This window comes from Rheinheimera sp. NSM (assembly GCF_052380015.1).
Taxonomy (GTDB): Bacteria; Pseudomonadota; Gammaproteobacteria; order Enterobacterales; family Alteromonadaceae; genus Alishewanella.
The window spans coordinates 1033619-1264304 of sequence record NZ_JBQTCI010000001.1 but is presented as its reverse complement, the minus strand read 5'-3'; the positions used below and the strand labels follow the sequence as shown (position 1 = coordinate 1264304).

At 51.4% G+C, this 230686-nt stretch carries 215 protein-coding genes and 8 tRNA genes (2 of these 223 cut by a window edge); 83 read left to right on the top strand and 140 right to left on the bottom strand.

The annotated features are described in order from the left end of the window. The 4 genes from ACTZWV_RS05665 to ACTZWV_RS05650 form a co-directional block, all read right to left on the bottom strand. Window positions 1-173, bottom strand: partial view of a hypothetical protein gene (locus ACTZWV_RS05665; protein WP_444785595.1) — the beginning only. It extends 376 nt beyond the left edge of the window; the window shows 173 of its 549 coding nt (coding positions 1-173); the start codon lies at window positions 171-173; the stop codon falls past the left edge of the window. Further along, on the bottom strand, window positions 170-877 hold the full coding sequence (locus tag ACTZWV_RS05660; RefSeq protein ID WP_444785594.1) for a DUF4386 domain-containing protein: 708 nt from the start codon (window positions 875-877) through the stop codon (window positions 170-172). Before ACTZWV_RS05660 ends, ACTZWV_RS05665 begins: the two co-directional genes overlap by 4 nt. A 194-nt stretch (window positions 878-1071) precedes the next feature. Further along, window positions 1072-1896, bottom strand: a complete 825-nt coding sequence (locus tag ACTZWV_RS05655; RefSeq protein WP_444785593.1) for a substrate-binding periplasmic protein — start codon at window positions 1894-1896, stop codon at window positions 1072-1074. 134 nt (window positions 1897-2030) lie between these two features. Beyond that, window positions 2031-2249, bottom strand: coding sequence for a DUF6500 family protein (locus ACTZWV_RS05650; protein WP_444785592.1), 219 nt, complete (start codon window positions 2247-2249; stop codon window positions 2031-2033). Between the two features lie 166 nt (window positions 2250-2415). Here ACTZWV_RS05650 and ACTZWV_RS05645 point away from each other — a divergent pair, with 166 nt between their 5' ends. Beyond that, a complete protein-coding gene (locus ACTZWV_RS05645; RefSeq protein ID WP_444785591.1) occupies window positions 2416-2748 on the top strand; it encodes a hypothetical protein in 333 nt (110 codons plus the stop codon). 85 nt (window positions 2749-2833) lie between these two features. On the opposite strand, the gene ACTZWV_RS05640 is transcribed toward ACTZWV_RS05645, so the two are convergent. Continuing rightward, a complete protein-coding gene (locus tag ACTZWV_RS05640; RefSeq protein WP_444785590.1) occupies window positions 2834-3529 on the bottom strand; it encodes an alpha/beta fold hydrolase in 696 nt (231 codons plus the stop codon). A gap of 374 nt (window positions 3530-3903) precedes the next feature. On the opposite strand from ACTZWV_RS05640, the gene ACTZWV_RS05635 reads away from it, so the two are divergent. Both ACTZWV_RS05635 and ACTZWV_RS05630 read left to right on the top strand, forming a co-directional pair. Then, window positions 3904-4341 carry an OsmC family protein gene (locus ACTZWV_RS05635; protein ID WP_444785589.1) on the top strand — a complete coding sequence of 146 codons (438 nt, stop codon included), beginning with the start codon at window positions 3904-3906 and terminating at the stop codon, window positions 4339-4341. A gap of 80 nt (window positions 4342-4421) precedes the next feature. Then, window positions 4422-4637, top strand: coding sequence for a hypothetical protein (locus ACTZWV_RS05630; protein WP_444785588.1), 216 nt, complete (start codon window positions 4422-4424; stop codon window positions 4635-4637). Between the two features lie 78 nt (window positions 4638-4715). Here the strand turns inward: ACTZWV_RS05630 and ACTZWV_RS05625 are convergent, their stop codons facing one another. Both ACTZWV_RS05625 and ACTZWV_RS05620 read right to left on the bottom strand, forming a co-directional pair. Continuing rightward, window positions 4716-5000 (bottom strand): hypothetical protein, encoded by a 285-nt coding sequence (locus tag ACTZWV_RS05625; RefSeq protein WP_444785587.1) that lies wholly within the window; start codon window positions 4998-5000, stop codon window positions 4716-4718. A gap of 18 nt (window positions 5001-5018) precedes the next feature. Beyond that, window positions 5019-5612, bottom strand: coding sequence for a dienelactone hydrolase family protein (locus ACTZWV_RS05620; RefSeq protein WP_444785586.1), 594 nt, complete (start codon window positions 5610-5612; stop codon window positions 5019-5021). Window positions 5613-5734: 122 nt separating this feature from the next. Here ACTZWV_RS05620 and ACTZWV_RS05615 point away from each other — a divergent pair, with 122 nt between their 5' ends. The 6 genes from ACTZWV_RS05615 (at window position 5735) to ACTZWV_RS05590 (ending at window position 15662) form a co-directional block, all read left to right on the top strand. Beyond that, window positions 5735-6748: an RDD family protein gene (locus tag ACTZWV_RS05615; protein ID WP_444785585.1), complete on the top strand. Its 1014-nt coding sequence runs from the start codon at window positions 5735-5737 to the stop codon at window positions 6746-6748. Between the two features lie 240 nt (window positions 6749-6988). Next, a complete protein-coding gene (gene putA / locus ACTZWV_RS05610; RefSeq protein WP_444785584.1) occupies window positions 6989-10792 on the top strand; it encodes a bifunctional proline dehydrogenase/L-glutamate gamma-semialdehyde dehydrogenase PutA in 3804 nt (1267 codons plus the stop codon). A 231-nt stretch (window positions 10793-11023) separates the two neighbouring features. Next, window positions 11024-12454, top strand: coding sequence for a YfcC family protein (locus ACTZWV_RS05605; protein ID WP_444785583.1), 1431 nt, complete (start codon window positions 11024-11026; stop codon window positions 12452-12454). A gap of 116 nt (window positions 12455-12570) precedes the next feature. Further along, complete coding sequence (aceK, locus tag ACTZWV_RS05600; protein WP_444785582.1) at window positions 12571-14322, top strand: bifunctional isocitrate dehydrogenase kinase/phosphatase; 1752 nt, start codon at window positions 12571-12573, stop codon at window positions 14320-14322. Window positions 14323-14357: 35 nt separating this feature from the next. Further along, window positions 14358-15206 (top strand): NAD(P)H-hydrate dehydratase, encoded by an 849-nt coding sequence (locus ACTZWV_RS05595; RefSeq protein WP_444785581.1) that lies wholly within the window; start codon window positions 14358-14360, stop codon window positions 15204-15206. Between the two features lie 3 nt (window positions 15207-15209). Then, window positions 15210-15662 (top strand): YaiI/YqxD family protein, encoded by a 453-nt coding sequence (locus tag ACTZWV_RS05590; protein ID WP_092795743.1) that lies wholly within the window; start codon window positions 15210-15212, stop codon window positions 15660-15662. Here ACTZWV_RS05590 and ACTZWV_RS05585 read toward each other — a convergent pair. Beyond that, the gene (locus tag ACTZWV_RS05585; RefSeq protein ID WP_444785580.1) at window positions 15659-16639 is read right to left on the bottom strand and encodes a pseudouridine synthase; all 981 of its coding nucleotides are present in this window, start codon (window positions 16637-16639) and stop codon (window positions 15659-15661) included. The genes ACTZWV_RS05590 and ACTZWV_RS05585 overlap by 4 nt on opposite strands. A 13-nt stretch (window positions 16640-16652) precedes the next feature. Here ACTZWV_RS05585 and ACTZWV_RS05580 point away from each other — a divergent pair, with 13 nt between their 5' ends. Together ACTZWV_RS05580 and ACTZWV_RS05575 are read left to right on the top strand one after the other, a co-directional pair. Then, window positions 16653-17351, top strand: coding sequence for a tRNA-uridine aminocarboxypropyltransferase (locus ACTZWV_RS05580; RefSeq protein ID WP_444785579.1), 699 nt, complete (start codon window positions 16653-16655; stop codon window positions 17349-17351). Between the two features lie 17 nt (window positions 17352-17368). After that, a complete protein-coding gene (locus ACTZWV_RS05575; RefSeq protein ID WP_444785578.1) occupies window positions 17369-17581 on the top strand; it encodes an RNA-binding S4 domain-containing protein in 213 nt (70 codons plus the stop codon). A 25-nt stretch (window positions 17582-17606) separates the two neighbouring features. Here the strand turns inward: ACTZWV_RS05575 and ACTZWV_RS05570 are convergent, their stop codons facing one another. The 3 genes from ACTZWV_RS05570 to ACTZWV_RS05560 are packed head-to-tail and all read right to left on the bottom strand — an operon-like array spanning window position 17607 to window position 19514. Beyond that, window positions 17607-18365, bottom strand: a complete 759-nt coding sequence (locus ACTZWV_RS05570) for an alpha/beta fold hydrolase (RefSeq protein ID WP_444785577.1) — start codon at window positions 18363-18365, stop codon at window positions 17607-17609. Further along, window positions 18356-19369 (bottom strand): M14 family zinc carboxypeptidase, encoded by a 1014-nt coding sequence (locus ACTZWV_RS05565; RefSeq protein ID WP_444785576.1) that lies wholly within the window; start codon window positions 19367-19369, stop codon window positions 18356-18358. Before ACTZWV_RS05565 ends, ACTZWV_RS05570 begins: the two co-directional genes overlap by 10 nt. A 13-nt stretch (window positions 19370-19382) precedes the next feature. Further along, complete coding sequence (locus ACTZWV_RS05560) at window positions 19383-19514, bottom strand: hypothetical protein (protein WP_444785575.1); 132 nt, start codon at window positions 19512-19514, stop codon at window positions 19383-19385. A 36-nt stretch (window positions 19515-19550) separates the two neighbouring features. On the opposite strand from ACTZWV_RS05560, the gene ACTZWV_RS05555 reads away from it, so the two are divergent. From ACTZWV_RS05555 to ACTZWV_RS05540, 4 genes are all read left to right on the top strand, one after another. Then, window positions 19551-20600 carry a sensor histidine kinase gene (locus ACTZWV_RS05555; RefSeq protein WP_444785574.1) on the top strand — a complete coding sequence of 350 codons (1050 nt, stop codon included), beginning with the start codon at window positions 19551-19553 and terminating at the stop codon, window positions 20598-20600. Next, window positions 20597-21682: a sensor histidine kinase gene (locus tag ACTZWV_RS05550; RefSeq protein WP_444785573.1), complete on the top strand. Its 1086-nt coding sequence runs from the start codon at window positions 20597-20599 to the stop codon at window positions 21680-21682. Before ACTZWV_RS05555 ends, ACTZWV_RS05550 begins: the two co-directional genes overlap by 4 nt. Further along, window positions 21666-22409 (top strand): LytR/AlgR family response regulator transcription factor, encoded by a 744-nt coding sequence (locus ACTZWV_RS05545; RefSeq protein WP_444785572.1) that lies wholly within the window; start codon window positions 21666-21668, stop codon window positions 22407-22409. The genes ACTZWV_RS05550 and ACTZWV_RS05545 overlap by 17 nt, the downstream gene beginning before the upstream one ends. Before the next feature lie 147 nt (window positions 22410-22556). Beyond that, window positions 22557-22898, top strand: a complete 342-nt coding sequence (locus ACTZWV_RS05540; RefSeq protein WP_444785571.1) for a DUF3718 domain-containing protein — start codon at window positions 22557-22559, stop codon at window positions 22896-22898. Window positions 22899-22942: 44 nt separating this feature from the next. Here ACTZWV_RS05540 and kdsA read toward each other — a convergent pair whose 3' ends face one another. The 6 genes from kdsA to hemA all read right to left on the bottom strand — a co-directional run bounded on the left by kdsA (window position 22943) and on the right by hemA (window position 29139). Next, window positions 22943-23791, bottom strand: a complete 849-nt coding sequence (gene kdsA / locus ACTZWV_RS05535) for a 3-deoxy-8-phosphooctulonate synthase (RefSeq protein ID WP_444785570.1) — start codon at window positions 23789-23791, stop codon at window positions 22943-22945. 47 nt (window positions 23792-23838) lie between these two features. Then, window positions 23839-24219 (bottom strand): SirB2 family protein, encoded by a 381-nt coding sequence (locus ACTZWV_RS05530; RefSeq protein ID WP_444785569.1) that lies wholly within the window; start codon window positions 24217-24219, stop codon window positions 23839-23841. 50 nt (window positions 24220-24269) lie between these two features. Further along, complete coding sequence (locus ACTZWV_RS05525; protein WP_444785568.1) at window positions 24270-25829, bottom strand: DUF3369 domain-containing protein; 1560 nt, start codon at window positions 25827-25829, stop codon at window positions 24270-24272. A 97-nt stretch (window positions 25830-25926) separates the two neighbouring features. Continuing rightward, entirely contained in the window at window positions 25927-26757 is an 831-nt protein-coding gene (prmC, locus tag ACTZWV_RS05520; protein WP_444785567.1) for a peptide chain release factor N(5)-glutamine methyltransferase, read from the bottom strand. A 12-nt stretch (window positions 26758-26769) separates the two neighbouring features. After that, window positions 26770-27861: a peptide chain release factor 1 gene (gene prfA, locus ACTZWV_RS05515; RefSeq protein WP_444785566.1), complete on the bottom strand. Its 1092-nt coding sequence runs from the start codon at window positions 27859-27861 to the stop codon at window positions 26770-26772. Window positions 27862-27879: 18 nt separating this feature from the next. After that, window positions 27880-29139: a glutamyl-tRNA reductase gene (gene hemA / locus ACTZWV_RS05510; protein ID WP_444785565.1), complete on the bottom strand. Its 1260-nt coding sequence runs from the start codon at window positions 29137-29139 to the stop codon at window positions 27880-27882. 80 nt (window positions 29140-29219) lie between these two features. Between hemA and lolB the strand changes: the two genes are divergently transcribed. The 12 genes from lolB (at window position 29220) to ACTZWV_RS05450 (ending at window position 38286) form a co-directional block, all read left to right on the top strand. Beyond that, window positions 29220-29825 carry a lipoprotein insertase outer membrane protein LolB gene (lolB, locus tag ACTZWV_RS05505; RefSeq protein ID WP_444785645.1) on the top strand — a complete coding sequence of 202 codons (606 nt, stop codon included), beginning with the start codon at window positions 29220-29222 and terminating at the stop codon, window positions 29823-29825. Continuing rightward, a complete protein-coding gene (ispE, locus tag ACTZWV_RS05500) occupies window positions 29822-30667 on the top strand; it encodes a 4-(cytidine 5'-diphospho)-2-C-methyl-D-erythritol kinase (protein WP_444785564.1) in 846 nt (281 codons plus the stop codon). Before lolB ends, ispE begins: the two co-directional genes overlap by 4 nt. A gap of 79 nt (window positions 30668-30746) precedes the next feature. Then, on the top strand, window positions 30747-31682 hold the full coding sequence (locus tag ACTZWV_RS05495) for a ribose-phosphate pyrophosphokinase (protein ID WP_371133475.1): 936 nt from the start codon (window positions 30747-30749) through the stop codon (window positions 31680-31682). Between the two features lie 251 nt (window positions 31683-31933). Further along, window positions 31934-34051, top strand: a complete 2118-nt coding sequence (locus ACTZWV_RS05490) for a hypothetical protein (RefSeq protein ID WP_444785563.1) — start codon at window positions 31934-31936, stop codon at window positions 34049-34051. Between the two features lie 56 nt (window positions 34052-34107). After that, complete coding sequence (locus ACTZWV_RS05485; protein WP_444785562.1) at window positions 34108-35211, top strand: Fic family protein; 1104 nt, start codon at window positions 34108-34110, stop codon at window positions 35209-35211. A 113-nt stretch (window positions 35212-35324) separates the two neighbouring features. Then, window positions 35325-35939, top strand: a complete 615-nt coding sequence (locus tag ACTZWV_RS05480; protein ID WP_305552764.1) for a 50S ribosomal protein L25/general stress protein Ctc — start codon at window positions 35325-35327, stop codon at window positions 35937-35939. Continuing rightward, on the top strand, window positions 35939-36541 hold the full coding sequence (pth, locus tag ACTZWV_RS05475; protein WP_444785561.1) for an aminoacyl-tRNA hydrolase: 603 nt from the start codon (window positions 35939-35941) through the stop codon (window positions 36539-36541). The genes ACTZWV_RS05480 and pth overlap by 1 nt, the downstream gene beginning before the upstream one ends. 43 nt (window positions 36542-36584) lie before the next feature. Then, window positions 36585-37676: a redox-regulated ATPase YchF gene (gene ychF, locus ACTZWV_RS05470; RefSeq protein ID WP_444785560.1), complete on the top strand. Its 1092-nt coding sequence runs from the start codon at window positions 36585-36587 to the stop codon at window positions 37674-37676. Between the two features lie 184 nt (window positions 37677-37860). After that, a tRNA-Met gene (locus ACTZWV_RS05465) sits at window positions 37861-37937 on the top strand. Between the two features lie 19 nt (window positions 37938-37956). After that, window positions 37957-38041 (top strand) — tRNA-Leu (locus tag ACTZWV_RS05460). 30 nt (window positions 38042-38071) lie between these two features. Then, window positions 38072-38146, top strand: a tRNA-Gln gene (locus ACTZWV_RS05455). A 65-nt stretch (window positions 38147-38211) separates the two neighbouring features. Continuing rightward, window positions 38212-38286, top strand: a tRNA-Gln gene (locus ACTZWV_RS05450). Between the two features lie 180 nt (window positions 38287-38466). On the opposite strand, the gene ACTZWV_RS05445 is transcribed toward ACTZWV_RS05450, so the two are convergent. Continuing rightward, window positions 38467-39651, bottom strand: coding sequence for an FAD-dependent oxidoreductase (locus tag ACTZWV_RS05445; protein WP_444785559.1), 1185 nt, complete (start codon window positions 39649-39651; stop codon window positions 38467-38469). 143 nt (window positions 39652-39794) lie between these two features. Between ACTZWV_RS05445 and ACTZWV_RS05440 the strand changes: the two genes are divergently transcribed. The 4 genes from ACTZWV_RS05440 (at window position 39795) to ppiC (ending at window position 42916) form a co-directional block, all read left to right on the top strand. Beyond that, window positions 39795-40427 (top strand): peroxiredoxin-like family protein, encoded by a 633-nt coding sequence (locus ACTZWV_RS05440; protein WP_444785558.1) that lies wholly within the window; start codon window positions 39795-39797, stop codon window positions 40425-40427. A 185-nt stretch (window positions 40428-40612) separates the two neighbouring features. Next, entirely contained in the window at window positions 40613-41509 is an 897-nt protein-coding gene (aguB, locus tag ACTZWV_RS05435) for an N-carbamoylputrescine amidase (RefSeq protein ID WP_444785557.1), read from the top strand. Continuing rightward, entirely contained in the window at window positions 41510-42625 is a 1116-nt protein-coding gene (gene aguA, locus ACTZWV_RS05430; protein WP_444785556.1) for an agmatine deiminase, read from the top strand. Window positions 42626-42637: 12 nt separating this feature from the next. Next, window positions 42638-42916: a peptidylprolyl isomerase PpiC gene (ppiC, locus tag ACTZWV_RS05425; RefSeq protein WP_305552757.1), complete on the top strand. Its 279-nt coding sequence runs from the start codon at window positions 42638-42640 to the stop codon at window positions 42914-42916. A gap of 12 nt (window positions 42917-42928) precedes the next feature. On the opposite strand, the gene ACTZWV_RS05420 is transcribed toward ppiC, so the two are convergent. The 3 genes from ACTZWV_RS05420 to ACTZWV_RS05410 all read right to left on the bottom strand — a co-directional run bounded on the left by ACTZWV_RS05420 (window position 42929) and on the right by ACTZWV_RS05410 (window position 45402). Continuing rightward, window positions 42929-43642, bottom strand: coding sequence for an RES family NAD+ phosphorylase (locus ACTZWV_RS05420; protein WP_444785555.1), 714 nt, complete (start codon window positions 43640-43642; stop codon window positions 42929-42931). Then, a complete protein-coding gene (locus tag ACTZWV_RS05415; protein WP_444785554.1) occupies window positions 43636-44034 on the bottom strand; it encodes an antitoxin Xre-like helix-turn-helix domain-containing protein in 399 nt (132 codons plus the stop codon). Before ACTZWV_RS05415 ends, ACTZWV_RS05420 begins: the two co-directional genes overlap by 7 nt. 117 nt (window positions 44035-44151) lie before the next feature. Further along, complete coding sequence (locus tag ACTZWV_RS05410; protein WP_444785553.1) at window positions 44152-45402, bottom strand: DEAD/DEAH box helicase; 1251 nt, start codon at window positions 45400-45402, stop codon at window positions 44152-44154. Window positions 45403-45478: 76 nt separating this feature from the next. Here ACTZWV_RS05410 and ACTZWV_RS05405 point away from each other — a divergent pair, with 76 nt between their 5' ends. Continuing rightward, window positions 45479-45748 (top strand): GIY-YIG nuclease family protein, encoded by a 270-nt coding sequence (locus ACTZWV_RS05405; RefSeq protein ID WP_444785552.1) that lies wholly within the window; start codon window positions 45479-45481, stop codon window positions 45746-45748. After that, window positions 45748-46650 carry an AEC family transporter gene (locus ACTZWV_RS05400; RefSeq protein WP_444785551.1) on the top strand — a complete coding sequence of 301 codons (903 nt, stop codon included), beginning with the start codon at window positions 45748-45750 and terminating at the stop codon, window positions 46648-46650. Before ACTZWV_RS05405 ends, ACTZWV_RS05400 begins: the two co-directional genes overlap by 1 nt. On the opposite strand, the gene ACTZWV_RS05395 is transcribed toward ACTZWV_RS05400, so the two are convergent. The 3 genes from ACTZWV_RS05395 to ACTZWV_RS05385 all read right to left on the bottom strand — a co-directional run bounded on the left by ACTZWV_RS05395 (window position 46651) and on the right by ACTZWV_RS05385 (window position 49167). Next, window positions 46651-47997, bottom strand: a complete 1347-nt coding sequence (locus ACTZWV_RS05395; RefSeq protein WP_444785550.1) for an SPFH domain-containing protein — start codon at window positions 47995-47997, stop codon at window positions 46651-46653. A 103-nt stretch (window positions 47998-48100) separates the two neighbouring features. After that, window positions 48101-48301: an Arc family DNA-binding protein gene (locus ACTZWV_RS05390; RefSeq protein WP_444785549.1), complete on the bottom strand. Its 201-nt coding sequence runs from the start codon at window positions 48299-48301 to the stop codon at window positions 48101-48103. Window positions 48302-48309: 8 nt separating this feature from the next. Beyond that, window positions 48310-49167 (bottom strand): SPFH domain-containing protein, encoded by an 858-nt coding sequence (locus ACTZWV_RS05385; RefSeq protein WP_444785548.1) that lies wholly within the window; start codon window positions 49165-49167, stop codon window positions 48310-48312. A 163-nt stretch (window positions 49168-49330) separates the two neighbouring features. Between ACTZWV_RS05385 and ACTZWV_RS05380 the strand changes: the two genes are divergently transcribed. Beyond that, window positions 49331-50623, top strand: coding sequence for a mechanosensitive ion channel family protein (locus tag ACTZWV_RS05380; RefSeq protein WP_444785547.1), 1293 nt, complete (start codon window positions 49331-49333; stop codon window positions 50621-50623). Window positions 50624-50660: 37 nt separating this feature from the next. Here the strand turns inward: ACTZWV_RS05380 and acnA are convergent, their stop codons facing one another. Next, a complete protein-coding gene (gene acnA / locus ACTZWV_RS05375) occupies window positions 50661-53378 on the bottom strand; it encodes an aconitate hydratase AcnA (protein WP_444785546.1) in 2718 nt (905 codons plus the stop codon). 129 nt (window positions 53379-53507) lie between these two features. Then, the gene (gene tyrS / locus ACTZWV_RS05370; protein ID WP_444785545.1) at window positions 53508-54710 is read right to left on the bottom strand and encodes a tyrosine--tRNA ligase; all 1203 of its coding nucleotides are present in this window, start codon (window positions 54708-54710) and stop codon (window positions 53508-53510) included. A 148-nt stretch (window positions 54711-54858) separates the two neighbouring features. Here tyrS and ACTZWV_RS05365 point away from each other — a divergent pair, with 148 nt between their 5' ends. Continuing rightward, on the top strand, window positions 54859-56205 hold the full coding sequence (locus tag ACTZWV_RS05365; RefSeq protein ID WP_444785544.1) for a peptidoglycan DD-metalloendopeptidase family protein: 1347 nt from the start codon (window positions 54859-54861) through the stop codon (window positions 56203-56205). A gap of 79 nt (window positions 56206-56284) precedes the next feature. Here the strand turns inward: ACTZWV_RS05365 and ACTZWV_RS05360 are convergent, their stop codons facing one another. From ACTZWV_RS05360 to ACTZWV_RS05330, 7 genes are all read right to left on the bottom strand, one after another. Next, window positions 56285-57415 (bottom strand): sodium ion-translocating decarboxylase subunit beta, encoded by a 1131-nt coding sequence (locus ACTZWV_RS05360; RefSeq protein WP_444785543.1) that lies wholly within the window; start codon window positions 57413-57415, stop codon window positions 56285-56287. Between the two features lie 21 nt (window positions 57416-57436). Beyond that, the gene (gene oadA / locus ACTZWV_RS05355; RefSeq protein ID WP_444785542.1) at window positions 57437-59218 is read right to left on the bottom strand and encodes a sodium-extruding oxaloacetate decarboxylase subunit alpha; all 1782 of its coding nucleotides are present in this window, start codon (window positions 59216-59218) and stop codon (window positions 57437-57439) included. A gap of 12 nt (window positions 59219-59230) precedes the next feature. Then, window positions 59231-59470 carry an OadG family protein gene (locus ACTZWV_RS05350; protein WP_444785541.1) on the bottom strand — a complete coding sequence of 80 codons (240 nt, stop codon included), beginning with the start codon at window positions 59468-59470 and terminating at the stop codon, window positions 59231-59233. Window positions 59471-59733: 263 nt separating this feature from the next. Next, on the bottom strand, window positions 59734-60273 hold the full coding sequence (locus ACTZWV_RS05345; RefSeq protein ID WP_444785540.1) for a PqiC family protein: 540 nt from the start codon (window positions 60271-60273) through the stop codon (window positions 59734-59736). Continuing rightward, window positions 60270-61940 (bottom strand): intermembrane transport protein PqiB, encoded by a 1671-nt coding sequence (gene pqiB / locus ACTZWV_RS05340; protein ID WP_444785539.1) that lies wholly within the window; start codon window positions 61938-61940, stop codon window positions 60270-60272. Before pqiB ends, ACTZWV_RS05345 begins: the two co-directional genes overlap by 4 nt. Then, window positions 61937-63232 carry a PqiA/YebS family transporter subunit gene (locus ACTZWV_RS05335; protein ID WP_444785538.1) on the bottom strand — a complete coding sequence of 432 codons (1296 nt, stop codon included), beginning with the start codon at window positions 63230-63232 and terminating at the stop codon, window positions 61937-61939. Before ACTZWV_RS05335 ends, pqiB begins: the two co-directional genes overlap by 4 nt. A 144-nt stretch (window positions 63233-63376) precedes the next feature. Then, a complete protein-coding gene (locus ACTZWV_RS05330) occupies window positions 63377-64639 on the bottom strand; it encodes a glycerophosphodiester phosphodiesterase family protein (RefSeq protein ID WP_444785537.1) in 1263 nt (420 codons plus the stop codon). A gap of 221 nt (window positions 64640-64860) precedes the next feature. On the opposite strand from ACTZWV_RS05330, the gene ACTZWV_RS05325 reads away from it, so the two are divergent. Beyond that, window positions 64861-67149 carry a TonB-dependent receptor domain-containing protein gene (locus ACTZWV_RS05325; RefSeq protein WP_444785536.1) on the top strand — a complete coding sequence of 763 codons (2289 nt, stop codon included), beginning with the start codon at window positions 64861-64863 and terminating at the stop codon, window positions 67147-67149. A 119-nt stretch (window positions 67150-67268) separates the two neighbouring features. On the opposite strand, the gene ACTZWV_RS05320 is transcribed toward ACTZWV_RS05325, so the two are convergent. The 8 genes from ACTZWV_RS05320 to ACTZWV_RS05285 all read right to left on the bottom strand — a co-directional run bounded on the left by ACTZWV_RS05320 (window position 67269) and on the right by ACTZWV_RS05285 (window position 74236). Beyond that, window positions 67269-67345 (bottom strand) — tRNA-Arg (locus ACTZWV_RS05320). Window positions 67346-67409: 64 nt separating this feature from the next. Then, a tRNA-Arg gene (locus tag ACTZWV_RS05315) sits at window positions 67410-67486 on the bottom strand. 14 nt (window positions 67487-67500) lie between these two features. Then, window positions 67501-67590 (bottom strand) — tRNA-Ser (locus tag ACTZWV_RS05310). 165 nt (window positions 67591-67755) lie between these two features. Then, on the bottom strand, window positions 67756-67956 hold the full coding sequence (gene csrA, locus ACTZWV_RS05305; protein WP_173502054.1) for a carbon storage regulator CsrA: 201 nt from the start codon (window positions 67954-67956) through the stop codon (window positions 67756-67758). A gap of 301 nt (window positions 67957-68257) precedes the next feature. Then, window positions 68258-70876 (bottom strand): alanine--tRNA ligase, encoded by a 2619-nt coding sequence (gene alaS / locus ACTZWV_RS05300; RefSeq protein WP_444785644.1) that lies wholly within the window; start codon window positions 70874-70876, stop codon window positions 68258-68260. Between the two features lie 30 nt (window positions 70877-70906). After that, a complete protein-coding gene (locus ACTZWV_RS05295) occupies window positions 70907-71353 on the bottom strand; it encodes a regulatory protein RecX (protein ID WP_444785535.1) in 447 nt (148 codons plus the stop codon). 2 nt (window positions 71354-71355) lie between these two features. Then, on the bottom strand, window positions 71356-72081 hold the full coding sequence (locus ACTZWV_RS05290) for a hypothetical protein (RefSeq protein WP_444785534.1): 726 nt from the start codon (window positions 72079-72081) through the stop codon (window positions 71356-71358). 118 nt (window positions 72082-72199) lie between these two features. Further along, window positions 72200-74236, bottom strand: coding sequence for a S46 family peptidase (locus ACTZWV_RS05285; RefSeq protein WP_444785533.1), 2037 nt, complete (start codon window positions 74234-74236; stop codon window positions 72200-72202). A gap of 211 nt (window positions 74237-74447) precedes the next feature. On the opposite strand from ACTZWV_RS05285, the gene ACTZWV_RS05280 reads away from it, so the two are divergent. After that, entirely contained in the window at window positions 74448-74936 is a 489-nt protein-coding gene (locus tag ACTZWV_RS05280; protein ID WP_444785532.1) for a TIGR00645 family protein, read from the top strand. Window positions 74937-75010: 74 nt separating this feature from the next. After that, on the top strand, window positions 75011-78589 hold the full coding sequence (locus ACTZWV_RS05275; protein ID WP_444785531.1) for an ATP-binding protein: 3579 nt from the start codon (window positions 75011-75013) through the stop codon (window positions 78587-78589). 23 nt (window positions 78590-78612) lie between these two features. On the opposite strand, the gene ACTZWV_RS05270 is transcribed toward ACTZWV_RS05275, so the two are convergent. The 4 genes from ACTZWV_RS05270 to ACTZWV_RS05255 form a co-directional block, all read right to left on the bottom strand. Then, window positions 78613-79365, bottom strand: coding sequence for a substrate-binding periplasmic protein (locus ACTZWV_RS05270; protein WP_444785530.1), 753 nt, complete (start codon window positions 79363-79365; stop codon window positions 78613-78615). Between the two features lie 130 nt (window positions 79366-79495). Then, window positions 79496-82117 (bottom strand): methionine synthase, encoded by a 2622-nt coding sequence (gene metH / locus ACTZWV_RS05265; protein WP_444785529.1) that lies wholly within the window; start codon window positions 82115-82117, stop codon window positions 79496-79498. Then, window positions 82117-83181, bottom strand: a complete 1065-nt coding sequence (locus tag ACTZWV_RS05260) for a homocysteine S-methyltransferase family protein (RefSeq protein ID WP_444785528.1) — start codon at window positions 83179-83181, stop codon at window positions 82117-82119. The genes metH and ACTZWV_RS05260 overlap by 1 nt, the downstream gene beginning before the upstream one ends. 27 nt (window positions 83182-83208) lie before the next feature. Continuing rightward, window positions 83209-84135, bottom strand: coding sequence for a homoserine O-succinyltransferase (locus ACTZWV_RS05255; protein WP_444785527.1), 927 nt, complete (start codon window positions 84133-84135; stop codon window positions 83209-83211). Between the two features lie 193 nt (window positions 84136-84328). On the opposite strand from ACTZWV_RS05255, the gene ACTZWV_RS05250 reads away from it, so the two are divergent. The 3 genes from ACTZWV_RS05250 to ACTZWV_RS05240 all read left to right on the top strand — a co-directional run bounded on the left by ACTZWV_RS05250 (window position 84329) and on the right by ACTZWV_RS05240 (window position 86782). Continuing rightward, the gene (locus ACTZWV_RS05250; RefSeq protein ID WP_444785526.1) at window positions 84329-84766 is read left to right on the top strand and encodes a hypothetical protein; all 438 of its coding nucleotides are present in this window, start codon (window positions 84329-84331) and stop codon (window positions 84764-84766) included. 132 nt (window positions 84767-84898) lie between these two features. After that, the gene (locus ACTZWV_RS05245; RefSeq protein WP_444785525.1) at window positions 84899-85882 is read left to right on the top strand and encodes an FAD:protein FMN transferase; all 984 of its coding nucleotides are present in this window, start codon (window positions 84899-84901) and stop codon (window positions 85880-85882) included. Window positions 85883-85969: 87 nt separating this feature from the next. Beyond that, the gene (locus ACTZWV_RS05240) at window positions 85970-86782 is read left to right on the top strand and encodes a substrate-binding periplasmic protein (protein WP_444785524.1); all 813 of its coding nucleotides are present in this window, start codon (window positions 85970-85972) and stop codon (window positions 86780-86782) included. 17 nt (window positions 86783-86799) lie between these two features. On the opposite strand, the gene ACTZWV_RS05235 is transcribed toward ACTZWV_RS05240, so the two are convergent. The 21 genes from ACTZWV_RS05235 to ACTZWV_RS05135 form a co-directional block, all read right to left on the bottom strand. Continuing rightward, window positions 86800-87615 (bottom strand): substrate-binding periplasmic protein, encoded by an 816-nt coding sequence (locus ACTZWV_RS05235; RefSeq protein WP_444785523.1) that lies wholly within the window; start codon window positions 87613-87615, stop codon window positions 86800-86802. A gap of 126 nt (window positions 87616-87741) precedes the next feature. Then, window positions 87742-89319: a hypothetical protein gene (locus ACTZWV_RS05230; protein ID WP_444785522.1), complete on the bottom strand. Its 1578-nt coding sequence runs from the start codon at window positions 89317-89319 to the stop codon at window positions 87742-87744. A 10-nt stretch (window positions 89320-89329) separates the two neighbouring features. After that, the gene (locus ACTZWV_RS05225) at window positions 89330-91756 is read right to left on the bottom strand and encodes a LamG-like jellyroll fold domain-containing protein (RefSeq protein ID WP_444785521.1); all 2427 of its coding nucleotides are present in this window, start codon (window positions 91754-91756) and stop codon (window positions 89330-89332) included. Between the two features lie 2 nt (window positions 91757-91758). Further along, window positions 91759-92958 carry a hypothetical protein gene (locus ACTZWV_RS05220; protein ID WP_444785520.1) on the bottom strand — a complete coding sequence of 400 codons (1200 nt, stop codon included), beginning with the start codon at window positions 92956-92958 and terminating at the stop codon, window positions 91759-91761. 21 nt (window positions 92959-92979) lie between these two features. Further along, window positions 92980-93918, bottom strand: a complete 939-nt coding sequence (locus tag ACTZWV_RS05215) for an AgmX/PglI C-terminal domain-containing protein (protein WP_444785519.1) — start codon at window positions 93916-93918, stop codon at window positions 92980-92982. Then, the gene (locus tag ACTZWV_RS05210; protein WP_444785518.1) at window positions 93915-94442 is read right to left on the bottom strand and encodes an ExbD/TolR family protein; all 528 of its coding nucleotides are present in this window, start codon (window positions 94440-94442) and stop codon (window positions 93915-93917) included. The genes ACTZWV_RS05215 and ACTZWV_RS05210 overlap by 4 nt, the downstream gene beginning before the upstream one ends. Beyond that, a complete protein-coding gene (locus ACTZWV_RS05205) occupies window positions 94439-94957 on the bottom strand; it encodes a biopolymer transporter ExbD (protein ID WP_444785517.1) in 519 nt (172 codons plus the stop codon). Before ACTZWV_RS05205 ends, ACTZWV_RS05210 begins: the two co-directional genes overlap by 4 nt. Further along, on the bottom strand, window positions 94941-95600 hold the full coding sequence (locus tag ACTZWV_RS05200; RefSeq protein WP_444785516.1) for a MotA/TolQ/ExbB proton channel family protein: 660 nt from the start codon (window positions 95598-95600) through the stop codon (window positions 94941-94943). The genes ACTZWV_RS05205 and ACTZWV_RS05200 overlap by 17 nt, the downstream gene beginning before the upstream one ends. A 13-nt stretch (window positions 95601-95613) precedes the next feature. Further along, window positions 95614-95916, bottom strand: coding sequence for a hypothetical protein (locus ACTZWV_RS05195; RefSeq protein WP_444785515.1), 303 nt, complete (start codon window positions 95914-95916; stop codon window positions 95614-95616). Beyond that, window positions 95909-96550 carry a tetratricopeptide repeat protein gene (locus ACTZWV_RS05190; protein ID WP_444785514.1) on the bottom strand — a complete coding sequence of 214 codons (642 nt, stop codon included), beginning with the start codon at window positions 96548-96550 and terminating at the stop codon, window positions 95909-95911. The genes ACTZWV_RS05195 and ACTZWV_RS05190 overlap by 8 nt, the downstream gene beginning before the upstream one ends. Beyond that, complete coding sequence (locus ACTZWV_RS05185; RefSeq protein WP_444785513.1) at window positions 96537-99371, bottom strand: tetratricopeptide repeat protein; 2835 nt, start codon at window positions 99369-99371, stop codon at window positions 96537-96539. Before ACTZWV_RS05185 ends, ACTZWV_RS05190 begins: the two co-directional genes overlap by 14 nt. Continuing rightward, window positions 99368-101251, bottom strand: a complete 1884-nt coding sequence (locus tag ACTZWV_RS05180; protein ID WP_444785512.1) for a hypothetical protein — start codon at window positions 101249-101251, stop codon at window positions 99368-99370. Before ACTZWV_RS05180 ends, ACTZWV_RS05185 begins: the two co-directional genes overlap by 4 nt. Then, a complete protein-coding gene (locus ACTZWV_RS05175) occupies window positions 101236-101745 on the bottom strand; it encodes an AraC family transcriptional regulator (protein WP_444785511.1) in 510 nt (169 codons plus the stop codon). The genes ACTZWV_RS05180 and ACTZWV_RS05175 overlap by 16 nt, the downstream gene beginning before the upstream one ends. Window positions 101746-101757: 12 nt before the next feature. Continuing rightward, entirely contained in the window at window positions 101758-102894 is a 1137-nt protein-coding gene (locus ACTZWV_RS05170) for a DUF3570 domain-containing protein (RefSeq protein ID WP_444785510.1), read from the bottom strand. Continuing rightward, entirely contained in the window at window positions 102881-103195 is a 315-nt protein-coding gene (locus ACTZWV_RS05165) for a DUF4266 domain-containing protein (RefSeq protein WP_444785509.1), read from the bottom strand. Before ACTZWV_RS05165 ends, ACTZWV_RS05170 begins: the two co-directional genes overlap by 14 nt. Continuing rightward, window positions 103161-103643: a TlpA family protein disulfide reductase gene (locus ACTZWV_RS05160; RefSeq protein WP_444785508.1), complete on the bottom strand. Its 483-nt coding sequence runs from the start codon at window positions 103641-103643 to the stop codon at window positions 103161-103163. The genes ACTZWV_RS05165 and ACTZWV_RS05160 overlap by 35 nt, the downstream gene beginning before the upstream one ends. A gap of 23 nt (window positions 103644-103666) precedes the next feature. After that, the gene (locus ACTZWV_RS05155) at window positions 103667-104281 is read right to left on the bottom strand and encodes an outer membrane beta-barrel domain-containing protein (RefSeq protein ID WP_444785507.1); all 615 of its coding nucleotides are present in this window, start codon (window positions 104279-104281) and stop codon (window positions 103667-103669) included. Next, window positions 104251-104973, bottom strand: a complete 723-nt coding sequence (locus tag ACTZWV_RS05150; protein WP_444785506.1) for an SH3 domain-containing protein — start codon at window positions 104971-104973, stop codon at window positions 104251-104253. The genes ACTZWV_RS05155 and ACTZWV_RS05150 overlap by 31 nt, the downstream gene beginning before the upstream one ends. Next, window positions 104974-107583 (bottom strand): HzsA-related protein, encoded by a 2610-nt coding sequence (locus tag ACTZWV_RS05145; protein ID WP_444785505.1) that lies wholly within the window; start codon window positions 107581-107583, stop codon window positions 104974-104976. 160 nt (window positions 107584-107743) lie between these two features. Beyond that, window positions 107744-108787: a recombinase RecA gene (gene recA / locus ACTZWV_RS05140; RefSeq protein ID WP_305552684.1), complete on the bottom strand. Its 1044-nt coding sequence runs from the start codon at window positions 108785-108787 to the stop codon at window positions 107744-107746. 62 nt (window positions 108788-108849) lie between these two features. Then, window positions 108850-109350 carry a CinA family protein gene (locus ACTZWV_RS05135; protein ID WP_444785504.1) on the bottom strand — a complete coding sequence of 167 codons (501 nt, stop codon included), beginning with the start codon at window positions 109348-109350 and terminating at the stop codon, window positions 108850-108852. Window positions 109351-109382: 32 nt separating this feature from the next. Between ACTZWV_RS05135 and mutS the strand changes: the two genes are divergently transcribed. From mutS to ACTZWV_RS05120, 3 genes are all read left to right on the top strand, one after another. After that, on the top strand, window positions 109383-111953 hold the full coding sequence (gene mutS / locus ACTZWV_RS05130; RefSeq protein WP_444785503.1) for a DNA mismatch repair protein MutS: 2571 nt from the start codon (window positions 109383-109385) through the stop codon (window positions 111951-111953). Window positions 111954-112239: 286 nt separating this feature from the next. Beyond that, complete coding sequence (locus ACTZWV_RS05125) at window positions 112240-113409, top strand: benzoate/H(+) symporter BenE family transporter (RefSeq protein ID WP_444785502.1); 1170 nt, start codon at window positions 112240-112242, stop codon at window positions 113407-113409. Next, complete coding sequence (locus ACTZWV_RS05120) at window positions 113409-114050, top strand: GntR family transcriptional regulator (RefSeq protein ID WP_444785501.1); 642 nt, start codon at window positions 113409-113411, stop codon at window positions 114048-114050. Before ACTZWV_RS05125 ends, ACTZWV_RS05120 begins: the two co-directional genes overlap by 1 nt. 27 nt (window positions 114051-114077) lie before the next feature. On the opposite strand, the gene rpoS is transcribed toward ACTZWV_RS05120, so the two are convergent. From rpoS to ACTZWV_RS05065, 11 genes are all read right to left on the bottom strand, one after another. After that, window positions 114078-115070, bottom strand: a complete 993-nt coding sequence (gene rpoS / locus ACTZWV_RS05115) for an RNA polymerase sigma factor RpoS (protein WP_305552678.1) — start codon at window positions 115068-115070, stop codon at window positions 114078-114080. 84 nt (window positions 115071-115154) lie between these two features. Further along, entirely contained in the window at window positions 115155-115988 is an 834-nt protein-coding gene (locus tag ACTZWV_RS05110; protein WP_444785500.1) for a peptidoglycan DD-metalloendopeptidase family protein, read from the bottom strand. Window positions 115989-116071: 83 nt separating this feature from the next. Further along, on the bottom strand, window positions 116072-116971 hold the full coding sequence (locus ACTZWV_RS05105; protein ID WP_444785499.1) for a DUF368 domain-containing protein: 900 nt from the start codon (window positions 116969-116971) through the stop codon (window positions 116072-116074). 14 nt (window positions 116972-116985) lie between these two features. Next, window positions 116986-117624: a protein-L-isoaspartate(D-aspartate) O-methyltransferase gene (locus tag ACTZWV_RS05100; RefSeq protein ID WP_444785498.1), complete on the bottom strand. Its 639-nt coding sequence runs from the start codon at window positions 117622-117624 to the stop codon at window positions 116986-116988. A 1-nt stretch (window position 117625) separates the two neighbouring features. After that, entirely contained in the window at window positions 117626-118378 is a 753-nt protein-coding gene (gene surE, locus ACTZWV_RS05095) for a 5'/3'-nucleotidase SurE (protein ID WP_444785497.1), read from the bottom strand. A gap of 3 nt (window positions 118379-118381) precedes the next feature. After that, window positions 118382-119425 carry a tRNA pseudouridine(13) synthase TruD gene (gene truD, locus ACTZWV_RS05090; RefSeq protein WP_444785496.1) on the bottom strand — a complete coding sequence of 348 codons (1044 nt, stop codon included), beginning with the start codon at window positions 119423-119425 and terminating at the stop codon, window positions 118382-118384. Further along, complete coding sequence (ispF, locus tag ACTZWV_RS05085; RefSeq protein WP_444785495.1) at window positions 119422-119901, bottom strand: 2-C-methyl-D-erythritol 2,4-cyclodiphosphate synthase; 480 nt, start codon at window positions 119899-119901, stop codon at window positions 119422-119424. Before ispF ends, truD begins: the two co-directional genes overlap by 4 nt. Continuing rightward, on the bottom strand, window positions 119901-120593 hold the full coding sequence (gene ispD / locus ACTZWV_RS05080) for a 2-C-methyl-D-erythritol 4-phosphate cytidylyltransferase (RefSeq protein WP_444785494.1): 693 nt from the start codon (window positions 120591-120593) through the stop codon (window positions 119901-119903). Before ispD ends, ispF begins: the two co-directional genes overlap by 1 nt. Further along, window positions 120586-120885 (bottom strand): cell division protein FtsB, encoded by a 300-nt coding sequence (gene ftsB, locus ACTZWV_RS05075; protein WP_305552671.1) that lies wholly within the window; start codon window positions 120883-120885, stop codon window positions 120586-120588. The genes ispD and ftsB overlap by 8 nt, the downstream gene beginning before the upstream one ends. Before the next feature lie 73 nt (window positions 120886-120958). Beyond that, window positions 120959-121612, bottom strand: a complete 654-nt coding sequence (locus tag ACTZWV_RS05070; protein ID WP_444785493.1) for a hypothetical protein — start codon at window positions 121610-121612, stop codon at window positions 120959-120961. A 64-nt stretch (window positions 121613-121676) separates the two neighbouring features. Next, the gene (locus ACTZWV_RS05065) at window positions 121677-122279 is read right to left on the bottom strand and encodes a hypothetical protein (RefSeq protein WP_444785492.1); all 603 of its coding nucleotides are present in this window, start codon (window positions 122277-122279) and stop codon (window positions 121677-121679) included. Window positions 122280-122536: 257 nt separating this feature from the next. Between ACTZWV_RS05065 and ACTZWV_RS05060 the strand changes: the two genes are divergently transcribed. Continuing rightward, entirely contained in the window at window positions 122537-123055 is a 519-nt protein-coding gene (locus ACTZWV_RS05060; RefSeq protein ID WP_444785491.1) for a DUF1569 domain-containing protein, read from the top strand. Here ACTZWV_RS05060 and ACTZWV_RS05055 read toward each other — a convergent pair. The 3 genes from ACTZWV_RS05055 to ACTZWV_RS05045 form a co-directional block, all read right to left on the bottom strand. Further along, entirely contained in the window at window positions 123032-124840 is a 1809-nt protein-coding gene (locus tag ACTZWV_RS05055) for a GGDEF domain-containing protein (protein WP_444785490.1), read from the bottom strand. The genes ACTZWV_RS05060 and ACTZWV_RS05055 overlap by 24 nt on opposite strands. A gap of 217 nt (window positions 124841-125057) precedes the next feature. Beyond that, window positions 125058-126350: a phosphopyruvate hydratase gene (eno, locus tag ACTZWV_RS05050; protein WP_444785489.1), complete on the bottom strand. Its 1293-nt coding sequence runs from the start codon at window positions 126348-126350 to the stop codon at window positions 125058-125060. A 59-nt stretch (window positions 126351-126409) separates the two neighbouring features. Then, window positions 126410-128047, bottom strand: a complete 1638-nt coding sequence (locus tag ACTZWV_RS05045) for a CTP synthase (protein WP_444785488.1) — start codon at window positions 128045-128047, stop codon at window positions 126410-126412. A 467-nt stretch (window positions 128048-128514) separates the two neighbouring features. Between ACTZWV_RS05045 and ACTZWV_RS05040 the strand changes: the two genes are divergently transcribed. Continuing rightward, the gene (locus ACTZWV_RS05040; protein ID WP_444785487.1) at window positions 128515-128880 is read left to right on the top strand and encodes an HPF/RaiA family ribosome-associated protein; all 366 of its coding nucleotides are present in this window, start codon (window positions 128515-128517) and stop codon (window positions 128878-128880) included. Between the two features lie 47 nt (window positions 128881-128927). Here the strand turns inward: ACTZWV_RS05040 and mazG are convergent, their stop codons facing one another. From mazG to rlmD, 3 genes are read right to left on the bottom strand one after another with little or no spacing between them, the layout of a single operon-like run. After that, a complete protein-coding gene (gene mazG, locus ACTZWV_RS05035) occupies window positions 128928-129719 on the bottom strand; it encodes a nucleoside triphosphate pyrophosphohydrolase (RefSeq protein ID WP_444785486.1) in 792 nt (263 codons plus the stop codon). A 29-nt stretch (window positions 129720-129748) separates the two neighbouring features. Further along, entirely contained in the window at window positions 129749-131941 is a 2193-nt protein-coding gene (gene relA, locus ACTZWV_RS05030; RefSeq protein WP_444785485.1) for a GTP diphosphokinase, read from the bottom strand. 19 nt (window positions 131942-131960) lie between these two features. Then, complete coding sequence (gene rlmD / locus ACTZWV_RS05025) at window positions 131961-133283, bottom strand: 23S rRNA (uracil(1939)-C(5))-methyltransferase RlmD (protein WP_444785484.1); 1323 nt, start codon at window positions 133281-133283, stop codon at window positions 131961-131963. An 81-nt stretch (window positions 133284-133364) separates the two neighbouring features. Between rlmD and barA the strand changes: the two genes are divergently transcribed. Beyond that, window positions 133365-136085, top strand: a complete 2721-nt coding sequence (gene barA, locus ACTZWV_RS05020) for a two-component sensor histidine kinase BarA (protein WP_444785483.1) — start codon at window positions 133365-133367, stop codon at window positions 136083-136085. A 19-nt stretch (window positions 136086-136104) separates the two neighbouring features. On the opposite strand, the gene acpS is transcribed toward barA, so the two are convergent. The 11 genes from acpS to rpoE form a co-directional block, all read right to left on the bottom strand. Beyond that, a complete protein-coding gene (gene acpS / locus ACTZWV_RS05015; RefSeq protein ID WP_444785482.1) occupies window positions 136105-136500 on the bottom strand; it encodes a holo-ACP synthase in 396 nt (131 codons plus the stop codon). Continuing rightward, a complete protein-coding gene (gene pdxJ, locus ACTZWV_RS05010) occupies window positions 136501-137235 on the bottom strand; it encodes a pyridoxine 5'-phosphate synthase (RefSeq protein WP_444785481.1) in 735 nt (244 codons plus the stop codon). Between the two features lie 28 nt (window positions 137236-137263). Beyond that, window positions 137264-137947, bottom strand: coding sequence for a DNA repair protein RecO (gene recO / locus ACTZWV_RS05005; RefSeq protein WP_444785480.1), 684 nt, complete (start codon window positions 137945-137947; stop codon window positions 137264-137266). Window positions 137948-137955: 8 nt separating this feature from the next. Beyond that, a complete protein-coding gene (gene era, locus ACTZWV_RS05000; RefSeq protein ID WP_444785479.1) occupies window positions 137956-138864 on the bottom strand; it encodes a GTPase Era in 909 nt (302 codons plus the stop codon). Next, entirely contained in the window at window positions 138854-139528 is a 675-nt protein-coding gene (gene rnc, locus ACTZWV_RS04995; protein WP_305552656.1) for a ribonuclease III, read from the bottom strand. Before rnc ends, era begins: the two co-directional genes overlap by 11 nt. 32 nt (window positions 139529-139560) lie before the next feature. Then, complete coding sequence (gene lepB / locus ACTZWV_RS04990; protein WP_444785478.1) at window positions 139561-140484, bottom strand: signal peptidase I; 924 nt, start codon at window positions 140482-140484, stop codon at window positions 139561-139563. Window positions 140485-140497: 13 nt separating this feature from the next. Next, window positions 140498-142297, bottom strand: coding sequence for a translation elongation factor 4 (gene lepA / locus ACTZWV_RS04985; RefSeq protein WP_444785477.1), 1800 nt, complete (start codon window positions 142295-142297; stop codon window positions 140498-140500). A gap of 186 nt (window positions 142298-142483) precedes the next feature. Beyond that, entirely contained in the window at window positions 142484-142933 is a 450-nt protein-coding gene (locus tag ACTZWV_RS04980; protein WP_444785476.1) for a SoxR reducing system RseC family protein, read from the bottom strand. Then, on the bottom strand, window positions 142933-143862 hold the full coding sequence (locus tag ACTZWV_RS04975; protein WP_444785475.1) for a MucB/RseB C-terminal domain-containing protein: 930 nt from the start codon (window positions 143860-143862) through the stop codon (window positions 142933-142935). Before ACTZWV_RS04975 ends, ACTZWV_RS04980 begins: the two co-directional genes overlap by 1 nt. Then, a complete protein-coding gene (locus ACTZWV_RS04970) occupies window positions 143862-144488 on the bottom strand; it encodes a sigma-E factor negative regulatory protein (protein WP_444785474.1) in 627 nt (208 codons plus the stop codon). Before ACTZWV_RS04970 ends, ACTZWV_RS04975 begins: the two co-directional genes overlap by 1 nt. Before the next feature lie 39 nt (window positions 144489-144527). Further along, window positions 144528-145103 carry an RNA polymerase sigma factor RpoE gene (rpoE, locus tag ACTZWV_RS04965; RefSeq protein WP_305552650.1) on the bottom strand — a complete coding sequence of 192 codons (576 nt, stop codon included), beginning with the start codon at window positions 145101-145103 and terminating at the stop codon, window positions 144528-144530. A 148-nt stretch (window positions 145104-145251) separates the two neighbouring features. Here rpoE and nadB point away from each other — a divergent pair, with 148 nt between their 5' ends. Further along, on the top strand, window positions 145252-146850 hold the full coding sequence (gene nadB, locus ACTZWV_RS04960) for an L-aspartate oxidase (protein ID WP_444785473.1): 1599 nt from the start codon (window positions 145252-145254) through the stop codon (window positions 146848-146850). A gap of 6 nt (window positions 146851-146856) precedes the next feature. On the opposite strand, the gene ACTZWV_RS04955 is transcribed toward nadB, so the two are convergent. Together ACTZWV_RS04955 and ACTZWV_RS04950 are read right to left on the bottom strand one after the other, a co-directional pair. Beyond that, complete coding sequence (locus tag ACTZWV_RS04955; protein ID WP_444785472.1) at window positions 146857-147246, bottom strand: protein YgfX; 390 nt, start codon at window positions 147244-147246, stop codon at window positions 146857-146859. A gap of 40 nt (window positions 147247-147286) precedes the next feature. Then, a complete protein-coding gene (locus ACTZWV_RS04950) occupies window positions 147287-147538 on the bottom strand; it encodes an FAD assembly factor SdhE (RefSeq protein ID WP_305552648.1) in 252 nt (83 codons plus the stop codon). 93 nt (window positions 147539-147631) lie between these two features. On the opposite strand from ACTZWV_RS04950, the gene ygfZ reads away from it, so the two are divergent. The 7 genes from ygfZ (at window position 147632) to dbpA (ending at window position 154676) form a co-directional block, all read left to right on the top strand. After that, window positions 147632-148645, top strand: a complete 1014-nt coding sequence (gene ygfZ / locus ACTZWV_RS04945) for a tRNA-modifying protein YgfZ (protein ID WP_444785471.1) — start codon at window positions 147632-147634, stop codon at window positions 148643-148645. 10 nt (window positions 148646-148655) lie between these two features. Then, entirely contained in the window at window positions 148656-149141 is a 486-nt protein-coding gene (locus tag ACTZWV_RS04940; RefSeq protein ID WP_444785470.1) for an FKBP-type peptidyl-prolyl cis-trans isomerase, read from the top strand. A 49-nt stretch (window positions 149142-149190) separates the two neighbouring features. Then, entirely contained in the window at window positions 149191-150204 is a 1014-nt protein-coding gene (locus tag ACTZWV_RS04935) for a DUF2804 domain-containing protein (protein WP_444785469.1), read from the top strand. Between the two features lie 100 nt (window positions 150205-150304). Then, window positions 150305-151255, top strand: a complete 951-nt coding sequence (locus ACTZWV_RS04930) for a M23 family metallopeptidase (protein ID WP_444785468.1) — start codon at window positions 150305-150307, stop codon at window positions 151253-151255. A gap of 8 nt (window positions 151256-151263) precedes the next feature. Beyond that, window positions 151264-151599 carry a bactofilin family protein gene (locus ACTZWV_RS04925; protein WP_444785467.1) on the top strand — a complete coding sequence of 112 codons (336 nt, stop codon included), beginning with the start codon at window positions 151264-151266 and terminating at the stop codon, window positions 151597-151599. Window positions 151600-151692: 93 nt separating this feature from the next. Beyond that, entirely contained in the window at window positions 151693-153012 is a 1320-nt protein-coding gene (locus ACTZWV_RS04920; RefSeq protein ID WP_444785466.1) for an amidohydrolase, read from the top strand. Between the two features lie 281 nt (window positions 153013-153293). Beyond that, window positions 153294-154676: an ATP-dependent RNA helicase DbpA gene (gene dbpA, locus ACTZWV_RS04915; RefSeq protein WP_444785465.1), complete on the top strand. Its 1383-nt coding sequence runs from the start codon at window positions 153294-153296 to the stop codon at window positions 154674-154676. A gap of 219 nt (window positions 154677-154895) precedes the next feature. On the opposite strand, the gene arfB is transcribed toward dbpA, so the two are convergent. Continuing rightward, window positions 154896-155315: an alternative ribosome rescue aminoacyl-tRNA hydrolase ArfB gene (gene arfB, locus ACTZWV_RS04910; protein ID WP_444785464.1), complete on the bottom strand. Its 420-nt coding sequence runs from the start codon at window positions 155313-155315 to the stop codon at window positions 154896-154898. A gap of 159 nt (window positions 155316-155474) precedes the next feature. Between arfB and ACTZWV_RS04905 the strand changes: the two genes are divergently transcribed. The 4 genes from ACTZWV_RS04905 to ACTZWV_RS04890 all read left to right on the top strand — a co-directional run bounded on the left by ACTZWV_RS04905 (window position 155475) and on the right by ACTZWV_RS04890 (window position 159664). Continuing rightward, window positions 155475-157385 carry a propionyl-CoA synthetase gene (locus tag ACTZWV_RS04905; RefSeq protein WP_444785463.1) on the top strand — a complete coding sequence of 637 codons (1911 nt, stop codon included), beginning with the start codon at window positions 155475-155477 and terminating at the stop codon, window positions 157383-157385. Window positions 157386-157536: 151 nt separating this feature from the next. Further along, window positions 157537-158628, top strand: coding sequence for a DUF5924 family protein (locus ACTZWV_RS04900; RefSeq protein ID WP_444785462.1), 1092 nt, complete (start codon window positions 157537-157539; stop codon window positions 158626-158628). A gap of 348 nt (window positions 158629-158976) precedes the next feature. Continuing rightward, window positions 158977-159450: a DUF4124 domain-containing protein gene (locus tag ACTZWV_RS04895; RefSeq protein WP_444785461.1), complete on the top strand. Its 474-nt coding sequence runs from the start codon at window positions 158977-158979 to the stop codon at window positions 159448-159450. A gap of 140 nt (window positions 159451-159590) precedes the next feature. After that, a tRNA-Gly gene (locus tag ACTZWV_RS04890) sits at window positions 159591-159664 on the top strand. Between the two features lie 51 nt (window positions 159665-159715). Here ACTZWV_RS04890 and ACTZWV_RS04885 read toward each other — a convergent pair. From ACTZWV_RS04885 to ACTZWV_RS04860, 6 genes are all read right to left on the bottom strand, one after another. After that, window positions 159716-160663: an HAAS signaling domain-containing protein gene (locus ACTZWV_RS04885; RefSeq protein ID WP_444785460.1), complete on the bottom strand. Its 948-nt coding sequence runs from the start codon at window positions 160661-160663 to the stop codon at window positions 159716-159718. Then, window positions 160663-161010, bottom strand: coding sequence for a PadR family transcriptional regulator (locus ACTZWV_RS04880; RefSeq protein WP_444785459.1), 348 nt, complete (start codon window positions 161008-161010; stop codon window positions 160663-160665). Before ACTZWV_RS04880 ends, ACTZWV_RS04885 begins: the two co-directional genes overlap by 1 nt. A 249-nt stretch (window positions 161011-161259) precedes the next feature. Then, the gene (locus tag ACTZWV_RS04875) at window positions 161260-161511 is read right to left on the bottom strand and encodes a hypothetical protein (protein WP_444785458.1); all 252 of its coding nucleotides are present in this window, start codon (window positions 161509-161511) and stop codon (window positions 161260-161262) included. After that, window positions 161498-162001, bottom strand: a complete 504-nt coding sequence (locus ACTZWV_RS04870) for a hypothetical protein (RefSeq protein WP_444785457.1) — start codon at window positions 161999-162001, stop codon at window positions 161498-161500. The genes ACTZWV_RS04875 and ACTZWV_RS04870 overlap by 14 nt, the downstream gene beginning before the upstream one ends. Before the next feature lie 9 nt (window positions 162002-162010). Then, a complete protein-coding gene (locus tag ACTZWV_RS04865) occupies window positions 162011-162334 on the bottom strand; it encodes a DUF883 domain-containing protein (protein ID WP_444785456.1) in 324 nt (107 codons plus the stop codon). A 184-nt stretch (window positions 162335-162518) separates the two neighbouring features. Then, a complete protein-coding gene (locus ACTZWV_RS04860; protein ID WP_444785455.1) occupies window positions 162519-165260 on the bottom strand; it encodes a choice-of-anchor B family protein in 2742 nt (913 codons plus the stop codon). An 81-nt stretch (window positions 165261-165341) separates the two neighbouring features. Between ACTZWV_RS04860 and ACTZWV_RS04855 the strand changes: the two genes are divergently transcribed. The 3 genes from ACTZWV_RS04855 to ACTZWV_RS04845 are packed head-to-tail and all read left to right on the top strand — an operon-like array spanning window position 165342 to window position 168420. Beyond that, entirely contained in the window at window positions 165342-166085 is a 744-nt protein-coding gene (locus ACTZWV_RS04855) for an MbnP family copper-binding protein (protein WP_444785454.1), read from the top strand. Then, a complete protein-coding gene (locus ACTZWV_RS04850) occupies window positions 166082-167218 on the top strand; it encodes an MbnH family di-heme enzyme (protein ID WP_444785453.1) in 1137 nt (378 codons plus the stop codon). Before ACTZWV_RS04855 ends, ACTZWV_RS04850 begins: the two co-directional genes overlap by 4 nt. Window positions 167219-167265: 47 nt before the next feature. Further along, on the top strand, window positions 167266-168420 hold the full coding sequence (locus ACTZWV_RS04845) for a serine hydrolase domain-containing protein (protein ID WP_444785452.1): 1155 nt from the start codon (window positions 167266-167268) through the stop codon (window positions 168418-168420). Between the two features lie 104 nt (window positions 168421-168524). On the opposite strand, the gene ACTZWV_RS04840 is transcribed toward ACTZWV_RS04845, so the two are convergent. The 6 genes from ACTZWV_RS04840 to prfB all read right to left on the bottom strand — a co-directional run bounded on the left by ACTZWV_RS04840 (window position 168525) and on the right by prfB (window position 173458). Next, window positions 168525-169010, bottom strand: a complete 486-nt coding sequence (locus ACTZWV_RS04840; protein ID WP_444785451.1) for a hypothetical protein — start codon at window positions 169008-169010, stop codon at window positions 168525-168527. Between the two features lie 368 nt (window positions 169011-169378). After that, complete coding sequence (locus ACTZWV_RS04835; protein WP_444785450.1) at window positions 169379-169723, bottom strand: hypothetical protein; 345 nt, start codon at window positions 169721-169723, stop codon at window positions 169379-169381. A 111-nt stretch (window positions 169724-169834) separates the two neighbouring features. Next, window positions 169835-170149: a hypothetical protein gene (locus ACTZWV_RS04830; protein WP_444785449.1), complete on the bottom strand. Its 315-nt coding sequence runs from the start codon at window positions 170147-170149 to the stop codon at window positions 169835-169837. Between the two features lie 101 nt (window positions 170150-170250). Continuing rightward, complete coding sequence (locus tag ACTZWV_RS04825) at window positions 170251-170541, bottom strand: hypothetical protein (protein WP_444785448.1); 291 nt, start codon at window positions 170539-170541, stop codon at window positions 170251-170253. A gap of 258 nt (window positions 170542-170799) precedes the next feature. Then, entirely contained in the window at window positions 170800-172320 is a 1521-nt protein-coding gene (gene lysS / locus ACTZWV_RS04820) for a lysine--tRNA ligase (RefSeq protein WP_444785447.1), read from the bottom strand. A gap of 39 nt (window positions 172321-172359) precedes the next feature. Beyond that, window positions 172360-173458 (bottom strand): peptide chain release factor 2 gene (prfB, locus tag ACTZWV_RS04815; RefSeq protein WP_444785446.1). Its coding sequence is split into 2 segments (ribosomal slippage): window positions 172360-173382 and window positions 173384-173458, totalling 1098 coding nucleotides; the frame shifts between segments, so codons are not numbered across the junction. Window positions 173459-173622: 164 nt separating this feature from the next. On the opposite strand from prfB, the gene ACTZWV_RS04810 reads away from it, so the two are divergent. Both ACTZWV_RS04810 and ACTZWV_RS04805 read left to right on the top strand, forming a co-directional pair. Continuing rightward, window positions 173623-174522 (top strand): substrate-binding periplasmic protein, encoded by a 900-nt coding sequence (locus ACTZWV_RS04810; RefSeq protein ID WP_444785445.1) that lies wholly within the window; start codon window positions 173623-173625, stop codon window positions 174520-174522. After that, window positions 174522-176054: a sensor histidine kinase gene (locus ACTZWV_RS04805; RefSeq protein WP_444785444.1), complete on the top strand. Its 1533-nt coding sequence runs from the start codon at window positions 174522-174524 to the stop codon at window positions 176052-176054. The genes ACTZWV_RS04810 and ACTZWV_RS04805 overlap by 1 nt, the downstream gene beginning before the upstream one ends. On the opposite strand, the gene ACTZWV_RS04800 is transcribed toward ACTZWV_RS04805, so the two are convergent. The 4 genes from ACTZWV_RS04800 to xerD all read right to left on the bottom strand — a co-directional run bounded on the left by ACTZWV_RS04800 (window position 176006) and on the right by xerD (window position 181491). Continuing rightward, complete coding sequence (locus ACTZWV_RS04800) at window positions 176006-178009, bottom strand: ATP-binding protein (RefSeq protein WP_444785443.1); 2004 nt, start codon at window positions 178007-178009, stop codon at window positions 176006-176008. The two genes, ACTZWV_RS04805 and ACTZWV_RS04800, sit on opposite strands and share 49 nt — an antisense overlap. A gap of 84 nt (window positions 178010-178093) precedes the next feature. Further along, window positions 178094-179830, bottom strand: coding sequence for a single-stranded-DNA-specific exonuclease RecJ (gene recJ / locus ACTZWV_RS04795; protein WP_444785442.1), 1737 nt, complete (start codon window positions 179828-179830; stop codon window positions 178094-178096). A 6-nt stretch (window positions 179831-179836) separates the two neighbouring features. Then, entirely contained in the window at window positions 179837-180553 is a 717-nt protein-coding gene (gene dsbC, locus ACTZWV_RS04790; protein ID WP_444785441.1) for a bifunctional protein-disulfide isomerase/oxidoreductase DsbC, read from the bottom strand. 20 nt (window positions 180554-180573) lie between these two features. Beyond that, window positions 180574-181491: a site-specific tyrosine recombinase XerD gene (gene xerD, locus ACTZWV_RS04785; RefSeq protein ID WP_444785440.1), complete on the bottom strand. Its 918-nt coding sequence runs from the start codon at window positions 181489-181491 to the stop codon at window positions 180574-180576. A gap of 129 nt (window positions 181492-181620) precedes the next feature. Here xerD and fldB point away from each other — a divergent pair, with 129 nt between their 5' ends. Beyond that, window positions 181621-182139: a flavodoxin FldB gene (gene fldB / locus ACTZWV_RS04780; protein WP_444785439.1), complete on the top strand. Its 519-nt coding sequence runs from the start codon at window positions 181621-181623 to the stop codon at window positions 182137-182139. Window positions 182140-182149: 10 nt separating this feature from the next. Here fldB and ACTZWV_RS04775 read toward each other — a convergent pair whose 3' ends face one another. Further along, the gene (locus ACTZWV_RS04775; protein WP_444785438.1) at window positions 182150-182860 is read right to left on the bottom strand and encodes a tRNA1(Val) (adenine(37)-N6)-methyltransferase; all 711 of its coding nucleotides are present in this window, start codon (window positions 182858-182860) and stop codon (window positions 182150-182152) included. 73 nt (window positions 182861-182933) lie between these two features. Here ACTZWV_RS04775 and srmB point away from each other — a divergent pair, with 73 nt between their 5' ends. Beyond that, window positions 182934-184157: an ATP-dependent RNA helicase SrmB gene (gene srmB / locus ACTZWV_RS04770; RefSeq protein ID WP_305552600.1), complete on the top strand. Its 1224-nt coding sequence runs from the start codon at window positions 182934-182936 to the stop codon at window positions 184155-184157. Window positions 184158-184287: 130 nt separating this feature from the next. Further along, complete coding sequence (locus tag ACTZWV_RS04765; protein WP_444785437.1) at window positions 184288-185337, top strand: S66 peptidase family protein; 1050 nt, start codon at window positions 184288-184290, stop codon at window positions 185335-185337. 147 nt (window positions 185338-185484) lie between these two features. On the opposite strand, the gene ACTZWV_RS04760 is transcribed toward ACTZWV_RS04765, so the two are convergent. From ACTZWV_RS04760 to ACTZWV_RS04750, 3 genes are all read right to left on the bottom strand, one after another. Further along, entirely contained in the window at window positions 185485-186783 is a 1299-nt protein-coding gene (locus tag ACTZWV_RS04760; protein ID WP_444785436.1) for an inosine/guanosine kinase, read from the bottom strand. Between the two features lie 73 nt (window positions 186784-186856). Beyond that, on the bottom strand, window positions 186857-187633 hold the full coding sequence (gene yaaA / locus ACTZWV_RS04755; protein ID WP_444785435.1) for a peroxide stress protein YaaA: 777 nt from the start codon (window positions 187631-187633) through the stop codon (window positions 186857-186859). A 62-nt stretch (window positions 187634-187695) separates the two neighbouring features. Continuing rightward, window positions 187696-189318 (bottom strand): tetratricopeptide repeat protein, encoded by a 1623-nt coding sequence (locus tag ACTZWV_RS04750; RefSeq protein WP_444785434.1) that lies wholly within the window; start codon window positions 189316-189318, stop codon window positions 187696-187698. Window positions 189319-189526: 208 nt separating this feature from the next. Here ACTZWV_RS04750 and tal point away from each other — a divergent pair, with 208 nt between their 5' ends. The 4 genes from tal to ACTZWV_RS04730 all read left to right on the top strand — a co-directional run bounded on the left by tal (window position 189527) and on the right by ACTZWV_RS04730 (window position 195321). After that, on the top strand, window positions 189527-190477 hold the full coding sequence (tal, locus tag ACTZWV_RS04745) for a transaldolase (protein ID WP_444785433.1): 951 nt from the start codon (window positions 189527-189529) through the stop codon (window positions 190475-190477). 25 nt (window positions 190478-190502) lie between these two features. Then, on the top strand, window positions 190503-192125 hold the full coding sequence (pgi, locus tag ACTZWV_RS04740; protein ID WP_444785432.1) for a glucose-6-phosphate isomerase: 1623 nt from the start codon (window positions 190503-190505) through the stop codon (window positions 192123-192125). Between the two features lie 259 nt (window positions 192126-192384). Beyond that, a complete protein-coding gene (locus tag ACTZWV_RS04735) occupies window positions 192385-194913 on the top strand; it encodes a vitamin K epoxide reductase family protein (protein ID WP_444785431.1) in 2529 nt (842 codons plus the stop codon). 234 nt (window positions 194914-195147) lie between these two features. Next, complete coding sequence (locus ACTZWV_RS04730) at window positions 195148-195321, top strand: DUF3545 family protein (RefSeq protein ID WP_134051760.1); 174 nt, start codon at window positions 195148-195150, stop codon at window positions 195319-195321. A gap of 48 nt (window positions 195322-195369) precedes the next feature. Here the strand turns inward: ACTZWV_RS04730 and ung are convergent, their stop codons facing one another. The 5 genes from ung to ACTZWV_RS04705 form a co-directional block, all read right to left on the bottom strand. Continuing rightward, window positions 195370-196026: a uracil-DNA glycosylase gene (gene ung, locus ACTZWV_RS04725; protein ID WP_444785430.1), complete on the bottom strand. Its 657-nt coding sequence runs from the start codon at window positions 196024-196026 to the stop codon at window positions 195370-195372. Continuing rightward, the gene (gene thrC, locus ACTZWV_RS04720; protein WP_444785429.1) at window positions 196026-197309 is read right to left on the bottom strand and encodes a threonine synthase; all 1284 of its coding nucleotides are present in this window, start codon (window positions 197307-197309) and stop codon (window positions 196026-196028) included. Before thrC ends, ung begins: the two co-directional genes overlap by 1 nt. A gap of 9 nt (window positions 197310-197318) precedes the next feature. Beyond that, entirely contained in the window at window positions 197319-198287 is a 969-nt protein-coding gene (gene thrB, locus ACTZWV_RS04715; protein WP_444785428.1) for a homoserine kinase, read from the bottom strand. A gap of 5 nt (window positions 198288-198292) precedes the next feature. Continuing rightward, window positions 198293-200752 carry a bifunctional aspartate kinase/homoserine dehydrogenase I gene (thrA, locus tag ACTZWV_RS04710; RefSeq protein WP_444785427.1) on the bottom strand — a complete coding sequence of 820 codons (2460 nt, stop codon included), beginning with the start codon at window positions 200750-200752 and terminating at the stop codon, window positions 198293-198295. Between the two features lie 269 nt (window positions 200753-201021). Then, window positions 201022-201387 (bottom strand): response regulator, encoded by a 366-nt coding sequence (locus tag ACTZWV_RS04705; protein WP_444785426.1) that lies wholly within the window; start codon window positions 201385-201387, stop codon window positions 201022-201024. Between the two features lie 185 nt (window positions 201388-201572). On the opposite strand from ACTZWV_RS04705, the gene ACTZWV_RS04700 reads away from it, so the two are divergent. Together ACTZWV_RS04700 and ACTZWV_RS04695 are read left to right on the top strand one after the other, a co-directional pair. Continuing rightward, window positions 201573-203321: an ATP-binding protein gene (locus ACTZWV_RS04700; protein WP_444785425.1), complete on the top strand. Its 1749-nt coding sequence runs from the start codon at window positions 201573-201575 to the stop codon at window positions 203319-203321. A 44-nt stretch (window positions 203322-203365) separates the two neighbouring features. Further along, entirely contained in the window at window positions 203366-204265 is a 900-nt protein-coding gene (locus tag ACTZWV_RS04695) for a recombination-associated protein RdgC (RefSeq protein ID WP_444785424.1), read from the top strand. Window positions 204266-204268: 3 nt separating this feature from the next. On the opposite strand, the gene ACTZWV_RS04690 is transcribed toward ACTZWV_RS04695, so the two are convergent. From ACTZWV_RS04690 to ACTZWV_RS04620, 15 genes are all read right to left on the bottom strand, one after another. After that, the gene (locus ACTZWV_RS04690; RefSeq protein WP_305552582.1) at window positions 204269-205111 is read right to left on the bottom strand and encodes an HDOD domain-containing protein; all 843 of its coding nucleotides are present in this window, start codon (window positions 205109-205111) and stop codon (window positions 204269-204271) included. Window positions 205112-205135: 24 nt separating this feature from the next. Beyond that, a complete protein-coding gene (locus ACTZWV_RS04685; RefSeq protein ID WP_444785423.1) occupies window positions 205136-207796 on the bottom strand; it encodes an ATP-binding protein in 2661 nt (886 codons plus the stop codon). An 88-nt stretch (window positions 207797-207884) separates the two neighbouring features. Next, window positions 207885-208742 carry an MBL fold metallo-hydrolase gene (locus ACTZWV_RS04680; protein ID WP_444785422.1) on the bottom strand — a complete coding sequence of 286 codons (858 nt, stop codon included), beginning with the start codon at window positions 208740-208742 and terminating at the stop codon, window positions 207885-207887. 6 nt (window positions 208743-208748) lie between these two features. Beyond that, on the bottom strand, window positions 208749-210038 hold the full coding sequence (locus tag ACTZWV_RS04675) for an NCS2 family permease (protein ID WP_444785421.1): 1290 nt from the start codon (window positions 210036-210038) through the stop codon (window positions 208749-208751). Window positions 210039-210111: 73 nt separating this feature from the next. Further along, a complete protein-coding gene (nqrM, locus tag ACTZWV_RS04670) occupies window positions 210112-210324 on the bottom strand; it encodes a (Na+)-NQR maturation NqrM (RefSeq protein ID WP_173499249.1) in 213 nt (70 codons plus the stop codon). Between the two features lie 10 nt (window positions 210325-210334). Next, on the bottom strand, window positions 210335-211360 hold the full coding sequence (locus ACTZWV_RS04665; RefSeq protein WP_444785420.1) for an FAD:protein FMN transferase: 1026 nt from the start codon (window positions 211358-211360) through the stop codon (window positions 210335-210337). A gap of 62 nt (window positions 211361-211422) precedes the next feature. Next, window positions 211423-212655 (bottom strand): NADH:ubiquinone reductase (Na(+)-transporting) subunit F, encoded by a 1233-nt coding sequence (gene nqrF, locus ACTZWV_RS04660; RefSeq protein WP_444785419.1) that lies wholly within the window; start codon window positions 212653-212655, stop codon window positions 211423-211425. Between the two features lie 18 nt (window positions 212656-212673). Further along, window positions 212674-213282 (bottom strand): NADH:ubiquinone reductase (Na(+)-transporting) subunit E, encoded by a 609-nt coding sequence (gene nqrE / locus ACTZWV_RS04655; RefSeq protein WP_444785418.1) that lies wholly within the window; start codon window positions 213280-213282, stop codon window positions 212674-212676. Window positions 213283-213292: 10 nt separating this feature from the next. After that, complete coding sequence (locus tag ACTZWV_RS04650) at window positions 213293-213922, bottom strand: NADH:ubiquinone reductase (Na(+)-transporting) subunit D (protein ID WP_444785417.1); 630 nt, start codon at window positions 213920-213922, stop codon at window positions 213293-213295. Then, complete coding sequence (locus ACTZWV_RS04645; RefSeq protein ID WP_444785416.1) at window positions 213915-214700, bottom strand: Na(+)-translocating NADH-quinone reductase subunit C; 786 nt, start codon at window positions 214698-214700, stop codon at window positions 213915-213917. Before ACTZWV_RS04645 ends, ACTZWV_RS04650 begins: the two co-directional genes overlap by 8 nt. Then, entirely contained in the window at window positions 214693-215904 is a 1212-nt protein-coding gene (locus tag ACTZWV_RS04640) for an NADH:ubiquinone reductase (Na(+)-transporting) subunit B (RefSeq protein WP_444785415.1), read from the bottom strand. The genes ACTZWV_RS04645 and ACTZWV_RS04640 overlap by 8 nt, the downstream gene beginning before the upstream one ends. A 2-nt stretch (window positions 215905-215906) precedes the next feature. Continuing rightward, a complete protein-coding gene (locus ACTZWV_RS04635; protein ID WP_444785414.1) occupies window positions 215907-217244 on the bottom strand; it encodes a Na(+)-translocating NADH-quinone reductase subunit A in 1338 nt (445 codons plus the stop codon). Between the two features lie 325 nt (window positions 217245-217569). Next, window positions 217570-218763: an enoyl-ACP reductase FabV gene (gene fabV / locus ACTZWV_RS04630; protein ID WP_444785413.1), complete on the bottom strand. Its 1194-nt coding sequence runs from the start codon at window positions 218761-218763 to the stop codon at window positions 217570-217572. A 114-nt stretch (window positions 218764-218877) separates the two neighbouring features. Continuing rightward, on the bottom strand, window positions 218878-219219 hold the full coding sequence (locus ACTZWV_RS04625) for a BolA family protein (protein WP_444785412.1): 342 nt from the start codon (window positions 219217-219219) through the stop codon (window positions 218878-218880). A gap of 126 nt (window positions 219220-219345) precedes the next feature. Continuing rightward, a complete protein-coding gene (locus ACTZWV_RS04620) occupies window positions 219346-219978 on the bottom strand; it encodes an alpha-ketoglutarate-dependent dioxygenase AlkB family protein (protein ID WP_444785411.1) in 633 nt (210 codons plus the stop codon). Between the two features lie 23 nt (window positions 219979-220001). On the opposite strand from ACTZWV_RS04620, the gene ACTZWV_RS04615 reads away from it, so the two are divergent. From ACTZWV_RS04615 to ACTZWV_RS04595, 5 genes are all read left to right on the top strand, one after another. Next, window positions 220002-221165, top strand: coding sequence for a methyltransferase (locus ACTZWV_RS04615; RefSeq protein WP_444785410.1), 1164 nt, complete (start codon window positions 220002-220004; stop codon window positions 221163-221165). A gap of 2 nt (window positions 221166-221167) precedes the next feature. Beyond that, window positions 221168-221722, top strand: a complete 555-nt coding sequence (locus ACTZWV_RS04610; protein WP_444785409.1) for a YajG family lipoprotein — start codon at window positions 221168-221170, stop codon at window positions 221720-221722. Between the two features lies 1 nt (window position 221723). Next, window positions 221724-222308 carry a peptidylprolyl isomerase gene (locus ACTZWV_RS04605; protein ID WP_444785408.1) on the top strand — a complete coding sequence of 195 codons (585 nt, stop codon included), beginning with the start codon at window positions 221724-221726 and terminating at the stop codon, window positions 222306-222308. A gap of 55 nt (window positions 222309-222363) precedes the next feature. After that, a complete protein-coding gene (locus ACTZWV_RS04600) occupies window positions 222364-222684 on the top strand; it encodes a hypothetical protein (RefSeq protein ID WP_444785407.1) in 321 nt (106 codons plus the stop codon). A gap of 64 nt (window positions 222685-222748) precedes the next feature. Further along, window positions 222749-224083 (top strand): AmpG family muropeptide MFS transporter, encoded by a 1335-nt coding sequence (locus ACTZWV_RS04595; RefSeq protein ID WP_444785406.1) that lies wholly within the window; start codon window positions 222749-222751, stop codon window positions 224081-224083. A gap of 17 nt (window positions 224084-224100) precedes the next feature. On the opposite strand, the gene ACTZWV_RS04590 is transcribed toward ACTZWV_RS04595, so the two are convergent. After that, the gene (locus ACTZWV_RS04590) at window positions 224101-224343 is read right to left on the bottom strand and encodes a helix-turn-helix domain-containing protein (protein ID WP_444785405.1); all 243 of its coding nucleotides are present in this window, start codon (window positions 224341-224343) and stop codon (window positions 224101-224103) included. Window positions 224344-224592: 249 nt separating this feature from the next. On the opposite strand from ACTZWV_RS04590, the gene ACTZWV_RS04585 reads away from it, so the two are divergent. Continuing rightward, on the top strand, window positions 224593-224766 hold the full coding sequence (locus ACTZWV_RS04585; RefSeq protein WP_444785404.1) for a hypothetical protein: 174 nt from the start codon (window positions 224593-224595) through the stop codon (window positions 224764-224766). 77 nt (window positions 224767-224843) lie between these two features. Here ACTZWV_RS04585 and erpA read toward each other — a convergent pair whose 3' ends face one another. Further along, complete coding sequence (gene erpA / locus ACTZWV_RS04580) at window positions 224844-225185, bottom strand: iron-sulfur cluster insertion protein ErpA (protein ID WP_444785403.1); 342 nt, start codon at window positions 225183-225185, stop codon at window positions 224844-224846. Window positions 225186-225350: 165 nt separating this feature from the next. On the opposite strand from erpA, the gene ACTZWV_RS04575 reads away from it, so the two are divergent. From ACTZWV_RS04575 to hemL, 4 genes are all read left to right on the top strand, one after another. Next, window positions 225351-227057, top strand: a complete 1707-nt coding sequence (locus ACTZWV_RS04575) for a chloride channel protein (RefSeq protein WP_444785402.1) — start codon at window positions 225351-225353, stop codon at window positions 227055-227057. Next, window positions 227054-227485, top strand: a complete 432-nt coding sequence (locus ACTZWV_RS04570; protein ID WP_444785401.1) for a CopD family protein — start codon at window positions 227054-227056, stop codon at window positions 227483-227485. The genes ACTZWV_RS04575 and ACTZWV_RS04570 overlap by 4 nt, the downstream gene beginning before the upstream one ends. A gap of 107 nt (window positions 227486-227592) precedes the next feature. Further along, window positions 227593-228606 (top strand): aspartate carbamoyltransferase, encoded by a 1014-nt coding sequence (locus ACTZWV_RS04565; protein ID WP_444785400.1) that lies wholly within the window; start codon window positions 227593-227595, stop codon window positions 228604-228606. A 43-nt stretch (window positions 228607-228649) separates the two neighbouring features. Continuing rightward, window positions 228650-229930 (top strand): glutamate-1-semialdehyde 2,1-aminomutase, encoded by a 1281-nt coding sequence (gene hemL / locus ACTZWV_RS04560; protein ID WP_444785399.1) that lies wholly within the window; start codon window positions 228650-228652, stop codon window positions 229928-229930. Here the strand turns inward: hemL and ACTZWV_RS04555 are convergent. Next, on the bottom strand, window positions 229927-230686 hold the end of the coding sequence (locus ACTZWV_RS04555; protein WP_444785398.1) for a winged helix-turn-helix domain-containing protein. It continues 1316 nt past the right edge of the window; the window shows 760 of its 2076 coding nt (coding positions 1317-2076); the start codon falls outside the window, past its right edge; it ends in the stop codon at window positions 229927-229929. The two genes, hemL and ACTZWV_RS04555, sit on opposite strands and share 4 nt — an antisense overlap.

The window sequence follows — 230686 nt, the reverse complement described above, 5'->3', positions numbered from 1 at the left end:
CCCAGTAGCGGTAAAGTGATAAGTTCAAACCAGTTTGAAATGGCCGGCAGCGTGGCGTCATTTAGTAAATGATGGCTTTGTACCCCGGCTGACAAATATTCAATCGTCAGATGCATAGCTGCCAACAGTAAGGCTACCAGCGGCAACCACAGTGAAACCCGGTAGGCGCTCATTGTGCCAGCCCTTTAACGTTTGCGCCTTTTACTATCATCCACAGGCCAAGTGATAACTCCCCGACTAACACCGGCAGCATGATCCATGGGAATAACTTAGCGGCAAAATCAGGTGCAAGTAGCAGTGCCAGGGTATTCAGCAGATAACAGACACCGGCCAGGCCCAACATCAGGCCGAGTATTTTCGGGAATAGCTGCGATTTAATAATCAGATAGCCGCGGATAATACAGGCCAGCGCAAAAAACAGTAAGCCAATGGCGAAACCGTAGCCGTGCAGCTGTATCGCCAGATAAGCTGAGGCGTCGCGCTGCTCTGCAGAAAACGCGGTTAAATACACGCCACTGCCAGCCAGCAACAGCGGCACTATTAACGTAAGCTTATTGGCGACCAGTACGGCGGTTTGGATCAGGTTAAAACCGGTGGCAGTGAGGTTAAGCGCGGCATTTACCCGCTTAAATAACAGATAAAACAGCACAATGATCGGGATGTCTAACAGCTGCATACACAGATCGGCTACGATGCCGCTGCGCCAGAACGTCTGTGCCGCACCAATTTGTGCGGCGGTAGTGGCGGCATCGCCCGCGGCAACCAGGCTGCCTCGTACCAGGGTTTCAGAAAACAGACCTAAACCGATTATCAATAAATAACAGCAGCCGGCAAAACGCACATAGCGCTGCGACACCACAGCAGTAGCTGAGCTCATCTTTCACGTATCCTTGTAACCGGAGTAATTGGGTACCGCCCCGGCGGCGGCTGACATGATGCTGCGCGGAAAAACCGTTTTTGCCTACTGCCTTATTGTTACAAGGTATTTCTGCCGTGACAGCGCCAAGCTGCGGTGTTATTCACAGTTGGTAACTATTACCACCATGCAGAGTATTGACGGTTTTGTGATAGCTAATGGCAGAGCAGTTGTTGCTGTGATTTGGCTGCCCTGGATTCAACTTCTTCAATCATGCCCTGCGGGTATTCATCTTCATATAACTGGCGGAACCGGCCTTCCAGTACCAGTTTGTTTAACGCGCACTGCCACTTAAGTATTACCGCATCCTCTACCTGCTTTGAAAAGGCGATATACATTTCAATGTTTTGCAAAGGATACACCGCTTGTAAATCCAACCCGGCGTCCAAAAGCTGTGCCATGCGCTTAGGGGTAACATCGCCGTGCATGGCAATTAAATCGGCACGGCCGAGTTTGAGCATGTTGTAACAATCGCCGGACTGCAGGCTTAGGATCAGGTTTTTGTCTATCACAAAGCCCAATGACAGCAGCTCATTCACGATACTGGTATTGCGGGTTTCACAAACAACATGATTTTGCAGCAGATCTGCCAGGCTGGCATTGCCGGCGACAACGTCGCGTTTGGCGTACAGGTTTACCGCATAGATTTTAATAGGCCCCACCCATTTGAATTTATTTTCTCTGTCTGCGGTTCTGATGGTGTCATACACCGCTACATTGGCACTGCTTACGGCAATAGCATAAGCGCGCGCCCAGGGAAACACCTCAATGCTGGTGGTATCACCAACTTGCTGCTGGATCGCCTTAACCAGCTGCGTAGACATACCGTAAATATTGCCATGCTTGTCTTTTAACCGCCCGCGGCCGGCCGGTTCCGTCAGGATGCGCAACGGCACTTGTGCTGTTGTTTGTGCCTCTGCAATGGCCTCAGCGGCAAGCGGCTTAGCAAGCAAGATTGCCAACGGCATCAGCGTTAGCATAAACAACCACCGCAAACTGGTTAGTGTAGTTTTCAAGCAAGACTCCAGATGCAAAACCGCAGTAATTACCAGGCAGAACAACAAGTGTAGAAGAAAGGCAATATTCTGACCTGATATTGTTATGCTGGTGGCGGCTAAAGCCCTGCCATAACCATCTGCTTTATTTTCAATGCTTTCTCAAAATGGTCTAACCGGTGGGTTTGGATCCACCAAGTGGCCGCTTCCATCAGCAGCGCCGGGTCGTCATTTTTGTTGGCAAAAAAGGCGTAAAACGACACGCCAACTGTCTCGCCTTTAGCGAGTATTTTCTTGTCGCATATCTCAATAACTTTCTGTCTTAACGCATCGCGCATAGTGTGGTAATTCCTGCGGTTATTTTTGCATACAAGCTGCGCCTGGCAACAACGGCATAGGTTAAAGGATTGCTGAAACAAACAATAGCGGCTATTTTGGCTACAGAGCAGTATTTAGCGTTTAACCAGGCTGCATCTTAGCCGTTTACGTTTAACCGGAGAACTTATGGCAGTACAAATTATTCCCCTTATCAAAGCTCTGGCCCCTTACCTTACCGCGATAGCCACCAGCGCTATTCCGGCTTTTACCTCTAAATCTGAAGTTGCCAAGTCAGACCCGGTGGTGGCGCAGCAAATTAAAGAGTTGCAGGATGCGGCAACCAAGAACGCGCAGTCACTGCATATTATTGCCGAGCAGTTGCAAAAGGTTATCAGCTCTGCCGAAGAAGCAACATTAGCAGCGCAGCGTCAGGTTGCTACCTATAAAACTCTGGTGCTGGGCAGCAGTTTTATTTCGGTTATTGCCATCGTAGTAGCAATTTATAGCCTTATCGCCTGAGGCCGGTTAACGCTGGTCTGTGCCTTACTGAAATATCATCAGCCCTGTCGTTCGGGGCCCGGGGTTAACATGCCTTCGTCCCTGTTTATAACTGTGCCCAACCATTCAAATATTCTGCTAACTCGCGCGGTTTTTCCAGCGGCAGCATATGGCCGCAACCCGGGGTGCTGATAACCGACAGCTCAGGGTTGGCTTTACTCATCTCGTTAAGCCGCGTGGCATTGACTAAGCTGTCATCAGTGCTGTAGTAAAAACAACTATGCAGCGGCAGCTCGTTTACTCTGGCAGACAAATCTATCCGGTTTGACGTGTACTGATACTGGCTGATAAATTCGGCCCCTCCTAAGTCGCTGTCCATATCTAAGATAAGATCGGTAAGGCGCTCCGTTTGGCTGCCGGCATCCAGCAAGGTTTTCGCTCTGTGCCGGCTAATACCTTTATAGCCATATTGCTGAACCAGTTGCAGACTGTCTGCCCGCTGATCCAGCTCTGCAGCACTCAGGCTGGTAGGGCTGTTGGATATAACAAATAACTTGTTTACGCGCTGCGGGTACCGCAACGAGAAATAGGTTGCGATATAGCCACCAAGCGAAAAGCCAACCAGATTTACGCTATCGCCAGCAAATAACTTATTAAAGTGTTCAGCCAGTTGGTCGAAGCTCTTTTGCCGCGGTATCTGCAGATAAACCAGCTCAATTGAGCTATGCAAGTAAGGCAGTACCAGCGCCCATAACTTTTCGTTGCACATGGTGCCCGGTATTAAATACAGCTTGCTGGCCAAAAGCCCCTCCGCAAGTTATTACGCTCACAACCTGTCTTTGTAAATTCAATGTTTACAACATTACGCTTGTTCCTGCTTATTTTCAAATGCTTATGGGAACATGCTGTTCTGTGTTGGTGACAAACACAGCGTGTTTCTTAGCCTGCTGCCTGGCACGCTATACCCTGCAATTTTTACAATTCTTAGCCCATGGCGTGAATACCTTACCGGACCGGACTAAGGTTAAATGGGTTAAGGCACCCTGCCGGCGCGCTCTTGCCGGTGTGGAACGACTCTTGCGTCGGTATAGAAGGTATAAGGCGGAACAGATAGCTTAACCGCACGGATAACATTCGCGTTGTCGACAACACAGCTTTTCAACGAAGGAGAACCACATGGCTATTATCAATTGGGCTACTGCAAAATATGAAGGTCTTGGCAAGGACGGCAAAGGCCAGGTTTCTACGCAATCGGGCGCGTTAAAAGACCAGCCTTACGGTTTTAATACCCGGTTTGACAACCAGCCCGGTACCAACCCGGAAGAGCAAATCGCGGCGGCGCATGCGTCGTGTTTTACTATGGCGCTGTCTTTTGGCCTGGCCAAGCTGGGCTTTAGCAAAGGCAGCTTAGCGTCTAAGGTAGAAATCACCCTGGTAAAAGAAGGTGAAGGCTTCGTTATCAGCAAGTCTGAGATAAAGTTAGATGCCAAAGTGCCCGGCATGAGTGGTGCAGATTTTGAGAAAGCGGCGGTAGAGGCAAAATTAACCTGCCCGATATCCAAATTATTAACTTGCGACGTTACCTTAGATATTACCTCGTTTGAAGGTAGTTAAGCTGAGCAGTTGAGATAGTTAATAGCGCCCGTTTTAAAGCAATAAAAACGGGCGGCTTTAAGTTAAATGGAGTGCAACTTATGACATCTGAGCAACCTGAGCAAGATTCACGCAGTTTTATGCACTATGCGGCGCTAAAAACCGCCATAGTCCGCGGTGAAACACAGTTAGTAAAAGAACTACTGGGCAACCAAAGCATGCAAGCGCTGGAAAAAGGCTACCTGCTTGATTTAGCTAAACTAAACAACAACGGCACTATTATAGCCTTGCTGGAAGCCGTGCCTGTAACAGCATAACCCCGCCGCTAAAGGCTGGTTACTTTGCTGGCTTTTGCCGGGCTCTACTATATGCCACCTACTATATGCCGGCCGCCACTATACTTTGCGCCGGAAGCCAAAAAACGTTGTGACTAATGCCACCAGCCCTGTAATACAAAAGACAGGAATAAGTAGCACCACGCCGGCAATAGCAATGCCGGTAATAACATCCGGATAGTCAAAGCGGCTTACACAACCACTATTGTTGCCACCGCCAAAACTGAGGCAAAGATCAACAAAAATAAGGGCGCAGCCTGCCCATGCAACGGCAATAAACAAGGTGAGTAACCAGTAAAAGCCGGCCGTTTTCTTTTTCTTCGGTTTAATAGATTTTCCCCTCATACCTAATGTTTCGTTTAGTCAGGCTGGTAACTCAGCAAGGCCAACAAGCAACCGGGTTAAAACAGCCAGATACTGCTGATACGCGGCCTCGTTAAAGGCTTTGGATGCCTCATTCATAAAACCATGCGCAAACGGTGTTACCACGGCGCTTAGCCCCGGTTTTTGCTGCAGTTGGCAGCAAATATCGGCTACAGCAAAATGCGGTTCGCTATCGCCAAAGATTACCTGCGTTGGCACCTGAGGGTTAAGCGCAATATGCTGATAAATCTGCCCCGGGTAAAACAATAGCGCCTGTTTTACCCGGTTTACTGTGGTATCGGCCAAAGCGCGCCACAGTGCGCTGGCGCCGGCGCTAAAACCAATTGCCAGCGCAAACGGTTGCGGTGCTGTTTGCAGTGCCTGCACAACCTGCGCGGCATAGACATCGGGGCCGCACTGAGAGCTGTAAGCAGCATAAGCCTGTTGCTCATCGGCAAAGTGTTGCGCCACGCCCTGATAAGGAGCAATAAGCTGTAGCTGCACAGCACAAGCCGCAGCCAGATCCTGCGCCAACCGGTTAAGCCCGGCACAGCGGCCAAAAATATCACTGACGACCAGTACCTGTTTGTTCACAAAATCTCCTCCTCATTCCCGGTAAGGGCCGGCATTATACCGCCTGAATACTAAATACTGCGATTGCATTCACCATCGGTGCTGTTTAAAGTAATACCATTCAACCGGTTAGAGAAAACCCCATGAGCACAGCGCAACCCGACGATAATGCCGGCATTACAGAAATAGCCCCGGATACCTTTGTCGATAACAGCGGCCAGCAGTTATCAGAGCAGCAGGTGCGCTCCGTGGTAACACCCCATGTATTTGCCGTAGCGCCGGAGCTGATTGGTCAGCCACTGGCTAAACCGGCGCGGCGTGGTGTAGCCATGCTGATAGACGGCTTTTTTATTGCCGCGCTTACCTCCGGCAGCCTGATATTTGTACTACCGATGCTGGGCTATATTGCCTGGTCGCGCTGGCGCGCGGCGAAAACCGGCCAAATGGCATTGCTGTTAAGCGCAGCATTGCTGCTGTTTGTCACTAACAGCTGGCTGCCCTCGCTGCAATCTGAGCAACGTGTGCAGCAATTCAGCGCTACCGGCGCTGTTGTCAACAGCGCACTGCAACTGGCTCAAAGCCATTGCGACAGTGCTTGCGTGCAGCAGCAGTTGGACATTGTTATACCACAACTGCAAAAAGCCAATTTAACCGTAGCTGAGCAGAAAAAAGCACTGCGTGGCCTGCTGGAGGCCAGTGATATTACCCGGCAGGAAAGATCTGCGCTGCTACAGCAAGCATTAACTAAACTGAAAACGGCGGCTAAGGAGACTGCACCAACGGCAGATGCTGGTGAGGAAAGCACAGCACAGCTGTCCTGGTGGCAGCGTTTACAACAATCAGATCACAGTATCTTGAAATGGATAAAGGGTATTCTGGCCGATTTGGGCATTGGCTTTGGCTGGGCCATAGGCTATTTCACCTTATTTATTGCCTGGAACAATGGCCAAACCATCGGCAAAAAGCTTTGCGGTATCCGTGTAGTCCAGCTGGATAACACGCCGCTGTCGCTGTGGGGCGCTTTTGGCCGCCAGGGCGGTTACAGCGCCGGTTTTGCTACCGGCTTATTGGGCTTTTTGCAGATTTACTGGGACCCGAACCGCCAGGCGATTCAGGATAAACTGGCCGACACCCTGGTACTGCGGCTGAAAAACTAAACCGGCGGCAAAGATAGCCGGCTTCGGCTTTAACGGCAAAAGCCGGTAATAAAAACCGACAACATTGCACATGGGCAGCATTTTATGCTGCCAAAACAAAAATTAGCCCTGTAAATTATGGTTTTTCCGCCAAAATAACTGCCCTATTTTGCCGCATTTTCTTTAGTATGCGCAGAGTAGATTAATGCTAACCCAGCGTTGTTGTTGCCACAGCACAGCGCCCAAGCTAAAGGCTGATTTATGTTATTTGATGCTGATTTAACCACCCACTGCCCACTGCGACAAAAGATCCGTAATTACTACCGTATTGACGAAAATGCCGCCATTGACCATTTGTTACCGCTGGCAGAAGTCGGCGTAAAAGCCCGCAGCCGGGCCTGGGAGCGGGCGCGGCAAATTGTGCATACCATTCGTAAAGATCAGGACGGCCAGGGTGGCATTGATGCACTGTTAAATGAGTTTTCCTTGTCCAGTGAAGAAGGCGTAGTGCTGATGTGCCTGGCCGAAGCCCTGCTGAGGGTGCCGGACAAAAGCACCCAGGAAGCCCTGATCCGCGACAAGTTGGCCAAAGGCGACTGGAGCTCACATTTGGGCAGCAGCGACTCGCTGTTTGTTAATGCCTCGTCCTGGGGCTTGTTAGTTACCGGCAAGATGGTGAACTACAACGACAAAACCAAGGCGCAGCAGTTTGGTGTGCTGAAAAAAACCCTTGGCCGTTTAGGCGAACCGGTGATCCGCAAGTCAGTTAACTTTGCCATGAAAATTATGGGCAAACAGTTTGTGATGGGCACCAACATTGATGATGCAATAGAGCGCGCCTTTGATACCGAGAAAAAAGGCTATGTCTATTCCTACGATATGCTGGGCGAAGGTGCCCGCACTATGGCTGACGCCGAACGTTACTACCAAAGCTACTTAAGCGCTATTCATGCCATTGGCAAAGCAGCTAACGGCAAGGGGCCGGTAAAAAGCCCCGGTATTTCGGTTAAACTCTCCGCCATTCATCCGCGCTACGAATTCAGCCACCGCGAGCGGGTAATGAGCGAGTTGCTGCCCAAGCTCAAAGCCCTGGTACTGGTAGCCAAAAGCTATGATATCGGCTTTACCGTAGATGCCGAAGAAGCCGATCGCTTAGATATTTCACTGGATATTATCGAAGCCATCTTCAGCGATGACGAGCTGGGCGATTGGGCCGGTTTTGGCCTGGCGGTACAGGCGTACCAAAAGCGCGCTATTTTTGTCATTGAATGGCTGACACAGTTGGCCCGTAAGGTTAACCGCAAGCTGATGGTACGGCTGGTTAAAGGCGCTTACTGGGACACCGAAATTAAAACCACCCAGCAAAAGGGCCTGGATCATTACCCGGTATTTACCCGTAAAGCCTCTACCGATGTGTCGTACAAAGCCTGTGCCATTAAGCTGCTGGAAGCGCGCGATGTGTTGTACCCGCAGTTTGCCACCCACAACGCCTACACCGCCGCCACTATTTTAGAAGTGGCTAAAGGTAATAACAGCGGCTTTGAATTTCAGCGCCTGCACGGCATGGGCGAGTCGTTATTTGACCAGATTGTCAGTAGCGAAAAAATCCAGTGCCGTGTCTATGCCCCGGTGGGCGAGCACGAGAACCTGCTGGCGTATTTAGTGCGGCGCTTGCTGGAGAACGGCGCTAACTCCTCATTTGTTAATGCCATTGTTGATACCAGCCAGCCGGTAGAAGCCTTACTGCCCGACCCGGTAGAAACCCTGCAAAGCCTGCGTAATAAATACAATACGCAAATTAAAATGCCGCTGGATTTATACGGCAGCGAGCGCGCCAATTCCAAAGGCCTGGATTTAACCGACGTTAACAGCCTGACGCCGTTTAAAGCTAACCTGGATACTTGGTTTGCCCGGCACTTGCTACAGCCGGACCAGGTGCCGGATGGTGCCATAGCGGTAAAAAACCCGGCCAATTTGCAGGAAATTATCGGCCATGTAACTTTGCACAACAGCGAGCAGATGCAACAACTGCTGACCAATGCCGATAACGCCTTTGGCAACTGGTCGCAAACTCCGGTTGCGGATCGCGCCAATTTATTGCGCCGCGTAGCCGATATTATCGAGCGACATCACGATGAGCTGGTGGCCATTTGTATTAAAGAGGCCGGTAAGGTCGCACAAGACGGCATAGACGAAGTGCGCGAAGCGGTCGACTTTTGCCGCTATTACGCCGCAAGGGCCGAAGAGCTGGCAAAAGACCAGCGCTTTGAGCCACGCGGCGTGGTGCTGTGTATCAGCCCGTGGAATTTCCCGCTGGCAATATTCTTAGGCCAGGTCGCCGCGGCTATAGTGACCGGCAATACCGTTATTGCTAAACCGGCCGAGCAAACCAGCCTGATTGCGCTACGCGCCATTGAACTGATGCACAGCGTTGGCTTACCGGAGCACGTAGTACAGGCGGTGATTGCCCGTGGCAGCGAAGTGGGTAAAACCATAGTGCCGGATGCGCGCATTCAGGCAGTGATGTTTACCGGCTCAACCGAAACCGGCAGCCTGATCTCGCGTACGCTGGCGCAGCGTAACGACCTGCAGGTACCGCTGATTGCCGAAACCGGCGGCCAAAACTGCATGATTGTCGACTCCACCGCCCTACCGGAGCAAGTGGTAGATGATGTTATCAGCTCCGGCTTTCAAAGTGCCGGCCAGCGCTGCTCGGCGCTTAGGGTATTGTTTATTCAGGATGATGTTGCCGATGGCATTATTGCCATGCTCAAAGGCGCATTGCAGCAGCTGCATGTCGGCGACCCGGCATGGCTTAGCACCGATATCGGCCCGGTAATTGATGAAAAAGCACTGAAAAACCTGCAGCAACATGTTGAGTACCTCAAAGATAAAGCGACCTTGCATTATCAGAGTGATATTCCGGATAACGCTGCAAACGGCGCTTATTTCTTTGCCCCCCGCTTATACGAAATCAGCGATTTGTCACTGTTAAAACGCGAAGTATTTGGCCCCTGCGTGCATGTTATCCGTTTTAAAGCCAGTAAGCTGGATCAGGTTATCGACCAGATTAACGCCACCGGTTACGGCCTGACCATGGGGATCCACTCGCGGATTGAAGATCGCTGCAACTACCTGGCTAAAATGTCGCGCGCCGGTAATGTCTATATAAATCGCAATATGATAGGCGCTATTGTCGGGGCTCAGCCGTTTGGTGGCCGTGGCTTATCCGGTACCGGGCCTAAAGCCGGCGGGCCGAACTATTTGCTGCGGCTGGTAAAAGAAAAAGCCTCGCCGGACAATGTGCAAATGACCAATTTAAGCCCGGATCAGCTGAACCTGCACCATAACCCGGATGCCGATGCGCAGGTACAACAGCTGATGGCCAACTCAGTGCGCGATGAAAAAAGCTGGCGCGCCACGCCACTGAATGACCGTGTATCGGCGGTGCGGCAGTTGCTGGCAAAAATTGCCACTGTCGATATTATCGACGAGTTAGCTGATGACTTAGCCCTGACGCTGGCCGATGCCCGCGCTCAGTTAAACCGGCTGGAAAAACATATGCGCAAATGCACTACGCTGCCTGGCCCTACCGGCGAGTCTAATACGCTGCATATCGAGCCGCGCGGTTGTGTGGTGTGCTACGCCGATAAGAGTACCTCGTTTAACTTCTGGGCCATTTCGATTATTACCGCGCTGGCGGCCGGTAATACCGTGATCACCGTCGCATCGGAGTTGTTCTATGCCGAGGCGATGGCGTTTAAAGATAAGTTTATCTCTACCGGCGTTGCCGCAGGGGTATTTCAGGTGGCTAAACCGGATCAGCTGCAGGCTATTTTGGCCCATCCGCATCTGGCCGGTGCAGTGGTAGCCGCCCGCTCGTCACGCTTAGGCTACTTCAGCCAACAGTTGGCGCAGCGCGACGGCGCTATTTTGCCGGTGATCAGCGCCGAATATTACGACACCCTGATCAAACGGCTGGTCACCGAGAAAACCATCAGTATTGATACCACAGCATCTGGCGGTAATACCTCACTGATGACGATGGTGGAAGACGACGAATAAGTTGTCCGCCATCAGCCAAAGCATAAAAGCCGGGTACTGCCCGGCTTTTTTTATCTGCCAACCCAATCTGGTTTAAGCCGGGCCGCCGCTGATGTACTTAGCATACTCAGGCCAGCGCCGGGTTTGTGATGCCGCCCCTGTTAGGGTAGACTCCCCCGGTTTTTAAACAGAATAATATCGCGCAAAACGCGTCGTTTTCAGACTAAGTGAGACTTACAGGGAGCATAAACCATGGCAAGATTTAAAGTGCCACACACCCTTACTTTGTTGTTTGGCATGATGGTACTGGCGATGATCGCCACCTGGATAGTACCGCAAGGCTTTTTTGAAACCCAAACCCTGGCCAACGGCCGCTCTGCAGTGGTGCCCGGCACCTTTGCTTTGGTAGAACAGCGCCAATACTTAAGCCCGTGGCAGCTGCTAACGGCCATACCACGCGCCTTTGCCAGTGCCCAGGATGTGATTTTCTTTGTGATGATTCTCGGTGGTGTGCTGTCTATCGCCCGCGCCACCGGTACTGTGGATGCGCTGATCGGCCGCCTGCTGACGCGGTTTGGCGAAAAGCCACATATGCTGATCTTTATGGTGGTGTTCTGTTTTGCCATGGCGTCCAGCGCTATCGGCACCGCCGGTGAATATATTCCCTTTGTGCTGATTTTAGTTGCGCTGTGTAAAGCCATGCGGCTGGATGCGATGACAGCTGTGGGCATGACAGTCGCCGGTTACGGCATTGGTTATGGCGTATCGGCTATTAACCCTTTTACGGTGATTATTGCCCAGCAAATTGCTGAAGTGCCGGTACTGTCCGGCATGGAACTGCGACTGGCGATTTTTATTCCCTTTGTACTGATTGGTTTTCACCATGTCTGGAGCTACGCCAAAAAGGTGCTGGCCAATCCGGCTAACTCAATGGTAGCCGATCTACCCTGCCCGCTGGGTGATAAAAAAACCAGCACTTACCCGCAGTTGGCGCTAAACCATAAACTGATTTTAGCCAGCTTTATCGGCACCATCGCCGTGGTAGCCTATGGTATCCGGGTGCATGGCTGGTACCTGTATGAACTAAGTGCCTGCTTTGTTGCATGGGGCCTGTTTACTGCAGTGGTTGGCCGTATTTCTGCCGACACTGCGGCGCAAAAGTTTATTGACGGCGCCATGGAGCTGACTACCACAGCGATGCTGATTGGCGTGGCGCGCGGCATTTCACTGATTATGGAAGATGGCCAGATTTTGCACTCGCTGGTGCATGGTATGTCGCTGCCGTTGTCTTATGTTGGTGCTGAAGCGGCGGCTGTGGGTATGCTGGTTATTCAAACCCTGCTGAATTTCTTTATTCCCTCCGGCAGCGGCCAGGCCTATGTCACTATGCCGTTAATGGTGCCGCTGAGCGACTTGCTGGAGATCCCGCGCCAGGTTGCGGTACTGGCGTATCAGTTTGGTGATGGCTTCTCCAATATGATTATCCCCACCAATGCGGTATTAATGGGCATTATCGGTATTGCCGGTATTCCTTACGGCCATTGGTTTCGCTTTTGTGCGCCACTGCTGTTAAAGCTAATGCTGGCGGCTTCGGTCGTCTTAGTGCTGGCGGTAGTATTCGACTACGGCGACAGCGTACAGCCCCAAGCCGCCGCAGGCGCAAGCCTGAGCCAGTCGGAATAAGCCGTGTATAGCATGTCGGTAACAGCGTTACCGGCATGCTTACTGGTAATTCAATGGTTTCCTGATTAGAGTACGCTAATCAGGCAACAACCAGAACCTTAACCGCAGGCCGCGATATGAGTCAGGCGAAACAAATTGCTGAAATAATCTTAAAAGGCTTTCGCCGCCACTTCAGCTTATTTCAGGCCATTACCGCCAAAGCCAAACAGCGTTTTGAGCTGGCCGACTGGCGCGCTTTTCAGCAGGACAGCTCAGACCGCATTTCGTTTTATGATCAGCGCGTTACCGAAGCCATTGCCCATCTGGCCACTGAGTTACCGGCACAGTGCTTAAACGAAACACTGTGGCAGCAGGTAAAGCAGCACTATATGGAATTTCTGGCGTTTCATCCTCAGGCAGAGCTGGCAGAAACCTTTTATAACTCGGTGTTTTGCCAATTATTTGAGCGTAAGTATTTTCATAATAAGAATATTTTTGTTGAGTCGACGCTAAGCAAGCAGCACTTACCGGCACCGGTGGCGTCGGTATACGACAGCTACTTTCCGGCCCAGGATGGCTTAAAGCAAACTATCCGCAATATTGTCTCCGGCTTTGGTTTTATTACGCCCTTTATTAATCTGGACCGTGATATCCGCCTGATTGTAAAAAGCTTTATGGCGCAGTCCAGCCATGGCCGTCATCCGGTGTACCAAATTCGCTTTGATATCTTAAGAGCAGTGTTTTACCGCAATAAAGCCGCTTATATAGTTGGCCGCGCAGTCACGCCGGATGGCCAGCAGCCGTTTATTATTCCGCTATTGCACCGCGAAGGGGCCGGTTTATATATCGATACCCTGGTAACAGATGCCAAGCAGATGACGATTATTTTCGGCTTTTCACGCGCTTATTTTATGGTGGCTACCCAGGTGCCATCGGCATTGGTGCATTTCTTACGCGAGCTGCTGCCGCATAAAACCCTGGCTGAGCTGTATGCCAGTATTGGCTTACACAAACAGGGCAAAACCGAATTTTACCGCGAGCTGTTAAGTCACCTGGACAACAGCAATGATCAGTTTGTTGCCGCGCCGGGTATTCGCGGCATGGTGATGATGGTGTTTACCCTGCCATCGTTTCCTTATGTGTTTAAAGTGATCCGCGACAAGTTTGCCCCCAGCAAAGAATTTGGCCGCGACACGGTAAAAGCGCGCTACCTGCTGGTAAAAAAACATGACCGCGTTGGCCGCATGGCCGATACGCTGGAATACTCTTATGTCGCCTTGCCGAAAAAGCGCTTTTCGGCTGAATTACTCGAAGAATTACAGCAGGTTATCGGCGACTCACTTAGCTTTGAAGATGAGCTGGTGGTGATTAAACACCTGTATATTGAACGGCGGATGATCCCGCTGAATATCTACCTGGAAACCGCCTCGTTGGAGGAAAAAGCGCATATTATGGACGACTACGGCCAGGCGATTAAGCAGATGCTGGCCGCCAATATTTTCCCGGGCGACATGCTGCTGAAAAACTTTGGCGTAACACGGCACAAACGCGTGGTGTTTTACGACTACGACGAAGTGCAATATATGCTGGATGTTAATTTCAGAAGCTTTCCTAAAACCGATAACTACGAAGACGCCCTGTTTGCTGAAGGCACAGTATGCGCCGCACCGGGTGATGTATTCCCCGAGCAAATGGCCACCTTTGTTACACCGCAGCCGCAGATCCGCGAGCTGCTGTTTAGCAAACATCCTGAACTGCTTGATGCCGCTTATTGGCGGCAGAAGCAGCAAAATATCCGCAATGGCGTGGTAGAAGATATTTTCCCCTACCCCGACAGCATGCGCTTTTACCATGCTTATCAGGATGACAGCAGCAGCGAACCGCACTAGCTTTATCACTATAACTTCGCTACACAGGACAGTTAATGATGAGCCCAACCACTATTTCGCCGGTTACAGCCCATTGGCTAAACCGCTTATTGCCCGCCAGGTCACCACAGGCGCATAAAGGCGACTTTGGCCATGTGCTGGTGATTGGTGGCGACCACGGCTATGGCGGCGCGGCAATAATGGCGGCGCAAAGCGCAGTGCACTGCGGGGCAGGTTTAGTCAGCTTGTTCACCCGGCCAGAGCATGTCAACGCTATGCTGTGCCGTCAGCCGGAAGTGATGGTGAGCCACCAACACATTAATGACATGATAACGCGGGCCACCGTGCTGCTGGCGGGGCCGGGTCTTGGCCTGTGCAGCTGGGGTACCGCTTTACTGGCTCAGGCATTGGCATCTGATAAACCGCTGTTACTCGACGCCGATGCGCTGAATTATCTGGCGGCAATACCTGCGGCTGAACAACAGCGCTTAAAACGCGATAGCTGGCTGCTGACGCCACACCCGGGGGAAGCCGCACGTTTGCTCGGTTGCAGCAGCGCTGATATTCAACACGACAGAGTCGCGGCTGTGCAACAACTGCAGCAACGCTTTGGCGGCACTGTATTGCTAAAAGGCCATGCCAGCCTGATCGCCGGGCCGCGGCAGCAGCTGGCCAGGCTTGACTGCGGTAATCCCGGCATGGCCAGCGGTGGTATGGGCGATGTATTGTCCGGCATTATTGCCGCGCTGCTGGCACAGGGTTTAACCGGTTTTGATGCAGCAGCATTGGGGGGTTATCTGCATGGTACTGCGGCAGACCAGCTGACAGCCATGCGGGGCGAGCGCGGCCTGCTGGCAACTGCTATACTGCCGCACCTGCAACCACTGCTAAACGGAAAATCCTGACAGATGAAAATTTACGTCGACGCCGACGCCTGCCCGGTGGTGATCAAAGACATTATTTTTCGCGCCGCTGAGCGCAAACAGATAGCCACACTGCTGGTGGCGAATCAACCAATCCGCGTACCGCCTTCAAAGTTTATCTCGGCTATTACGGTATCCAGCGGCTTTGATGAAGCCGACAACGAAATAGTACGCCGCTGCGAAGCCGGCGATTTGGTGATCACCGCCGATATTCCGCTGGCAGCCGACGTGCTGGCCAAAGGCGGCCATGCACTGAACCCGCGCGGTGAGCTATACAGCAACGACACCATTAAACAAAAGCTGACGATGCGTGATTTTATGGACACCCTGCGTGGCAGCGGTGTGCATACCGGCGGCCCGCCACCGCTAAACCAAAGCGATCGCCAGGCCTTTGCTAATCAGCTGGATAAGCTGTTACAGCAGCATGCGAAAGCTTAACCCGGCCAGGCCGACAGCTGCTGTTTACTGCTGAATTGCTGCTGTTCTTGCGTTAGCGGATCAGTAAAACTTAACTGTTTTGCCAGCAATTGCAGCGGCTGATCAAACTGCGGCGCCTGCTTCGGCTTCAGTTCAGGGTAATAAGTATCATACAAAATAGGCATCGCCAAACTGAGCATATGCAAGCGTAGCTGATGGGTTTTACCGCTGTGCGGGGTTAACTCAAACAACCCGAACTCGCCACTTTTGGCCACCAGACTGATATCTGATACTGCATTTACCTCACCGGCCACTATGGCATTAATAAAGCGCGGTGTGCTTTTCTCAATCCGGTTTGCAATATGCCAGTGCTGCGGTAACTCCGCTATGGCAGCCTGCGGTGTCAACCGCGCCAGCGCCTGATATTGCTTATGGATAGTGCCCTCACTAAACAGCCGGTAATAAGCCGGCCGGCTGTGGGCATTAACAGAAAACAGTACCAGGCCGGCGGTATCGCGATCCAGCCGGTGCAGCGGTGCAATGTCGCTTAAGCCGGTGTCGCGCTGTAAGCGCGCCAGTAAGCACTCATTAACATAGTCACCGCCCGGCGTTACCGGCAAAAAATGCGGCTTATCGGCCACCAGTATATGCTGGTCCCGGTACAGAATTTGATGGGCAAACGGGATAGCCGGCTCAGCCGTTACTTCGCGGTAATAACACAGCCGTTTGCTTGGCATAAAAGGCGTATCTGCACTAATAACTGCGCCGTTAAACCAATGCACTTTGCCTGCAGCAATACGCTGACGCCAGATGGCCTCGCTGATAAACGGAAACTGGCTGCAAAGAAACTGCAATACAGTATGCCAGCCGTTATTGACAGCAGGCAGGGTAATTTCAGAGGCTTGGCGGGCTATCGACACGGTAGATTCCGGCAGAAAAATCAGCGCGCAGTGTAGCATAAAAGCAGCTACAATAGCCGCCCTTAACCAAGCAGCCATCAGCAGATCCAGCATGTCGCATATTAATTCTGTCCTCAGGCTCCGTGCGCAGGAGCTGGCAAAAGCCACAAGGGTGTTTAACGCCCGTGGCAGCAAAGTTAAACGCTGTGAGCAGTGCCTGCTGCCGGCCAGCGACTGCATCTGCGCCAGTAAACCCGGCGTCAGCAGTAACAGCGCCTTTTGTTTTATTATGTACACCGGCGAATGTTACAAACCGAGCAATACCGGCCGCATTATTGCCGATGTTATCGCCGACAACCACGCCTTTATCTGGGACAGAACAAAACCCGATGCAGCTATGCTGGCACTGCTGGCCGATGCGCGTTATGCACCTGTAGTGGTATTTCCGCAGCAATACGCTGAAGCTGAGCGTTGTATCAACAGCCCGCTTGAGCTCAGCGCCGTGCAAAACGGCAAAATACCGCTGTTTATTATGCTGGACGGCACCTGGCGCGAAGCGAAGAAGATGTTTAAAAGCCCCTATTTAGCTAACTTGCCGGTGCTGGGTATTCAGCCACAGCAGGGCTCAAGTTATCAGCTGCGCGAAGCGGCGCATCTGCACCAGCTGTGTACTGCCGAGGTAGCCATTGCCGTGCTGCAACTGGCAAACGACAGCGCAGCAGCGCACGCCCTGGCATGCTACTTTGACGTATTTCGCCGCGCTTACATTGTCGGCAAACCCCACCTTAATTTTACTGAATCAGCAGAGTAGTCTGCCAAGGATCTGACATGCGTGATGTAATACTGAGTAAACCCGCGGTTGAACTGTATAAAATTCTGAAGTTTGAAGGCTTGATCAGCAGTGGTGGTGAAGCGAAAGCTGCCATAGATGCCGGTTTGGTTAAAGTAAACGGCGAGGTTGAAACGCGCAGACGGCGGCAAATAAACGCCGGCGATATTATTGAACTTGGCAGCGAAAAGCTGCAAATGCGCGTACTTTAACGGCCAATCATCGCTTATAACTACGCTATACCTTAGCGAGAAAAGCCGCCAGCTGTGCGCTAAGCCAGCCGGGGTCATCCAGCGCTAAATCGTGCCCGGCCCAGGGGTGCTGAATATGCGCCGCCTGCCAATAGCGGGCTAAATCAAGCGAACATTGCGGGCTTACCAGGCTATCACCCAGGCTGCTAAACAGTAAGGTTGGGCACTGCGGGGGCGGTGGTACCACAAAGCGGCTGGCCGCCCACAATTGGCGCAGGGCATTTAATTTACTTACCGGCCTTTGCTGCTGCCATAACTGCCAGTTAGCGACTACAGCGGTATGCTGTGCCGGCGTTGCGCTGGTTAGCTGTAGAATAAGCTGCTCGCGCTTTGCTGCATTGACAACCACACTGCGCAGCAATTGCGGGTAATTCTGCCAGCGTAAACGCTGATAAAACGGCGACAGCGGCCTGGCACTGCTGTTAATCAAGCTAACAGAGGCAACCTCTGCCGGATACTGCGCCGCCCAGTCAGCAGCCAGCATGGCGCCGAGCGATATTGCCACTAAATGCACCTTGCCGTTAAACTCAGCTGCCTGTTGTAACTGCGCGCGTACCGACTGGCGCAACGCGCTGATGCTGCAGGGTGAGCGTTGCTGATACAGCTCGCCGCTGCCGGCAAAATCAAAGCTCAGCACCGGGTTGGCCAGGGCGTGCGCCAGCAAAGGCCTGAAGCCGCCCCAATGCCGCTGCTCGCGGGTAAGGCCGCGGAGCAGCAATACCGGAATATCCGCCGCTAGTACCACAGACGCATCGCCTCTGTATGCAGTTGGTCTTTGCTGGCTAACGGCAACCAATTTTGATAAGACATAGTGGCGTTAATTAAAAAGTTAATCAGAATAAGATGGCTGCGCAGCACGCGTTTAACGCGATGCGGCTTTACCGGATGAAACATACCCAGGCTGGATAACAGCTGAAACGGGTTTTTCCGCACCCAGTTCCATGAACCCATTTCCAGCGTCAGCGGCAACATGGTGCTGTTATGCGCCAATGCACAGTCGTACAGGTAATCCCATAAATCGCCGTGGCACAGATAATGCTGCGATTGTGGCTCAAAAATATAGTTCTGGTGCGGATAAGTGTGTGCCAGCAATTGCCGTAGCCGGTACATCTCAGCCAGGTGGGCTATCGGTTGGCGCCGGCTTTTGGCGTAGGGAAACCACAACCGATCAGTAGTGCCAAAGCCGGAATGGCAATCCAGCACCAGCGAAAATGGCCGCGCAAATAACTCGCGCCGGACAAAATCTGCGACGGCACGGCTTTCGGTTTCCATTTTGTCGCTGCGGCCGCGGTGCCATGGAATAGCGCGGCTGATACGTTGCCCGCCAACCAGCCAGGCTGCGCCCTCAACGCATTCTACCGGCGCATTACGCATTAAATCCACGCTGTTGCCATTGGCGCGCCAACCATTGGCCATGCCGGCCGGATTAACCAGCGGAATAAAGTAAATACAGCATTGTTGCAGCGTGTGCTGCAGGCACAGGTCCCACGGCAAACGTTGCAACAGTGTTTGCAGATAAGCCAGTACCACTTGGGTGCCGATACGCTCAAGGCCGTGCACACCGCCAACCAGCAGCAGTGCCGGCGCAGCAGCACTGCGATTACCCAGCGCTAAGGCATAAACCGGCAACTGCTGTGTCATATGCGGCACTGTGGCCAATTGTTCCACCTGCAATTGCGGCGGCGCCTGGTCGATTATCTGTTGCAACTGTGCCAGTTCCGGCAGCAGGGTATCGCTATCTGGCAACAACAGTGCGACTCCGTTAGTGAACCTTGTGTGACAGCATAACCCGGCCGCGACAGACAAAAATGGCAGTTTTATGAAGATTAGCGCCGGCTTTACCCCGAATTTTCATCCGGTTATCCTGCGCTGTCGGCAAAAGCAGCTGCGTCATTTATACTCAGGGTCAGTTTAACCGGTGGGGCCGGATATGCCGTTTTTCAGTCTGGGAAAATTACTGCGCTTTAACCTGTACTACTGGTTAGCTATTTTAATGCTGGGCCTGCTCAGCTCTTTGCATGTTGCGGCTTTGTATAACAAGCCGTACGACTGGAGCTATCTGCCGATGATGCTGGCCAGCGATCTGGTAGCGATGTTATTAACGGCAGCGTTGGTAGTGTGGACCTATCAGCGTCTGGTACAGCAGGCTTTCAGTAACTGGCAATTACTGTGCGGCGTGGTGCTGGTCGCGGCGCTGTATATTCCGGCAGAGAATGCGCTGTGGATGCTGTTGTGGAACAGAGAGATTGTCGATATCCGCAAGCTGATCGGTAATCTGGATACCTCTGTACTGGCGTTTTTCGTCTGGACCGCCTGCTACCTTACTGTGCTGCTATACCAGCAGCAATTGCAGCGCCTGGCGCAAACCAATGAGTTAAGCCAAAAAATTCAGCAGCTGGAGCTGCAGGCGTTAAGCCATCAGCTCAACCCGCATTTCACCTTTAATGCGCTGAATTCTGTTTGTGCGCTGCTGGAGGCGCAGCGCTATGACGACGCTGAAACCATGTCTGAGCAATTGGCAACCTTTTTGCGTTATTCGCTGAGTAAATCACCCGACAGCCTGGTGCAGTTGGCCGATGAATTGGCGGCGATTAATGCCTATCTGCAGCTGCAGAAAACCCGCTTTGGCGACAAATTAAAGGTTAACTGGCAGATCGACGATTCACTGAAACGCCAGCGTATTCCGGCGCTGTTACTGCAGCCGTTGGTAGAGAATGCCATTAAGTACGCGGTTGCTACCCGCAAGCAGGGTGCCACTATTACCATTGGCGGTACGCGCGAGCACAACAGCCTGCATCTGAGTATCAGCGACGATGGCCCGGGCTCACAAGTATCAGCCGACTGCAGCGGCGCCGGGGTTGGCCTGGATAATATCCGCAATCGCTTACTACAACACTTTGGCGACAGCGCCAGGCTGGATATCGGTGCCAGCCCACAGGGCTTTAAAGTGGATATCAGCTTACCGTGGCAAACAGCATGATATCAGCCGGCACGCAGCAGCACCGGCTGGTTAATTTTTGGTACTGGCATCTGCTGTATTGGTTAAGCTATCTGCTGCTAAAATACACCCACCTTGCCGTGCTGGTACCGTTGCAGAACGAAGCCGTCTGGCCATATTTGTGCATCTATAGCCTGCTGACATTGATCAATATTCTGCTCACCGGCTTACTGGGCCGGCACGAATTACTGCAGCAGCGGCCATTACTGCAGCAGCTTAAGCGTTTGTTACTGGCGCTGCTGCCGCTGTGGTTGGTGCTGGTGCTGCTGCGGCAATATTTGGTCATGCAATACGCCAGCGATATGGCGCACGACTCCGCCTCGCCACTGAAGTATTTTCTGGCGTTCCCGCTGGTATTGCTGCCGCTGGCCGGTTGGCTGGCGGTGTTTATGCTGATTAAAACTAATCAGCTGCATTACGCCGGAGTGCTGCAACAGCAGCAGTTGGCAAAGCAGGCACGACAGGCCAGATTAAAAGTACTGCGTTATCAGCTTAACCCGCACTTTATGTTTAATACGCTAAACGCACTGAATGCGTTAATAGTGCAGCGCAGCGGCCAGGCCGCGGAGCAGCTGATCCAACATTTATCTACTTACCTGCGCCATTCACTGAAAAACCAACAGGATGAGTTTATTCCGCTGCAGCAGGAGCTGGACGCCCTGTCGGCTTATATGGCAATACAGCAGGTGCGTTTTGGTGAACGGCTGCAACTGTGCTGGCAACTGCCGCCGCAGCTACCCGCTCTGCGTTTTCCGCCGCTGTTATTGCAGCCACTGGCCGAAAATGCCATTCAATACAGCGTGGCGGAAATAGCAGGTAACATCTGTCTGCAGATCAGCCTGCAGTTGCAAGATGGCTATTTGCAAATTACCCTGGCGCAGCAAGGTGCCGATGCGGGCGCCGGCTGGCCCGATGCGCAGCAACCGCTAAACTTAATTAATCTCTCTGAGCGGCTACAGCTGTTGTTTGGCAATGCTGCCGCGTTAAATCTCAGCCACAGCGCCAGCGGCTTTTACGGCCGACTGCGCATAGCAACGGAGGCGCTGGATGACAGCCGCACTTAAAGTCATTATTGCTGATGACGAACCTTTGGCTATCAGTAACTTAAAAGCCAAGCTGGCGTTATATTCTAATCTGGAGATTATCAACTGCTTTGATAACGGCGATGACACCTTACAGTTTTTACAAACCACACCGGATATCGACCTGGTATTTCTGGATATTCAGATGCCGGGCATCAAAGGTATCGACATTTTGCAGCAAGCCGCTAAAGGCTCAGCCATGACCAGGCCGTTATTTATTCTGGTGACTGCTTATGAGCAATTTGCTTTTTCAGCGTTTGAACATTTCGCTTTTGATTATCTGCTAAAGCCGGTGTCACGCCAGCGCCTGGCACAATCGCTGCTGGATGCCCGTACGGCGCTGGATAAATTACCGCAGCAGGTAGCGCCGGCACCGGTTAACAAGCTGACGTTTAAAACCGGTGCCTCTACCCTGCTGCTGGACGATATTGACATCATGCTGATTGAAGCCGCCGGCAACTATATGTGTATTCATACTTTAAACGACACCCTGATAATACGGGAAACCATGAAAGAACTGCTGCAACGCCTGCCAAAACAGTTTGTTCAGGTGCACCGCTCTACCTTGCTGAATCTGCACCATGTGCACAAGCTGCAACCGCATAATAATGATTACGAATTTCAGCTTAGCAACGGCAAAAAAGTGAATGCCTCACGCCGCTACAAACTGAACTGGGCCGGCCAACTCAGCGCGCTGCCACAACATTAATCTCACCGCTTATCCCTGCCATGCGCCGGCTTATCACTTGATAACAACGGCGCCACCTCTTACCCCAACGTAGCGGCAACCTTGCGCCGCTATTGCCAAAATAGGGCTATGGCAAACGCCATATGTTAAACAACAGAGGACAGCACAATGAAAACAGCACTTTTATTGGTAATATCTGTAGCAAGTGCCGGCGTAGCAGCACCGGTAGCCGCCAATGACTATGTCAAAGGCAGCTATATACATCAGGCTTTAGTGCAGGTGTGCAGCGAAACTGCAGATGATGATCGGTTAGGCTTACATAACACGCTAAAAGCTTATCGCATCAGTAAACAAGCCGCGGTAGAAAAAGTGGTATGTAACGGTCAGCAGTTAATGGACTTTGCCCGCGCCAACCAGGCAGTTAAAGTTGCCGCTATGCTGCAGCCTTATGCAGACCGTATGAAAGGCCGCGTGACGATTCAGGACGTTGCTGCACCGGCAGCTAATTAACCAGGCAAACGGGACAGCAGCACATTGCTGTCCCGCCGTTGTGCTTAATTCGCGGCGGTATCCAGCGGCGCAAAGCTTTTGACTAAATCATCTACCGCTTTCATTTGCTGTAAATAATCTTCCAACTTGGCTAATGGTAAGGCACAGGGGCCATCGCATTTGGCCAGATTAGGCTCGGGGTGGGCTTCAATAAACAAACCGGCTAAACCCAGTGCCATACCGGAGCGGGCCAACTGCGCCGCCTGAGCACGACGACCATCGGCCGAGCTTTCACGGCCACCGGGTTTTTGTAATGCATGGGTGGCATCAAAAATAACCGGGCCGTAGTTTTTCATTTCGTCCATGCCCAGCATGTCTACCACCAGGTTGTTGTAACCAAAACAGCTGCCGCGCTCACACAGGATCACCTGTTCATTACCGGCTTCTTTAAACTTAGTGATGATATGGCGCATTTCATGCGGTGCTAAAAACTGCGGTTTCTTCACGTTTATTACTGCACCGGTTTTTGCCATCGCAACCACTAAATCGGTTTGCCGCGCTAAAAAGGCCGGCAGTTGGATCACGTCAACTACTTCGGCTACCGGCGCCGCCTGATGCGTTTCGTGCACGTCGGTAATCAACGGTACCTTAAAGGTACGTTTAATTTCTTCAAAAATTCTTAAGCCTTCTTCCATGCCGGGGCCACGGTAAGAATGCACCGACGAGCGGTTAGCCTTGTCAAATGAGGCTTTAAACACATAAGGAATACCCAGCTTAGTGGTAACTTCCACATAGTGCTCGGCAATGCGCATGGCTAAATCACGCGATTCCAGTACGTTCATGCCGCCAAACAGCACGAAGGGTAAATGGTTAGCCACTTGTGTGTTACCAACCTGAATAATTTGCGCAGTCATAATTTTTCCGTAGTAAGTTGCCGGCCGCAAGGCCGGCCATAATCAAATCAAAAAGCGGTCAAAAACACCGGTTGTTTGGTTATTGCCACCCGCAGCACCAGGCCCAACCAACCCAGCGCGCCTAAAAAGCAAATCCAGCGAATGGCAGCCGTACGGCCTTTAAACGCCATTACGCCCAGTGCTATATAGGCCAGTACCGCCAGCAGTTTTTCTGTCAGCCAGGCGTGGACAAAAGGATACTGCTGCAATGTCATCATCAGCAACACCGCACTGACCAACAGCAGCGTATCAATAACATGCGGTGCGATTTTAAAAAATTTGCGTTGTAGTATTGCTGCCGGCTTTAAGCTCATGGCGTAGCGCACTAATAAAAAACTGACACTTAACACCACCATTAACAGGTGAAAATGCTTATAAGCCATATACATAAAATTAATCCTTACTGATTAAAAAAACAGCCAGCATAAGCTGGCTTTGATTATTGTTCGCTGTCGGGGTATTTTTGCAGTATTGCCTCCAGTTTGTCGACCCGACTTTTAAATATTTCTACCAATCTGGGTTCAAACTGTTTACCGGACTCCGACTCAATGTTGGCCATCACCTGCTCCAGTGGCCAGGCTGATTTATAACAACGGCGGTGACGCAGTGCGTCGTATACATCGGCCAATGCGGCAATACGGCCGTAGATATGAATGTCTTCACCTTTTTTACCGCTTGGGTAGCCAGTGCCATCCCATTTTTCGTGATGGTCTTGTGCTATTACCGCACCGGCCTGAATAATGCTGCGTTTAGAGTCTTTCAGTATCTCATAGCCGATACTGGTATGGGTTTTCATCACCTCCCATTCCTGCGCCTGTAACCTGGTCGGTTTATTTAAAATACCGTCCGGAATACCTACTTTGCCGACATCGTGCAAGGGCGCGGCAAACATCAGGCGTTCAGCTTCTTCTTCCGGCAAACCATAGGCTTTGGCCAGGTCATAACAAATAAAAGCCACCCGCTTCACATGATTACCGGTTTCTATCGAGCGGTGTTCTACCGCTTCGCTTAAGCGATAAACAATTTCGCGCTGGGTGTCTTCAATTTCATGCTGCAGTTGCACATTTTCATAGGCTATTTGTACGTTTTGCGAGAACAGCTCAATCAGCTTTTTTTGGTTTTCTGTAATCACGCCCGGCAAGCCGGAGATATACAATAATGAGCCATGGGTAAATTTGCTGGTGCAGTACGCCACTAAATAGTTATCCCGATACACTATGCCACGTGACTTCAGCGCCACCTCAAAAGCATCCATGAGTTCGGGCGCTAACACCTCCTGCACCGGTTTACCCTCTTTGCTTTCAAACTCGCCCTGGCCGGCAAATACCACCAGTTTATGCGGATCTGACACTTCGCCACTGATATTACCGGCTACCATAGACGAGCTGACCAGCAAGGCGTCTTCATTGCAGCCTAAGATAGAGGTCAGCTGCTGCAATACGCCATCAATAAACTGCTCCATTGAATGCGAAGAGAATAAATCGGCCGAAGCATTGATAATCTTTTCCAGCCCCTTACGGCTTTGCTCCAATGATAAGATATCGCGGTACGAGCGCAGGCTGGACATAATAACGGTAAACAGTTTTTGCGCGGTCAGTTCGGTTTTCGATTTGTAATCATTAATATCGTAGTTAATGATCACCTGGCGCTCCGGTGCCTGGCCCGGTTGGCCGGTGCGCAAAATAATGCGCACATGCTCATTATGTAGTTGTTCACGAATATAGCTGGCTACCAGCAAGCCGGCGTCATCGGTTTCCATTACCACGTCCAGCAACATAATGGCGGCATCGGGATGTTGTTCAATCAGTGCTTTTGCTTCTGCGCCGGAATAAGCACTGAAAAAACTCAGATTTTTGCCCTGAAAAGTAAAATCACTGAGCGCCAGCTTGGTAACGGCATGTACTTCCGGCTCATCATCGACAATTAAAATCTTCCAACTGCCATGCGATATCGTTTCGACATGCTCCGGTTCTTCTGCAAATAAAAAATCATCACTCATCCGCTTTTCCTTAGCACTGATTCTGGTTAGAAAAGTATGGATAAGTTATATGCTGTATCGTTAACGCGGTCAAAGAAAAAGCCGTTAAAAGCCAAAATCAGTCAGCGAGGCAACCACCGCTGATACGCCAGTTATTGCCATAGTCGCGTTTTGATTCAACCTGAGTAAAACCAGCCTGTTGCAGCAACTGCTGCACCGCATCAGCCTGATCATAGCCATGCTCCAGATACAACCAGCCGGCGTCATGCAGATACTGTGGCGCCTGCTGCACTATATGCGTAATGTCGGCCAGGCCTTGTTGCTCTGAGGTCAGTGCCGTAATGGGTTCATAGCGCAGGTTGGCTAAGTGCGTATCGGCCGGATCAATATAGGGCGGGTTACTGACAATTAAATCATAGCGCTGTGCGCCCAGAGCACTAAACCAATTGCTGTGCAGTACAGTGCAATTGTGGATATGCAGCCGCCGCCGGTTCCGTTCGGCCAGTTGCACTGCCTCAGTAATATAATCCACTGCGGTAAGCTGCCACTGCGGCTTATTATGCGCCAGCGCCAATGCTATAGCGCCGGTGCCGGTGCCTAAATCCAACACTTTAGCCCGGGGCGGTAACGGCAGGGCCAGTGCATGCTCTACCAGCAATTCGGTATCCGGTCGCGGGATCAAGGTGCTGGGGGCCACCTCAAGCTGTAAATCAAAAAAGTGCCAATGGCCAAACAAGTACGCCAGCGGCCGGCCCTGTAAGCGCTGTGCCAGCAGCGCATTTAACGCAGCCAGTTCTGCTTCACTAAGCAACCGTTCGGGGTAGCTATAGATATAGCTGTTGCTGACATTCAGCACACGACACAGGCACAACCTGGCTTCAATATCCGCCGTAGGGCTGACCGCCGCCAGCTGTTGCTGGCTGAGCTTCAGCCACTGTATCAGTGTCACGGCAGCGGACACTTAGCGGTTCTCGTCGGCCAGCGCGGCTAACAAGTCGGCCTGGTGCTCGTGTTTCAGCGGCTCTAATACCTGGTCTAAATCGCCTTCCATTACCTCGTTTAAGCGGTATATGGTGAGGTTGATACGGTGATCGGTTAAGCGGCCCTGCGGGAAATTGTAGGTGCGGATGCGCTCAGAACGATCGCCACTGCCCACTAACGAGCGGCGGGTAGACTCCTCCACCAGCCGGCGCTTTTCATCTTCTGCTGCCTGAATACGCGATTGCAGCACGCTCATGGCGCGGGCGCGGTTTTTATGCTGCGAACGTTCATCCTGACACTCCACCACTATGCCGGTAGGTAAGTGGGTAATACGAATGGCTGAGTCGGTACGGTTAACGTGCTGGCCACCGGCACCGGAGGCGCGGTAGGTATCCACTTTTAAATCGGCCGGGTTTATTTCTATTGCTTCGCTTTCCGGCACTTCCGGCATAATGGCGACGGTACAGGCTGAGGTATGCACCCGGCCTTGTGATTCCGTGGCCGGTACACGCTGCACGCGGTGGCCGCCGGATTCAAATTTCAGCGTACCGTAGGCGCCCTCGCCTTGTACGCCGGCAATAATTTCTTTGTAGCCGCCGTGCTCACCGTCGCTGGCGCTGATCACTTCGAGTTTCCAGCGGCGTTTTTCGGCAAAACGGCTGTACATACGAAATACGTCACCGGCAAAAATAGCCGCTTCATCACCGCCGGCACCGGCACGAATTTCAATAAAGCAGCTGTTATTATCGTTTGGATCTTTGGGCAGCAATAAAATTTGCAGCTCCTGATCCAACTGCTCAATGCGTTCTTTAGCAACTTTGTATTCTTCCTGCGCCATTTCGCGCATATCCGCATCGCTGTCTTTTTGCATCTCTTCAGCCGAGGCTAAATCCTGCTGCGCCTGCTGATAATCAGCAAAGGCTTTGCTGATATCTTCCAGCTGACTGTACTCTTTTGACAGCTCGCGGAATTTAGTTTGATCGCTGATCACTGAGGCGTCGCTTAACAGCGCCTGCACTTCTTCGTAACGCTCAGCCAGGCCTTCCAGCTTGCGGTATACCGATTCTTTCATGGTGTTTTATATGCCTGATTACAGATCTAACAAAGTGTTGATCAAGGTTTGTTTATTCAGTTCGTCATCTTGCACTAACTGGCGAATGGCTTTGGTTGGGCTGTGCATCAGCCGGTTACTCAGTTTAGTGGAAAATTCTGCCAGCACTTTTTCGGCATCCTGGCCGGCAGCCAATTGATTGGCTGCCTTAGCTAATAATTCGCTGCGTACCTGCTCACAGCGTTGGCGGTAATCGCGCAGCCAGTCGACACTGCCCTGCAGCGTTAGCCACTGAGCAAACTCAGCTGCGCCCAGCGCTATCATCTGTTTTGCCTGTTCGGCAGCCTGCTGGCGGTTGTTCAGGTTTTGCGCCACTATCGACTGTAAATCGTCTACCGTATACAGATAAGCATCCTCCAGTTCAGCCACTTGCTGCTCTATATCGCGCGGCACGGCTAAATCGACCAGAAACATCGGCTTATGTTTACGCTGTTTCAGCGCTTGCTCTACCATGCCTTTACCGACAATGGGCAAGGTGCTGGCGGTAGAACTGATGACAATATCAGCGTCGGCCAGCATAACCGGCACCTGGGCCAGGGTAATGGCCGAGGCGGAGAATTGCTCCGCTAAGTGCACGGCACGCTCATAAGTGCGGTTAGCCACCGTTAGCTGCCCGGCGCCCTGCTCTTGCAAATGCTTTGCTACCAGTTCAATGGTTTCGCCGGCACCAATCAGCAATACCCGCACCTTGGCCAGGTTGCCGAAAATCTGTTTGGCCAGGCTCACTGCGGCAAAGGCCACCGATACTGCATTGGCACCAATATCGGTTTCCGTACGTACCTGTTTGGCCACGGCAAAGGTTTTTTGGAATAAACGCTCAAACTGCGGGTTAACAGTGCCGGCACTGCGGGCCTGGTTATAAGCTTGCTTTACCTGGCCGAATATTTGCGGCTCGCCCAACACTAAAGAATCCAGCCCCGCCGCCACCTGCATCAGGTGTTCGGTTGCGGCGTTATCCTGGTGCAGATACAAATGTGGCTGTAACTCCTGGCCATCCACGGCATGAAATTGTGCTAACCAGGCAATTACCTGTTCCGCTTGGCTGGCGCTGCCGTTAAAATACAATTCAGTGCGGTTACAGGTAGATAAAATGACTGCATCGGAAATACTGGTTAAGGTAGTCAGCTCGCGCAAGGCTTCAGGCAACTGCTCAGGCGCAAAAGCAACTTGTTCGCGCAGGGCAACCGGTGCCGTTTTATGATTAATGCCGAGTGCGAAAATGGCTGTCACCTGTATCATCAGAATTGTCAGGGGGCGAATTGTACAAAAAGCCCCAACTTAATAAAAGCTAAGAAAGCACAGTGAAGGACTTTAGTGTGATGTATCGGTTTAAGTGTGCCTGGTTGATGGTTATTTTTAGCCTGTTACTCAGTGGTTGCAGCCTGTTTCAACGCCCGGCGCTTACAGAAGCACCGCTTAGCAATAACGAGCGCGAGCAGCAAATACAAGCCCTGCAGCAGTTTTCACTGCAAGCCAGCGTAGGCATTAAAACGCCGCAGGAGTCTATCAGCGCTAATTTGCGCTGGCAGCAGCAGGATGCGGCGCATTATCAGGCCAGATTAAGTAATTTTCTCGGTATCAGCTTATTTGAGCTGAGCCAAAGCGAATATGGCAGCGAAATCCTGCTCAAAGGCGAAACCTACCGCGCAGCAGATACCAGTACTTTACTGTTGCAGCTATCCGGTTGGTCGATGCCGCTGCAGGATATGCCGCTGTGGTTACGCGGTTTACCCGGCAGCAAGGGGCGCAATATAGTGCGCGATGCACAGGGCCGTGTTACCGGCTTTAGTTTAACTGACAGCACCGGCATAGTGTGGCAATTGCAATATCAGAGCTTTTTTACCGACAGCCTGGCGTTACCCAAACGGCTGTTGCTGCAAAGCGATGACAGCCAAATTAAAATTGTGGTCCGGAGCTGGCAATGAAAAGCCTTACTCTGCCGGCAGTGGCCAAACTGAATTTATTTTTGCATATTACCGGGCGCCGTGATGATGGCTACCACAACCTGCAAACATTGTTTCAATTACTGGATGTCGGCGATGAACTGACCTTTGACCTGCGCCGTGACAGTGACATCAGGCTTGATTGCAATAACGCGCAGCTGGTAAACGAGCAAAACTTAGTCTTACGCGCGGCGCGCTTGTTGCAGCAATACAGCCACTGCAGCCGGGGCTGCGACATTTATCTGCAGAAACGCCTGCCGATGGGTGGCGGGTTAGGCGGTGGTTCATCCGATGCCGCCACTACCCTGCTGGGGTTAAACAGGTTATGGCAGCTGGGCTTATCGGTTGATACCTTGGCAGAGTTGGGGCTGAAACTGGGCGCCGATGTTCCGCTGTTTGTCCGTGGTTACACCGCCTTTGCCGAAGGCGTCGGGGAAAAATTATTACCGCTGCCAATGCCGGAGAAAGTTTACCTGGTGGTTACACCAGATTGTCATATCAGCACGGCAGAAATATTCCAACACCCTGATTTAATTCGTAATACCCCAACAATAGCTTCTGACCAGGTGTTAACAGCATCATGGCACAATGACTGCCAGCCTTTGGTAGAGCGGCTCTACCCTATTGTTGCAATAACCTTACAGTGGTTGGTAGAATACGCGCCGTGTCAAATGACGGGTACTGGCGCCAGTGTGTTCGCCGCATTCCCGGACCAGACCAGTGCTCAGCATGCTCTTGCGCAATTACCGCCGTCCTGGCGTGGTTTTATTGCCAAAGGGGTCAACCAGTCGCCTGTGTGGGCTGCGTTGGCAGATACCGAATAAGTAACCGCAGCGGTGTTGTTGCCGCTGTTAATTGATAAACCGGACTCACCACCGCCCTGAGGATCCTACCGTGCCTGACATGAAGGTTTTCGCTGGTAACGCCATACCAGAACTCGCAAGTAAAATCGCCAGCCGTCTGTATATTAAACTTGGAGATGCCGAAGTCGGCCGTTTCAGTGATGGGGAAGTTAGTGTCCAAATCAATGAAAATGTGCGTGGTTCTGATGTGTTTATCATCCAATCTACCTGCGCTCCGACTAACGATAACCTGATGGAACTGATTGTCATGGTCGACGCCCTGCGTCGTGCCTCAGCCGGCCGTATTACCGCAGTAATGCCGTACTTTGGTTATGCCCGTCAGGATCGCCGCGTACGTTCTGCAAGGGTGCCTATTACCGCCAAAGTAGTCGCCGACTTTTTATCCAGCGTCGGCGTAGACCGTGTATTAACGGTAGATTTGCACGCCGAGCAAATTCAGGGTTTCTTCGATGTCCCGGTAGATAACGTGTTCGCAAGCCCGGTGCTGCTGGACGATATGCGCAAAAAAGGCTTTACCTCGCCGGTAGTAGTATCACCGGATATTGGTGGTGTGGTGCGGGCCCGTGCTATTGCCAAATTGCTGAACGACGCCGATTTAGCCATTATCGACAAACGCCGGCCAAAAGCCAACGTTGCCCAGGTAATGCATATTATCGGTGATGTGAAAGATCGCGACTGTATTATTGTTGATGACATGATCGACACCGGCGGCACCTTATGTAAAGCCGCTGAAGCGTTAAAAGAGCAAGGTGCCAAGCGCGTATTTGCTTACGCTACCCACCCGGTATTCTCCGGTGGCGCGGCAGAAAATATCGCCAATTCAGTGATCGATGAGCTGATTATCACCGACACTATTCCGCTAAGTGCCGAAATGAAAGCGGTAGCGAAAGTTCGCCAGTTAACCTTAAGCGAAATGCTGGCTGAATGTATCCGCCGTATCAGCAACGAAGAGTCTATTTCTTCAATGTTTGATTAATTAATTCTGCAACAAATAAAAAAGCACTTTGAACGGTGCTTTTTTTATTTATCATCAAATATCTTGTTTTTATATCTTTTTAATCACACAACTGAAACATTTAAAACGTTATGTTAACTACCGCTATAGCCAGTTACCGGTTAAAGCAAAAGACAACATTCAGCTTATGTGGCGTTAGTACCTCATTGCGCCGGATGCAGCCTGAATAAAACTCACTATAACGTTGCTTTACTCTCAGTGTGGAGAAGTACATGATTAAAAAAAATAAAATTTTATTGCTACTTGGTTGTATCGGATTTCCGTTAGCAGCCTATGCAGATATTATTATTCCCGCCGACTCAACTACCCAATTTTATGAAGATAATGCGCAATTTAACACCGTAGCGCCATCAAGTGAATCTGGTTGGGGCTGGAGTCCCGCCGCATTCTGTGACCCCTACGATACAGGCTGTGATACCACGGTTGCGCCACCGGTAGATACACCACCGGCAAAACCACAACGTATTGTGGTATCAAGGACTGCAGGCTCGCCAACCGTAAAATTAAACTGGGCGGCAGCATCACAGGGCGTTGGCAGCAATTTCAGGTATGAGGTGTACCAACAGCTGAAAAACGGTGCAAATAGCAAAATATATTCCGGAACCAGCCGTTCGATTAATTATAACGCCGGCAGTAACAAAACCGCGAAGTACCAAGTCAAAGCCTGTAATAGTGCAGGATGCAGCGCATTGAGTGAAAGTGGCTATTTTGCAATAAATACAACTTATAACAACGGTGGCGCTACCACTATGTCACTGGAGTCTTATCAACTTACACTTCCCACCAATCTGAATAAATTATCAGCAACATCAGATGTGCATACGTTAACGGAGACAGATACAGCGCTATCTGTGTTGGGTAACGGCTTTGATGCTATTAAAGGTGAGGTGTTTGGCAATACTTGCTGGAGCACTGCAGGTGCCGGCAAGTTAGATACTGTGCAAAATATTAACGAGCAAAAGTACACTTTTCGTCAAGTTGACAGCTATGAATCTCTGGCTACCAGTCTGGAGCTGAAACGTTCCGGCGGTGGTTCACTGTCTTTTGGTGGATTCTCTATAGGCGGCTCTGGCAGCTCATCACTCTATAGCGAAACATCAAAAGTTACAGAAAGCTCTGTAATAGTGGCATCGTTCGTTGATAAACGGAAGAAGTTCCAGGCCAAGCAAGCCTATGAGCTGTCTATGGCCCCTCAATACACCAACTTGCTGACCTCTGGTCAGAAGCTCGAATTTCGTAAAGCATGTGGTGATACCTTTATTGACACGGTAACAACCGGTAGAAAAATATTGTTTACGATTCGCGTTGAAAGTGTATCCAGTTCTTACAGTGAAATTAAGAACAAAACCCTTGAACTAAAAGCCTCTCTTGATCAATACAGTGCAGATGGCAATTTTTCCTCCAGTGAGAAATCAGCACTGGAACAAGAATACCGGGGTTACACCTTTGAAATTATCGGCACACAAACCGGCGGATCTTCGCCGTCAAATTTGTTACGGTTAAATAGCATTACCGAACTGATGACGGTACTGAATAACTTCGCCGATAGCACTAATGATGATCTGGTGGCTATAGCCTCAACCGAGCGTGATTACCCAATCCCGTCGTCAATGGGTGGCAGCCACTTTAGTGTCTTTACTAACTATCCGGTTTATCGTGACATTTTAACCGCATGGGGTCGTTTAGACAGTCAAGTTGAGCAGCGCTGCTGGATGTTAAACAGCGACAAAGTCGGTTTCGATGTTGTTGGCAGAATTGCCGCCGCCATGGGTATGAAGTTTTTTGAAGGCAATGTGAGCCAGGAACATTTATGCAGCGCCACCAAAGATATGATAGACCGCGGCATCAACTACTGTGCTAACCAGGGTGAATGGAACAAATGTGCATTACCCACGGCATCGGCTTGTATCGATAGCATCAACCAAGGGCAATGTATGCAGCGTCCGCAGTTAATTTCATTCAAGCAATTTGCACTGGCTGAGCGTCGATTGGATTTAGCCCGTGGTGGTTGCGCTATTGGACCCTGTAAAAAAAGTGCGACGATTCAACAGTGCTTTGCTACTGCTGACACCGTGCCGGATTACTCGCGCAACAAAGTCATTAGTAACAGCTATGTTCCAACGTCCGTCCCCGGGCTGGTTGTGACGGTTGACCGTGCCTGGCAGGTGAATTACGTCCGCAACAGCATCAGCAACGGTTCCGGAAAATATTGCCTGGGCTCTTCTGCTGAAGTTTATGGCAAAGGTGGCTGGGGTTCCGGTGGTCGGTATGAGTCCAATAATCAAATGTTTGGCTTTAAGCTAATCGATAACGTCAATTACGCATTATAGCCACGTCAAAATGAAAAGAGGCAGCGGATACTGCCTCTTTTATAAGGGATTTTTTTATGTATCTTGAACGCACATGGCCGCTCAATAACGCCAAGTATAAATGCATATTGCCTGCATACTTACATAACATAGACCTTAGTAAGCTTTCGCCGTTGCCAACACTGAAAACCACTGACATAGACCAGCATTTTAATATTCGGGACTTCACTGCTCGCTATTTGGCCGGTGGCGTCTGTTTAAAAGAAGGCCGAACCGTATCAAGGCGAAGATTGGCATTATGCTCGTTAAATCTGACGTCAGAAGATTACCTCGCAACTATGGTGCATCAACAGACCAGGCAATATATTGATGCAGTAACCCGCTTTAACCAAAACGATATAAGTCTGTCACTGCTGTGCCAACTGCAGGCGCAACTAAACAGTAACGATAAGCAAAAAGGCCAAATCAGAACTGTGCAAAACTGGCTTGGCGGCCCATCGCCGGATAAAGCACACTTTGTGCCGCCTCCGGCAGAGTATCTACCGCCAATGCTGGAAGATTGGCTCAATTTTATCTGTACACACCAGCCTCCCGGTCTTGAACACATTATTGCAGCCAGCAATCAGTTGATTTTACTGCATCCTTTTGCCGATGGTAATGGTCGTTTGCATCGGGCACTCACCGACAGTTTGCTGTCGGCGCAGACTCAACACCCTGCGAGTTATATCAGCCCTTTTTTATATCGACTGGGACATTGCCACAGCGGATACCACAAAACCCCAACAGCGATACTGCATGGCGACTGGACACAGGTATTAGCATTTTGGTCTGACGCTATAAACTGGAGTAATGAAACCAGTGCCTGGCTGCTTAGCTCGATACAGCAGTTGCAAAAAGCGCTGCTACAATCACTTGCGCTTCGCGCCACAACACCGGCAATAACATCCATTTTGTTGTTATTAATCAATCAACCTATTTTAACCACCCGACATACTGCAAACTTAACTCAGTTGTCAGAAGCCGAAGTTCAATTCGCGCTCGATACCTTAGTAGAATTTGGTACTTTGCAGCGCTATCAACTTCGGCAACCAATAAACAGCATAATTTATGAGTGCAAATGGGTATTTGATGCCTATCTCGCTATGGATGAGCGCCTGTTTAACGGCACCGCGCTGCAATAAGTAAATTATTTGCTGAATACCGGGCCCGGTGGTAATATGTCGCGCCCCTGAAAAGGGCATCCAGCCTGAGACTGGTCGCGAGTCTTGGGAAACCTTAATTTTTGGAGTACACCATGTCTGATGCAATTTTTACATTAAATGCAGAAGTCCGTACTGACGCGGGGAAAGGTGCGAGCCGCCGCCTGCGTCACGAAGACAAAGTACCAGCTATCATCTACGGTGGTAGCAAAGCCCCGGTTTCTATCACTTTAGAGCATTCTAAACTGTTAAAAGCTCAAAGCTTCGAAGCGTTTTACTCTCACATCCTGACTATCAAAGTGGGCAAAGAAGACGTTAAAGCGATCGTTAAAGCTATGCAACGTCACCCGTTCAAGCCAAAAATCATGCACGTTGACTTCCAACGCGTTGAAGCCGGCCACGAGCTGCACACTATTGTTCCGATCCACTTCTTAAACGAAGATGCACCGGTTAAGAAAGGTGGCGTAGTAGTACATGGCGCGAACGAAATCGAAATCTCTTGTCTGCCAAAAGACTTACCAGAGTTTATCGAAGTTGACATGAGCGACGTTGAAGTAGGCACTACCCTGCACTTATCTGATCTGAAAGCGCCTAAAGGTGTTACTTTCGTTCAGTTAACTAAAGGTGCCGGCCATGACTTAGCCGTTGTATCTGTGAACAAACCAGCTGGTAAAGCAGCTGATGCAGAAGAAACTGAAACTGCTGAGTAATGTCTGACACTACTCAATCAGCCATTCAGTTGATTGTGGGCCTGGGTAATCCGGGCCCGGAATACAGCCAGACACGGCACAATGCCGGTGTCTGGTTTGTTCAGCAGCTGGCCCACGCCTTTAATGTCAGCTTAAAAAACGAGCCGAAGTTTTTCGGTTATACCGGCAAGTTTGTCTGCGCCGGGCAAGAATTCAAGTTACTGATCCCCTCTACTTATATGAATTTAAGCGGTAAAGCCGTGCTGGCTATGGCACAGTTTTACAAGCTGACACCTGAGCAGATTCTGGTGGCGCATGATGAAATGGCGCTGGAGCCGGGTGTGGCAAAATTTAAACTCGGTGGTGGCCATGCCGGTCATAATGGCCTGCGCGATATTATCTCCCGGCTGGGTAATAACCAGAACTTCTATCGCCTGCGCTTAGGTATCGGCCATCCGGGCCATAAAGATCAGGTTACCGGTTATGTGCTGGGCAAAGCCCCTGCCAGTGAACAAAACCTGATTGAACAAACAATAGATGAAGCAGCGCGTTGTTTTGATATTCTGGCCCGTGACGGTCTGGTTAAAGCACAAAACCGCCTGCACAGTTTTAAAGCCGGCTAAAGCAGCAGGCGCAGCAATTTCCAGCACGTAAAGGATACTAATTATGGGTTTCAAATGTGGCATCGTCGGCTTACCTAACGTAGGCAAATCCACCCTGTTTAATGCATTAACCAAGGCAGGCATTGAAGCGGCTAACTTTCCGTTCTGTACTATTGAACCGAATACCGGCGTAGTACCGGTACCGGATCTGCGGCTGGATAAGCTGGCGCAAATTGTTAATCCACAGCGCGTGCTGCCTACTACGATGGAATTTGTTGATATCGCCGGTTTGGTAAAAGGCGCATCGCGGGGCGAAGGCCTTGGCAATAAATTTTTAGCGAATATCCGCGAAACTGACGCTATCGGTCACGTTGTACGCTGTTTTGACGACGAAAATATTGTTCACGTAGCGGGCAAAATTGACCCGGCTGACGATATCGACACCATTAATATGGAACTTGTGCTGTCTGATATGGACAGCGCCGAGCGCGCCATTTTCCGTGTCAGCAAAAAAGCTAAAGGCGGCGACAAAGACGCCAAAGCTGAAATGGCAGTGCTGGAAAAAGTAAAGGCGCATTTAGAGCAAGGCCATACATTGCGCCAGCTTGAGCTGGATAAAGAAGAGAAGGCCTTAATTGCCTATATGAACTTCTTAACCATCAAGCCAACTATGTATATCGCTAACGTGATGGATGATGGCTTTGACAATAACCCTTACTTAGACATAGTACAGGCTATTGCTGACAAAGAAGGCGCTATCGTGGTGCCGGTGTGCGCTGCTATTGAATCTGAAATTGCAGAGCTGGACGATGACGAGAAAGCTGAGTTTATGGCCGATATGGGCTTAGAAGAGCCGGGCTTAAACCGCGTGATCCGCGGCGGTTATTCACTGCTTAACCTGCACACCTACTTTACCGCCGGCGTAAAAGAAGTACGCGCATGGACAGTAGCCGTAGGTGCCACTGCACCACAAGCGGCAGGGGTTATTCACACCGACTTTGAAAAAGGCTTTATCCGCGCTGAAGTGGTCGCCTATAACGACTTTGTGCAATTTAACGGCGAAGCCGGTGCCAAAGAAGCCGGTAAATGGCGCCTGGAAGGTAAAGACTACATTGTAAAAGATGGCGATGTAATGCATTTCCGTTTTAACGTCTAAACGTTTTATCGGGTGAAAAAAGCCGTTGTTTGCCGACAACGGCTTTTTTATTGCTTGTGAAACCAGCGTTTTGCATATTAATTCGGCAAACGAACTAACATTGATTTTTAAACGCAAAAAAACGGTTGACGCTATAGGGGCAGTTCTGGATAATACGCGCCACTTGCTTAGGTCAAGTTAGCGTGGCTACATAGCTCAGCTGGTTAGAGCACAGCACTCATAATGCTGGGGTCGCAGGTTCGATTCCCGCTGTAGCCACCACTTAACTTTACCTGTGCATGCGGGGATGGCGGAATTGGTAGACGCACTGGATTTAGGTTCCAGCGCCGCGAGGTGTGAGAGTTCGAGTCTCTCTCTCCGCACCACTTTTAAAGTGGTTGCACACAAGTTTTTGCAGGGGCGTAGCCAAGCGGTAAGGCAGCGGGTTTTGATCCCGCCATGCGTTGGTTCGAATCCAGCCGCCCCTGCCATTAATTCAGTGAACGTAGTTTTCGTAAAATCCTGCCAAACGACGATCACACAACAGTGTTTCAGTAGGGGCGTAGCCAAGCGGTAAGGCAGCGGGTTTTGATCCCGCCATGCGTTGGTTCGAATCCAGCCGCCCCTGCCATTAAACAGAAAAACCCAGCTTAGGCTGGGTTTTTGCTTTCTGGTTAGCCTGTTTTGGTTTGGCTTAAATTTGCCGGTTACAACTTCTTTTGTGCTCGCCACAGCAACTCGTCCTTATGCCTGCGGCAGGACTCAAACACTCTGTGGCTGCGCCAAAAGAGTTCTAACCTACTTCGAAATATTACTCTGAACCAACGGCATAGCGCGCTACCAGTGTCTTCAACATAGTACTGCGCGCCGCCACACTTAATACCAACTGGCGCAATTTACGTACTGGCTTAATATCATTACCGAATACCTGATAAAAACCATCCATCGTGCTCATCATAAGTAAATTCGCCGGCTTACGTTTACGCTGATAGCTTTGCAGCAGCTGCGCACTGCCAATATCGCTGTTGTGCCGTCTGGCGTCGATAATCAGCTCTGTCAGCAGTTTGGCATCAGCAAAACCCAGGTTAACACCCTGCCCCGCCAGCGGGTTAATAGTATGGGCGGCATCGCCTGCCAATACCACACGGCCGGCGTAATAGCGGTTAGCATCCATTCGTGCCAATGGGAACCAGGAGCTGGCGACCACTTCAACATCGCCTATCTGCGGTGGGAAGGCTTTAAGCAGTTGTTGCGTTAATTGTGCCGGACTAAGTGCAGCCAGTTGTTTTACTTTAGTGGCCTCTTCATACCATACCACTGAGCCTTGTTGGCCGCTTAGCGGTAAAAAGGCTTTTGGTCCGGTTGGCGTAAATTGCTGCCAGGTCACATCCTGCTGCGGGTACGGCGTATTCACTAAGGCGACCAAACACGCCTGACGGTATTGCCAGCCATTGCTGCCAATGCCGGCTAACTGGCGTAGTTGTGAGTTACCGCCATCGGCGGCTACCACCAGCTTGCTGCTAAGCTGCTCAGCACTGTCGAGCGTTAGTATGGCGCTATCTGCCGTTTGCTTAAGCGCCGTTACTGAGGATGGGCAAAATAGCTGCACATTAGTGCCGAACTGCTGCCACAGCGCCAGCTGTAGCAGGTTGTTCTCCACTATATGGCCCAAATGGATACGTTTAATATCTGCCGCATTAAAGGTGACAATGCTGTGCGACTGTTCAAAGGCCTGCAGGCGCTGATACGGGCATAACCGCATTTGCTCCAGGGCTGACCAGGCTCCCAGCGTTGTCAGCCAGGCTTCGCTGGCCAAATTAATTGATGATACGCGCAAATCCGGTGCGCTATTTGGCGCAAACTCCGGCGGCGCTTGTTTTTCGATCAGCGCTACCTGCAACCCAGCCCGGCTCAATGCCAGCGCAATAGCAGCGCCGACCATGCCGCCACCGACGATACTGATATCAAACTGTTGTACTGTTTTCTCGTTGGTCATAGATAAGAGTCTTATTAACTGATAAAGCATTGTACGTCAGGCGGCAATAAAAACGAAAACCGGCTTTTTTTCTGCCGCTGAAAGCAAAACCGGTTTAACCCTGTCTTTGTTAGTCAAACAACGCCACCTGACAAGGAACCACTATGAAAACTTACCTTATTGCGCTGAGTCTTTTTTTGTTCAGCATCAAACTTATCGCCGCTCCCGCCATTGCCCCCTCACCTGAGCAGGTAACTCCGCTGCTGAACGGCTTAACCATTCCGGCAGTCACCTTAACCGGTGCAGACAACACCCCCGTTGCCTTGCAGCAACTTGTGCAGCAAAAGCCTGCTGTGCTGGTATTTTACCGTGGTGGCTGGTGCCCGTATTGCAATGCGCAGCTATCTGCCCTGCGCGATATCATGCCGCAGCTTAATAAGCTGGGTTATCAGTTAATTGCCATCACGCCGGATAGCGTAGCGTCGATCAATAAAAGCTTAACCGACACCGGCGGCCAAAAGCTGAACTATACGCTGTTGTCTGATGCCAATTTCGCTGCCAGCAGCGCCTTTGGCCTGGCCTATTATCTGGATGATAAAACCGCAGCAGCTTATAAAGGTAAGCTTGGTAGCCTGATCACCACCGAAGCCGGCACAGAAAAGGTGGTGCTACCGGTACCTGCCGTCTATATCGTTAATACTAAAGGTGAGGCCGTGTTTAATTATGTGCATATTAACTACAAGACACGTCTGGAAAGCGAATTACTGCTAAAAGCAGCACAACTGGCGTTGCAATAAAGCTCTCTTTTTTCAGGTCGTCTCTCACCTGTTTACAGCAGCGGACAAAGTAGTATTTTTCGCTGCTGTTTTTTTATTAAAAAGCGTTGACGACAGGGCAAAAATACGGCATTTTTCGCGCCCTGTTTGGCAAGTATCTGTAGGGATGCTAGCCTGTTGGTTTTACCCTCTGCCGGAGATAACTGATGCGTAAAGTAACCGTTGCTGCAACCCAAATGATTGGTGGCTGGAATGTGGATGAAAACATTGCCCGTGGCGAGCGTTTAGTACGCGATGCCGCTGCCAAAGGTGCACAGATCATCCTGCTGCAGGAGTTGTTTGAGCGCAATTATTTCTGCCAGAAACAAAAACCGGATTATTTAGCCTTTGCGACCACAGTGGCGGAGAATAAAGCTGTGGCGCACTTTACTAAGATTGCCAAAGAGCTGAACGTAGTACTGCCTATCAGCATTTACGAGCGCGCCGGTAACTGCCTGTACAACAGCGTAGTGATTATCGACGCCGACGGTGAGAACCTGGGTACTTACCGCAAGAGCCACATTCCGGATGGTCCGGGTTACAGCGAGAAGTACTACTTCACGCCGGGCGATACCGGCTTTAAAGTGTTCACCACCAAATACGCTAAAATCGGTGTGGGCATATGCTGGGATCAATGGTTCCCGGAGTGCGCGCGCAGCATGGCATTAATGGGCGCCGAGCTGCTGTTTTACCCTACCGCTATTGGCAGCGAGCCGCACGACCCAACGATCAGCTCACGCGATCACTGGCAGCGCACCCAGCAAGGTCATGCCGCCGCAAACCTGATGCCGTTAATTGCCTCTAACCGTATTGGTACCGAGACAGAAGGCGATTACCACATTACCTTCTACGGCAGCTCGTTTATTGCCGACGAAACCGGTGCCAAGGTACAGGAAGCCAATGAAACAGACGAAGCCGTGCTGGTGCACAGCTTTGACTTAGACGCTGTTGCCGCTACCCGCCGTGCCTGGGGTATTTTCCGTGACCGTCGTATCGATATCTACGGCGCTGTTATGACCAAAGATGGCGAAACCAAACAACCTGTTAAACAAGGTGGTAACTAAGTGGCCTTTACAACCCTGAACAGTACACCACGTGCCGATGGCTTTAGCATGCCTGCCGAGTGGGCCGCGCATAAACAAACCTGGATGGTATGGCCGGAGCGTACCGACAGTTGGCGCATGGGTGCTAAACCGGCTCAACAGGCCTTTGTGGCGGTAATTAAAGCTATTGCCGGCTTTGAACCTGTAACTGTCGGGGCATCTGCCGCGCAGTATGCTAATGCGTTGTCGCAGCTAACCGATGTGGGCACGAAATTCCCTATCCGGGTAGTAGAGATTTCCAACAACGACGCCTGGTGTCGTGACACCGGCCCTACTTTTGTCACTAACGCCCAAGGTGAAGTACGCGGCATCGACTGGACCTTTAACGCCTGGGGCGGTTTAAACGGGGGTTTGTACTTCCCGTGGGATAAAGATGATCAGGTGGCCAGTAAAGTGCTGGGTATAGAGCAACTGCCGCGTTACCGCACTGAAGGTTTTGTACTCGAAGGCGGTGCTATCCATGTCGATGGTGAAGGCACGCTGCTAACCACCGAAGAGTGCTTGCTAAACAGCAACCGTAACCCGCATTTAAGCCGCGAGCAGATTGAACAGCAGATGCGCGACTATTTGGGCATCGACAAAGTACTGTGGTTAGAAGACGGCATCTTTAACGATGAAACCGATGGCCACATTGATAATATGGCCTGTTTTGTTAAACCCGGTGAAGTAGTATTGGCGTGGACTGATGATACAACCGATCCGCAGTATGCCCGCAGCAAAGCGGCTTTGGATTATTTAGAAGCAGCCACCGATGCCAAAGGCCGTAAAATAAAGGTGCATAAGCTACCGGTACCGGCACCTATTATTGCCAAAGCGGAAGAGTACGCCACGGTAGATGCCACCATGAGCGCCATTCCACGCGAGGCCAATGCCCGTTTGGCCGGCTCTTACATTAACTTCTATTTGTGCAACGGCGGCTTAATACTGCCTACTTTTGACGACCCGAACGATAAGGTAGCCGCAGAGATCCTGCAAAGCCTGTATCCAGAGCATAAAGTAGTAACAGTGCCCGGCCGCGAGATCTTGCTTGGCGGCGGTAATATTCACTGTATTACCCAGCAACAGCCATTAGCTTAAGCGAGCAATACTATGTCCAAAGCCTGCGCCTTACATATACTGGTTAAAACCAGAGAACAAGCAGACAAGTTAAAACAACAACTGCAAAAAGGCGCGGACTTTGGCAAACTGGCCAAGCAGCACTCACAATGCCCGTCGGGTAAAAAAGGCGGTGATTTAGGTGAGTTCCGTAAAGGCCAGATGGTCAAAGCCTTTGATGATGTTGTATTTAAAGGCCCGCTATTAGAAGTGCAGGGCCCGGTAAAAACCCAGTTTGGTTTTCATCTGATTAAAACCCTATATCGCAGCTAACAGATACAGTGATTAGCTTAAGCTGACAATCTGGTTAATGGTACTGATACTGCCGGTTTGCCAGATCATCTCATAATGCGCGCTTTGCACCATCTGTGTCACATATTGCGGGCTGAACAAGCCCCAGCACAGCGCCCCGTTGTTGCGTACCGAGCCATATTGCACCCCGGCACTGCCCTGCTCACGTAAGCTGATACCCAGTGCACGCGCTGCACTGTAATCTTGCGGATGATAAATGCTGTGTTGAGGTGCTAAGCCGGTTAGATCGGTCAGGCTAACGTCGCTGAACTCACAACTTAAAGCTTTAAAGACAAAACGCTCATACGCCAGCCCGGGCACCCTGCTCCAATACCGGCCCTGATGATATGCCACCTCGCAGATAGCGGTTTGCAAGCTATCGGCCAGATAGAGCACGCCAAAGCGGCCGTCAGAAAAACGGCTGCCCGCAGGGTTAACATGAGTAAAAGGCGCTACGGCATAGGAGCAGCCGGCAATACCAAACGGAATGCTGCTGCGGGGCAATAAACTTAAATTACCGGCCTGCGCCTGTAACCTGGGGTTGGTTAACGCCTGCAGCTCAAACAAGGCATCAAATTCATCGGCATCGGCCACATCATCAAACACTGATACCGGTGGATATTTGGAATTAATCAAACGATAGCTGCGCTGCTGCTGCAGTTTAACCTGTGGTAACTCATCCGGCTTTGCAGTTGCCTTTATTACCACATGCCACCACGCAGTGCATCAATATGTTTAAAGGTTTCGTACAGCGCAGCAAACTGGCCGCTGCTGATAATATCCAGCGGGCTGCTACCGTTAAAATACGGGTTATGGTTGGGCAGCGCCATAAAGCCATACAGGTTTTGCGGGTTATCAAACAGCAACCGCAAGCAACTGTGGATATTCAGCAGATAGCTTATGCGCTCGACCTGGTCCTGCGTCAGACTTGCACAGTAAGGATCGTGACGATACTTGTAATACGCCGCTTTGGAGATTTGCAGCATACGCTGGATTTGCTCGGGCGAGCATTGCCATTTATCCAGAATAGCAAAAACCGCTTTAAGCCCTGTTGCAGCGACTTGCCGCTGGCTTTGTCTGTCGAGCTGTACTGCCTGCATAACAACCTCGTGCCTGACTAAATTATTATCAATATAGACCATTAATTAAAATGTGTCCACATAAAGACGGCGATGCGCCTGAAAAAGCAGACACTATGGTCTGCTTCGTTTTATGCTTTACGTTTTTAATAAGGCCTTAGCGCGCAATTTAGCTTTAAGCATACCTTTCTTTGCCGGCTTTTTCGGCCCGTCACCGTGGCGTGCCTGTGCTTGCTCCGGTGAAACATAAGTAGGGTCGTGCTCGTAACCAGGCAGTATTTCAGCCGTAATCACCTGCTGAATAAGCCGCTCTATATCCTGCAGTGCTTTAATTTCTTCCGGTGTGATCAATGTTAACGCCACGCCACTGTTACCGGCACGGCCGGTGCGGCCGATACGGTGCACATAATCTTCCGACACTTGCGGCAAATCGTAATTCACCACATAGGGCAGCTCGTTTATATCCAAGCCACGGGCAGCTATATCGGTGGCAACCAGAATCCGTACGGCGCCGGCTTTAAAATCGGCCAGGGCTTTGGTGCGGGCGCCCTGGCTTTTATCGCCATGAATAGCTGCGCTTTTTAAACCGTCTTTCGCCAGCTGCTTCGCCAGCCGATCAGCGCCATGTTTGGTACGGACAAACACCAGCACCTGCGGCCAGTTATTTTTGCCAATCACATGCGATAACAGCTCGCGCTTACGATGCCGGTCGACTAAATAGGCCAGCTGCTCTACCCGCTCGGCAGTAGCATTGGTTGCGGCCACTTCAATCAACTGCGGGCTGTTTAGCAACTCGTCCGCCAGTTGCTTTATCTCATTGGAGTAGGTAGCGGAGAACAACAGCGTTTGCCGCTTCGCCGGCAATTTGGCCATAATGCGTTTAATATCAATAATAAAACCCATGTCCAGCATGCGGTCGGCTTCATCCAGCACCAGTACTTCCAGCGCAGATAAATCCACAGTTTTCTGATGCAAATGATCAATCAGCCGGCCAGGGGTGGCTACCAGGATATCCAAGCCCTGCTCTGCCTCATCATATTGCGGCCGAATCGATACGCCGCCATAAAATACCGCCGAACGCGTAGTCAGGTACTGGCTATACTTGCGCACATTGTCATACACTTGCTGCGCCAGCTCACGGGTAGGCGTTAATACCAATACCCGCACCTGATTTGGCGCTACGACCTTAGGCGCATTGAGCATCTGTTGCAGCAGCGGTAAAGTAAAGGCTGCCGTTTTACCGGTACCGGTTTGCGCCCCGGCTAACACATCTTTGCCGGCTAAAATAACCGGGATACTTTGCAACTGCACCGGGGTGGCCGCATCATAGCCTTGCTCTTGCAGCACACGTAATATAGGCGCCGCCAGGGCGAGAGATTGAAATGACATTAAAATTCCTGTTTTGCCAAAGCCAGCTGAATAACGCGCGCAGTATAGCAGAACAGCAAGCTACGGAGTTAGCACAGTGAGCTGCTGGTACTTGTATATGGTACAAACTGCCACTGGCATGCTGTATACCGGCATCAGCACCGACCCACAGCGCCGGCTGCGCCAGCATAGCGGAGAGCTGGCCGGTGGTGCTAAGGCGCTGCGCGGTAAAGGGCCGTTAAGCCTGGTTTACACCCAAAGCCTGAATGATAAAAGCGCCGCTGCCAAAGCCGAATACCAGCTGAAACAGTTACCCAGAAGCGTCAAACTGGCGCTGGTGGCCAGCTACAACCCAAGTGAGATTTGATGGATAACTTTATACTGGTTTTAGCCTATTTGCTGATTGGCGTGCTATTACGTCGCCTGCCAACAATGCCGGAAAACAGCGGCATCGCGCTGAATATGTATGTACTCTATGTGGCGCTGCCGGCACTGATCTTAAAAAATGTACCGCAACTGCAGTTCTCGGCAGAATTGCTTATCCCGGCTATTACGCCATGGTTTTTGCTGCTGGCGGTGGTGGCTACTGTGTTGTTGCTGAGCAAACTGCTGCACTGGTCACGCGAAGTCACCGGCGCTTTGTTAATTGTGCTGCCGCTGGGCAATACCTCGTTTTTAGGCTTTCCGATGACAGAGGCTTTATTTGGCAGCAGCGCTATGCCTTATGCCGTGGTGTACGACCAGGTCGGCTCCTTTATTGCACTGGCAACTTACGTCACTATTATTGCGGCCCTGTACAGCCCCACTGCTGCCAAACCGACGGTGAAAGGCATCACGCTAAAAATTCTGACCTTTCCCTCTTTTATTGCGCTGGCGCTGGGCTTGCTGCTGCGCGGCACTGAGTATCCTGCGCTGGCAACGCAACTGATTGATAACCTGGCCGCCACCTTAGTACCGGTGGTAATGGTCGCGGTAGGTTTCGCCTTAACGGTAAAATTTAGCAAAGCAGAAATTTCGCCTTTATTAAGTGCGTTGGGGATTAAGCTGATAATGATGCCGGCATTGGCCGCGCTGTTATGGTTTAGTTTGGGTTACAGTGGCACAGCAGTAAATATCAGTATATTTCAGGCGGCAATGCCACCGATGATCTCGGCCGGCGCTATTGCCATAATGGCGGGGCTGGCGCCCCGCCTGGTCAGCGGCATTATTGGCTTGGGTATTTTAACCGGCCTGCTTACGCTGCCACTGGTATCCTGGTTATTGCATTAGCTATTTTTTCAGGTCGCGGTCGTAGCTTAAGCGCTTGGCCGCATCCATCGTCAACATCTGCATAAACATCCGCGCTTCACTATCACTGCCGGTCGGCGTATTACCATTAGCACCAAACACATACTGCGGCACCGCGCGTTTAGCAAAGGATTCAGCCCAGATACGCTGAATTTGAATTTCCGCATCCAGCTTTTGTGCCAGGGCGTTATCAGCCTGCAGGATCACCTTCTTCTGGTAGGCTTCGGCCTCAGCCAAAGTACGCAAGGTCTGCGCTTCTATTTCGGCTTTTTCCAGGTTAATTTTTGCCGTTTCACGCTGAATATTGGCCTGTGCCTGCAGTTTTTCTGCTTCAGTTATCGCCAGTTGCTTCTGCGTGTCCGCTTCAGTAGTTGCCTGGATCTGTTCTACCTTGGCTTTAGCCTGACGTTCAGCTACTTCCCGCTCACCACGCGAAATCGCCAGCAAGCGCTGTTCTTCTTCCTGAATCCGCTGTTCGCGGGCGATAGCCCTGTCGGCCGAAGCCTTTTGTTTTAACTGCATCCGCTCGACAAAGCGCTGATTCGGGTTCATTTGGGTGATGCGGGCATCTACCACGGTAATGCCGTAATCAACAAATTTCTGCCGTTTGCGCAGCGGCTGACCTTCGCTGTCACGGACTTTGTTCACCACAAAACTGACGCGGGTTTCATCACCGAAATCTTCCTGTTCTGTTCCCAGCGCCACATTTGCCGTGCCCTTTTGCCGGCGTAGCTGAGCCAAATTCTGCTCTTCACGGCGCACCACATAGATGCCATTAGTCATCTGGTTTTCAAATTCGTTGTTAAACTCGGTACGGCCACCGGAGTAGTATTCTTCTGCGCCCATTAACGATGCATTGGCCTGCAACGTTTCCTTAAAGGCCGGAATAAGTGCAGTGCGCAGCAGGTTCTCCGGCGTGCGGTATTCATGTGCCAAACGGGTAAAGGCTACTTCATCGGTAGGAATTAAAAACCGTACTGTCGCCTGGGCATTGGCGTCGACCTGATCTAAAAACATAATATTTTGCGGCGGTAAGGCCGCGCTGTCTTCAGAATTTTCTACTTCCGCATAGTCCATAATGTCAGAACCACCGGTTACAGCCTGCACCGTTAGCGAGCGTTTCCAGGCGTTCCAGCGGCCAAAAAAGAAAAATTGATAGCCAACATCACTCACCACATGCTCGGCTCCTAAAATGGTGCGGACATGGTAAACGTAACCCGGTTCGGCATAAAACACTGACCTGCTGAGCACAAAAACCAGTGCCAGAACGGCAACCAAGGCGCCAATCAGGCTTTTACTGAGTAACTTTATCGCGGGGGGCAACTGCATTGATATCATCTCCATACTGATAGTCGTCCATAGGCGGCGCGATTATAGCGTCAGCCAAATCAGCAGGAAATCATTATTTCACATAAAAAATACAATAATCATGCTAGTTGTCCGGGTCTTTAACAGCTGTTGGCACAGATACCGTAGTATGTGCTTTGGCAGGCCCGCGGCCGGCTTTTTTCAGCGCCTCATGCAGCAGATATTCAATCTGGCCGTTTACACTGCGAAACTCATCATCTGCCCAGTGCTGTAGAGCACTGAGCATCTTTTCATCCAGACGTAACGCAAAGGCTTTTTTTGCCACAACAACTCCTACTGGTGCAAGCTACCGGCATTAATCACCGGCTGCACATGATGATCGCCACACAATACCACCAGCAAATTACTTACCATGGCCGCTTTACGCTCATCATCCAGCTCTATCACATTACGCTCTGACAACCGTTGCAGTGCGGTTTCCACCATGCCGACAGCGCCTTCTACTATTTGCTGGCGCGCTGCAACTATTGCGGCTGCCTGCTGACGCTGCAACATAGCGCTGGCAATTTCCGGCGCATAAGCTAAGTGGCTGATACGGGCTTCCAGCACCTGCACTCCGGCCTTATTTAATCGCGCCTGAATTTCCTGCTTTAGCAGCTCTGTTACTTCATCGGTACTGCTGCGCAGGCTTATGGCTTCGTCGTTGCCGGCATCATAAGCATAACTGGACGCCAGGTGACGAATAGCCGACTCACTTTGAATACTGACGAAATTCTCATAGTTATCCACTTCAAACACCGCTTCAGCACTGTCGACCACTTTCCACACAACGACAGCAGCAATCTCTACCGGGTTACCGGCATTGTCATTCACCTTCATTTTGCTGCTTTCAAAGTTGCGTACCCTGAGCGATACCTTTTGTTTGCTGTACAGCGGATTTGACCAGCGCAAGCCGTTGTTCAGATCAGTGCCGACATAGCGGCCAAACAACTGCAGCACCGCGGATTGATTAGGATGCACCATATAAAAACCAAACCAACAGATAAACACCACTATTACCAATACTAAGGCTACTATTTTCAGCAACGCCGGCAATACCGCTACCCCGGCAATGGCCGCCACCTGTAACAGTAGTAAAACGCCAATCATGCCAAAACCACCTTTGCTGTTAATCATGCGTTCCTGCAACATTGTCAAACCCTCTTAAAGTGATATTATTTTGATATCACTTTAGCGTGTTTTTTGCAAAATGCAACTATAGCTGTAATCAGTCACCAGACAACACAGAATAATGGGCGCGAACAGGCTTTTCTGCTAAGGTAAAACAATAACTTAATTTAGCCGAATAGCGGATATGACCGAAAAACTACTAAGCTGGTGGCAGCAATTTATCACGCAGTTGCAGCAAGCCGAATTATGGTACCAACTGCCGGCAATCGCCGGCTGTATTGTGTTGGCGGCAAGTATAAACCGCTTATTGCGCCATCGTCTGCTGGACAGCGGTGGTGAAGGCTTACGCCATGTTGCTCTGCGCAGCTCGCACCGCATCTTACTGCCCTTTAGCCTGGCAGCCTTACTGGCCATTTGTAACGCTCTGTTCAGCTTATATCAGCTGAGCCATAACCTGTTGCAACTGTTAATCCCTGTTGCCCTGGCACTGGGCATGATCCGGCTATTGTTGTATGGGCTGCGTAAAGCCTTTTCCGACGGCCCGCTGATGAAATCCGTTGAGCCGGCAGTAGCAGTGATGCTCTGGCTGTTGGTCGTGTTGCATTTGGCCGGTTGGTTAATGCCCTTACTTGATTTGATGGACTCGCAGGCTTTTACGCTGGGCGAAAGCAGAGTTTCATTACTGAGTGTAGTAAAACTGACGCTGGTGATTATTCTGGCCTTTACCCTGGCGCTGTGGCTGGCGGAGCTGCTAAACCAGCAAATGAAAAAGACTAAACATATCAGCCCCAGCATGCAGGTGGGTTTTAGCAAGTTCAGTAAGTTTTTATTTATTACTATCGCGTTTCTAATTGCCCTGAATGCGGTTGGCATTAACCTCAGCTCGCTGGCAGTATTTGGTGGCGCACTGGGCGTCGGTTTGGGTTTTGGCTTACAACGTATTGCCTCGAATTTTATCAGCGGCTTTATTTTGGTGTTAGATCGCAGCGTGAAACCCGGAGACGTTATTTCCGTCGGTGAAAACTTTGGCTGGGTGCATGAACTTAAAGCACGTTATGTGGTGGTGCGTAACCGTGAAGGCGTTGACACTCTGATCCCGAACGAAAACCTGATCACTTCCGAAGTAATTAACTGGAGCTATGAAGACCGTAATGTACGGGTAAAAATTCTGGTGCAGGTAAGCTATGAAGACGACCCGGAACAAGCAATGGCCCTGATGCTGCAAAGTGCCAATAAGTCCAAACGCGTGCTGGCGTCACCTGAACCAACGGTAATGCTGAAAAACTTTGCCGACAATGGCATTGAACTGGAACTGCGGGTGTGGATAGCTGACCCGGAATATGGTGCTGACACGGTAAAATCGGATATTAATGTCGCCATTTGGCGCGCCTTTAAGCAGGCGGGTATTACCATACCTTACCCGCAGCGCGACCTGCATATAAAATCCGGCCGGCTAGCGCCGCCGCCTGAGCAATAGCCGGTAAAGGCGCCTGTAACAGGCGCCTTTTACATTTTTATGCCTCGCCTATCATCCGCCGCAGCACATACTGCAAGATACCGCCGTGTTGGTAGTACGCCAACTCGTTACCGGTATCAATACGGCAATGTACATCCACCTCCTGTTTAGCACCATCGGCGTAGGTAATAATCAGCTGCAACTTTTGCCGCGGTTTCAAATTGTTCAGGCCCCGCAGCGTAAAGCTCTCTTCTCCGGTTAACTGCAGCGTTTTCCGGTCTGTACCCGGCACAAATTGCAATGGCAGCACGCCCATACCAATTAAGTTTGAGCGGTGAATACGCTCAAAAGATTCGGCCAGTACTGCCCGCACGCCCAACATCAGCGTGCCCTTGGCTGCCCAGTCGCGCGAGGAACCGGTACCATATTCTTTGCCGGCAACAACTATCAGCGGCAGTTCCTGCTGCTGATAGCGCATAGCGGCATCAAAAATGGACATTGTCTCACCTGACGGATAATGCCGTGTTACGCCACCTTCACTGCCGGGCAGCATTTCATTGCGAATGCGTACATTAGCAAAAGTACCGCGCACCATCACTTCATGGTTACCGCGCCGTGAGCCGTAAGAGTTAAAATCAGCTTTATCGATACCATGATCGAGTAAATACTGGCCGGCGGGGCTGCTTTGCTTAATTGAACCGGCCGGTGAAATATGATCTGTCGTAACAGAGTCGCCCAGCACTGCCAGCAAACGGGCACCGACAATATCGGCGACGGGTTTGGGTTGCCGGGTTAAGCCGCGGAAAAAATCCGGCTGGCGGATATAAGTCGACTCCGGCCAGGCATAGGTTTTTGCCTGCGGCACTTCTATAGCTTGCCAGCTTTCATCACCATCAAACACCTGTGCGTATTCTTTGCTGAACATACTGCTGTTTACTTTAGCTACTGCTGCAGCCACGGTTTTGCTGTCGGGCCAGATATCTTTTAAGTATACATCTTTACCATCCTGGTCCTGCCCCAATGGCTGGGTACTTAAATCAATATTGATAGTGCCGGCCAGGGCAAAAGCAACCACCAACGGCGGCGACGCCAGCCAATTCGATTTTACCAGCGGATGAATACGGCCTTCAAAATTGCGGTTACCCGATAACACGGCAGATACATTTAAATCGGCACTGCTGATAGCATTTTCTATCGGCTTTGCCAGCGGGCCGGAATTACCGATACAAGTAGTACAGCCATAACCCACCAGATGAAACCCCAGTTGCTCCAGTGGTTGCATCAGCCCTGCCTGTTGCAAATAGCGGGTCACCACCTTAGAACCGGGCGCCAACGAACTTTTAACCCAGGGCTGGCGTTTCAGGCCTTTGGCTACGGCATTTTTTGCCAGTAAGCCGGCTGCCATTAACACACTGGGGTTAGACGTATTGGTACAAGAAGTAATGGCAGCAATAACCACAGCATGGTTGTTCAGTTGTACCTGCTGGCCGTCCAACTCAAAACTGCGCTGATGCGGTTGCTCTTCTGTTTGCGCTGCACCTTCATTGACCATTTCGGCGTCGCGCACCTGACTCACTTGCGGCTCAAGCGCAATAGCATCGTTACAGTGTTGTTTAAGTCCGCTTAGCGTTACTTTATCTTGCGGCCGCTTCGGCCCGGCCAAAGACGCTACCACAGTGTCTAAATCCAAATGCAGCGTATCGGTGAATATCGGCGTAGCGCCTGTTTGCCGCCATAAACCCTGTGCCTGGCAATAAGCTTTAACCCTGGCGATAATGGCATCATCACGCCCGGTAAGTTGCATATAATCCAGCGTAATTTGGTCGACGGGAAAAAAGCCGCAGGTTGCACCATATTCCGGCGCCATATTAGCAATGGTAGCGCGATCCGCCAGTGACAACTGATCAAGGCCATCGCCGAAAAACTCAACAAACTTGCCTACCACACCATGCTTACGCAGCATTTGCGTCACCGTCAGCACTAAATCCGTGGCGGTGATGCCAGGTTGCAGTGCGCCGGTAAATTCAAAACCAACCACTTCAGGGATAATCATCGACACCGGCTGGCCCAGCATGGCGGCTTCAGCTTCAATGCCGCCGACACCCCAGCCCAAAATGCCCAGCGCATTAATCATGGTGGTGTGTGAGTCAGTACCCACCAGCGTATCCGGATAAGCCAGCACACCGCCATCGGTTTGTTCTGCCCATACGCTTTGGCCTAAATACTCCAGATTCACCTGATGGCAAATACCGGTGCCGGGCGGTACCACACGAAAATTGGCAAACGCCTTAGCGCCCCAGCGTAAAAAGGCATAGCGTTCATGATTACGTTGCATTTCAATATCGACGTTTTGTGTAAACGCCTGCTCTGTAGCATAACGGTCGACCATAACGGAGTGGTCAATCACTAAATCCACCGGTGATAACGGGTTTACCTTATCCGGGTCTTCACCCAGCGCTGCCACCGCGGCGCGCATCGCAGCTAAATCGACTACTGCCGGTACGCCGGTAAAATCCTGCATTAATACCCGCGCCGGACGAAAAGCAATTTCGCGCTCAGAGCTGCCGGTTTTTTGCCAGTCGACCAGTGCCTGAATATCAGCATCGGTTACCGTATCGCCATCCAGGTTACGCAGCAAGTTCTCCAATAATACCTTTAGCGAAAACGGTAAGCGGCTGATATCACCAAAGCTGGCAGCCGCCTTGTTCAGACTGAAAATACCATACTGCTGTTTAGCCACCGTAAGGGTATCGGCATAGGGGTTGGACGTGGTCATACATACCTCGCATTAATGGCTTTAATTAACTACAGTGTAGTTCATCAGCACAGCGGTACGAGGCTTAAACGGTGAGCGGGGCGATAAAAGAGATGCGCAACACCGGAAAAGGTGTTGCGCTAAGTACAATTAAATTAAGGTTATTTTGGCAAACTTACGCTTACCTACCTGATAAATCTGTGTACTGCCTTTGGCCACTTCCAGTTTACTGTCTTCTATTTTCGTTTCGCCGTTCAGCTTTACCGCACCTTGTTTTATCATGCGTATCGCTTCTGACGTGCTGTCTACCAGCCCGGCTTCTTTTAATAAATTTGCAATTGGCATAGCGCCACCATCACCGGTTACCGTAACCTCAGCAATATCATCCGGCAATGCGTTTTTGCTAAAGCGTTGAGTAAAATCCTGATGCGCTGCCTCTGCTGCTGCCTCATCGTGGAAGCGGGCAATAATTTCTTTTGCCAACAAAATCTTGATATCGCGCGGGTTAGCACCGGCGGCAACTTGCTGCTTTAACGCACTGACGTCTTCAATCGGCTTAAAGCTGAGTAAATCGTAGTAGCGCCACATCAGCTCATCAGAAATCGACATGATTTTACCGAACATATCATTTGGCGCATCGGTAATACCAACATAGTTGCCCAGCGATTTTGACATCTTCTGCACGCCGTCCAAACCTTCGAGCAGCGGTACCATCATGACCGTTTGCGGGCGCTGACCTTCATCTTTTTGCAGCTCACGGCCCATCAGCAGGTTAAAACGCTGATCAGTGCCGCCCATTTCAACGTCGGCCTCAAGCGCAACAGAATCCCAGCCCTGCACCAGCGGATATAAAAACTCATGGATAGCAATCGACTGATTATTAGCAAAACGCTTTTTAAAATCATCGCGCTCCAGCATCCGGGCTACCGTCTGACGCGAGGCCAGTTTAATCATACCGGCGGCGCCAAGCTCGCCCATCCACTCTGAGTTAAACGCCACCCGGGTTTTGGCCGGGTCGAGTATCTTAAATACCTGCTCTTTATAGGTTTCAGCATTGGCCAGTACATCTTCGCGGCTCAGTGGCTTACGGGTCACGTTTTTGCCGCTGGGATCACCTATCATGCCGGTAAAATCGCCAATCAGGAAAATCACTTCATGACCAAGCTGCTGGAAGCTGCGTAACTTATTAATCAGTACCGTATGGCCCAGGTGTAAATCCGGTGCTGTCGGGTCAAAGCCAGCCTTGATTTTCAGCGGCTTGCCTTGTTTTAACTTGGCAATAAGCTCTTCTTCGAGCAGAATTTCTTCGCAGCCGCGTTTTAATTCAGCTAAAGCCAGCTCCCAATTCGCCATTTTACTCTCCTGATTTTTCACCTGATTGCGCAAACAAACCGCATTCTATAGCATGTTCAGCCCGGGCGAAACGCACAAAAGTCTGGTGTCAGGCAAAAAAACCGTATATGCTCGGTTTTTGTGCATTTGTTGAATTCAGACTGGTATTATGCGTCAATTAGTCACCAAAATCCCAAAACAACACCGTGTGCTGATCGTAGCCACTACGGTGTTTTTATCTGTCGTATTACTGCTGCCATCAGAGCAGGCAGCCGCATCCAAAGGCAATAAAAGCACAGGCTTTGAAATTGGCAAACGCTACAGCTTAGACATTCCGCAAAGTGCAGAAGACTTAGCGCAGGAGCAAGCCATCGCTGAATTGCCGGCCCTGCCGGAAGAAGATGCCTCATTAAATTGGTCTACCCTGCAGGTACAAAAAGGCGATGCCTTATCTGCCTTGTTTAAAAAAGCCAATGTTAGCCAACAGGTTATGCTGGAATTGTTAGCATTGGGCCAACCGGTAAAAACCCTTACGCGGTTATTTCCGGGCGAGCAACTGGAATTTGGCTTAGATGCCGCCGGTGAATTGCAAGAATTGCGTTATGCTTTGAATCACTTAACCACCTTAAGAGTAAGCCGCAACAGCGAAGGCAGCTTTGTTGCTGAAGAGCTGAAAAAGGAAGTGGAACTACGTAGCCAGTTTGCCAGCGCAGAAATTCGCAGCAACTTCTGGAGCGCGGGCATAGAGGCAGGCTTAAGCGAAGCACAAATTATGAATCTGGCCGGCATTTTCGGCTGGGATATCGACTTTGGTTTGGATATTCGCGCCGGCGACAGTTTCAGCGTGTTATATGAAACCCAGTATGTTGATGGCGAATTTATCAGCAACGGCAATATCGTTGCCGCGCAATTTCAGAACCAGGGCCATTTGTATCAGGCCGTACGCCATACCGACGGCAATTATTACAAGCCTGACGGAGCCAGTATGCGCCAGGCGTTTTTACGCGCGCCGGTGAGTTTTCAGTATGTCAGTTCCAACTTTAATCCACGCCGCTTGCATCCGGTATTAAAAACCGTACGCGCGCACAACGGCGTAGATTATGTCGCGCCGGTGGGCACACCCATTATGGCCGCCGGTGATGGTCGCGTTATTGCTTCAGCTTACAACGACCTTAACGGCCATTATGTGTTTATCCAGCATGCGAATAACATCGTAACCAAGTATCTGCATTTGTCTAAACGTCAGGTAGCCAAGGGTGACAAAGTACGCCAGGGCCAGGCTATCGGCAAATTAGGCCGTACCGGCCGCGTTACCGGCGCCCACCTGCACTATGAATTTTTAGTCTCAGGCGTACACCGTAACCCGAGAACCGTTAAGTTACCTCAGGCGACACCACTACAGGGTGAGGAAAAACGCCTGTTCAGCCAACAAGCTGAGCCGATTATTGCTCAGCTGGTAACTAAAGAACGGGTGTTGTTAGCCAAAACGTCCGGTAGCGCTACCGCAGCGCCATAACAATACCGTTAATATAAGACGGGTTAGTTTGAGCATAAAAAAAGCCATCGCAAGGTGGCTTTTTTGTTGCAGCAGAATGCTAACCAACCAACGCCAGCAGAATACCTGCTGCCACAGCTGAGCCTATTACGCCGGCCACATTTGGTCCCATAGCATGCATCAGCAGGAAATTATGCGGGTTGGCTTCTAAACCCACCTTATTAACCACCCGGGCGGCCATGGGCACAGCAGACACACCGGCAGCACCAATCAGCGGATTAATCGGCTGTTTGGAGAACTTCGCCATCACCTTGGCCATTATCACACCAGATGCAGTGCCGATAGCAAAAGCCACCGCCCCCAGCACTAAAATACCCAGGGTTTGCATGGTTAGAAACTTATCGGCGCTAAGCCTGGAGCCTACCGCTAAACCAAGGAAGATAGTGACGATATTAATCAGCTCATTCTGCGCCGTTTTATTTAACCGCTCTACCACGCCAGACTCTCGCATCAGGTTACCCAAACAGAACATGCCAATTAGTGGCGCTGCTGTTGGCAACAACAGTACGGTCAGCAACAACACCAACAAAGGAAAAATAATTTTCTCTTTTTTGCTGACTACGCGCAGTTGCACCATTTGGATATTGCGCTCTGCTTTAGTGGTAAGTGCACGCATAATGGGTGGCTGAATAATAGGTACCAGCGCCATATAGGAATATGCTGCAACGGCTATGGCCCCCAGTAAATCCGGGGCCAGTTTTGACGCGAGGAAAATAGCCGTTGGGCCATCTGCACCGCCGATAATGGCAATAGCAGAGGCTTCCTGCAGCGTAAAGCTCAACCCCGGCACCGCGTTTAACGCTATAGCACCAAGTAAGGTAGCAAAAATACCAAATTGTGCTGCTGCACCCAAAAACAGCATACGCGGGTTAGCGATAAGCGCACCGAAGTCGGTCATCGCGCCTACCCCCATAAAAATCAGCAACGGAAAAATACCGGTGCCAATACCCACTTCGTAAATCATATACAGTAAACCGCCGGGTTCCCCCATACCGGCCAGCGGAATATTGGTTAAGATGGCACCAAAGCCAATTGGCAGCAACAACAGCGGCTCAAAGCCGCGTGCTATTGCCAGATACAACAATAAGAAACCGACCAACATCATTACAATCTGGCCGGCACTGAAATTCACCAGCCCGGTAGAGGCGATTAAAGTTGCTACTGCGTCCATGAAAATTCCTCAGCCGCGGAGTTAGTCAAAACTGATCAACACATCACCGGTGCTTACCGCATCACCGGCAGCCACGTGAATATTAACCACTGTGCCATCAGACACTGCGCGTATTTCAGTTTCCATTTTCATCGCTTCCATAATAATCACCACATCGCCGCGTTTAACTGCAGCGCCTGCCTTGGTCACTATTTTCCAGATATTACCGGCCAACGGCGCATTTAAGGTACCGCTACCGGTAACAGAAGCGCTGCCGGGGATATTTTCTGATACCACAGGTTTGACTGAACTGAGCTCTCCGGTGGGCGCCACTTCAACTTCAAATACTTTGCCATCTACCCGCACGCTGTAACTGGCCGGGCCGCTTACAGCAGGCTTTGTTTTAGCCGGTGTCGCTTTGCTTTGATCATCAACTTGTTCCGGAGCGGGTTCAAACGCGGCCGGATTATCGCGGTTTTTCAGGAACTTTAACCCCACTTGTGGGAACAAGGCATAGGTCAGCACATCATCAATTGGTTTATCAGCCAGGCGAATGTCTTCGGTTTTGGCCAGACTGGTTAACTCCTGCTGCAGCTTATCCAGTTCCGGTTCAAGCAAATCCGCCGGACGACAGGTAATGGCCTGAGCGCCTGCCAAAACACGTGCCTGCAATTCTGCATTCATTGGTGCCGGCGTCGCGCCGTACTCGCCTTTTAATACCCCTGCCGTTTCTTTGGTGATGCTTTTGTAGCGCTCGCCGGTCAGCACATTTAACACCGCTTGGGTGCCGACAATTTGCGAGGTAGGTGTTACCAGCGGCAAAAAGCCGAGATCTTCACGCACATGCGGTATTTCTTTTAACACTGCATCCAATTTATCCAGTGCGCCCTGCTCTTTTAGCTGGCTTTCCATATTGGTTAACATGCCGCCCGGCACTTGTGCCAACAAAATGCGCGCATCCACTCCTTTTAATGAGCCTTCAAACTGCGCGTATTTTTTCCGCACATCGCGGAAATAAGCCGCAATATCAGCTAACAGTTCCAGATTCAGGCCGGTGTCCCGCCCGGTGCCTTCGGTAATCGCCACCATAGTTTCTGTGGCACTATGACCATAGGTCATGCTCATTGACGAAATCGCGCTGTCGAGCATATCAATGCCGGCGTCGATGGCTTTTTGGTAAGTCGCCACACTTAAGCCAGTAGTGGCATGACAATGTAATGCTAACGGAATTTTGGTCGCTTCTTTAATCCGGGTTACCAGCTCTTCGCATTCATACGGCTTAAGTAAACCGGCCATATCTTTAATACAAATAGAATGGCAGCCCATATCTTCGAGCTGGCGCGCCATATCTACCCACATATCAATGGTATGCACCGGGCTGACAGTATAAGAAATGGTGCCCTGAGCGTGAGCGCCCACTCTGATAGCCGCCTGTACCGCAGTTTGCAGGTTGCGGATATCATTCATCGCATCAAAAATGCGGAACACGTCAACGCCGTTTTCGTGCGCGCGCTCGACAAAAGCTGTCACCACATCATCAGCATAATGGCGGTAACCCAATAAATTCTGACCACGCAGCAGCATTTGCTGTTTGGTGTTCGGCATGGCTTTTTTCAGCTCGCGGATGCGATGCCAGGGATCTTCGCCTAAATAACGGATGCAGGCATCAAAGGTTGCCCCACCCCAGGATTCCATTGACCAGTAACCCACTTTATCCAACTTAGCAGCTATGGGTAACATATCGTCCAGCCGCAACCGTGTGGCCAGTAAAGACTGGTGCGCATCGCGCAGAACTAATTCGGTTAACAGTAATGGCTTGCTCATGCCGGTTTCCTCTTATTGTTGTTGGCGATACTGGTGCACAGCCGTGGTAATGGCAGCCAGTACAGCGGGGTTCAGGCCTTTGGCTGAGGTATCTGCTATAGCCGGTTTTTCTGCCGGCTTAACCGGAAAGTAGCGCTGCATCACGCTGCTTAGCAGTTGCATCAGCAACACCAGTAGTAATAAAAACGCAAAGACTGCAGCCATACCAATCAACATCAGATTGGCAGCTTCCAGCATCAATTCTGCGACCATAGCGTTTTCTCCTTATTGTTACCCTACCCGAAGCGGTGCTGTGTCAGAATAGCGCACCGCCACAGTGTTAGCCGGTTTTTCCCAGACAGCCTGCATTATGCGCAGAACAACCGGCCTGACTTAAATAAAACTGCGTGATAGTTGGTATTTATGCTAACAATTTGCAAATTGCCCCTACATTACACGTAAAGACATTCGAATGTCTAGCCATCTGAAAAATGGGCGACTGCAGGCGATAGATTATTCAGTGCAGAAAATGCTGCTCAGCCGGCTTGCTGCAGCTGTAAACTGATCAGCGTACTAAGTTGTTGCAAGCCTTCAGCCAACGCCGTTACCAATGCAGGATAACCGTCATTGGCTAACGGCACCCGCAAAGTAAACGCCTGTGATCCGGGTTGGCTACTGATAGCAAAACGGCCACTGATCACCGCATAGCCATCGGGTTGACCATGGAAACGGGCCAGCTGCACTGTTAGCCGCGGCGTGTCTGCACCAGCCTGCAGTACCGGACTAAAACCAGCGGCCCCCGTCGCCAGCAGATCGCGTAACTGGCGCTGCAGTTGCTGATCCAGCGCTTCTGCCCACAAATGCTGCCGTGCCATCACCAGTTCCACATCCGATACCTGCAACACCAAACCGCGGCCATTTAAGTAACCGGCAACCTGCACCGGTTCAATATACAGTGGTTTGGCGTTATCGCCGGCGTTATCGGCTGCTACTGCCGGCAGTTGGTAGTAACTGATAGCGGGTTGACTACTGCAGGCACTAAGCAATAGCAGCAACAGTAGCGGAATTGTTCTCATTGTTTTGCTCTCTTCGGTTGAGGATCTGTGGGTGCATCAGCAGCAAATATCAGCGCATTGCTTTGTTGGTTTAAGGTTTGCAATATCGGTTGCAGCTCGCGCAGTACCTGGTCCAGCGTCTGTAAATTACCGTTCAATTTGTCATAAGCAGCAGATCCCGGGCTTACCCCTGCCAACATACGCTGCAGTTCCTGCAGGCTTTGTTGTAACTGCGCCGGTAACTGCTGCACCTGCGGATTAGCCACCAAGGCTTCAAGTTGAGCCACCATACGCTCAGCATTTTGCATCAACGCATCGGTGCTTTGCAGGGTTTTTTCGCTTTGCGCCAGCAACTGCTCAACCGGCAGGTTGTTAATTTTATCCAGTGCCATCAGCACCTTTTGCTCGATATTGCTCAGCCCGCTGCGCTCTGTGGGCAACATTGGATAGCCTGCGCTTTGGCTTAATGCCAGCTGCTGTTGTTGCAAAGCGCGTTGTTCCGCATTAACAGTGGCATCCGGATTAACATCCAAATCAATATACAGCGCACCGGTAAGCAGGTTGCCGGTTTTTAATGCCGCATGCATACCACCGTTGATGGCTTTTTTCAGCTCTTCGCGTAACTGTGACAAACTGAGGTTTTCGTACAAGCGCCCGGCTTCAATACGGATCAACACCGGTATACCCTGCTGCAACGACACTTCGAACGGTTTATCAATGGCAAAGAAAAACGGTACACTGGCCACTGTACCTACCCGCACGCCGCGGTATTCCACCGGCGCGCCGGCTTTTAAACCCCGCACCGATTCGTCAAAAAACAGCAGGTATTCGACAAATTCACTGTACAACCCTTCCTGAATACTTTGTTTATTCGGGAACAGCTGAAACTCAGTACCGTCTTTTACTGCGTTGCCGGCCGGCCAGCCCTGCATCAGATCAAAGCTGACGCCTCCGCTAAGCAGGGTCGTGGCAGAGCCAACATCTACCTGTAGCCCTTCTGCGGAGATATCAAATGAGAAGCCACTGCTGCGCCAGAACCTGACATTTTCTGAAATCAGCACATCAAACGGCTCGCGGATATACAGTTGATACTGTGTGCGGCGCGAACTTAGATCAAATTCGCTCAGTTCAACGGTACCTACCTCATAGCCGCGGTACAGCACCGGATCACCGGCCGCCAAACCGCCGCTATCTGCAGTGCTAAGCATAATACGCACGCCGGGCGCATCTGCCGGCGCTATCGGTGGTGCGTCCAACAATGCGTGTTCCAGTTGCTGCTGTGCAGAATCACCGGGTTGCAGCTCAATATAAACACCGGACAACAACGTATTTAACCCGGTAACGCCGCCGCGGCCAATTTGCGGCTTAACCACCCAAAACTGCGAGTCGGTATTAAGTAACGGGGTAATGGCCGGTTTCATCCGCGCTTTAATAATTACCTGAGTTAAATCATCACTCAACTCAACCGAGATCACCTGACCAACATCGACACTGCGGCTTTTTATCTGCGTTTTGCCGGCAACAATCCCTTCGGCGTTGGCCGTTAGTAAAGTGAGCATAGCGCCCTGCTGCTGGTAATGGTTGTACAGCATCCAAAGCCCGATAAGCACCGCGGCAATCGGCACCACCCAAATGGGTGACCACTGCCGGATACGGCGGATCTGCGCGCTGGTTTGTTGTTGCGTCAAGACGAGCTCCCTGTTTGTTCCGGTATCGGATCCCACAAAAGTCTGGGATCAAAACTCAGTGCGGCCAGCATGGTAAGTATCACCACTGTAGCAAACACTAAGGCCCCTGCCCCGGGATATACACTCATTAATAAATCAAACCGTACCAGGGCCGCCATAATAGCAACCACCAATACATCCACCATCGACCAGCGGCCAACCCAATCTACCCAGCGGTATATCTGGGTTGAATACTGCCGGCGCTGGCTTAGCGGCAAAGCGGTTAAATAACATAACCAAAACATAATCAGTATTTTTACCACCGGCACTATGACACTGGCGATCAAAATGATAATCGCCACCGGATAAGCGCCATCCTGCCACATCAGTACCAGGCCACTGATAATAGTAGAATCAATGGTTTCACCAAAAGACACAGTACGCATTATCGGCATTAAATTCGCCGGTATATACAGCAAGGTCGCTGCGATTAACAATGCCATGGTGTTCTGCACACTGCTACGCTGGCGCAACCGCACCTTAGTATGGCAGCGGCTGCAATGCGTTTGGGTAACCGGGATAATGGCGGTACATACCTGACACAATTTTAAATTTTGCTGCAGGCCGGTTTTGCCGGCATGAGCGGCAACCTGCGGCGCCGGACAAGGCGCAATTTTCGACCACAGTTCACGCCGGTCTATTACCTGGAAGGCGCGTAAATGCAATAAACAAAACAAGCAAAAAGCCCAGAAACTCGGCCCCAGTGAGATATCGGCATCGGCCACCAGCTTCACAAAGCTGATAATCAACCCCATCAGAAAGATATCCACCATGCTCCAGGGTTTCAGCATGTACAGCACCCGTGCCACCCAGGTGCGGGCCGGCAGCGCGTACAGCATGCCCAGCTTCAGATACAAGATGGCAGACATACAGGCCGCCGGTACGGCCTGAATAAACAACCAGATTAACACCGCCAACCATTGATGATGTTCAGTAAAGAGCACTGAAGAGGTGTCAAAAAAATTCATTTCGTTGCTGTTGCCGGCGGCAAACATACTGACAAACGGAAACAAATTGGCCAGCAGCAGCATAAATAATGCGCTACCGGCATACAGCACCGGCCGCAATACCGGCTGCGGGTGTCTGGCATCTAAATGATGACCACAGCGGCTGCAGCAGGCCTCTTCGCCGGGTACAATAGACGGCAGTTGTTGCATCAGATCACAATGCCGGCATAACATCAGCTCCGCCGACCCGGGGTCAGGTACGGTTGATGGCAAAGCTGATGTGGCGGATATGGCAGATGCTGTCACGGTGCAGGCTTACCTGTGTTGAGCCGGAAGCACGATTGTAGCAGAGCAAAGCTGAACTTAGCCTGAGTAAAACCGTGCCGTTACAGTGACAATTTATAGCACAATCACAGTAACTTAGCGATGCAGGCGGCGGATTTTTAACGCTTAAAAACTGCTGTTGCCTAACAGACAATTCGCATAAAACGTGGTAGTACCCGGCCAATCGGAGAATACCGCTTTAACCCCGACATCGCGGGCCAGCACATCAAGTACCTGCAACACTACGCCGTCATGCTTTGCCAACGTCGGCAAAGATTGATAGTACCAATCCTTGCCCTGTGCCAGCGGCGCTGAGCGCTCCAGGCTCCAGGCAATAATGTCCAACCCGGCCGCTTTTGCAGCTATAGCGTACGCCGACGGCACTATCTTGCCATTTTGTTCGGTTACCAGTACCCACAACGGCGGAGCAATAATATTCAGCCCACTGGCTTTAAGCTGTGCCATCGACGGTTGCCAACTGCTACTTTGCATCGGGTCAAAACCGGGCTGTTCATAACGGCCATCAAGCCATACCGCTTGGCGGGCAAATTCCGGCTCATGCTCCAGCCAGTACACAATATCCTGCCAGTTGAATGATTGCAGATACACTTGTGAGGGCGCAACACCTGCCGCTTTATATTCATCCACCAGTTGCTGCGCATAGTCTTGCTGACTGTAGCGGCCGTTAAACGGCATGGCTACTTCAGGCTGTTTCAGCTCGGGTGTCATCTTTACCCCTAACTGTTTAAACAGCGCCACCGACTCTTTATGCGTTACCGGCGTAGCACACTGGCTGTATAAATCGGTGCGCCAACCGGGCGTACCCTGCACATAATCCTCTGCATTTTGTGCGCGGGGGTTTACGCCATCCATTTTGGCACAAAGCCCGCTGAACTCCTGTACGGTAATATCGCTGGTGCAGCACAGTGCAGTGGCGGCTTTACCGCTTGCAGCTTCTGCCGGGCTAAAAGGCACCCTGCATTTTGCCGCCAGCTCAGGGCGTAGCAAAATATCGGTGGTCTGGTGTAAATCACACTGGGCATGGCGGCATACCAGTTGCTGATCGGCCGTAAAGGCCACATCACATTCCACTATGCCGGCGCCCATATCCGCTGCAGCCTGATACGACTGCCGGCTGTGCTCGGCAAACATCAGCGGAGCCCCGCGATGGCCAATGGAAAATTCATGCCGGTAAAACGGCTGGTTTTTACACGCCTGCAGCCGCTGCTTTAAGTCACCTTCAGGTAAGGCGCCGATTAAATACAACGGCCTTGGCCCCGGCGAAGCACTGAGCTGCAAATCCGGATTAGCGGTCGACTGGCACCCTGCCAGCACCAGGGCTACAGCTAATACCAGTGCCAAGGCTAAAACTAATAATAGTGGCTTCATAACAACTCCTGCAGTTTTGCCACAGCCTGACCAAATATTATGACAAACAAATGAAAACTGTCGCTGCAGCCAGCATAGCGTCATAAAAACAACATCTTAATCACACAGTAAATACATTTTAAAGTCACGAAATTTAAACATTGGTTCTCCACAATGGCTCGCCGTCGGCGACTCGTCCGACCATAACAACAAGATCACAACATCTGTTCGGGAGACTCATTGTGCACAATCTCAGGTTAAATAGCCTTACGCTGGCCATCGCCACTCTGCTTAGCAGTGCAGCGCAAGCAGAAGAAAACGTTACTGTCGCCGCTGCAGAAAGCGACGTTGAAGTGCTGTCTGTTGTCGGTAAACGCGTCAGCTACGCCAATAACAGCACCGATGCCAATATGGCGCAGTTTCAGGCACCTATCAGCAACGTGCTGGATTTGGTGAATAACCTACCGGGTGTTAACGTTGGCCAGGGCGATGCTTTTGGCAGCGATGACTACACCACAACCATCAGCATGCGCGGTTTTGTTATTGACCGCGCCGATCAGCAACTCGGTATCACTATAGATGGCGTGCCCAATGGCGGCTCAGCTTATGCCGGCGGCAGTAAAGCCAACCGCTATCTGGATGCGGAAAACACCCGCTACGTTGAAGTAGGCCAGGGCGCAGCTGATATTGCATCAGCATCGCTGGACGCACTGGGCGGCACGCTGAATTTTATCTCGGCTAATCCTGCAATGGAGAAAGGCGGCCGTTTTGGCTACAGCAGCGGCAGCCATAATGCACGGCGTTACTTTGCCCGCTACAACACCGGTGAAATTCTTGACCATACTACGGCTTATTTCAGCTTGTCAGACAGCTTTAACAACCGCTGGATTGGTAGCGGCAGTAACGGCTACGCTAACCGTTTCCACGTTGAGGCAAAAAGTATCACTGAGCTGGAACGTGCCCGCATTACTGCGCGCATTTCCTATGACGATGCGCACGAAGATAACTACGATTACCGCTCGCTGGCGCAGTTTAAACAAAACCCTCACTGGGACGGCCTTACCAGTGCCTGGACCGGCAATCCGGATATTGATCAAAACTTCGCTGAAGCCTGGTCGACACTGCGCGAAAATATGCTGGCGTACGTAAAAACTGAATTTGATTTAAGTGACAGCATCGACATGGATGTCACGCCCTATCTGCATTTACAAAATGGCCGCGGCGATTGGCTACCGCCTTACCAGGTATATGCCACCGATACCGAGGGTAATTTAATCAGCAAAGGCAATGGCGCTCAACGTATTACTTACAACTATGTTGATGCAAACGGCCAGCCGATTTTAGATGCCGATGCTGATACCACCGGCGCAACCAGGGTGTCGTCTTATCGCCATACCCATTATGAAAAACAGCGTTACGGCACTACGGCCAATTTACGCTGGACACTGGGTAACAACCTGCTGCGTGCCGGCCTGTGGCTGGAGCAGCAAGATCGTAATCAGAGCCGCGACTGGCACAAAGTGCTGGATCCACAGGTATATCATTACTTTGACAACACGCCATACTGGGTTCAATTTGACGATGACTACGATCAAAGTATCGTGAAGTACTATCTGCAGGATACGATCAGCTTTGGCGATTTGCAGCTTACCCTGGGCTTGCAGCAGTACCTTATTGACATTGAGCGTACTGATAACTTCGACAGCAGCAATAACGGTAAATTGAACAGTGACTCAGATTTATTACCCGGCATTGGTGTGGTTTATCGCCTGACAGAAAAACTGGAATTGTTTGCCGGCTTCGCGGAAAACTTTAAAGCCATACCGGATACTATCTTAAACACCGTTGGACAGGACTTTAACGAGCTGGAGGCAGAAACTGCCGACAATATCGATTTTGGCCTGCGCTACTTTGGTGACTCGGTTAATTGGTCTGCTACTTATTATGACGTTAGCTTTAATAACCGTATTACGCTACTGGCCTATGAAGAAATTGACGATTTGCCGGATTATTTAGCCGAGCTGGACGGCACCTTTGTTAACGTTGGTGGCGTGACATCACGCGGCATTGAAGCCAACCTTGACTGGCGCTTTGCTCCAAACTGGTCACTCACATCAGCACTAACACTTAATAGCGCCGAATACAGTGAAACCATTAACGGCTATCGTGCCGGCGATAAAGTAGCAGCAATACCGGAGAAAATGCTTAGCATGGCGCTGAATTACAACGACGGCAGCTACCGTGCCGGTATTAATGGTAAATACACCGCGGAATATTATGGCGCCGCCGGACGCGATGAAATTGATGGTGTTATTCAGTGGAACCGCGATCCGATCCCCGCTCACACTATCGTAAATGCTTATCTGGGTTATCAGTACAACCTGGCTGCTGCCGCTATGTTTAATCAAGTGGATCTGGCGCTGACGCTAAATAATCTAACTGATAAAAGTTATATCAGCGGTGGTCAGGAAGGCGCTTACTTGCTGGGTGCCGGCCGTACTGTAAGCTTTACTGTTAGTTTAGGTTTCTAAGCCTGCAGCATTACACAAGGGCGCAGCATAGCGCCCTTTTTTATTGCCTGCGTCAGCTTGCATCTCGTTCAAATGAAAAAAACCCGCTAAGGCGTTAGCCGTAGCGGGTTCTTCGTATATGGTGGACGCAGGAGGATTCGAACCTCCGACCGCTCGGTTCGTAGCCGAGTACTCTATCCAGCTGAGCTATGCGTCCATGGTGTTGCAAATTTTAGCACAATTATTTTAAAGCACAGTGCATGATGCTTGCCCAAATCAGATGGTGGACGCAGGAGGATTCGAACCTCCGACCGCTCGGTTCGTAGCCGAGTACTCTATCCAGCTGAGCTATGCGTCCGCTCTGACAAAAAATGGCGGAGAAAGAGGGATTCGAACCCTCGATAGAGTTTCCCCTATACACCCTTAGCAGGGGTGCGCCTTCAGCCACTCGGCCATTTCTCCGCTCTGTGTTGCGGCGTGTATATTAATGTCTCAGGAAAATAAGTCAAACAATTTTTGGAACTGAAAAGTGCGTTTGCCGACCTTTTAAGCAATTCAGCGCGATTAAGTCACAAAACGTACAAAATCAGCAGAATTCATCAGCAAGCCACGCTGGTAACGCGAGAATTAGTCGTCTTCGCCGTAAGTTGTATCCGGTGAACCTTTCTCGGCCTGAATACGCATATAAATCTCTTCACGGTGTACAGATACTTCTTTTGGTGCATTAACACCAATACGTACCTGGTTGCCTTTCACACCCAATACCGTTACGGTAACTTCGTCACCGATCATCAGTGTCTCACCAACACGACGAGTAAGAATTAGCATTCGTTTGCTCCTTTATCCCTGTTACCCAGCGCAAGTTACACCGGTGTATACACTAAAGCGCCGTATCATAACTCAGCTGCGCAGCTGATGAAAAGCCGGGCGTTTAAATAATTGGCGTTTATGCACAACAAAATTGTGCTAAAACGCCGGCATTGTAGCAATCTGCTGCACGCCGGCAGCAAATAATCGACATTCATACTGTACTGTACGGCAAATAACCGCTTTTGTTGATTACGCTGCGGCTAATTGGCCCGATCAGCCTGGAGGGACGACGCTACCCTCCCTGGCAGTTGGATGCAGTTTAGCTTAATTTTTGACTTACCAGGGTTTTAGCTTGCGCCAATACTGCCGCTAATGCCGCCACGTCAGTACCACCAGCCTGAGCCATATCAGGCCGGCCACCGCCCTTACCACCTAATTTTTCTGCCGCCCAGCCCACCAACTGGCCGGCATGTACCTTACCGGTTAAATCGGCAGTAACGCCGGCTATCAGGCTGATTTTGTCATCATTTACCGTTGCCAGCAGAATAACACCGCTGCTGAGTTTATTTTTCAGTTCATCCAGCATAGTGCGCAGTGCTTTAGGCTCGGTTGCCGGCAGCTGGCTGATTAACACCGTTGCCCCGGCAATTTGCTCGGCTTGATCGGATAGCGATGCACCGGCCTGGCTGGCCAGTTTAGCTTTTAGCTGTTCAATGTCTTTTTCCAGCTGCTTGCTGCGCTCCTGCGCTTGCTGTACACGCTCGGCAATACTGAACATGTCGCCCTTCAGTGCGCTGGCAACGCTTTGCGCCTGTTGCTCCAACTGTTGAATATAGCTGATGGCACCGGCACCGCTAACCGCTTCAATCCGGCGCACACCGGAGGCGATACCGTTTTCAGATACAATTTTGCACAAACCAATATCGCCGGTGCGGCTGACATGGGTACCACCGCAAAGTTCAATGGAGAAGTCACCCATGCTCAGCACACGCACTTCGTCATCATACTTTTCGCCAAACAGCGCCATAGCACCGGCCGCTTTTGCCTCGTCAATCGGCATTAACCGGGTTTGTAACGGATGATTCTGCTGAATTTGTTCGTTAACCAGCTGTTCAATAGTGCGCAGCTCTTCTGCTTTTACTGCCTCAAAATGGCTGAAATCAAAGCGCAGCCGCTCAGGGCCAACCAGCGAGCCTTTTTGCGTTACGTGTTCACCCAACACTTTACGCAGCGCTGCATGCAATAAATGCGTAGCAGAGTGGTTTTGCTTAATAGCGGCACGGCGTGCACTGTCTATCTGTGCATCCACTTTGTCGCCCACAGTTAAAGCGCCGCGTACATGGCCTTTATGCGCGAAAGCTTTAGCCAGCTTAATAGTATCTTGCACGGTAAACACCGCGCCGTTGGCCAGGGTTAAGCTGCCGCTGTCGCCTATTTGGCCACCGGACTCGGCATAAAACGGCGTTTTATCCAGAATAACCAGCGCCTGGTCGCCATCGCTGAGGCTGTTTACGGCCTGGCCATCGCGCAGTATTTCTACCACCAGCGCATTACCAAACTCCTGCTCGTAACCGGTAAAGGTAGTTTGCTGGCTTGAAGTTACTGCTGCATTGTAATCGGCGCCGAAGTTAGACGCCTGCTGTGCACGTTTACGCTGCTGCGCCATAGCAGCATCAAAACCGGCCTGATCAATGCTCAGGTTACGCTCACGCGCCACATCATTGGTTAAATCAACCGGGAAGCCGTAGGTATCGTACAGTTTAAATACCAGCTCGCCCGGCAGCTCGGTGCCGGTTAAGCCGGCCAGCGCGTCTTCCAGTATTGTCAGACCACGCTCCAGCGTTTTGCCGAACTGCTCTTCTTCCAGTTTCAGGACTTTTTCCACTACCGCTTGCTTTGCTGCCAGCTCCGGATAGGCTTCACCCATCTGCGCCACTAAAGCCGCTACCAACTGATAGAAAAACGCACCTTTAGCGCCCAGCTTATTACCATGGCGTACGGCACGGCGCACAATACGGCGCAGCACATAGCCACGGCCTTCGTTGGAGGGCTGCACCCCATCAACAATTAAAAACGCACAGCTGCGGATATGGTCGGCCACCACGCGTAACGATTTATCGCTTAAATCGGTAGCACCGGTCACCTCTGCTGCGGCTTTAATTAACGCGACAAAAGTATCAATTTCGTAGTTACTGTGTACGTGCTGCAAAATAGCGGCAATACGCTCCAGCCCCATACCGGTATCAACACTGGGTTTGGGCAGTTTTTCCATCCGGCCGTCGCTGTGGCGGTTAAACTGCATAAACACGATGTTCCAGATCTCGATATAACGATCGCCATCTTCTTCCGGCGAACCCGGCGGGCCGCCCCAGATATGCTCACCGTGGTCATAGAAAATTTCGGTACAAGGGCCGCACGGGCCGGTATCGCCCATCGCCCAGAAGTTATCCGACGCGTAAGGCGCGCCCTTATTGTCGCCGATACGGATAATCCGCTCTGCCGGCACCCCCACGTCCTTTAACCAGATGTTGTAGGCTTCATCGTCGGTTTCATATACGGTTACCCACAGCTTTTCTTTGGGCAGCTTAACCACAACGGTTAAGAACTCCCAGGCATAGGCTATGGCTTCTTGTTTAAAGTAATCGCCAAAGCTGAAGTTACCCAGCATTTCAAAAAAGGTATGGTGGCGGGCGGTGTAGCCGACGTTTTCCAGGTCGTTATGTTTACCGCCGGCACGCACACAGCGCTGGGCAGACACGGCACGGTTATAGCTGCGCGGGTCCTGACCGAGAAATACGTCTTTAAATTGCACCATACCGGCATTGGTAAACAGTAAGGTGGCATCATTGCCCGGGATCAGCGAACTGCTGGCTACTACCTGGTGCTGTTTACTGGCAAAATAATCTAAAAAGGCGCGCCTGATACCGGCCGATGTCATAGTCATGGAAAAATCCTGTCCGCTTGAGTGTTACTCTGTTTGATTAATGGCAAATTGAATTTGTTCGTTACTAAAACCACGGCGCTGCATATACGCCATGCGTTTAAACTTGTCTTTATATTCGGTTACTACGCTTTGGCCGTATTTCTTTTGGTACAGTTGCTGTGCCAGCGCAAACCAATCTATTTCCAGCTCTGCCGCGCATTGCAGCACCTGTTCACGGCTGATATTTTGCTGGCGGCATTCCTGCACTATGTAGCCCAAGCCATAGCCTTTATTTACCCGGCTACGCACTAACATACTGATAAAACGCTGCTGATCCAGGTAGTTCTCTGCCTTACACCAGGCTATTACCTTAGCAATATCGCCGGCTTCACCGCCCTGGCGGCTTAAGCGCTGGCTTAGCTGCGCTTCGCTGTAGTCGCGCCGGCTCAGCCAATTAATGGCCATGCGTTTTAAATCTGCCAGCTCAGCCAAGGCTATACTTCCAGCACCGCTTCATCAGTGGGTTTAACCTGCAACGCAAAGAACTCATTAAAAGATAAGAAAAACGCGATATTCAGCAGTGGTACCACCAGCAATAAGCCGATAAACATGGTTGGCATGGTAAGCATTATCAGCAGCAGACTCAAGAGGCCAAATACCACCAATGGCGTGATATTGCGCCAGCAGGCAATAAAGCTGGCCTGCATAATAGCCACTATACTGCGCTCACGTAAAAAATATGCGATGGCCACAGCATAAGCAAAAACCATCCAGCCAAGGATATAACCGGCCACAAACAACAATACCAGCCCGGCGCTTACCGGTTGCTCTGCCTGAAGTTGCTCTAACAGCATCATCGCCAGACTGCTTAGCGGAATAGATGCCAGCATATTCAGTGCCGCTATGCGCATAAAAACGGCCCTGCAGCCGCTCTCCTGCAGCGGTTTAAATAAATCGCTATAGCTGATGACCTGCTTTTGTTGCACTGCCACCACGCTTTTATATACCCCGGCTGTTAAGAACGGATTAAGCAAAATGCCAATCACCGCAGTAAACGGGTGCAGTTGGCTAAACAGGGCAATAGCGCCGAGGCTGACAAACATCAATATCCACACCAAAGGCGCCTGCAGGAAGATATGCCAGCTTTGCTTTAACCAGCCCAAAGAGGCCAGGGCTGCTGCGCGACGTACAATAAGTTTTACCCGGAACTGCTTATCCACTTGCTCTCCACCATTAGTAACCACAACACAGCCGTTAAACTGCCTGCGGCTATAATACTGCAAATCGACTGAAATTAAGAGAGAGGAAGGTAAAACTGCCCGTTACAGGCAGTTTTATTCAGTAACGCAGCTGCATTTCCCCCAGCAGGGTTTTGCCGGCTTCCGATTGCTGCAATTGCCAGACAATAAAACGGCTGTCAACATGCACAGAGCGGCTTTGCGCCGCATCATAGTGCCAGTCTGCCAACACATTTTCTTTTACGCCGGCGAACATCACACCGACCAACTCCGCCCGCGTATTCAAAGTAGGCGCCGCCGTGTAGCCGGCACAGCTGTCTGCGGTGCTGAGAAAATTCACCGCTAACCCGGCTTGTTCCGGTGCTACAACAGGTTTATCCCGCGTATTTAAACCGCGCAGACTGCTAAATGGCTGATGCCACACCGCATCCATAGGTTGATAGCCACGCACATGGCCAAGACTAAAGCGTAACGAGCCATTGGCCTCGGCGTAACTTGCTTTACCCCGGGCTTCGTCAAACGCCAGTAATACCTCCATCATGCCGGCTTTGGCAGCGTCCAGTTCTGCATTAAGTTGCCGGCGCTGCGTAGCCAATTGCGTAGCAGTATCGTGCATTGCCACGGCAAAGTTAATCAAGCTATCCTGACTTTGCACAAACTGCTGCGGGCGCTGCGTTAACCAGTGCAAGCGTGTATCCGCATCTGTTAGCCTGGTGCCGCGATATATCGCAGCTAGTTTATGCCGCACTATTTCGCGGTTAAAGCCATCAGCCAAAGCAAAATAATGATCTAACGCCGGCAAACGTTGTTCGGCCGGTAGCAATGAATATTGCCGCAGAAAATGCAGCGCCAGCTCCATATCCAGCCTGGCGTCAAATTGTGTATCCAATAACTGTATCTGCCGGCGTATTTGCTGCGCTTGCTGCTGCAGGCTATTTTCATCCTCTGCAGCTTCTCGCGCCAGCGCATGGCTATACAGCTGCTTGGCTAACGCCGGTAACCGGGCGTACTGTAAATAATCCAGCACCTGGTCGCGCAGTTGTGTGTTGTGATATTGCTGCTGCAACAACACAAACCGGCTTATTGCCGGCGCATACAGCTGCTGGCGCACCGGGCTGCCGTTAATCCAGTCGATCAGCTGTTGCTCTGCTTGCTGCTTTTGTGCCAGCAGATTGCTGTTACGGTACTGCTGCAGCATTGCCTGTTGCTGTTGTTCGCTTTGCTTAAGTTGGTGCAGCATAGCGGCATAGCGCTGTGCATTATGACTGCCTGGCGGCGCCAACCGCTCAATCAGCTCTATGGTGTGCTGCAGGTAACCGAGCGATGCCGGCAACAGTTGTTCAAACTGAAAACGCACCTGCTCCGCATTATGATAGCGTTGGCTGTTTTGCGGAAAGCCAGCCACTATTACCGCATCATTTTCTGCTACGCCGCGAGCCGACACCGCTAAAAAAGCCGGGCGATAAGGCACTACGGTCTGATCATTACGCTGATAAGCGCGCAGCAACACGTAGTTAGCACTGTAACGCGGCCATGACCAATTACGGCCATCAACAACCCTTTGCGGTACATGCACTAAACGCACACTGTCCAGATCCTGATACTGCAGCAGATAAAAAGCCATGCCATCATGAAAGCTTTTCAGCTCGCAGCGGTAACCACTTTGGCGCTGACACTCGCTGACTAATTGCCGGCTAAGCTGCTGCAGTTTTTCACTACGCTGTTGCGGGCTGAGCGGCTGGCTTAACTGGCGATTGAGCAGCAAGGTCACATCTTGCTGTTGCCGCATCATGGCGATACCAAGCCCGGTAAGCGGTAATTCAGTTTCCGGCGTCAGCGCGGTAAAACCGCTGTCCGACATGGCAGGCTGCAATGAATCTAACTTTTGCGCCAGGCAATGATAACTGGTTAGCAGCAAACCGTTGGCTGACACAAAAGCCGCGCTGCAGTCGCCCACTTGCGCCATAGCATTAACCGATTGCTGTAACGCAGCCACCTGGCCGGGCAATAACGACGACACGGCATCCGCCGTCAGTATTTGCGGCAACTGCTGCGGTTGCCACAAGCCTTCACCTGCCTGCACTGTACCGCTGCAAAGCGCCAGTAACACAGTCAGGCTGCGATGTATTATTCTCATAGAGCAACACTGTAGTATCATATCGCGCAGACGCTATCACATTAGCCTGCAGTCTCCAGTATGCTTGCGGTAAAACGCAAAAATATGCGGTAACTACCGGTTAACTCCTCACTGATTACCCAACACAGATAACAGATAAAAAGACTGCCGGACGCTTGACGTCTTGACCGATGACCGCATAATACAGCGGTTGGATAATACAGGTGTAGTAATGGAAAATTTTCTGGAAAAACTGATGTACTCTACGCGCTGGATCATGGCGCCTATTTATCTTGGTCTTAGCCTGGCGCTGCTGGCGCTGGGCATTAAGTTCTTTCAGGAAGTGTTTCATATCATGCCCATTATTCTGAGCATGAAAGAAGTTGAGCTGATACTGGTGGTGTTATCACTAATTGATATCGCCTTAGTGGGTGGCCTGATTGTGATGGTGATGTTTTCCGGTTACGAAAACTTCGTTTCCAGGCTGGATTTGGAAGGCAACGACGATAAATTAAGCTGGTTGGGTAAACTCGACTCCGGTTCATTAAAAAACAAAGTAGCAGCGTCTATTGTTGCTATCTCGTCTATTCATCTGTTAAAGGTGTTTATGAATACCGAAACCATCGCCAATGACAAAATTATGTGGTATCTGCTGATGCATATCACCTTTGTGTTATCGGCCTTCGCGATGGGCTACCTGGACAAAGTGCTGCGCAAATAACACTACTGCCGGCACGGTACTTGCCGGCATTGCCGACGCACAACTATGCCAAACTATGTGAACAGGGGGTGTGCATGGTAACAAGGCGGACACATTCAGGCATTATCAGTCTGGTTATACTGCTGCTGTTATGCTGCCCTGCGGTTGTTGCACAAGGGCAATATGGCACGCCGCTACTGAGCAATTTTAAACCGAAAGATTACAACGGCGGCACGCAGAACTGGGCGGTAATTCAGGATCAGCGCGGCTTGTTGTATGTCGGTAATAATGTCGGCATTTTAGAATACGACGGCGCCCGCTGGCGTATGATACCAACCAGCAATAAAGCCGTGGTACGTTCCCTGGCCTTAGCTGATGATGGTCGCATTTATGTCGGCTCAAAAGGTGAGCTGGGCTACATTGATACGAAAGATCCGGCCGGCAGCCGCTATGTTTCTTTGCTGCAGCGCATTGCACCGGAGTACCGTAACTTTCAGGACGTACGTCAAACCTTTGCCACTGCTGATGGCGCTTACTTTATCAGTCGCGACTATGTGTTTCTGATCAGCGCTGAGCAAGTTAAAGTCTGGACTACCAACAGCGCCTTTCTGAAGGCATTTTGGTTGCAGGGCCGTCTTATAGTACGTGAAGAAGGCACCGGCTTACTGGAGTTGAAACAAGGCGACTTTACCCTGCTACCGGGATCTGAGCGTTTCGCCGACACCAGCGTATTTATGTTGGAAGTATTTGATGCGACTACTCTGCTGGCCGGCAGCCGCGAGGGCGAATTGTTTTTGCTTAACAGCGAAGGCAGCGAGCGCTGGCATACCGACATTGATGACGCCTTGCCACGGGCTCTGCTTTATAGTGCGCTGCGTTTAAATAATGGTGATTTTGCGCTGGGTACCACTCAGGATGGCCTCTATATACTCAGTGCTGAGGGCAAACTAAAAAGCCATATTACCAAGCAGTACGGCCTGGTCGATCAGAATATCCGCGCCCTGTATCAGGATCATCAGCAAGGCCTGTGGCTGGCGTTGGATCATGGTTTAAGCCGGATAGACTTATCTGCCGCTATCTCTTACTACAATAACGCCAATGGCCTGCACGGCAATGTGCTGGCCCTGTATCAGCATCAGGACAGCCTGTACGCCGGTACCAGCCTGGGCTTATTTCGTAAAAACGTGCAAAACCGCTTTGAAGCTATAACGGAGTTACAAAAACAAACCTGGGATTTTATCAGTTTTGAGCAACAACTGCTGATCGCCAACAGCAGCGGCGTCTATGCTATGCAAGGACAGCAAATAAGCCTGGTACGCCCCTCTGAGCTGGCCAGTAAAGTGTTGTATCAGTCGGTGCAAAACCCGCAGCGCATTTTTATCGGCTTGCAGGACGGCCTGGCCAGTATGCGCTATGAGCAAGGTAAATGGCTGGACGAAGGCCGCGTGCCGGGGGTCAGCGGTAACCTGAACAGTATTCTGGAAACTGCCGACGGTGAGCTCTGGCTTGGCAGTCTGGCCCATGGTGTATACCGCCTTAACCTGCCGGCACGCTGGCAAGGTGGTAATTCTGTACCGCTGGCAGTAAAGCACTTTAGTAAGGCCGACGGTTTACCCAGCAACAACCGTAACTCGGTACATTGGTACAAACAACAGCTGTTGTTGGCCAGCGTAAACGGCTTTCTTCGTTTTGATGCAGCCGCGCAGCAATTCACTCTGGACCCGCAACTGGCACAAGCCTTCAGTGGCACCCAGCCTTGGGTACGTTACCCGCAAACCGATCAGCACAATAATCTGTGGCTGCTAACCTGGGATAACGACAGCGGCAGCCGTCAGGCCGGGGTGTTGTTTGCCGACGCTAACGGCCATTACCGCTGGCAGGCGTCGGCGCTACAGCCATTGCAGGACATTCCGCTGGATACGCTGCTAATCGATAAACAAAATGTGGTTTGGTTTGGTGGCGCCGAAGGTATCTTCCGCTTTGCCATTAATGAGCACAGTAACTTACCACCGAAGCTGCCGCTGGTACGGCAACTGCGAACCTTAGATGGCAAGGTATTTTATAACGGTGGCACGGTGCCGCAACGGCTGCAACTTGATGCCGGCAGCACAGCGTTGCGGTTTGACTATGCCAGCCCCAACTTCAGCCACTTATTTTTGCCACAATTCCAGGTAAAGCTGCAGGGACATGATAAAACCTGGTCTGGCTGGAGTAACGAGCTGTATCGTGATTACACCAACCTGCCCGGCGGTGACTATCAGTTTATGGTGCGCAGCCGCGACCATCAGGGCGACTCCCAACTCTCTGCCGCGTTGAATATTCATATTGCGCATCCCTGGTATGCCGGTACCGCCGCCTGGCTCAGCTATATCCTGCTGACACTGTTGCTACTGTATTTACTGTTGAAATGGCGAACCAGACATCTGTTAAAAGAAAAACAACAACTGACGGTGATGATTGAACAGCGCACCGCACACCTGCAACACACCATGGCACAGTTACAACAGGCCAAACAAGCGGCTGAAGCCGCCACCGTCGCTAAGAGTGAGTTTCTGGCCAATATGAGCCATGAGCTGCGCACCCCGCTCAATGCTGTGTTGGGCTTTGCCGAACTGGCACAACAAAATGAAGACTTTGCTACGCAGCAAAGTTATTTGGACAAAATCCGTGCGTCAGGTCGCATTTTATTAAGCATTATTAATGACGTGCTGGATTTTTCTAAAATTGAAGCCGGCAAGCTCACCCTGGAACAAGCCCCCTTCGGGCTGAGCACCTGCATCAACCGTGTGGTCGATATGTTCAGTGCACAACTGGCCGAAAAGCAGCTGCAGTTCAGGCTGCAACAGGATGCCGGGTTACCGCAGTATCTGCAGGGCGATGAACTGCGCCTGAGCCAGGTATTAATTAACCTGCTAAGCAACGCAGTGAAATTTACCGACAACGGCGAAATAACCCTGAGTGTCACTGCACTGCCGGCACCGGCAGCCGGCGTGCATCAGTTAAGCTTTGCTATCAGCGATACCGGCATTGGTATCTCTGAGCAACAACAACAGCAATTATTTACCGCCTTTAATCAGGCCGACAGCTCCATCAGCCGCAAGTTTGGCGGCACAGGGCTGGGCCTCACCATTTGCCGCCGGCTGGTCACATTAATGGGCGGCGAAATGCAGGTTAGCAGCCAACGCGGCATCGGCAGTACCTTTAGCTTTAGCGCCCGCTTTGCGCACTGTAAAGCCGCAGATATACCGGCAGTGCCCGTACAACAGCCGGCAACAGCTCAAGTACCGCCCGTGAGTGACACTGCAGAGCAAACCAGCGTATTACTGGTTGAAGATAACTATTTTAATCAGGCACTGGCGCAAATTATCTTACAAAAGCTGGGCTACACTGTGCTGACCGCAGCAGATGGCAACCAGGCGCTGCAATTGCTGGCTCAGCAACCGGTAGCGCTGATCCTGATGGATATTGAAATGCCTGGTTTAAACGGCTACGACACCACAAGCCGCTTACGCCAATTGCCCGGCTGTGAACATATTCCTGTTATTGCCATGACGGCGCATCACTCTGACGAGGTACGCCAACGCTGTATTGCCGCAGGGATGAATGATTTAGTCAGCAAGCCGATAGACAGTGCGGTGCTGGCCCGTTGTATCAGCCAGTGGTTACCGGATTAGCCGCCCCCGGCCTCCCGGCGGCATTATTCACAATAGAACTTATTCGGTAACTGCTGATTTAACTGCATAAAGTATTTTAGCTGCAATTGCTGATACCAGGTATCCAGCACCACGCTGAGCAAAGCACGGTCAAAGGCGCGTTGCAGCACCGGGTCGCGAAAAGCAGCGCGGTATAAGGTGGAGCCGAACACTTCATGCATGGTCACCGCAGCCGGAGCCGTGTTGTTTTGCTGATGAAAGGTAAAAATATTGCGATCCAGCACTATTGCCTGCACCCGATCGCTGAATAACATATCGACCTGGGCCCGCTGATCCACCGTTTCGCTATATTGGCTGTTTAATCTGATGGCATCCGTATAATCCGCGCCTAACACCTTAGTGGCACCCTGAAAGGCGATCACCGTTTTAGCTGCCAGGTCGGCCGGATGTTGCACCGTGAGTTCATCGCTGCTGCGGGTAACCACCACGTTTTGGTAGCGTATATAAGGTTGAGAGAAAAACAGGCCGGTTTCATCGGCCAGATCAGGCTGCAGACTGGCAATATCACCATTACCACTTTCCAGCAACGGCCGGATGCGGGCGTTAGGCACAAAAATAAATACTGCTTCGTGCCCCATACGCCGCACTACTTCACGCAGTAATTCTATTTCGTAACCGCTTACCGCTTCCAGCCGGATATAGGGCGGCTTATTTTGCCCCACCAGTACATTAAGCGGTGCTGACAACGCCTGGGCGCAGCATAATAAGCTGATACAAAACACAAGCCATCTGGCCATCAGGTACTCCCGCCTCACTTTTATTTAGTGTAGACGGTTTTACCTGACAGCAGCGAACTAATGCAAGCTATTTGCTAATGCAGGAACAGCAATAGCCTGAGTGATAACAAACACTTAACACAAGCTGCCACTAGCGCAGGTTAGGTGCTAACCAGCTTTGCGCCTGCTCAGCAGTCCAGCCTTTTTTCGCCGCGTATTCGTTAAGCTGATCAACGTCAATTTTGCTGACGGCAAAATATTTGCTGTCCGGGTGGCCAAAGTACCAGCCACTTACCGCTGCACCGGGCCACATGGCGTAGCTTTCAGTTAGTATGATGCCGGTTTGCGCTTCTACATCCAGCAGCTGCCACAAGGTGCCTTTTTCGGTGTGCTCCGGGCAGGCCGGGTAACCCGGTGCCGGGCGAATGCCCTGATACAGCTCGCGAATAAGCTGCTCATTATCGAGATTCTCATCGCTGGCGTAGCCCCAGTAGTCACGCCGCACTTTTAAATGCAGGTATTCGGCTAAGGCTTCGGCTAAGCGATCAGCTAAGGCCTTAACCATAATACTGTTGTAATCATCATGCTCGGCAGCAAATTTGGCAGCAAACTCATCAGCGCCAAAGCCGGTACTAACGGCAAAACCGCCGATATAATCTTTAACACCGCTATCAACCGGGGCGATAAAATCAGCCAGGCTACAATTAGCCGCGTTGTTGCGCAGTTGCAGTTGTTGGCGCAGGTTATATAAACGGACTTTTTCGACGCTGCGCGTCTCGTCGGTGTACACCACTATATCTTCGCCGTCGCTATTGGCCGGGAACAAACCAAACACCGCCTTACCTTTAACATGGCCGCCGTTAATCATGGTGTCCAGCATCGCATTGGCGTCTTTAAACAGCTTACGCGCCTCTATGCCGACTTCAGCATGGTTTAAAATCGCCGGGTATTTGCCGGATAGCTGCCAGGTTAAAAAGAACGGGGTCCAGTCGATATAATCGCGCAAAATATTGAGATCAACATCCGGCCATAAGTGCACACCGGGCTGCTTGGGTGCCGGTGCTACTTTGCTTAAATCAAGCTGAAATTTATTTGCTTTGGCATCGCTTAAACTAAGCAGCTTTTCACCGGGCCGGCTACGGGCATGTTGCTCGCGCGCCACCACATATTCCTGTTTAATCCGCGTTAAATAATCATCTTTGCTATCGGGCGTAATTAAAGATTGCACCACCGACACACTGCGCGACGCATTGGGCACATAGACTACGCCATTGGCGTAATTCGGCTCTATTTTTACCGCGGTATGGGCTTTAGAGGTGGTGGCACCGCCAATGAGCAGCGGTTGGGTAAAACCCAGCCGCGTCATCTCTTTGGCGACATGCACCATTTCATCTAAGGAAGGCGTAATCAGGCCGGATAAACCAATTACATCGACATCGCGCTCTTTCGCTACACGCAGTAACTCGGCGCAGGGCACCATTACGCCAAGGTCAATTACTTCAAAGTTATTGCACTGCAGCACCACACCAACAATGTTTTTGCCGATATCATGCACATCGCCTTTTACCGTGGCCAGCAGCACTTTGCCCTGGGCACGGCCGCCTTCTTTTTCCAGCTCGATAAAGGGCTGCAAATAGGCCACGGCTTTTTTCATTACCCTGGCCGATTTCACCACCTGTGGCAAAAACATCTTGCCTTCACCGAATAAATCGCCCACCACATTCATGCCGTCCATTAGCGGCCCTTCAATCACATGCAGCGGTTTTTCCGCTTGTTGGCGCGCTTCTTCGGTGTCGAGATCGATAAAATCAGTTATGCCTTTCACTAAGGCGTGCTCTAAACGCTTATTAACCGGCAGGCTACGCCAGGCGTCATCGATTTTTTCGGCGACGCTGCCATCACCTTTAAACTGGGCGGCAATCTCCAGCAGCCGCTCAGTGGCATCATCGCGCCGATTGAGAATAACGTCCTCTACCCGCTCCTTTAACAGCGGTGGAATATCGTCATATACCGTAAGCTGGCCGGCGTTAACAATGCCCATATCCATACCGGCCGCAATGGCGTGGTATAAAAATACCGAGTGAATAGCTTCGCGCACCGCATCATTACCGCGAAACGAGAACGACACATTGGATACACCGCCGGAAATTTTCGCATGCGGGCATAGCCGCTTTATTTCACGGGTGGCTTCAATAAAATCTACCGCGTAGTTGTTATGCTCTTCAATACCGGTGGCGACAGCAAAGATATTCGGGTCAAAAATAATGTCTTGTGGCGGAAAGCCAATTTGCTCAGTAAGGATTTTATAAGCACGCTGGCATATTTCGACCTTACGTGCTTTGGTATCGGCCTGGCCTTGCTCATCAAACGCCATTACCACTACTGCTGCACCATAGCGGCGTAATAAACGTGCCTGGTGTAAAAACGGTGCTTCGCCTTCTTTTAGTGAAATGGAGTTAACCACCGCCTTGCCCTGAATACACTTTAACGCGGCTTCGATGACTTCCCATTTCGACGAGTCGACCATAATCGGCACCCGCGAAATATCCGGCTCTGACGCCAGCAGCTGCAGATAACGCACCATGGCAGCCTTGCTGTCGAGCATCGCCTCATCCATATTGATATCGATGATCTGAGCGCCGCTTTCAACTTGTTGCCGCGCCACATCAAGCGCCGCTTCATAGTCGCCGTTTAAAATCAGCTTTTTAAATCTGGCTGAGCCGGTAACGTTAGTCCGCTCGCCAACGTTGATAAATCGGGCCTGTTGTCGCATTACCACTCCAGAGAAAAGGCTTCAAGGCCGGCCAAATGAAAACTATGACTGGCCGCTTTCGGTTGCCGGGCCGGTGCATCTTTAACCGCATCATATATGGCTTTAATATGCTCCGGCGTCGTGCCGCAGCAGCCGCCGACAATATTCAAAAAGCCCTGCTTGGCCCAATCAGCAATTTCTGCGGCCATCTCCACCGCGCCCAAATCATATTCGCCAAATTCATTTGGCAAGCCGGCATTAGGATGCACCGACACATAGGCTTCTGATACGCCGGACAGCGTTTCAACATAAGGCCGTAGTAAATCCGGGCCCAGCGCGCAGTTCAGGCCAAAACACACCGGCTCAACATGGGCCAGGCTGTGATAAAACGCTTCGGTGGTCTGGCCCGACAAAGTGCGGCCGGACGCATCGGTAATGGTACCGGAGATCATCACCGGCAGCTTAAAGCCGACTTCATCAAATACTTTTAACACGGCAAAAGCCGCCGCCTTGGCATTTAAGGTATCAAAAATGGTTTCCAGCATAATAATGTCGGCGCCACCTTCGATTAAGGCGTGGGTCGATTCGGTGTAGGCGTCTACCAACTCATCAAAGCTGACGTTGCGAAAGCCCGGATCATTTACATCCGGTGATATCGACGCTGTGCGGTTAGTTGGTCCTAACACCCCGGCAACAAAGCGCGGTTTATCTGGTTCAAGCGCAGTTACTTCATCACAGACTTTACGCGCCAGTGCCGCCGCTTCACGGTTAATCCGTGCCGATAGGCCTTCCATCTGGTAATCGGCCATCGCAATAGTCGTAGCATTAAAGCTGTTGGTTTCGACAATATCGGCGCCGGCCAGCAGGTACTGACGGTGAATATCGGCTATCAGATCCGGCTGGCTTAATACCAGTAAATCGTTATTGCCTTTCACATCACAAGGCCAGTTGGCAAATTCGCTACCGCGATAATCGGCCTCTTCCAGGCGATGCTGCTGGATCATGGTGCCCATGGCGCCATCGAGAATAAAAATGCGCTCAGATAACAGCTTACGAAAATGCTCAGGCGTCAGTCTTGCAGTCATAAAATGCTCGTTTTAATAATCAGTAACTTAGGTGTTACGACCAATCTGGCTTAGCTCAAACGGCGTGGCCTGATAGACATAATAATTCAGCCAGTTGCTGAACAGCAAAAAGGCGTGACTTTGCCACAGCTTTTGCGGCCCCTGCAAGGGGTCATTATGGCGATAATAGTTTTCGGGTAGCTTGGGTCCGGCGCCGGCAGCAACATCGCGCTGGTATTCTTCGTCCAGCGTGGTTAAGTCATACTCCGGATGGCCGGTAACAAACACCCGGCTGCCGCTGCTGTTTTGCAATAAATAAGCGCCGGTAACATCGGCTTCGGCCAGGATATGCAAATCATCGTGCTGCTGATACTTTTGCTTTGGCACCTGGGCATAACGCGAGTGCGGTACTAAAAACTCGTCATCAAAACCGCGCACCAGTGGGCACAGCGGCTGCGTTACCTGCTGCCAGTACACGCCGGATAATTTTTCGCCGCGGATTTCACGCTGCAAACCATAGTACTGATACAAGGCCGCATGCGCTGCCCAGCATAAAAATAAGGTGGAGGTAACGTTGTTATCGGCCCAGCGCAGAATATCGCCAAACTGCGCCCAGTAGGTGACATCTTCATAATCAACCAGCCCCAGCGGCGCGCCGGTAATAATTAAGCCATCATATTTTTGCTGCTGTACTTCAGAGAAGTAGCGGTAAAAGCAGTTTAAATGGCTTGGTGGCGTATTTTTGCTGACATGATCGTCAATGCGCAGCAAATCGACATCCACCTGCAGCGGGCTGTTAGCCAGCAAACGCAATAACTGAATTTCAGTGGCAATTTTATTTGGCATTAAATTTAAAATCGCAATTTTCAGCGGCCGGATATCCTGCGACTGCGCCCGGCTTTCGGTCATTACAAACACATTTTCTGCCGACAACGCTTCTACCGCCGGCAACTGATCGATCACTTTAATAGGCATAGCCACACCCGGTTAACTGACATAAGCGCTACTTTGCGCAAAATCGGCCCCAAAGTCAACTTCTATACGTTTAGACGGCTAAATAACAAAGCGCCTTTGTCAGCTTTATCCCAAATACCCGGCCGCTGATACCAGCCCGACAATGCTAATCGCAGCAATACGTTCTACTGGTTTAAACAACAAGGAAGATTTTATGAAACCATTAGTTGGTGCTTTATGTCTGCTGCTGGCCAGCGCCAATGCTACAGAGCTGCCGGTGTTATCTGCTGATGAATTAAAGGCAAAAGTGGCAGAGATTACCGCAGCGCAAAATCAGGTGATGCTGCAAGGCTCCAGCCGCGCTGATGTCGATAAACTGTTTGCACACTATACTGATGACTTTGTTTACCGCCACGATGTCTATGGCGGCAACTACAGTAAAGAAAAGCTGTATGCCAATACGGTGCGATTGTTAGACATGGGCAAATACGATAAAACCGAACCACGCTATCGCATTGTTGCCCAAATGCCGGGCTATAACGCTATCGCCGTAGAACGGCAGGAAGTGCATAAAGGCGTAGTGAAAAACCATCTGGCGGTATTTGAATTTCGCCATGATAAAGTGGTAAAGATTATTGAATACTGGAAATAATCAGCCCGAGTGTTGCCCTGTAACGGACCGACTCAGCACACTTTATGTAGCCATAACTAACCGCAGCATTGAGTAAAACCGCCGGCTCTGCAACAATAGCCAACACTGTTGTTTATGCTATCGGAATTGTTAATGCGCGTTGTTTTTTATCTGTTGCAACTGATGTTATATGCTGTGCCGGCCGGTTTAATGTTGTTAGCTCCGGTCCAGGCGCAGTGGCAACGTGAAGCCTTTGACACCCTCGGCACCCGTGCCTATATCGAATTCTGGAGCGAAGACAAGGCCAAAGCCGGGCAACTGATCCTGGATGTGCAGGCGGAGTTTGAACGGATAAATCAGTTAATGAGCCCTTATATTGACAGCAGCGAGCTCAGCCTGTTAAACCGCAGTGCCGCCAAAGCCCCGGTAACAGTGGGTAGTGAGTTTTATCAGTTATTGCAACAAGCTAAACAGATTTCAGCTTTGAGTAACGGCGCCTTTGATATTACCTTTGCCTCGGTAGGCTTTTACTATGATTACCGTGCGCGCAAAAAACCTGATGCCACCCAGTTGCGCCAAGCCAGGCAATACGTGAATTACCAAAGTATTGAATTACTGCCGGATAATAAAGTGCGTTACAGCCAGCCCGGAGTAAAAATTGATTTAGGCGGCATAGCCAAAGGCTATGCGGTGGAGCGTGGTATTGCGCTGCTGGCACAACAAGGTATTAAGCATGCCCAATTAACAGCCGGCGGCGACAGTCGTCTGCTGGGTGATAAACGCGGCAAACCCTGGCTGGTGGCCATAAAGCATCCGCGTCAGGACGATAAATATGCCGCCCAACTGCCGTTGCAGGACAGTGCGGTAAGTACTTCAGGCGACTATGAGCGTTATTTTATTGAAGATGGTGTGCGCTATCATCACATCATTGATCCGAAAACCGGCGTCAGTGCCACCGGCTTACTCAGCGTTACCGTCACCGGCGCTGACACCACTAAAACCGATGCCTTATCCACCACATTATTTGTACTGGGCCTGCAACAAGGCATGGAACTGATTGAACGCATTGACGGTTACGACGCTATCTTTATTGATGCCAACCGTAATATGCACTTCTCCAGTGGTCTGACACAATAACAGCGCCGGCATTTAACGCATGCATTAATGCTGCCGTTCAGCTACATTCAGTAACAGGAAATTTAAACCAGCCGGATATTGAATACTATGATGTCTTTGTTATACCGCCGCTGGCTGTTGCTAATGCTGCTGTTGCAGCTGTTATTTCCAACCATCGCAGCAGAGCAATGTACATTACGAATGGCGGTAGAAACCGATTTTCCGCCACATTTAATTCAACGCGATGGACAATGGGGTGGCTTAAGTGTTGAGCTGTTACAACGGCTGGCAAGTGAGGTAAATTGCCAGGTCAGTTTTATTAACAGCCCCTGGCTGCGCTCATTGCAGCAAAGCGAAAGTGGTGAGCTGGACGTGTTGAGTCATTTATCGCTTAACCCGCAGCGCAAAGCCCACTTTGCCTTTATCGGCCCACATCATATTGAAGCCATTTACCTGATTGGCGATCCTACTGTGCTGCCGGCATTGGATAACCTGCAGCAGCTGACACAAGACAAAGATTTAGGCGCTATCGCCAGCCTGCATGGTGCTTACTACGGCGAGGAATTCAGCCAGTTAAGCCAACACCCGGTACTGGCGCGCCAGTTAGTTAGTATCAGCAGCATTCAGGATAAACTGGCGCTGCTGCGCGCCGGCCGCGTTAATGCCATTTTGGAAGACTTGTCGGTACTGCATTACTGGCAACAGCACAGCTATCCGATGGCGGAAAAATACCAGCCGCTACTGTTGGTATATGAAAGTCCGGTGTACTTCGGTCTGAGTAAAACGGCGTTGTCAGCACAGCAAATTCAGCAGTTAGCCGATGCCTGGCAAGGCTTGTATCACAGCGGCGAACTGGCAAAAATTTACCGCAAATACCACTTAGACCCTGCACGCTTGATACCACAAGCAGTAACAGATTAATGCACCCTCTTGCGTTATCAGTCCGGTGCCGCCGTTTCCGGCAATACTGAACCGGGCACCGGCAGGCTGAATTGATAATGTTCCAGTTGATACCTGGCTACGATCGCTTGCAGGCTGCCATCCTGATAGCGCTTATTCCAGGCCGCAGAGAGTTGCTGCAGCTGCTCAACACTCAGCGTTTTGCGGTTAAACCCAAAATACACCAGGCTTTCATACACCTTAAACAGCGGCAGATATTGCTCTGCCGGCACGGTTGCAGCCTGCTTCCAGTAATGAAACGCGGTAATATCTTCCAGCAAGCCATGCACACGGCCGTTAAGCAGCAGCGCCAGCTTATCTTCATTGCCGCGGATAAACACGAACAGTGAGCGGTTGTTAGCATCATTTAAAATACTTTCCAGCTCATCGCCGTAGTAAGCGCCATTGAGCAGGGCAATAATGCCTTTGCTACCTTGACGCTTTAACTGACGCATATCTGTAAGCCCTTCAAAAGCCGCTGCCGAGCCCACCAGGTAGATGCTCTCTAACTGGTGCGGGCCGATAAAGGCAAACTGAGCACTGCGCTCAGTGTTGTAAGTCAGGTGGCTTAATACATCCAACTCGCCCTGCTCTATCAGTTTTAATGAACGCAACCAGGGGCTGTGAATAAACTCCACGCCGCAACCAATGTCCTGCGCCAACAGTTGCAACAACTCGACATTTAAGCCGCGCCAGCTGTCGCCTTGCTGCACTATGTAAGGCGGAAAGCTGGTTTCTATGCCCATCCGCAGATTGCAACTGTACGCGGAAAAGCTGCTTAGCAATAAAATTAACCACAGCATGCTGTATTTCATACGGCCTCCGCTACAGCGAAACAGCTGTTTACACTATATACGCAGTGCTAAAATACGCCAACGCGCAGTACTGTAGCGGAAAACTGTCGCGGAGTACGTCGCATAGTACGTCGCGTAGTACTGTCGTTAAATTATCGGTGCAAACGCCGTTAAACGGTCAATACTGGCGGCGTTGCCCAAGCCGTGAAACGGTGCCACTTCACTCAAACGCCCTTGTTCTCCGTGCAATGCCAGATAATTCAGCATCACCGTTTGCACCAATAAGTTGACGTTATTGGCAGCAACGGACGAGCCGGTTTCGACTGACGCGTCCGGTCGCATAAAACCAATTTGTTGATGCCGCGCCTGCTCTGCTGTTGTGCCCCCCAGCAAGGACGGGCGGCCGTTAGGGCTGTAAACCAACATAAAAGACGCCGCGGTGGACGAGTTATCGCCGGTCCACTCGCCTTTGCCACGGCCAAACTCTGAGTCATCTATACGGCCGTTGCTGGCTACCGAGCCATCGCTGTATACGTATATCATCAGCGGTTGGTTCATCCGTGCGGCATACTCCAGACAGGCACCAATACAGCGGCCGGCGCGTAAATCCCGCAGCTCACCGGTACCGCGCTCGCCGGTATGGTAATCATAGCCGCCGATGGTAATGGAGCCGGCACCGGCAAAGCCGTTTACCACCAGCTTCATCACCGATGCCGTTTTACGAAACTCCGCGTCGGCATTAAACTCATCGGCACTGAAAATACCGGCTGCACCGACGATATCCGGGTCTGCTGCCGGGTCCAGCGTCGCCGGGTTACCGAAACGATCTGCCAGATCAGCACTTTTAACATAGCCGCAGCGGATCAATTCTTTAATCACCGCATCGCGGCTGATATTGGTATTAACCCGGCCCAGTTTACTATCGCTGATGCGCTGCACCGATTCCATGACTGCTACGGCATCATTCTGATCTAACAAACTGAATAAATCGCCTACATCCACCAGCCCGGTAACATCCGACGGCCGGTCAATTTTGGTTGGCCTAAGTTCAGGGTTATAAAATTCCATCGGCATCATGGAGTTGGCGCCGGAGTCAGAATTACGCGAGCCAATCAGTGGCATTAACGAGCCACTGGCACCGGCTTTGGCAATAGCATACATAGGGTTATGCGGGTTATTGCCGGTATCGTTTTCTGAACGCGACGGCAACACTGCACCGTTAGTCATGGCCTGAGTGGCCATCGTGGTGCGCTCTAAAATACCGGCCAGCATTTGTGAGTCACTGTGAAACGCCAGGCCCAATTGATCGTTAACAAAGCCACCGGCCGGGTTGGCGGCATTTACTGCGGTCGGCACCATATCGGCCGGCAGCCCTAACTTGCTGTAGCCCTGCACCGATAAAAAGTCGAGCTGACCACCGGCCCCGCCCACCAGCACATTGGAACCGGCAATATTGGCGCCGCCTGCTAAATCAAAACAGATAAACGGAATTTTACCGGCGCCCTGCACGTTAATACCACACAGCTGCTTTAACGCTTCCAGATCCGGTGACAACTGGGCATAGGCTTTACCCGGGTTGGCAAATAAACCGAATACCGACCCTGTTGTCAGCACCGCAGCGCCATAGCCCATACCGCAGGCAATAAAATCGCGCCGGCTTACCGGTTTACTGTGGCAGGCATGAAATAACGGGCTGTCCGGGTGCAAAGGTGTTTTACGTTTCATAACTCTTCTCCTACTGCACCAGCAGTTCAGCACTGGCCAGTACCGCAGTACAGGCCGCTTTGGCAATGGTTGCACTGCGATCGGCGCTGCAGGCCCCGCCACAGTTACTCAACCGCGTGATAAGCGCGTCAAGCTCAGTTTCAACATCAGCGCGCAGCGCCGACGTTTGCGGCGCCAACGGCATTAGCTGATCCAGTAAGGGTTGTATAAACAACGGCCGGTTAGCCAGGCTGTAGGTAGTTGCCGGCCCGGTACTGAAATCCACCGCAGGGAACCAGCTTTGCCGGATGCTGTTATCGCTTATCGCTGCATTACAATAGGCAATCGCCAGTTGGGTAATGCCCATTTGCTGCGCCGAGACAAAGGTGTCGATATTATCGGCAGCCGGTAACTGGCGCTGTATGGTTTGATATACCGCAGACACCGCACTTTGTTGCTGCGCCACCCCGGTCAACGCACTCATCGTGGCATGAATTTCTGCAAAGGTACGTAAGCCAATATCACTGCTTTCATTGCCGGTGGCAATAATTTGCTGCACCGGCACACTGATACCGCTGCGCACGTTTTCAAATTCACCAATCCGGCCGAAGGATAAGAAAAACTCGTCTGCCGCCGCGCCCAACTCGGTGCCGATAATGGTGCCCTGAGCGGATAAGGCGGCACCTTCTGCCAACGCAGTGCCGGCTGCCAGGTTAAATTGCTGTTTTAACCAGGCCTGACCGGTGACCACTTCCTTGCCATTCATGCCCAGCGCCATGCCGCGTATCAGTAAGTCTTGCGGCAAGCTGCGCCCTGCCAGATTCACCAGATAAGGGGCATTAAACAGGTAGGAATAGCTATCAAACTGCGCCACTTCAAACACGATATAACTGTCGGCCAGATTAATCAGCTCACCTATGCCAAACAGCAAATAGAATTTTTGCCCGACGCCAACCTCATAGTTTTGCTGAATTTGCGCCGCGCTCAGTGCTTTGTTATGCAGCGCCAACAGCCGCACTGTGCCCTGCCATTGCCGGTTACCGTTGGCCTCGTTACCGACAATCAACGCATAACTGCTATCCCAGTTACGAATAGCCTCTGGCGCCTCACGCACGCCGGTGTCCTGACCATTAACATAAATACGCCGGCCGTTCACCGGGTCCTGGGTTAGTACCACATGCTGTAACGTAGCTTGCAGCACTTGATCCGCATCCGCGGTGCTAAGGGCCGGCAAGCCGGCAAAATCACCCGCGCCGGATCGCAGTAGAAAGTCGTAGTTATACTGGCTTTGTCCCAGAGTAAAATTACGCTCACTGCTGCTGCCGGCGTAGCTGACAATAGCCGCCGGGCCTTCCTGTACTACATTGGCCGGCACCACCCAAGCTTCGATACTCATCTCACCGGTAGCACTGATCAACTGTGCCAGCTTGGCACTGTTTTGCGTACTGGCCTGAGCCCGGCCACTGTTAATTTGCAAGCCCCAGCCGGTTACCCAGCTGATATCGCCCTGCAGGCTTAAATTCGCTGCCGGCTCTACACCGGAAGTATCATAAGCAATAACGCCCTCGCCGGTTTTAAACTGGTAAAAGGCTATTTGGTTAGCTTCAAAACGACCACCGCTGGAGGCAACAATGCCGTCTTCCAGGCGCAGTGCTTTAGACGGCACTAACGCCGGGTCAAGCGCGGTCAGCTCAACGTTGTCGGCTATTTGTGTAATTGCAGCCAGCATTTGTGCCGCATCATCATCACAGTTGGACCAGCAGTTATGAAACTCACCACCAAGTCTGGCAACAAAGCGTGATAACTGCGGATTATCCAGATTAATCAGTTTACGGCTGGCTTCATAAGCCGCTGCCAGGTCGCTGTCGGCAAAAAACGGCGACTGAGTTTGCGGTGCATCTGGCGCGTGGCAATTAACGCAATGCTGGCGCAGCAGCGGATACACACTGTTGCTAAACAGCGCAGGGTCTTGCGGCAGCACTTTGCTGCTGCCGGGCTCACGCACCGGCGGTGCCACCAGAACGACAGAGGCGCTTTCGGTGTCGCTGCTGTTTGCCCAGTTACGCAGCCACTGCGCCATAGTATCAGCACAGGCTGTATCGCTGGCCAGCCAACAGTTATGCCCGCCAGCCAACTTGGTTACTAATAACGATTGCGCCGGGTCGGCCAGGTTAACCAGCGGTACGGCGGCAGCATAGGCCTGATTAATATCATCGTTGCGGGCAAAATAAGGGGCGGTATTGTTTTGCACATGGCAGGCGCCACAGCGGTTAGCGCCGGCGATATTGTCCCACAAGGTGAGTTTAAACAGCTGAATATCATCAGTTTGCGGTGCAGGCCCGGTGTAGTTGGTGTTGTCTTCTTGTACCGGCGGCGGCGGGTTTTGCTCTACCTCAGCACCGCCACACCCGGCCAATACCAGGCTCAGCGCCAGCATAGGGAGTAAAAATAACTTCATCACTAATCTCCCATACAATAGGTAGCAGTGTCAGCAAATACCTGCTTCAGCAGATAGCCGCCGGCGCGGAAAGTGTCGGTAATACTGTGCAGGGTCGTCACATCAGTCAGGCTTTGCGGTTCACGCAAACATACAGTGCGGAACACTTTTTTAACCTGACATTGCGCAAAGGCCGTGCTGTTAGCCAGCTCTTCGCCCAGGCTTTTGGCGCCGTTACCACTGCCGGGCAAACTGTTATCCCAGCCCAAAGACTGGTTTTGACCTTCACGCCAGTAGTTGCTCCAGCTGTCATCCGGGGTGCGAAAGCCGTACGGGAAACTACCGGCATTAATATGGTATTTCGGCTGCACACGGCTTTGCGTTATGTCGTTTTGCGTGCCGCTTTGCTGATAAAAAATCCGCCCGTTGCTGCCATCTTCATCAGTAAACTGATAATCATAATAAGCAAAGGCCTGCGCCAGCGGGTCCATGCCGGCATGACAGCCAACACAGCGGTTATTAAAAATACGGCTGTCGCCGCCCGGGCTGCGGCTGACATCCTGACGAATACGGTCGGTTGGCCGGGTAATATCCTGCAGCGGCTCCAAATCCGTACACAGCTGGTTCATCAGCGTAAAACGGAACATAGCCCTGTTGGTACCCAGATAAAAAAACGCTTTGGCAGCGGCGCGGCTGGTCATAACCCCGGCGGCAGCATCAGAGGGAATACCGTTTAATGTGCTTTGCGCCCTGGGCTGCAAATGCTGAGCTAAATCTACCGCCTGGCGCTCCAGTGCCAGATAATGTTCATTGTTGTTACTCTGATACGGTGGTAAGCCAAGGCTGTCGGCGCCGACATACAAAATATCGGTTTGCAATAACTGGCGAAAATCGACATCGTCCCGTACCAGGCCAATTACCGTCGCGCTGTAGTCATTTAACGGCTCAAACACGTCCTGCTCTCGGTTAGTAGCCGCAGAGGCAAACAACTTTAACGTAGTGCGGTAAAAATCCGGGTGCTGCATCGCCAGCTCTGCCGCGGCAGTGGCATTGCCGTTATCAATCAGCGTTTGCATCTGGCTCAGGGTTGCCGCATCGGCCGGTACCCCGGCAATGCGGTCGTGCAGCCGCTTGGCCTGCTCTAACGAGCCGGCCTGTGCACTGGCGCCAAACAGCAGCAGGCTGCCAAGCGCCAGCAAAGTGGCATAAGGTAAATAACGCATTTTTATCACCTCCGGCTGTTATCAGCCCGGTAAAAACTCCACCGTCCACTGCGAACGGGTTAAGGCTACTGCCCCGGCACCAAAATTGACTGAGCGTAAGCGTAGCGTTAATTGCCGCTCCAGCTTGCTGTCGTTCAGCTCACTTTGCACTATGTTGACTTCGGCCAAACTGCCGTCCGGACGGATCACTAACTCAAATACCACTTTGCCCTTCAGCAACGGATTGGCACGCAACGCCCGGCTGTACAGCGTATATAAACTACTTTTATTTGCTTCCAGTACACGACGGATAGAGGCTTCCGAGCGTCCCTGAAGCCCGCCGCCGCTATCGGCTGCACTACGGTTTTGTTGCTGCGCCGGCGCGTTGGCAGATAAGCCTTTGAGCTCAGTTTCAGCCAAACGGGTACTGCCGGTGTCGGCCAATTCTGAACGGGCAATATCACCGGCTACCGCAGCAGCTTCAGCGCTGGCAAAGCTTTTGGCGGCTTCGTTGCGCAGCAGTTTACGCTCTACCTGCGTTGCCTGCTGCTCGCCGCGGCTTTTAACCTGCGGCGCGCTGTTATTTAACTGAAAGCTTTGCCGCAGTGCCGCCAAATCATCACGCATCGCCATTAAGCCGGCTTGCTCAGCTTGCCGGCGTGCCTGTTGCGGATCAGGTTTAGCCTGCTCTGGTGTGGCCTCTACCGGCTCAGGTGCCGGTTCCGGCTTAACCGGCTCAACGACCTGTTCGGGCACCGGCTCGGGTTCAGGCGGTGGCGGCGCTTTGCGCTCTTCCAGCATCACCCGCGCTAACTGCGGTGGCAGCTGCTCCTGCAGCTGACGGCTACGCTCCGGTACAGTCAGGGCCGGTATTAGTACGGCAAACAGCAGCCAAAGCACAAAGCCCAGCCATAACAAGCGGTAGAAACGTTTATCTTCAAACTGCTGCGATTCAACGGCAGCCATGCTCAGCGTTGTCATGGTGCCTCCGCCACATTCGCCGCCGGCATCGTTTCTACTGCCAGCGATAAATCGCGGTACTCTGTTGCAGCGCAGATAGCCATCAATTGCCGTAGCAGTGCATAAGGTGTGGCGGCGTCGCCCAGTATGGTCAGGGCACGGCCATTTTGCTGCTGTGCCTCAGGCAAAGGCCCGGCACGGCCGGACAGATAATTCAGCTCTGTTGTCAGCGCGGCGGTAAGATCAGCCAGCCACAGGCTGCTGTCTTGCTGCCAGTCACCCTGCCACACCGGCTTGCCTTGCACCAGGATGCCGTTGGCGGTAATGGTTAACATCACTTTCTCGCCCGGCAACTGCTCCGACACCGAGCGCGGTAAGCTGATATCTTTGTTGCTTTGCAGCACTTTGACTTCAGACTGGTTCACCATTAAAAAGAACACCAGGATGGTAAAGATATCCATCAGCGCAACCAGGTTCAGTTTACTGCCCTGCGCCAGGCGCTGGTTTTGCCGCTCCAGCCGTTTGGCACGAAATGACATCTTCATTCTGCACCCTCCGCTGATGGCAACTGACCAAGCGAAATTTGCGGGAACAGTTCGGCATCCACCAGCTGCGCCGCCACTACGGCTTTAAATGAGCGCACGGTATCCATAGCTGTAACCAGCGTCTGATAATCCAGCTCGTCGGGCGCCAGAATAGTGATATCCTGCTTTTCAATCTGCTGTTGCTGAAACGTCAGCTTTAAATCCTGCAGATACAGGCTTAGCGCAGCAAAATCCAGGCTACCCTGCTCTGTCAGCTCAAATACCCGCAGCGGCTCGCCGGCCGGATAATTCAGCCGCAAGCGGTTGGCATGAATTTCCAGTTCCAGTTGCTGCGGTTGTTGTTGCTCTTGCTGCAATTGCTGTTCGCTTAACGGCGGCAGCTGAATATTCAGCACGCGAATTTGCGCGAACACCAGGCTGAGCAGCAATACCGGTACCAGCACGATCATCAGGTTCATAAAGGACGTGATATCAAGCTCGGCATCGGCAAGGGGTGCTTTACGCCTTTTTATCATCCGCGCCACCATCAGTTTGTTTGGCAATACTGTTCATCAGCTTAATGCCGACCATTTCCATGGTATCGATAATGCTGGCCGTTTTGCCCTGCAGTAAGGCATGGACAAATACCAGCGGAATGGCGGTGATCAAACCAAAGGCAGTGGTGTTCATCGCGACTGAAATACTCGATGACAGCAAGCTGGCTTTTTCCGACGGGTCGGCATTAGCAACCGCCGAAAATGCAGCGATTAAGCCCATAATAGTACCCAGTAAGCCGAGCAAGGTGGCCACGTTAGCCAAAGTGGCTAAAAACGGCGTACGCTTTTGCAGCCGCAGGCTGTACTCCAGCACCACTTCTTCCATGGCGTATTCCATATCTTCACGCCGTGAAGAGGAGCGCAGCCGGTTTACGCCGCTGGCTAACATCGTCAGTAACGGCGCGGCACTGTTGGCAGCTAACTGCAGAATACGCGCTGTGTCGGCCTGGCCCACTGCGGTTTGCACCTGTGCCATGGCGCGCTGGTTTACCCCATGCACGCTGCGTAAAAACCACCAACGTTCAACGGCGATCACTATGCCAAGCACCAGGATAAACGCGATGGGGTAAATAAACACACCGCCTTCCTGTAAAAACCGAACTATGCCGTTTAAAAAATCCATGAAAAACATCCTCTTATTGCTTTTGTGGGTTAACTGACTGTGTTATTGGTAACGTAGTAGTGCTTTGCTGCACCGCGATAAACCGCAAAAACTGGCTGCGATCCAGTGGCGACACTGTGGGGCTTTGCAGTTGTAACGGTTGGCCCGGAATGCGGATCAGGCTGACCGGACTTTGCCACGGCAGCACATAGATGGTTTTCGGCTGCTCCTGATTGCCGCTGATGGTGCTCTCCAGCTGCACGGTTTGTTCCCGCTGCTGCGCGCACAATCCACTGCTGAGCAACAACAAGGCTGACACTAATAACGTTTTATTCATCATCCGGCTCCTTCGCTGCCTGCGCCGGCAACTGATCCAGCTCTTGCTCCAGCAACGCCAGCCACATTTTGGCCTGGCCGTCCTGCGTTAACGCATAGTATTGCTGATAATGATAATGCGCCTGCAACGGCTCACCTAAGTACAGCTCATATAAAAAGGCGAGGTTTTTATGCGCGACGGCGTACTTAGCGTCCGCTTGCAAAGCGCGCTGAAAATGGCGCTCTGCCTGGCGAAAATTGCCTTGTTGTCTGGCTAATACGCCGGATAAATTATGCCCGTCGCTGTGCTGCGGTGTGCCAGCCAGCAGTTGCGCTAAACTTTGCTGTGCCGCAGCGATATCACCGCCCTGCCACTGGCTGAGCGCCAGGTTATAACGGATGCCCGGCAGCTTGGGTAACTGCGCCGCTAACGGCTGCAATATAGCGGTAGCAGCCGCAAAGTTACCGCCACTGAGCTGCTGTTTTGCCTGCTCAAACTGCTGTTGCTGCGCCGCGCTTAATACCGGCTGCGCTATTTGCGTCGCGTCAGTTGCCTGTTGTGCCGCCGGCTGCGGCGTTAGCGGCGGCGCTATTGGCAAACTGCAGCCGCTAAGCCACAACACAGCCACTACCAGGCAGAACTTAATTCGCATCATCGGCCACCCCGGCATAGGCTTCGGTTTTATTAAATTTGGCCGGCAGCAATACTGCCAACCGCGTAAAGCTTTGCCTGATCCAGTCATCCCATAACTGTTGTTGGGTTAAACGGGTGTTTTGCTGATAAATGGCAATGGCCTGCTCTTCAAACGGATAGGCCTGCTCTTCAAGCAGCAGCTCGTATTCTTCCAGTGCCAGCTCGTCTAACCCCTTGGGGCGGTCAGAATCGAGCAACGCTTTGGCCATCTGCTGATACAGTTCAGCCACGCGAAACTGTGCTTCACTGAGTAAACCGGCAATACCGTACTGCATGCTTTGCTCATAGCGTTTAATAGCATCAGCCATATGTAAACGTTTTTTCTTCAGGCTTTGTGCCAGCGGATGCGCCAGCCGCACCGCCGCAAACAAGCCGCTTTCATGCCGGCCCAACTCCAGCAGCGCCTGTGCCGCCAGTTGCTGCGTGCGTTCATTGCCTTCGTTGGCAAATTGCTGCTCAAAAGCGGCGATTTTGTCGCGCCAGAAATTCTGCCGGTACAGGTCTTTTTGTGTTTGATACAGCTGCACTAACTGATAGCGCGCTTCTTGCGCCAACAGATGCGGCTGCGGATAACGGTTAGCATAACTGCGCCAGTTATCCAGTGCTTTGGCGGTATCGCCGCTGCGCTGGTAATACTGCGCTGCCAGATACAGCGCTTCGCGCTGCTGCGCCGGCTCTGTTGCCGAGGTTGCAAGTTTAGTCAGTTCGCCGGCTGCTTTATCCCACTGCTCTGAGCGCTCATAGCTGTCGAGCAATTGGGCTTTGGCGGCAATGCCGCGCTCTGTTTGCGGATAACGCTGAATAAAAGCAGTTAGCAGCGGTATGGCCGCGGCCCAACTTTTAGCGCTAAGCAACAGGCTGATTTGCTGATACGCGGCGGCTTCGTGATAAGCCGAGTCCGGTAGCAAGGTCAGCAGCCGCTGCAAATGGCTCTGCACCGCCTCAGTCGTGGCATCAGCTTGTTGTGCCTGCTGATAAATAGCCGAGGCTAACTGCCCGGTGAGTAAGCTGCGACGCTCTTTATCCAACTGCTGCGTTAACAGCATACTGATACTGTGTTCTGCTGCCGCATATTGTTGTAACGCCAGCTCGCTTTGGCTATGCAAAAACTGCGCTTCCTGCACCAGCTCCGGGCGGCTTTGTGCTGCCCGCGGCCACTGTATAACGCTGTTGCTGTGTGTTAACACGCCATAGTAATCCTGCTCGTTGTAGCGCTGCTGCAACTGTTGCAGTGCCACTTGCTGCGCCGCCGGATGGCTGCTGTGCGTTGCGACAAAATCGCTTTGCTGCTGCCATAACCGCAGCGCATTGGCCTCGCTCAAGGCAGCCAGTTCGGTGCTGAGTAATAAGGCTTTATAGGCGGCGTCCTGCGCGGTAAACAAGCTGGCATCGGTCAGTGCCGGGCCATAACCCAGTTCGGTATACAGTGTCAGCGCTTGCTCTGTCATCGCCGCGCCGGCGTAAGATTCTGCCAGCAAATAGCGGATATCGGCCACAGAGTAACCCGGCGCTGTAGCCTGCTGTAACAGCGGATCCTGCAGTACCGCCAGCATTTGCAGCCATAAACCGCTAACTGCCGCAAATGCCGGTGCTGCGGTATCCGCCGGCATAGCGCCGGCAGCAGCGTACTGTTTGCGGGCAAAGTAATCCAGATACTGCAGCAGCTGCGGCTGCACTTCTGCTAACTCTTCGCGTCCGGCGCGGCGCCAGAATTCAGATTGCGGCCCAAATAAGCCGATATAGTGCTGCTGGGCACTCAGAGCCTGCTCTGCATCGGCATGGGCTAAATAATGTTGAATAATATGCAGCTGAAAACGGGCGGCAGTCAGGTTATGCGGGTAATCGGCGATAAACAGCCGGTAAGTATCAAGGCTGGCGGCAATTAAGTCTTTCGACGCCAGAAATTCTGCCAGGCCCTGATACAGCTCAGCCAGTAGCATTAGCGGCCGCTCACCACGCTGATAGCGCACCCGCTTTAACAGTGCCTGCAAGCTTTCGCCCTGTTGCTGATAACTTAACGAAATGCTTAAGGTGCGCAGCACTTCTTCGCGCAGGCTCTGTTGCGGCTGTTGCTGCTCTGTCAGCAGCAATTCGCTGTAGCTTTGATCCAGCACCTGTAAAAACTGCTCATCAGCCTGCTCAAACTGCTGCAGTTTAAAATAGCTCCAGCCGGCCATATAGCGGCCATGCTGCGCCAACGCTACGTCAGAGCCGTTTAATACCGCCAAAAAGGCCGGTAGCGCCGCATCATAATCGCCCTGGCTGTAATGAATATCGGCCTTACGAAACCAGGCTTCAGCGGCAAACCCTGAGTCGGGATACTGCTGCAGCAATATATTTAGCTGCTCAAGGCAAGCTTGTTGCTGGCCAAGCAAGTCGTAACTGCGTGCCAGCTGATAGCGGATCAGCTCGTTGTTCGGATCCTGCGGGTAGTCATTCAGCAATTGCCGGTAACGGCTTACCAGTTGCTGCAATGCCGCTTGCTCAGCGTCCGGCGGCAACTCTGCGCGCTCCAGCTGATTAGTGTGCATTTGCGACAAGCGGTATAAAATCTTTTGCCGTGTTTGCGGCTCAGGCTGCAGCGCCAAAATTTGCTGATATAAGCTGTCCAACTGTTGTTCGGTTACCGCCACATCCTGCTGCAGAATGCTGCGGTCAAACGCCGGCAAATCTGCCAGCCGTTGCCGCTTTACTGCGGTATCGGTGTTGCTGCAGCCAAACAGCAATACACTGCAGCACAGTAGCAGCATACCGGGTTGCGGTTGCAGTGCACGGCGCTTCATGGCTGGCCTCCACCGGCATTGGTATCTGCCATCAGCAATACCCGCTCCATCACCCGCGCCATTGATTCTTTATTGTGTCGTTGTAACTGTGTTAACTGCGCCAACTGCTGCTGGCGTATATGCTGCAACTGTTGATTTAACTGCGCCAACAGCTGTTGCTGCTGGCTTAGCAGCGCCAGATTAAGCTGTTGCTGTTGTTGGGTTAACTGCGCCAAGCGCTGTTGCAATTGCTGCAGCCTTGCAGCCTTACCACCGCGCTGTTGCAACGCAGCCAACTGCTGCTCCAACGCACTGAGCTGTGTGGCTAACTGTTGCTGCGCCCGTTGTAATTGCCAGCGCCGCTGTGCAGCGGTATCGCTGTACTGCCATTGCAGCAAACCGCGCAGCCGTTGCAAGCGCTGGCGGTAGGCGGCTGCCGGTTGGCCGTTTTGCTCCAGTTGTTGCAAGCGCTGCTCTGAGCGTTCTAGCCTGCTAAGTTGTTGATAAGGCTCGCCCTGCCATAACGCCAGGGCCATCGGTGCGGTGGCGGCCTCATTTATCTGTTGTTGTAATTGTGTATAGCGCTGGCTCAGTTGCTGCTTGCGGGCCACTAACAGCGGCAGCTGCTGCGTCAGCAATTGCTGCTGTTGCGTCAATTTATAAGCAGTCACTTCTTGCAACTGCAGCAGCCGCTGTTGCCGTTCTGGCGCCGCATTCAGTTGCTGTTGCAGTGCCAGCGCATCCTGCTGTAAGCGGTGCAGATTATTGTCATTGCTCAGTTGCAGTGTTTGCCATTGCGACAAGCCTTGTTGCAGTTGGCTTACCTGCAGCGGCGTGGCCTGCTGGTTAATCAATTGCGTTTGCTGCTGATAATATTGCTGCGCCCAGTGGTAAGCGGCCAGGGCATCGCGTGGCTGCAGTGAGCGCTCCAACTGCTCACCAATACGGGTGGCGGCTTGCCAGGCCGTGAGGCTGAACGGTTGTTGTTTAATTTGCTGCTGTAACACGGCCAGTAAGGCAGGTATATGCCGCTGCTCTGTCAGAATATGGCTATACAGTTGTAAGGCGCTGCTACTGAGCACACTGTCGGCGCCAAAGTTGGCTAAGATACGATCTGCACCGGCAAAATCCTGCTGTTCGATCAGTAATTGTGCTTGTGTCAGTTGTACATAGTCGTCCAGCGCCTGCTGCTCTTGCTGCGGGTACACAAAACCCTGCGGCTGTGACTGCAGCGGCCACTGGCCACTGAATAACCGTTGCCAAAAGCCTTGCGGCGCATCAACCGCCAACTGCTGTTGCAACCGGCTGAGCCACTGCAGCGCTTTTTCCGGCTGTTGTTTGGCCAGCACTAACGCCTGATTACTGATGATATAGGGCATTTCCGGCTGCTGTGCTAACGAGACAAAATCCGGTTGCGCCGGTATCTCGATATCCGGCCAGCTGATCAGCTGGCTCAGCAACTGCTGCTGGCCCAGCCAGGCACCGTCGGCGGTAATGTTCACCTGCGCCAAATACTGCCGCGCCGCGGCTTTATCACCTGACTCCAATTGGTAACGGGCAAATTGCAACAAGGCAATATTGCGCAACGCTTTGGGTAAGGCATTTTCGCTATCGTCCGGGTTGGCCAACAACGTCGACAACACTTCTGCGGCGTGTTGCGGCATCATCAGTTGCAGATATAAACCGGCTTCAAGCAACTGAGTGCGCTGATCCTGCTGTGGTGCCAACTGCAAGGCTTCCAGGGCTTGCGCCGGTTGCTGTTGATAAAACGCCCACGCCGCCTGGCGGTAGTGTTTCTCCGTTAACAGCTGCTGCTTATCGTTTACTGCCGCCTGCGCAAAGGCCGGCGTTGCATGCAGCGCCAACAGATACAACAGCGGGCAAATCAGTCGTTGGACCATGGCTGCACAATAAAGTCGGGTTGATAGTCGCTGCTGCGGTCCTTCACCTGTAGCTCCAGCAACACGGCATCGTCTGCTTTGGCAAAACGGTAATTTACCGCACGGCGGTAATCGCGGTTATCCGGGCCTTTGCCGACAAATACCGCGGTAAGATTATGCTCACCGGCTTTGACATTGCCTTTATACAACGGCTGAATAGCGCCGCGTTGCAGGGCTTCACGTTGCTGCGTGGTGTAGAGAAAAGCACCGACCGGTTTGTCGTTCAGGATCAGCTCTACACTGTCAATTTGAAAAAACTGACCGCTGTCGACCGACAAAAATACCGCCAGCTGCGTTTCCGGCGGAAACAGCAGCTCTTCTTCGAGCAAAAACAGTTCACGGTTTAACTGGATCACCTGCTGCTTCAACTGCTCTAACTGCGAGCTAACCGGCGCCGTATCGGCACTGGCTAAGGCGCTTAACCATAACAATCCACTTAGTATCAGCGTTCTCATTGGTGTGTCCCGTTAAAAGTAAATACTGAAAAACGCCCGCAACACATTGGCGTCCAGGCTATACAGGGGTTCAAGCCCGGCGCCGGCGTCAGTGATGGTGACATTGCGGAAATTTTTATAGTTAAAGCGAATATGATCCCACTGCAGGTTCAGCTCGGGCTTCGCCTGCGGCCAGAAATCCCACACTGGCAGGCGATAACCGGCGCCCAGGCCTAAGGTCAGGTTGTCAAATTCACTGAGCTCTTTGTCGCGTGCCATAAAATTCTGTTGGTTGGCAAAATCGAATAGATCGCGGTAAAACTCGGCCTGGCCCTGGCTGTACCAGCGCACCTTGGCCTCCAGCGTCCACTGATTTGTCAGCGGATGCACATATTCCACTTCCGCATCAAAGGCGCGGATGTCCCAGCTGTCCTGGTAATGCCGCAGGTTCAGGCTTAGCGCGGCGCGGTACGGCAAGTACACTTTGTTAACCAACGACACGGCAAAGCCGTTGCGGGTATCGGGATATACCTCGCGCTGATAACCGTAACCCAGCGGCTCGGTTGCATCGCGAAAACGCACACTGCGATAGGGGTTATTTAAAAAGCCTTCGTCTAAGTCGACCTGCATATTCAGCGCCGCTATCCAACTGCTGCTGAGCACCTGAGTCCAGCCAAACTTGTAATTAAACCGTTTTACATCGGCACTGAAGCTTTCATCACCGTTGCGACCGACAGTGTCATCACCCATCCCGGCTTCCAGGCTCAGTGTCGTCATACCGCCAAAAGTATCGTGCGCTATGCCGAATGACACTGACTTAGCGTTGTAATCGTCTTCATCACTTTGCGCATAATTCAGACTTAAAATGCTGTTGCCGGCCAGATAATCTACACCCAGACGTTTTTCGTGCCGCGTTTCAGTGTAGGCCGAGGCGGTGGCTTCTACGTCGATGGACGCACCGGAGACAGTGTCGATGTAGTAATAGGCTGATAACGACACCGACTGGCCAGCTTTTTTACGCAGCATCACGGCCGGGCCGTCAATAGACACGCCACCGCCCTGATAGCCGTGGTACATCAGATCAGCCCTGTCTTCGGGCAATACCGCTGCCTGGACCAGAGCGCCGCTTAGCAGCAACAAGGCAGCGGCAATGACTCTAATTACAGCCACAACCACCGCCCCCGCTGCCATTAGCACCTTTGGCCGCTTCACGTGAGTCCTGCACATGGGCCACATGTTGCAGTGCTACCGGATGGCGGCCAAACGCCATAATAGGATCGGCCAATTTGTCGCGCTCATAGGGCTTTACCCAAGGCTGAATACTGCTGCAACCACTTAGCAACACTAATGCCGCCGGTAACAACAGGCGCACAGCGGCCGGCACCGGCTTGTTAGTCCGGTTATTCGCGCTGCTATTCACGACGTTATTCGCGCTGTTATTCACGAAGTAAGGTTTTAATATCATCTTCATACTTTTTCTCATAACCCGGCTTATAGCCGCGATGCACAGTACGCACCTTGCCGTCTTTATCCAGGATCACCGTAGTGGGCATCGCTTCAACGCGGTAGTCTTTGGATACGCTGTTATCGATATCAAACAAAATCGGAAACGCTACCTGCACCTTGCTAAGATAGGCTTTGGCGGCTGAGCTGTCGTTTTCCACGTTAACGCCCCATACCTGCACGCCCATCATCTGGTACTTTTGTGCCAGTTTATCCAGCGCCGGCATTTCCTGAATACAAGGGCCACACCAGCTGGCCCAGAAGTTAATCAGCATAATGTCGCCGCGCTGTTCCGCCAGCCGCAGGTTATTACCGTCCAAAGCTTTTAACGTGAAATCCGGTGCGGTAGCACCCTGCGCCGTTACTGCTAAGCTACAGGCCAATACCAGCGCCAGTTGTTGTATCCGTTTTTTCATTACTGCCTCTGCTGTTTGCATCGCTAAAAATACACCGCCACACCCAAAGCCAGGCTGAGGTTATGCGTGGTTTTACTGCGTGCCAGAATGGTGGTTTCAAAAATGTAATCGCTGAACGTCAGCTCCAGTGCCAGCCAATCGGTGGCATATAAGCGAAACTGACTGCCCAGTTGCAGCGCAAATACTTTATCGCCGGCAAAGTCGACATTTCCGCCACCAATAAACAGCGACAGTCCGCTGTTCAAGGCGTAGTTTTCGCTTAAAAAAGCTTCACCCGGCAATACCATATAGCCCACATGGGCACCGTAATAACGCCATTGCCGCTCGCTGTCGGTTAATAGCGGTGCCGCGCCGCTTAACTCTTCAAACGAGGTGCGTCCGGCTTTAGCCTGTGCATATTCAGCGCTAAGGTAAAAGTCTTCATTAATATGGTAACTAAGCGCCAGCGCAGCCAGGGCACTGCTGCCGAAATCCTCAATACTCAGCACACCAATGCGGGCGCCAAGCAGCCAGTTTTCACTGTCGAGCAGATCTTCGCTCACTACCTCAGGCGTGATGTCCGGTTCAACCTGCTGCGCTACGGCTGCGGCAGAGGTTAAAGACAGAGCTAGAAAAATACGCTGAAACCAAGTTTCCATGTGTCAATCTCTTCATTGTCGTTACGGTCAGTGACGATAACACTGCGCCGGTATGCCGCGCGGGCGATAAAATTACGGCTCAGGTAATAGCGCAGGCCAAACTCGGCACTGGCCAGACTATTGTTGCGATCCGGTGTTTGCACTAACACAGTGCGCGGTGTGGTGCGTAGCACGCCGCCGCCAATACCAAAGTAAGGTGATAAGCGCCAATGCGGCCACGGGCTTAAATACAGGCTTAGCTCTGCGGCTAAATTATCTGCCTGGTCGCCATTGGCCTGACCAACAGAGAGCTCAGTTTGCAGATAAGGGCTGAACAGATAGGCCAACGATAGCTGATTCATACTGCTGCCGTTAAAATCGCCAAACTGTATGCCGGCCTCCAGCGTGCGCTGTTCAAAAGCCGCCATTCTGTCGTCAGACAAATCAAACTGCTGTTGTTGCGCGGTAATAACTTGTGCCAGGTCGGCGCGTGCCAGCCAGTATTGTTGTTGCTTAAACTCTACCTGCACCCAGTCATGCCGTCGGGTCAGCAGCGTTAAACGCTCGCCCTTAATGGCTACCTGCACTATCGGATAACCGCGGCCGGCACCGGAGTGCAAATTAACAAAATCGCCGCTTACGCTGACATCAACCGGTTCTGCCACAGTGACAAAGCTAAAGATGCTGATGCAGAGCAGTAAAAATCTGATCATCTATTGCTCCGGGATGGCAAAGGGCGAGTTGTAGTACTGGGCACCGATATCCAGCCACTCTGCAACCAGCTTCAACTCTGCCGCCGATAAATAGCCCTGGTGTGAACCACCGGCGCCAAACAGTCCAAAAAATGCGTTACTGCCCAGCGCATTGCCAACACGAAGGGCGGGCGCAACATTAACCGTAACCATAACCGGGATTGGATTACCGCTATCATCAAGGATTAGATCGCCGTCTTCATCGGTCAGAAACAGCAGGTTACCATCGGCATCGGAGGCCTGGATCTGCCGGTCCACCAACACGCCGCCAACTAACTCCTGTTCGTTATCCACGCTTAACAGTTCACGGTAGCTGCGATAGTGCTCTGCTTCCAAATCAGACGGCTCATTATCGAGCTCCAATTGCGCCAGCGGCACGCGGCCGTTGCCATTGGCATCAGTGCGGCTGTGGCAGCTGACACAGGTATTGTCGGCCAGCAATTCATTGCTATCGGGGTCAAAACGGCGCCGGTCCAGCTGCCATAAGGGCTGAATATGCTCAGGATAATCAATACGTAAGCGGCAACTGGCCAGCCATTGGCTAAAACAGGCCACTCCGGCCGGCAGCGGCGTGGTTAAATCCTGCAGACTGACCGTTAAGGGCGCATCTGCAGCGCGCAGTGCCGGATCAGTCCAGATATCCAGATAAACCAAGGCTTCGTTTAGCTCTGGCAGGCCATTTAGGCGCGCGGCAGCTTGCGCCATGGTTTCACCGGCCTGAGCAATAAGTTGCGGGTTAGTATTAGGGAAGGTTCCGCCGCCGGCATGGCCGGGATTGGCCGTTGGCGCTTCGCCGCTTAAGCGGCCATGCGGTGCTGTGCTTTGTGCGCTATGGCACCCATTACAACTGCGTGTTTCGCCCGGCCGCAGGGTGATCCACTGTTGGTGCAGTGGCGAAATAGCTTGGCCCTGAGCATTTAGCAGCGCCAAATTAAACGGCACATTGGCCGGGACCTTGACCTGTACCGAGCCATCCGGCTCTATTGCTACAGTGCCGAGAATTTCGCGCATCAGTTGGCGACGGCTGACACCAAAGGCAGAACCGGGTACATCCAGTACCTCTTCCGGCGGCATCGGCACGCCGCGCACCAAGCGTAAAAACCGCGCCGGGCGCTCATCCGCCGTGCTTTGCATCGGGTCGGCCAGTTGCGCTATGTTTAGGCTGGCAGTGCCGGCAAAATCGTACACGCTGCGAATATCCAGCACGGCGGCATTTTCAGCGGCTAACTCTGCATCCAGTAACGGGTTCTGTGGTAAAAACGCGCCGGCGCTGTATGCTTGCAGCACCACAGGTTCTGCTACCAGCAAGCCTTCTGTACCGGGCCGCACAGGTACCTGTGTTTGTTTTTCAGTATCAAATAACCATAAACCGTACAAAGGTGCTGCCAACTCTGATCCACTGACGTCCTCTACCTGAGCACAGCTGAAAGCCATCTCTTCTACCAACACCCGACAAGGTGACCAACTGACTAAAAAACGGCCGCTGCCATCTTTTAACGGCGCATAGCTGTGCACGGCACCGGCCGATTCAGTGCGTTCTGTGTTATCAAAAGCCCATGGAAACAGTGGCGTTTGCGCCGGCAGGTTCAGCGTTTCGCCAAACAGAGCCTGCTCATTGTCACTGGCCAGCGCCAAGGCTACTTGTTGTGGCCAGCTGTTGTAATAAGGTGCATCGTTGCCGGCCAGTGCTACGCTCACCGAACCATCGTCAAGTACTATAGCTTTAGCAAACTCCACTCTGGATAAACCGGCGCCACTGTTATGCGAATGCCAGCCATAGACTAACTGGTTTTCGCTTCCATCCGGTTGCATTTGGTACCAGTTAAACATTGAACGATCGCTCTGGTTGTCCCAGCGACTATACAAAATATAGCCATCGTCCAGCACAACCGGATACAGGTCGTGGCTTAAGTTAAAGCTCAGCTGTTCAATGCCGCTACCATCGGCATTCATCAGGTGCAGGTTAAATGCCGGTGCGTTTAAATTTTCATCCAGCGCCGTGTATTGCGGTTTAAATTCGTCCAGCAGAATTTGCCGTGCGGTGGTCTGGCGGGTAGAGCTGAAAATAATCCGGCCATCCGGTAAGAATGCCGGGCTGATATCATGGCCGCGCTGCGCCAATTGGGCATCGGCAATCAGTGGGCTGACAGTTTTACTTTGTACATCATAACGCCACAAATCCCATTTCGGTTGCAGCTCTGCAGCCACGTTGTCCAGTGCCGGTGCCCGTAAGGCAAACACTAAGGTTAAGCCATCGGGCGACGCACTGAGGTCTTTGACGTCATATAACGCACCTTCGGCAAACAGGCCGGCGGTCAGCTCTGTTTCAGCAGATTGGGCAAAGGCATTTTGTTTTAGCAGTAAACGGGCGCCCGGGTTAAAGGCTGCAGGGTCAGTCAGGTTGGTTTGATAAGATTCATCGTCGTTAATCCGCAGTGGCCGTTCAACAAAAGCCAGCGCAATTTCCTGCACCACAGGATCTGTAGGCTCATCCTGCACGCTGATATCGGCTTTACAGGCCACCAGCACCATACAGACTGCAATCAGGCATAGCCTTGTTATTATTATCATTATTCCGACACCGGCTATCGTTTACTGCTTGTTTACGTTTTCAGGCCAAATAAAATGGCGAAGTCAACAGCTTATCGCTGCATTGACAGCAGAGCAAGTTAAAATTTATGACAAAAAAAGCCAGCATAAGCTGGCTTTATTAACGACAGATGAACAGGCCTTATAAGTCGGCTTCAAATGCCTCTGGTATGCTTTCTTCAATCGGTTTTTCACCCGGCTTTAACAACAAGCGGGCGCGCAATTCTTTCTCAATTTCGTCGGCTACCGGTTGGTTATCGGCGAGGAACTTCATCGCATTGGCTTTGCCCTGGCCAATTTTATTGCCCTGATAAGCGTACCAGGCACCGGCTTTGTCCACTAAGCCCTGGGCTACGCCTAAATCAATCAGCTCGCCCAGTTTGTTAATGCCGGCACCGTACTGAATAATAAACTCAGCTTGTTTAAACGGCGGCGCCACTTTGTTTTTCACTACTTTAACGCGGGTTTCGTTACCGGTAATTTCATCACCGTCTTTTACCGAACCGATGCGGCGAATATCTAAGCGTACCGACGCATAGAATTTCAGTGCATTACCACCGGTAGTGGTTTCCGGGTTACCAAACATCACACCGATTTTCATCCGGATTTGGTTGATAAAAATACATAAAGTATTAGAACGCTTAATATTACCGGTTAGCTTACGCAGTGCCTGTGACATTAACCGGGCTTGCAAGCCCATGTGGCTGTCGCCCATGTCGCCTTCAATTTCCGCTTTTGGTGTTAATGCGGCTACCGAGTCGACTACTACGACATCTACAGCAGCAGAGCGTACTAACATGTCACAAATTTCCAGCGCCTGCTCACCGGTATCCGGCTGGGATACCAGCAGGTCTTCTACCTTAACACCCAGCTTTTTGGCATAAACCGGATCCAGCGCGTGCTCGGCATCGATAAAAGCACAGGTTTTACCGGCCTTTTGCGCTTCGGCAATAACCTGTAAGGTTAAGGTGGTTTTACCGGACGACTCCGGGCCATATATTTCGACGATACGGCCATAAGGTAAACCGCCGATACCCAGCGCGATATCCAGACCTAAAGAACCGGTAGATACCGCAGCTATATCCAGCGCCGTGCTGTCGCCCAGACGCATAATAGAGCCTTTACCGAACTGACGTTCAATTTGACCTAAGGCGGCTGTGAGCGCTTTTTGTTTGTTGTCGTCCATTTTTATATCCATGGTTGAGCCGGGCTTGCCGGACAATTAACACTGTATGCTCGTACAGTAGTCTAGTTTGCTAAAGCTGTCAACAGCTCAATGCTTTGTTTCAGGGCATAATCGATAGCCTGCTGGCGTACCTGCTGGCGATCGCCGGCCAATACCAAGCGGCTGCTGGCAACCTTGCCATTAATGCAAAAACCAAAGCATACCGTGCCCACCGGCTTATACACTGAGCCACCGTCCGGCCCGGCAATGCCGGACACGGCAATGGCGATATCGGCATTTGCAGCCTTGGCGGCACCTTCGGCCATTTCACGCACAGTCTCTTCACTTACTGCGCCAAATTGCAGTAAGGTAGCGCTGCGCACCGCCAGCAGCTGCTGCTTGGCTTTATTGCTGTAGGTAATAAAACCACGGTCTACATAGGCAGAGCTGCCGGGCACCGCGGTTAAGCAATAAGCAATGCCGCCGCCGGTACAGGATTCAGCAGTGGTGATAGTCCACTTTTTCCGTAATAATAGCTGGCCTAATTCTGTCGCCAGCTGCAGGCTGTCTGCTGCGACCGTCATATTTTATCCAACAGGGAATTCAGAACGCTATTATGCCGTCAGACCAGAAAACGGAGCAAGCCTTAAGCGCACATACCCCCATGATGCAGCAATATCTGGGCTTAAAAAGTCAACACCCCGACATCCTGCTGTTTTACCGTATGGGCGACTTTTACGAGTTATTTTACGACGATGCCAAACGGGCCTCGGCCTTGCTGGATATCTCGCTGACCAAGCGCGGCCAAAGTGCCGGCACACCGATACCGATGGCCGGCGTGCCCTATCATGCCGTAGAGGGCTATTTAGCCCGGCTGGTACAACTGGGCGAGTCTGCCGCAATTTGCGAACAAATTGGCGATCCGGCCACCAGCAAGGGCCCGGTCGAACGCAAGGTGGTACGTATTGTTACCCCCGGCACAGTTACCGATGAAGCCTTATTAAATGAGCGCCAGGACAATTTGCTCTGTGCCATCAGTGTGCTGCGCGGCCACTATGGTTTGGCGCAACTGGATATCAGCAGTGGCCGTTTTTTGCTCAACCAGGTAGATAATATTGATGACTTAGCCGCGCTGCTGCAACGGCTGAACCCGGCAGAATTATTGTATCCGGAAGATTTTGCCGACACCTACCTGGTGGAAAAGCGCAAAGGTGCGCGCCGCCGCCCGGTGTGGGAATTTGAACTGGCTACCGCTAAACGCTTATTGTGTCAGCAATTTGGTACTAAAGACTTACTCAGTTTTGGCGTTGACGACGCACCGGTAGCGTTAATGGCGGCCGGTTGTGTGATGCAGTATGTTAAAGACACCCAGCGCACTGCCCTGCCGCATATCCGCGCCGTGGCACTGGAGCGCTCGCAGGACAATATCGTACTGGACGCCGCAACACGGCGTAACCTGGAGCTGACGCAAAACCTGGCCGGTAACTATGAACATACCCTGGCCGCCGTGCTTGACCGCAGCCAAACCGCTATGGGCTCGCGCTTATTAAAACGCTGGATCCACGCACCGCTGCGCGATCAAAACCAGATCAATGCCAGGCTGGATGCCGTAACAGAGCTGGCCACAGAATATGAGCAATTACAGCCGCTGTTGAAACACATCGGCGATATAGAACGGGTAATAGCGCGGCTGGCGCTGCGCAGTGCCAGGCCACGTGATTTTGCCCGGCTGCGCCAGGCTCTGCAGCAGTTGCCGCTGTTAGCACCGGAATTAGCACCGCTTAACAGCGCCTTGCTAAAGCAAATCGGCCTGGCCGCCCAACCGCTGCCACAGCTATGCCAGCTGTTAGAGCAAGCCATAGTAGAAGCACCGCCGGTATTAATTCGTGATGGCGGCGTTATTGCGCCGGGCTACAACACCGAACTGGACCACTGGCGTGCGCTGGCCACCGGTGCCACCGATTATTTAGAACAACTGGAGCTGCGCGAACGTGAGCGCACCGGTATCGCCTCGCTTAAAGTAGGCTTTAACCGTATTCATGGCTATTACATTGAAACCGGCCGCAGTGCCGATACTAAAGTACCGCCGGAGTATGTACGCCGCCAAACGCTGAAAAACAACGAGCGTTATATTATTCCGGAGCTCAAAGAATACGAAGACAAAGTACTGGGCAGCCAAAGCAAAGCTTTAGCAGTGGAAAAACAGCTGTATGAGCAATTATTTGAGCTGACCGCGCCCTTTTTGGCGCCGCTGCAACAACTGGCGCGGGTACTGGCCGAGCTGGATGTGCTGTGCACCTTTAGCGAACGCGCCGACAGCCTAAACTACTGCCGGCCACAGCTAAGCAGCCAAACCGGCATAGTGCTGGAACAAGCCCGTCACCCGGTGGTAGAGCAGGTGTTAACCGAGCCGTTTATTGCCAACCCGCTGACATTAAACAGCCAGCGCCGCATGCTGATGATTACCGGGCCGAATATGGGCGGTAAATCAACTTATATGCGCCAAACTGCACTCATTACTCTGATGGCCTGTATCGGCTGCTTTGTGCCGGCGGCAAAAGCGCAAATAGGCCCGATAGATCGTATCTTTACCCGTATCGGCGCCTCAGATGATCTGGCCTCCGGCCGCTCTACTTTTATGGTGGAGATGACCGAAACCGCCACTATTTTGCACCATGCCACTGAGCACAGCTTAGTGCTGATGGATGAAATAGGCCGCGGTACCAGTACCTATGACGGCTTAAGCCTGGCGTGGGCCTGTGCCGACTATTTAGCCGGTAAAATTAAGGCGTTAACCCTGTTTGCTACCCATTACTTTGAGCTGACCGAGCTGGCAGAGCAGTTACCCGGTTTGGCCAATGTGCACCTGGATGCGGTAGAGCATGGTGATGATATCGTATTTATGCACCACGTGCAGGACGGCGCCGCCAGCAAAAGCTTTGGCTTACAGGTAGCCCAGCTGGCCGGTGTGCCTAAAGCTGTTATTCAGCGCGCACGGCATAAATTAACCGAGCTGGAGCAACACAGCAGCACAGCGCCGCTGAAAGCTGCGGTAAACACACAGCCACAACTGAGCTTGCTGCACGAAGAGCACCCGGTGGTGGATCAGTTACGCACTATTAACCCCGATGATTTAACCGCCCGCCAGGCACTGGAGTTGTTGTATCAGCTAAAGCAACAGCTATAACTCCGATGGGCAATCCAGCCAGAATCGGTTTGTTCTAAGCTGACCGTTGCAGGCCAGGATGCTGACAAATTCGCCGGGAGCGAATTTGAACAGCTTCGCTGATCCGTCAGGATAAACTTCATGGATGAAGTTTATAATCGAGCCTACAGGGATGTATTTACGGCGTGTCAGCGTGGACAAACCGGTTCGGGCCGCCACACTAATCTGCATCCCTTTCGCTGTAATTACTTGACAAAAAATGTATACATTTTAAATTAGGTATACTTTTTATAGTTTGAGCAAGTTCATGCTGATTAAAGATCTTAGTCTGTCGGCGGTCGTCGCGGGCTTTGTCGCCGTGCTGGTAGGCTTTGCCAGTTCAGTGGCGATTGTATTACAAGCGGCAGCGGCGGCGGGTGCCACTCAGGACATCATGGCGTCCTGGTTGCTGGCACTGGGCATCGGCATGGCCGCTACCTGTATTGGTTTGTCCTGGTATTACAAAGCGCCGGTTATTACCGCTTGGTCTACCCCTGGCGCTGCACTGCTGGCAACCAGCCTGCAGGGGTTAACCATTAACGAAGCCGTGGGCGTATTTATTTTTACTGCCGCGCTGGGCGTTGTTATTGGTATCAGCGGCTGGTTTGATAAATTAACACGGCTTATTCCACTGCCGCTGGCCAGTGCTATGCTGGCGGGCATTTTGCTGCAATTTGGCTTAAGTATCTTTACCTCACTGCAAAGCCAGTTACTGTTAGTTGGCCTGATGTGCATCAGCTACTTGCTGGCCAAACGCTTTATGCCGCGCTATGCCATTTTATGGGTATTACTCAGCGGCTTAGTCACCGTAGTGCTACAAGGCCAGTTTGACTACACCGCTGTTACGTTAAGCCTGACCACGCCGGTTTGGGTAACACCGCATTGGTCACTCAGCGCCCTGCTCGGTGTTGGCCTACCGCTGTTGCTGGTTACCATGGCATCACAAAATATCCCGGGCGTCGCCGTTATCCGCACCAGCGGTTACCAAACACCGGTGTCACCACTTATCAGCAGCACAGCCTTATCTACTCTGTTGTTAGCGCCCTGGGGCGCATTTTCGATTAACCTTGCTGCCATTACCGCGGCCATTTGCACCGGCGCTGAAGCACACCCGGATAAAGACAAACGCTACATTGCCGGTATTGCCGCCGGCGTATTTTACCTGCTGGCAGGCCTTGCCGGTGCTACTGTTGTAGCCTTATTTGCCGCTTTTCCCAAAGAGATGATTGCCGCCCTGGCCGGGCTGGCGTTACTGGGCACTATAGGGGCCAATCTGGCGGTAGCCACCGCTGAGGGCGAGCATCGCGAAGCCGCCGTCGTGACCTTACTGGTTACCGCGTCGGGGATCAGCTTTTTTGGTATCGCCGCTGCGTTTTGGGGCATTATTGCCGGTGGCTTAACCTTGCTGCTGGTTAACGGCCTGCGCCGGAGCCGCTGATGCTGAAAAAACAGCAACTGTATCAACAATTAAAACAGGATATTCAGCTGCAGCATTGGGCTCCGGGCCAGGTGCTGACGCAACAGCAACTGGCGCAGCACTACGCTGTCAGCCGTATTGTCGTGCGCGATGCGCAGCATGCCCTGATGAGCGAAGGCTGGTTAGCAGCACATGGTAAAGCCGGTATGCAGGTGCCGGGCTTTAGCGCCGCTGAAGCAGAAGAGCTGTGCATGCTGCGTTTACAGCTGGAACCGCTGGCATTAACCCTGGCGGCAGTCAATCTCAGCTTCAGCCAATTGGGCCAGGCTGAAGACTTGCTGGCCTATATCGCGGCTAATACACAGTTGGCACCTTATCAGCGCGGCGAGTTGAACTGGCAGTTTCACCGCATCTTGTATCAAAGTTGCGCCAAACCGCATTTACTGCGCTTGCTGGATCAGTTACACCAACAGGTATCGCGCTATCTGGGCTACCAGGAACAAGCCCTGGCCTATGCCGATACCAGTGCGGCGGAACATGCCGAACTGCTTAGGTTGTTGCGCAGTGGTAATACTTATCTGGCCAGCGAGCTACTGACGCGGCATATTACCGCTGCCGGTAATTTGCTGGTGCAGTGGCTGCAAAAACAACAAGGCGCCTGAGAGCGCCTTGTTTGTAGTAAGCAGAGCTTAATCCTGGAACAGGGTTTCGATATTCAAGCCCTGATGGGTAACAATTTCCCGTAAGCGTCGCAGCGCTTCTACCTGAATTTGCCGCACCCGTTCCCGGGTTAAACCAATTTCATGCCCGACATCTTCCAGTGTCGAAGGCTCATAGCCGAGCAAACCGAACCGCCGTGCCAGCACTTCGCGCTGCTTCGGGTTCAGCTCATTTAGCCACACCACCAAATGCTGACGAATATCTTCGTCCTGCAATTCAGTTTCCGGCCCCAGCTCTTTTTCGTCGGCAATAACATCCAGCAACTGTTTTTCCGACGCACCGGCCACCGGTGTATCTACTGAGGTTATCTTTTCATTTAACTTCAGCATTTTACGCACTTCTTCTACCGGCCTGTCCAGCGCGCTGGCAATTTCTTCCGGTGTTGGTTCGTGGTCCAGCTTTTGTGATAACTCACGTGCGGCGCGCAAGTAAATATTCAGTTCTTTAACCACATGGATAGGTAAACGAATAGTGCGGGTTTGGTTCATGATGGCCCGTTCTATGGTTTGACGGATCCACCAGGTAGCATAGGTTGAAAAACGGAAACCGCGCTCGGGGTCAAATTTCTCCACCGCACGGATCAGACCGAGGTTGCCCTCCTCTATCAGGTCGAGCAGCGCCAAACCGCGGTTAATATAGCGTCTGGCAATTTTTACTACTAAACGTAAATTACTTTCGATCATGCGTTTGCGCGCGGCTTGATCACCTTTTAACGCCAGCCTGGAAAAATACACTTCTTCTTCTGCCGACAATAAAGGAGAAAAACCTATTTCGCCCAGATAAATCTGCGTGGCATCCATCGTTTTCTGGCTGTCATCGCGGGCAAACACGTCATCACTACTGCTTTCTTCTGTAACGAGTGCGGCGGCATCCGGCTCCGCGTCGTCATCGAGCATCGCATCTTCATTCAGCTCGTCGTCTTTAAACTCTAAAACTTCATCATCACTACTTTTTTGTCCCATATCCTTTCTCCCACGTCTACAGGGTCAGGGGCCAGCTAAGGCGTATCGCATCCATTCCTGATATTACTTATGTTGTCGATCTTATTATTTTGGTAAGTATTTCAGCGGGTCGACCGAACTGCCACGAAAACGGATCTCAAAATGCAAACGTGGATCTGTTGCATCGGTACTACCCAATTCGGCAACCTGCTGTCCTGCAGTTACCATTTGTTTCTCTGCTACCAGTAACTTACGGTTATGCGCGTAAGCACTTAAGTAATCATCATTGTGTTTAATAATAATTAAATTGCCGTAGCCCCTTAACGCGTTACCGGCATACACCACCTGACCACTGGCAGCAGCATTAACTCTGTCGCCTTCCCGCCCGGCTACATCTATACCCTTGTTACCTTGTTGCTGATGGGAGAAACCGGAAATTATTTTACCTTTAACCGGCCACTGCCATTGCACCAAGTCCCTATTTAGGGTAGAGTGCGCGGTTTTGTTATTTTTTGCAGGCGTAGTTTGAACATAACCCTTTTGATTTTGTGGTGCAACAGGTTTAGTCGGTTTTACCGAACTATTTGATTTTGCTTGGCTTGAATTGTTCTTATTTGTGTTTTGTTTTGCCACTACTGCCGGTTTTACCGGCTTGCGCGCTACCGGTTTCGCCTTACCAGAGAAGCGAATAACCTGGCCCGGGTAAATAGTATAAGGATTGGCAATGCCGTTAATGCCGGCGAGCTCGCGCACATCTTTGCCGGCCCGAAACGCAATGGAATACAAAGTATCGCCGCGCTGTACTGTATAACTACTGGTGTTTAAAGTGCCGCGGTTACGCTGCTGGTAAAAGTTTTCCCGCAGTTCCAGCGTGGTAACCGGTGCCGGGCCGGAGCTGGAAGAACAGCCCGCCACCGCGATAAACAGCAGCAACAGCACCGCCTTGCCGGCAAATTTGGCGCGGCGGCGTAATATCAGCTGCAGATTGCGGTGGTAAGAACAACGAATACCCGACTCCTTTTTCAGTCTGCTGTCTGCTTGCGGCCAGCCGCAGGCGGGTTAAGCCATTTTTCCAAATTCAGTAGCAACAACATAATAAGGACGCCGGCTGCAGCACTAAGCAGTGCCGCTGTTATATCGGCCTGGCCGGTTTTGGCGGCATACTGCCACGGCAAATACAGATGCTGCTCCAGTTGCCATGGCCAGATGCGATACAGTGCGCCGATCACAATGCCAATCAACAGTGCCAGGCTGGCGTCGTGATAATGTTGCAGCAGCCAGTTAAGCACACGGGAAAAGCCCAGTAAACCTATAATGCAACCCAACATAAATAATGCCAACACGCCCAGCTGTAACTCGGTTACCGCCAATAATACCGGCGCATACATACCCGACATCAGTAAAATAAAACTGCCGGAAATACCGGGCAGGATCATGGCGCAAATGGCCACGGTCCCGGCGATAAAGAACATCCAGTTGGCCGGCTGCAGCTCTCTTGGCGTTAACATGCCAACCATTACCGCAAACACTATGCCGCACAAACACAGTAGCAACCGCACGGCGTTCCAACGCAGGCTACGGCACAGATGAGGTAAGGCAGTAAGAATAAGCGCGGTAAATAAGGCCCATAGCGGAATAGGCCGGTACTGCAGTAAATAACTGATCACGCCGGCCAGCGAGAATATGCTCAGTAAGATGCCGCTGAATAAACACAGCAGAAAAGTGCCGTCGATATGTTGCCACAACGCCTTAAAACGGCCATGACGCAATAAGCCTAAAGCCTGCAGGTTGCAGCTGCTGATTGCTGCCAGTAAGCGCTCGTAAATGCCCAAAATAAAGGCCAGAGTACCGCCGGATACACCGGGTACTACATCGGCAGCCCCCATAGCCAGGCCTTTAATCATCCATTGTATATACTGCATACGCTATCCTTAAATCAGGCTAATTCGCCCGGAACCAGTGGCACAAAACGCACCGCTTCAATATCTTTGCTGCTGATCTCGTCACCGTTACGCTGATACACCCGCAGCACCTGTTCATGTAAACCCACCGGGATCACTAAACGGCCGCCATCAGTCAGTTGCTGCAGCAGTGCCACCGGCACTTCCGTTGGCGCCGCGGTAACTATAATACTGTCAAACGGTGCTTTGCTGGGCCACCCCTGCCAGCCGTCACCGTGTTTCATCGAAACATTGTGTAAGTCTAATTGCTGCAAGCGGCGCTTAGCCTGAAACTGCAACGCTTTAATCCGCTCGACGCTGCAGACATGGGAAAACAGCCGCGCCAGAATAGCCGTTTGATAGCCTGAACCGGTGCCGATTTCCAACACCTTGCCCGGCGCTTTGTCTTGTAACAGCAACTCTGTCATGCGGGCAACAATATAAGGTTGTGAAATCGTCTGGCCCTGACCAATTGGCAAGGCAGTATTCTCGTAAGCTTTGTGCGCCAGCACCGCCTCAACAAACATATGGCGTGGTGTATGGGCTATAGCGGCTAATACCTGTGCATTAGTAATGCCGTCGCTTTGAAGTTTCTGCGCCAGTACCGCGGCGCTGCGTGATGTCGCGACTGCCATATTACAACCTGATCCCCTCTAACCATTGCTTTAACCGGTCCATGCTTTTATATGCAGACATATCAATTTGCAGCGGTGTTATCGATGCATAGCCATTGGCTATAGCGTGAAAATCTGTGCCTTCACCGGCATCCAGCTCCGGCCCTAACGAGCCGTACCAGTATATAGTCCGGCCCCAAGGATCGGTAGCACTGGTCATGGTTTCGGCTTTATGCCGCCGGCCCAGTCGTGTCACCTGAATACCTTTTAACTGTTCAATACTGACCGCCGGCACATTAATATTTAAAATTTGATCAGCCGGTAACGGGTGCGATTTTAATTGTTTAATCACCTGGGCTGTAACAAAGGCAGCAGTTGCAAAATGCTCTTCATCCCGTCCGGCCAGGCTAACAGCAATAGCCGGCAAGCCCAAATGGCGGCCTTCTGTAGCAGCGGCAACAGTACCGGAATACAATACATCGTCGCCTAAATTAGCGCCGTGGTTAATACCCGCCACCACTAAATCGGGGGTAAAATCCAATAATTGGCTGATCGCCAGATGCACGCAATCGGTTGGTGTGCCGTTAACCGAATAAAAGCCGTTTTCCATATGCTGCACCCGTAGCGGGTTAATCAGGGTTAACGAATTGCTGGCACCACTGCAGTTGCGATCCGGCCCTACTGTCGTTACCTCGGCAAACTGGCTTAATGCCTGTTGCAGTACCTGCATGCCTTTGGCGTGAACACCATCATCATTGCTTAGTAAAATCCGCATGTGCTACTCCATTTCTGTTGTCTTGCGGCCACAATCGCGGTACTGCAGTAATTCACGCAGTACGCTGGTGGCAAAACAGCCGGCCGGCAAGGCAAAGCTTATAACAATATCATTGCCATCCTGTTGCAGTTGTAACTGTTGCGGCACCAGCCGCATAGCACGACGCTCGGCTTTAAGCCGGTAATCCTGTAACCCCTGCAGCAACAGCGGATAAGCGGCTAACGCTGCCTGCTCTTGCTCTGCCGCCGGCCCGCTTACCATCGGCTCGCCAATGCCCGGCAGAGCTGCCGTAAGGTGAACATCGTGCTCTGCCAGGCGTTGTTGCAAGGTGGCATCCGCTTGCGGCACCCGAAATACCGACCCGGTGCCATCCAGTTGCAATACATCGCCATCGAGCACAGTATTAAACCGCCCGGCACCGATTCTGGCGCTAAGCTGGCAGTTAAATAAAAACGAGCGCGCCGCCGATAGTGCCAAGCCGCGTAGCTTGCGATCGGTGATGCTTTGGCCATTAAACAACTGCTCTGCCAGGGCTAAATTGCCGCCGTTAATACCAAAGCGTTGCTCACCGTAGTAATTAGGCACGCCACAGCGCAGCTGTTCTGCGCGCTGCAGCAGTGCTGTGCAGTCTGATACCTGGCGTAAGCGAATGTTAAAGCAGTTGGCTTTAAGTGCGCCTAAACGCAACTTACGATAATGCCGTAGCATCTGCAGTATCGTGCAGCCCTCAAGCTGCCAGCTTTGCCAGTCCAGCTCCTGTTTTATCGGCCATTTAAAACAAAACCACTGCCGCGTCACGGCATGGCGATCTTTGAGCCCGGCGTAACTGATATCACGCGCGCGCAGGCCGGTTAGCTCCGCCAGTTGTTTTGCCACATATTGGGTGTTTTGGCCGGTCTTTTCGATATACAGCAAAATATGCTCACCGGCACCGCTCGGGCTGAAATTAAGCTGTTCTTCAACAATAAAATCGTCTGCCTGCTGACGCAAAAGCCCGGTTACTGCCGGTTCACCATACAAATATTGCAACGGTTGTATAGCCGTCATACGCCAACCAGCAGCACCACGGCTTCTGCTGCTATACCTTCTTTGCGCCCGACAAAGCCCAGCTTTTCTGTAGTGGTAGCTTTAACATTTACCTGCGACAGCTCACAGTCTAAATCAGCGGCGATACAACGGCGCATAGCGGCAATGTGCGGCGCCATTTTCGGAGCCTGCGCCATCACAGTGATATCCAGATTGCCGATTCTATACCCGGCAGCAGATACATCAGCAAACACCTTGCGTAATAAAATACGACTGTCGATGCCTTTAAAAGCTGCGTCGGTGTCGGGGAAATGATGGCCGATATCGCCCAACGCTACCGCGCCCAACAAAGCATCAGATAAGGCATGCAGCACCACATCACCGTCTGAGTGCGCAACAAGGCCCTGTGCATAATCAATTTTTACGCCGCCCAGAGTTACCGGGCCTGCACCGCCAAAAGCGTGTACATCAAAACCATGGCCAATACGCATGTTCATTAAACAAATTGCTCCAGATAAAACGCCGCCAGAGCTAAATCTGCCGGCTGGGTAATTTTGATATTGTCGCTGTGCCCTTCTATCAGCAGCACATTGTGGCCGGCCCATTCCATCGCCGATGCTTCGTCAGTAACATGCACGCCACACTGCATAGCATCTTTAAGCGCTGCGCGCAGTAACGCAGTTGGGAAAAATTGCGGTGTCAGAGCATGCCATAAATGCTCACGGCTGACGGTTTCGCTTATTTGCAGCTCGCCGCGCTTCATGGTATCGCGCACCCTGCAGGCCAAAATACCGCCCTGCTCTGCAGCCAGGCAGCGCTGGATTAACAGCGCTATGTCACTGCTACGCACCAGCGGCCTGGCGGCGTCATGCACCAGCACCCACGGATACTGATGCTCATCAATAAACTGCAGTGCATTAAGCACAGAATGCATGCGTTCCGCACCGCCTTTTACGCGAATAATATTGCTGTGCGCCAGGGCCGTATCGGCAAAGTACGGATCATCGGCTGCCAGCGCCAACCAAATTTGGCTAACCGCAGGTACAGCCTGCAATCTGGCAACACTGTGTTCTAAAATGGTTTTGCCGTGCAGTTGCAGGTACTGTTTCGGCACATCAGAGTGCATCCGTTTGCCAATACCGGCCGCCGGCATTACCGCCGCGATAGCGACAGAGGTATCCTCAGTCATTAGTTTGGCCTGTCGCAGCATGTTGACTAAACAGGCGGAAAAACACCTCGTCTTGTTTAATCAGCCCCAATTCGTTGCGGGCCCGCTCTTCAATGGCTTCAATACCTTGCTGTAAATCTTTCACATCAGCTCTTAATAAGCGGTTGCGCTTTTCCAGCTCGAGGTTACTGGCCGCCTGTATATTCAGTTCTTCTTGCTGGCGAAAATAGTCGGCAATGCTGTGCTCGCCAAACCATAAACGGTATTGCAGCAGGCCAAGCACTACTACCAGCAGTACAGTGAGTATTCGCATAACGCAGCTTCGTTAAATACAATGCCGTTATTATGAAGCCTCAAAGGCTGATTGCAAAGCAGGAATAATGGCATCAGGGCAATAAGGCCGGTAACGGCCTGGCAAAATTTTGCCAGTTGAGCCGGCTGGCTAACAGCAGCTCGCGCAGAGTCAGCAGCCGTGGCGGTGTTCTGTTGCCATTTAACCACTGATGGCCGCAACACGCGGCAGTAAGGATGGCTTTAGCCGGCTTGAGTAAAAATTTGTCACTGTTTTGTTGCGATAACGGCGTACCGGCAAAAGCAAACCAGCCGTGCTCGTTACAATGCAGCCGCATGCCGGCAACATCCACCTCGTCGACACTGTCGAGCACAATTTGCTCGTGGCTAAGCAACGTAATATACACCGGTACAATAAGGCCGGGTTTGGCATGCTTGCGATAAAACGCTTCTATCGGATCGGCTTGTTGCTTGCGGGCCGGGCAAACCGCAGCCTGGCGGTGATACCAGGACGCATTCAGGCTGTCCAGTTGCAGCTCGCTGTGCTGCTGCAAAATATTCGCCGCCGCACGGCGGATATAAAACGGTAAACTGGCGAGGCGGTTTGGCAGCCGTAACAGTTGTTCGGTGCTTAGCCGCGACAAGCGTAGCAGCTCGCGCTCATACAAAGCATTACATAGCTCGGTATAAGTTTGATTCTCTCCGGACACTTGCCAGAAATGGGGTTGGTTACGGCTTGCATCAATCATGGCCAGATGTTAGCCAATCAGCGCGCGTTTGCAAAGCGAAACCCCTGGTTTAGCTGGCGTTTTTTCAGCTTAAGCCCTGATACAACGCCGGATGACGCTGGCGGTGGCGCTGAAACAGGTAACGGCGCAAGGTATCACGGTTTTGTTTACAGGCGCTGATGCGGGTAGCAAGGATATTATTCTCGCGCCGCACCGGTTCAATACCCAGGCGCAGCAGCTGACCATCCGGCAGACACAGCGTTAATTCATTGGTTTGCATCAGCTGTTCTGCTGTGTGCAGGCTGTCGGGTTGCAACGCCATGCCGCTGCTGGACAACGACAACACTTGTACCTTACCGGCGTATTGTTTATCACTCAGGCGTAATTCAGGCTCGGCCTGTAACCGCCAGCTACGCTCGGCGCCACAATATTCCAGCACTTCCGGAATGCCCAGTACGGGGTTAGGTTGGCCAAATTCGTCCAATGACATTTCCAGCGGGAACCACAGTTTGTAATTACCCACTTCGGCTAATAAGGTGAATTTGGCTTTGCCCAATAAAGAGGCAATTAACTGCGGCACTTCAGTGGTTACCGAGATCATGTGGTTCAGGCCATCCTGCACCGCAGGGGCAACCTGAATATTTTCGTCAAACAGCTCGGCAAAAAAGCCGCGCTCTGCATCAGTCAATAACACATTCCTTTGCATTTCGCCCTACATCCCTGTGTCATAAAAGTTGCACGAATCTAACATATGCCGGTTTTTTCGGCAATTATTTCTTTGATTAGCTTGATAAAATAGCAAAACTCAACTACCGCAGCATTACGGCAACCTGTAGCACTGCAGAAAAAATGCCAGCGGCACATTTTTCCTGCTCCGGTGTTGTGCTTTTCCTGCTACAGTATCGGCAATATCGCCACCTTTATGCTGTAGTGCTGAGTAACAAGATGAACCGAAGACAATTTCTGACCGGCGCCCTGTGCGCACCCGTAGTGCTGGTGCTGGGCGTTAAAAGTGTGGCTACCTTACGCCACTACCCGTTGGGGCAAATGCTGCGCGAGATAAAAGCCTTACCGGCAGACCGGCTCAGCAGCAGCGGCAATTGGAATGTCAGCGAAATTTTTCAGCACTGTGCCCAAAGCATCCGCTATTCTATGACAGGTTATCCGCAAGCTAAACCGGCGTGGTTTCAGCTAACAGCCGGCAAAGCGGCCTTTAACACCTTTGTTGCCAAAGGCAGTATGGATCACCCGCTGGATGAGGCTATTCCGGGCGCTCCGGAATTGGTAACAGAGGTGCCCAACAGCGTGGCACAAGCCGAGCTGGTGTATGTACTGGAACAGTTTATCGCCTGGCAGGGCCGGCTGGAACCGCACTTTGCCTTTGGTGAGCTGAATAAAATTGATTACTTTAAAGCGCACTATCTGCACCTGCAAAATCACTTAAGCCAAATTAGCCTTAGCTGAAACGGCATGCTCTGACAATGTTGTATCCGGCGCCGTATCCGGCGAGCGCCTTTTATTGACAAAAATGGCCGAGCCCTGCTGTTTCTTGGCCTGCTGCTTGGCCGCTGACGCCAGCGCAGACACATCATGGTGGCTGGTGCACAGCGCTGGATCCGGCCGCGCCAGACCGATAGAAATGCTCAGCAGCGGGTAGAAAGATTCAGCCCCGAGCCGGTCTTTTGCACTAAAGCCGTTGTCCAGCAGATGCTGTGCCAAATAGTAATGCCGCACGCGCTGATCAAACTCAGCCACTATGCGCTCTGCCACTGTAAGCGGCATATCGGCGGCAAACAACACAATAAAATCGTCGCCGCCAATATGGCCGACAAAGTCCTGTGCAGGGTCCACGGCCGACTGAATAATCTGCGCCAGCAGCTCTATCACTAAGTCGCCTTTGCTGTAACCGTACTGATCGTTATAGGGCTTAAAGTTATCAATATCGATATAAGCCACGCTAAAAGCCAGATTGTGCTTCAGCAGTTGATCGATGCGGGTATTAATCGGCACATTGCCCGGCAGCAATGTTAACGGGTTAGCGTAGCGCGCCAGCTGAATTTTATTCTCGCTGAGCTGTTTCAGCACTTTGCGCACCGAGCCAATACCGTAGTACTTAGCGTTATCGGTGACAATAAAAAATAAGCCGGCCTCTTCATCTGTTTCGGCACTGAGAATGGCACTGACTTTATCAAGCGACAATTGCCGGTCGACGATTAAAGGCGCCTGTTCCATACAATGCTTAACCGGCTTTTTCTCATACAAGGCGCGGCCAAACTGGTGTGAAAAGCGCTCGTTAATCATGCTGCGGCTGACAATACCCACCGGCACATTGTCGCGATTTACCACCGCGACACAGGGCAGGTTTTTATCATAACGGAACAAGTCAGCGACCTGTTGCGCCGGGGTATTATCAGCCACGGCGGCTGTGCGGCTGATCACCGGCTCCAGCGCATCATTCAGTGCCAGGCCTTTATCATCCGTGCGCAGCAATTGCGCCAGCTGCAACGCATCGTATTTTAACCTGACATCCGGCCGGCCCAGTAAATAGCCCTGGCCAAAGTCGGCACCTAATTCTTTGCAGGTGAGCAACTCTTCGCTGGTTTCAATACCTTCGGCCACGATAACCGACTGCGTATTTTTTGCCAGTTCAATAATGTTTTTCACAAAGGCTTTTTTTATCGGGTCCAGATGCAGCTGGTCAATAAAATAGCGGTCAATTTTAACAATATCCGGTTGTAACTCTGACCAGAGTTTCAACCCGGAAAAACCGCTGCCTAAGTCGTCGATAGCAATTTTAAAGCCGAAGTCACGGTAATGTTTTACCGCACTGATAAACAGCCCGGTATCTTCTACCTGAAACTGTTCAGACAGCTCAATAACGATGCGATCCGGCTCCAACCCGGCTTGCTGAATGTATTTTTTAGTCAGGCCGGAGGGATGATCGGAGGTTAACAGCAACAGCGGATTCACGTTGAGAAACAGCAAGCCATCGACTTTGGCGGCAGCAAAAGCATTAATACTCATTTGCCGGCATAACAACTCCAGCTCTTCGAGTAAATCAAAAGCCTGGGCAGTTTTAAACAACAGTATCGGCGAGTGCAGCGCACTGTCGGACGGCCCGCGGATCAGCGCTTCATAGCCCCAAACGCTGCCGTCACTCAGGGCAACTAAAGGTTGGAACAGCGGAGTAAGCAGTTTATGCGCCAGGATGCGCTCAAGCTCGGTACGATGAAAATCACTTAATCCCAAGACAACTACTCATTTAAATACAGGTTAATAAAATCCTATCCGAAGTAATCACAGCAGCCATCCTGACAGCGCGTTATCGTAAAGCCATTGTGTGACTGAAATATGACATAGCTGCAGATGTGTAAGCGCTACCTTTAACACATAAAAAAAGCCACCCTAAGGTGGCTTTGTTGCTTTAGCTTCAGATAAAGCGACAGTCAGTGCTTACCTGCGGAAATTACTGGCCTTTAATTTCGCTGCGGCCTTTGTACGGCGCTTTAGCGCCCAGCTCTTGCTCAATCCGCAGTAACTGGTTGTACTTAGATACACGGTCAGAGCGGCACAGTGAGCCGGTTTTAATTTGACCGGCGGCAGTGCCTACGGCTAAATCAGCAATAAAGGCATCTTCTGTTTCGCCACTGCGGTGTGAAATAACCGCGGTGAAGCCAGCATCTTTCGCCATTTTAATCGCAGCCAGGGTTTCGGTTAACGAACCAATCTGGTTAAACTTGATCAGGATAGAGTTACCAATGCCCTGCTCAATACCGCGGGTTAAAATTTTGGTGTTGGTAACGAATAAATCATCACCTACCAGCTGCACTTTGCTGCCGATTTTGTTGGTTAAGTCTTTCCAGCCATCCCAGTCGCTCTCATCCAGGCCATCTTCGATCGACACTATAGGATAACGCTGGCTTAAGCCGGCTAAATAGTCGTTAAAGCCGTAAGAGTCAAAGCTCTTGTTCTCGCCGCTCAGTACGTATTTGCCGTCTTTATAGAACTCAGAAGCGGCACAGTCCAGCGCTAACGTGATGTCTTTACCCATCTCATAGCCAGCGGCTTTTACCGCTTCAACGATCACAGATAAGGCTTCTTCATTTGATTTTAAATCCGGCGCAAAACCGCCTTCATCACCCACTGCCGTATTTAAGCCGCGCTTTTGCAGCTCTTTTTTCAGGCTGTGGAAAACCTCGGCGCCCATGCGCAGTGCTTCGGCGAAGGTTTTGGCGCCCACCGGCTGTACCATAAACTCCTGAATATCGACGTTGTTATCAGCGTGCTCGCCACCGTTGATGATATTCATCATCGGCAGCGGCATGCTGTATACACCAGAGGTGCCGTTTAAATCGGCAATGTGCTGGTACAACGGGATTTTTTTATCGGCAGCTGCTGCGCGTGCTACCGCTAATGACACGGCCAGAATGGCATTGGCACCCAGCTTGCTTTTGGTTTCAGTGCCGTCTAAATCGATCATGATCTGGTCGATTTCAGCCTGGTTATACGCGTTTTTGCCTGTTAACGCCGCCTGAATCGCGCCGTCGATATTGGCTACCGCTTTAGTCACACCTTTACCTAAGTAACGGCTTTTGTCGCCGTCGCGCAGTTCTAACGCTTCGCGCGAACCGGTAGAGGCACCGGACGGGGCACAACCGCGGCCCATGGCGCCGCTGGCTAAGTACACATCAGCTTCTACTGTTGGGTTGCCGCGTGAATCCATAATTTCGCGGGCGATAATTTTTACTATCTCAGACATGCTTTAAGTCCCCTGTTAAAAACGAAAAAGCCGTGTGAGGTGACACGGCTTAGCACAAGTTATACGCGTTGCTGCTTCTGCGCTTTGTACGCGGCTGCGACAAAAGCCTGAAACAGCGGATGACCATCACGCGGTGTCGAGTTGAATTCCGGGTGAAATTGCCCGGCAACAAAGAACGGATGCGACGGTATTTCTATCATCTCTACCAGTTGATTGTCGGCCGACAACCCCGACACCACTAATCCTGCCTCTTCTAATTGTGGCCGTAAGTTGTTATTCACTTCATAGCGGTGACGATGCCGCTCCTGAATAACCGCTTTACCGTAAATTTCGCGGGCTTTGGTATTAGCAACAAGGTTACAGTTTTGGCTGCCAAGGCGCATAGTGCCACCCAAATCAGACTTATCTGAACGGGTTTCCACAGAGCCGTCGGCATCGCGCCATTCGGTAATTAAACCCACTACCGGGTAAGGTGTATCTTTGTTAAATTCGGTGGAATGCGCATGGCTCATACCTACGACATTACGGGCAAATTCAATCAGCGCCACCTGCATACCTAAACAAATACCGAGGTACGGCACTTTGTGCTCGCGGGCGTACTGCGCTGCCAGAATTTTCCCTTCAACGCCGCGCTCACCAAAACCGCCCGGCACTAAAATGCCGTCCAGTCCGGCTAAAATGCCAACGCCTTTACTCTCAACATCTTGTGAGTCGATATATTTAATATGCACGCTTACACGGTTTTTCAGCCCGGCATGGCCCAAAGCTTCGTTTACCGATTTATACGCATCCGGCAATTCAACGTACTTCCCTACCATACCAATGGTAATTTCGCCGGTAGGGTTCGACTCCTGATACAGCACCTGTTCCCACTCAACCAGGTCTGCTTCCGGCGCTTCAATATAAAAACGGCGGCAAACCAAATCGTCCAGGCCCTGTGATTTTAACAGCGCCGGAATTTGGTAAATACTGGAGACATCTTTTAACGAAATAACCGCTTTTTCTTCCACATTGGTAAACAGCGCTATTTTGGCGCGCTCGTTGGATGGAATAGCACGATCTGAGCGACACACCAGAATATCCGGTTGAATACCGATAGAGCGCAGCTCTTTTACCGAATGCTGGGTTGGTTTGGTTTTAATTTCACCGGCAGTGCCCAGGTAAGGCACCAGTGTCAGGTGCATATACAGAGTACGCTCGCGGCCCACTTCGGTACCTAACTGGCGAATAGCTTCTAAAAACGGCAGCGATTCAATATCACCAACAGTGCCGCCAATTTCGACGATAGCAATGTCGTAGCCTTCAGCACCGGCGACTACACGGCTTTTAATTTCGTTAGTAATGTGCGGAATAACCTGAATAGTAGCGCCCAGGTAATCGCCACGGCGCTCACGGCGTAATACGTCGGCGTAAATACGGCCCTGAGTAAAGTTATTACGCTTGGTCATCTTAGTGCGGATGAAGCGCTCATAGTGGCCAAGGTCAAGGTCGGTTTCAGCACCGTCTTCGGTTACAAACACTTCGCCGTGCTGAATAGGGCTCATGGTGCCCGGGTCAACGTTAATGTAGGGGTCAAGTTTAAGGATGGTGACCTTAAGGCCACGCGCTTCCAAAATAGCTGCCAGTGATGCTGCAGCAATGCCTTTACCTAAGGAGGAAACCACGCCACCCGTCACAAAGATATATCTTGTAGTCATGAGACCCCTGAGACAATGTTAATCAATAGATGAATACCAAAACAGAAAAACACCAAGCGCCCGGTGCGTAAACACTGGGGTACAACGGTTGTTCAAGAATTGGTATCAGGACGGGAGGAAAGTATAGCAAAGCGCGCATCGGCACTCAACGTAAAGCTGCTGGCTAATGTGATTTAGTCAGTTATGTTTCTCCGATACGAACCGGTTTGCTCACACCAACACGCCGTGAACCCGTCCCTGGGGGCTCGATTCGGCCATCCTGGCCTGCAACGGTTGGTTTAGAGCAAGCCGGTTCTCACTGTATTTGCATTTAACAGACACTTACTTGCTGCAAAAGTTTTTAATCCATCCCCCTTGAGTGTACCGCTTGCAGTCTCCAGATAAGTAGTAGCAGATGGAAACCATTCGACGCCGGCGGGGTCTCTAAATTGTGTATCCCGCCACTTAGTCAACCACAGGAGTAGCCTATGCAAATTCAAGTGAATACAGATCGTCATATCCAGGCCGACGAGCGGCTGGCTGAATTTATCCGCGATACCCTGCAAAGCAAACTCAACCGCTTTGCCGATCATCTAACCCGGATTGAAGTGCATTTAAGTGATGAAAATGGCCAGCAGAAAAACGATGGCAATGACAAACGCTGCCTGTTAGAGGCCCGCTTTGAAGGCTTAGACCCGGTCGCCATAACCGAGCACGCCGCCACTGTTGGCCAGGCCATCACCGGTGCAGCCGATAAAATGCAGCGTAAACTCAGTTCTGTTATTGGTAAACTACGCGACAAACACGTCCGTGCCGGTAGCACGGACTTTGCTGAACCGGACGAAGTGGTTTAACAGGAGTTGTTTAACATCTGAGGAACCCGGGGCGTAAATTTCGCCCCTTACTTCCCTTGTCTCTTCACACGCTGCCACAGTGCTTCCATTTCATCTAAGTTCGATTGCTCCGGGCTTTTGCCCTGCATCAGCAGCGCTTGCTCAACCGCGCGAAAGCGACGTTCAAATTTGCTGTTGGCGGCGCGCAACACCGCTTCGGGGTCAAGCTTGTGCTTGCGTACTACGTTAACTAAGGCGAACATTAAATCACCCAGCTCTTCTGCTAACTCCGGGCTGCCCGCAACAGTTTGTTCTACTTCGAGAACTTCTTCTTTTACCTTATCCCAGCAGCCGTCAACATTGGGCCAATCAAAACCGACATTAGCACAGCGTTTTTGCAGCTTATAAGCCCGGCTTAATGCCGGCATTGCCTGCGGAATATTATCCAGCACACTGTGCTGGCCATTATCTTTACGTTCGTTACTTTTCAGCGCTTCCCAGTTTTGCAGCACTTTGTCTGCATTGAGGGTATCAGTAGCATCCGCACTTAGGTTGCCAAATACATGCGGATGGCGCCGTTCCAGTTTGTCACAAATCGCCGCGACGCAATCATCAAATTCAAAGCGGCCGTCTTCTTTGGCAAGTTGGGCATAAAACACCACCTGAAACAGTAAATCGCCCAGTTCATCTTTTAACTCGTCAAAGCTCTCACGCGCTATGGCGTCGGCTACTTCATACGCCTCTTCCAGCGTGTACGGTACTATAGTGGCGTAACTTTGTTTTAAATCCCAGGGGCAGCCGCTTTGCGGGTCGCGCAAGCGGCTCATAATGCCCAGCAGGCGGCTTATATTATCTGACACGCTAATCCTTTATATTTTACTGTTACGGATTAATGATGGAAGCGCTTGGCTTCAACCACATCATCTATCTGGCTGATTTTGCTTAATAACTTATTCAGCGAGTCGAGGTTATACAGCTCCATCGTCATATTAATTACCGCGGTTTGCGCTTTAATATCCGAGCTGCTGCTCATTTTGGTAACGTTGGCTTTTTCATTGGCCAAAATGCTGGTGATATCGCGTAGTAAGCCGTTGCGATCGTGCGCCACGATACGGATATCCACCTCATAGCCGGAGGCGTATTTATCGCCCCAGGTGGCATCCACCACCCGTTCAGGGTGGCTGTCCTGCAGCGTTTTAAACTGATCGCAATCATCACGGTGAATAGCAATACCACGGCCCTGAGTAATATAGCCAATAATGGCATCGCCCGGCAGCGGATGGCAGCAACCGGCCATATGCGTCAGCAGGTTACCCACGCCCTGCACCACCACATCGCTTTTCGCTTTGGTAGAGGGCAACGGTTTGGTAATTAAACGTGGATCAATTTCCGGTTCATCTTTTACATACTGGCTTTGAATAAAGTGCACTACCTGGGTAACTTTAATTTCGCCGCCGCCAATACCCACCAGTAGCTCGTCCATACTGTTAACGTTAAACCGCGTCAGTACCTTGGCCGGATATTCCATTACCAGGTTCAGCCGTGTCAGTTCGGTATCAAGCAGCTCTTTGCCGGCCGCCAGGTTTTTATCGCGGTCTTGCAGGCGAAACCAATACTGCACTTTTGAACGGGCGCGGCTGGATTTCAAATAACCTAAATGCGGGTTTAACCAATCACGGCTGGGGTTAGGTTCACGCCCGGTAAGAATTTCTACCTGATCGCCGGTTTTCATCTGATAGGTAAAAGGCACAATACGGCCGGATACCTTGGCGCCAATGCAGCGATGGCCAACATTAGAATGCACATAATAAGCAAAATCCAGCGGGGTTGAGCCCATCGGTAAATCAACAATATCGCCTTTGGGGGTAAATACATAAACGCGATCTTCAATTACCTGGTTGCGCAGCTCTTCGGCTAAATCGCTGCTGTCGACCACATCTTCCTGCCATTGCAGTAACTTACGCAGCCAGCCGATTTTTTCATCGTTGGCGCCATCTTTGGTATTTGCAGCACCTTCTTTATAGCGCCAGTGTGCCGCTACGCCAAGCTCAGAGTCTTCGTGCATCTGCCGCGTGCGGATCTGTATTTCCACCGCCCGGCCCTGCGGCCCCAGCACCACAGTATGAATAGACTGATAGCCGTTTTGCTTGGGCGTGGCAATATAGTCATCAAATTCTTTCGGCAAATGCCGCCAGCCGGTGTGCACTATACCTAAAGCACCATAACAATCCTGCACCCGTTCGGTAATAATGCGCACCGCGCGGATGTCGTACAGCTGATCAAATGCCAGCTGCTTTTTCTGCATTTTTTTCCAGATACTGAAAATGTGCTTCGGCCGGCCGTACACTTCTACCGCCAGATTGGCATCGGCCATTTTCTGCCGCACTGAAGCGACAAAATCCTGCATATACTGCTCACGATCCAGCCGGCGCTCTTCGAGCAAACCGGCAATTTGTTTGTACAGTTGCGGATGCAGATAACGAAAGGCTAAGTCTTCCAGCTCCCATTTTAATTGGCCGATACCCAGCCGGTTTGCCAGCGGGGCAAAAATGGCATTGGTTTCTTTAGCGGCCAGTACCCGGGTTTCTTCGTCGGCATTTTTCACTTCACGCAGGTAACAAATTTGCGCAGCCAGTTTAATGACCACAGCGCGCACATCTTCTACCATTGCCAACAGCATACGGCGCAGATTATCGGCCTGCTGCGGGTTAACACTTTGATTCGGCCCGGTAGGGATAGTACGGATAGCTTCCATTTGCTGCACGGCACGCAACATCACCAGCACATTGGCCGGAAATGCCGGCTCTAATTGCTCCAGACTAAGCAACCCGGCCTCCAGCTGTGGAAAAAACAACGCGGCCAACAGTGAGTCGCTGTCCATGCGCAGGTCGGCCAGAATTTCGACCATTTCCCAACCGGTGCGTACGGCAGGCTCCGGCTCTACCAGCTGATGCTGTTTCAGCCACTCTGCAGCAGCCATTAAACTGCTGATCTTTTTCTCAGTCAGCCCCAGTGAGCATAACCATTCCAGCGTTTCACCACTGTTGTAATCAGTGCTGTGCGACTGGCGAACCCTTACCATGTGCTGTTCCCTCTTTTTACTACCGGCTGAACAACGCCATTAATTCCAGATGACTGGTGTGGGCAAACATATCAACACCACAGATCTTTTCCAAGCTATAGCCGCTTTGCAGCAACACTTTGGCGTCACGGGCAAAGGTGGCCGCATTGCACGACACGTACAATATCTGTGCCGGTTTTAGCTTCACAACTTGCTCTACCGCCCCCTGTGCTCCGGCACGGGCCGGGTCCAGCAGCACCTTGGTATATTCTGCTTTATTCCAGCGTGCTTTTGGCCACGCCAGATGTAAATCGGCCTGCCAGGCTTCCACGTTGCTAAGACCGTTTAACTTAGCATTGGTTGCCAGTTGTTGCACCATTTTAGCCACGCCTTCCAGTGCATGCACTGTTTTGGCACGCTGTGCCAGAGCCAGGCTAAAGTTGCCGATGCCGGCGTATAAATCCAGCACAGTGTCATTGCTGCCAAGCTGCAGCCAGTCCAATGCCTGTGTCACCATCTGCTGGTTTATAGCGGCATTTACCTGGATAAAATCGTCCGGCGAAAATTGCAACGTCAGCTGTTGCTCTGCCAGATGGTACTGCGGTGTTACTGCAGTATTCCAGTAACTAAACTCACCGGCTGTCGCCTCCCCCAACCATACCGCTTCAGGCCAGGCGGCAACAAAGCCCTGCTGTTCAGTTACCGTAAGCGGTTTAACATGACGCACTATAACAAAGGCGGTACCGCCGGCTTCCAGTACTTCGGCATGGGTTACCGCAGTGGCATCTTTTAATTGCGGCAAGGCCTGGTTTAATGCAGCAAATACCGGTGCTAACAGCGGCGATAACACCATGCAGCTGTCTACGGCAACAATCTGTTTATCGGCGTGTTGCCTGAAGCCAACACTAAAGCGGCGCTGTTTTTTATCGTACCAGATGCCAATCCGCGCGCGGCGGCGATAACCGCTGTCGGCTGCCGTTAGCATCGGCTGCCACGGTAAAGACGTTAAACCGGTTTGATGGCAAATCAGCTTATCAATACCCTGTTGCTTTAACCCGCGCTGGTTAGCCGCGCTGATATGCTGCAACTGACAACCGCCGCATTGCGCCGCATACTGACAAGGCGGCGTAATGCGTAGTGATGAAGCCTGTAACACCTTAGTGCTTAGCGCTTTGAGGTAACCGGCTTTATCTTCCGCCACCTTTGCCTGCACCCTCTCGCCCGGTAGTGCTCCACTGATAAAAGCAATTTTTTGTTCATGTTTGCTGATGCCATGCACTTCGTAGTCACTGCTATCAATGCTGAATGTCAGTGTTTTGCCGGTTAAGCTGGTTTTCGGTTTGGCTTTATAAAGGTTAAGCATGGGTTCTCTATCGGGTTGTAGGCAAGTGCGGTCTGATATGTCATTATCAGCACAACAATTATTACTTCTTTGCCTGTATCAATGACGAAAATTGGTTTGCGTTCCTGGTTATTGCTGTGCAGCCTGTTACCGGCGCTGCTGGTAAGTGTATTCTGCGCCGGCTATTTTAGCTATGTTCGCTATCAGGAGTTAGCACTTTCTTTAACCGAGCGGGCCCGCCATATTGCCCTGCCGCTGGCGATCAGTGCCGAAGACTTACTCAGCCGGCAAAATCACGCGGCGCTGCAGCAACTGATTGACAGTACACACCGGTTAAATTCACCGTTGCTGAGCAATGTTACGCTGTTTAACGCACAAAACGAGGCGCTGCTGAGCAGCAACCCGCAGCAGTTTTCCAGCAGTTTGTCGCTACCGGACCCCGGCAGCTTACCCGCTACCGGTTTAGTTGTTGCCGGCAGCGATACCGCCTTAGTCTATCAACCTCTGCTTAGCAGCCTGGCACAGGCCGGCGGCATGGCCGACAGCAGTGGCTACCTGGTGTTACAATTACCCAAAGCGCAACTGCGCCTGCAACAGCAAACCCTGCTGCTGCACATTGCCCTACTGGTGTTGCTGTGCCTGCTGGGCGTAATAGTACCCACCCTGTATTTGCTGCGCCGGCTACACCGGCCGCTGCGCGCCATGCAACACCAGTTGCAGCAGTTGTTGAACGGCCAGACACCAACAGCCGGCGTACCCGGTATAGTGCGCGAACTGGCACAGCTACAGCAGGACTTAAACCGGCTGGGCGAGCATCTGGCGCATCATGAACAGGAAGTGCAACAGCAAATTGAGCAGGTTACCAGTGACTTGCAACAAAGCATGGAGCAGTTGGAAGTACACAATATTCAGCTCGATTTTGCCAGGCGCAAAGCGCTGGAAGAAAACCGGCAGAAATCGGAGTTTTTAGCCAAAATGAGCCATGAGCTGCGTACGCCGCTGAACGGCGTGATTGGTTTTACGCGACAATTGCTGAAAACACGGCTGTCCAGCAGCCAGCATGATTACTTAACCACTATTCAAAAATCGGCCAACAGCCTATTGCATCTGGTCAATGATGTGCTGGATTTTTCCCGGCTGGAAGAAGGCCGCTTATCGATCAACCCCGAGCCGTTTTCACTGCGCGACTTATTAAACGATGCCACTGAACTGCTGGCCGCCAATGCCTTTGATAAGCATCTGGAGCTGGTGTTAATGGTGGAGCCCGGCTGCCCGGACGACTTAATCGCCGACCCGGCCCGTTTTGCCCAGGTACTGATGAATATTGCCGGCAATGCGATTAAGTTTACCGATCACGGCAGCATTGTTATCCGTGTATCGGCCAGCTTACTGAACGAAGATCAGCTGATCCTGCACTGCTCGGTACAGGATACCGGCCGTGGTATCAGTGAAGAGCAGCAGCATTTACTGTTTCAGGGCTTTAGCACTAACGAGCAGCGCAGCCATCAGTCCGGCTCCGGGCTGGGCCTGATGATTTCACAGCGGCTGGTGCAGGCGATGGGCGGCAATATCGGTTTTGAAAGCAAACCGTCTGAAGGCTCCACCTTCTGGTTTACTATCCGATGTCAGCGCCATCAGTTATCTGTTGCCGACAGCCTGCCGCTGGAGTTGTTGGAAAACAAGCAAATTCTGTACTTTGAGCCACAGCAACACTCACGCGAGGCCACACTAAGCTTGCTACACAGTTGGGGCATGCAGGTTACCGCCTGCGCCACTAAAGGCCAGTTACAACAAGCGCTGGCACATCAACAGCATTACGACATCGGCCTGATTGGCCGCACTATTGCCATTAACCAGGTTAATCAGGTGACCGCGTTAATTCGTCAGGTAAAACAGCAGTGCCGCTACACTTGCCTGTTGGTGAATACCTTATCGCCGCACTTGCGTGAAACCTTGCTCAGTTCCGGCGCTGATGCCTGCCTGTCCAAGCCGCCGCATTTGCGTAAACTGGCGATGACACTGGCACAACCCTATGTGCAGCAACAGCAGGTAGTTGAGCACAACAGCACGCCGAAAAATGCCAGCCTGAAGGTGCTGACGGTAGATGACAACGACGCTAACCTGAAGCTGATAAATACCTTACTGGCCGAGTACGTTGAACATATAGATTCGGCCCGCGACGGTGCGGAAGCCTGGCACAAAGCCACCCAGCACGCTTACGACATTATTTTTATGGACATTAATATGCCGGTGATGGACGGCGTAACCGCCTGCCAACGTATCCGGCAAAGCTCACTGAACGAGCACACGCCGGTAATTGCCGTTACTGCCCATGCCGTGGACGGCGAGCGCGCCAGGCTGTTAACCCTGGGCTTTAATGAGTTTTTAAGTAAACCGCTGGATGAAAGCATGCTGCATTGCAGCTTGCAGGAATTTTGTCCGGCCACCAAGCTGCAGAGCTTGGCCAATAACTGGCCGGCCAGTAAACTGGTAGATTGGACCCTGGCAATGGAAAGAGCCGGCGGTAAATGCAGCCTGATGACCGACATGCTGCAAATGCTGGTGGCGGGTATTACCTCAACCCGCGCCGCTATTCAGCAAGCGCTGGTGACGCATGATAACGAGCAACTGCTGCAACAAATCCATAAGTTGCACGGTGCCTGCTGCTATACCGGGGTGCCGGCGCTGAAAAATCTGGCGGAGCTGCTGGAAACCCAACTGAAACAGGGCAAAACGCCGGCAGAGCTGGAGCCGGAACTGCTGGAACTGGATGATGTGTTGCAAGCGCTGTGGCAGGAAAGCCAGCAGTGGCCGAAATGGTAACCAGGTTGCCAGGCGGCGGCTATTGCCGCTCGAGAATTACCGTAGCGGCAGCATAGGCCTGCTCGTCACTGATCGATAACCAAATATGGTTCACCCCCAGGCTTGAGGCCAACTCGGCAGCATAATCGCTCAGAGCCAGTTGCGGTGCCCCCACGGCATTGTTGCTGACACTGATATGCTGAAAGGATACGCCGCGGCCAATGCCGGTACCCAGCGCTTTGGCCGCGGCTTCTTTGGCGGCAAAACGTTTGGCAAAATAACGCGCGGCTATCGCCGGCTGTTTTTTAGCATGGTCCTGATAAATCGTTTGCTCAGCTAACGTAAGTACCCGCTTAACCAGCGCCGGGCTGCGGGCCAGGCTTTGCTCTATACGGGCAATTTCAACAATATCAGTACCAAGACCCACAATGGCCATTTAGCGGCGCGCCTCCACCATTAAACGTTTCATTTCGCGTACCGCGGCGTCCAGGCCGCTGAATACCGCACGGGCCACAATAGCATGGCCGATATTCAGCTCGTGCATTTGCGGTATCGCCGCTATTGGCTGCACATTGTGATAATGCAAGCCATGGCCGGCATTAACAATTAAACCCAGCGACGCAGCAAAAGCGGCAGCATCGCTGATCCGTTTTAGTTCGGCTGCTTGTTCAGCGCTGTCGGTACTTTCGGCGTACTTACCGGTATGAATTTCAATATAGGGCGCACCGGCTTTGGCGGCAGCTTCAATCTGGCGATTGTCGGCATCAATAAACAGTGATACCAGAATATTCTGCTCACGCATTTGCGTTACCGCATCAGTAATACGACTTAATTGCCCGGCCACTTCCAGCCCACCTTCGGTGGTCAACTCCTGACGCTTTTCCGGCACAAAACAGGCAAAATGTGGTTTTAGCTCAGTGGCGATGGCCAGCATTTCATCGGTAACCGCCATTTCAAAATTCAGCCTGGTAGCAATGGTTTGGCGCAGCACAAACACATCGCGATCAATAATATGGCGGCGATCTTCGCGCAAATGCACGGTAATACCGTCGGCTCCGGCTTGTTCGGCCACCAAGGCGGCATGTACCGGCTCCGGGTAATAAGTACCGCGCGCCTGGCGCAACGTTGCCACGTGATCAATATTAACGCCAAGAAAAATAGGGTTGTGCATGCCTGACTCCGGATGACAAAATTAAAGATTATTCTGCTGCAAATAACGCGCGGCTGGCCAGGGGTTTGCTGCCCAGCAAAGGCGCCAGCAGTTGGCGGCTCAGTTGCTTGGCACAGCGCCTGACATCGGCATTTTGCCACTGTCCCTGCCCGATGTGTAACAGCTGCGCGCCGCTGTATCCCTTAGCAGCAGGTACAAAGCCCAGCTCGGTTTGCCACTGATAACAGCTGTTGCTGCTGATAGCATTGCCGAGGGCATCGTGCTGCCAATCTATCGGTTGGCCGAGCTCAGTTAACAGCGCAAATTCAAACTCGCGTAAACACGGCTCCAGCTCTGCGCTGCCCTGCTGCACCAGGCTTAGCTGCTGCAGGCTGTGCAGATATACGGCAAATAACTGCTCTGCTGCCAGATTATCCGGCCATAAGCGGCATACCAGCTCGTTTAAATAGATGCCGCTGTACAGCACCTTGCCACTGAACATAAAGGCCGGTGCCGCTTCATCAATACTTTTTACCGTTTTCAGCTCATTACGCCCGGTTAACTGTAAGCTAAACTGCTGAAACGGCTGCAGCGCCAAACGTTGCTTGCCCTGGCGTTTGCGTACCACCGCCGACAACCGGCCCAGCTCAGGCAGTAACAGCTGCAAAATCAGCTTGTCTTCACCCAGCTGACGGCTGTGCAGAATAAAACCGGGCCATAGCTCAGCGTGCATAGGCCGCCTTAATCGTCGCCGTAGCCTAAACTGCGCAGTGCGCGTTCATCGTCAGCCCAGCCCGATTTAACTTTAACCCACACCTGCAAAAATACCGGCTGCTCCAGCATAGAGGCCATATCAATACGTGCTTCGGTGGCAATGGTTTTAATGCGCTCGCCTTTATTGCCGATAACCATGCGTTTTTGGCTTTCGCGCTCTACCAGTACCAGCGCAGCTATGTGGTAATGTTTCTCTTCCCACTTAAAGCGCTCAATCTCTACTGTTACCGAATAAGGCAACTCGTCGCCTAAAAAGCGCATTAACTTTTCCCGCACAATTTCTGCCGCCATAAAACGCATTGAGCGGTCGGTAACATAATCATCCGGAAAGAAAAATTCACACGGCGGTAAATGCTTTTGCACTACAGTGCGCAGCGCTTCGACGTTGTCGCCGGTTTCCGCCGACAACGGCACCACATCAACAAAATTCAGTTGGCTGCCAAGCCATTGTAAATGCGGCAGCAAGGTGTCTTTATCGCGGTATAAATCAACCTTGTTCACCACCAGTATTACCGGCTTCTTTGACGCGATTAAGCGGTTCAGCACCATTTGATCGTCATCGGTCCAGCGTGTGCCTTCGACCACAAACAACACAAACTCAACATCCAGAATCGAGCTGGCTGCGGCTTTGTTCATCAATCGGTTAATGGCGCGCTTTTCTTCGATATGTAAGCCCGGCGTATCAACATACACCGTTTGATAATTGTCACGGCTGTCAATACCAACAATGCGGTGGCGGGTGGTTTGCGGCTTCTTCGAGGTGATACTCACCTTCTGCCCCACCAGCTTATTCAGTAAGGTTGATTTACCCACATTGGGCCGGCCCACTATCGCCACTAAGGCGGCATAGGTCGGTGTTGTGTCGTTACTTGTCATGCTTAATTTTTTCCAGCGCCATATGAGCGGCGTCCTGCTCTGCCTTGCGGCGTGAACTGCCGGTGGCGGTAAAAGGTGTCATGCCGGCGATAGTACAACGCACGGTAAAGGTTTGCTGATGCGCTTCGCCCACAGTGGCGATAACGTCATATACCGGCAAGGCTAAGCGTAGCCCCTGCAGGTATTCCTGCAACAGGGTTTTTGAGTCTTTCTGCTCGCCGGGCATTATGGTATTCAACCTGGAGCCAAACCACAGCAGAATCCGCTCTTTGCAGGCCGCCATACCGGCATCCAGATAAATGGCGCCTAAAATGGCTTCTACTGCGTCGGCTAAAATAGATTCACGGCGAAAGCCACCGCTTTTCAGCTCACCCGGCCCCAACCGCAGGTGCTCAGATAACTGCAGCTCCTGGGCAATTTCAGCCAGGGTTACGCCCTTTACCAGCGCCGCCCGCATCCGGGTCAGATCGCCTTCGCGCGCTTTGGGGAAATGTTCGTACAGGGTTTCAGCGATAACTAAGCTGAGCACCGCATCGCCGAGAAACTCCAGCCGTTCATTGTGCTGGCCTTTACAACTGCGATGAGTAACGGCTTGCTCCAGCAGCGCCTCTTGTTGAAACTGATAGCCCAACCGGGCTTGCAGCGGTTTTAACGATTTTTGCATGTCTGTCTCTTAACGGTGAACGCTGTGCCGGCTTAGTGAATAGCACCAAGGCGGTCAAAGCGCACTCCGGTTGGGATCCAGCCGGGTAACCAGCTGTTTGGATCCTCATTAAATTCAAAGCTCATCCAGATAAACACCGCTTTGCCTACCATGTTGTGCTCCGGCACAAAGCCCCAAAAGCGACCATCACGGCTGTTGTCGCGGTTATCACCCAGCACAAAATAGTGGCCGTCCGGCACAACAAACTCATCAATGGCGGTACCACGTTGCTTAAAGAAAAACTCAGTATGTTCACGCCGCGCCGGAGTTTGCAAAATATCGTGCGCTACATCACCTAACTGTTCTGAATAACGCCGCTGCGGGTACTGATCCTGATAAAACTCACCTTCGTTTTGCAACTGCAGCGCCACCATTTCCAGCTTGCCGCACGCCGCTGCATTAACACCATCACAGGCTTTTTCAATAAACAGTTGTTTATTGCGGTAAATTATCCGGTCGCCCGGCAGGCCGATAACACGTTTAATGTAGTCCACTGTGGGCTGCTCGGGATATTTAAACACCGCCACATCACCGCGCTGCGGCTTATTGTTGCTGTACAGCGTTTTGCGCCATACCGGGTCTTTAACATCGTAGGAGAACTTCTCGACCAGAATAAAATCGCCCACCAGCAAGGTCGGCATCATCGAACCGGACGGAATCTGAAACGGCTCATAAATAAAGGAGCGGAAGATAGTGATCAGCGCTATCACCGGGAAAATCGACTTTGCCGTTTCTACCAGTTGCGGCTCTTTTACCAGCTCTTCACCAACATTGGCAGGTAAGTCGCCACCGGCAGAGGTCTGCGCCAGCGCCAAGCGTTGTTGCCGTTTTGGTGCCAGCACCAACGCATCCAGCAACCAAACTAAACCGCTGGCAAGCGTCAGCAGCACCAGAAAAATTGCAAAGTAACCTGCCATGAAAATCCCTTAATTATTTACCGACTTTCAGAATGGCAAGGAAGGCTTCTTGTGGAACTTCCACATTACCTACCTGCTTCATCCGCTTTTTACCGTCTTTCTGCTTTTGCAGCAGTTTTTTCTTCCGGCTGATATCACCGCCATAACATTTTGCCAGCACGTTTTTACGCATCTGTTTAATGGTGGTACGGGCAATAACGTGGTTGCCGATAGCGGCCTGAATAGCAATGTCGAACATCTGCCGTGGGATCAACTCTTTTAGCTTCTCAGCCAGTTGACGGCCACGGCCCTGAGCAAAGTCGATATGGCTGATAATGGCCAGCGCATCAACGCGCTCGCCGTTGATCAAAATATCTACCCGCTGCATATTCGAGGTTTGGAAGCGCTTAAAGCTGTAATCCAGTGAGGCATAACCGCGACTGGTCGACTTTAAGCGGTCGAAGAAGTCCATTACCACTTCAGCCATCGGCAGCTCATACACCACTGCCACCTGACGGCCGTGGTAGCTCATATTTATCTGCACACCGCGCTTTTCAATACACAGGGTAATAACGTTACCCAAATATTCTTGCGGCACCAGGATATGCGCTTCAACAATAGGCTCACGAATTTCGTCAATATCATTTACGGCAGGCAAGGCACTGGGATTGTCTACCATTACGGTTTCACCGTTTTTCTTCAGCACTTCGTATACTACTGTCGGTGCCGTGGTAATCAAATCCAGGTCGTACTCACGCTCTAAGCGTTCCTGAATAATTTCCATGTGCAGCATGCCAAGGAAACCGATACGGAAACCAAAACCCAGGGCGCCGGAGTTTTCCGGTTCATAAAACAACGATGAGTCATTCAGGCTTAGTTTAGCCAGCGCATCACGAAAATCTTCGTAATCGTCACTGGACACCGGGAACACCCCGGCATATACCTGCGGTTTAATACGTTTAAAACCCGGCAGTGGCTTTTCTGCACTGTTTTTTGCCAGCGTTAAGGTATCGCCTACCGGCGCACCTTTAATTTCTTTAATACCGGCGATTACAAAGCCTACTTCGCCGGTTTTTAACTCGCCGGTGTTAGTGGCTTTGGGGCTGAACACGCCAACTTTATCCACTTCATAAGTCTGCCCGGTCGACATCACTTTAATTTTGTCTTTGGCTTTAATGCTGCCATGTTTTACCCGCACCAGTGATACCACGCCCTGGTAGGCATCGAACCAGGAATCGATAATCAGTGCCTGAGTGGGCTGTTCCGGCTCACCTTCCGGCGGCGGAATTTTCTTCACAATGGTTTCGAGCACATCTTTAATGCCCAGCCCGGTTTTGGCCGAACACTGCACTGCCCCTATGGCTTCAATGCCGATGATGTCTTCTATTTCTTCTGCTACGCGGTCCGGTTCAGCCTGTGGCAAATCAATTTTATTCAGTACCGGCAGTACTTCTAAATTCATTTCCAGTGCGGTATAGCAGTTGGCTACCGTTTGTGCTTCTACGCCCTGGCCGGCATCCACTACTAACAGTGCCCCTTCACAGGCAGCCAGTGAACGGCTTACTTCATAGGTAAAGTCAACGTGGCCCGGCGTGTCGATAAAGTTCAGCTGGTAGGTATTGCCATCGTCAGCCGGATAATACAGCGTTACACTTTGCGCTTTAATGGTAATACCGCGCTCACGCTCGAGATCCATCGAGTCCAGCACCTGTTGCTGCATTTCACGATCAGATAAACCACCACAATACTGGATTAAGCGATCAGACAGCGTTGATTTACCATGGTCGATATGGGCGATGATAGAAAAATTTCTGATGTGATTAAGTTTAGGCATGTTGTCCGCAAAACTGTAGGCGTAACGCAAGGTTGAAAACTTATAGCTGCTAAGCCACAACCTCCTGCGCTAACGCGGGTTATTCCGATAAATTAGCGCGAATTGTACTCTATCCCACGTCAGCTTGCTATGTGTTATTCATCGCAAAGCGGGGATTACCGGCAGGCCGGATTTAAGTCAAAGCGTTTAGATGAGGCGTTGCAGCCCAAGCTGTGGCAGCACTTCAAGTATACTGATGTGCTCTGTGCTTTGCTGCAAACGGCCATAGCGGCGCGCCAACAGAAAACCTGCGGATACACCGGCCACAGCAGCAAGTATTACCCAGCCTTCGGCTAAACCGGCCAAACCGGCCAGCACAGCACCGGCTAACAGCAGCAATAACGGCAGCAAATACACCATAACCGCCGCCATAATAAGGTTATGCTCCTGCATACCAATTTTTACCTGCTCACCAGGCAGCAATGCCAGTGAGGTGGCAACAAAAAAGCGTTGTTGTCTTGGTGTCATAGTTTTAGCCACAATGCCGGTACCGCAATCATCACTGACATTACAGGCATTGCAACTGGCTACCGGCGTGGTGCTTAACCACACGCCGCCGCTATCAACACTGACCACAGTCGCGATTTCTTCTACCATCAGCGCACCGCCGCGGCCAGCTGACGCGCCGTTTCAATGCTTACCGGGCCGATAACCGTGATTTCCAGTTGATTATCGGTTTGCACATAAATAGTAGTAGCGCCATCACGAAAGGCTTGGGTTGGCAAGCGGTTGCTGCCTTGCACAAATACTGATACCTGGTGCAAGCCATCGCTCAGCAGCCAGTAACTCAACAGGCTGTTTGCCAGTTGCGGTAATTCGGCCGGCTCTTCTACCTGGTGGTAACCTTGTGGCAACCAGGTAAGTTTATGTGCCGATGCCGGCACAGCCTGAGCAGTAACTGCTGCCGGCTCAGGCAGCTCCGCCACTAACACCGCTTGCAGAGTTTCCGGAAATTCAGCAGAAATTTGCATATGGGTAACCAGCCAGCGCTCCAGCGCATTTTGCTGTGCCGATAAGGTATCAATACGTAGCGGAAAACCGGTTTCAGCATCCAGCCACAGCCAGTAATGATACCGCCCGCCCTCTTTTGCCGTTAAACGCAGTAATTGTGCACTGCGGCCGGACATCACTGAGCTGCTGCCGGCAACGGCATTATACAATTGCGTAATGGTGGCTTTATCTTCAAACAATAACGCCGGCAACTCCGGAATACTGTTACCGTGAGTAACAAAAGCCGGTTTGTCGGTTAGCAGGTAATACACCAGAGCATTGCGGCGTAAAATATCTACGCCGTTGGTATCGAGCGGAATTAAATGTTCTATTTCCTGCTGGTCTTTAACACCATGGATCCAGCGATAGGTATCGGCGTTACCGCCTTTTAGTACCACAAAGGAAGTATCGAAATTATACTGCTTAACAGCGTTTTGCACTTTGTCAAACAGCGCCCAACCCTCTTGCGCGGCTTGTGCCACGCCTGACACTACTACCAGTACAATGGCACTGCATAAGCCAGAGAATCGCATCATTATTGCCCGTCGTTTACTGATCCGTTATTGTCTTTAGTGTCGTGACTGGCTTGCTGCGCCTGCTCCATTACCCGCACTTGCTGGCGGTGGGCGTTAAGCAAGGCTTGTAAGCGTTTTTGCTGTTCCAGCATGGCTTGTTGCTCTTGCTCGGCAAAACGATCTTCCACTGTGGTCTGGCTTAAACTTACCGGGGTAGCAAAACCGGCCACCGGTTGAGTTTGCAACAGCGGCAGCGGCGACAAACTCTCTTGCTGTGGCGACTGCTGATATTGCTGCATACCAAACACCGCCATTAATGCAACACCCGCTGCGACAGCACCTTGCGCTACCGGTTGCAGCCAACGGCCGTTAGCCGCATAGCTTAAACCAGATTTAATCCGGCGCACTAAACCACGGTTGCTCTGTAAACGGTATTGCGGTTCATCCGCCAGTTTATCAGCAAAATCATCAGCAAAATTTACACTCAGCGCGCTTTGCGGCTCACGACGCAGCACAGCACCAATCGTATGGTATCGTTCAAGCTTGTTTTGCAGCTCAGTATCTTGCAGCAAACTGTCGAGCTGTTGCGCGCTCAGTTGCTGGTTGTCACTGGCAGCAGAGAGCCAATCCTGATGTTCTGACGACATAATGTTTCCTGTCTTAATTACTGGTTTGTGCCCTGATTGCTAGCTTATTAACGGCTTAAGCTGCAAATCAATTGCTTCACGCGCTCTGAAAATACGGCTTCTGACGGTGCCGATAGGGCATGCCATTACGTCCGCAATTTCTTCATAACTTAACCCTTCGAGTTCACGCAGCGTAATAGCAGTGCGCAGCTCGTCCGGTAATTTTTCAATGGTGCTGAACACCACGTTACGAATCTCATCGGATAACAATAGCCTTTCCGGTGAGTCCTGTTCTTTTAACGCATCGCTGCCGTCAAAATATTCCGCGTCTTCAGCATCAACATCTGTAGCCGGCGGTTTACGGCCATTAGCAACCAGATAGTTTTTTGCACTGTTTACCGCTATCCGATACAGCCAGGTGTAAAATGCACTTTCGCCGCGAAAACCGGGAATAGCCCGATACGCTTTAATAAAGGCTTCCTGCGCCACATCGGCTACGTCTCCGTGGTTAGAGACATAACGGGAAATTAAGTTCGCGATACGGTGCTGATATTTTCGCACCAATACATTAAACGCCGCTTTATCGCCTTGTTGTACACGCTGGACAATCTGCCAGTCCAATTCTTGCTCGCTCATGTTCGAGCTGATCCCCTGTAATACTAATCGTTATGCTAACTGGCGCTGGTCTAGCGTGCTGGTATGACCCTAACTGCCAGAAATAGTTCTGCTAAATGTGGCAAAAAAGCTACAATAGCCCGACATTGACTGACGGCAAGTGTATCGCATGACGCAAGCAAAAGAATATCTCTGTGACGTTTTAATTATTGGCAGTGGTGCCGCCGGCTTGTCGCTGGCATTGCAATTGGCCGACAGTGCCAACGTGCTGGTGTTAAGTAAAGGCCCGCTGCGCGAAGGCTCGACCCTGTATGCTCAGGGCGGCATTGCTGCGGTGTTCGATGAAAGCGACAGTATTGCCTCACATGTTGACGATACCCTGATTGCCGGCGCCGGCTTGTGTGAAGAAGACGCCGTGCAGTTTACTGCCGGTAATGCCAAAACCGCGATGGAGTGGCTGATTGCCCAGGGCGTGCCCTTTGATCAATATAAAGATGAAGACGGCAGCCTGAAGTATCACCTGACCCGCGAAGGCGGCCACAGCCACAGACGCATTTTACATGCCGCCGACGCCACTGGTCAGGCGGTACAAATTACGCTGGTCGACAAAGTAAAAGCGCACCCGAATATCCGCTTGCTGGAAAACTACAACGCGATAGATTTAATCAACGGCCGCAAAATCGGCAAAGATCCCAAGCATTGCTACGGCGCCTATGTCTGGAATAAAGATGCCGCCAAAGTAGAGCTGGTACGCGCCCGCTTTGTGGCGCTCGCTACCGGTGGAGCCAGTAAGGTGTACCTGTATACCAGCAACCCGGATGTTGCCAGCGGTGACGGCATCGCCATGGCCTGGCGCGCCGGCTGCCGCGTTGCCAATATGGAATTTAACCAGTTCCATCCCACCAGTTTGTATCATCCGGATGCGCCGAATTTCCTCATCACCGAAGCTATGCGCGGTGAAGGTGCATATTTAAAGCGGCCGGACGGCAGTCGCTTTATGCCGGATTTTGACGAGCGCGCCGAATTGGCCCCGCGCGATATTGTCGCCAGGGCTATCGATTATGAAATGAAGCGCCTGGGTGCCAACTGCGTGTACCTGGATATCAGCCACAAGGCAAAAGATTTTATTATTGAGCACTTCCCGACGATTTATGCCAAATGTTTAAGTGTCGGCATCGATATTACCCGCCAGCCCATTCCGGTGGTGCCGGCCGCGCACTATACCTGCGGCGGTGTAATGACCAATCTGAACGGCCAAACCGATATCAGCAACTTATATGCAATAGGTGAAGTTGCCTATACCGGCCTGCATGGCGCAAACCGTATGGCCAGTAACTCCTTGCTGGAGTGTGTGGTATTTGCTCAGGCCGCCGCCAAACATATCCTCGCGCAGCTGGACCCGTCCAGTGAGCTGCCGTTGTTACCGCCGTGGGATGACAGCCGGGTCAGTGACTCAGACGAGGAAGTGGTTATTACGCATAACTGGCACGAATTGCGGCTGTTTATGTGGGATTACGTTGGCATAGTGCGTACCAACAAACGGCTGGAGCGTGCGCTGCACCGGGTGGAGTTACTACAGCGCGAAATTCACGAATATTACAGTCATTTCCGCGTCAGCCACCATTTGCTGGAGTTGCGTAATCTGGTGCAGGTGTCTGAGCTGATTATCCGTTGTGCCATGCAGCGTAAAGAAAGCCGCGGCCTGCATTATAATCTGGATTATCCCGAATCAGCACCGGACAGCACTCCAACAGTGCTTACGCCTTAGGCAGCGTCAGGCGCCAGGAGAGGTATCAGCCGCTGCAGATTGCCAATTGCGCTGATTAATTACCCGTGCCAGGGCCCTGAAATCGGCTTCGGGGCATTGGTCGGCAAAAATCCAGCGCTGATAATGGCGTTTATCGGTTTCACCACGCCAACACAAGCGAATGGCATGCTGGCTGATTAAGCCGGCATCGCTGAGCTTACCGGGCGGCAGCGCTGTACCAAACCAGCGCAATTGCCCGTCTGCCTGCAGCGCAAGGGCAGCACTTTGCTGCAATGCTTGCCACTGGCCATAACACAGCCAATAAAACCCTGCCAACAAGGGCGCAACACCAAACCACCACAGCAGTGGCATTGGTGTGAGTGCCAACACGAATGCCGGCATAAGCGCCAATATCACTAGACCTTGCCGGCAATAGCGCGACGGCTTAAGCGCAATATTATACGCGGACACGGTCCAGAATCAGCTGTACCAGTGCCTGTAACGCCGGATCGGCAGATTTGGCATGGCCCATAAACCAGGAGAATAAATCGGGGTCGTCACATGCCAGTAAACGTTCAAAATCCTGCTTTTGCTGCAGGCTAAGTGCGTCGTAGCCTTGTTCAACAAAGGGCGCCAGTAATATATCCAGCTCTAACATGCCACGCCGGCAGGCCCAGCGTAAGCGCGGTTTTATCATTAATTCTGTCATAGTTACCTTAATTTACCGGTTACTCCGGGTCGATTCAGCGCTGATTCTAACAAATTTCCGCCTGCGGGGTTGAGCTTTTGCCGCTTTCCCCCAATGATAGCAACATTCATGGTCAGCGCAGCGACACACTACCTTATTATGCAAACATCCTGGTTAACCGCAGAACAATACGCGCAATTATCCACTCAGGTTCAGGGCGCTTTTATTGCCCCCCTGCCGGCATTTGAAACCTTGTTAGTCAGCGGTGCTGACAACCGCAAATATCTGCAGGGCCAAACCACCTGCGACCTGGATCTACTGGGCACAGATAACTTTTTGCGTGGTGCACATTGTGATGCCAAAGGTAAAATGTGGTCGCAGTTTCATTTAGTCAGCGATGGCGAACAGCTGGTTGTGTTGGCGTTTCGCGACGAGCTGAACGCCTCGGCGGCGCAGTGGAAAAAGTTTGGTGTGTTTTCTAAAGTCAGTTTTGAATCCGGCCAACAGCGCTATGCGGTATTCGGTATCGGTGGCAGCAACTGTGCACAATTGATTAGCCAACTGGGTTTCAGTTTGCCGGCGCCTGGCGCAGTAAGCCGCCAGCCCCATGCTATGCTGCTTGGTTTAGCCAGCGACCATTTTATGTTATTAATGGCGCAAGCGGATGCGCAGCAATTAATGCAGCAAAAATTGCCGTTTGCCGCGCCAACGCTATGGTTGGCACAGCATATTCAACACGGTTTCAGTTATCTGGAGCAGACATTAATTGGCGCCTTTGTGCCACAAATGCTTAACTTACAAGCGCTCGATGCTATCAGCTTTACCAAGGGCTGTTATATCGGCCAGGAAACGGTCGCCAGGTTGAAATACCGCGGTGGCAACAAAAGAGCAGCCTATATTTTAACGGCGCAGACAGACGAGTTACCCGCGGCCGGAACTGATATAGAAGTACAATTAGGTGAGAACTGGCGCCGGAGCGGCCAGGTTGTCAATGCAGCGAATATTAATAACCACTTATGGTTAATTGCTGTATTACCCAACGACACAACACCGGCAGACTCGTTACGGCTTAGCAGCGACAGTGCACCGGCACTTAGCTTATTGCCGTTACCTTATTCGATTAATTAAAGAGGTTTTCATGACCATTTCTCAGGACAAAGTTGTCGCCATGCACTACACCGTTACCGACCAACAAGGTAACGAACTGGATACTTCCGTGGGCGGCGAGCCTTTAGTCTTCTTATTTGGCCACGGTTCATTAATTCCGGGTTTGGAACAAGCCTTAGCCGGCAAAAGCAGCGGCGATAAGTTTAAAGCCGATATTGCTGCCGCCGAAGCCTATGGCGAGCGTCATGATGCGCTGACGCAAGCGGTACCAAAATCGATGTTTGAAGGCATGGACGTAGCCGTAGGTATGCGCTTTCGCGCGGCCGGCCCTGATGGCCGCGAGCAGTCCGTTATCGTGCTGGAAGTAACAGACGAAGAAGTGGTGGTAGATGGTAACCATCCGTTGTCCGGTATTGATCTTAGCTTTGATGTTGAAGTTATCCTGGTACGCGACGCCACCGAAGAAGAGCTGGCGCACGGCCATGTGCATGGCATTGACGGCCATGCCGGCCACTAAACTGTTGTGAACAAGTGCCGGCCTGTGCAGGCCGGCCTTACTCTGCCTGATGCAATCTGCCTTACCCGACAACAACCTGCTTGGCGCCGATGGCTTGCCACGCTTTGGCTATTTTGCCAGCCCGGTCACACAGTTTAACCTGCCACAATTTACCTATTACAACGTGATGGATAAGCCCGCCTCTGCGCTGGCGAAATATCTGCACTATAAACAGTTTCAGTTTGTCAGTATCAGCCATGCCGATTGGCAGATTGGTATAGCCATTGCGGATATCCGCTATGCCGCCAGTGCGTTTTGCTACTTCTACCAGCGCAGTACGCAGCAATTGGATGAAATCAGCCTGTTAAAACCGTTCAGCCTTGGCGTACAGATGAGCAGCTCACCGGTAGCCGGCAGCGCGCGCATTAGCGGCAAACAACATATTTGCCTGACACCAAAGGGCTACGACTGGCAGTTAACACCGGAGGGCGAGCTGCTAAGCGGCAACCTTATGCTGCATGGCGGCACAAACGCCCAACCGTTAGCCTTGTGTACGCCCACCGGCTACAACGGCTGGACCTATACCCAAAAACATAATGCTTTAGCCCTCAGTGGCACACTGCGTTACCGTGGTACTGAGCTGGATTTAACCAAGGCGCTGGCCGGCTATGATTTCTCCGCCGGCTATATGCGCCGTGAAACCAGTTGGCGCTGGGGCAGCATTAGCGCAACCTTGCCACAGGGCCGTTTTGGCCTGAATCTGGCCAACGGTGTAAACGAGACCGGCGCCACGGAAAATTGCCTGTGGTTAAATGGCCGCCTGCAATTATTACCGCCGGTCAGCGTCGGCTTAAACCGGCAACAACCGGCGCAGCCCTGGCTGTTCAGCAGTGCCGATCAACAGGTTTGCCTGCAATTTACGCCGCAACAATGCCGGCGCGAGCGGCTGAATCTGGGTATATTAGCCAGTAATTTTCGCCAGTACTGTGGCTTTTTTTCCGGCAGCATAGTGCTGCAAAATGGTGAAAAACTGATTTTGGATCAAGTGCCCGGGCTGGCCGAAGATCATTTTGCCAGGTGGTAACACCCTGTTAGCAGTGGCAGTAAATTCTTGACACCAACGCCAAAGCCCCCTATTTTTACCCTCTTATTTAATTGCCAACCATTGAGCGTACCCGGCCCGAATGAAAGATCGTATTATCATTTCCGTCTCGACAATCAATGGTACCCGCCATTTTAATGTCAGTAAGCTGTTCAAACGTAATGCCGTGATCGCCATGTGGTTAACGCTGTTTGGCCTGTTAATCACCGCTGCTGTTATCGACTATTTGCTGCGAAGCGTAGAGAAAAGCCAGCATGAACGCTCACAGTTGTCGCAACATGCTAACAGCCTGCGCGCCGAAATTGCCGGCCTGACCAGCAGCAAACTGCAACTGGAGCAGGAGCTTGGCGTTAAGCAAGACGAAATGCTGCAGGTGATTAACCGTGTTGGTGAAATTGAACTGGCACTGGGGTTGGAGCAGCAATACCCACAAAATTTGGAAAACCGGCTCGATACCGCTTCGGTGAACTCGTCTGCCCGTCAGGCTATGTTACAGCTGGTGCCAAATGGCTCGCCGCTGGACTTTAACCGCCGCTCGTCGCGGTTTGGTTTGCGTAGCCATCCTATTGTCGGTAAACAACAGCATCACAAAGGCGTTGATTTATCGGCTAACCGCGGCACGCCCATTTATGCCCCGGCCGACGGTGTTATTGAAGTAATACGGCCAAGCAAATCAGGTTACGGCAATTTACTTAAGATCCGCCATGCCTTTGGGTTTTCTACCTTGTACGCGCATTTAGATGAATTCAAGGTGAAAAGTGGCCATTTTGTCCATAAAGGCGAACTAATTGCCACCTCCGGCAATACCGGTTTATCAACCGCACCACATTTACACTACGAAGTACATTTCCTTGATCGGGCACTTAATCCGCAAAGTTTTATGGATTGGGATGCGACTAACTTCGATCTGGTGTTTGAAAAGGAAAGGAGCATTAAATGGGACTCTTTAGTAAGCATGCTGGAAACCAAGGCAAGCACACAATTACAACTGTCATCGCACAAGGATGCTCAATTAACGGCAACCTCCGACTAAGCTGCGATATGCAGGTCGATGGTTACGTTGAGGGCAAAATTGTCAGCGACAAAACACTGATTATCAGTGCCTCAGGCCGCATTAAAGGCGAAGTTACTGCCGACAAAGTGATTATTAACGGCTTGTTTGACGGTGAATGCTACGCTAACAACGTGGAAATTTTGCCGCAAGGCAAAGCACACGGCATTATTCACTGTGATGACTTAAGCATAGAGCGCGGTGGCAGCTTCCTGGGTAAAACCCTGCCTACCTCGTCTGAGCATGTTGTCAGCCTGCCAAAAGAAGACAAAGAACAACCGGCCAAAACCCTGGAAAATAAAACCGAAAGCGGCAAAACCGGTTAACCCACCGCCTATGCTGCCGGGCGCAAAGGCTGGTTTTTTCGCACGTATCAGGTTAGCTTAAACTTTACACAGCAACCTGATGGCAGCATAACAATGAAAAAAACCCTTCTGGCCAGCTTACTCAGCCTGAGCAGTTTTACTGCTTTAGCCGCCGCCGATTTAACCAGTGCGATCCAGCAAGATTACCAACAACATTTAGCGCCGTTATTTAAGCATTTTCACCAAAACCCTGAATTGTCACATATGGAAACCCAAACCGCGAAACGTCTGGCGAAAGAGCTGCGCGCTGCCGGCTTTGACGTTACCGAAGGTGTAGGCAAAACCGGTGTAGTGGCGATGCTGAAAAACGGCCCAGGCCCGCTGGTAATGATGCGCGCCGATATGGACGGCCTGCCGGTAGAGGAAAAATCCGGCCTGGCTTATGCGTCCAAAGCAAAACAAACCGACTGGGATGGCAATGACGTGCATGTAATGCATGCCTGTGGCCACGATGTACATATTACCAGCCTGGTGGGTACCGCGCGGCGTATGGCGGCGATGAAAGAGCAATGGTCCGGCACTCTTATGCTGGTAGGTCAGCCGGCCGAGGAACGCGTCGGCGGCGCTAAAGGCATGATGGAGGATAATATCTGGGGCCGTTTTGGTCAGCCGGATTATGCGCTGGCGTTTCATGTGTCATCCGAAATTGAAGCCGGCAAAATTGTTGCAGTAGAAGGCTCGCCCTACTCCGGTGTCGACAGCGTCGATATTATTGTACATGGCGTTGGTGCCCATGGCGCCAGCCCGCACCGCGGTAAAGACCCAATAGTGCTGGGCGCACAAATTGTCATGGCGCTGCAAACCATTGTCAGCCGCGAAATAGCACCGAAAGAGCCGGCGCTGATTACCGTTGGCGCCTTTCACAGCGGCACCAAGCACAATATTATTTCTGACAAAGCCCATTTACAGCTTACCGTGCGTAACGACAGTTGGGAAACGCGGGAATATTTAATCGCGGCTATTAAGCGGGTGGCAGAAAACCTTGGCCGCGCTGCCGGTTTACCGGAAGATAAACTACCCGAAGTACGCATTACCGATGAACCCACTCCGCCGACAGTGAATGATATTCCACTGACACAACGGCTGAAAAAGGCCTGGGCCGCCAATATGGGCCAGCCGGTGTTTGATGAGAACTACAAACGCCTGGGTATGGGCGCGGAAGACTTCCCGTTTTTTACCACCAAGCCGTATATCCCCAGTACCTACTTTGCTGTAGGCGGCACCCCGGCACACGCTTTTGCGGCCGAGAAAGCCGGAGGCCCGGCAGTACCCAGCCATCACAGCCCGTTGTTTAAAATAAGCCCCGAGCCAGCTGTGACCAAAGGCGTGGAAGCCACCGTTATCGCCCTATTGGATTTAATGCCAAAAGCCTAGCCCGTATGCAGTGGCAAAGCGGAACCGGTTCACCAACGCTAACACGCCGTGAACCCATCCCTGGGGGCTCGTCTCAGCCCGTCCGGGGCTTCAACGGTTAGCTAATGGTGAAGCGGTTCCGCCCACACTTATGGCTTACATCCAATATAAAACAGAGCTGTAACAATGGCTGCCTTGCTGAAAATTTCAGCATCAACGGATGCAAAGCCACGCCGTTCTGCTACAATGCCGCCCCTTTTGCAGGCCAAGGCCCGCAGTTTTATCTTTTGCGGAGCCGCAGCATGAGCAACACCTCGTTTTCCAGCCTGAATTTACCAGACGCTTTAGTCAGTAACCTGAACGATTTAGGCTACAGCAGCATGACAGAGATCCAGGCACAGGCTTTGCCGGCGATTTTGGCCGGCAAAGATGTTATCGGCCAGGCCAAAACCGGCTCCGGCAAAACTGCCGCCTTTGGTTTGGGCCTGTTGGCCAAATTAGACGTCAAGTATTTTCGCGTGCAAGCCCTGGTGCTGTGCCCCACGCGTGAGCTGGCCGATCAGGTTGCCGGCGAGCTGCGCAAGTTAGCCCGCAGCATTCATAATATTAAAATTCTTACTCTGTGCGGCGGTGTACCCATTGGCCCGCAAATCGGCTCGCTGGAGCACGGCGCGCATATTATTGTCGGCACGCCGGGCCGGGTTATTGACCACTTAGATAAAGACCGTTTGCGGCTGGACGATTTAACCACCTTAGTACTGGACGAAGCCGACCGCATGCTGGAGATGGGCTTTCAAGCTGATTTAGACGCCGTGATAGCCAAAGCGCCGACCGCCCGGCAGACACTGTTATTCAGCGCCACCTACCCCACTGCCATCGCTAAGCTAAGCGAGCGCTTGCTAAAAGATCCGGTGCAGGTAACCGTTGCAGAGCAACACAACACCAGCAGCATCCGGCAGCAGTTTTTTCAGGTCAGCGATAACCACGCCAGGTTAGAGGCCTTACGGGTATTGCTGCTGCAGTATCAGGGCCAAAGCAGCATGGTATTTTGCAATACCAAGCGCGAAACCCAGGACGTAGCCGATGCGCTGCACAGCTTTGGCTTTAGCGTACTGGCACTGCACGGTGATATGGAGCAAAAAGATCGCGACCAAACCCTGGTGCAATTTGCCAACGGCAGCGCCTGTATTTTAGTGGCGACCGACGTCGCTGCCCGCGGCCTGGATATCAGCAGTGTTGATGCAGTATTTAACTACCAGCTGGCGCACGATGCCGATACCCATACCCACCGCATTGGCCGCACCGGCCGTGCCGGTCAAAGCGGCATAGCGCTGAGTTTATTTACCGCCAGTGATGCCGGTAAACTTATTCCGCTGGAAGATGGCTTAGGTATTAAAATTGATGCTGCCGAACTGCCGGCAGTGGACATTGCCACGTTAAAGCCGGCTAAGCCGTTAATGGCTACCCTGCAACTGGATGGTGGTAAAAAGCATAAGATCCGTGCCGGCGATATTGTCGGCGCGCTCACCGCCAGCAAGCAGCTAAGCAATGATGACTTAGGTAAAATTCAGCTGCACGATATCTGGAGTTTTATTGCGGTAAAACGCAGCGCGGTAAAGCTGGCGCTGCAGCTGATCCAACAGGGCAAGATTAAAGGTAAAAGCATCCGCGCACGGGCATTGTGATCGCTTAATCTGACTTACTGCGGCGTGGGTCGAGTCGTCTTGCCCACGCAAACACGCCGTGAATACTTCCCTGTAGGCTCGATTATGAACTTCATCCATGAAGTTCATCCTGCGGACCAGCACAGCTGTTCAAATTCGCTCCAGGCGAATTTGTCAGCATCCATGCCTTCAACGGTTCGCTTAGGGCAAGCCGACTCTCGCTACGAAGATCCAGGCAACCTACACAGTAGGCTTCCCCTGGCGTAATGCCTTAGTAGCACCGCGCTGTTTTTTATGTTCCAGCCGCCGCTGTTGGCTGCCATAAGTTGCTTTGGTCGCCACCCGCTTTTTTGCCACCCTGGCGGCCGATTGCACCAGCTCAATAAACTGCGCCAGCGCCTGCTCGCGGTTCATCTCCTGACTACGGCTTTGCTGACATTTAATAATAATTTTGCCGCTTTGCGTAATACGATGATCTGATTTTGCCAGCAGCTTATCTTTATAAAACTGCGGCAAGCTGGATGCATTAATAGCAAAAATCAGCTGCGCCGCAGTAGACACCTTATTCACATGCTGGCCACCGGCACCACTGGAGCGGATAAACTGCCATTCCAACTCGTTGTCATTAAGGATCACGTTGCTTGAAATCTGAATTGCCATGCTGTCGCTGTAAGTTGCTACGTTAATACCGCGATCAGACCATAAGCAGCGCGCTGATACAAGTTCGCTGGCTTAGCCTTAAGTCTAAGTTCGTTAACAGCAAATTTTAGCTACAGTAATGCCATTGTGGTAAACACTTACCGACGCGAGGATGCAAGCATGACAACGACGTCTCACAGCCCCTATCAGGCAGAATATCAGCGTGCTATTACCACGCCTGAGCAATTCTGGCAGCAACAGGCCGCCAAACTAAACTGGTATAAAACACCGCATCAGATATTACAGCAAGTGGATGCACAGCATTACCAGTGGTTTAGCGACGGTGTACTGAATACCGCTTATCTGGCGCTTGATAGCCACATCGAACAAGGCCGTGGTGAGCAAACCGCGCTGATTTACGACTCTCCGGTAACCAACACCCAACAGCAGTTTTCCTACCGCGAGCTGCGCGACCAGGTCGCCGGCTTTGCCGGGGTGCTCAAAGCACTGGGCGTTGGCAAAGGTGACCGGGTGGTCATTTATATGCCGATGATCCCGCAAGCCGCCATTGCCATGCTGGCGGTGGCACGCTTGGGTGCGGTGCATTCGGTAGTATTTGGTGGCTTTTCCGCGCACGAGCTGGCGCTGCGCATTGACGATGCCCAACCCAAAGTAGTAGTCAGTGCCTCTTGCGGCATTGAAATCAGCAAACTTATTGCCTATAAGCCACTGTTAGATGACGCTATCGTTAAAGCGCAACATAAACCGGATTACTGCGTTATTTATCAGCGGCCGCAGTTGCAGGCAACCATGCAAAGCGGCCGCGATCTGGACTGGCAGCAGGCCATGGCCAAAGCCGAAAGTGCGCCCTGCGTGCCGGTAAAAGCCACCGATCCACTGTATATTCTCTATACCTCCGGCACTACCGGCAAACCCAAGGGCGTGGTACGTGACAACGGCGGCCACGCCGTAGCACTGAATTACAGCATGCAGGCGGTATACAACGCCAAACCGGGTGATGTATTTTGGGCCGCATCTGATGTTGGCTGGGTAGTGGGCCACTCTTACATAGTGTATGGCCCGCTGATTGCCGGCTGCACCAGCGTATTGTACGAAGGCAAACCGGTATTTACACCCGACGCCGGCGCGTTTTGGCGGGTCTGTGCGCAATATAAGGTGAATATTTTGTTTGCCGCGCCCACAGCGTTCCGCGCTATCCGCAAAGAAGACCCGCAGGCGCAGCTGCAACAGTACGATTTATCGGCGCTGCGTGCCATTTTTGTCGCCGGTGAACGCTTAGACCCGGCTACCTATCAGTGGGTGCATCAAAAGCTGGGTAAACCGGTGATTGATCACTGGTGGCAAACCGAAACCGGCTGGCCCATTGCCGCCAACCCGGCAGGGCTTGAATTACTGAGCGCCAAACCCGGCTCTTCAACCGTACCGGTACCGGGCTTTAATGTGCAGATCCTCGATGACAGCGGCAAGGTGCTGCGCGCCAATGAACAGGGCTATATAGCGCTTAAACTGCCACTGCCACCGGGCTGCCTAACCACTATTTGGGGTAATGATGAGCGCTTTATCGCCGGTTACCTGGATACTTTTGATGGTTACTACGCCAGTGGCGATGGCGGCTATATCGATGATGACGGCTATTTGTTTGTGATGGGCCGCACTGATGATGTGATTAATGTGGCCGGGCACCGGTTATCCACCGGCGAAATGGAGCAAATTGTGGCCAATCACCCGGCTGTAGCAGAATGCTGTGTTATTGGTATTCACGAGCCGATAAAAGGCCAGCAACCGTTGGCGCTGCTACTGATTAAAAACGGCATTACGGTGGATGAAACCATCCTGGAAGCCGAGTTGGTGGCGATGGTGCGTGAGGAAATCGGCGCCCTGGCCTGTTTTAAAAAAGCCATTATCGTCAAGCGCTTGCCAAAAACCCGCTCCGGTAAAATCCTGCGCAAGTTGCTGCGGCAAATAGCCGATGCGGCGCAATACAGCGTACCCTCTACCATCGACGACCCGGCCAGCGTGACCGAAATCGCGCAGTTAATGGCCGCCAGAGGCTTAATTAACCAGCCGTAAACAACAGCTCTGCGCCAGCAGGTAACGCAGGGCCAATTAGCCCGCCAGCCTAATCAGTGCTGTAATCGCCACGCAAAACAGCTTATGCTATCGCGCATAAGCTGAGTTGTACTTAGGCCCCTCCTGCGGGCAGTATGGAGCCGTTGCCGCCATGATATCGCCTGTAAACCTGATGCACAAAACCATTGAATTTATGCAGCGCTGGCCCGGCTTGCTGGCGCTGGCAGCCTTCGCCAGCGGCGTGGCCAGTTATATTCTGGTTGAGCGCAAAGAAGCACTGGCGCAGCTGATAGCCGTGTTTTTATTACTCAGCTGGTTATGGTTGCTGCTGGATAACTGGCTGCGCGAGCGGGTAGAACAACGTTTTGGTATCGCCATATCGCCTAATTTTCTGCGTTTTGCACTGCAAATGGTACATCAGGAAAGTCTGTTTTTTGCCTTACCGTTTTTTCTGGCCGTTACCAGTTGGCAGCACGGCCAGGCCGTTTTTACCGCGCTGCTGATCCTTTGCGCGCTGGTGTCCGTGGTCGACCCGTTGTACTTCAGAAAGCTGGCCCCACAGCGCACGCTGTTTGTGGTGTTCCATGCCTTTGCTTTATTTGTGGTGCTGCTCATTATCTTACCGGTGCTACTACAGCTTACTACCAGCCAAAGCCTGGCCGCCGCGCTGGCCATGGCAGTGCTGCTAAGCCTGCCGGCATTAGGGGCCTTGTTACCCGGTGGCCGCTGGTGGCGGGTACCGCTGCTGTTATTGTTGCTCAGTGCGCTCAGTGCCGGCTTATGGCAGTTGCGTAGCTGGGTGCCACCGGCAGCGCTGCGTCTTAACGCTATCACGCTGTCGCACGATGTCGATTACGAACAACGTAAACCCGGCCGCAGCATTCACCAACTGGACGAAAGCGCCTTGCATCATTTGGGCTTATTCAGCTTTACTGCCGTAAAGGCACCGCGTGGCTTGCACGAGCATATTTTTCATGTCTGGTTGCACAACGGCAAAGAGGTAGATCGGATAAAGCTGGATATCAGCGGCGGCCGTGCCAGCGGCTATCGCGCCTGGAGCCGTAAACAAAATTTCCCGGCCAACGCTGTGGGCAAATGGCAGGTAAAAGTGGTAACAGAGTCAGAACAGCTAATCGGCCTGGTCCGCTTTACGGTAACCCCTGCTGCAGCTGAGCAGCTGCAGGAGCCGGCTGAACCGGAGCCGGAACAGGTGGCTGTACCGGTACTGCAGGTGGATCTTTAACCGGCTGCCGGCAATGCTGTTTCAGTAATTGCTCCAACTCTTTTAGGCGTTTTTGCAACTGTTGGCCATGGCCGCCGTTATAGGGTTGGCGCAACTGCTTACGCACCTCAAGCCGCTGGGCATTCAACGTCTGACATTCAGACTGGCTGAATTGCGGCGTGGCCATTGCCATGCAAGGCAGCAAAATCAACAGTGTACTTAGTGTAAAACGCATATAAGGTTTTCCGCCCGGTGGCACATAATTGCCCCGAGTATAACCTATCTGCTTTACGGCAAATAAAAATTTGGCATGCAATTTAGTCTGCGATTATCTATTATTACCCGTAACAGGAATATAGAGGTCTTCAAATGAAAACGTTATTAACTCTGCTACTGCTGCTTCCGCTTTTCGCATCAGCTAACGTCTACAAATGTGAGAAAAACGGGGTAGTCACTTACAGCCAAATTCCCTGCAGTGAAGATGTTCAGGTTACTGATTATACAAGAGAAGAAACTGCAGCATTACAACAGCAAACTGCAAGCCTGGCCTCTGCAGAAGCAGCCGCAACCCTGAACAGACTAAGCGAATCGGTAAAAAAGCGTGATATGCGTATCACCATTAACCGGCTTAAATCTGATAAGGCCGGCAAGCTGACAGAGCGCGATAATAAGATGGAACAGCTGAAATACGCAAAACGCTATTCCGCCAATAACCTTGCCGGCTCAGCCAGGAACGAAAGCCTGTCTGAAGAAATGGCCGCTGTAGCCGCCCAGTACGACACTGATGTTCGGGCTATAGACGTTGAGATAGATCGCTTAACAGAGCAATTAAAGGGCCTGTAAAAGTGCTTTTTTCAGGCCGAAACAGGAATTTATCAAACCATAGCGAACGGTAAAAATACCTGCATCGAACCGCGCTTAGCCATTGACAGACGCAGAGGCGCGCTTTAATTTAGCGGCTCTTGTCTGCGCGGTTCAACACTGCGGGTGTAGTTCAATGGTAGAACGAAAGCTTCCCAAGCTTTAGACACGGGTTCGATTCCCGCCACCCGCTCCAGCCGCCTGCAGCAATCAGGCGGCTTAGTACGTCGTAACAGTGTGCTGCGTTTTAGCGCAGTTTGCGTAGGCGCAATGTATCGCGCAGCGCTTCCCAAGCTGGAAACAGTGCAATAATCACTAAAGTTATCATAGCACTACGCTCTAATTGCTGTAAGTTAAACACACCATACCAGCGCTCTGCAGTAAGCTGTAGCAGTGGCGAGCTACTGGCCAGATATAGCGCTATAGCGGCAATAGCAGCATTGAGCAGCACATGCGTAGCCAGCATGCTACGACTCCACAGCCGCTGTTGTAATTGCCATAATGAATGCACTATACCCAATACAATAAGCGGCGTGCTGTATTGCAGGATCAACCTGGCATTACTGCTGAGGAATAAGCTGCCCTGCGCCAGCTGCTCTGCCGATTGCCACAGTGGGTACCAAATAACCACCAGGAGAAAAATGTAGCTGGCTAAATCGGTAAAAATATCCTGCAGCGCTATATGTTGCCAGCCCGGCCCGGCAAGCGGCAAATTTTCCGGCTGCCAGTTTGCGCTACAATTGGTATTGGCCGCTGGCTGTTGGCGCGACATCAACCAAAACGCCAGCGTAATAGAGGTAAAACCAAAACAAGCTTCATCAATAAAACCACCCAACAGAACTAACACATAACTGATCAGGCCCATGTCTGCAGTGCTTAACCACCCCGTAGTTACGTCAACCATATGCAATACAAATAAAACACCCAGCACCATAAATAAGGTGTTTTTATACAAAGGCATATAGCTGGCATTAATCAGCGGCTGCACCGGCACAAATTGCCGGGCTACCGTGCGCGGATGGCCCATCAGCTTCAGTACGGCGGCAATATCCGCTTGCGTTAATGCGCCCTGTTGCTCTGCCAGCGCATCCAGTTGATCCATAATATTGGCAGTAAGCTCGCGGCCAATTTCATCGCGTTTTTCTTCAGGTAACTCACGCTGCACTGCGGCAACATAACGTTTTACTAATTCCATTATTTAATCTCCTGTGATGCAGTGCCCAGTAAGCTGCCAAGCGCACTGTTAAGATGTTGCCATTCGTCTGTTAGCTGGCTAAGCAGTTCTACACCCAGCTCTGACAGTTGGTAATAGCGCCGCTCACGACCTTCGCCCTGCTGCCATTCGCTGTCGAGTAACCCTTGCTCGGCTAAACGCCGGATCAACGGGTACAGGGTGCCTTCATCGATATCGATGCCACCGTCCTGCAGTTGTTTGCGCAGTGAATAGCCGTAATGCGGCTGCTTTAATGATGCCAGCACTGCCAGCACCAGCACGCCACGGCGCAGCTCTAAACGCATTTTATCCAGTTGTGCAGTTGTCATAACCTTTGCTTCCTATACTGTGCACCGCATACTGTGCAACACACAGCAACATACTAGGCGCCGCACAGTATAAAAGCAAGTTATCTGCGAAGATAAATGTGCGCGTAAAATAAACTGATTAATTTCAAATGGTTATATGAGATAAAGGCAATAACAATGACGATAGCAATAGTGGGAATGCAGACTAACTATGAGGATAAAGCGGAGGAACGGCGCTGAACGCGCCACAGCAACAGGGCTAAACGCCGGTTAAAATACCCACCTTAACCAGCGCAGCCCAACCATAGTACGCAAGGTTTTCACGGTAGTGTTATGCCGCATTTGAAACACCACACCGGCGCTGAAGCTGAGCATTAAACCAGGCGCAGAGCCGATAAAAGCGCCGACACGCTGGCGCAGTAACCAGGTTTCTGCCTGTAACAGTTTTTGCCGCTGCCGCCCCTGCTCTGCCAATTGTGCTACTTGCAGCCGTTGCCGGCGCAATAATTTATCTATCAGCATGATTGTCTCCGTGATTCTTTTGTTTAGCTGGCGACTCTTTGGCAAACAGCACGCGGCGTAATTGCTGCCAGGTTTCACTAAAGCCAACCTGTGACAACACATGGCCCAAACTGCGCCAACACCACAGCAGCAGTGCCGACTGTAATAGCAAGATGGCTATAGCTGCAATAATCACCGAGCCGGTTGCCTGAAACAGCAAATAGCCCAGTAGCAGCAAAATACTGCCCCAGAGCAAAATAAGCCCGGCACCAAAACTTACCACCAGGGCAGCGGCTACGGTTAAGCTGCGGCCGGTAAGTTGCCATTCTGCTTTAGCAGTTTGTCCGGTAAGTTTAAGCTGTTCAGTGTAATGCTCAGATACAGACCAGCTTAGCGCTGCCAGCTCTGACAGCTGGTCCAGCGCTTGCTCTGCCATCGGCTTTTTTGCAGTAGTTTGCTGCTGAGCTGTTTGTGGCTCAGCAGCGGCTTCAGCTCCTTCCCTATTTTGCATACAACAGCCTTAACGGCGACGCAATAAGGTGCTGACCAGGATACCGGCAGCAAAGGCAATACCGGCTGCCGCCAGCGGGTTTTGTGCGGCAAATTCACGACTTTTGCTGTAGGTACTTTGCAGCTGCTGCTTAATTTCTTCCTGCTTGTGTGCCAGAGTTTCTTGCGAGCTGGCAGCGGTTTTGCGCAGTGTATCTTCTGCTGTCGCGGCTTTTTCCGCCATGGCATCCACAGCATGGTGTGCGGCTTCGCTGGCTTTCGCTGTTACCGGCGAATTTAACCCGCCGTTGGCTGTACTGTTAGTCTGACTGGTTGAACTCTGAGAAGTAGCCATAATATGTCTCCTTGGTTAACACGATGAAAGCAGCAAAATGCTGCCATATGCCAATAAGGTTAATGCAATGGCTATACCAGTATAGAATAAAATAATGAAAACAGATACTTATTATAAAAGTGCTTGATTAGCAAACTAAAATCCACTTAAGCAAACTGTAGAAGTTACCCGCAAGCAGTAATCTTTACAGGGTACACACCGGAGCGGCACCCGGCTTATATTGGCTATTCAACTTAACGCGGCTCCGCCATAGCAGGGCCAGCAACAGCAGAATAAAGGCTGAACTACTGCCACCGCCTGAGCTACCGGCGTTGTTATTCGCTGGCGGCACGGATATTACCGCTACCGCTACGTCGTCGCTGCTGCCGGAGCCACGACTGTCAGTGGCAGTTACCTGCAACACCAGGTTGGCGCTGCCGGCCGGCGCCACAAAAGATACGTTGGCACTGGTGGCATTTTGCAGGCTGACAGCGACACCACTAAGCTGCAGCCATTGATAGCGGATGCTGTCGTTTTCTGCATCCTCTGCGGTCGCCGTTAGCGTTACGCTTTGGCCGGCATTTACCTGACGGTCTTCACCGGCGCTCACCACCGGCGCGGTATTGCGTTCATCGTCTAATATGGTTAGCTGTGCACTGCTATTAACCCCCGGCACACTGCCATCAACACTGACTAACTGCAGGCTAAAGCTTTCATCCTCCTCTTCCAGGCTGTCGTCAATCAGGGTCAGCGTAATAGTTTTATCGCTGCTGTCGGCATCAGCCCAGCTTAACCGGCCGCTGTTATCAACTACATCATCGCCGACAGTGGCGCTGCCGCTTTGCAAAATATAGTCAATGGCTATAGCACCGTCGCTGCCTCCCTGGCGCTGCACATCTAATTGCACGCTGCTGCCTTCTACCGCCTGAACACTGGTTTGCACCAAGCTAAGGCTGCCAGATCGCGCCGGCTCTGTGCCAAATGCGACAGTTGTCATGGCGGGGGCGGTCAGTGTAGCGCCGCCCTGCACATCATATAGCCTGACAAACAAGGTGCGCCGCCCTGTTTCTCCGCTGTCCAGCGTGGTTACTGTAAGAGTTTTGTCGCTGTTATCAGTAGCGGCCCAGCTTAAGCGGCCCGTTGTTGGTTCATAGTCGATGCCCTGCACCGCACTGCCGGAAAACGTTTGGTAGGCCACGCTAACCGCACCACTGCCTTGCGGGCGCTGCACTGTAACTTGCGCAACCGCACCTGGCGCAACGGTTACTGCATCGCCGGCAAATGACAGCGAGCCGGCGGCGACAGCTTTGCTGTTGTCGGCCAGAATATACAGGCCGGAATTAATATCGCTGCCCAGGATCAGCCCTGAGGGTAAGTAAGGATAGGCGCCCCACATGCCGTTAAAAGCTGCACCGTCGGACGGTAAAAACGTATCAAAAAAGCCGGCTTCAACCGGCGCCGCCGGGTTGCTGATATCCAGCACCGTTAAACCGCGCTGATAGTTTGACATGTAGTAGCGATTGCCGCGGACAAAGCCATTGTGATCTATCGCTGGCGTTGGTCCGCGCCACACCGGCTGCAGCACGGGGTTACGTAGATCATCCAGCGCATAGATCCTCAGTGTGGTATTTAAACTAAAGCTGGTTTCATCGAGCTCATCGTGTACAAATAAATAGCGGTTATCTTCGCTGCTCCAACCGGAATGCACATAACCGGTTTGATCATAACTAAATTGCGCAAGTCTGGCCGGTGCGGCGGCCACAGAAGCATCCCACAAGCGGATATCCTGTTCATTAAAATCAAACAACACCTGGCAAGGGCTGAGCTGGCAATCGCTGGCGGCACGGCCATCCGAAATTTGCATCATCGCCACATCGTGGCTGTAATCGGCCGCCACCGCAGTGTCTTGCTGCCATAGCGGGCTAAGTGCCGTCGGGTTAGCCAACGATAATGCCGTCACAGCACCGCGCCGGGTATTTTGCCCGGCCAGATACAGCAGCGGTGCTGCCGCACTGTTAGCGCTGTTGGAGCTGTAGTCAACTCCGCCAATAAACACATTGTGGCTTGATACTACGCCGCTGTAGGTCGCGGCCAGCGATACTGTATCGGGAAGCCGGGTTAAATCAATAATCTGAATACCATCGCCGCCTTCAGACGACACATAAGCATAGGCCTGCCAGCGCCGCAGCGTGGTATCAAAATACTGGTATACCTTAATATCGCGCCAGGTCGTGCTGCTGCCGGCTATGGTGCCGACCTCAAGCGGTTTTTGCGGATCGGCCAGACTAACCACAGCAGTACCGTTGCGCAAACCGATAAGCGCATATTCTGTACCGTTGTTTAAATCGACATGGCCCCAGATATCGCTGGCTGACGCAGGCTGCGAGCTAAACTCAGTCAATGCCATATGTGCCACCAAATCGATATTGTGGCAGCTAAAGTTGCCGGCTTTGCCGTCAACGCAAGACCGGGCCGGCTGTGATTGACTCAGGCTCTGATGTTGCGCCAGCCGTTGTTGTAAAGCAGCAGAAAAACGCGCTTTGCCGTCGCGCAGGCTGTAAAAACCACGCGGCTCCAGCGCGGCCTGCAATGGTGGGGGCACACCACTTAGCGTGGTGCGGTTTAACTCTGGTGCCTGCAGCTGATAATGATCAAACCGGCTGTAACCGCCCAGCACCGGCACAATTTCACTACTGAGGTAAAACAGCTGTTCTTCATCGGTTAATGGGTAATGGCCGGCGGCGACCAACACTTTATCGCCTTTATTGGCCTGTTTAACAGCATAGGCAATAGTTTGGCAAGGCCGCAGTGGCTGATCACAACGGCCAACATCTTTGCCATCGGTAGCGACAAAACGGGCTTTGTCATGTTCAGCATGGGCCAACACCGGTATGGGTAAGGCAAGCAGAACCAGCGTTAAGCCAGCAACGGTAAACTGTTTAAGCATTATGGCTACCTTGTCCGTCGACCAGTTTTGCAAACTACGGTATTGTTAGCCTTAATGTATTTACTATGCAAGCGTATATTCATGTTACGAGCTGGCCTGCTTTTGCTGTCGTGTATTTTGACCGGATGTAACCCGGCGCCCGGCACCACATCAACCTTAACGTTGCAATTGCGTGTCAACGCTAAGCCGGTGAGCTGTGACACAGCCTTTAGCCTTACTGAAAAAGCATGGCAGCTGCAGCAATTTCAGCTCTATGTCAGCGATTTTCGCCTGAATAATATGCCACTGCCGCTGGATACAGCGGCGTTGCACCAGCAAGCCGATATTGCTCTGCTGGGCACGGTATGTGATGGTGCCGATAATTGGCAGTTGCAGTTTGCCAAGCCACTTACTGCCGGCCAGCTGAGTTTTACACTTGGCGTACCGGCAGCGTTAAATCATCAGGATCCGCTGCGCGCGGCAGCGCCGCTTAATCAAAGTGATATGTTCTGGAGCTGGCAGCAGGGTTATAAATATTTGCGACTGGACATACACAGCACTGCCCAACCGGGCCAGCAGTGGTCATTGCATCTGGGCGCGACCGGTTGCCGCTCGGCCAGCCCGATGCGCGCACCGGAAGCAGGTTGCAACAACCCTAACCGCGTAGCTATAAACCTGGATTATCTACCCGGACAGCAACTTGTACTGGATTTAGCGCCGATACTGACAGGGGTATACCTCAGTGCCGACAACCATTGTATGTCAGATCCTAACCGCTTAAGCTGCCAAACCCTGCTGCCACGCCTGGGTATAGGCGCCAGGCCGCAGGGCTGGAGTGTGCAATGAGGTGCGCCATGGTGTTGCTGCTGGTTATGCTGGCCGGCTGCAGCGACCCCCGGCCGGCCTATCAGTGGCCGTTACCTGAGGGCTTTCCACTACCGGTAGTGCCGGTTGATAACCCCATGTCGGCGGCAAAGGTTGAACTGGGTCGCTATCTGTTTTATGACACGGCGTTATCCGCCAATCAGCAGCAAAGCTGTGCCGGTTGCCACCAGCAACAATATGCGTTTGCTCAGCCGCTTAAGGTGTCGGTTGGTAGCAGCGGTCAGGCACACCGGCGTAATGCCTCAGCGCTGGTAAATATCGCTTATAACAACACTTTGACCTGGGCGCACGATGGCCTGACGCATATTGAAAGCCAGTTGCTTATTCCACTGTTTGGTGACAACCCGGTTGAGCTCGGCGCCGGCGGCCACGAACAACAGATTTTAGCCCGTTTAACCCGGGCGCCCTACCCTGCGCTGTTCACTGCCGCCTTTGGCGACAGTCAGCCTGACTTTCACCGTGTAACAGCTGCTTTAGCCAGTTTTAGCCGCAGCTTATTGTCGTTTAACTCGCGTTTCGACCGCTACGCCTACCAGCAGGATGACAGTGCCCTTACTGAGCAAGAATTACTTGGGCTGAATTTGTTCTTCTCAGAAAAACTGGAATGCCATCACTGTCATGGCGGCTTTAACTTTACCCAGGCGACCAGCCACCAGCGCCAGCCGCTCGACCGGCGGCCATTTCATAACACCGGCTTGTATTATGTCAGCCGGGCAGATTTAGCCGACAAAGGCTATCCGCAGCACGATACCGGTTTAAGCGAGCTAAGCTTAAACCCGGCAGACGATGGCCGTTTTCGCGCGCCGACGCTAAGAAATGTCGCTTACACTGCCCCCTATATGCACGATGGCAGCCTGGCGACATTAGACGACGTGGTTAATTTTTACGCCGCCGGCGGTTTAGTCAGCCAGCTAAACGGCGAAACCAGCGATGGCCGGCAGCACCCGGGCAAAAGTGGCTTTGTGCGCGGCTTTGAGCTAACAGCTGAAGAGAAACAGGCACTGCTGGCGTTTTTACATAGCCTGAGCGACGAGCAGTTTATTACCAACCCGGCTTACAGTAACCCGTGGCTTGCAGTAAACAGCGAAAATTAATGCAGGGCCACTATGGCTGTTGCGGTGTTATCAAACAGGAGCTTACTGTGCGTTGTTCTTTTAGCTTACTACTGGCGTTTTTGGCGCTGCCCTTATCCGCGCAAACCTACTACCCGCCACGTGGCGACTGGGCTGTGGCCAGCCCGCAGGCATTAAAGGTGGATACTGAAAAACTGGCCGCGGCCGTTGACTATGCTATCGCCAGCGAAAACCCGGCGTCAAAAGACCAGGCCATAGTGCAGGCCACCACCTTTGGTGCGAAAGAGCCCTATGATCAGATAATCGGCCCAATGGGCGTGCGCGCCGCGGCCAATGGCCTGATAGTGTATAAAGGTAAAGTGATCGCCCGCTGGGGTGATGTCGACAGTGTGGATATGACGCACAGTATTGCCAAAACCTTTTTAACGACTATCACCGGTTTAGCCTGGCAACATGGCCTGATTGCCAACCTGCAGGATAAGGTTGGCCCTTATATGCCACATGGCACTGCCCTGTATGAAGGCGAGCACAACAGCCAAATTCGCTGGGAGCACTTGCTACGGCAAACCAGTGACTGGCAAGGCACGTTGTGGGGCAAACCCGATTGGGCCGACCGGCCGGAGGGCAAAACACCTGCTGACTGGCCCAACCGGCCGCTGCGCACACCGGGCAGCCATTACAAATACAATGATGTGCGGATAAACCTGCTGGCGCTATCCACCTTGTATGTCTGGCGCAAGCCACTGCCTGAGGTATTAAACCAGCAGATTATGCAACCGATTGGCGCATCAAGCACCTGGCGCTGGTATGGCTATGACAATAGTTGGATTGAACTCGACGGCCAGCAGGTGCAATCGGTATCAGGCGGCGGCCACTGGGGTGGCGGTATCTTTATCAACGCCTGGGATCTGGCTCGTTTTGGCTATCTTTTTTTACGCGACGGTAAATGGCAAGAGCAACAACTGCTCAGCAAAGATTGGATAGCGCAGGCGCGCAGCGGCGGCAGCGCCAATGCCGAATACGGTTTTGCTAACTGGTTTTTAAACCCGGGCCGCAAAGCGCTACCGAATGCCCCCGAAACTGCCGTTACTTTTCAGGGCGCGGGCCGTAATGTGGTTTATATCGATCAGGAAAATGACTTATTAATGGTCACGCGTTGGATTGGCAACGGCGACGAGCTAAACCAGCTGGTGGGTAAGGTATTAGCGGCGCTGCCGGATTAGGCGCCCCGGCGACGATATTGCAGATGGACAACAAACTGGCCGCTAACGCGGCCAGAAGAGCGGTTTTACCTATCGACTCCGGGAAGGCTCATACATGTTCTGCGTTAAAACTGATAGCCAACCTGCAAAAAACCATTAATTTTTTCATCATGCTTTGCATTTGTTGCGTGAGCAGAAATACCGAAGTTGAATCCGGGCTTATCTATCCCATTCATAAAGTAGGTATAACTAACGCCGGCACCATAATATTCATTTTCTTTAAAATTAAAGTTTTCCGTGGTCGCGTAAACCTCATGACCTGCTTTGGTTGCATAGACACCAAGGCCGTGCTTATTTGAATCAGAATCAAATAGATCAGTTACTATCCAGCCGATCCCCAAGCCGCAAGTTGAGCCATATCTTGAACTATATTCAACACAGCCGACTGAGACATACTTCATGTCAGTTTTCGATAAAAGAGCGAAGTTTGCGCCTAACCCACTGTAAGCAGCTCCCATACCAACACCAACAGAGTATTGGCTGTCAAAAGTGCTTTCCTGGGCAATTAACGAACCTGAGATAAACGATAAAACTAATACGAGCTTCTTCAAGATACATCCTTTTATATTTCATTTAATTACATGACATGGCGTTGATGTTTGCACACATAACACGGGTAACTTGCTGTGCGTCAAGCGCCGCGGTGCATTGTGCCGGCGTTTGTTAGCAACGCGCATAACTTACTTTATTGCTGAAAAAATCTGAATGAATACCAAACAATTAAGGTGACGGCTACACCAAACACCGCGCCATAGACAAAGTACTTACGAAAAGCTTGAGACGATTCATTTTGTGCCATTTTTAGATTCTCCCTATCACAAGATTCAAAAAGTTAAGATTATGCTAACGCGCGCTTAAACGGCGCGAGTTTTCGAGCGTCCGGCGACCATAGGGAGCGTAGTTAATTGTTTTGTTAAAATCACTTTGCAACAACGTGTTTTAAATCTTCAATTGTACTATTAACAGTACAAGTGTCTTTTCCACCGATCCAAACATTTTTTTGTGCTGCATAAGAAGCTAAAATTACACTCAAAGTGATTTTTCCTGATTCTGTTGAGGCATCAAAGCCATAATCATATCGCGAGCTTGCTTGACATGTAGGCACGCCAGCCGCTTTAGGGCTAATAGTGATATACACATTAGTTCCATATTCTGGACCAACTAAAACTTGAGTTATTTTAGTATCAATAATGTCAGAAGAATAAGCTGAAAATGGCACCGTAAAAATAGATGCAATAATGAATAATTTCAGTTGTTTATACAAAATTTAGCTCCATTTATTTTAACGCCAAAATATGGGGTCGGAGTGAAGGCGCAAAGCGCCGTAACGGAGGTCTCAGCCGCGTAGCGGCGACATGATTTTATTGTTAGTGCATCACTCATTTTCAATACGAATCATCGTTGCATTTACGTTATTATTGAATGTATTGCATGAAGCATCATGTCCATCAGGAAAACGAATTTTAACCTTTTTACCTGTAGCGTGGGCAGCTAAAGCTATCGATAGCTTTGCATTCATAGAAGGCTGGGTATAGTCACCCAGGCGCTGCCAATTTTGGCCTTCTAACTGAACGTATACCCGATCTTCATCGGGCTGAATGTACTTCACCGATGAGCTGGGGCAATCGACGTATGCGAATGCACTTTTTGATAAAAGCGCTATAGGGACAATAAAAATATACTTTTTCAATGAAAACCTCTATTTTTAATATTAAACACTAACGCCCGCCACAAACGCGAGCAACTTGTTGCGAGTCGAGCGCCCAAAGGGCGCGTATTTGATGGCGATTGTTAGGGTGCATTGATAAACCATGCAAATGGGTAAAGAACGGCAACCCAAATAGCACCACAAAATACGGCACCAACAATAGCAGTAATTTTAAACATAATGCCGTTAACAGGGTTTATTTTGTACCGCCTTAGCTCCAGACAAAAACCTGAAACAGAAAATACAAAGGTGATTACCAAGTAGCATAATAATGAAACCTTAAGCACACCATTGAGCTCAGCCCACCAACTTACAAGCCCGATAAATAGCAGCAAGAATATCGAAATTAGAGAGTAACGAAATGCAAATTTCAAATTGTCATCCTGACCATCTACTGGTAACCCTAACAGCTTATTCAAATGATCTAAACCCGCGAGTTGTTTGTTGTAGATCCCGCAAGTTGCAAAATTAGAATCAGTCTATTTCGCTAGTGGAATGTAAATCAAGCATTTTTATCTTGTAGCAATTTATGCTGTTGCAAACTAAGGGGTTGAAGCCGTAAGCTGCCGGTGCTAAGCGCAAAAAACAAAAAAGCCAGACACAAGGTCTGGCTTTTTCAGTTTTGCAGCTATTTACTTGTCGTGATGAATACGCATATGCGGGAACAGGATAACGTCGCGGATAGAGGCGGCGTCGGCCAGTAGCATTACCAGCCGGTCGATACCAATGCCCTGGCCTGCTGTTGGCGGTAAACCGTGCTCCAGCGCGGTAACGAAGTCTTCATCGTAAAACATCGCTTCGTCATCACCGGCGTCTTTTTGCGCTACCTGATGCCGGAAGCGCTCGGCCTGGTCTTCAGCATCGTTTAACTCGCTAAAGCCGTTACCCAGCTCGCGACCGCCGATAAAGAATTCAAAGCGGTCGGTAATTTCCGGGTTATGGTCGTTACGGCGCGCCAGTGGCGACACTTCTGCCGGGTATTCGGTAATAAAAGTTGGATGGCGCAGCTTGGTTTCTACAAGCTCGTCAAACACTTCCATTAAAATACGGCCATGGCCGTAGTTAGCTTTTACCTCAATACCCAGTGACTTGGCCAGCTCTGCTACCGCTTCACGCGTCGCCAGTTGATCTTTGGTCACTGTTGGGTTGTAGTGCAGAATAGATTCAGTCACCGACATACGTGCAAATGGCTTACCGAAGTCGAACACTTCGCCCTGGTACGGCACTTCAGTGCTGCCCAGCACGTGTTCTGCCAGGCCACGGAATAACTTTTCAGTTAAATCCATTAAGTCGTTGTAATCGGCGTAAGCCCAGTAGAATTCCAGCATGGTAAATTCCGGATTGTGGCGCGTAGACACGCCCTCATTACGGAAGTTACGGTTTAACTCGAATACTTTTTCAAAGCCGCCTACCACTAAACGCTTTAAGTACAGCTCTGGCGCGATACGCAAAAACATCTGCATATCCAATGCATTATGGTGCGTTTCAAACGGCCGTGCTGAAGCGCCGCCTGGTATCGCCTGCAGCATTGGCGTTTCTACTTCTAAAAAGCCTTCGTCGTTAAAAAAGCGACGGATATAAGCCACGGTTTTACTGCGCACTAAAAAGGTGTGGCGTGACTGCTCGTTGGAAATAAGGTCCAGGTAACGCTGGCGGTAACGCGCTTCGTTATCAGTTAAGCCGTGGAATTTATCCGGCAGCGGCCGCAGTGCCTTGGTTAGCAGGCGAATGTCGCTTAGCCATACCGTTAATTCGCCGGTCTGGGTTTTAAATAAGTGCCCGGTAGCACCGATAATGTCGCCCAAATCCCATTTTTTAAACTGGTCGTTGTACACGCCTTCTGCCAGGCTGTCGCGCGCGACATACAGCTGAATTTTGCCGCCCATATCGGCAATAGTGGTAAAGCTGGCTTTACCCATAATACGGCGCGTCATAATACGGCCGCCCAGGCTTACGGTGATCTTTTCTGCTTCGAGCTCTTCTTTAGTTAAGTGATCGTATTTGGCAATCACCTCGCTGGAGATGCTGTCACGGCGAAAATCGTTCGGAAACATAAAGCCATCTTCACGCAGTGCAGCCAGCTTATGTTTGCGCTCAGCAATCAGTTTATTTACGTCCTGAATTTCTTCTTGTGGTTGCTGTTGGTCAGACATAGTGCGTTTCCTGATTGAGAGAGAAAGTTAAAGTAAACATTACAGGCCGGCTTTTAAGCTGGCTTCAATAAATTTGTCCAGATCGCCGTCTAACACCGCCTGGGTGTTGCGTGTTTCGATGCCGGTACGTAAATCTTTTATGCGCGAGTCATCCAGCACATAAGAGCGGATTTGGCTGCCCCAACCGATATCCGACTTGGTATCTTCCAGCGCTTGCTTCTCGGCATTTTGCTTTTGCAGTTCAAACTCGTACAACTTGGCGCGCAGTTGCTTATAGGCATTGTCGCGGTTTTTATGCTGCGAGCGATCATTCTGACACTGCACCACTATATTGGTGGGTAAGTGAGTAATACGCACGGCAGAATCGGTCCGGTTTACGTGCTGACCACCGGCACCTGAGGCACGGTAAGTGTCGATACGTAAATCGGCCGGGTTAATATCAATTTCGATATCATCGTCAATTTCCGGCGAGACAAACACTGAAGCAAACGAGGTATGGCGGCGGTTACCGGAATCGAACGGGCTTTTACGTACCAGGCGATGTACGCCGGTTTCGGTGCGCAACCAGCCGTAGGCATATTCGCCGCTAAATTTAATGGTACAGCCTTTAATGCCGGCCACATCGCCGTCGGTTACTTCGTACAACTCGGGTTTGAAGCCTTTATCTTCCCCCCAGCGCAGGTACATACGCATTAAAATGCTGGCCCAATCCTGGGCTTCAGTACCACCCGAGCCGGATTGAATATCCAGATAGCAGTGGTTCTGATCATTTTTACCGGAGAACATACGGCGAAATTCCAACAGGCTCAGCTGTTTGTCTAAATCGGCCAGCTCCGCTTTGGCTTCTTCGAAGGTGTCTTCATCGTCAGCCTCAACTGCCAGCTCTACCAGGCCGGCAACGTCTTCCAGGCCGCGGTCCAGCTTGTCGATGGTGCCTACCACCTGCTCCAGTGCTGAACGCTCTTTACCCAGCGCCTGGGCTTTATCCGGCGTATTCCAGATAGCTGAATCTTCCAGCTCGCGCGAGACTTCTTCTAAGCGTTCTTTTTTGCCATCGTAGTCAAAGATACCCCCGAAGCACATTCGTGCGTTCAGTAAGATCTTTAATGCTGTTGTACACCGGATTAACTTCAAACATGCTGTGCTCGGTAACCTTGAATAGCGGAAAAAAAACAGGCGTGGATTGTAGCAAATTTATCGCTGGCAGTGCAGCCATCTGTTGCGGATTTTTCCGGCGGCTTAAATTCCGTTGCAATTTGCCACGGCTAACTTGCCCGTAACAGAGTTAAGCCGCTATGCTGTGTGACAAAAGCCCTGCAGGGGATCTGTATCTTGCTCTCTTACCTCGCCGTGCAGAAGTATCTGTTATTGCTATTGCTGCTTAGCGCCTTACGCTGCATAGCCGAGCCGGTGATCTATTCCTGGCCTGCTACTATGCTGGACGACCCGCGCGGCCATTATCCGATAGCCTTGCTGCATTTGGCGCTGGAAAAGTCCGGCAGCCATTATCTGCCGGTGCCAAGTAAACGTGACCAGGCGCAGTGGCGTACTTTACGGCAGTTGGAAAGCGGTAATGGTATGGATGTGGTGTGGACTTTTGCCTCAGCCGAACGTGAACAAAATCTGCTGCCGGTGCGGATCCCGATAGACCGCGGTTTATTGGGCTGGCGTTTGCTGCTGATCCGCCAGCAAGATAAAGCCCGTTTTGCTGACATTGCCGCGGTAGAACAATTAAAGCCTTTACGCGCCATCCAGGGCCACGATTGGCCGGATCTGCCAATACTGCAACATAATCAGTTTAATGTTATACCAAGTACGCATTATGCCGGCATGTTTGCCATGCTGCAGCTGGGTCGGGCAGATTATTTCCCCAGGTCACTCAGCGAAATACAGTCTGAATTGCAAGCCAAAGCCGGCGACCAGTTAGCTATCGCAGATAACCTGGTGCTGTATTACCCGGCACCGCTGTATTATTTTGTTAATCCCAACCGACCACAACTGGCACAGGCGATTGAACAAGGTTTACGTTTAGCAATGCATGACGGCAGCATGCAACAGTTATTTCTGCAGCATTTCGCCGACGCGATTGCACAGGCAGAGCTAACCGAACGCCGCGTTATCCGGCTTAATAATCCGTTTTTGCACCCTGATACGCCGTTGCAGGACAGTAGCCTGTGGTTTAACCCGGAGCTTGGATACTAATGCCCTACAGCTTGCCCTCTCAACCGCTGCGCCGGCATCTGGCAACCCGGGTGGTTATCACTATGGTACTGGCAGCTTTGCTGCTGTCGATTTTGTTGACAGCCGCTTTAAGCTACAGTGTCTATCGCTATGAAATTGCGACCGCGCAGCAGCAGTTTGACAATATTGAAAAAAGCTACCTGCCAAGCCTGGCCGCCGGCCTGTGGGAAGTGGATATCCATCGTATTAATACCTTGCTGGATGGTATTGCACGCTTAGAACATGTCGGCGCTGTTAACCTGACAGATGAACTGCAACAGCAGCATAGCCGGCAGCATCCGCAGTTCAGCGACGCCCTGGTCAGTAAGCACTACCCGGTGCACTATCAAATTGATGGTGAACAACATCCGGTCGGTACCTTGCAAGTGCAGTTAATGGCTGATGGCATTCAACAGCATTTATGGCGGCAAAGTCGCGATATTGCCCTGGTTACGGTCAGCGCCCTATTGCTCAGCGCAGTGCTGATGCTGCTGATTTTTCGTTTTGCGGTCAGCCGCCATCTGCGCGCTATGGCACAGTTTGCCAGCCATTTGGATTTGAACCGGCTGGAGCAACCATTGCAACTACAACGGCCGGTGCGGCACGACGAACTGGACCAGGTGGTTGACGCCATTAACCGGCTGCAACAGCGCATTAAACATGAATTGCTCAGACGCAATGAAATAGAGCAGCAACTGAATAACAACACTGCTCAGTTAGAACAGCAGGTGGCGCTGCGCACCACGGATTTACAACTTAAAAACAGCTTGCTGCAACAACAATCGGCCGAGTTAGCCAAACAAAATGAAGAGCTCGACGCCTACGCCCATACCGTAGCACATGACTTAAAACACCCGTTAACCAGCCTGATCGGCATGAGCCGTTTGCTCAATGCCACTTTTATCGAGTTGTCAGCTGAGCAAAAACAAGCCGCCCTGACCACCATTAATAACACCTCACGTAAAATGAATGACATTATCAACGCCCTGCTGTTATTAGCCAGCATGCGTGAACAGCAAAACGTGGCGCTGCAGCCGCTGGATATGGCGCTATTGGTCAGCAATGCGCTGCAGCGCTTAGAGGATTTTGCCCATCAGCATCAGGCCGCTATCGAAGTGCCCGACAGTTGGCCGACCGCAATTGGTTATCCACAATGGATAGAAGAAGTTTGGGTAAACTATCTGTCGAATGCTATTAAATACGGCGGCCGGCCGCCGGTTATACAGTTGGGTGCCGACATTACGCCGGATGCTATGGTGATATGCTGGATCCGCGATAACGGCCGTGTGCTCAGTACTCAACAGCAAGCCGGACTGTTCAGCACCTTCCAGCGTTTTTCACCGCAAAGTGCCGATGGCCATGGTTTGGGTTTATCTATTGTAAAACGCATTGTCACCCGCTTGGGTGGCGAGGTAGGCTACCGCGCGGCTGAAGATGGCGGCAGCCTGTTCTGGTTTAGTTTGCCTCAGGCACCTGCTGCCGCTTTGCCTGACCAAAGCGGAAAATCGACATAAAAGCAGGCGCCGGCACCAGCGTTGGAGCTAAAACCTATACTGCCGTGCATTGATTCTGTCAGTTGTTTTGATAATGCCAGCCCAAGGCCGGTACCGCCTTTTTGCCGCGTATCGCTGCTGTCAGCTTGAGAAAAACGCTGGAAAATTGAAGCTTTAAATGCTTCAGCTATTCCGGGCCCTGTGTCGGTAACACTGATCCGCACCTGCTGCTGATGCTGCTCAATCTTTACCAGCACGGTAGCGGCATCGGGTGAAAACTTAATAGCATTAGACAATAAGTTGGCCATAACCTGAGCAAAACGCAGACTGTCGACATTAATTAACAGTTGCTCATCACAACCGGTGTTTTGCAGTTGTAGCTGAATATTCCTGTCGCGACCGTACTGACTGTTATCAACCACACTCTGCTGCACCAGCGTCAACGCCGCTTGCGGTTGCAGCACAATTTGCATCATACCGGCAGATAACTTTTCGATATCAAGTAAATCGTCTATCAAACTGGTAAGGCGTCGGCAGTTATTGTTGGCCAGTTGTAGCAACTGCGCTGCCTGAGCAGGCAGCTTGCCGACACAGCCGGAATTGACCAGTGCTAAAGCACCGTTAATCGACGTTAAAGGCGTACGCAGCTCATGACTTACTGTAGAGACAAACTCATTTTTTATCCGTTCCAACTGGATACGTTCGGTAATATCCTGTGCCGAGGCATATAACTTGCCGGTGACAGGGTCGAGCACAGAAGACCACTGCAAGGTGACATAATGGCCATCTTTATGCCGGTAGCGGTTACAAAAGCCGGACGTTACTCTGCCTTGTTGTTGCTCTGCCACTTCGACATCGGTACTGATTAGATCCTCCGGATGGATAAAGTCCGTAAAAGGCCGGCTTAACAATTCAGCCTCGCTATACCCGGTTATCCGGCTAAAAGCAGTGTTAACCCGTTCAAAATAATTCTGCTGGTTGGCAATACAGAGAATATCGCGTGACAGTAAAAAGAACTGCTGCAGCTCGCCACTGGTTTGCTGCTGCTGAGTAACATCTTGCACTGAGCCTATCAGCCGCGCGGGTGCGCTGCCCTGCGGCGTAGTCCACTTTGCCACTTCATGTACCCAACGCAAGCGACCATCCGGCAGCACTATACGATGCACTACATTGTGCTCACCATGCTGCTGCGCTTGTTGCTCACTCAGCCGCACCAGTTCTCTGTCATCCGGATGTATCAACTGATAAAACACCCCAACGCTGGGGGAGAACTGCTGTGGGTCAACGCCAAAGATGTCATACACCATTGGCGACCACCACAGTTCGCCATTGCTGACATTGGCCTCCCAAAAGCCGATGCGGGCATTACGGCTGGCCATGTCCTGACGTTCCAGCACCAACTGGTATTCGTGCTGCAACTGCAAGTGCCGGCTAAAGGTATGCACCGTACTGGCCATCGACGCCATAGCGGCGATAAAATGTTGCTCATCCACCGACCAGCTGCGCCGGCTACTCACCTGTTCGACACAGATCACGCCGCCAAGCCCGTGTTCAGACTGAATAACAGCATCTAACATTGAACGGATACCGGCGCCCTGCAAATAGCCGTCTTTAAACTCTGCCGTCGCCGGATGGCTGGCCGCATCCGGCGCGGCGATCAGCGCATGTTGCTGTAAGGCGCTGAAGTATTTCGGGTAGTTACTGCGCTGCAAACACACGCCGCTGCTGTGGCTGTTAAGCTGGTACTGGTATAAATCGATGCACTGCAGCATATCGCTTTGACTAAACAGCCAAATACTAACGCGGTCGGCGTACAATGCCTTGCTGATTTGTTTAGTAAGAAATTGCCATGCCAGGTTGGTGTCACTGGAAAACAACAACGGCGAGGCCAGTATTTTGGCCTGAAGTGCGAGCAATTGCTGGCCCTGCCGCGCAGTAGCAGCAGAGGTTTGCGTTGCAGCTGAAGTGGAGTCCATTACTACGCCCTGCGCAATTTCCTTATCTACAACTTAAGGTTTAGCAGGGCCCGGGCTTTACAGCAAGGCTTTTGCTTTAACCGGTTAAACGGCGCTCATATGCCGCACAATTAACTGCAAACTTTGCTTGTCACGGTACTCGTTAATATCCAGCTGATACGCCAACTGCACTTTTTGCACATTGACGTCCGGCCAGGTTTTGTTATCGGCATTAAACCAAATTGCATCTACCAGCTTACCGTCCGGGGCTTGCAGCAGCATCTTTAAATGGCGGTCGGCCAGCATTTTTTGGCTGATCAGGCTGAATTCACCGTCAAACACCGGCTCGGGAAAGGCCTGGCCCCAGGGGCCGGCATTTTGCAGCAACTGCGCAAAGCCAATATCAAAGCAATCTGCCGGCAACTCGCCGTCGCTGTAGATCACGGCGGTAAGCTGCTCCGGCGTTAAATGTTTTTTCGCCGTTAGACTCAGTGCCAGCTTAAAGGTGTCAAGCCGCTCGGCGCTGATGGTTAAACCGGCCGCCATGGCATGGCCGCCGAACTTTTTAATTAAACCCGGGTATTGGCTGGAAATTTCTTCCAGCAAGTCGCGGATATGTAAGCCGGCGATAGAGCGCGCTGAACCTTTCAGCTCACCGTCATCGCCCTGGGCAAACACTATGGTCGGGCGGTTAAACTGCTCTTTGATCCGCCCGGCCAGAATACCAATTACGCCCTGATGCCAGTCATGCCGGTATAAACACAGACATTCCGGCAGCGCGTTGCCATCAAACGACAACTGGCTTAAAAATGCCTGCGCCTCCAGTTGCATACTTTGCTCTATGGCGCGGCGCTCTACGTTCAGGCTGTCCAGCTCAGCCGCATACTGCCGCGCTAAGCCCAACTGCGGTGCCAACAAACAGCTTATGCCCAGCGACATATCGTCCAGCCGGCCGGCGGCATTTAACCTTGGTGCCAGGGCAAAACCAAAGTCGCTGGCGGTCAGTTTCGCCGCCGTGCGGTTGGCCACGTCAATCAGCGCCTGAATACCGGGCCGGCATTTGCCACTGCGAATGCGCATCAGGCCCTGGTGCACTAAAATGCGGTTGTTGCTGTCCAGCGGCACCACGTCGGCTACGGTGCCCAGTGCGACTAAATCCAGCAGTTCGGCTAAATTGGGTTCAGCCAGTTGGCGCCGGGTAAAATATTGTTGCTGACGCAGTGCGGCGCGCAGCGCCAGCAATAAGTAAAAGGCTACGCCCACGCCGGCCAGCGCCTTGCTGGGAAAAGTGCAGCCCGGCTGATTCGGGTTAACTATTGCATCGGCATCCGGCAGCTCATTGCCGGCCAGGTGATGATCAGTAACCAGAACCTTAACGCCGGCTTTTTTTGCCAGTGCCACACCCTCTATAGCCGAGATACCGTTATCAACGGTAACAATAAGCTCAGCGCCCTGCGCTACAGCCAGCTCAGCCATCGGCGGTGTTAAGCCGTAACCGTATTCAAAACGGTTGGGCACCAGATAATCGACAAACTTAAAACCAAAAGCCCGCAGCCCGCTCATTAATACCGCGGTGCTGGTAGCGCCGTCTGCATCAAAGTCACCTACGATCACCAGATGTTGCTGTTGCTGCAGCGCGTCAATTAGCAAGCTAACGGCTTGTTCAATGCCTTTTAACGCACTGAAAGGCAGTAAACCGGCGGCACCGCGCTCCAGTTCATTGGCGTGGGTAATACCACGGCTGGCATATAACCTTTGCAACACCGGATGCAATACGTCCGGCAACGACGGTAAAACGCCGGGCAAAGCCCGGCGCTGAATAGTACGGCTGATAGCAGACATAAGCGCTTAAGATCCCGCCTGCAGTTGCGCCAATAATGCTTTAGCCGGCTGGTAACCCGGAATTAAGCGGCCGCTGGGCAAAATAATGGCCGGGGTGCCACTGATACCAAAAGATTGCCCCAGTTCATACTGGGCTTTTACCGGGTTATTACACATTGCCGGTTTCACATCTGCGCCGTCTTTAGCTTTATCCATCGCGCCGCGGCTGTCTTTACTGCACCAGATATGCTGCATTTGCAGATAGGTTTCAGAGCCCATACCACCGCGCGGAAACGCCATATAGCGCACGGTAATACCGGCGTTATTGTAATCTTTCATTTCATTGTGCAATTTACGGCAGTAACCGCAGCTGGGGTCGGTAAATACATTGACCACGTATTTTTCATCTTTGGCTTTATATTCAATAACGCCGCTTTTTTGCGCTTCCAGCTGTTGCTGAATATAGGGCCGCATTTGCTCATCATTCAGCAGCACCTTGTTGGTTAAATCGTAAACATTACCTTCAATAAAATAGCGGCCATCTTTCGAGGTGAAAAACAGGCCTTTATTGGTAAACACCTGCAGCAAACCCTCCATCGGCGATTCTGACACCGCCTTCACGGTTAAATTCAGCTGGCTGAACTGTTGCTGCACCTGCGCATAATCTGCATCCGGCGCCTTTAACTGCGCATTGGCAGAGGCAATCAATCCGAGGCTACAAAGGGCTAATACAAACTTGTTCATAGGGTTTCCTGTTACGGCGCCTAAGGGCGCGGATGATGTTGCTGATGCAGGCTTTGTAACCGCGCCTGCGCGACATGAATATAAATTTGTGTAGTAGACAAATCACTGTGGCCCAGCAACATTTGTACTACCCGCAAATCGGCACCATGGTTCAATAAATGGGTGGCAAAAGCATGCCGCAGTGTATGTGGCGACAACTCTGCCTGAATGTGCGCTACTTTGGCATAAAACTTAATACGGTGCCAGAAGGTTTGCCGCGTCATTTGCTGCGCGCGCGCGCTGGGAAACACCACATCCAGCATCTGGCCACCGAGCAACTGCACCCGCGCTTCGCGTAAATAACGCAACAGCCAATGCGCGGCTTCCTCGCCCATTGGCACCAGCCGCTCTTTTTCGCCTTTGCCTGTTACTCTTACCAGACCGTGTTGCAGGTTAAGTTGTTGCATCGACAAGCCAACTAGTTCGGATACCCGCAAACCACTGGCGTACAACAGCTCAAGCATAGCTTTGTCGCGAAACTGAATAAGATCGGTTAAATCCGGCGCATTCAGTAGCGCCTCAACATCCTGCTCAGATAAACTTTTTGGCAGGCTGCGGCCGATTTTCGGGTTAAGTAATTGCGTCAGCGGGTTGTCGGCTATTTTACCGGCCTGGTGCACGCTGGCATAAAAGCGTCGCAGGCTGCTAAGCGCGCGTGAGGTGCTGCGCGGGCTGTATTGTTTGTCATAGCGCTGTGCCAGATAGCGGTTTAACAGCTGGCTGTCGGCACTGAGCAAATGCTGCTGTTGTGCGGCGGCAAAAGCCGCAAATTGCTTTAAATCTGTGCCATAGGCGCTAAGTGTATGCTCACTTACGCCTTTATCCAGCCACAGCTGATCAAGAAACTGATTGATCAGCAGCAGATCTGTTGCCTCAGGTTGTACTGCTGTTGCTATCATCGCTGCCTACTCTGAAAACTCAGGCTATGGTAGCGCATGGCTGCCCCGGCGCAAAGCCGGGATTTTGCTGTATCTGCGATTCTGCTACACTGCGGCCTTGTTATTGCCCCCTGTTGTAGTGAGACCGCGATGAAAATTGGCTTATTTTATGGCTCAACCACCTGCTATACCGAAATAGTGGCAGAAAAAATTCAGGCGTTAATCGGCGCTGATACTGTTGAGTTGCATAACATCAAGCAGGTGCCGCTAAGCCGGATGGCCGACTACGATATTCTTATTCTTGGCTTATCCACCTGGGACTTCGGTGAGATTCAGGAAGACTGGGAAGCACACTGGGATGACATCAGCAGCGTAGACTTAAACGGCAAGATTGTGGCCATTTACGGCATGGGCGACCAACTGGGCTACGCTGAGTGGTTTATTGATGCCGTGGGCATGCTGCATGAGGCTATCGCAGCGCAACAGCCACGCCGCATTGGTTTTTGGCCCACTGCCGGCTACGATTTTATTGCCTCTAAAGCCTTAACTGCGGATGGCGAGCTGTTTTATGGCCTGGCGCTGGATGATGAAAACCAGTACGACTTAACCGATGCGCGCTTAAATGACTGGGTTAGCCAGATTTTGCAGGAAATAGCCGGCCTGCTGTAAATAAACCACGCTAAAACTTCAGATAAAAATCCTTTAGCAACGTGCGGTATTGGCTGCTGTAGCTACCGTCTGCCTGCTGCACCAGCAGGCTGCTGCGCTCAGTATCTGCATATTGCCGGCTTAAGCATAACAACAGGCGCTGCGCCGCTTTGGCCGGCGTAGCCTGCACCGCACAATACTGTGTTAGATACCAACCTTGTTGCTGTGCCAGGCGGCAAAAATCATCCGCGGCCAGCCGCGGTAAAACCAACGCAAAACAACCCTGCGGCAACAGCAACTGCGCGGCTTTTTGCAGCAGAGCAGCAAAGGGCAAGCTGTCGGTGTGGCGCGCCTGAGTTCGCCGCTGATCAGGCGATAACAGCGATTGTTGAAAAAACGGCGGATTAGATACAATTAAGCGGTAACGTTTGCCACTGCTATAGGTTAGAATGTCGCCCTTTATCAGCCGTATCGCGTTTGGCCACGGGCTGTTTGCCACATTCGCTGCCGCTTGCTCTGCCGCAGCAGGGTCCTGCTCTATCGCGTCTATCGCATTGGCACCTGCAGTGCGCTGCGCTAACATCAGGCTGATCAGGCCGCTGCCGGCACCAATATCGAGAATATCGCCACCCGGTGGCGGTAGCGGTGCAAAAGCGCCAAGCAATAAACCGTCAGTGCCGACTTTCATCGCGCACTGATCATGAGCAACATAGAATTTTTTACATTGAAAACCGGCTGACATCAGCACCTCCTGCCACCAGTTTACGGTGAAGCAGGCGCACTGTCACCGGGCAGGCAATTATGCTGAGGACAAGATGACAACATTCGCAGATTTTCAACTGGACGATGACATTAACCGTGCCATCAGTGAACGCGGTTTCGAACTGCCGACCCTGATCCAGGAAATGGCGATCCCATTGGCGCTGGAAGGCAAAGACTTATTGGCCAGCGCGCCAACCGGCACCGGTAAAACCCTCGCCTTTGTCTTGCCCGCTATTCAGTACCTGCTTGATTTCGGCCGCAAAGATCCGGGCTTTGCCAGGGTGCTGGTAATGACCCCCACCCGCGAGCTGGCGTACCAGGTGTATGATGAATTTAAGCATTTCAGCCAATATACCGGCTTAAATGTCGGCGTGATCACCGGCGGCATTAACTATGGCAGCCACAAAGACACGCTGGAAAAAAACAACGATATTCTTATCGCTACGCCAGGCCGCTTAACCGAATACCTGGATGAAGAAAGCTTTCAGGCCGATGAAGTAGAGCTGCTGATTCTGGATGAAGCCGACCGCATGTTGGATATGGGCTTTGTTGGTGAGATGAACCGCATAGTGCTCGAAGCACGCCGCCGCCGGCAAACCTTTTTGTTTTCGGCCACGCTGGAAGGTAACAACCTGGAGCGTTTTGCTGAGCGCGCCTTAAAAGAGCCGGAGCGGGTAGAAGCCATACCATCACGCAAAGAAAACGCCAAAATTCTGCAATGGGTGCATTTAGCCGATGATGCCCAACATAAGCTGGCACTGCTTATTCATCTGCTGAAACAGCCGGATGTAACGAAAACCATCGTATTTATTAAAACCCGCGAGCGCCTTGCCAGTTTAACCGGCCAATTGGAAACCGCCGGCCTGCGCTGTGGCTGGTTACAGGGAGAAATGCCACAGGATAAACGCATGCAGGCAGTAGAGCGTTTCAGCTCCGGCCGCGTGAATATTTTACTGGCAACCGACATTGCCGCCCGCGGTTTGGACATTGACGATATCAGCCATGTGATTAACTTTGATATGCCACGCAGTGCCGACGTCTACCTGCACCGCATTGGCCGTACCGGCCGCGCCGGCAAAAAAGGCACCGCGATATCACTGATTGAAGCGCACGATATGGGCATTTTGGCCAAAGTAGAGCGCTATGTAGAGCAAAAACTGAAACGCCGCGTAATAGAAGCACTGCGGCCGAAAAACAAAGAAGCCAAGGTGCCGGTGAAAAAGAAAAAGCCGACCAAAGCGGCGGCCAAAAAAGCCGCGAAAAAACCGAAAAAGTAAGCCTGCCTACAGCTAACCGCCGGCCGTAAAAAGTTGGCGGTTATCGCATTTCTGCCCTACCCTGTTGGAATTTTTTAGTAAAACTGCTATTGATATGCTGAATAAATTATTTAGCATGGTGGATTAAGCTATGGATAAACGCCAATTTATAAAAAACTTTACCCTGGCTGCCGCCTTGTTGCCACTGGCCGGTTGCAGCACTGTTATGGCAGCCCCAGCAACCAGCAATAAACGCCTGTTGCCGCTGCCGCTGCACAAAGGCGATACGGTAGCGCTGGTAAGCCCGTCGAAAGCCACCGATGATTTACTGGACTTGCAAATAGCGCAGGAAGTGATGCAAGCGCTGGGCTTTAAAGTAAAAACCGGTAAAAATCTGGCGGCACGCCGCGGCCATTTGGCCGGCACCGACGCTGAGCGCGCCGGCGATATTAATGCCATGTTTGCTGACAAAGAGGTTAAAGCCATTATTTGCCTGCGCGGTGGCTCCGGCGCGGCGCGGTTGCTGCCGCTGCTGGACTACAACCTAATCCGCAACAACCCCAAGGTGCTGCTGGGTTACTCTGACATTACCGCGCTGCACAATGCTATTCATGCCCAAACCGGGCTGGTCAGCTTCCACGGCCCTAACGGCACCGGCAGCTGGAACAGCTTTAATGCCGATCAGTTTCAACGGCTGTTTTTCGACCGCGAATTAATGCAATACCAAAATGTGTTGGACGCCAAAGATGAGCTGGTACCAAGGCAAAACCGTACCGTAACCATTAGCGGCGGTAAGGTGCAGGGCGAGTTGATTGGCGGTAACTTAACGGTGTTAACGGCGCTGGCCGGCTCACCTTACTTACCTGATTTCAGCGGTAAAATCTTATTTTTGGAAGACGTGGAAGAAGCACCTTACCGCATTGACCGTATGCTCAGTACCTTAAAGCTGATGGGCGCGCTGGATAAAATTGCCGGCTTTATTTTCGGTGAATGCACCGCCTGTCGGCCCACCGGTGGTTATGGCTGGCTAACGATGGACCAGATTTTTGACGACCATATCAAGCCGCTGAATATTCCAGCCTACCGTGGCGCCATGATTGGTCATATAAAGCAGCAGTTTATTGTGCCGGTAGGCGGCCGCGTTGAGCTGGATGCCGACGCCGGCACTTTCCGTTTATTGGAAAGCGTGTTTCAGAGTTAATAAACAGATAGTGATAGCGCTCGCAGGTGGGCGTCCCGATGCGCAGCCACAGAGTGTCTGAGCAAGCCAGGGATGGCTTGCGAGTTGCTGTGGCGAGCACAGTGGGATTGCCCACTGAAGCAGCGCCACACCAAACTCAATGGGCGATCATCTCTCCCAATAAGCCTCTTCCAGGCTGTCTTCCCGCTCGGGTAAGCCCTTGGATAAGCGTGGTGCGTTTTGTACCAGAATCTCGTAACTTACCCGGTTAGCGTACTTACAGATCTGTGCAAATGAGGAGTATGCCAGATACGGCTGCTCATGCTTGCCGGATAACGGCTGCACCTGCTTGTGGAAATGATTCGCCGCCATATCATGCAAAATGGCCGACAGCGCGCCATCACCGGCACCATTAGTGTTTTTAATCCGCTCCGGCCCGCCTAAGTACGGGTCGATATGCGAATACACTTTCAGCGGCTGCTGACAACAAGCGCGCAACATCGGCCGGCTGAATTCAAACTGGTTAAAGTCAGCCAGGCTGGCGGATTTTATCGGGTTGCTGCTTTCACGCTTTACGCTGTCATCGGTGTGGCCACACAGGTACAAACCTTCCGGCCCGGCGGTGATCAGCACCATATCAGTGTGATCCAATATCGCCTCAGCCGCCTTGAGTGGATCGGCAAAACCGGTTAAGGCTTCCGCTTCCAGCTCATTCATTGCCAGCACATTAACGTAGTCTTTAATAGTACTGAGAATTTGCGCACGGTTCTCTTCAACCAAATGCCGTGTGCCCAGGCTCATTACCACCGGCACATTATGCGCTTTGGCATCTTGCAGCGCTTTTAACATAGCCTGCTGAATAGGCTGATCTGTGGCACGCAGTGGGTAAGCACTGACCACAAAAGCCGCGGCCCCGGCGATAATGTCGGTAGGAATATAGTCCGGACTCAACTCATCCATATCGCTGGGGTCGATAACAAAGGTACGCTCGCCGTCCGGCGTTATCATAGTAATACCGCGGCCAATATCACCGGCCACGCCCTGCAAATGGTTCATATCCACTTTGGAGCTGGTATGGCAAACATAGTGATACGCCGGTGAGCCCAGCGCAATATTGGCTGACATTACGCCTAGCAACACTGATTTATCATCGGCCAACACGGAATAATTATGGATAGTATTACCGATAGTGCCGCCGGCAAAATGATCCGATATCGCCTGCTGCGTCACTAATTCCTGATAAATCAGATTGGCTTTGCCATGCTCAACCAAATTGGATAAGCCTTTGCGGATATTATACTTTTGCAGGAAATCATCACTAACGCTGGCGACTACATCAACAATGGTTTGATCCAGGCCAACGATATAGGTATCCAGCTCCGGCCGTACTTCGAAGCTGGGCAGCTGAGGTTTAGGCTGGGATACCGGGAAATAATGTTTGATTTTACGCAGGCCGGGAAATTTCATCTGTTATACCACTGCAAAGCCGCTACCGGCAAAGAGCGGCATTGTAACAAAAAAGCCGGCGCCGCTGCAGCGCTTATTCTGTGCTATGGCGTAAAAACACCGGTGCGTTTGCCGTTGAGTGTTCAGCACTGTAGGCATAGCCTGCCAGATCAAAGCCTTGTAACTGCTCTGCAGCGGTTAAGCGCTGCTGAATAATATAGCGCGCCATTAAACCGCGGGCCTTTTTGGCAAAGAAGCTGATAATTTTATACTGGCCGTTTTTAAAGTCTTTAAACACCGGCGTAATTAAACGGCCCTGCAGCAGCTTGGGTTTTACGGCCTTAAAGTATTCCTGCGACGCCAGGTTAACCACCACATCAATGTGTAAATCCTGCAATTGCTGGTTTAACGTTGCGGTAATGCTGTCCTGCCAAAAGGCATATAAGTCTTTACCGTTCGGGTTCGCCAGCTTAGTGCCCATTTCCAGCCGGTAAGGTTGCATTAAATCCAGTGGCCGCAACACACCATACAAACCACTTAAAATACGCAGGTGTTGCTGGGCAAAGGCGATATCATCATCAGATAAACTTTGTGCATCCAGGCCCTGATACACATCACCGTTAAAGGCAAATAACGCAGCCTTGGCGTTTTGTTCGGTAAAGGGTAACTGCCATTGGGCAAACCTGGCCGCATTTAAGCCGGCAAGTTTGTCACTGATATGCATCAGTGATGATAAATCGGCCGGTGTCAGCGTTTTGCAAATGTCGGCCAACTGCCGGCTTTGCGCCAGCATCGCCGGTTGTGTTGGTGTGATACTGCGCGGCAAAGGCTGGTAATCTAAATCTTTGGCGGGGGAAACAAGCAACAACATAATTTAATTCACTCTGTTAATCGGGGCAGCTGCAACGCTTTGGCTATCCGCTATACCTTCTGTTATTCCGTGTATAGCGGCGGCAATTGTGTTAACAGCTGCTCTAAGCGTTGTTGATTCGCATTGGTTAAATTGCTTTGCTCCAATGCGGCCAACACGGCTTTTGCCAGCGCTTGCAAGCCACGGTGCGCCGGCAGTTGCGTTAAAGTTTGCAGTAAGTTCAGCGCTAACCCGGCATTGCAAGGCATAGACAAAAATGCCTGACGTAATTTCAGCAGTGCCGCCTTTACGTTACCGCTTTGTGCTGCAGCCATACCGGCCTGGTTCCAATCGCGGATATCTGTGCGCAGCTTACTGTCTTGCTGTAATGCGCGGCTGGCAGATAAACGTTGGCAACAGCTGTACAGATCATCTGGTTCAGTCGATATTTCCCGCAGTTGCGTTAAATAGCGCTCGGCTTGTTTTAACTCACCCAGCGCAAACATCAAACGTGTTTTATCCACTAAGGTACCGACATTGCCCGCAGTGCTATCTTCTTTAATCTGTAATTCATCGGTCAGCTGTTTAGCATCGGCAATATGGCCCTGCAACAAACTCACTCTGGCCCGCAGTGCCAGAACTTCTGCTTCAGTGTCATCTGTCAGCAACTTCTGCGGCATACTGGCCAGCGCTTCACTGCATTTTTTTACCGCAGCGCTAAAGCCCGGCAGTTCAGCTTGCGTAGCGTGCGCCAGTAATAAGCGTGTAAGTTCAAAATAATAATCGGCACGGTCAAAACCGGAAAAACGAAATTGCTGGATCAGCTTCTGCCAGTAACGCAGCGCCTCGTCCGGCTGTTCACTTAGCTGTAATACCGTGGCGATGGCCATTTGTGCGCTGATATTTGTAGGCTGTAATTTTACCAGTTCAGTTAGCTGCTCCAGTGCCTGCGGCAAAGCGCCCTGCAACAAATACAACCGGCTTAACCAATCCAGCGCTTCCGGGCGCACATCGTCGGCTTCGCTCAGCGTAAGCAGCAGTTGCTCTGCTTCGGGCCATTGCTGCAATTTCACCATCGCAATAGCCGCACCAAGCCTGGTCCAGCTAAAGTCACGCTGTTGCTGAATTTTGTTATACAGCTGCGCCGCGGCATTGTATTCACGCTGCGCCAACAGCACTTCACCTTTTAACCGCAGTGCCAGCAAGGTATAGGCAGGGGCATTTTTTATCACTTCGTCCAGCTCAGCATGCACAGCAGTTAAATCGCCGGCCGGCATGGCCTGGTACACCTTTCTTAACGCCACCCGGCTTTGCCAGGCTTTCGCCAGACGTTTTTCCAATTCCAGATAAGAGAACGGCTTTAACACAAAATGGTCCGGCGTGCCCTGCAATAAGCCCATTACCGGTAAGCGCTGCGGCTCTGCGCTTATCACGACAAAACAACAGCCGGGTTTAATGGCATCCAGTGCCGACAGCTCAGCAAACAATTGCAGCGCGTCTTTGCCATCACCGAGGTTAAAATCAGCCAAAATAAAGTCGTAAGCATGGCGTTTAGCGGGCGACAAGGCTTGAACCGCATCAGCGACAGCAGTAATATCAACGAAACCTATCTGCTGTAGCATACCCTTGATCGACGCCCGAACCGGTTCGCAGTCCTCGATCAACAGAAGTTTCTTACTTTTATAAAAGCTGGCTTGAAAGATCATCGAGACCCTGTGTTCATTTACACTGATTACAAATTACAGGTCTTATAACCTGATAAAAACAGGCAATATAGTAACTTACTTTGTGCCATGCAACGCTATTGTTGTTATTTGCCAACGATACACTGGTTTTGTTGTAATATTCCTACATTAATTGCTAATTATTCGCTACATCACTAGAATGTGATCAAAAATACGGTAATAAAACTATATGAGCAACTTACTAAGCCAACTTAAAGCCGTCACTACCGTTGTGGTAGACAGCGGCGATCTGACCGCCATTGAACAATTCCGTCCGGTCGATGCCACCACTAACCCCAGCTTGTTGCTAAATGCCAGCCAGCTCGATTTTGCCAAGCCTATGCTGGACGCAGCTGTTGCTTATGCTAAAGCTAAAGCGACCACTGCCACTGCCCAACTTGAGCTGGCCTGCGATAAATTTGCCGTTGATGTGGGTACCGCTATCAGCAAACTGGTGCCGGGCCGCGTCTCAACTGAAGTTGACGCCCGCTTATCTTTCGACACCAATGCCACTATTGCCAAAGCACAACAACTGGTTGCACTGTATCAGGAAAACGGTATAGCTACAGACCGCATTCTGATCAAAATCGCCTCGACCTGGGAAGGCATTCAGGCGGCACGCCAGTTAGAACAACAAGGCATTCAGTGCAACCTTACGCTGTTATTCCATATGGCCCAGGCCCGGGCCTGTGCTGAAGCCGGTGTGTACTTAATTTCGCCGTTCGTCGGCCGTATTTTGGATTGGTACAAAGCCAGCACCGGCCGAGATTACAGCAGCGAAACCGATCCCGGCGTAGTGTCGGTACGCGAAATTTACCGCTTCTATAAGCAACATGGTTTTAAAACCGTGGTAATGGGCGCCAGCTTCCGCAACACCGGCGAGGTATTAGCATTGGCCGGCTGCGACCGTTTAACCATTAGCCCGGCCCTGTTGGCAGAGCTGAGCCAGATGCAGGGGGAGCTGACAGTACATTTAACCGATAACGGCGCCAGCAATGCAGCACCGGCACAACTGACACAAAGCCAGTTCCGCTGGGCGCTCAATGAAGATGCCATGGCCACCGAAAAACTGGCCGAAGGTATCCGTAAATTTGCCATTGATCAGCGCAAACTGGAACAACTGATCCAACAAGCACTTTAACCATTATTTTACAGGGGAGTAGAGTATGCCAGCTTCACCATGGCCTGCGCTTAAAGCGCTGGCTGCACAACAAGGTTCATTACGTCAGGCCTTTTCTGCCGATCCGGACAGGGCCCACCGCTTTCGCACTGCCGCCTGCGGTATAACGCTGGACTACTCGAAAAACCTGATTAATGAGCAAAGCTGGCAAGCCCTGCAACAACTGGCAGCCAACAGCAATATTCAACCGGTATTGCAGGCGATGCTGGCCGGCGACAAAATTAACAACACTGAGCAGCGCAGTGTTTGGCATATGATGCTGCGTAAAACCGATGTCAGCGGCCTGACATTGGACGGCGAAGATATCGGCGCGGCTATTACTGCTTGCCGCGACAAAATGACAGCGCTGGTCAGCCAGCTGCATCAGGGCGAATATACCGGCTACAGCGGTAAAGCCATTACTGATTTAATCTGGGTTGGTATCGGCGGTTCGCTGTTGGGGCCGCAAATGGCGGTTGAGGCCTTAACGCCTTATCACTGCAGCCCGGTTAAATTACACTTTGCCGGTAATATTGACGGTGCAGTGGTCGCAGATGTGGTGAAAAATCTCGACCCGGCCACCACCCTGGTATTTGTCGCCTCTAAATCGTTCGGCACCGAAGAAACCAAACAAAACGCACTGGCCGTGCGCCAATGGTTCATCGACAACGGTGCCGACGCCAAAGCCATTGCACGGCATTTTTGGGCTACCTCGTCCAATATTAAAGCCGCGGCGGAATTTGGCATAGTGGAACAAAATATCCTGCCGATGTGGGACTGGGTTGGCGGCCGTTATTCGCTGTGGTCAGCCATTGGCCTACCGGTGGCGCTGATGATTGGCAACAGCCATTTTGCGCAGTTGCTCCGGGGCGCCGAAGCGATGGATCAGCATTTTATCACTGCACCGGCAGCAGAAAATATGCCGCTGACGCTGGCGTTACTGGGTATCTGGTATATCAACGGCTTTGGCTGTCAGGCGCAGGCGCTGTTGCCGTACAGCCATTATCTACGCCTGCTGCCCTCTTATGTACAGCAGTTGGATATGGAGTCTAACGGCAAGAGTGTTGATATTAACGGTGCACCTTTAACCGATGCTACCGCACCGGTAATTTGGGGCGATGCCGGCACCAACGGCCAGCATGCTTATCATCAGTTGTTGCACCAAAGTGCATTAGCGGTACCGGCTGATTTTATTCTGCCAGTTAAACCGGCGCACAGCCTGGCGGATCATCATCAGCGCTTAGCCGCACACTGCTTTGCGCAAACCCAGGCATTAATGCAAGGCAAAACATTGCAGGAAGCCACCGACGAATGTCTGGCTGCCGGTATGACAGCAGCACAAGCCAAAGCATTAGCACCGCATAAGGTATCGCCGGGCAACAAGCCGAGCAATACATTGCTGTTGCCGGAGTTGTCTCCGTTTTACGTGGGCGCCTTAATTGCGTTATATGAGCATAAAGTATTTTGCCAGGGCGTGCTGTGGGGCTTAAATTCGTTTGATCAATGGGGCGTTGAATTAGGTAAGCAACTGTCCGGGCCGATTTATCAGGCATTAGCAGGTAAAGACGCCGGTGCACTGGACAGTTCGACTCAGGCTTTAATTACGCAATTTCTGGCGGCCCGCAACTAAACTTTTAGCCAAAACTGAATACACCGCTGTTGCTTTAGCAAAGCGGTGTGTTCGTTAATATCTGCCAAACACCAACCCGTGAGGCAGACATTTTTCTGCTAACCGTAATTGATCACCAACAGCAATTGGTAATAGTGCAGAGATCTACTACCCTCTAGTTATGCTCACTTAACAAAGATGTTCAGCCCTGTGCCGGCCTGTTGATATAACCGCCCAACTGATGCTAGCGAAGAACCCGACAGGAGGATCTGCTATCAGCATGCAAAAATCAGCCAAACAAAGACAAATTCAAGCCTCTGCAACACAACAAAACCAAGCCGCCAGCCCAAATGAAGTAGCAAAACCCATAGTATTGATTACCGGCGCAGGTGGCAATATTGGTTCAGCACTGACAAACAGCCTGCTGCCGGATTATCAGGTCGTCGGCATGGACAAGGAAGCCGCTGACGGGGTGCTGGCAGCTGATCTGACCTCAGCCGACTCACTGGCGCTGGCATTTCGTGACTTTGGTGAGCAATATGGTGAACATATTGCTGCAGTGATCCATCTGGCAGCCTATTTTGATTTCAGCGGTGAAAAGTCGCTATTGTATGAAGAAGTCAATGTTAAAGGCACTGAAAAACTTTTGGCGGCATTGGCCGGCTTTCAGGTAGAGCGCTTTATTTATTCCGGCACCATGCTGGTGCATAAACCGGTATCACCCGGCGAGGTCGTCAGCGAAGCCACACCCATTGCACCTAAATGGGCATATCCTCAATCTAAGGCAGCCACCGAAGAAGTTATTCGTCAGTGCCGCAACGGCATTCCCTGTACGTTTTTACATCTGGCCGGCATTTACAGCGACGATAGCGCTGTGCCAACACTCAGTCACCAAATGGCACGGATATACGAGCATGACCTGAAGTCGCACCTATATGCCGGCGATCTAAATGCAGGGCAATCTTTTATTCATCAAGACGACATGACCGAAGTATTCAGACGCTGTGTAGAGCGCCGTAACGAGCTGCCGGAGGATTGTACTATTCTGGCCGGCGAACCTGAGGTATTAAGCTACAGCGAGCTGCAAAACCAGCTGGGCAAGCTGATCCACGGCGAGCAGACCTGGCGTACTATAAGCTTGCCGCAACCGGTGGCCCAAGCCGGAGCCTGGTTGCAACTTAAAGCAGAACCGGTGATACCTGATGCGATTGATCATGGTGAAAAGCCCTTTATCCGGCCGTTTCTGATTGAACTGGCATCTGATCATTATGCGTTGGATATCAGTCGTGCCAGCCAGTTACTGGACTGGCAGCCCAAGCATGCCATTCAGAAAAAATTGCCGCAGATGGTCAGGCAGTTAAAAAAAGATCCGCATGCCTGGTATAAGAAGAATGGTATCCGCCCGCCAGACTGGATGATAGCGGCCAACGAACTGACCGATAATCCGGAAGCGCTGCGTAAACGTCACGAAAGCTACTACCGACAGGAATATACCCGTAATCTGTGGGGCCCGTGGTTAAATATGGCGTTGGGGTTTTGGCTGATTGCCTCTATCCCCCGGCTGGCTTACCAAACGCAGGGCATGATCTACAGTGATTTGCTGTCAGGCGCCATCATTGTTGTTCTGGCATTTTTATCACTGTCATGGCGTTTTCCGCTGGCCAGGTGGGCAACTGCTGCTGTCGGCTGCTGGGTACTCTGCGCCCCTCTGGTATTCTGGACGCCGCAGCCTGCGGTGTATCTGAACAGCAGCGTCGTCGGCACACTGGTGATTGCGCTCGCAGTGTTATTACGCCCAGCCCCCGGCGTATCGCCTGTAGCAGCCATGACTGGTCCCGACATTCCACCCGGCTGGTCTTTTTCACCTTCTTCCTGGTTCCAGCGCATACCGATTATTGTACTGGCTTTTATCGGCTTTTTTATCTCGGCCTATATGGCTGCCTATCAGTTGGGCCACATTGATACGGTATGGGATCCGTTCTTTACCGGCGCCATTGCCGATGATAATAAAAATGGTACCGCTGAGATTATAACCTCTTCAGTGTCCGAAGCCTGGCCCATACCTGACGCCGGTGCCGGCGCCCTGGTGTATCTGCTGGAAATCCTGGTAGGCGCTGCGGGGTCGACCCGGCGGTGGCGTACTATGCCCTGGCTGGTGATCTTGTTTGGTATTCTGATAGTACCTATGGGCGTGGTGTCCATTACGTTTATTATTATCCAGCCCATCGTATTGGATACCTGGTGTACATTGTGCCTTATCGCGGCAACGGCCATGTTATTACAAATCCCGTTTTCACTTGATGAGCTGATAGCGACCTGCCAGTTTTTAAACCGGCGCCGCCGGCAAGGCCGGGCTGTGTTGCAGGTATTCTTTACCGGCGATACCGATGAGGATGATGGCCGCCGGACTGCCGATAATTTTCAACAATCCCCCCTACAACTGCTTAGCTGCATTTTTAGCGGGGGGGTTAGGTGGTGTCCGGGCCTTATTAGCTGTGCAGTGATAGGCATACTGTTTATGTTTAGCCGCGTGTTAGCCGGGGTTGAAGGTGCTATGGCGGACAGTCACCATTTGCTCGGAGCACTGATTGCCACTATCTCAGTCATCGCCATGGCTGAGGTAGCGCGCGCGCTGCGCTTTATAAATCTCTTTCTGGCCCTCGCGCTGATGATATGCGCTATGGTTATCCCCGCCAATACCACCGGCATTATAGCTACCCTGATTGGCGCGGTAGCGGTAATAGCTGCCAGCATTCCGCGCGGCCCGACAAACAATGACTATGGCCGCTGGTCACGGCTGATTGTCTGAGCTGAGGTGTTTATTGTTCCGCCACAGCGTTTACCGTGCCGGACAGGTGCTACGGCCCTGTATCGCTTTTAAACTGCCTGACGATCAATTCCGCTGCTGCGGGGGAAACGGCAAAAAAGCTCCGACCTGTCATCGGTTTGTCACTTAGTTGTTTTATTTTCAGGCAAATTGTGGTAAATCCTTTGTTGAAAATAACAACAACTATTAAAGAACAACTATCAGAGAGGCCAAACTATGGAAAGCTTCGAAGACTTACTGAATATGTTGGAACGCCCTGCCGCCAAACCTCGTGCGGTAAAGCGTAAATGGCGCGAAATAGAACAGTTGAAAGAGCGCCAGCGCCTGAAAAAGGAGCTGAGCGACATCGACTGGACCATTGAACCGGAACTGGCTGATATCGAATTGTAACAAAACGCCCGCTGGCAACAGCGGGCGTTTTTTGCTTTGGCGGCTCAGTTACACCTGCCAGGTAATCGGGGTTTTACCCTGCTTAACCAGCAGCTCGTTTGCCTGTTTAAAGTGGCCACAGCCGAGAAAACCACGATGTGCCGACAGGGGTGACGGATGCGGTGCTTCCAGCACAAAATGGCGTTGCCGGTCTATCAGGCGGCCCTTTTTCTGCGCGTGCGAACCCCAAAGTAAAAATACGATGCCCTGACACTGTGCGCTGATTTGTGCAATCACCTTATCGGTAAACTGCTCCCAGCCTAAATGGCGGTGCGAGTTAGCTTGAGTTGCTACCACGGTAAGTACCGTATTAAGCAGCAGCACGCCCTGCTTTGCCCACGCCTCCAGGCAGCCATGCGCCGGGATCTGAAAGTCAGCATATTCCAGTGCCAGCTCTTTATACATATTTTGCAGTGACGGCGGCGTGCGCACCCCGGGGCGAACTGAAAACGCCAAACCATGCGCCTGGTTCGGCCCGTGGTAAGGGTCTTGCCCCAGGATCACCACCTTAAGGTTGTCCAACTCCGTCAGTTTAAAAGCATTAAACACGTCCGCTTCCGGCGGGTAGATCACCTGGCCTGCCAGCCGCGCTTGTTTCACCTGCTCCAGCGTAGCAAGAAAATATGGCTCGGTTTTCTCCTGCCCTAATAACTGCTGCCACGACATCAGGCTTGCTCCAGCTTCAGCAATTCCTGCTGCAACACGGCAAAGTCGGCCGGAATATCTTTGCTTAGCCCCTGCTCCGCTGCGCAGCGCGCTAAGGCCTCGGGCAGCGCTATCGGCGTACCGAGAATGTTTTCGACCTGCTCTTTAAATTTGGCCGGATGGGCAGTACCAAGGAAAATACCGTATTCGCCCGGCAGCAAGCTGCGTTTTAAAGCCTTGTAAGCCACGGCCGCATGCGGCTCGCTTAAATAACCCAGTTGTGACAGTTGACGCACGCCAAGCACCGTGTCATCTTCATCTACCATCACCGCTTCAATGTCATCACGGCTGATCACGCCTTGCGCCAGCAAGGCTTCAACCCGTGGCCAGTTATTCGGTGCCGCCACATCCATCGCATTCGATAAGGTGGCTACTGTGGTTTTCGGCTGCCAGTCGCCGCTGCGCCAATAGCGCGGCACAGTATCATTAGCATTAGTGGCCGCTACCATCCGTTTAATTGGCAGGCCCAGTGCCTTAGCAATTAAGCCGGCGGTTAAATTACCGAAGTTACCGCTGGGTACAGCAATCACCACCTGATCCCGCTTATCTGCCGGCACTTGCGCCACCGCTTCAAAGTAATAACAAATTTGCGCAAACAAGCGGCTGATATTGATGGAGTTGGCCGAATTAATGCTGAGCTTATCCACCAGTGCTTTATGATCAAATACTTGCTTTACCAACGCCTGACACTGGTCAAAATCGCCGTCTACCGCCAGGGTAGTGATATTTTCACCTAAGGTGGTAAACAGCTTTTCCTGCAACGGGCTTATCTTGCCTTTCGGGAATAAAATAACCACCTGTACACCGGGCTGGCGATAAAACGCATGCGCTACAGCGGCCCCGGTGTCGCCCGAGGTGGCGGTAACAATAGTGGTTTTTTTACCGGCCTGTGCTTTAGCCAGGGCTTGTGCCATAAAACGGCCGCCGAAGTCTTTAAAGGCCAATGTCGGGCCATGAAACAACTCCAGGCAAGCCACGTCATCCGCCACCGGCACCAACGGTGCAGGGAAGGTAAAGGCGTTGCTGACCATCGCACTTAGCTCTGCCGCGCTTAGCTCATCGCCAATCAGTGCCTGCAAAATGGCACTGCTGCGCTCCACCAGCGACATGTTCAGCAGCGCTGCGATATCCGGCTTTGGCCAGCTGGTGGGGAAAAACAACCCTTGGTCGCGGCCCAAGCCCTGGCGTACTGCCTGTAAAAAACTTACCTGCTCAGCAGGCACTTTAATATTGGTTAACAACATGCGTAATTCCTACAGCGCCCTGGCGCCGGCTAATGACAAGCGACAAATGTGTGTGGTCGCGTCCTGATTCTTTTCATAATGCCGTGATAAATAATCAGCGGCAAGCTGCGCCTGCGCATCATCACGACATAAGGCAAATAACGTCGGGCCGGCACCGGAGATCCCCAGATGCAAAATGCCCTGCTCTGCCAGCGCAGCTCTGATAGCCGGTAACTCCGGCAGTAACGGCGTGCGCGCCGGCTCGGCCACCAAATCCTGCAGGGCTGCGGCAGCATCATCTTCATCCTGCGCATACATGGCACTGACAAAGCGGCTTAACATACCGGCAAAAGCAATGCTGTGCGCCAGAGTCAGTTGCTGCGGCAATACGGCGCGGGCAGCTTTAGTCGACAGCACAGTGCCCGGGTAGCTTAACACCACACGCCAATGCTCAAACCACGGCAGGCTGCGGCAAATGGCGGCGCTTTGCGGCAACATCAGTTGTAAACCGCCAAAGTACGAAGGCGCTACATTGTCGTAATGTACACTGCCGCTGACGCCACCTTCGGCTTGCGCCATCAGTTGCAGCAATTCAGCTTGCGCTAACGGCTGGCCAAAGTAATCGTTAAAGGCATAACAGGCCACCACTATAGAACAAGCGCTGGAACCCAGGCCACTGCCCACCGGCAAATTTTTATGCAGCCGCAGCGCTAAGCGCGGCAGCGTACGGCCCACTTTTTGTTCAAAGGCATAAAAGCAGCTCAGCACCAGGTTATCATTGCTGTTTTGCGGCAACTGATGCACATAGCGGCCGACAATATCCAGGCTAAGCTCAGCTTGCTCAGCGACAATGTCCAGCACGTCGCCAAATAATTCACCGCTTAGCGGCTCAAAAGCCGCACCGAGCAAATCAAAGCCAACCGAGAAATTGCCGGTTGAAGCTGGGGCATAATAACGTTTCAGGTGATCCGCACGGACTAATTCAGAAGTTTGCTGCATCGTTACTACACCTGTTGTTGCCAGCTAAGGGTGCGCATAATATCGCTGAACACCCCGGCAGAGGTTACCGCGGCACCGGCACCATAACCACGCAGCACAAACGGGATCGGCTGGTAATAGCGGGTATGAATGGCCAGCGCGTTCTCACCGTCTTTCACCTTCGCCAGCGGATGTTCCGCATCCAGCGCCTTTATCGCCACCCTGCATTTACCGTCGACGATTTCGCCGATATAGCGCAGTACCTTGCCTTCGGCTTTCGCTGCGGCAATGCGTTTGACAAAGGCCGCATCTAACTGCGGCAATTGCGCGATAAACTCATCCACCGTAGCGCCGGCAGCAAAGTCACGTGGTAGCACCGACTCCACCTCTACATCACTGAGCTCCAGCGTCATGCCGGCTTCACGGGCCAGAATTAATAATTTGCGCGCCACATCCATGCCGGATAAATCATCCCGCGGGTCCGGCTCGGTGAAGCCCAGCGCTTTAGCCTTTTTCGTCACATCCGATAAGGCGACACCCTGCTCCAGCTCACCAAACATATAAGATAAAGAGCCGGATAAAATACCTTCAAAGGCCAGCAGCTCGTCGCCGGCATTGAGTAGGCCCTGCAAGGTATCAATCACCGGTAAACCGGCGCCCACGGTAGTTTCATACAGAAAACGCCGCCGGTTTTGCTGTGCCAGTTGCCGCAACTGCTGGTAATAAGCCAAAGACGCGGTATTGGCTTTTTTGTTTGGCGTAACTACATGGAAACCGGCCGCGAGAAAATCAGCATACTGCGCCGCCACCTGCTCTGAGCTGGTGCAATCAACCAGTACCGGGTTAGTCAGGTGCTGTTGCTGCACAAATTGGCTGAGCAACTCCACCGAAAACGGCGCTTTTGCCTGTGCCAGCTGTGACTGCCAGTTTGCTAAGTCGATGCCATCGTTCTGTAATAAGGTCGCCGAGCTGTTGGCAATACCGTAGACATTCAGCTTTACCTGACGGCTGTGTAAAAACGCCTGTTGGCGCTGAATTTGCGCCAGCAGCTCACTGCCCACCACACCGCAGCCAACCAAAAACACATCAATGCTAGGGATATGGCTGAAAAAGTTTTCATGACATACCTTTACTGCATTTTTACAGGCGGCCTGCTCGATAACAGCAGAAATAGAGCGCTCGCTGCTGTCCTGAGCGATGGCGACCACGTTGACCCGCGCTTGGGCTAAGGAGGCAAAAAACTTGGCGGCTACGCCACGGTGCTGTCGCATGCCATCACCAACCAGGCTGACAATTGCCATATCAGATAAAATGCTCAGCTCGCGCAATAAACCGGTTTGCAGCTCCAGTTCAAACTCCTGCTGCAGCGCTTTTTTTGCTGCAGCTAAATGCAGCTGTGGTACACAGAAGCTGATGCTGAACTCAGACGATGACTGGGTAATTAAACTGACCGAAATTTGTGCCCGCGCCATCGAAGCAAATACGCGGCTGGCCATCCCGACTACGCCTTTTAAACCGGGGCCGGATACTGTGATCAGCGCCAGATGCTCGAGGCTGGAAATACCTTTTACCAACGCATCACCCTCACCGTTGTTGTCGATACAGGTGCCTGGCGCCGCCGGGTTAAGCGTATTTTTGATATAGCAGGGAATATTGTAACGTGCCAGCGGGCCTATGGTTTTCGGGTGCAGTACCTTGGCACCAAAATATGACAACTCCATCGCCTCGTCGTACGACAGTTTATCAATCAGTTTGGCGTTTTTTACCTGGCGCGGATCAGCACTGTACACACCATCGACATCGGTCCAAATTTCGCAGGCTGCAGCACGGATACTGGCTGCGACTATAGCGCCGGAATAATCAGAGCCATTGCGGCCCAATAAACAGGTTTCGCCCTGAGCATTGCTGGAAACAAAACCGGCAATCACATATACCTGAGCGCTGTGGCTGGCAATGGCGTGTTGTAAGGTTTGCTCTGAGGCGGCAATATCGGCGCTGGCATTTAAATAGTCGCCGCTGCTTTTTACCAGGCTGATGGCATCCAGCGCCACGGTTTGCAACTGCTTGGCATTTAACAACGCCGTCATCAGCGCTACACTGAATTGCTCACCCAAGCCCAGGATCTGCGCTTTTATATGGTCCGGGCAATGCCGCAACAGCTGAATCCCGGTAAGTTGTGCCTGTAATTGTGTCAGCTGCGCCTCTGCTACCTGCTGTAAACCAGCCAGCTCTGCTGAGGGAAACAACTGCGCCGCTTCAGATGCCAGCGCCTGATAGCGGTCAGCCAACTGCTTGAGCAACGCACTGAAATCAGATCCCAGATAAGCCAAATCGGTCAGCTCAACCAAGGTGTTGGTCACCCCTTGCGGCGCTGACAACACCAGACAAATACGGTCGGTGGTTGTCAGTTGTTGCACTATTTGTGCAACCCCGGCAAAACGGTCAACTGATGCCAGCGACGAACCGCCAAATTTGAGCACCCTCATGTTAAAACTCCTTGCGCATTAATTACTGTAGTGGTCAGTTATCGCGACTCTTTGTTGGTTTTTTAGTGGCTCTGAAATAACAGAGCCAAAAAAAAGACCCGTGACATTTGAGGTCACGGGTCTTTTTTAAGACAACACACCGCCGACCTCCTACCCCGAAGGGTTGGTGGTAATAATAATGGTGGTGAGTACAGTCGTTTTTATTTTCATGGCATTCACTATGCACAGACTTATAGACGTCTGTCAACGGCTAATTTTGTTGTCGGGGTTTAAATTAAACCATACTTATTCATCACAGCCGCCAGCTTCTCTGCAGAAGCCGGTTTATGCACAAAAGCCAAAGCCCCTAATTCGGTAACACGCTTTTGCATTTCCGGTTGAATATCTGCCGACACCACGATAACAAAACAATCTATGGCCTCGGCTTTTATCGCCTCAAGTACCCCTATGCCATCCAGCTCCGGCATGGTCAAGTCGAGAAAAACCACACCAATATCTTGAGAGCGCAACAAATCAATAGCTTCCAGGCCGTTGCTGGCAGTAACAATAGTGGCATCAAAATCAACCGGAAGGGATTTTTTCAACTGATTACGTGCCAGCAGGGAGTCATCACAAATTAACGCAGTGAACGCCATGTACTACAGCCTTTAATTGTTGTGCTTTTTGACACGGTTTGGTTAAAAAATATATACAGCACACTACTATAAAGCAATATCTGCGCTATAAATAGCTCAGATCCACTCAGGCTATTTGCAAACTGCCGGTTATTGGTTATGGTAGTGTGATAAGCAAAAATCATCTCGTCACACAAGGCTACTTCATGCAGCGTAGAAGCTTATCCCGTAAGCTGTTAACCAAAGTTTTGTCAGTGTATTTTATTCTGACCTTCGTGGTAACGCTGGGGCAAATTGTTGCGGAATACTTTAATACCAAAAACCATATTAATGGCGAGCTGGAAACGCTGCAGCAAACCTTTTCCGGCAGCCTGACACGGGCCATTTGGGAGTTAAACACCCAGCAAGCGTTAATTATTGCCGATGGCTTACTGGCGATCCCGGCCATTGAAGGTATTATCGTGCGTGACGACAGCGGCGCCGTTATTACCCAACTGGGCCGTTACCTTAATATTCAGGAACGTTTCAGCACCCAACTGGTGCGTGAAGGCGTACGCCTGACAGAGCAACAATCCGGTATTTTCGGTTACACCTTTCCGCTGATCTTTGAGTTTTCCGGCCGCGCCACCCAGGTCGGCGATGTCACGCTGTTTTCCAGCCGCGCCGTGGTAATAGACCGGATAAAAGTGGGCATTTACTTCCTGGTCGGTAATGCCATGTTAAAAACCACTTTTCTAATCATTCTGTTTTTATTGGCCTTTCGCAAACAACTTACCTTGCCGCTGACAGAGCTAACGCAGCAAATTGAAGATCTGGAGCTGGATCAACTCGACGGCGCCAAAGTAGAAATTCAGCATGACGACACCTCAGAGCTGAGTGTAATGGCGGATGCCTTCAACCGCTTGATCAGCCGGGTGCAGGATTACAAAACCCAGTTGGAAACCACACAAAAGCAGCTGATGTTGTCGAATGAAAAACTGGACCAGCAAAACCTGATGCTGGAGCAGGAAGTGGCGCGTAAAACGTCCGGCTTAAGCCAGGCTATGATGGACTTACAACAACAAAAGCAAGAGTTAGAAGTAAAACAGCAAAGCTTGCGTGAGGAAATAGAACGCCGCCGTCACACTGAAGATGCCCTGCGCAGCAAACAAACCGAGCTGGAAAAAATTGTTGATGATCTAAAGCAAGCACAAGACCGGCTGGTACAGTCAGAGAAAATGGCCGCACTTGGCGGTCTGGTTGCCGGTATTACTCATGAAGTAAATACCCCGGTAGGTATTGGTGTTACCGCCACCAGCTTCCTTGCTGAGAAAATAAGCACCCTGGCGCAAGCCTATAAAGATAAAACCTTGTCGCCAAAAAATCTGGAGCATTTTATTGAAGAGGCGACCCAAGGCGCCGAGCTGTTACAGTCTAATTTAATTCGTGCATCTGAGCTTATTGCCAGCTTTAAGCAAATTGCCGTAGACCAAACCAGCGAAGCGGTTCGCACTATTAACCTGGCAGACTACCTGCACGAAGTGATCCGCTCACTACAGCCCAACTTTAAGAAAACCCGCCATCAAATTGAAGTAAATTGTCCGGATAACATTATGCTGAACTGCCCGGCGGGGGCGATATCACAAATCTTTACCAACCTGCTGATGAACTCGTTAATTCACGCCTTTGAAGATATTACAGAAGGCCAGATCCGCATTACCGTATTAGATGAAGATGACAATGTTGACATCAAGTACAGTGACAATGGCAAAGGACTGACTCCGGAGCAGTTAGAAAAACTATTCCATCCGTTTTTTACTACTAAGCGCGATCAGGGCGGCAGCGGTTTGGGTACGCATATTACCTATAATCTGGTGCGCCAGACGCTGGGCGGCAGCATTACTGTCAGCAGCGAGCCGGGCAAGGGTCTGCATTACCATATTTGCTTTCCAAAAAATCTGAAAATTCCGACCTGATCCACGTTATACTGCCGGTCGGTTTTTTTCGATTTGAGTGAATTATGTGGTTTAAAAATGTTCGCGTTTATAAGCTCAGCGCCCCCCTGAGCACCGATGTTGCGGCTTGGGAACAAGCCTTGGCTGAATTCAAGTTTACCCCGTTAAGTGCCCAGGAAGCGGTAAAAACCGGCTTCAGCTTTCCGCTGCATCCCAGTATTAAGCAGTATTGCCATGCCTGTGGGCATTTGCAGTTTTTTGCCGTTAAACGCCAGGAAAAAATTCTGCCGGCTGCGGTGATAAATGAAGAAATGCAGCCCAAAGTAGAAGCGATGGAGTTGGAAAAAGGCCGGCCGTTAAGCCGCAAAGAAAAACAAAGCCTGAAAGAAGAGCTGCAACTGAGCCTGTTGCCCAGAGCCTTCAGTCGCTCCTCGCTAACTCAGGGCTACTATGACCCGGAGAACCAGTGGTTAGTGATTAACAGCGGCAGTGCCGGTAAAGCTGAAGATGTACTGGCCCTGCTGCGAAAAGCGTTAGGTTCGTTACCGGCCTTACCCTGGCTGGACAACCATAAGCTGAATGCCAATTTGCAGCTATGGCTGCAAAACAAAGCGCTGCCGCAAGGCTTTGTACAAGGTAGTGATGCTGAGCTAAAAGCGCCGGATGAAGAAGGCGCTAAAGTGAAATTCAGCAATCATTTGCTTACGGCCGATGAAGTGCAAAGCCACCTGCAGGATAAACTGGTTACCAGTATTGGCCTGGAACAAGCCGAAGGTCTGTCACTGCAAATCACTGATGACGGTGCGCTTAAGCGGCTGAAATTTCATGATCTGCTGACCGGGCAAAACGACGAGCTGGGTTGGGAAGATTTAACCGCCAGGCTCGACGCTGATTTACTGCTGATGGCATCAGCATTAAATCTGGCGTTACTCAGCATTAGCCGGCAACTGGCCGCAGCTGAGTAATCTTTAACTGAAGATAGTACGCACATCCTGATATACCGTTTGTATTTCAGGATGCTGCATAAAATCGTCCTGCGGCACCATTTTCATCGCTACATAATATTGTAGCAGCCGTTGCTGCAGTTCTTTATCGGCATAACCGTCTCTGGCAATTACCGCCAGACGGATAAAATCGGTATAACCCGGCCCCGGTTTATCCGGTTGCAGCTTTTTCCATTGCAGTGCCGCCTGATAAAATTCGTCGGCAAAGCCCCAGGCATACAAAATCCGCATGCTGACTTCTGTCGACAGCTTGGTTGCCAATTGGTATAAAAAGCGCGGATCGCCCAATAAGGCCTGCTCCCGCTCCGCCTCAGCAATAACCGGCAAGGCGCCGATATTATGCACCAGGGCAACCAGGGTCATAACGTCTTTGTTCAGGCCACTGCGCGCCTCGCGGCTGTTGTAATACGCCAAACAAGATGCCGCTACACTGGCCACCTGCACGCTGCTTTGCCACAAGGCATCAAGCTGTTGTTGCACCTGCTTATGTTTAGACACAAACACCTGCTCCAACGCCATGGCAATGGCAATATTACGAATTTGACTCAGGCCTATACGGGTAACCGCCTGATTCAATGTATTCACTTTAATGGAGCGGCCCATAAAGGCGCTGTTTGCTACTTTGATCATCCTGGCGGCCAAAGCCGGGTCTTGTGCTATCACATCGGCCATATCCAGCAAGCTGATATCGGCTTCTGCAGAGCGTTGCCGTACTTTTAACGCCACGTCAGGTAAGGTTGGCAGCAGCAGCTTATCCTGCTGTATTTTCTGCTCCAGTATCTGAATTAACTGCTGTTGTGCAGACATAAATCTCCTTGCCGAGGCTGTTAATCATTCAACGCGCGCTGAGGCGTCAACACTGTGCTGCACTATAGTCTGTATTTTCAGCAACAGCTCAGCACAAGTAGCGGTTTGTTCATTATTAGCACAACGTTCCAATTCACCGGCCAGAGTGGTCAGTTCAGGATAGCCCATGCTACCGGCACTACCCTTTAAACTATGTGCAGCAAACGCCAGCTCGCGCCATTGCACGGCATCATAATAACCTTGCAAATCGCTGCACAGAGCCGGCAACTGGGCACTGAATTGTTGCTTCAGTGCCTGCATTTGCGGATCTTGCGCTAACTGCTGCTCTAATAATTCAACCGCCGTTAAAGATGTCTTAGCGCCATATTTGCTTAAGATATTAAGTAAATCGCTCTGCATTACCGGTTTTGGCAGCAAACTTTGGCAGCCGGCGCTTTTATAACGCTCCAGGTCTTCCGTCATCACATTAGCGGTAACCGCGATAACCGGCGTCTCAATACCGGCGTGGCGAATTAAACGTGTGGCTTCTTCTCCGCCCATCAGCGGCATTTGCATATCCATAAAAATCAGGTCAAAGTCTTCTGCCAGGGCACGCTCAACGGCTTTATGGCCATTATCAACCAACACACAGCTGGCGTTGGCTTTGGCCAGCATTAACTTCAACAGCAGTTGGTTATCCGGGTTGTCCTCGGCCACTAAAATATGTAGTTGCTGCGCCGGCGTTTCAGCGGTATCGGAGCATGCCTGGCCGGGCTCTTTACTGAAGCTGTCAATTAACTCAGGTTGCTGCGCGGCGCAGTTAAAATGCAGTTCAAAACAACTGCCGATGCCCTTTACACTTTCTACCTGGATGTCGCCGTCCATCTGTTGCATCAATTTTTTTGAAATACAAAGCCCCAGCCCGGTACCGCCAAAATGCCGGGTGACAGTGGCATCGGCCTGCACAAAAGGCTGAAAAATCCGGCTGAGTTCTTCCGGTGTCATCCCTATACCACTGTCTTTTACTTTAATAGTCAATTGCTGGCGCAGCACCTCATAGGCTACGCTGATCACTATCTTGCCCTTTTTAGTAAACTTTACCGAGTTGCTGGTTAAGTTCAGCAGCACCTGGCGAAAACGCAATGCATCATTGTATAGTTGCAGCGGCAGTGGGAATTGCAGCTCTAAAGTACATTGCAGGCCCTTGGCTTCAGCCTGGCTGCGGGTTAACTGAAACACGTCGTCAATTAACGCCAGACAGTTAAAAGCTTCGTAATTAAGCTCCAGCTTTTCTGCTTCTATTTTAGACAGGTCGAGAATGTCATTGATTAGACCCAATAAATGATCGCCGCTTTTCAGCACCCGCTGTAAGTAGTTTTGCAGTTTCTCATTGTCATGCTCACTTTGTGCCTGCTCAGAAAAGCCGATAATCGCGGTTAACGGCGTGCGGATCTCATGACTCATATTGGCAAGGAACACGCTTTTTAAGCGGTTCGCCTGCTCTGCCGCTTCCCGCGCCAGGATCAACTCCTGGTTTGCGGCAGCTAAATCGTCATTAGCCCGGGCTAAGTCCTGGGTGCGGCGCAGCACCTTGTCTTCCAATTGCTGCTTATAAGCCCGCTCCCGCTCTCGGTACACCCGCAGTTGACGCACCATAACATTGAAGGCGGCAAACATATCACCCAGTTCATCCTGCTTTTTCACTTCCAGCAAGGTAGACAAGTCACCCCGCCCCACCGCCGTTTTAGCCGCGGTTAGTTGTTTAATCGGCTCAAAGACGTTGCGGATCAACAACCAATACACCAGCAAAGGCAAAATCAGGCACACCAATAACGTTAGCAACACCAATACCAGAGACAGCAGCCGTTGTTGACGTAATAATTCCGATTTATCAATACCATACAGTAACTGGTAGGCGCCGGGCAGGCTTTTTCCCAGCAACAAGCGGCTTTGCCCTAATAACAATTCTGTTGAGAAGCTGTCGGCATCGATACTTTGCTGAATGGCACGAAAATTAGTCGGTGCAAAAGCACTGCCAATCAAGGCCATATTATCGGCGTACGTAACCGTGGCTGCCTTGCTGATCAATAAAGTGACACTGTTGGGGGTGTGACGGTAACTGACTACCTGAGCAAATAAATCCGGGTTTACCATAACCACCAGGTAACCCCATAGCCGGCGCGACTCGGTGACCGAACTGGAATACAACTTATGGGCAAAAAACAACTGTAAGGTGCTGCTGGCAGTGTCTTCAGCAAGGAAATAGCCCGCTTCATCCACCTGAGCCTGTAATGAGGAAAAATATTCATTGCGAAAGCGGTTCGGCACGCCGGAATAATCGGCAACCGGTGGTAGTTGCGTTTCGTAGTCGCCGTTCAGGGTAAGCAGCTTTAGGCTGCGGATGCTGCTGTCTGCCTGCATAAAGCGGCTGAATTGTTGCTGCAGTGCGCTAAGCACGTCCGGTTGCGGCTGCTGAATATGTTGTTGCAACAGCGGGCTTTGGGCCAGCATCGCCAGCCGGGTTTGTTGCTGTTGCAAGAATGTCGTTAACTGTAATTGTTGCTGATATAAGGCTTGTTCCACCTCATAATAGGCTTTTTTTTGCAAATGCTGTTTGCTGAATTCGTAGGCCAGATAGCCAAATGCCATTACCGGCAGCACCAGCAATGGCAGCATATAGGCCACCAGAGTTTCGCGTAACCTCATCCTTGACCTGACTCCGCAGTAAAGCCTTGCCGGCTCTGTATATTTTTCATTACTACAGCATAACCAGCATCCGCGCAGGCGACAAGAACTAGTTTATATCGGCATGATACAGCGTCTTAATCCAGCGCTCTTCAGTGATAAAATTCCAGTGCCAACTTTGCCATTGCTCACCCAGGCCTTGCTCTACCGCCTGTTGCTCCGTCATACCAGCGGCTTTATAGCCCTGCACTATGGCCAGGGTTGCTTCCATCATCTCCAGTGAACGCTGCACACCGGCTTTGTCCGTCAGTTGGCCATGGCCCGGGATCACTTGAGTCTGCTCGTTCAACATGCCAATAAGTGTGCGGGTATTGTCGATATAGCCTTTAACCGAGCCACCATTACTGACATCAATAAACGGAAAGCGACCTTCAAACAGTAAATCGCCGAAATGCACTGCATTGGCCTGTTCAAACCAAACCACAATATCACCATCGGTATGGCTTGGCGGCATATAGTTCAGCCTTACAGTTTGACCATTTAAATGTAAGCTAAGTTGGTCACTGAAGGTGGTTTTTGGTAAGCCATTACGCGGAAATTTTGCATCCTGCAACAAGCGGCTTAGCACCTTGTTGTGGGCAATAATATCGATATCTGCTGCCAGCGCACTGTTGCCGCCAACATGATCGCCGTGTAAATGCGTATTCACCAGGGTAGTTAGCGCAGTATTGTTGCTTAACTGCTTTAACTTTGCCTTAATTTTGTCTGCCATTTCGGCATACTGCGCATCAACCAACAGTACTTTATCGCCAGCTATTAAGCTGGCCATATTGCCTCCGGCACCGGACAGCATATACAGGTTGTCTGCCAGTTTAGTTTCCTCTACCTGCACATCTTTAAAGCGGTCTGCCTGTAACGGCGCAGCTGCCAGCAACAATGCCAGCATAGTGGCTAAGCTCAGTTTCATTGGTGATTATCCCCAGATAAATTTGGCCAGAAATACCAGCGCCAATATCCAGACGCTGACAGTAGTGTGTTGCAGCTTACCTGTTAGCAAACATAGCACAGCGTAGCTGATAAACCCCATACCAATACCGTCTGAAATCGAAAACGTCAACGGCATCATAATCAACACAACGCACACCGGTACCGCCTGGATCACCTCGTCCCACTCAACATGCTTCAGGCTGGCAAGCATTAGCGTAGCAACATACAGCAAAGCGCCGGCGCTGGCATAAGATGGCACCATGGCGGCCAGCGGTGAAAACCACAGCGCGGCCAGAAACAATAAGCCGGTGACTACGGCCATTAACCCGGTGCGACCGCCTGCTGCCACACCACTGGTACTTTCTACGTAGCTGGTGGTTGTGGATGTGCCCAGCATAGCACCGGCGATAGTGGCACTGCTGTCTGCGATCAGCGCTTTACTCAGATCCGGCACTGTACCGTTTTTCTGCATTAATCCGGCTTTGTGTGTCACAGCCACCAGGGTGCCGGAGGTGTCAAACAGGTCCAGAAACAGCAGGCTTAGAATAACCGGTAACATGCTGAGCTTTAACGCGGCAGCAAAGTCCAGTTGCATAAAGGTGGGTGTAATAGCCGGCGGCATTGCTACCACGCCGTTAAATTGGCTATCACCAAGCCACCAGGCTAATGCGGTTACCAACAAAATACTGATTAACACCGCACTGTGCCAACCGCGGTGCACCAAAGCAAAAATAATAAAAAAGCCGGCCAGCGCCAGTAACACTTGCGGGCTGTGTAAATCGCCCAGCGTTACCAGCGTAGCCGGGCTGGCCACAATAATATTGGCGGTTTTAAGAGCAATAAGCGCCAGAAACATACCGATACCTGCGGCTATGCCCATCTTCAACGGCAGCGGTATGCTGTTGATAATCCATTCGCGAATTCTAAAAATACTCAACAGCAAAAATAAGCAACCGGAGAAAAACACACAAGCCAGCGCTGTTTGCCAGCTATGGCCCTGCTCCAGCACGATAACGTAAGTGAAGAACGCGTTCAGCCCCATGCCGGGCGCCAGCGCCACCGGTAAATTAGCCAGTAGCCCCATCAACAGACAACCTAACGCCGCCGCCAGGCAGGTGGCGACAAATACTGCGCCCTGGTCCATCCCGGTCTGTGCCAGCATGGCCGGGTTAACAAACAACACATAGGACATCGCCATGAAGGTAGTAAAGCCGGCAACCACTTCGCGTTTTACTGTGGTGCCACGTGACTGTAGCGCAAACAATCTGTCCAGCAAGGTCTGGTGCTCCTGTTAAAGTAGAAAAGCCGGCATCAGGCCGGCTTTAATTATTCTGCTTAAGATATAACGGTCAGATAATTTTATTCTGCTGCCAGAACTTCTCTTTATCCAGCCGTTTCTGTCGTTTTTCACAAGGCTTATCGCAATCGCAGGCCTTTTCAATACCAATTTCGCCTAAGCCACCGCAGCTGCCGGCGATAGTTTTACGTTGCACCAGATAACCGACAGCCATAGCCACAACCACCAGTAAAAACAAACCGAAGGTAAACAAGAAAACCGTCATACAAACTCCGTTATTCGGTTAAGTAAGGTTTAAAAGCAGACGATGTCAGCTCAGTATAGCCATCGTCCGTTTTCACCACCAGCAACGCAGCAATACCATGTTGCTCGGCAAATGCCAGCGCTTCCTTCTCGTTCATCACGTTCAGTGCGGTAGCATAGCCATCTGCTGTCATGCACGACGGGTGCAACACTGTTACGGACACGGTACGGTTGCTAATCGGCTTGCCGCTGCGGGGGTCAAGTAGATGCGAGTAACGTATACCGTCTTCTTCAAAATAGTTGCGGTAATCTCCCGAGGTGGCCACACCCATATTGCCGGGCACCAAAATACGCTGCACCGCACGCTCGGTAGTGACCGGTTTTTCAATCGCAATTTTCCACGGCTGTTGCTCAGGTTTATTGCCCTTCAACCGCATTTCACCGCCTATCTCAACCAGATAATTGTCGATACCGTTTTGCTCCAGCAGCGCAGCAACCTGATCGACGCCAAAACCTTTGGCAATCGTTGATAAGTCTACTGCCAACACCGGCTCTGTTTTGCTTAAACCCTCTGTATTCAATGTTAGCTTGTTATAGCCTACCACTGCACGGGTTTGTTCAATTAACGCATCATCAGGGGCATGCTCTATGCGGCCACGCGCGCCAAAGCCCCACAGTTCAACCAACGGCCCTACGGTAACATCCAACACACCTTGTGTCTGCTGTGCGATGCGCAATGCTTCGGCAACCACAGTGCGCGTTTGACTTGACAGCGGGAATGCACTGCCATCCGCGTGACGATTAAACCGCATCAGTTCCGACTCTGGCCGGTAGGTCGACATTAAATCGTTAACCAGCTCCAGCTCAGCATCAATTTGTTGCTGTAACTGCGTACTGTCTACCGCTGTGTCGCTGTAAAATTTGACCACATAGTAAGTGCCCATAGTATTGCCGTTTAACTGATACTGCTCAGTTACCGGTTTGGCAGGGCTGCAAGAAACTAAAATGGCCAGCCCGATAAGAGCCAGCCAGTTTTTCAGCAAAGAAACACCAGACATAAGAGTTCCTGATAGCAGAAGGGGCAACCTGTTACGGTGCCCCTGCCGGTTTACTTTAACTGTTAGCCGCCGAAGTCGTCTAACAGAATGTTGTCATCTTCTACACCCAGATCTTTGAGCATATTGATAACGGCTTTGTTCATCATCGGCGGACCGCACATATAGAATTCGCAGTCTTCCGGTGCTTTGTGGTTTTTCAGGTAATTTTCATAAATGACGTTATGAATAAAACCGGTGTAACCTGTCCAATTATCTTCCGGTTGCGGATCAGACAACGCAACATGCCACTCAAAGTTATCGTTCTCTGCTGCCAGCATGTCGAAATCTTCAACGTAGAACATTTCGCGCTTAGAGCGGGCACCGTACCAGAAGGTAATTTTACGCTTCGATTTTAACCGACGCAGTTGGTCGAAAATGTGCGACCGCATTGGCGCCATACCGGCACCACCACCGATAAACACCATTTCGGCTTCGGTTTCTTTGGCAAAGAACTCACCAAAGGGGCCGGAAATAGTCACTTTATCGCCTTCTTTCAGGCTCCAGATAAACGAAGACATCTTACCGCAAGGCAGCGTCAGGTTATTTGGCGGCGGCGTAGCGATACGCACGTTCAGCATAATAATGCCTTCTTCCGACGGATAATTCGCCATTGAGTAAGCGCGGATAGTTTCCTCGTCTACTTTTGACTCCAGGCTGAAGAATTTAAAGCGCTCCCAGTCACCACGGAACTGTTCAGGGATATCAAAATCCTTGTACTTAACATGGTGTGCCGGAGCCTCAATCTGAATATAACCACCGGCACGGAACGGCACAGATTCGCCATCCGGGATCTGCAGTTTTAACTCTTTGATAAAGGTGGCTTTGTTATCATTAGAGATAACGGTACAGTCCCATTTTTTGATACCGAAGATTTCTTCTTCAACTTCAATTTCCATGTCAGATTTAACGTTAACCTGACAAGATAAACGGCAACCTTCGCGTGCTTCACCTTTAGTAATGTGACCCAGCTCAGTTGGCAGTATCTCACCACCACCCGATTTCACGTGCACCCTGCACTGACCACAAGAACCGCCACCGCCACAAGCTGACGATAAGAAAATACCTTTGTCTGCCAAAGCTCCCAGCAGTTTGCCACCGGCTTTGGTTTTAATCGCCTTGTCCGGATCACCATTGATACTGATGGTAATGTCACCAGAGGCCACCAGCTTGGACTTAGCTGCCAGAATAATTACCACTAATGCCAGAACCACCAGGGTAAACATGCCAACGCCAAGAAATATGTCTAAATTTTCCATCTTCTGTGCCTTTACCCCTTACAGTGAAACACCGGAGAAAGACATAAAGCCTAACCCCATTAAACCAACCATTAAGAAGGTAATACCCAGACCACGTAAACCATGTGGAATATCTGCGTACTTCAACTTCTCACGAATACCGGCCAGCAAGGTAATCGCCAGGGCCCAGCCTACACCGCTGCCCAAACCGAATACCACGCTCTCACTGAAGGTATAATCACGTTCAACCATAAAGGCTACCGCACCGAAAATCGCGCAGTTTACCGTGATTAACGGCAGGAAGATCCCCAGTGCGTTGTACAGTGCCGGGAAAAATTTATCTAACGTCATTTCCAGGATCTGCACCAGAGCAGCGATAACACCGATATAGGTTAAAAACCCCAGGAAGCTTAAATCCGCATCAGGGAAACCGGCCCATGATAAGGCGCCCGGCGCCAGCAGATTTTGGTACACCAGGTTATTTACCGGAACCGAAATACCCAGTACCACAATAACGGCAACACCCAAGCCAAAAGCAGTGGTGATTTTTTTCGATACGGCAATAAAAGTACACATACCGAGGAAGAAGGTCAGCGCCAGATTTTCAATAAATACGGCGCGAACAAATAAGCTTATATAATGTTCCATCTACAGCTCCTTATGCCTTCTCGATCTGTTCAGTACGGAAAGTACGCAGTAACCAAATCAGGCCGGCAATAATGATAAAGGCGCTTGGTGGCATTAACAGCAAGCCCATTGGCTGGTACCAGCCGCCATCTTTCACCAGTGGCATAATTTCAATACCAAACAAGGTACCTGAGCCGCCTAATTCACGAATAAAGGCCACCGTCAATAACACCACGCTGTAACCTAAACCGTTACCGATACCATCAAGGAAACTGATGCCGGGCGCGCTTTTCATTGCAAAGGCTTCAGCACGGCCCATTACGATACAGTTGGTAATAATCAGACCAACAAACACTGACAGCTCCTTGGCCACGTCATAGGCAAAAGCTTTCAGCAATTGATCCACCACTATTACCAAAGAAGCAATAATGGTCATTTGCACGATAATACGCACACTGGATGGAATGTGATTACGAATTAACGAGATAAAAAAGTTAGAAAAAGCTGTAACCAAAGTTAGTGCAATACACATAACCAGGGCTTTATCCATCTTGGTGGTTACCGCCAACGCAGAACAGATACCCAGTACCTGCAACGCGATAGGGTTGTTGGCAAATACCGGGCCAAACAGAACCGTTTTAATTTCTTTTGCATTAGCCATTGTTTAATGCTCCGTCGCGAACTTTAGCCAGGAATGGGGCAAAACCCTTAGCACCAGCCCAGAAATCGAAAGTGTACTGTACACCGTTGCTGGTTAACGTAGCACCAGACAGGCCATCTACTTCAAAAGCAGAGTCAGCATCGGCATTGCCGGGTTTAACCACTTTAATAGCCGGCGCGCCGGATTGGTCCAGTAACTTTTTACCCTCAAATTGCGCTACCCATTTCGGATTCTGCACTTCACCACCTAAGCCGGCTGTTTCGCCCTGCTCATAGTAATTCAGACCTTTAATGGTAGTACCATCAGCACCCAGCGCCAGAAACGCATGCATGGTTGACCATAAACCATAGCCGTGGATCGGCAGCACTATTGCCGACAGCTCACCGGACTCTATGCCATTGTCGTAGGCCAGGTATACCGGTGCAATATTGGCGCGGCTTTTAATCGAGGCAAGATCTTCTTCGCCGGACAAACGTACGCTTTGCTCCGGATCTTTCATAAACTTGCGGTAATCATAGTTCGCCGGCTTCTCTACAAAGCTGCCGGTATCCAGGTCAACAAAGCGCTCTTCAATATGCTTGCTGTACAACTGCTGAATATCGCTACCGGACAATAAGCCGGTTACCGCCAGTACGTTCTTCTGCGAGTCCAGCAGCTTGTTCGCTGTTTGCTGCGGCCGCAATTGCACGGCTGCAGTAGACACAATAACTGCACAGACTAAACATAAAGAGATGACTACTATCAGCGTTTTGCTGATGCTATCGTTATTACTAGACATTACGTGCCAGCCTCCGCTTGATATTGGCCTGAGCCACGAAGAAATCGAATAATGGTGCGAACAGGTTCGCAAACAGTATGGCTAACATCATACCTTCAGGGTATGCTGGGTTAACGACACGGATCATCACCACCATAAAGCCAATCAGAATACCGTATGCCCATTTACCACTGTCGGTAAAAGACGCAGATACCGGATCGGTTGCCATAAAGAACATACCAATAGCAAAACCGCCCAGCACAAGGTGCCAATGCCACGGCATAGCAAACATGCTGTTAGACTCTGAGCCTATAGCGTTGAACAGATAAGCCGACAACACCATACCCACCATGACACCTAACACGATGCGCCAGGATGCAATACGGAAATAAATCAAGGCCAGACCGCCAATTAGCAGTGCCAGTACAGAGGTTTCACCTACTGAACCGGGAATAAAGCCATAGAATGCGTCCAGCCATTGCTGCGAACTGGCCGCCCAGCTGTAGTCCAGCTCGCCGGAGGCGGCTTTACTTAACCAGGTTGCGCCGGAATAACCATCTGCAACTGTCCATACCGCATCACCGGAAATTTGCGCCGGATATGCAAAAAACAGGAAAGCACGGCCAGCCAGCGCCGGGTTCAGGAAATTACGGCCGGTACCACCAAACACTTCTTTAGCAATTACCACACCGAAAGTAATACCTAAGGCGACCTGCCACAGCGGAATAGTGGCCGGCAGAATTAACGCAAACAGAATTGAGCTGACAAAGAAGCCTTCGTTCACTTCGTGCTTACGCACAGAAGCAAACAACACTTCCCAGAAGCCACCAACGATAAAGGTCACAGCATAAATAGGCAGGAACCAGACGGCGCCATACCACATTTTACTGCCCCAGCCGGATTCTGCCGTCAGCTCACCACCGAACAGTTGATAAATAGCCACCTGCCAGGTATCAGGCGTACCAAAACCGGCCTGCAGCGCAACAACCGCCTGATGACCAATATTGTACATACCGAAGAATAAAGCCGGGAATAATGCCAGCCAGACAAAGATCATGATGCGTTTTAAATCGATACTGTCACGTACGTGAGTACCATTTTTAGTTACAAGACCGGGGGTATAAAGTACAGTGGCAACAGCTTCATACAGCGCATACCACTTCTCATATTTGCCACCCTTTTCAAAGGACGGCTCAATGCGCTCTAAAAAATGCTTTAAACTCATAATTAGCCTTCCTTCTGAATGATCGTCAGGCAGTTACGCAAAATGGTGCCATAGTCGTACTTGCCCGGGCAGACAAAGGTACACAGCGCCAGATCTTCTTCATCTAACTCCAGACACCCCAGCGATACAGCACCGTCGGTATCACCGGATACTATGTCACGCAACAGCAGCGTGGGCAGAATATCCAAAGGCATTACGCGCTCGTAGTTGCCGATAGGTACCATGGCACGGGCAGAGCCGTTGGTGGTGGTGGTCATGTTAAACAGTCGTTTCGGGCTCAGATGCGATAAGTACGCACGGGTTACTGAGAACTTCGTTGCGCCAGGCGCAATCCAGCCGAGGAATTCTTTATCGTAGCCTTCAGCCAGCACCGACACCTGAGTGTGGAAACGGCCGATATAACCATGTACGCCATGCGCTGTAGAACCGGATAACACTGAGCCTGAAATGATACGGTTTTTACCGTCACTCAGTTCACCTGCTGTCAGCTCGCTGGTAGAGGCACCCAATACCGTTTTCACTAAACGTGGGTTTTTCACTGCCGGGCCAGCCAGCGCTACGACACGCTCGCTGTGCAATTCACCTGTGGTGAACAGCTTACCGATAGCAATAACGTCCTGGTAACCGATATGCCATACCACCTTCTTCGCGCTGACAGGATCCAGCAGGTGAATATGGGTACCCACCAGACCAGCCGGGTGCGGGCCGTCAAACTCAGCCACTTCCGCTTTGCTGATAGCAGGCACAGCTACACCGGCTTTTTTGCTCAGGTACAGTTTACCGTCGGTTAACGTCGCTAATACTGTTAAGCCCTGAATAAAGGCGTCGCTGTCAGCAGCAATCACTACCGCAGGGTCTGCTGCTAATGGGTTAGTGTCCATGGCATTGACGAAAATAGCACGTGGCGTGCTGTCAATAGCAGGCGTCTGACTGTACGGACGGGTGCGCAGAGCCACCCATAAACCGGAATCAACCAAATTCTGCGTCACTTGCTCACGGCTTAAACCGGCCAGCTGTTCGGCAGAATATTTGCCAAACTGCACCGCATCGCTACCTGCAGCTTCAATCACTACAGATTGCAATACCCGCTTGGCGCCGCGGTTAATTTCTTTTACAGTTCCGGCCAGTGGTGCAGTAAATTTAACGCCCGGGGTTTTCTTGTCTTCGAAAAGCACCTGGCCTTTTTTTACCGTATCGCCAACTTCAACTGACATAGTCGGACGCATACCAATAAACTCTTCGCCTAATACAGCGACAGTGTTAATGGTATTGCCCGCACTGATCTCTTGTTTAGGACTGCCCGCGAGGGGAATGTCCAAGCCTTTTTTGAGTTTTATCATACGTACTTGCACTACTATTTTGGGAAGAAACAGGGCCTGGTTTTTCAGCTACGCAGCGCGCAGCGCATCAGGTGGTTATTATCAGAACAATGCCTGTTTATTTTTACACCGGATACACGTATTAAAGTCGCGGATTCTAGCATTAATACAGCCGCCTATCTATGCTATTGAACAAATTTTCCGGCAAACCAGCCGATGAATACTGCACTTTAGCTTACCGGCTAACTAAGCGACACAATTGGCATATAGCTGCAAATTTTAGTCAACTTTAGCTAATTTGCGAATACCGCCTAAACAAAAGCCGCCAGATGGCGGCTTTGCAATTTTAAGGCGCGATATTGGCCAAAGGTACCAAAGGCGAAACGTCAGCATCATAGTCTACATGGGCATAGCCAAAACCAAACAAGCGTAAAAACTCGTTATGATAACCTTTGTAGTCGGTTAAGGTATCAATGGTATCGGTGGTGACCTGGCCCCACAGCTCTTTTACTGCTTGCTGGATATGAGCACTAAGTTCTTTCCCGTCCATACGTAAACGGCCGGCGTCATCCATAACAGGCGCATCACTGTACAGCCCCTGGCGGAACAAGCCATTAATCTGTTCAATACAGCCCTCATGCGTACCTTCTTCTTTCATTACGCGATATAACAAAGAGATATACAACGGCATAATAGGAATGGCAGAACTGGCCTGAGTTACCAGCGCTTTTAACGACGCTACATAAGCTTTACCTTTTTTATCAGCCAGTTGCGCGGTAATAGCAGCAGCAGCGCGGTCAAGGTCTTCTTTGGCTTTACCGATAGTGGCTTTGCCGTAGATAGGCCAGGTTAACTCTTTACCAATATAAGTGTATGCCACGGTTTGGCAGTTATCGGCCAACACGCCGGCTGCATTTAACTGACCTAACCAACGCTCCCAGTCTTCGCCACCCATCACTTTTACAGTTTGATGAATTTCATCATCATTAGCCGGTTCTACTGATACTTCTTCAATTTCCCGCTTGCTGGTATTCAGTGTTCTGGCGGTATAAGACTGGCCGATAGGTTTCAGTACTGAGCTGAATATTTCACCGCTTACCGGGTCTTTACGCCGCGGTGCTGCCAAGCTGTATACTACTAAATCAATTTTACCCATTTCGCTGCGGATAATATCAATGGCTTGTGCTTTTAACTCATCAGTAAAGGCGTCACCGTTAATATGTTTGTTCCACAAACCGGCAGCATTGGCAGCTTGCTCAAACGCCGCAGTGTTATACCAGCCGGCTGATGCCGTTTTGCTCTCTGTGGGTTCCTTTTCAAAGAAAATACCCAGGGTTTTCGCGCCGGAGCCAAAGGCGGCAGTAATACGCGACGCCAGGCCATAACCGGTAGAAGCACCAATGACCAGCACATTCTTCGGACCATTAGCCACCGGGCCGGCGTTTTTGACATAGTCAATTTGTTCTTTTACATGTTCGGCACAGCCGACAGGATGAGCGTTAGTACAGATAAAACCACGAATTTTCGGTTGAATAACCATGACAGCTCCTGCTGTTGTCTCGACAAAATTGACGCTAGTGTAAAACTTTACCGCAGAAAACAGGTCTGATCAGCCGTTTTTGTTTATTTAATAGCAGCACACAGAAAAAAAGCGTCACACGGACGCTTTTTCAGTTTTGTCGGTTTTGCTGCCACCATAGCAGCGTGGTGACGCCGGTGGCTTTTCGGCATAGTACTCATACCACTCTGACGGAGTATAAGTGTGTAACGCCAGGGCATGAATTTTCTCTGCCAGCTCCTCTGCCACCACAGCATTAACGGCGCGATGACGCTGTAATAAGCGCATGCCATCAAATTGCGGTGTAACAATCACCACCTTAAAATGCGACTCTGAACCTTGCGGCACATTGTGCAGATGGCTTTCGTTTACCACATCAAGGAACACAGGATCAAATGCACTAAGTAACTTCTGTTCAATAGCGGTATGAATCAACATAGCCTTTATCCTTTTTTATTCCTTCAATTAACTCTAGTTGTCGCCAATAAAGTTGCCAGCGGCTTTTCGTGTCAAGAAAAATAACACCGGCTAACGGGCTGGCCGGCTTACAAAAAATAATTTTGTCTAACCCGCACTCTTAATATAACGAAACGTCAAATTTACCCGGCTGTCCGTTACCCGACTTTGCTTGGGCAACCTATGCAGCCAGTGCTGCTGGCAACCGTCCGCCATTACCAGCAGGCTACCCGGGGTTAAATCCAGTGCCAGCTGCCAGGCCTGGTGGCGGTGTTTCAGCTCAAAGCGCCGGGTTGCGCCCAAACTCAGCGATGCAATATATGGATCCGGCCCCAGCTCCGGCTCGTTGTCGGCATGCCAGCCCATATGCTGAGCACCGTTTTGGTACCAGTTAAGCAACACGCAATTCAACGGTAGCTGCAAAAAGGCGCTGAGCTGTTGTGCTAACAGCTGTACCTCTGGCTGCCACGGCTGCGGCACAAAGGTAGTACCGGAATAACGGTAGCTGCAATGTGCATCGCCCATCCATACCTGAAGCCGCGGAATAGTAACCGCTTTGCCAAACATCATAATGCTGTCTTGTGACCAATTCAGTTGTTGCTGCAATTGCCGCTGTAAATCACAGCTTTGTTGCCGGCCAAGCCAGTCCGGCCACAACATTACCGTTGCATCCGGCAAACTGAACTGCTGTGCCTTGCTTTGCCGGTTGTCGCTATGCCAGTGTCGTGTCAAAATGCTCATCTTATTTCACTATCCGTGCCACTATGAATACCACTTTTACTTACGCTCATGGCAGTTTGCAATTATACCGCTGGCCGCTTAATCAACCCAACAGCAGTTTGCAAGCCTGGGATGCCGCTGACGAATTGTTGCTTCAGCATACGCAGGAAGCCGCCACACAGTTTAGCCGGCAGCATAAACGTGAACCTAAACTACTGATAATCAATGACAGCTTTGGTGCATTATCCTGTGCTTTGGCGCAGTATGCCCAGGTGCAGGTTAACGATTCACTGCTGGCACAACAAGGCACGGTTTATAACCGCCGGCAAAATGGTCTGGATTTAACCACACTGCAGCAGCAATCCAGTTTGGCACCTTATCCGCAGGCACCCGACATTGTACTGCTGAAACTACCGAATAATCACAGCTATCTGCAGTATATTTTGCAGCAACTGGCCGGCGTTGTAACAACAGACAGTATTATTCTGGCCAGTGCCAAAGCTAAAGACATTAACCGCAATGTGTTAGCGTTGTTTGAACAAACCTTAGGACCGGCCAGCGCGTCATTAGCAGTTAAAAAATGCCGGCTGATAAGTTGCAGCTACAATGGCGCAGTGCAGCAACAGGCAAAGAGCAGTTTCCCGCTACGCTGGCCGCTGGAGCAGAGCAGTTATAGCGTAGTAAACCACGCTAACGTGTTTTCACGGGAAAAACTGGACCAGGGTGCGCGTTTTTTTCTGCAGCATTTGCCAACGCTGAGCGCAGAGCAAACCGTGATTGATCTAGGCTGTGGCAATGGCGTACTGGGTTTACCCCTGCTAAGCAAAGACACCGCCATAACTATGCTGTTTTGCGATGAATCTTATATGGCGGTTGAATCGGCCAGACAAACCATCAGCGAAAATTTACCGGATAAACTGGCACAGTGCCGCTTTGTTGTTGATGATTGCCTGAGCCAACAAGCTGATAAAAGTGCTGATTATGTGTTGTGTAACCCGCCGTTTCATCAGCAGCACGCCGTTACCGGACATATTGCCAGCCAGATGTTCAGCGACGCCAAACGGGTATTAAAGCAAGGCGGCCACTTGCGTATTGTGGCTAACCGTCACCTTGGTTATGCCGACAGCTTACAACGCTTATTCGGCAATTGCCGTCAACTGGCTGCTGATCCTAAATTTGTTATTTTAGAAGCTATCAAAAGGAGTTAATCATGCGCTATTTAGCTATGCTGGCACTGGTATTTTTGGCCGGCTGCAGCAGCACGAGGCCGGGCTTTATTTTGGCACCGCAGGTGTTTGTGCCGCAGTCCAACCAATTACAACAAAGCCGTTTTGCCTTTACGGTCAGTGACGAGCGCGGTATACCCTACACCTTGCGTATTCAAAACGGTGGCAAGGTTGAGCAAATTGCCACCAGTAACAACCTCACCGGCCAACTACAGCAAAGCTTAGCGCAAGCTTTGCAGGAGCAAGGTGCTAATCTGGATGCCGGTAGCGACGTGCAGGTGACAGTCAAGATTGCTCAGTTACAAGCCCTGGTTAACCAACGCACCCTGGAACATGCGGTAACAAACCAGGTTGCTTTGACCGTTCAGGTGCTGCACCCGCAAGGTAGTTTCAGCAAAACCTATTCCGGTGACAGCAGCTTTACAGCACCGTTTAAGATGGATATTGCCGCCGTTGAGCGTGAACTACGCGTGCTAACCGAGCAAGTGATCACCCAGCTGTTACAGGACAACAGCTGGCACCAGGCTTTGCGGGGGTAAAATGCGTTATTATCTGTACGGCTTAATCTTACTGCTGAACCTTACTGCGGCGCACGCGGGGCAATTTTTACAACCGAACAATCTGTTTCCTAAAGTGCGTATTGTTACCTCGCACGGCGACATTGAGGTTGAGCTGGACCGCAGCCGAGCCCCGCTTAGCGTGAATAACTTTCTCAGCTACGTAAAACACAAACGCTATAACAATACCGTGTTTCACCGTCTGGAACCGGAGTTTGTGCTGCAAGGTGGCGGTTATGATGCCAACTATAAACCGATTGAAGAATTAAAACCGGTGTTTAATGAATCCGGTAATGGCCTGAAAAACCAGTTTGGCACTATTGCCATGGCACGCTTAAACGATCCGCACAGTGCTACCAGCCAGTTTTATTTTAATTTGCAGGATAACCCCAGTCTGGATCCGGGCCGGCGTTGGGGTTATACCGTGTTCGGCCATATTAGCGCCGGCGAAGAGGTTATTGAAAAAATTCGCGCAATTCAAACAGATACTTCGGTTGAGTTAGGCTGGCCTAATGTGCCGGTAGAACAAGTGCTGATAAAAACTGTACTGCTGCTGCCAGAGCAATAAAACCCGCTATACTTGGCCTAACAGTGTTAACTCAAAGGTGCTGTTAAGTCAGGTTATGGCAGACAAATTTATTGAACAAAAATCACAGCAGTTGGTTTTTTACATCTCCCGTTATTTCCGTGGCCGCTTACCACACAGTGAGCTGCATTTGTTTGTTTGGGACACGCTGGAAGAATGGGCACAGCTGAGCAGCGGACTGCAACTGCCGTACAGTCCCCGCGAACGCGTGTTCTGGCATTTAATTCATCAGCTGGAGTTTTGGCCGGACAGCACCTTACGCGAAGATAAGCTGCTACGCAGAAATATCCAGGATTGCATCTGTTACCTTAAAGGCCACGGCGTAGTGCCACCGAACTGTGTTGGCGTGCGGCCATAAACACTTGACCCAAACCCACTGACAGGTAAGCTACTGCAACTTGCCGCTGTTTTCGGGTGTCGCTTTGCCTCATTACCTTGCCTGGCTGAAAAGCCTGAATATTTATTGCCAACGCCGGGTGTTAGCTATTTTTGTGCTCGGTTTTTCCAGCGGTTTGCCACTTATGCTGGTGTTTGGTGTGTTGTCGTTTTGGCTGCGTGAAGCCGGCGTGTCACGCGCCGACATCGGTTATTTCAGCTGGGTCGCACTGGCGTATGCTATCAAATGGTTATGGTCGCCATTGGCGGATCATCTGCAAATCCCTTTTTTACATCACAAGCTTGGCCGACGCCGCAGCTGGCTACTTGCATCACAATTGGCGGTAATGCTGGCGGTGCTGTGTATGGCCGGCATGGACCCACAGCGTGAGTTGGCACTGATGGCGGCTTTTGCCGTACTGTTAGCCTTTGCCTCCGCCACCCAGGATATTAATGTTGATGCCTTTCGCATTGAAAGTGCACCGGAGCAACTGCAGGCAGCATTGGCTGCAGCCTATTTAACCGGTTATCGTTTGGCGATGATATTAGCCTCTGCCGGTACACTCTGGTTAGCGGCTCTGTTCTCAGGCAAGGATGGCTATGATTTGGCCGGCTGGCAACGGGCATATCTGATAATGGCGCTGTGTATGTTACCGGGCATCTTAACAACCATACTCAGCAAGGAACCCTTAAGTAATTTGCAACAACACAGGGCAACACAGGGCTCAGTGCTGCAACGCTTTGCCGCTTGGTTACGGCAAGCAGTAGTGGCACCTTTTACCGATTTTTTCAGTCGATATAAATGGCATGCTTTGCTTATTCTGGCACTGATCGCTTGTTATCGTCTTACGGATATCGTGATGGGCGTAATGGCCAACGCATTTTACGTTGATATGGGTTACAGCAAGGAGGAAGTGGCCAGTGTATCAAAAATTTATGGCGTGATAATGACACTGATAGGTGCGGCCTTGGGTGGTGTGTTAATCAACCGCTTTGGTACGGTACGGATCCTGTTTATCGGTGCTTTACTCAGCGCAGTTACAAATCTGCTGTTTGCCGCGTTAAGTCAGATTGGCTATGACCTGGCTTGGTTAACCTTAATTATTTCTGCCGATAATCTCAGTGCCGGTATCGCTACCAGCGCCTTTATTGCTTATTTATCTTCCTTAGTTAATCTGGCTTTTACCGCAACACAGTACGCTATGTTCAGCTCATTGATGCTGTTACTGCCTAAGTTTACCGGGGGCTTTTCCGGCCATTGGGTAGAGCAAATGGGCTATGGGCCGTTTTTTGTTATGACGGCTCTACTGGGGATCCCAGCATTACTGCTGATAATTGTGTTGGCAAAGTACAAGCCGATAAAACAGAACGCCGCTGATTAGCGGCGTTCTGTTATAAGTCAGGCTGACAAAACCTGCTTTAACCCTTCCGTGGGGTCTACACCCAGAGCCTGGCAATAGCGAACGTATTCAATCACGTCCAACCGGCGCTCCTGGTTTTCAACTTTGCCGATAAATGAATGCGGTGTCCCTAAAATTTCTGACAGACTTCGCATGGTATGCCCTTTTTCCTGGCGCTGACGCTTCAGCCAAACACACAGGCGTTTATTTTCATCAGAAATTACGCTTTTTGTACCTTTCATGTTTTTTTCTTCTCCCAGCGTGTTACGCTTTTATTATGTATAAATACTTCCTGCAAAAAAATCCAAACCTTATTGCCAGCGCAATAAGCAATAAAAAACGGTTAATTAAACCACAGGATGCGACGAGCGTACAGCTACAAGCGTTAAAATCTGTAATCAGACTTTACAGTTGATTTTAGTGGCTGGCCCGGCGATAAAATCTGTCCGCTGTACCACTACGGCAGTGACGAGCAAACCGATGAGAGAAAAATGATTAAATTACTGTTCTTAGTGCCCTTAGTGATGTGTACAGCCTGGTATTGGTACTTACAACAGCATGGCTGGAGTTTAAAACAAGGCCGTAAGGGCTTTGCTTATATCATTGGCTTTAATGTGGCAATTGCACTGAGTTTGTGGGGAATTATGCTGCTGACTCAGCGTTAAACAGAGCACAGCAGCAGGATATACGCAGCGATGTAAAGGCTTTCATGTATTTTTATATTTACAAAAAACACATGAATTTAAACAGAAAATGATGAACCGCAGCCACAAGTGGTAGTAGCATTCGGGTTTTGCACAATAAAGCGGCTACCCTGTAAGCCTTCGGTGTAATCTACCACGCCGCCCATCAGATACTGCAGGCTCATGGGATCTACTACCATCGACACACCTTGCTTTTCTACTACAAAGTCACCTTCATTAACTTTTTCATCAAAGGTGAAGCCATACTGAAAACCGGAACAGCCGCCACCGGTGATATAAACCCGCAGTTTCAGCTCAGGGTTTTCTTCTTCACTCACCAGTAACGCCACTTTTTTTGCTGCGGCTTCAGTAAATTCAATTGGTACAGCTGGTTCTGACATAATAACTCCGCAGGTTTAACTAAGGCGCAAATTATCTAATACCTGACTGTTTTATTCAAGTATTAGCCGTGTTTGACGCTTAATAGTTATGACTTATTACAATTAAGCTGAATAGTCAGCAACTTATGTTAAACTCTTAGTTAATTATCACAGGTACTATGGCTTATGCAGCGCTGGCAGAAATGGCTTCCGTCTTTGCAACGTCGTTTGGCGCTGCCACAAACCTCACTGCAGCTGTGCATACTGGGCATGCTGGGTGGCCTTGCCGCCGCTATTTTGATTATTCTGTTTCGCCTCGCCATTGTCGGTATCCAAAGTATCTTCTTAGTTCGCAGCGACGATTTTTCCACTGTTAGTGCCGATATCCGCTGGATGTTACCACTGGGCGGCGCTTTGCTTATCGGCCTGATAGCCTGGATTACCGGCTATAAACATTACCGGCTGGGTATTCCTTTTGTGATCCATCGCATCAAACTGAAATACGGCATGATGCCCACCCGCAATACCATTAACCAGTTTTTCGGCGGCATTCTGGCGTTGGCCAGCGGTTTCTCTGTTGGCCGTGAAGGCCCTTCTGTGCATTTGGGGGCCTATGGCGCCAGCACCCTGGGCAAGTACCTTAAACTGCCCTACAACAGCATCCGCATTCTGGCCGGCTGCGGCATCGCCGCCGGTATTTCTGCATCATTTAATACGCCGCTGGCAGCGGTTATCTTTGTGATGGAGGTGGTACTGCGGGAATACCGTGTGCATGTGTTTATTCCTATTATGCTGTCCTCTGTGGTTGGGGCTTTGGTCACGCAAAGCGTATTTGGCAGTGACAAAGAGTTAGCCTTGCTGAATATTGTTGCCATCAGCGGTTGGCATCTGCCCTACCTGGTGCTGTGCGGTATCGTATTTGGTGCTATCGCCTTTGTGTTTAACAAGAACATGATGCGTTTAATCAGGTTGTTTAAAAACTGGCCGTTGTTACTGCGCTTAAGCCTGGCCGGAGTGGTGACTGCAGCTGTAGGTTACTTAATTCCACACGCGATGGGGGCGGAAACCGGCGCTATCTTTTATGCGGTGAATGCGCCGAACGACGTGGCTCTGCTACTGACTATCTTTATCGGTAAAATGTTGCTGACACTATTCGCTCTGGGTTTGGGTGTGCCGGGCGGCGTAATAGGCCCGGTCTTTGGTATCGGCATAGTGCTGGGAACCTTATTGGCCATTATACCGTCAGCCATTATGGGCGATAACAGCATAGCCGGCACCTATGCCGTATTGGGTATGGCCGGTTTAATGGCCGCTACCATGCATGCCCCGCTGGCGGCATTAGTTGCGGTGATGGAGCTGGCGCATAACCCGGGCATTATAGTGCCGGCGATGCTGGTGATCACCACGGCTTATATCACCGGGGTACAGTTTTTTAATAATAAATCGATTTTCCTGCTGCAGCTCGACTTCCTGCAAATGCCGTACAAACTGTCCCCTGCCGATGATGTGTTGCAAAAAGTAGGCGTGCTGGCATTGCTGGATAACCAGTATCAATTGCTGGATAATCCGGACGAGCAGCAGGTGCTGCAGGCGCTGGATAAACTGGAGCCGCCACAACAGTTGTTGGTACAACGCCAAACCGATGGTAACAATGAGTATGTGTTGGCCAGTTACGATGTGCAGTTATCCATGACCGGTGCCAGCGCTGTACAATATTTGCCGCTGCAGGGGCTGAACCATCAGGCCACCATGGCAGAGGTATTCGCTATTTTGGAAGATAAGCGTGAAGGCGCGGTATATATTTACCGTGAAGAAGAACCGTCGCAGCTGATAGGTATTATCCGCTGGGACCAGGTACGCAGTTTATTGGTCAAACAGAACAACTTATTATGACAAGCATTCTTGTATACAAAGCCTTACATGTGTTTTTTATGGTGGCCTGGTTTGCCGGCATTTTTTATCTGCCGCGGCTATTTGTCTATCACGCTTCAACGACAAGTCCCGACTGCGATGCAGAGTTTAAAGTGATGGAGCGCCGTCTGCTGTACTTCGTTACCCCCTTCGCCATTTTAACGCTGCTGTTTGGTGTGTTGCTGATTTACAGCTATGGCGCTGCCTGGTTTAAAACCAGCAGTTGGCTGCACTACAAGTTGCTTTTGGTGCTGCTGCTGTACGTTTACCATGCCTGGTGCTTTAAACTGTTGGCCGATTTTAAACACAACCGTAACCGGCGCAGTCCACGCTTTTACCGCATTTTTAATGAAATGCCGGTACTGATTTTATTGGCCGTAGTGTTGCTGGCGTATTTGAAACCGCTATAGCGCAGCATTCGCTTTTAGCGGCTGTTTTCGCGTATAATGCTGCCGTTTATTGCCGGTTCCGGGCCGGATCCGGCCCGGGTTAACTCTCAGCGAAAAGAGCACTGACTATGAGCTTTAAAGGCGAACACATCCTCTCGGTAAGCCAATTTGATCGCGACACCATTCAACATGTTTTTGATATTGCCCGTAAGATGCAGCCTTATGCCAGCCGGCAAAAACGTACCAAAGTGCTTGAAGGCGCTATATTAGGTAACCTGTTTTTTGAACCCAGCACCCGCACCCGGGTCAGTTTCGGCTGTGCGTTTAACTTGCTGGGCGGTGAAGTGCGTGAAACCACCGGTATGGAATCGTCTGCGTTATCTAAAGGTGAATCGCTGTTTGATACCGCCAGGGTGATCAGCAGCTACAGCGATGTTATCGCTATGCGCCATCCGCAAGCCGGTTCGGTAGCCGAATTTGCCTTAGGTAGCCGTGTACCGGTGCTAAACGGCGGTGACGGTGCCAACGAACACCCGACCCAGGCCCTGTTGGACTTGTTTACCATAGAACGCGAGCTGGCCTCGTCCGGCCAGAGTATTGATGGTATGCATATCGCTATGGTGGGTGATTTAAAGTTTGGCCGCACCGTGCATTCGTTATCCAAGCTGTTAAAGCTATACAAAAACCTGCGCTTCACGCTGATCGCCCCCAAAGAGCTGGCAATGCCGGACGACATTGTCAGTGCCATAGAAAACGCCGGCCATCAGGTCACCATTACTGATGTACTGGAAGGCAACCTGAACGCTGATATTGTCTACCAAACGCGGATCCAGGAAGAGCGCTTCCCGTCGAAGGCTGAAGCCAACTTATACCGCGGTAAATTCCGCTTAAACCAGGAAATTTATACCCGCTATTGCAAATCCAATACGGTGATTATGCATCCGCTGCCGCGTGATTCACGGGTAGAGGCCAACGAGTTGGATAACGATTTGAACCTGAACCCTAACCTGGCTATCTTCCGCCAGGCCGACAACGGTATTCTGGTGCGGATGGCCTTGTTTGCCTTAACCCTGGGGGTAGACAATATTATCAGCAACTACGAATGCGCCGTGCCCTGGTACAGCAATAAACACAGCGGCTAACACGGCCGCCGGCTGTTTCTTCTTAATTATCGGAAACTGATTTATGTCTTTATCTGCAGAACTGTTCCAACGTGCCCAGCACACTATTCCCGGCGGTGTAAACTCCCCGGTGCGCGCTTTTAAAAGCGTGGGTGGCACCCCGGTGTTTATCGACCGTGCCGACGGCGCTTATCTGTTTGACGTTGATGGCAAGCGTTACATTGATTATATCGGCTCCTGGGGCCCGATGTTGCTGGGCCACAACCATCCGGCCATCCGCAATGCGGTAATTGAGGCTGCCGCCAAAGGTTTAAGCTTTGGCGCGCCCTGCCCGGCTGAAGTAACCATGGCCGAACTGGTGAGTAAACTGGTGCCGTCGATGGAAATGGTAAGGATGGTGAGCTCCGGCACCGAAGCTACCATGAGTGCTATTCGCCTGGCGCGTGGCTACACCGGGCGTAATACCATTGTGAAATTTGAAGGCTGTTATCACGGTCATGCCGACTCTTTACTGGTAAAAGCCGGCTCCGGCGCTTTAACCCTGGGCGTACCGAATTCGCCCGGCGTGCCGGCCGATTTTGCCAAATATACCCTTACCAGTGAATTTAATAATCTGCCACAGTTAGAGCGACTGTTCGTACAGCATGGTAATGATATCGCCTGTATTATTGTTGAGCCGGTAGCCGGTAATATGAATTGTATTCCGCCTACAGAAGGCTTTTTACAAGGCTTACGCCAGCTGTGTGATCAGTACGGTGCAGTATTAATTTTTGATGAAGTGATGACCGGCTTTCGTGTGGCACTGGGCGGGGCTCAGGCGGTGTACAACGTGAAACCGGACTTAACTACCTTAGGTAAAATTATCGGCGGCGGCATGCCGGTAGGCGCCTTTGGTGGTAAACGTGAGATTATGCAGCAGATAGCGCCGCTGGGGCCGGTATATCAGGCCGGTACCTTATCCGGTAACCCTATTGCAATGGCGGCAGGCCTGGCGGCACTGACCGAGATCAGTAAAGCCGGCGTCTATGAAGCCTTGACTGCAAAAACAACGCAACTGATCCAGGGTATCAGTGCTGTCGCAGCGAAACATGGCGTGCCACTGGCAACCAATCAGGTGGGCGGCATGTTTGGTTTGTTCTTTACTAAAGAAGCAACAGTAACCAACTTTGCCCAGGCAACACAGTGTGATACCGATGCCTTTAAGCGCTTCTTCCACCTGATGCTGCAACAAGGTATTTATCTGGCGCCATCTGCTTATGAAGCCGGCTTTTTATCGCTGGCGCACAGTGATGACGACCTGGCGCAAACCATCGCCGCCGCAGAGCATAGCTTTAAACAGCTTTAACGGCGGTTTTGCAACCAGACGATATCAGTATCGTACGGCCGTTGCCGTACGATATAACCCGGGCCATTACCGTTGCTGTAAATAGCCAGCAGCATTTCCGGCGCAGCGCTCAACAACGGCATCGTTTGCTGCGCTAACCAGTCAAAACGATAAATCGTGTTGTTATCTCCCAGCCAGTAAATACCACTGTCATCGCTGAACCATTGCTCAGCACTGCTGCTGTGCCAATCAATATACACCGGCAACGTCAGCAGTTGCTGTGTTGGTGTTAGCAGCGCCAGTGCAGTGGAATCAGCAAATTGCACAACTAACGCCTGCTGCGGCCCACAGCGCACATCGGTTACGCCTTCCAGCAAGGCGGTGTTGCTGCTCTCCGCCATCAACTGCCAACCATTGTCAGTCAGCGTGGTCCAGTACAGTACATTATCGCAGCTGGCATAACGCCCTACCGCTGTGTCCGGGGCCTGCGGATAAGGCGTTAGCACGCCGGAATCTGCGTCAAGCCGGTATAACATGGCATTGATCAGCACCAGCAATTGTTGCCGGTGCCAAAACAATTGCTGCACATATTGCTGCTCGGTTAAATGACTAAGCTGCCTGCTGTCGCGCCCTTGCGCCAACCAAATTTGATTATGCCCGGCGCGTTCTGACACATAAGCCACCTGACCGCGCTCACTTATCGCCGGTAGGCGCTCGTTACGGTTACTCATGTGCCAGGGCACCAGGCGAATGCCGGCATGGGTTGTATCATTTACG

Coding starts and splice junctions, on each gene's coding strand:
- ispF (WP_444785495.1), bottom strand. CDS start 119,901: ATGAACATGCGTATTGGCCATGGTTTTGATGTACACGCTTTTGGCGGT.
- ACTZWV_RS04850 (WP_444785453.1), top strand. CDS start 166,082: ATGAGGTGCGCCATGGTGTTGCTGCTGGTTATGCTGGCCGGCTGCAGC.
- ACTZWV_RS05120 (WP_444785501.1), top strand. CDS start 113,409: ATGCTGAAAAAACAGCAACTGTATCAACAATTAAAACAGGATATTCAG.
- ACTZWV_RS05545 (WP_444785572.1), top strand. CDS start 21,666: ATGACAGCCGCACTTAAAGTCATTATTGCTGATGACGAACCTTTGGCT.
- ACTZWV_RS05530 (WP_444785569.1), bottom strand. CDS start 24,219: ATGTATATGGCTTATAAGCATTTTCACCTGTTAATGGTGGTGTTAAGT.
- ACTZWV_RS05480 (WP_305552764.1), top strand. CDS start 35,325: ATGTCTGATGCAATTTTTACATTAAATGCAGAAGTCCGTACTGACGCG.
- ACTZWV_RS04970 (WP_444785474.1), bottom strand. CDS start 144,488: ATGTCGTCAGAACATCAGGATTGGCTCTCTGCTGCCAGTGACAACCAG.
- ACTZWV_RS04975 (WP_444785475.1), bottom strand. CDS start 143,862: ATGATGCGATTCTCTGGCTTATGCAGTGCCATTGTACTGGTAGTAGTG.
- ACTZWV_RS05040 (WP_444785487.1), top strand. CDS start 128,515: ATGCAAATTCAAGTGAATACAGATCGTCATATCCAGGCCGACGAGCGG.
- ACTZWV_RS04880 (WP_444785459.1), bottom strand. CDS start 161,010: ATGACAACTGCACAACTGGATAAAATGCGTTTAGAGCTGCGCCGTGGC.
- ACTZWV_RS05235 (WP_444785523.1), bottom strand. CDS start 87,615: ATGAAATACAGCATGCTGTGGTTAATTTTATTGCTAAGCAGCTTTTCC.
- rnc (WP_305552656.1), bottom strand. CDS start 139,528: ATGCAAAAATCGTTAAAACCGCTGCAAGCCCGGTTGGGCTATCAGTTT.
- thrC (WP_444785429.1), bottom strand. CDS start 197,309: ATGTTGTTAACCAATATTAAAGTGCCTGCTGAGCAGGTAAGTTTTTTA.
- nqrM (WP_173499249.1), bottom strand. CDS start 210,324: ATGACGGTTTTCTTGTTTACCTTCGGTTTGTTTTTACTGGTGGTTGTG.
- ACTZWV_RS05215 (WP_444785519.1), bottom strand. CDS start 93,918: ATGACAACGCTGAGCATGGCTGCCGTTGAATCGCAGCAGTTTGAAGAT.
- ACTZWV_RS04695 (WP_444785424.1), top strand. CDS start 203,366: ATGTGGTTTAAAAATGTTCGCGTTTATAAGCTCAGCGCCCCCCTGAGC.
- ACTZWV_RS04705 (WP_444785426.1), bottom strand. CDS start 201,387: ATGGCGTTCACTGCGTTAATTTGTGATGACTCCCTGCTGGCACGTAAT.
- ACTZWV_RS04775 (WP_444785438.1), bottom strand. CDS start 182,860: ATGTCAGCCGGTTTTCAATGTAAAAAATTCTATGTTGCTCATGATCAG.
- ACTZWV_RS05490 (WP_444785563.1), top strand. CDS start 31,934: ATGATTAAAAAAAATAAAATTTTATTGCTACTTGGTTGTATCGGATTT.
- ACTZWV_RS05385 (WP_444785548.1), bottom strand. CDS start 49,167: ATGTTGCAGGAACGCATGATTAACAGCAAAGGTGGTTTTGGCATGATT.
- ACTZWV_RS05540 (WP_444785571.1), top strand. CDS start 22,557: ATGAAAACAGCACTTTTATTGGTAATATCTGTAGCAAGTGCCGGCGTA.
- dbpA (WP_444785465.1), top strand. CDS start 153,294: ATGAGCAACACCTCGTTTTCCAGCCTGAATTTACCAGACGCTTTAGTC.
- aceK (WP_444785582.1), top strand. CDS start 12,571: ATGAGTCAGGCGAAACAAATTGCTGAAATAATCTTAAAAGGCTTTCGC.
- ACTZWV_RS04600 (WP_444785407.1), top strand. CDS start 222,364: ATGGCAGACAAATTTATTGAACAAAAATCACAGCAGTTGGTTTTTTAC.
- nqrF (WP_444785419.1), bottom strand. CDS start 212,655: ATGGAAAATTTAGACATATTTCTTGGCGTTGGCATGTTTACCCTGGTG.
- ACTZWV_RS05260 (WP_444785528.1), bottom strand. CDS start 83,181: ATGACTGCAAGACTGACGCCTGAGCATTTTCGTAAGCTGTTATCTGAG.
- nqrE (WP_444785418.1), bottom strand. CDS start 213,282: ATGGAACATTATATAAGCTTATTTGTTCGCGCCGTATTTATTGAAAAT.
- ACTZWV_RS05555 (WP_444785574.1), top strand. CDS start 19,551: ATGCCGTTTTTCAGTCTGGGAAAATTACTGCGCTTTAACCTGTACTAC.
- ACTZWV_RS04645 (WP_444785416.1), bottom strand. CDS start 214,700: ATGTCTAGTAATAACGATAGCATCAGCAAAACGCTGATAGTAGTCATC.
- ACTZWV_RS04855 (WP_444785454.1), top strand. CDS start 165,342: ATGTTACGAGCTGGCCTGCTTTTGCTGTCGTGTATTTTGACCGGATGT.
- ACTZWV_RS05410 (WP_444785553.1), bottom strand. CDS start 45,402: ATGTCATTTCAATCTCTCGCCCTGGCGGCGCCTATATTACGTGTGCTG.
- ACTZWV_RS05330 (WP_444785537.1), bottom strand. CDS start 64,639: ATGAAGCCACTATTATTAGTTTTAGCCTTGGCACTGGTATTAGCTGTA.
- metH (WP_444785529.1), bottom strand. CDS start 82,117: ATGCGACAACAGGCCCGATTTATCAACGTTGGCGAGCGGACTAACGTT.
- ACTZWV_RS04730 (WP_134051760.1), top strand. CDS start 195,148: ATGGAAAGCTTCGAAGACTTACTGAATATGTTGGAACGCCCTGCCGCC.
- nadB (WP_444785473.1), top strand. CDS start 145,252: ATGACGCAAGCAAAAGAATATCTCTGTGACGTTTTAATTATTGGCAGT.
- thrA (WP_444785427.1), bottom strand. CDS start 200,752: ATGAGGGTGCTCAAATTTGGCGGTTCGTCGCTGGCATCAGTTGACCGT.
- ACTZWV_RS05380 (WP_444785547.1), top strand. CDS start 49,331: ATGACCGAAAAACTACTAAGCTGGTGGCAGCAATTTATCACGCAGTTG.
- ACTZWV_RS04690 (WP_305552582.1), bottom strand. CDS start 205,111: ATGTCTGCACAACAGCAGTTAATTCAGATACTGGAGCAGAAAATACAG.
- ACTZWV_RS05105 (WP_444785499.1), bottom strand. CDS start 116,971: ATGCAGTATATACAATGGATGATTAAAGGCCTGGCTATGGGGGCTGCC.
- lolB (WP_444785645.1), top strand. CDS start 29,220: ATGTATCGGTTTAAGTGTGCCTGGTTGATGGTTATTTTTAGCCTGTTA.
- ACTZWV_RS04570 (WP_444785401.1), top strand. CDS start 227,054: ATGACAAGCATTCTTGTATACAAAGCCTTACATGTGTTTTTTATGGTG.
- ACTZWV_RS04685 (WP_444785423.1), bottom strand. CDS start 207,796: ATGAGGTTACGCGAAACTCTGGTGGCCTATATGCTGCCATTGCTGGTG.
- ACTZWV_RS05125 (WP_444785502.1), top strand. CDS start 112,240: ATGCTGATTAAAGATCTTAGTCTGTCGGCGGTCGTCGCGGGCTTTGTC.
- ACTZWV_RS05280 (WP_444785532.1), top strand. CDS start 74,448: ATGGAAAATTTTCTGGAAAAACTGATGTACTCTACGCGCTGGATCATG.
- alaS (WP_444785644.1), bottom strand. CDS start 70,876: ATGACATCGGCCGGTATCAGGCGCGCCTTTTTAGATTATTTTGCCAGT.
- ygfZ (WP_444785471.1), top strand. CDS start 147,632: ATGATAGCAACATTCATGGTCAGCGCAGCGACACACTACCTTATTATG.
- ACTZWV_RS04935 (WP_444785469.1), top strand. CDS start 149,191: ATGCAATCTGCCTTACCCGACAACAACCTGCTTGGCGCCGATGGCTTG.
- relA (WP_444785485.1), bottom strand. CDS start 131,941: ATGGTAAGGGTTCGCCAGTCGCACAGCACTGATTACAACAGTGGTGAA.
- pgi (WP_444785432.1), top strand. CDS start 190,503: ATGCCAGCTTCACCATGGCCTGCGCTTAAAGCGCTGGCTGCACAACAA.
- ppiC (WP_305552757.1), top strand. CDS start 42,638: ATGTCCAAAGCCTGCGCCTTACATATACTGGTTAAAACCAGAGAACAA.
- tal (WP_444785433.1), top strand. CDS start 189,527: ATGAGCAACTTACTAAGCCAACTTAAAGCCGTCACTACCGTTGTGGTA.
- ACTZWV_RS05590 (WP_092795743.1), top strand. CDS start 15,210: ATGAAAATTTACGTCGACGCCGACGCCTGCCCGGTGGTGATCAAAGAC.
- pdxJ (WP_444785481.1), bottom strand. CDS start 137,235: ATGCACAACCCTATTTTTCTTGGCGTTAATATTGATCACGTGGCAACG.
- rlmD (WP_444785484.1), bottom strand. CDS start 133,283: ATGCTTAACCTTTATAAAGCCAAACCGAAAACCAGCTTAACCGGCAAA.
- ACTZWV_RS04865 (WP_444785456.1), bottom strand. CDS start 162,334: ATGGCTACTTCTCAGAGTTCAACCAGTCAGACTAACAGTACAGCCAAC.
- ACTZWV_RS04920 (WP_444785466.1), top strand. CDS start 151,693: ATGAAAAAAACCCTTCTGGCCAGCTTACTCAGCCTGAGCAGTTTTACT.
- ACTZWV_RS05155 (WP_444785507.1), bottom strand. CDS start 104,281: ATGGAAACTTGGTTTCAGCGTATTTTTCTAGCTCTGTCTTTAACCTCT.
- ACTZWV_RS05360 (WP_444785543.1), bottom strand. CDS start 57,415: ATGGACGCAGTAGCAACTTTAATCGCCTCTACCGGGCTGGTGAATTTC.
- ispD (WP_444785494.1), bottom strand. CDS start 120,593: ATGACTGAGGATACCTCTGTCGCTATCGCGGCGGTAATGCCGGCGGCC.
- ACTZWV_RS05625 (WP_444785587.1), bottom strand. CDS start 5,000: ATGAGGGGAAAATCTATTAAACCGAAGAAAAAGAAAACGGCCGGCTTT.
- ACTZWV_RS04805 (WP_444785444.1), top strand. CDS start 174,522: ATGCCCTACAGCTTGCCCTCTCAACCGCTGCGCCGGCATCTGGCAACC.
- ACTZWV_RS05225 (WP_444785521.1), bottom strand. CDS start 91,756: ATGAAGTTATTTTTACTCCCTATGCTGGCGCTGAGCCTGGTATTGGCC.
- fabV (WP_444785413.1), bottom strand. CDS start 218,763: ATGGTTATTCAACCGAAAATTCGTGGTTTTATCTGTACTAACGCTCAT.
- ACTZWV_RS05245 (WP_444785525.1), top strand. CDS start 84,899: ATGCGCGTTGTTTTTTATCTGTTGCAACTGATGTTATATGCTGTGCCG.
- acnA (WP_444785546.1), bottom strand. CDS start 53,378: ATGACCACGTCCAACCCCTATGCCGATACCCTTACGGTGGCTAAACAG.
- ACTZWV_RS05495 (WP_371133475.1), top strand. CDS start 30,747: ATGAAGGTTTTCGCTGGTAACGCCATACCAGAACTCGCAAGTAAAATC.
- ACTZWV_RS05270 (WP_444785530.1), bottom strand. CDS start 79,365: ATGGCCAGATGGCTTGTGTTTTGTATCAGCTTATTATGCTGCGCCCAG.
- ACTZWV_RS04650 (WP_444785417.1), bottom strand. CDS start 213,922: ATGGCTAATGCAAAAGAAATTAAAACGGTTCTGTTTGGCCCGGTATTT.
- ACTZWV_RS05060 (WP_444785491.1), top strand. CDS start 122,537: ATGAACCGAAGACAATTTCTGACCGGCGCCCTGTGCGCACCCGTAGTG.
- mutS (WP_444785503.1), top strand. CDS start 109,383: ATGCCGTCAGACCAGAAAACGGAGCAAGCCTTAAGCGCACATACCCCC.
- ACTZWV_RS05180 (WP_444785512.1), bottom strand. CDS start 101,251: ATGGTCCAACGACTGATTTGCCCGCTGTTGTATCTGTTGGCGCTGCAT.
- ychF (WP_444785560.1), top strand. CDS start 36,585: ATGGGTTTCAAATGTGGCATCGTCGGCTTACCTAACGTAGGCAAATCC.
- ACTZWV_RS05250 (WP_444785526.1), top strand. CDS start 84,329: ATGAAACCATTAGTTGGTGCTTTATGTCTGCTGCTGGCCAGCGCCAAT.
- lysS (WP_444785447.1), bottom strand. CDS start 172,320: ATGTCTGACCAACAGCAACCACAAGAAGAAATTCAGGACGTAAATAAA.
- ACTZWV_RS04895 (WP_444785461.1), top strand. CDS start 158,977: ATGAAAACGTTATTAACTCTGCTACTGCTGCTTCCGCTTTTCGCATCA.
- ACTZWV_RS05100 (WP_444785498.1), bottom strand. CDS start 117,624: ATGGCAGTCGCGACATCACGCAGCGCCGCGGTACTGGCGCAGAAACTT.
- ACTZWV_RS05415 (WP_444785554.1), bottom strand. CDS start 44,034: ATGCAGGCAGTACAGCTCGACAGACAAAGCCAGCGGCAAGTCGCTGCA.
- ACTZWV_RS04870 (WP_444785457.1), bottom strand. CDS start 162,001: ATGCAAAATAGGGAAGGAGCTGAAGCCGCTGCTGAGCCACAAACAGCT.
- aguB (WP_444785557.1), top strand. CDS start 40,613: ATGCGTAAAGTAACCGTTGCTGCAACCCAAATGATTGGTGGCTGGAAT.
- ACTZWV_RS05145 (WP_444785505.1), bottom strand. CDS start 107,583: ATGATAATAATAACAAGGCTATGCCTGATTGCAGTCTGTATGGTGCTG.
- csrA (WP_173502054.1), bottom strand. CDS start 67,956: ATGCTAATTCTTACTCGTCGTGTTGGTGAGACACTGATGATCGGTGAC.
- yaaA (WP_444785435.1), bottom strand. CDS start 187,633: ATGTTGTTGCTTGTTTCCCCCGCCAAAGATTTAGATTACCAGCCTTTG.
- ACTZWV_RS04625 (WP_444785412.1), bottom strand. CDS start 219,219: ATGTTGATTCATACCGCTATTGAACAGAAGTTACTTAGTGCATTTGAT.
- ACTZWV_RS04665 (WP_444785420.1), bottom strand. CDS start 211,360: ATGTCTGGTGTTTCTTTGCTGAAAAACTGGCTGGCTCTTATCGGGCTG.
- ACTZWV_RS05400 (WP_444785551.1), top strand. CDS start 45,748: ATGGATAACTTTATACTGGTTTTAGCCTATTTGCTGATTGGCGTGCTA.
- ACTZWV_RS04860 (WP_444785455.1), bottom strand. CDS start 165,260: ATGCTTAAACAGTTTACCGTTGCTGGCTTAACGCTGGTTCTGCTTGCC.
- ACTZWV_RS04875 (WP_444785458.1), bottom strand. CDS start 161,511: ATGCTGATAGATAAATTATTGCGCCGGCAACGGCTGCAAGTAGCACAA.
- fldB (WP_444785439.1), top strand. CDS start 181,621: ATGAAAATTGGCTTATTTTATGGCTCAACCACCTGCTATACCGAAATA.
- ACTZWV_RS04950 (WP_305552648.1), bottom strand. CDS start 147,538: ATGACAGAATTAATGATAAAACCGCGCTTACGCTGGGCCTGCCGGCGT.
- ACTZWV_RS04735 (WP_444785431.1), top strand. CDS start 192,385: ATGCAAAAATCAGCCAAACAAAGACAAATTCAAGCCTCTGCAACACAA.
- ACTZWV_RS05550 (WP_444785573.1), top strand. CDS start 20,597: ATGATATCAGCCGGCACGCAGCAGCACCGGCTGGTTAATTTTTGGTAC.
- ACTZWV_RS05525 (WP_444785568.1), bottom strand. CDS start 25,829: ATGAGTGATGATTTTTTATTTGCAGAAGAACCGGAGCATGTCGAAACG.
- truD (WP_444785496.1), bottom strand. CDS start 119,425: ATGACGGCTATACAACCGTTGCAATATTTGTATGGTGAACCGGCAGTA.
- ACTZWV_RS05175 (WP_444785511.1), bottom strand. CDS start 101,745: ATGAGAACGCTGATACTAAGTGGATTGTTATGGTTAAGCGCCTTAGCC.
- thrB (WP_444785428.1), bottom strand. CDS start 198,287: ATGCAGCAAACTTCTGAATTAGTCCGTGCGGATCACCTGAAACGTTAT.
- ACTZWV_RS04760 (WP_444785436.1), bottom strand. CDS start 186,783: ATGAAATTTCCCGGCCTGCGTAAAATCAAACATTATTTCCCGGTATCC.
- ACTZWV_RS05210 (WP_444785518.1), bottom strand. CDS start 94,442: ATGAAGATGTCATTTCGTGCCAAACGGCTGGAGCGGCAAAACCAGCGC.
- ACTZWV_RS04565 (WP_444785400.1), top strand. CDS start 227,593: ATGAGCTTTAAAGGCGAACACATCCTCTCGGTAAGCCAATTTGATCGC.
- lepA (WP_444785477.1), bottom strand. CDS start 142,297: ATGCCTAAACTTAATCACATCAGAAATTTTTCTATCATCGCCCATATC.
- ung (WP_444785430.1), bottom strand. CDS start 196,026: ATGTCGTGGCAGCAGTTATTAGGGCAGGAGAAAACCGAGCCATATTTT.
- xerD (WP_444785440.1), bottom strand. CDS start 181,491: ATGATAGCAACAGCAGTACAACCTGAGGCAACAGATCTGCTGCTGATC.
- ACTZWV_RS04885 (WP_444785460.1), bottom strand. CDS start 160,663: ATGGAATTAGTAAAACGTTATGTTGCCGCAGTGCAGCGTGAGTTACCT.
- barA (WP_444785483.1), top strand. CDS start 133,365: ATGACGAAAATTGGTTTGCGTTCCTGGTTATTGCTGTGCAGCCTGTTA.
- ACTZWV_RS05615 (WP_444785585.1), top strand. CDS start 5,735: ATGAGCACAGCGCAACCCGACGATAATGCCGGCATTACAGAAATAGCC.
- hemA (WP_444785565.1), bottom strand. CDS start 29,139: ATGATACAGGTGACAGCCATTTTCGCACTCGGCATTAATCATAAAACG.
- ACTZWV_RS04940 (WP_444785470.1), top strand. CDS start 148,656: ATGACCATTTCTCAGGACAAAGTTGTCGCCATGCACTACACCGTTACC.
- ACTZWV_RS04800 (WP_444785443.1), bottom strand. CDS start 178,009: ATGGACTCCACTTCAGCTGCAACGCAAACCTCTGCTGCTACTGCGCGG.
- ACTZWV_RS05635 (WP_444785589.1), top strand. CDS start 3,904: ATGGCTATTATCAATTGGGCTACTGCAAAATATGAAGGTCTTGGCAAG.
- ACTZWV_RS05440 (WP_444785558.1), top strand. CDS start 39,795: ATGAAAACTTACCTTATTGCGCTGAGTCTTTTTTTGTTCAGCATCAAA.
- ACTZWV_RS05605 (WP_444785583.1), top strand. CDS start 11,024: ATGGCAAGATTTAAAGTGCCACACACCCTTACTTTGTTGTTTGGCATG.
- ACTZWV_RS05165 (WP_444785509.1), bottom strand. CDS start 103,195: ATGAAGATGATATTAAAACCTTACTTCGTGAATAACAGCGCGAATAAC.
- arfB (WP_444785464.1), bottom strand. CDS start 155,315: ATGGCAATTCAGATTTCAAGCAACGTGATCCTTAATGACAACGAGTTG.
- prfA (WP_444785566.1), bottom strand. CDS start 27,861: ATGAAAGAATCGGTATACCGCAAGCTGGAAGGCCTGGCTGAGCGTTAC.
- ACTZWV_RS05655 (WP_444785593.1), bottom strand. CDS start 1,896: ATGCTAACGCTGATGCCGTTGGCAATCTTGCTTGCTAAGCCGCTTGCC.
- ACTZWV_RS05150 (WP_444785506.1), bottom strand. CDS start 104,973: ATGATCAGATTTTTACTGCTCTGCATCAGCATCTTTAGCTTTGTCACT.
- ACTZWV_RS05660 (WP_444785594.1), bottom strand. CDS start 877: ATGAGCTCAGCTACTGCTGTGGTGTCGCAGCGCTATGTGCGTTTTGCC.
- ACTZWV_RS05645 (WP_444785591.1), top strand. CDS start 2,416: ATGGCAGTACAAATTATTCCCCTTATCAAAGCTCTGGCCCCTTACCTT.
- ACTZWV_RS04635 (WP_444785414.1), bottom strand. CDS start 217,244: ATGATAAAACTCAAAAAAGGCTTGGACATTCCCCTCGCGGGCAGTCCT.
- surE (WP_444785497.1), bottom strand. CDS start 118,378: ATGCGGATTTTACTAAGCAATGATGATGGTGTTCACGCCAAAGGCATG.
- ACTZWV_RS05585 (WP_444785580.1), bottom strand. CDS start 16,639: ATGGCTGCTTGGTTAAGGGCGGCTATTGTAGCTGCTTTTATGCTACAC.
- ACTZWV_RS05160 (WP_444785508.1), bottom strand. CDS start 103,643: ATGAAAAAACGGATACAACAACTGGCGCTGGTATTGGCCTGTAGCTTA.
- ACTZWV_RS04900 (WP_444785462.1), top strand. CDS start 157,537: ATGATATCGCCTGTAAACCTGATGCACAAAACCATTGAATTTATGCAG.
- tyrS (WP_444785545.1), bottom strand. CDS start 54,710: ATGGCGAATTGGGAGCTGGCTTTAGCTGAATTAAAACGCGGCTGCGAA.
- ACTZWV_RS04585 (WP_444785404.1), top strand. CDS start 224,593: ATGATTAAATTACTGTTCTTAGTGCCCTTAGTGATGTGTACAGCCTGG.
- rpoE (WP_305552650.1), bottom strand. CDS start 145,103: ATGAGCGAGCAAGAATTGGACTGGCAGATTGTCCAGCGTGTACAACAA.
- ACTZWV_RS05575 (WP_444785578.1), top strand. CDS start 17,369: ATGCGTGATGTAATACTGAGTAAACCCGCGGTTGAACTGTATAAAATT.
- ACTZWV_RS04620 (WP_444785411.1), bottom strand. CDS start 219,978: ATGAGCATTTTGACACGACACTGGCATAGCGACAACCGGCAAAGCAAG.
- ftsB (WP_305552671.1), bottom strand. CDS start 120,885: ATGCGAATACTCACTGTACTGCTGGTAGTAGTGCTTGGCCTGCTGCAA.
- ACTZWV_RS04605 (WP_444785408.1), top strand. CDS start 221,724: ATGCGTTATTATCTGTACGGCTTAATCTTACTGCTGAACCTTACTGCG.
- ACTZWV_RS04750 (WP_444785434.1), bottom strand. CDS start 189,318: ATGATCTTTCAAGCCAGCTTTTATAAAAGTAAGAAACTTCTGTTGATC.
- putA (WP_444785584.1), top strand. CDS start 6,989: ATGTTATTTGATGCTGATTTAACCACCCACTGCCCACTGCGACAAAAG.
- ACTZWV_RS05230 (WP_444785522.1), bottom strand. CDS start 89,319: ATGAAACGTAAAACACCTTTGCACCCGGACAGCCCGTTATTTCATGCC.
- ACTZWV_RS05195 (WP_444785515.1), bottom strand. CDS start 95,916: ATGAATAAAACGTTATTAGTGTCAGCCTTGTTGTTGCTCAGCAGTGGA.
- ACTZWV_RS05255 (WP_444785527.1), bottom strand. CDS start 84,135: ATGCCTATTAAAGTGATCGATCAGTTGCCGGCGGTAGAAGCGTTGTCG.
- hemL (WP_444785399.1), top strand. CDS start 228,650: ATGTCTTTATCTGCAGAACTGTTCCAACGTGCCCAGCACACTATTCCC.
- ACTZWV_RS04590 (WP_444785405.1), bottom strand. CDS start 224,343: ATGAAAGGTACAAAAAGCGTAATTTCTGATGAAAATAAACGCCTGTGT.
- ACTZWV_RS04930 (WP_444785468.1), top strand. CDS start 150,305: ATGAAAGATCGTATTATCATTTCCGTCTCGACAATCAATGGTACCCGC.
- ACTZWV_RS05045 (WP_444785488.1), bottom strand. CDS start 128,047: ATGACTACAAGATATATCTTTGTGACGGGTGGCGTGGTTTCCTCCTTA.
- ACTZWV_RS05200 (WP_444785516.1), bottom strand. CDS start 95,600: ATGGATTTTTTAAACGGCATAGTTCGGTTTTTACAGGAAGGCGGTGTG.
- ACTZWV_RS05240 (WP_444785524.1), top strand. CDS start 85,970: ATGATGTCTTTGTTATACCGCCGCTGGCTGTTGCTAATGCTGCTGTTG.
- recO (WP_444785480.1), bottom strand. CDS start 137,947: ATGCACGCTGAGCTATGGCCCGGTTTTATTCTGCACAGCCGTCAGCTG.
- oadA (WP_444785542.1), bottom strand. CDS start 59,218: ATGAGCAAGCCATTACTGTTAACCGAATTAGTTCTGCGCGATGCGCAC.
- ACTZWV_RS05630 (WP_444785588.1), top strand. CDS start 4,422: ATGACATCTGAGCAACCTGAGCAAGATTCACGCAGTTTTATGCACTAT.
- ACTZWV_RS05445 (WP_444785559.1), bottom strand. CDS start 39,651: ATGACCAACGAGAAAACAGTACAACAGTTTGATATCAGTATCGTCGGT.
- ACTZWV_RS05185 (WP_444785513.1), bottom strand. CDS start 99,371: ATGAAGCGCCGTGCACTGCAACCGCAACCCGGTATGCTGCTACTGTGC.
- ACTZWV_RS05135 (WP_444785504.1), bottom strand. CDS start 109,350: ATGACGGTCGCAGCAGACAGCCTGCAGCTGGCGACAGAATTAGGCCAG.
- ACTZWV_RS04905 (WP_444785463.1), top strand. CDS start 155,475: ATGACAACGACGTCTCACAGCCCCTATCAGGCAGAATATCAGCGTGCT.
- kdsA (WP_444785570.1), bottom strand. CDS start 23,791: ATGACTGCGCAAATTATTCAGGTTGGTAACACACAAGTGGCTAACCAT.
- ACTZWV_RS04610 (WP_444785409.1), top strand. CDS start 221,168: ATGCGCTATTTAGCTATGCTGGCACTGGTATTTTTGGCCGGCTGCAGC.
- pth (WP_444785561.1), top strand. CDS start 35,939: ATGTCTGACACTACTCAATCAGCCATTCAGTTGATTGTGGGCCTGGGT.
- ACTZWV_RS04640 (WP_444785415.1), bottom strand. CDS start 215,904: ATGAGTTTAAAGCATTTTTTAGAGCGCATTGAGCCGTCCTTTGAAAAG.
- ACTZWV_RS05485 (WP_444785562.1), top strand. CDS start 34,108: ATGTATCTTGAACGCACATGGCCGCTCAATAACGCCAAGTATAAATGC.
- ACTZWV_RS05220 (WP_444785520.1), bottom strand. CDS start 92,958: ATGCGTTATTTACCTTATGCCACTTTGCTGGCGCTTGGCAGCCTGCTG.
- ACTZWV_RS04615 (WP_444785410.1), top strand. CDS start 220,002: ATGAATACCACTTTTACTTACGCTCATGGCAGTTTGCAATTATACCGC.
- ACTZWV_RS04575 (WP_444785402.1), top strand. CDS start 225,351: ATGCAGCGCTGGCAGAAATGGCTTCCGTCTTTGCAACGTCGTTTGGCG.
- ACTZWV_RS05350 (WP_444785541.1), bottom strand. CDS start 59,470: ATGGTCGCAGAATTGATGCTGGAAGCTGCCAATCTGATGTTGATTGGT.
- era (WP_444785479.1), bottom strand. CDS start 138,864: ATGACAAGTAACGACACAACACCGACCTATGCCGCCTTAGTGGCGATA.
- ACTZWV_RS05205 (WP_444785517.1), bottom strand. CDS start 94,957: ATGATAAAAAGGCGTAAAGCACCCCTTGCCGATGCCGAGCTTGATATC.
- ACTZWV_RS05275 (WP_444785531.1), top strand. CDS start 75,011: ATGGTAACAAGGCGGACACATTCAGGCATTATCAGTCTGGTTATACTG.
- ACTZWV_RS05070 (WP_444785493.1), bottom strand. CDS start 121,612: ATGATTGATGCAAGCCGTAACCAACCCCATTTCTGGCAAGTGTCCGGA.
- ACTZWV_RS05650 (WP_444785592.1), bottom strand. CDS start 2,249: ATGCGCGATGCGTTAAGACAGAAAGTTATTGAGATATGCGACAAGAAA.
- ACTZWV_RS05365 (WP_444785544.1), top strand. CDS start 54,859: ATGCGTCAATTAGTCACCAAAATCCCAAAACAACACCGTGTGCTGATC.
- eno (WP_444785489.1), bottom strand. CDS start 126,350: ATGTCTGAGATAGTAAAAATTATCGCCCGCGAAATTATGGATTCACGC.
- ACTZWV_RS05345 (WP_444785540.1), bottom strand. CDS start 60,273: ATGAGAACAATTCCGCTACTGTTGCTGCTATTGCTTAGTGCCTGCAGT.
- rpoS (WP_305552678.1), bottom strand. CDS start 115,070: ATGGGACAAAAAAGTAGTGATGATGAAGTTTTAGAGTTTAAAGACGAC.
- acpS (WP_444785482.1), bottom strand. CDS start 136,500: ATGGCCATTGTGGGTCTTGGTACTGATATTGTTGAAATTGCCCGTATA.
- ACTZWV_RS04680 (WP_444785422.1), bottom strand. CDS start 208,742: ATGAAACTGAGCTTAGCCACTATGCTGGCATTGTTGCTGGCAGCTGCG.
- erpA (WP_444785403.1), bottom strand. CDS start 225,185: ATGTCAGAACCAGCTGTACCAATTGAATTTACTGAAGCCGCAGCAAAA.
- ACTZWV_RS05595 (WP_444785581.1), top strand. CDS start 14,358: ATGATGAGCCCAACCACTATTTCGCCGGTTACAGCCCATTGGCTAAAC.
- ACTZWV_RS04700 (WP_444785425.1), top strand. CDS start 201,573: ATGCAGCGTAGAAGCTTATCCCGTAAGCTGTTAACCAAAGTTTTGTCA.
- recA (WP_305552684.1), bottom strand. CDS start 108,787: ATGGACGACAACAAACAAAAAGCGCTCACAGCCGCCTTAGGTCAAATT.
- ACTZWV_RS05285 (WP_444785533.1), bottom strand. CDS start 74,236: ATGAGAATAATACATCGCAGCCTGACTGTGTTACTGGCGCTTTGCAGC.
- ACTZWV_RS05580 (WP_444785579.1), top strand. CDS start 16,653: ATGTCGCATATTAATTCTGTCCTCAGGCTCCGTGCGCAGGAGCTGGCA.
- ispE (WP_444785564.1), top strand. CDS start 29,822: ATGAAAAGCCTTACTCTGCCGGCAGTGGCCAAACTGAATTTATTTTTG.
- lepB (WP_444785478.1), bottom strand. CDS start 140,484: ATGGCAGGTTACTTTGCAATTTTTCTGGTGCTGCTGACGCTTGCCAGC.
- ACTZWV_RS04765 (WP_444785437.1), top strand. CDS start 184,288: ATGGATAAACGCCAATTTATAAAAAACTTTACCCTGGCTGCCGCCTTG.
- dsbC (WP_444785441.1), bottom strand. CDS start 180,553: ATGAACAAGTTTGTATTAGCCCTTTGTAGCCTCGGATTGATTGCCTCT.
- srmB (WP_305552600.1), top strand. CDS start 182,934: ATGACAACATTCGCAGATTTTCAACTGGACGATGACATTAACCGTGCC.
- ACTZWV_RS04980 (WP_444785476.1), bottom strand. CDS start 142,933: ATGGTAGAAGAAATCGCGACTGTGGTCAGTGTTGATAGCGGCGGCGTG.
- ACTZWV_RS05190 (WP_444785514.1), bottom strand. CDS start 96,550: ATGATGCGAATTAAGTTCTGCCTGGTAGTGGCTGTGTTGTGGCTTAGC.
- ACTZWV_RS05395 (WP_444785550.1), bottom strand. CDS start 47,997: ATGCAGTTGCCCCCCGCGATAAAGTTACTCAGTAAAAGCCTGATTGGC.
- ACTZWV_RS05560 (WP_444785575.1), bottom strand. CDS start 19,514: ATGACGCAGCTGCTTTTGCCGACAGCGCAGGATAACCGGATGAAAATT.
- recJ (WP_444785442.1), bottom strand. CDS start 179,830: ATGTCTGCTATCAGCCGTACTATTCAGCGCCGGGCTTTGCCCGGCGTT.
- ACTZWV_RS04925 (WP_444785467.1), top strand. CDS start 151,264: ATGCAGGTCGATGGTTACGTTGAGGGCAAAATTGTCAGCGACAAAACA.